General features: G+C 61.5%; 202 protein-coding genes, 1 tRNA gene, 2 other RNA genes and 3 pseudogenes (1 of these 208 running past the window's edge). 122 read left to right on the plus strand and 86 right to left on the minus strand.

Annotation, left to right across the window (positions count from 1 at the left end; genetic code table 11):
* Positions 1-41 precede the first annotated feature (41 nt).
* From ACSSVQ_RS15600 to ACSSVQ_RS15615, 4 genes are all read right to left on the minus strand, one after another.
* Positions 42-893 (minus strand): ABC transporter permease subunit, encoded by an 852-nt coding sequence (locus tag ACSSVQ_RS15600; protein WP_293324989.1) that lies wholly within the window; start codon positions 891-893, stop codon positions 42-44.
* A gap of 4 nt (positions 894-897) precedes the next feature.
* Positions 898-1,797 (minus strand): ABC transporter permease subunit, encoded by a 900-nt coding sequence (locus ACSSVQ_RS15605; RefSeq protein WP_454184709.1) that lies wholly within the window; start codon positions 1,795-1,797, stop codon positions 898-900.
* A 170-nt stretch (positions 1,798-1,967) separates the two neighbouring features.
* A complete protein-coding gene (locus ACSSVQ_RS15610) occupies positions 1,968-3,083 on the minus strand; it encodes a polyamine ABC transporter substrate-binding protein (RefSeq protein ID WP_454184263.1) in 1,116 nt (371 codons plus the stop codon).
* 251 nt (positions 3,084-3,334) lie between these two features.
* Entirely contained in the window at positions 3,335-4,330 is a 996-nt protein-coding gene (locus ACSSVQ_RS15615) for a DUF481 domain-containing protein (RefSeq protein WP_454184264.1), read from the minus strand.
* Positions 4,331-4,645: 315 nt separating this feature from the next.
* Between ACSSVQ_RS15615 and ettA the strand changes: the two genes are divergently transcribed.
* A complete protein-coding gene (gene ettA, locus ACSSVQ_RS15620; RefSeq protein ID WP_454184265.1) occupies positions 4,646-6,301 on the plus strand; it encodes an energy-dependent translational throttle protein EttA in 1,656 nt (551 codons plus the stop codon).
* A 96-nt stretch (positions 6,302-6,397) separates the two neighbouring features.
* On the opposite strand, the gene ACSSVQ_RS15625 is transcribed toward ettA, so the two are convergent.
* The 3 genes from ACSSVQ_RS15625 to ACSSVQ_RS15635 all read right to left on the minus strand — a co-directional run bounded on the left by ACSSVQ_RS15625 (position 6,398) and on the right by ACSSVQ_RS15635 (position 8,822).
* Positions 6,398-6,955, minus strand: coding sequence for a hypothetical protein (locus tag ACSSVQ_RS15625; protein WP_454184266.1), 558 nt, complete (start codon positions 6,953-6,955; stop codon positions 6,398-6,400).
* A gap of 194 nt (positions 6,956-7,149) precedes the next feature.
* A complete protein-coding gene (locus tag ACSSVQ_RS15630; protein ID WP_454184267.1) occupies positions 7,150-7,884 on the minus strand; it encodes an MlaC/ttg2D family ABC transporter substrate-binding protein in 735 nt (244 codons plus the stop codon).
* Between the two features lie 86 nt (positions 7,885-7,970).
* Positions 7,971-8,822, minus strand: coding sequence for an MlaA family lipoprotein (locus ACSSVQ_RS15635; RefSeq protein ID WP_454184268.1), 852 nt, complete (start codon positions 8,820-8,822; stop codon positions 7,971-7,973).
* Between the two features lie 417 nt (positions 8,823-9,239).
* Here ACSSVQ_RS15635 and ACSSVQ_RS15640 point away from each other — a divergent pair, with 417 nt between their 5' ends.
* From ACSSVQ_RS15640 to metH, 3 genes and pseudogenes are all read left to right on the plus strand, one after another.
* Positions 9,240-10,253: a metalloregulator ArsR/SmtB family transcription factor gene (locus ACSSVQ_RS15640; protein WP_454184269.1), complete on the plus strand. Its 1,014-nt coding sequence runs from the start codon at positions 9,240-9,242 to the stop codon at positions 10,251-10,253.
* A gap of 1 nt (position 10,254) precedes the next feature.
* Entirely contained in the window at positions 10,255-11,154 is a 900-nt protein-coding gene (gene metF, locus ACSSVQ_RS15645; protein ID WP_293324967.1) for a methylenetetrahydrofolate reductase [NAD(P)H], read from the plus strand.
* Between the two features lie 37 nt (positions 11,155-11,191).
* Positions 11,192-15,018 (plus strand): annotated as a pseudogene (metH, locus tag ACSSVQ_RS15650) (methionine synthase).
* A 384-nt stretch (positions 15,019-15,402) separates the two neighbouring features.
* Here metH and ACSSVQ_RS15655 read toward each other — a convergent pair.
* Positions 15,403-15,687: a winged helix-turn-helix transcriptional regulator gene (locus tag ACSSVQ_RS15655; RefSeq protein WP_454184270.1), complete on the minus strand. Its 285-nt coding sequence runs from the start codon at positions 15,685-15,687 to the stop codon at positions 15,403-15,405.
* A 150-nt stretch (positions 15,688-15,837) separates the two neighbouring features.
* Between ACSSVQ_RS15655 and ACSSVQ_RS15660 the strand changes: the two genes are divergently transcribed.
* Positions 15,838-16,383 carry a carboxymuconolactone decarboxylase family protein gene (locus tag ACSSVQ_RS15660; RefSeq protein ID WP_454184271.1) on the plus strand — a complete coding sequence of 182 codons (546 nt, stop codon included), beginning with the start codon at positions 15,838-15,840 and terminating at the stop codon, positions 16,381-16,383.
* A gap of 511 nt (positions 16,384-16,894) precedes the next feature.
* Here the strand turns inward: ACSSVQ_RS15660 and ACSSVQ_RS15665 are convergent.
* The gene (locus tag ACSSVQ_RS15665; RefSeq protein WP_454184272.1) at positions 16,895-20,500 is read right to left on the minus strand and encodes a hydantoinase B/oxoprolinase family protein; all 3,606 of its coding nucleotides are present in this window, start codon (positions 20,498-20,500) and stop codon (positions 16,895-16,897) included.
* A gap of 161 nt (positions 20,501-20,661) precedes the next feature.
* Here ACSSVQ_RS15665 and ACSSVQ_RS15670 point away from each other — a divergent pair, with 161 nt between their 5' ends.
* The 3 genes from ACSSVQ_RS15670 (at position 20,662) to ACSSVQ_RS15680 (ending at position 23,092) form a co-directional block, all read left to right on the plus strand.
* On the plus strand, positions 20,662-21,354 hold the full coding sequence (locus ACSSVQ_RS15670) for a TerB family tellurite resistance protein (protein ID WP_454184273.1): 693 nt from the start codon (positions 20,662-20,664) through the stop codon (positions 21,352-21,354).
* Between the two features lie 130 nt (positions 21,355-21,484).
* Positions 21,485-22,351, plus strand: coding sequence for a DMT family transporter (locus ACSSVQ_RS15675; RefSeq protein WP_454184274.1), 867 nt, complete (start codon positions 21,485-21,487; stop codon positions 22,349-22,351).
* A gap of 9 nt (positions 22,352-22,360) precedes the next feature.
* Positions 22,361-23,092: an N-acetylmuramoyl-L-alanine amidase gene (locus ACSSVQ_RS15680; protein WP_454184275.1), complete on the plus strand. Its 732-nt coding sequence runs from the start codon at positions 22,361-22,363 to the stop codon at positions 23,090-23,092.
* 37 nt (positions 23,093-23,129) lie between these two features.
* Here ACSSVQ_RS15680 and ACSSVQ_RS15685 read toward each other — a convergent pair whose 3' ends face one another.
* Positions 23,130-24,092, minus strand: coding sequence for a quinone oxidoreductase family protein (locus ACSSVQ_RS15685; RefSeq protein ID WP_454184276.1), 963 nt, complete (start codon positions 24,090-24,092; stop codon positions 23,130-23,132).
* A 116-nt stretch (positions 24,093-24,208) separates the two neighbouring features.
* On the opposite strand from ACSSVQ_RS15685, the gene rnpB reads away from it, so the two are divergent.
* The 21 genes from rnpB to ligA all read left to right on the plus strand — a co-directional run bounded on the left by rnpB (position 24,209) and on the right by ligA (position 49,864).
* Positions 24,209-24,587: RNase P RNA component class A (gene rnpB / locus ACSSVQ_RS15690), an RNA gene on the plus strand.
* 299 nt (positions 24,588-24,886) lie between these two features.
* Entirely contained in the window at positions 24,887-25,381 is a 495-nt protein-coding gene (locus ACSSVQ_RS15695) for a division/cell wall cluster transcriptional repressor MraZ (protein WP_454184277.1), read from the plus strand.
* A gap of 26 nt (positions 25,382-25,407) precedes the next feature.
* Positions 25,408-26,382, plus strand: coding sequence for a 16S rRNA (cytosine(1402)-N(4))-methyltransferase RsmH (gene rsmH / locus ACSSVQ_RS15700; RefSeq protein WP_454184710.1), 975 nt, complete (start codon positions 25,408-25,410; stop codon positions 26,380-26,382).
* Positions 26,379-26,738 carry a cell division protein FtsL gene (gene ftsL / locus ACSSVQ_RS15705; protein WP_293323741.1) on the plus strand — a complete coding sequence of 120 codons (360 nt, stop codon included), beginning with the start codon at positions 26,379-26,381 and terminating at the stop codon, positions 26,736-26,738. The genes rsmH and ftsL overlap by 4 nt, the downstream gene beginning before the upstream one ends.
* Positions 26,735-28,468, plus strand: coding sequence for a peptidoglycan D,D-transpeptidase FtsI family protein (locus tag ACSSVQ_RS15710; RefSeq protein ID WP_454184278.1), 1,734 nt, complete (start codon positions 26,735-26,737; stop codon positions 28,466-28,468). Before ftsL ends, ACSSVQ_RS15710 begins: the two co-directional genes overlap by 4 nt.
* 26 nt (positions 28,469-28,494) lie before the next feature.
* Positions 28,495-29,961 (plus strand): UDP-N-acetylmuramoyl-L-alanyl-D-glutamate--2,6-diaminopimelate ligase, encoded by a 1,467-nt coding sequence (locus ACSSVQ_RS15715; RefSeq protein WP_454184279.1) that lies wholly within the window; start codon positions 28,495-28,497, stop codon positions 29,959-29,961.
* Positions 29,958-31,391, plus strand: coding sequence for a UDP-N-acetylmuramoylalanyl-D-glutamyl-2,6-diaminopimelate--D-alanyl-D-alanine ligase (locus ACSSVQ_RS15720; protein ID WP_454184280.1), 1,434 nt, complete (start codon positions 29,958-29,960; stop codon positions 31,389-31,391). Before ACSSVQ_RS15715 ends, ACSSVQ_RS15720 begins: the two co-directional genes overlap by 4 nt.
* Before the next feature lie 19 nt (positions 31,392-31,410).
* Positions 31,411-32,484 (plus strand): phospho-N-acetylmuramoyl-pentapeptide-transferase, encoded by a 1,074-nt coding sequence (gene mraY / locus ACSSVQ_RS15725; RefSeq protein ID WP_454184711.1) that lies wholly within the window; start codon positions 31,411-31,413, stop codon positions 32,482-32,484.
* 3 nt (positions 32,485-32,487) lie between these two features.
* Complete coding sequence (gene murD, locus ACSSVQ_RS15730) at positions 32,488-33,897, plus strand: UDP-N-acetylmuramoyl-L-alanine--D-glutamate ligase (protein WP_454184281.1); 1,410 nt, start codon at positions 32,488-32,490, stop codon at positions 33,895-33,897.
* A complete protein-coding gene (locus ACSSVQ_RS15735; protein WP_454184282.1) occupies positions 33,894-35,042 on the plus strand; it encodes an FtsW/RodA/SpoVE family cell cycle protein in 1,149 nt (382 codons plus the stop codon). The genes murD and ACSSVQ_RS15735 overlap by 4 nt, the downstream gene beginning before the upstream one ends.
* Complete coding sequence (gene murG / locus ACSSVQ_RS15740) at positions 35,039-36,184, plus strand: undecaprenyldiphospho-muramoylpentapeptide beta-N-acetylglucosaminyltransferase (protein ID WP_454184283.1); 1,146 nt, start codon at positions 35,039-35,041, stop codon at positions 36,182-36,184. Before ACSSVQ_RS15735 ends, murG begins: the two co-directional genes overlap by 4 nt.
* Positions 36,184-37,608 carry a UDP-N-acetylmuramate--L-alanine ligase gene (murC, locus tag ACSSVQ_RS15745; protein WP_454184284.1) on the plus strand — a complete coding sequence of 475 codons (1,425 nt, stop codon included), beginning with the start codon at positions 36,184-36,186 and terminating at the stop codon, positions 37,606-37,608. The genes murG and murC overlap by 1 nt, the downstream gene beginning before the upstream one ends.
* Positions 37,605-38,534, plus strand: coding sequence for a UDP-N-acetylmuramate dehydrogenase (gene murB / locus ACSSVQ_RS15750; RefSeq protein WP_454184285.1), 930 nt, complete (start codon positions 37,605-37,607; stop codon positions 38,532-38,534). Before murC ends, murB begins: the two co-directional genes overlap by 4 nt.
* Positions 38,531-39,457, plus strand: a complete 927-nt coding sequence (locus ACSSVQ_RS15755) for a D-alanine--D-alanine ligase (protein WP_454184286.1) — start codon at positions 38,531-38,533, stop codon at positions 39,455-39,457. Before murB ends, ACSSVQ_RS15755 begins: the two co-directional genes overlap by 4 nt.
* Positions 39,445-40,461, plus strand: coding sequence for a cell division protein FtsQ/DivIB (locus ACSSVQ_RS15760; RefSeq protein ID WP_293323994.1), 1,017 nt, complete (start codon positions 39,445-39,447; stop codon positions 40,459-40,461). Before ACSSVQ_RS15755 ends, ACSSVQ_RS15760 begins: the two co-directional genes overlap by 13 nt.
* Complete coding sequence (ftsA, locus tag ACSSVQ_RS15765) at positions 40,458-41,765, plus strand: cell division protein FtsA (RefSeq protein WP_293323991.1); 1,308 nt, start codon at positions 40,458-40,460, stop codon at positions 41,763-41,765. Before ACSSVQ_RS15760 ends, ftsA begins: the two co-directional genes overlap by 4 nt.
* Positions 41,766-41,910: 145 nt before the next feature.
* Positions 41,911-43,602, plus strand: coding sequence for a cell division protein FtsZ (gene ftsZ, locus ACSSVQ_RS15770; RefSeq protein ID WP_454184287.1), 1,692 nt, complete (start codon positions 41,911-41,913; stop codon positions 43,600-43,602).
* Positions 43,603-43,837: 235 nt separating this feature from the next.
* Positions 43,838-44,845, plus strand: a complete 1,008-nt coding sequence (gene lpxC, locus ACSSVQ_RS15775) for a UDP-3-O-acyl-N-acetylglucosamine deacetylase (protein WP_454184288.1) — start codon at positions 43,838-43,840, stop codon at positions 44,843-44,845.
* Between the two features lie 329 nt (positions 44,846-45,174).
* Complete coding sequence (locus ACSSVQ_RS15780) at positions 45,175-46,041, plus strand: outer membrane protein assembly factor BamD (RefSeq protein ID WP_454184289.1); 867 nt, start codon at positions 45,175-45,177, stop codon at positions 46,039-46,041.
* A gap of 26 nt (positions 46,042-46,067) precedes the next feature.
* Positions 46,068-47,747: a DNA repair protein RecN gene (recN, locus tag ACSSVQ_RS15785; protein WP_454184290.1), complete on the plus strand. Its 1,680-nt coding sequence runs from the start codon at positions 46,068-46,070 to the stop codon at positions 47,745-47,747.
* Positions 47,744-49,864, plus strand: a complete 2,121-nt coding sequence (gene ligA / locus ACSSVQ_RS15790) for an NAD-dependent DNA ligase LigA (RefSeq protein ID WP_454184291.1) — start codon at positions 47,744-47,746, stop codon at positions 49,862-49,864. The genes recN and ligA overlap by 4 nt, the downstream gene beginning before the upstream one ends.
* 402 nt (positions 49,865-50,266) lie before the next feature.
* Here the strand turns inward: ligA and ACSSVQ_RS15795 are convergent, their stop codons facing one another.
* The 3 genes from ACSSVQ_RS15795 to ACSSVQ_RS15805 form a co-directional block, all read right to left on the minus strand.
* Positions 50,267-52,081 carry an aminopeptidase P family protein gene (locus ACSSVQ_RS15795; RefSeq protein WP_454184292.1) on the minus strand — a complete coding sequence of 605 codons (1,815 nt, stop codon included), beginning with the start codon at positions 52,079-52,081 and terminating at the stop codon, positions 50,267-50,269.
* A gap of 98 nt (positions 52,082-52,179) precedes the next feature.
* The gene (locus ACSSVQ_RS15800) at positions 52,180-53,121 is read right to left on the minus strand and encodes a 50S ribosomal protein L11 methyltransferase (protein ID WP_454184293.1); all 942 of its coding nucleotides are present in this window, start codon (positions 53,119-53,121) and stop codon (positions 52,180-52,182) included.
* A gap of 40 nt (positions 53,122-53,161) precedes the next feature.
* Positions 53,162-55,504, minus strand: a complete 2,343-nt coding sequence (locus ACSSVQ_RS15805; protein WP_454184294.1) for an ATP-dependent helicase — start codon at positions 55,502-55,504, stop codon at positions 53,162-53,164.
* A 298-nt stretch (positions 55,505-55,802) separates the two neighbouring features.
* Between ACSSVQ_RS15805 and ACSSVQ_RS15810 the strand changes: the two genes are divergently transcribed.
* Both ACSSVQ_RS15810 and ACSSVQ_RS15815 read left to right on the plus strand, forming a co-directional pair.
* On the plus strand, positions 55,803-57,197 hold the full coding sequence (locus tag ACSSVQ_RS15810) for a chloride channel protein (RefSeq protein WP_454184295.1): 1,395 nt from the start codon (positions 55,803-55,805) through the stop codon (positions 57,195-57,197).
* Positions 57,198-57,377: 180 nt separating this feature from the next.
* A complete protein-coding gene (locus tag ACSSVQ_RS15815) occupies positions 57,378-59,156 on the plus strand; it encodes a chloride channel protein (protein WP_454184296.1) in 1,779 nt (592 codons plus the stop codon).
* Between the two features lie 4 nt (positions 59,157-59,160).
* Here ACSSVQ_RS15815 and ACSSVQ_RS15820 read toward each other — a convergent pair whose 3' ends face one another.
* From ACSSVQ_RS15820 to ACSSVQ_RS15845, 6 genes are all read right to left on the minus strand, one after another.
* Positions 59,161-59,649, minus strand: coding sequence for a thioesterase family protein (locus tag ACSSVQ_RS15820; RefSeq protein WP_293328719.1), 489 nt, complete (start codon positions 59,647-59,649; stop codon positions 59,161-59,163).
* Between the two features lie 65 nt (positions 59,650-59,714).
* Positions 59,715-60,854, minus strand: coding sequence for an ABC transporter permease (locus tag ACSSVQ_RS15825; RefSeq protein WP_454184297.1), 1,140 nt, complete (start codon positions 60,852-60,854; stop codon positions 59,715-59,717).
* Positions 60,851-61,843: an ABC transporter ATP-binding protein gene (locus tag ACSSVQ_RS15830; RefSeq protein ID WP_454184298.1), complete on the minus strand. Its 993-nt coding sequence runs from the start codon at positions 61,841-61,843 to the stop codon at positions 60,851-60,853. Before ACSSVQ_RS15830 ends, ACSSVQ_RS15825 begins: the two co-directional genes overlap by 4 nt.
* Entirely contained in the window at positions 61,836-62,798 is a 963-nt protein-coding gene (locus ACSSVQ_RS15835) for an HlyD family secretion protein (protein WP_454184299.1), read from the minus strand. The genes ACSSVQ_RS15830 and ACSSVQ_RS15835 overlap by 8 nt, the downstream gene beginning before the upstream one ends.
* Positions 62,799-62,801: 3 nt before the next feature.
* Positions 62,802-63,452 (minus strand): TetR/AcrR family transcriptional regulator, encoded by a 651-nt coding sequence (locus ACSSVQ_RS15840; RefSeq protein ID WP_454184300.1) that lies wholly within the window; start codon positions 63,450-63,452, stop codon positions 62,802-62,804.
* Between the two features lie 83 nt (positions 63,453-63,535).
* Positions 63,536-63,781, minus strand: a complete 246-nt coding sequence (locus ACSSVQ_RS15845; RefSeq protein WP_454184301.1) for a DUF4169 family protein — start codon at positions 63,779-63,781, stop codon at positions 63,536-63,538.
* Positions 63,782-63,952: 171 nt separating this feature from the next.
* Here ACSSVQ_RS15845 and ACSSVQ_RS15850 point away from each other — a divergent pair, with 171 nt between their 5' ends.
* Positions 63,953-67,498, plus strand: coding sequence for an AsmA family protein (locus tag ACSSVQ_RS15850; RefSeq protein WP_454184302.1), 3,546 nt, complete (start codon positions 63,953-63,955; stop codon positions 67,496-67,498).
* Between the two features lie 19 nt (positions 67,499-67,517).
* Here ACSSVQ_RS15850 and ACSSVQ_RS15855 read toward each other — a convergent pair whose 3' ends face one another.
* The 6 genes from ACSSVQ_RS15855 to ACSSVQ_RS15880 form a co-directional block, all read right to left on the minus strand.
* Positions 67,518-67,751: a ribbon-helix-helix domain-containing protein gene (locus ACSSVQ_RS15855; protein WP_293328726.1), complete on the minus strand. Its 234-nt coding sequence runs from the start codon at positions 67,749-67,751 to the stop codon at positions 67,518-67,520.
* A 56-nt stretch (positions 67,752-67,807) separates the two neighbouring features.
* A complete protein-coding gene (gene fumC / locus ACSSVQ_RS15860; protein ID WP_454184303.1) occupies positions 67,808-69,199 on the minus strand; it encodes a class II fumarate hydratase in 1,392 nt (463 codons plus the stop codon).
* A 97-nt stretch (positions 69,200-69,296) separates the two neighbouring features.
* The gene (locus ACSSVQ_RS15865) at positions 69,297-69,875 is read right to left on the minus strand and encodes a pyridoxamine 5'-phosphate oxidase family protein (protein ID WP_454184304.1); all 579 of its coding nucleotides are present in this window, start codon (positions 69,873-69,875) and stop codon (positions 69,297-69,299) included.
* Between the two features lie 117 nt (positions 69,876-69,992).
* Complete coding sequence (locus ACSSVQ_RS15870) at positions 69,993-70,508, minus strand: SspB family protein (RefSeq protein WP_454184305.1); 516 nt, start codon at positions 70,506-70,508, stop codon at positions 69,993-69,995.
* 207 nt (positions 70,509-70,715) lie between these two features.
* Positions 70,716-71,093: a transfer-messenger RNA gene (gene ssrA, locus ACSSVQ_RS15875) on the minus strand.
* A 12-nt stretch (positions 71,094-71,105) separates the two neighbouring features.
* Entirely contained in the window at positions 71,106-72,305 is a 1,200-nt protein-coding gene (locus ACSSVQ_RS15880; RefSeq protein ID WP_454184306.1) for a dipeptidase, read from the minus strand.
* Positions 72,306-72,497: 192 nt separating this feature from the next.
* Between ACSSVQ_RS15880 and ACSSVQ_RS15885 the strand changes: the two genes are divergently transcribed.
* The 10 genes from ACSSVQ_RS15885 to ACSSVQ_RS15930 all read left to right on the plus strand — a co-directional run bounded on the left by ACSSVQ_RS15885 (position 72,498) and on the right by ACSSVQ_RS15930 (position 80,386).
* Positions 72,498-73,223: a DUF1287 domain-containing protein gene (locus ACSSVQ_RS15885; RefSeq protein ID WP_454184307.1), complete on the plus strand. Its 726-nt coding sequence runs from the start codon at positions 72,498-72,500 to the stop codon at positions 73,221-73,223.
* A 67-nt stretch (positions 73,224-73,290) separates the two neighbouring features.
* Positions 73,291-74,085, plus strand: coding sequence for a thymidylate synthase (locus tag ACSSVQ_RS15890; protein ID WP_454184308.1), 795 nt, complete (start codon positions 73,291-73,293; stop codon positions 74,083-74,085).
* Between the two features lie 17 nt (positions 74,086-74,102).
* Entirely contained in the window at positions 74,103-74,276 is a 174-nt protein-coding gene (locus ACSSVQ_RS15895; RefSeq protein WP_454184309.1) for a hypothetical protein, read from the plus strand.
* Positions 74,276-74,782 carry a dihydrofolate reductase gene (locus ACSSVQ_RS15900; RefSeq protein ID WP_454184310.1) on the plus strand — a complete coding sequence of 169 codons (507 nt, stop codon included), beginning with the start codon at positions 74,276-74,278 and terminating at the stop codon, positions 74,780-74,782. The genes ACSSVQ_RS15895 and ACSSVQ_RS15900 overlap by 1 nt, the downstream gene beginning before the upstream one ends.
* 20 nt (positions 74,783-74,802) lie before the next feature.
* Positions 74,803-75,603 (plus strand): dienelactone hydrolase family protein, encoded by an 801-nt coding sequence (locus ACSSVQ_RS15905; RefSeq protein ID WP_454184311.1) that lies wholly within the window; start codon positions 74,803-74,805, stop codon positions 75,601-75,603.
* Between the two features lie 76 nt (positions 75,604-75,679).
* Complete coding sequence (locus ACSSVQ_RS15910; protein ID WP_454184312.1) at positions 75,680-76,789, plus strand: S-(hydroxymethyl)glutathione dehydrogenase/class III alcohol dehydrogenase; 1,110 nt, start codon at positions 75,680-75,682, stop codon at positions 76,787-76,789.
* 8 nt (positions 76,790-76,797) lie between these two features.
* Complete coding sequence (gene fghA / locus ACSSVQ_RS15915; RefSeq protein ID WP_454184313.1) at positions 76,798-77,640, plus strand: S-formylglutathione hydrolase; 843 nt, start codon at positions 76,798-76,800, stop codon at positions 77,638-77,640.
* Positions 77,637-78,935 (plus strand): flavin monoamine oxidase family protein, encoded by a 1,299-nt coding sequence (locus ACSSVQ_RS15920; RefSeq protein ID WP_454184314.1) that lies wholly within the window; start codon positions 77,637-77,639, stop codon positions 78,933-78,935. Before fghA ends, ACSSVQ_RS15920 begins: the two co-directional genes overlap by 4 nt.
* A gap of 47 nt (positions 78,936-78,982) precedes the next feature.
* Positions 78,983-79,900 (plus strand): SMP-30/gluconolactonase/LRE family protein, encoded by a 918-nt coding sequence (locus ACSSVQ_RS15925; RefSeq protein WP_454184315.1) that lies wholly within the window; start codon positions 78,983-78,985, stop codon positions 79,898-79,900.
* A 138-nt stretch (positions 79,901-80,038) separates the two neighbouring features.
* On the plus strand, positions 80,039-80,386 hold the full coding sequence (locus ACSSVQ_RS15930; protein ID WP_454184316.1) for a hypothetical protein: 348 nt from the start codon (positions 80,039-80,041) through the stop codon (positions 80,384-80,386).
* Positions 80,387-80,453: 67 nt separating this feature from the next.
* Here the strand turns inward: ACSSVQ_RS15930 and ACSSVQ_RS15935 are convergent, their stop codons facing one another.
* Positions 80,454-81,623: an Mrp/NBP35 family ATP-binding protein gene (locus ACSSVQ_RS15935; RefSeq protein ID WP_454184317.1), complete on the minus strand. Its 1,170-nt coding sequence runs from the start codon at positions 81,621-81,623 to the stop codon at positions 80,454-80,456.
* Between the two features lie 105 nt (positions 81,624-81,728).
* Between ACSSVQ_RS15935 and hflK the strand changes: the two genes are divergently transcribed.
* The 4 genes from hflK to ACSSVQ_RS15955 all read left to right on the plus strand — a co-directional run bounded on the left by hflK (position 81,729) and on the right by ACSSVQ_RS15955 (position 85,710).
* Positions 81,729-82,895: an FtsH protease activity modulator HflK gene (hflK, locus tag ACSSVQ_RS15940; RefSeq protein ID WP_454184318.1), complete on the plus strand. Its 1,167-nt coding sequence runs from the start codon at positions 81,729-81,731 to the stop codon at positions 82,893-82,895.
* A gap of 13 nt (positions 82,896-82,908) precedes the next feature.
* Entirely contained in the window at positions 82,909-83,778 is an 870-nt protein-coding gene (gene hflC, locus ACSSVQ_RS15945; RefSeq protein ID WP_293328743.1) for a protease modulator HflC, read from the plus strand.
* A 141-nt stretch (positions 83,779-83,919) separates the two neighbouring features.
* Complete coding sequence (locus tag ACSSVQ_RS15950) at positions 83,920-84,105, plus strand: DUF2065 family protein (RefSeq protein ID WP_454184319.1); 186 nt, start codon at positions 83,920-83,922, stop codon at positions 84,103-84,105.
* A 114-nt stretch (positions 84,106-84,219) separates the two neighbouring features.
* Positions 84,220-85,710, plus strand: a complete 1,491-nt coding sequence (locus ACSSVQ_RS15955) for a Do family serine endopeptidase (protein ID WP_454184320.1) — start codon at positions 84,220-84,222, stop codon at positions 85,708-85,710.
* A gap of 3 nt (positions 85,711-85,713) precedes the next feature.
* Here ACSSVQ_RS15955 and serB read toward each other — a convergent pair whose 3' ends face one another.
* Positions 85,714-86,601: a phosphoserine phosphatase SerB gene (serB, locus tag ACSSVQ_RS15960; RefSeq protein WP_454184712.1), complete on the minus strand. Its 888-nt coding sequence runs from the start codon at positions 86,599-86,601 to the stop codon at positions 85,714-85,716.
* 41 nt (positions 86,602-86,642) lie between these two features.
* Between serB and miaA the strand changes: the two genes are divergently transcribed.
* The 5 genes from miaA to ACSSVQ_RS15985 all read left to right on the plus strand — a co-directional run bounded on the left by miaA (position 86,643) and on the right by ACSSVQ_RS15985 (position 91,963).
* Positions 86,643-87,608: a tRNA (adenosine(37)-N6)-dimethylallyltransferase MiaA gene (gene miaA / locus ACSSVQ_RS15965; protein WP_454184321.1), complete on the plus strand. Its 966-nt coding sequence runs from the start codon at positions 86,643-86,645 to the stop codon at positions 87,606-87,608.
* A gap of 159 nt (positions 87,609-87,767) precedes the next feature.
* Complete coding sequence (locus ACSSVQ_RS15970; protein WP_293328747.1) at positions 87,768-89,525, plus strand: acetolactate synthase 3 large subunit; 1,758 nt, start codon at positions 87,768-87,770, stop codon at positions 89,523-89,525.
* Positions 89,526-89,581: 56 nt separating this feature from the next.
* Complete coding sequence (gene ilvN / locus ACSSVQ_RS15975; RefSeq protein ID WP_293328748.1) at positions 89,582-90,094, plus strand: acetolactate synthase small subunit; 513 nt, start codon at positions 89,582-89,584, stop codon at positions 90,092-90,094.
* A gap of 71 nt (positions 90,095-90,165) precedes the next feature.
* Entirely contained in the window at positions 90,166-91,185 is a 1,020-nt protein-coding gene (ilvC, locus tag ACSSVQ_RS15980) for a ketol-acid reductoisomerase (RefSeq protein ID WP_293328749.1), read from the plus strand.
* A gap of 94 nt (positions 91,186-91,279) precedes the next feature.
* Entirely contained in the window at positions 91,280-91,963 is a 684-nt protein-coding gene (locus ACSSVQ_RS15985; RefSeq protein ID WP_454184322.1) for an aspartate/glutamate racemase family protein, read from the plus strand.
* Positions 91,964-91,969: 6 nt separating this feature from the next.
* Here ACSSVQ_RS15985 and ACSSVQ_RS15990 read toward each other — a convergent pair whose 3' ends face one another.
* Entirely contained in the window at positions 91,970-92,407 is a 438-nt protein-coding gene (locus ACSSVQ_RS15990; protein ID WP_454184323.1) for a globin domain-containing protein, read from the minus strand.
* A 188-nt stretch (positions 92,408-92,595) separates the two neighbouring features.
* Here ACSSVQ_RS15990 and ACSSVQ_RS15995 point away from each other — a divergent pair, with 188 nt between their 5' ends.
* Positions 92,596-92,961 carry a cupredoxin domain-containing protein gene (locus tag ACSSVQ_RS15995; RefSeq protein WP_454184324.1) on the plus strand — a complete coding sequence of 122 codons (366 nt, stop codon included), beginning with the start codon at positions 92,596-92,598 and terminating at the stop codon, positions 92,959-92,961.
* Positions 92,962-93,014: 53 nt separating this feature from the next.
* Positions 93,015-93,869, plus strand: a complete 855-nt coding sequence (locus ACSSVQ_RS16000; RefSeq protein WP_454184325.1) for an FTR1 family iron permease — start codon at positions 93,015-93,017, stop codon at positions 93,867-93,869.
* A 4-nt stretch (positions 93,870-93,873) separates the two neighbouring features.
* Here ACSSVQ_RS16000 and ACSSVQ_RS16005 read toward each other — a convergent pair whose 3' ends face one another.
* The 3 genes from ACSSVQ_RS16005 to ACSSVQ_RS16015 form a co-directional block, all read right to left on the minus strand.
* Positions 93,874-94,581, minus strand: coding sequence for an alpha/beta hydrolase (locus ACSSVQ_RS16005; RefSeq protein ID WP_454184326.1), 708 nt, complete (start codon positions 94,579-94,581; stop codon positions 93,874-93,876).
* 151 nt (positions 94,582-94,732) lie between these two features.
* Positions 94,733-95,713: a cation diffusion facilitator family transporter gene (locus ACSSVQ_RS16010; protein WP_454184327.1), complete on the minus strand. Its 981-nt coding sequence runs from the start codon at positions 95,711-95,713 to the stop codon at positions 94,733-94,735.
* A 5-nt stretch (positions 95,714-95,718) separates the two neighbouring features.
* The gene (locus ACSSVQ_RS16015) at positions 95,719-96,045 is read right to left on the minus strand and encodes an ArsR/SmtB family transcription factor (protein ID WP_293323248.1); all 327 of its coding nucleotides are present in this window, start codon (positions 96,043-96,045) and stop codon (positions 95,719-95,721) included.
* A 133-nt stretch (positions 96,046-96,178) separates the two neighbouring features.
* Here ACSSVQ_RS16015 and purT point away from each other — a divergent pair, with 133 nt between their 5' ends.
* The 10 genes from purT to ACSSVQ_RS16065 all read left to right on the plus strand — a co-directional run bounded on the left by purT (position 96,179) and on the right by ACSSVQ_RS16065 (position 108,423).
* Positions 96,179-97,378, plus strand: a complete 1,200-nt coding sequence (gene purT, locus ACSSVQ_RS16020; RefSeq protein WP_454184328.1) for a formate-dependent phosphoribosylglycinamide formyltransferase — start codon at positions 96,179-96,181, stop codon at positions 97,376-97,378.
* A gap of 117 nt (positions 97,379-97,495) precedes the next feature.
* Positions 97,496-98,458 (plus strand): LysR family transcriptional regulator, encoded by a 963-nt coding sequence (locus tag ACSSVQ_RS16025; protein ID WP_454184329.1) that lies wholly within the window; start codon positions 97,496-97,498, stop codon positions 98,456-98,458.
* Between the two features lie 376 nt (positions 98,459-98,834).
* The gene (locus tag ACSSVQ_RS16030) at positions 98,835-100,418 is read left to right on the plus strand and encodes a 2-isopropylmalate synthase (protein ID WP_454184330.1); all 1,584 of its coding nucleotides are present in this window, start codon (positions 98,835-98,837) and stop codon (positions 100,416-100,418) included.
* 140 nt (positions 100,419-100,558) lie between these two features.
* Positions 100,559-101,599: a rod shape-determining protein gene (locus tag ACSSVQ_RS16035; RefSeq protein WP_167092157.1), complete on the plus strand. Its 1,041-nt coding sequence runs from the start codon at positions 100,559-100,561 to the stop codon at positions 101,597-101,599.
* A gap of 121 nt (positions 101,600-101,720) precedes the next feature.
* Complete coding sequence (gene mreC / locus ACSSVQ_RS16040) at positions 101,721-102,653, plus strand: rod shape-determining protein MreC (protein WP_454184331.1); 933 nt, start codon at positions 101,721-101,723, stop codon at positions 102,651-102,653.
* 4 nt (positions 102,654-102,657) lie between these two features.
* Entirely contained in the window at positions 102,658-103,191 is a 534-nt protein-coding gene (mreD, locus tag ACSSVQ_RS16045) for a rod shape-determining protein MreD (RefSeq protein WP_293323231.1), read from the plus strand.
* A gap of 12 nt (positions 103,192-103,203) precedes the next feature.
* Positions 103,204-105,090 carry a penicillin-binding protein 2 gene (gene mrdA, locus ACSSVQ_RS16050; RefSeq protein WP_293323228.1) on the plus strand — a complete coding sequence of 629 codons (1,887 nt, stop codon included), beginning with the start codon at positions 103,204-103,206 and terminating at the stop codon, positions 105,088-105,090.
* Positions 105,090-106,241: a rod shape-determining protein RodA gene (gene rodA / locus ACSSVQ_RS16055; RefSeq protein ID WP_293323225.1), complete on the plus strand. Its 1,152-nt coding sequence runs from the start codon at positions 105,090-105,092 to the stop codon at positions 106,239-106,241. Before mrdA ends, rodA begins: the two co-directional genes overlap by 1 nt.
* A 160-nt stretch (positions 106,242-106,401) precedes the next feature.
* A tRNA-Lys gene (locus tag ACSSVQ_RS16060) sits at positions 106,402-106,477 on the plus strand.
* Positions 106,478-107,079: 602 nt separating this feature from the next.
* Positions 107,080-108,423 carry an APC family permease gene (locus tag ACSSVQ_RS16065; RefSeq protein WP_454184332.1) on the plus strand — a complete coding sequence of 448 codons (1,344 nt, stop codon included), beginning with the start codon at positions 107,080-107,082 and terminating at the stop codon, positions 108,421-108,423.
* 241 nt (positions 108,424-108,664) lie between these two features.
* Here ACSSVQ_RS16065 and ACSSVQ_RS16070 read toward each other — a convergent pair whose 3' ends face one another.
* The 4 genes from ACSSVQ_RS16070 to ACSSVQ_RS16085 form a co-directional block, all read right to left on the minus strand.
* Positions 108,665-109,018, minus strand: a complete 354-nt coding sequence (locus ACSSVQ_RS16070; RefSeq protein WP_454184333.1) for an ion channel — start codon at positions 109,016-109,018, stop codon at positions 108,665-108,667.
* 230 nt (positions 109,019-109,248) lie between these two features.
* Positions 109,249-110,094, minus strand: a complete 846-nt coding sequence (locus tag ACSSVQ_RS16075; protein WP_454184334.1) for an ATP-binding cassette domain-containing protein — start codon at positions 110,092-110,094, stop codon at positions 109,249-109,251.
* Between the two features lie 9 nt (positions 110,095-110,103).
* A complete protein-coding gene (locus tag ACSSVQ_RS16080) occupies positions 110,104-111,213 on the minus strand; it encodes an ABC transporter permease (RefSeq protein WP_454184335.1) in 1,110 nt (369 codons plus the stop codon).
* 4 nt (positions 111,214-111,217) lie between these two features.
* The gene (locus tag ACSSVQ_RS16085) at positions 111,218-112,348 is read right to left on the minus strand and encodes an ABC transporter permease (RefSeq protein WP_454184336.1); all 1,131 of its coding nucleotides are present in this window, start codon (positions 112,346-112,348) and stop codon (positions 111,218-111,220) included.
* A gap of 637 nt (positions 112,349-112,985) precedes the next feature.
* On the opposite strand from ACSSVQ_RS16085, the gene ACSSVQ_RS16090 reads away from it, so the two are divergent.
* From ACSSVQ_RS16090 to ACSSVQ_RS16145, 12 genes are all read left to right on the plus strand, one after another.
* Positions 112,986-113,600, plus strand: a complete 615-nt coding sequence (locus tag ACSSVQ_RS16090) for a cupredoxin domain-containing protein (RefSeq protein ID WP_454184337.1) — start codon at positions 112,986-112,988, stop codon at positions 113,598-113,600.
* A gap of 54 nt (positions 113,601-113,654) precedes the next feature.
* A complete protein-coding gene (locus ACSSVQ_RS16095) occupies positions 113,655-115,511 on the plus strand; it encodes a copper resistance system multicopper oxidase (RefSeq protein WP_454184338.1) in 1,857 nt (618 codons plus the stop codon).
* Positions 115,512-115,522: 11 nt separating this feature from the next.
* Entirely contained in the window at positions 115,523-116,320 is a 798-nt protein-coding gene (locus tag ACSSVQ_RS16100) for a copper resistance protein B (protein WP_454184339.1), read from the plus strand.
* Between the two features lie 79 nt (positions 116,321-116,399).
* Entirely contained in the window at positions 116,400-116,756 is a 357-nt protein-coding gene (locus ACSSVQ_RS16105) for a hypothetical protein (RefSeq protein ID WP_454184340.1), read from the plus strand.
* A gap of 89 nt (positions 116,757-116,845) precedes the next feature.
* Complete coding sequence (locus tag ACSSVQ_RS16110; RefSeq protein ID WP_454184341.1) at positions 116,846-117,181, plus strand: SHOCT domain-containing protein; 336 nt, start codon at positions 116,846-116,848, stop codon at positions 117,179-117,181.
* Positions 117,182-117,324: 143 nt separating this feature from the next.
* Complete coding sequence (locus ACSSVQ_RS16115) at positions 117,325-117,939, plus strand: Spy/CpxP family protein refolding chaperone (protein ID WP_454184342.1); 615 nt, start codon at positions 117,325-117,327, stop codon at positions 117,937-117,939.
* 120 nt (positions 117,940-118,059) lie between these two features.
* On the plus strand, positions 118,060-120,159 hold the full coding sequence (locus ACSSVQ_RS16120) for a copper-translocating P-type ATPase (RefSeq protein WP_454184343.1): 2,100 nt from the start codon (positions 118,060-118,062) through the stop codon (positions 120,157-120,159).
* Position 120,160: 1 nt separating this feature from the next.
* The gene (locus ACSSVQ_RS16125; RefSeq protein WP_454184344.1) at positions 120,161-121,090 is read left to right on the plus strand and encodes a cation diffusion facilitator family transporter; all 930 of its coding nucleotides are present in this window, start codon (positions 120,161-120,163) and stop codon (positions 121,088-121,090) included.
* Positions 121,087-122,007 carry a DMT family transporter gene (locus ACSSVQ_RS16130; protein ID WP_454184345.1) on the plus strand — a complete coding sequence of 307 codons (921 nt, stop codon included), beginning with the start codon at positions 121,087-121,089 and terminating at the stop codon, positions 122,005-122,007. Before ACSSVQ_RS16125 ends, ACSSVQ_RS16130 begins: the two co-directional genes overlap by 4 nt.
* Positions 122,008-122,079: 72 nt before the next feature.
* Entirely contained in the window at positions 122,080-122,508 is a 429-nt protein-coding gene (locus ACSSVQ_RS16135) for a c-type cytochrome (RefSeq protein ID WP_454184346.1), read from the plus strand.
* Positions 122,509-122,533: 25 nt separating this feature from the next.
* Entirely contained in the window at positions 122,534-123,604 is a 1,071-nt protein-coding gene (locus tag ACSSVQ_RS16140) for a phospholipase D-like domain-containing protein (RefSeq protein ID WP_454184347.1), read from the plus strand.
* Positions 123,605-123,629: 25 nt separating this feature from the next.
* Positions 123,630-124,988, plus strand: coding sequence for an MFS transporter (locus ACSSVQ_RS16145; RefSeq protein WP_454184348.1), 1,359 nt, complete (start codon positions 123,630-123,632; stop codon positions 124,986-124,988).
* A gap of 336 nt (positions 124,989-125,324) precedes the next feature.
* Here the strand turns inward: ACSSVQ_RS16145 and ACSSVQ_RS16150 are convergent, their stop codons facing one another.
* The gene (locus ACSSVQ_RS16150) at positions 125,325-125,651 is read right to left on the minus strand and encodes a 2Fe-2S iron-sulfur cluster-binding protein (protein WP_454184349.1); all 327 of its coding nucleotides are present in this window, start codon (positions 125,649-125,651) and stop codon (positions 125,325-125,327) included.
* 68 nt (positions 125,652-125,719) lie between these two features.
* Complete coding sequence (locus tag ACSSVQ_RS16155; protein WP_454184350.1) at positions 125,720-126,433, minus strand: cyclic nucleotide-binding domain-containing protein; 714 nt, start codon at positions 126,431-126,433, stop codon at positions 125,720-125,722.
* Between the two features lie 174 nt (positions 126,434-126,607).
* Here ACSSVQ_RS16155 and ACSSVQ_RS16160 point away from each other — a divergent pair, with 174 nt between their 5' ends.
* The gene (locus ACSSVQ_RS16160) at positions 126,608-128,944 is read left to right on the plus strand and encodes a nitric-oxide reductase large subunit (RefSeq protein ID WP_454184351.1); all 2,337 of its coding nucleotides are present in this window, start codon (positions 126,608-126,610) and stop codon (positions 128,942-128,944) included.
* 97 nt (positions 128,945-129,041) lie between these two features.
* On the opposite strand, the pseudogene ACSSVQ_RS16165 reads toward ACSSVQ_RS16160, so the two are convergent.
* The 6 genes and pseudogenes from ACSSVQ_RS16165 to ACSSVQ_RS16190 all read right to left on the minus strand — a co-directional run.
* Positions 129,042-129,237 (minus strand): annotated as a pseudogene (locus ACSSVQ_RS16165) (hypothetical protein); the annotation flags it as partial.
* 19 nt (positions 129,238-129,256) lie between these two features.
* On the minus strand, positions 129,257-129,781 hold the full coding sequence (locus tag ACSSVQ_RS16170) for a hypothetical protein (RefSeq protein ID WP_454184352.1): 525 nt from the start codon (positions 129,779-129,781) through the stop codon (positions 129,257-129,259).
* A 199-nt stretch (positions 129,782-129,980) separates the two neighbouring features.
* Positions 129,981-130,667, minus strand: a complete 687-nt coding sequence (locus ACSSVQ_RS16175) for a helix-turn-helix domain-containing protein (RefSeq protein WP_454184713.1) — start codon at positions 130,665-130,667, stop codon at positions 129,981-129,983.
* A gap of 156 nt (positions 130,668-130,823) precedes the next feature.
* A pseudogene (locus ACSSVQ_RS16180) lies at positions 130,824-131,291 on the minus strand (TniQ family protein); the annotation flags it as partial.
* On the minus strand, positions 131,291-132,301 hold the full coding sequence (locus ACSSVQ_RS16185; RefSeq protein ID WP_454184353.1) for a TniB family NTP-binding protein: 1,011 nt from the start codon (positions 132,299-132,301) through the stop codon (positions 131,291-131,293). The gene ACSSVQ_RS16185 and the pseudogene ACSSVQ_RS16180, both read right to left, overlap by 1 nt.
* Positions 132,270-134,987: a DDE-type integrase/transposase/recombinase gene (locus tag ACSSVQ_RS16190; protein WP_454184354.1), complete on the minus strand. Its 2,718-nt coding sequence runs from the start codon at positions 134,985-134,987 to the stop codon at positions 132,270-132,272. The genes ACSSVQ_RS16185 and ACSSVQ_RS16190 overlap by 32 nt, the downstream gene beginning before the upstream one ends.
* Before the next feature lie 1,189 nt (positions 134,988-136,176).
* Here ACSSVQ_RS16190 and ACSSVQ_RS16195 point away from each other — a divergent pair.
* The 7 genes from ACSSVQ_RS16195 to ACSSVQ_RS16225 all read left to right on the plus strand — a co-directional run bounded on the left by ACSSVQ_RS16195 (position 136,177) and on the right by ACSSVQ_RS16225 (position 144,004).
* Positions 136,177-136,956: a hypothetical protein gene (locus ACSSVQ_RS16195; protein ID WP_454184355.1), complete on the plus strand. Its 780-nt coding sequence runs from the start codon at positions 136,177-136,179 to the stop codon at positions 136,954-136,956.
* Positions 136,953-137,603 carry a hypothetical protein gene (locus tag ACSSVQ_RS16200; RefSeq protein WP_454184356.1) on the plus strand — a complete coding sequence of 217 codons (651 nt, stop codon included), beginning with the start codon at positions 136,953-136,955 and terminating at the stop codon, positions 137,601-137,603. The genes ACSSVQ_RS16195 and ACSSVQ_RS16200 overlap by 4 nt, the downstream gene beginning before the upstream one ends.
* A gap of 4 nt (positions 137,604-137,607) precedes the next feature.
* Entirely contained in the window at positions 137,608-141,042 is a 3,435-nt protein-coding gene (locus tag ACSSVQ_RS16205; protein WP_454184357.1) for a UvrD-helicase domain-containing protein, read from the plus strand.
* 107 nt (positions 141,043-141,149) lie between these two features.
* On the plus strand, positions 141,150-141,659 hold the full coding sequence (locus tag ACSSVQ_RS16210) for a hypothetical protein (protein ID WP_454184358.1): 510 nt from the start codon (positions 141,150-141,152) through the stop codon (positions 141,657-141,659).
* Positions 141,656-142,129: a DUF7665 family protein gene (locus ACSSVQ_RS16215; RefSeq protein WP_454184359.1), complete on the plus strand. Its 474-nt coding sequence runs from the start codon at positions 141,656-141,658 to the stop codon at positions 142,127-142,129. The genes ACSSVQ_RS16210 and ACSSVQ_RS16215 overlap by 4 nt, the downstream gene beginning before the upstream one ends.
* Positions 142,077-142,598 carry a hypothetical protein gene (locus ACSSVQ_RS16220; RefSeq protein WP_454184360.1) on the plus strand — a complete coding sequence of 174 codons (522 nt, stop codon included), beginning with the start codon at positions 142,077-142,079 and terminating at the stop codon, positions 142,596-142,598. Before ACSSVQ_RS16215 ends, ACSSVQ_RS16220 begins: the two co-directional genes overlap by 53 nt.
* 11 nt (positions 142,599-142,609) lie before the next feature.
* Positions 142,610-144,004 carry a hypothetical protein gene (locus ACSSVQ_RS16225; protein WP_454184361.1) on the plus strand — a complete coding sequence of 465 codons (1,395 nt, stop codon included), beginning with the start codon at positions 142,610-142,612 and terminating at the stop codon, positions 144,002-144,004.
* Between the two features lie 62 nt (positions 144,005-144,066).
* On the opposite strand, the gene ACSSVQ_RS16230 is transcribed toward ACSSVQ_RS16225, so the two are convergent.
* Together ACSSVQ_RS16230 and ACSSVQ_RS16235 are read right to left on the minus strand one after the other, a co-directional pair.
* Positions 144,067-144,261, minus strand: coding sequence for an antitoxin Xre/MbcA/ParS toxin-binding domain-containing protein (locus ACSSVQ_RS16230; RefSeq protein ID WP_454184362.1), 195 nt, complete (start codon positions 144,259-144,261; stop codon positions 144,067-144,069).
* 58 nt (positions 144,262-144,319) lie between these two features.
* Positions 144,320-145,771 carry an AAA family ATPase gene (locus ACSSVQ_RS16235; protein ID WP_454184363.1) on the minus strand — a complete coding sequence of 484 codons (1,452 nt, stop codon included), beginning with the start codon at positions 145,769-145,771 and terminating at the stop codon, positions 144,320-144,322.
* 470 nt (positions 145,772-146,241) lie between these two features.
* Here ACSSVQ_RS16235 and ACSSVQ_RS16240 point away from each other — a divergent pair, with 470 nt between their 5' ends.
* Positions 146,242-146,586, plus strand: a complete 345-nt coding sequence (locus ACSSVQ_RS16240; protein WP_454184364.1) for a carboxymuconolactone decarboxylase family protein — start codon at positions 146,242-146,244, stop codon at positions 146,584-146,586.
* Positions 146,587-146,633: 47 nt separating this feature from the next.
* Here the strand turns inward: ACSSVQ_RS16240 and ACSSVQ_RS16245 are convergent, their stop codons facing one another.
* Both ACSSVQ_RS16245 and ACSSVQ_RS16250 read right to left on the minus strand, forming a co-directional pair.
* On the minus strand, positions 146,634-147,998 hold the full coding sequence (locus tag ACSSVQ_RS16245) for a DEAD/DEAH box helicase (RefSeq protein ID WP_454184365.1): 1,365 nt from the start codon (positions 147,996-147,998) through the stop codon (positions 146,634-146,636).
* A 247-nt stretch (positions 147,999-148,245) separates the two neighbouring features.
* A complete protein-coding gene (locus ACSSVQ_RS16250; protein WP_454184366.1) occupies positions 148,246-149,721 on the minus strand; it encodes a helicase HerA-like C-terminal domain-containing protein in 1,476 nt (491 codons plus the stop codon).
* Positions 149,722-149,867: 146 nt separating this feature from the next.
* Here ACSSVQ_RS16250 and ACSSVQ_RS16255 point away from each other — a divergent pair, with 146 nt between their 5' ends.
* Positions 149,868-150,836, plus strand: coding sequence for a magnesium transporter CorA family protein (locus ACSSVQ_RS16255; protein WP_293324418.1), 969 nt, complete (start codon positions 149,868-149,870; stop codon positions 150,834-150,836).
* A complete protein-coding gene (locus tag ACSSVQ_RS16260; protein ID WP_454184367.1) occupies positions 150,827-151,438 on the plus strand; it encodes a histidine phosphatase family protein in 612 nt (203 codons plus the stop codon). The genes ACSSVQ_RS16255 and ACSSVQ_RS16260 overlap by 10 nt, the downstream gene beginning before the upstream one ends.
* Here the strand turns inward: ACSSVQ_RS16260 and ACSSVQ_RS16265 are convergent.
* Complete coding sequence (locus ACSSVQ_RS16265; RefSeq protein WP_454184368.1) at positions 151,435-152,034, minus strand: hypothetical protein; 600 nt, start codon at positions 152,032-152,034, stop codon at positions 151,435-151,437. The genes ACSSVQ_RS16260 and ACSSVQ_RS16265 overlap by 4 nt on opposite strands.
* Before the next feature lie 157 nt (positions 152,035-152,191).
* On the opposite strand from ACSSVQ_RS16265, the gene ACSSVQ_RS16270 reads away from it, so the two are divergent.
* A complete protein-coding gene (locus tag ACSSVQ_RS16270; RefSeq protein WP_454184369.1) occupies positions 152,192-153,037 on the plus strand; it encodes a fumarylacetoacetate hydrolase family protein in 846 nt (281 codons plus the stop codon).
* Positions 153,034-153,657, plus strand: a complete 624-nt coding sequence (locus ACSSVQ_RS16275) for a class I SAM-dependent methyltransferase (protein ID WP_454184370.1) — start codon at positions 153,034-153,036, stop codon at positions 153,655-153,657. Before ACSSVQ_RS16270 ends, ACSSVQ_RS16275 begins: the two co-directional genes overlap by 4 nt.
* A 6-nt stretch (positions 153,658-153,663) precedes the next feature.
* Here the strand turns inward: ACSSVQ_RS16275 and ACSSVQ_RS16280 are convergent, their stop codons facing one another.
* The 9 genes from ACSSVQ_RS16280 to ACSSVQ_RS16320 all read right to left on the minus strand — a co-directional run bounded on the left by ACSSVQ_RS16280 (position 153,664) and on the right by ACSSVQ_RS16320 (position 161,430).
* Complete coding sequence (locus tag ACSSVQ_RS16280; protein WP_454184371.1) at positions 153,664-154,101, minus strand: macro domain-containing protein; 438 nt, start codon at positions 154,099-154,101, stop codon at positions 153,664-153,666.
* Positions 154,102-154,169: 68 nt separating this feature from the next.
* Complete coding sequence (locus ACSSVQ_RS16285) at positions 154,170-155,249, minus strand: prenyltransferase (RefSeq protein ID WP_454184372.1); 1,080 nt, start codon at positions 155,247-155,249, stop codon at positions 154,170-154,172.
* 4 nt (positions 155,250-155,253) lie between these two features.
* Entirely contained in the window at positions 155,254-155,967 is a 714-nt protein-coding gene (locus ACSSVQ_RS16290) for a class I SAM-dependent methyltransferase (RefSeq protein ID WP_293324463.1), read from the minus strand.
* A complete protein-coding gene (locus ACSSVQ_RS16295; protein WP_454184373.1) occupies positions 155,933-157,288 on the minus strand; it encodes a glycosyltransferase family 4 protein in 1,356 nt (451 codons plus the stop codon). Before ACSSVQ_RS16295 ends, ACSSVQ_RS16290 begins: the two co-directional genes overlap by 35 nt.
* 133 nt (positions 157,289-157,421) lie before the next feature.
* On the minus strand, positions 157,422-157,829 hold the full coding sequence (locus ACSSVQ_RS16300) for a nuclear transport factor 2 family protein (protein WP_454184374.1): 408 nt from the start codon (positions 157,827-157,829) through the stop codon (positions 157,422-157,424).
* A gap of 96 nt (positions 157,830-157,925) precedes the next feature.
* A complete protein-coding gene (locus ACSSVQ_RS16305; RefSeq protein ID WP_454184375.1) occupies positions 157,926-158,309 on the minus strand; it encodes a hypothetical protein in 384 nt (127 codons plus the stop codon).
* Between the two features lie 86 nt (positions 158,310-158,395).
* Complete coding sequence (locus ACSSVQ_RS16310; protein WP_454184376.1) at positions 158,396-159,370, minus strand: alpha/beta fold hydrolase; 975 nt, start codon at positions 159,368-159,370, stop codon at positions 158,396-158,398.
* A 46-nt stretch (positions 159,371-159,416) separates the two neighbouring features.
* Positions 159,417-160,925 (minus strand): FAD-dependent oxidoreductase, encoded by a 1,509-nt coding sequence (locus ACSSVQ_RS16315; protein WP_454184377.1) that lies wholly within the window; start codon positions 160,923-160,925, stop codon positions 159,417-159,419.
* Between the two features lie 133 nt (positions 160,926-161,058).
* Positions 161,059-161,430, minus strand: coding sequence for a DUF423 domain-containing protein (locus ACSSVQ_RS16320; protein ID WP_454184378.1), 372 nt, complete (start codon positions 161,428-161,430; stop codon positions 161,059-161,061).
* A gap of 262 nt (positions 161,431-161,692) precedes the next feature.
* On the opposite strand from ACSSVQ_RS16320, the gene ACSSVQ_RS16325 reads away from it, so the two are divergent.
* The 5 genes from ACSSVQ_RS16325 (at position 161,693) to ACSSVQ_RS16345 (ending at position 166,423) form a co-directional block, all read left to right on the plus strand.
* Complete coding sequence (locus ACSSVQ_RS16325; RefSeq protein WP_454184379.1) at positions 161,693-162,733, plus strand: phosphotransferase family protein; 1,041 nt, start codon at positions 161,693-161,695, stop codon at positions 162,731-162,733.
* Positions 162,730-163,176 carry a hypothetical protein gene (locus tag ACSSVQ_RS16330; RefSeq protein WP_454184380.1) on the plus strand — a complete coding sequence of 149 codons (447 nt, stop codon included), beginning with the start codon at positions 162,730-162,732 and terminating at the stop codon, positions 163,174-163,176. Before ACSSVQ_RS16325 ends, ACSSVQ_RS16330 begins: the two co-directional genes overlap by 4 nt.
* 73 nt (positions 163,177-163,249) lie before the next feature.
* A complete protein-coding gene (locus ACSSVQ_RS16335) occupies positions 163,250-164,437 on the plus strand; it encodes an MFS transporter (RefSeq protein WP_454184381.1) in 1,188 nt (395 codons plus the stop codon).
* Positions 164,427-165,284 (plus strand): TauD/TfdA dioxygenase family protein, encoded by an 858-nt coding sequence (locus ACSSVQ_RS16340; RefSeq protein ID WP_454184382.1) that lies wholly within the window; start codon positions 164,427-164,429, stop codon positions 165,282-165,284. Before ACSSVQ_RS16335 ends, ACSSVQ_RS16340 begins: the two co-directional genes overlap by 11 nt.
* A gap of 125 nt (positions 165,285-165,409) precedes the next feature.
* Positions 165,410-166,423 carry a zinc-dependent alcohol dehydrogenase family protein gene (locus ACSSVQ_RS16345; RefSeq protein WP_454184383.1) on the plus strand — a complete coding sequence of 338 codons (1,014 nt, stop codon included), beginning with the start codon at positions 165,410-165,412 and terminating at the stop codon, positions 166,421-166,423.
* A 57-nt stretch (positions 166,424-166,480) separates the two neighbouring features.
* Here ACSSVQ_RS16345 and ACSSVQ_RS16350 read toward each other — a convergent pair whose 3' ends face one another.
* From ACSSVQ_RS16350 to ACSSVQ_RS16365, 4 genes are all read right to left on the minus strand, one after another.
* Positions 166,481-167,230 carry a class I SAM-dependent methyltransferase gene (locus ACSSVQ_RS16350; RefSeq protein WP_454184384.1) on the minus strand — a complete coding sequence of 250 codons (750 nt, stop codon included), beginning with the start codon at positions 167,228-167,230 and terminating at the stop codon, positions 166,481-166,483.
* Between the two features lie 230 nt (positions 167,231-167,460).
* Positions 167,461-168,441 carry an N-acetyl-D-Glu racemase DgcA gene (gene dgcA / locus ACSSVQ_RS16355; protein ID WP_454184385.1) on the minus strand — a complete coding sequence of 327 codons (981 nt, stop codon included), beginning with the start codon at positions 168,439-168,441 and terminating at the stop codon, positions 167,461-167,463.
* 151 nt (positions 168,442-168,592) lie between these two features.
* On the minus strand, positions 168,593-170,830 hold the full coding sequence (locus ACSSVQ_RS16360) for a CHASE2 domain-containing protein (protein ID WP_454184386.1): 2,238 nt from the start codon (positions 170,828-170,830) through the stop codon (positions 168,593-168,595).
* A 210-nt stretch (positions 170,831-171,040) separates the two neighbouring features.
* Positions 171,041-171,469, minus strand: coding sequence for a c-type cytochrome (locus ACSSVQ_RS16365; RefSeq protein ID WP_293328472.1), 429 nt, complete (start codon positions 171,467-171,469; stop codon positions 171,041-171,043).
* 193 nt (positions 171,470-171,662) lie between these two features.
* Here ACSSVQ_RS16365 and ACSSVQ_RS16370 point away from each other — a divergent pair, with 193 nt between their 5' ends.
* The 4 genes from ACSSVQ_RS16370 to ACSSVQ_RS16385 are packed head-to-tail and all read left to right on the plus strand — an operon-like array spanning position 171,663 to position 175,197.
* Positions 171,663-172,838, plus strand: a complete 1,176-nt coding sequence (locus tag ACSSVQ_RS16370; protein WP_454184387.1) for an MlaE family lipid ABC transporter permease subunit — start codon at positions 171,663-171,665, stop codon at positions 172,836-172,838.
* A gap of 3 nt (positions 172,839-172,841) precedes the next feature.
* On the plus strand, positions 172,842-173,618 hold the full coding sequence (locus tag ACSSVQ_RS16375) for an ABC transporter ATP-binding protein (protein ID WP_293328474.1): 777 nt from the start codon (positions 172,842-172,844) through the stop codon (positions 173,616-173,618).
* A 23-nt stretch (positions 173,619-173,641) separates the two neighbouring features.
* The gene (locus ACSSVQ_RS16380) at positions 173,642-174,550 is read left to right on the plus strand and encodes an MlaD family protein (RefSeq protein WP_454184388.1); all 909 of its coding nucleotides are present in this window, start codon (positions 173,642-173,644) and stop codon (positions 174,548-174,550) included.
* A gap of 11 nt (positions 174,551-174,561) precedes the next feature.
* Positions 174,562-175,197, plus strand: a complete 636-nt coding sequence (locus ACSSVQ_RS16385) for an ABC-type transport auxiliary lipoprotein family protein (RefSeq protein ID WP_454184389.1) — start codon at positions 174,562-174,564, stop codon at positions 175,195-175,197.
* A gap of 16 nt (positions 175,198-175,213) precedes the next feature.
* On the opposite strand, the gene ACSSVQ_RS16390 is transcribed toward ACSSVQ_RS16385, so the two are convergent.
* On the minus strand, positions 175,214-177,409 hold the full coding sequence (locus ACSSVQ_RS16390) for a hypothetical protein (protein WP_454184390.1): 2,196 nt from the start codon (positions 177,407-177,409) through the stop codon (positions 175,214-175,216).
* A 186-nt stretch (positions 177,410-177,595) separates the two neighbouring features.
* Between ACSSVQ_RS16390 and ACSSVQ_RS16395 the strand changes: the two genes are divergently transcribed.
* Positions 177,596-177,970, plus strand: a complete 375-nt coding sequence (locus ACSSVQ_RS16395) for an Hpt domain-containing protein (RefSeq protein ID WP_454184391.1) — start codon at positions 177,596-177,598, stop codon at positions 177,968-177,970.
* 12 nt (positions 177,971-177,982) lie between these two features.
* Here ACSSVQ_RS16395 and ACSSVQ_RS16400 read toward each other — a convergent pair whose 3' ends face one another.
* Positions 177,983-179,527, minus strand: a complete 1,545-nt coding sequence (locus ACSSVQ_RS16400; RefSeq protein WP_454184392.1) for an alkaline phosphatase family protein — start codon at positions 179,525-179,527, stop codon at positions 177,983-177,985.
* 121 nt (positions 179,528-179,648) lie between these two features.
* Between ACSSVQ_RS16400 and ACSSVQ_RS16405 the strand changes: the two genes are divergently transcribed.
* Positions 179,649-179,969, plus strand: a complete 321-nt coding sequence (locus ACSSVQ_RS16405) for a 2Fe-2S iron-sulfur cluster-binding protein (protein WP_293328480.1) — start codon at positions 179,649-179,651, stop codon at positions 179,967-179,969.
* Between the two features lie 13 nt (positions 179,970-179,982).
* Here ACSSVQ_RS16405 and ACSSVQ_RS16410 read toward each other — a convergent pair whose 3' ends face one another.
* Entirely contained in the window at positions 179,983-180,288 is a 306-nt protein-coding gene (locus tag ACSSVQ_RS16410; RefSeq protein WP_454184393.1) for a chorismate mutase, read from the minus strand.
* 359 nt (positions 180,289-180,647) lie between these two features.
* Between ACSSVQ_RS16410 and ACSSVQ_RS16415 the strand changes: the two genes are divergently transcribed.
* The 6 genes from ACSSVQ_RS16415 to ACSSVQ_RS16440 all read left to right on the plus strand — a co-directional run bounded on the left by ACSSVQ_RS16415 (position 180,648) and on the right by ACSSVQ_RS16440 (position 185,202).
* Positions 180,648-181,679 (plus strand): NAD(P)/FAD-dependent oxidoreductase, encoded by a 1,032-nt coding sequence (locus tag ACSSVQ_RS16415; RefSeq protein WP_454184394.1) that lies wholly within the window; start codon positions 180,648-180,650, stop codon positions 181,677-181,679.
* A gap of 46 nt (positions 181,680-181,725) precedes the next feature.
* A complete protein-coding gene (locus ACSSVQ_RS16420) occupies positions 181,726-182,049 on the plus strand; it encodes a 2Fe-2S iron-sulfur cluster-binding protein (RefSeq protein WP_454184395.1) in 324 nt (107 codons plus the stop codon).
* Between the two features lie 86 nt (positions 182,050-182,135).
* Positions 182,136-183,005: a hypothetical protein gene (locus ACSSVQ_RS16425; RefSeq protein WP_454184396.1), complete on the plus strand. Its 870-nt coding sequence runs from the start codon at positions 182,136-182,138 to the stop codon at positions 183,003-183,005.
* Positions 183,006-183,053: 48 nt separating this feature from the next.
* Positions 183,054-183,671, plus strand: coding sequence for a class I SAM-dependent methyltransferase (locus tag ACSSVQ_RS16430; RefSeq protein ID WP_454184397.1), 618 nt, complete (start codon positions 183,054-183,056; stop codon positions 183,669-183,671).
* Complete coding sequence (locus tag ACSSVQ_RS16435; RefSeq protein ID WP_454184398.1) at positions 183,668-184,288, plus strand: sulfotransferase family protein; 621 nt, start codon at positions 183,668-183,670, stop codon at positions 184,286-184,288. The genes ACSSVQ_RS16430 and ACSSVQ_RS16435 overlap by 4 nt, the downstream gene beginning before the upstream one ends.
* Before the next feature lie 80 nt (positions 184,289-184,368).
* On the plus strand, positions 184,369-185,202 hold the full coding sequence (locus ACSSVQ_RS16440; protein WP_454184399.1) for an ImuA family protein: 834 nt from the start codon (positions 184,369-184,371) through the stop codon (positions 185,200-185,202).
* Between the two features lie 124 nt (positions 185,203-185,326).
* Here ACSSVQ_RS16440 and ACSSVQ_RS16445 read toward each other — a convergent pair whose 3' ends face one another.
* Together ACSSVQ_RS16445 and ACSSVQ_RS16450 are read right to left on the minus strand one after the other, a co-directional pair.
* Complete coding sequence (locus tag ACSSVQ_RS16445) at positions 185,327-185,626, minus strand: hypothetical protein (protein WP_454184400.1); 300 nt, start codon at positions 185,624-185,626, stop codon at positions 185,327-185,329.
* Positions 185,627-185,664: 38 nt separating this feature from the next.
* A complete protein-coding gene (locus tag ACSSVQ_RS16450; RefSeq protein ID WP_293328489.1) occupies positions 185,665-185,922 on the minus strand; it encodes a hypothetical protein in 258 nt (85 codons plus the stop codon).
* Between the two features lie 151 nt (positions 185,923-186,073).
* Here ACSSVQ_RS16450 and ACSSVQ_RS16455 point away from each other — a divergent pair, with 151 nt between their 5' ends.
* A complete protein-coding gene (locus ACSSVQ_RS16455; protein WP_454184401.1) occupies positions 186,074-187,720 on the plus strand; it encodes a DUF6504 family protein in 1,647 nt (548 codons plus the stop codon).
* A complete protein-coding gene (locus tag ACSSVQ_RS16460) occupies positions 187,717-190,938 on the plus strand; it encodes an error-prone DNA polymerase (protein ID WP_454184402.1) in 3,222 nt (1,073 codons plus the stop codon). The genes ACSSVQ_RS16455 and ACSSVQ_RS16460 overlap by 4 nt, the downstream gene beginning before the upstream one ends.
* A 34-nt stretch (positions 190,939-190,972) precedes the next feature.
* Here the strand turns inward: ACSSVQ_RS16460 and ACSSVQ_RS16465 are convergent, their stop codons facing one another.
* The 3 genes from ACSSVQ_RS16465 to ACSSVQ_RS16475 form a co-directional block, all read right to left on the minus strand.
* A complete protein-coding gene (locus ACSSVQ_RS16465; RefSeq protein WP_454184403.1) occupies positions 190,973-191,176 on the minus strand; it encodes a hypothetical protein in 204 nt (67 codons plus the stop codon).
* Between the two features lie 16 nt (positions 191,177-191,192).
* Positions 191,193-191,510 carry a helix-turn-helix transcriptional regulator gene (locus tag ACSSVQ_RS16470; protein WP_454184404.1) on the minus strand — a complete coding sequence of 106 codons (318 nt, stop codon included), beginning with the start codon at positions 191,508-191,510 and terminating at the stop codon, positions 191,193-191,195.
* A 249-nt stretch (positions 191,511-191,759) separates the two neighbouring features.
* On the minus strand, positions 191,760-192,209 hold the full coding sequence (locus ACSSVQ_RS16475) for a hypothetical protein (RefSeq protein WP_454184405.1): 450 nt from the start codon (positions 192,207-192,209) through the stop codon (positions 191,760-191,762).
* 121 nt (positions 192,210-192,330) lie between these two features.
* On the opposite strand from ACSSVQ_RS16475, the gene ACSSVQ_RS16480 reads away from it, so the two are divergent.
* The 3 genes from ACSSVQ_RS16480 to ACSSVQ_RS16490 are packed head-to-tail and all read left to right on the plus strand — an operon-like array spanning position 192,331 to position 195,315.
* Positions 192,331-193,347: an efflux RND transporter periplasmic adaptor subunit gene (locus ACSSVQ_RS16480; RefSeq protein WP_454184406.1), complete on the plus strand. Its 1,017-nt coding sequence runs from the start codon at positions 192,331-192,333 to the stop codon at positions 193,345-193,347.
* Positions 193,348-193,354: 7 nt separating this feature from the next.
* Positions 193,355-194,605: an ABC transporter permease gene (locus tag ACSSVQ_RS16485; protein ID WP_293328494.1), complete on the plus strand. Its 1,251-nt coding sequence runs from the start codon at positions 193,355-193,357 to the stop codon at positions 194,603-194,605.
* Complete coding sequence (locus ACSSVQ_RS16490) at positions 194,605-195,315, plus strand: ABC transporter ATP-binding protein (protein WP_454184407.1); 711 nt, start codon at positions 194,605-194,607, stop codon at positions 195,313-195,315. Before ACSSVQ_RS16485 ends, ACSSVQ_RS16490 begins: the two co-directional genes overlap by 1 nt.
* Before the next feature lie 24 nt (positions 195,316-195,339).
* Here the strand turns inward: ACSSVQ_RS16490 and ACSSVQ_RS16495 are convergent, their stop codons facing one another.
* The 3 genes from ACSSVQ_RS16495 to ACSSVQ_RS16505 form a co-directional block, all read right to left on the minus strand.
* Positions 195,340-195,960 carry a class I SAM-dependent methyltransferase gene (locus ACSSVQ_RS16495; protein ID WP_454184714.1) on the minus strand — a complete coding sequence of 207 codons (621 nt, stop codon included), beginning with the start codon at positions 195,958-195,960 and terminating at the stop codon, positions 195,340-195,342.
* Between the two features lie 78 nt (positions 195,961-196,038).
* A complete protein-coding gene (locus tag ACSSVQ_RS16500; RefSeq protein WP_454184408.1) occupies positions 196,039-196,482 on the minus strand; it encodes an Rrf2 family transcriptional regulator in 444 nt (147 codons plus the stop codon).
* A 155-nt stretch (positions 196,483-196,637) separates the two neighbouring features.
* On the minus strand, positions 196,638-197,813 hold the full coding sequence (locus ACSSVQ_RS16505; RefSeq protein WP_293328497.1) for a vWA domain-containing protein: 1,176 nt from the start codon (positions 197,811-197,813) through the stop codon (positions 196,638-196,640).
* Between the two features lie 111 nt (positions 197,814-197,924).
* On the opposite strand from ACSSVQ_RS16505, the gene ACSSVQ_RS16510 reads away from it, so the two are divergent.
* The gene (locus tag ACSSVQ_RS16510; protein WP_454184409.1) at positions 197,925-198,443 is read left to right on the plus strand and encodes a lysozyme inhibitor LprI family protein; all 519 of its coding nucleotides are present in this window, start codon (positions 197,925-197,927) and stop codon (positions 198,441-198,443) included.
* A gap of 60 nt (positions 198,444-198,503) precedes the next feature.
* Here the strand turns inward: ACSSVQ_RS16510 and ACSSVQ_RS16515 are convergent, their stop codons facing one another.
* Positions 198,504-199,349 carry an AAA family ATPase gene (locus ACSSVQ_RS16515; protein ID WP_454184410.1) on the minus strand — a complete coding sequence of 282 codons (846 nt, stop codon included), beginning with the start codon at positions 199,347-199,349 and terminating at the stop codon, positions 198,504-198,506.
* A 303-nt stretch (positions 199,350-199,652) separates the two neighbouring features.
* Here ACSSVQ_RS16515 and ACSSVQ_RS16520 point away from each other — a divergent pair, with 303 nt between their 5' ends.
* Genes ACSSVQ_RS16520 through ACSSVQ_RS16530 form a run of 3 tightly spaced genes read left to right on the plus strand, consistent with a single transcriptional unit; the run spans position 199,653 to position 204,416 of the window.
* Positions 199,653-201,008, plus strand: a complete 1,356-nt coding sequence (locus ACSSVQ_RS16520) for a flagellar hook protein FlgE (protein ID WP_454184411.1) — start codon at positions 199,653-199,655, stop codon at positions 201,006-201,008.
* Positions 201,009-201,048: 40 nt separating this feature from the next.
* Positions 201,049-202,920: a flagellar hook-associated protein FlgK gene (gene flgK / locus ACSSVQ_RS16525; RefSeq protein ID WP_454184412.1), complete on the plus strand. Its 1,872-nt coding sequence runs from the start codon at positions 201,049-201,051 to the stop codon at positions 202,918-202,920.
* Between the two features lie 5 nt (positions 202,921-202,925).
* The gene (locus tag ACSSVQ_RS16530) at positions 202,926-204,416 is read left to right on the plus strand and encodes a flagellin (RefSeq protein ID WP_454184413.1); all 1,491 of its coding nucleotides are present in this window, start codon (positions 202,926-202,928) and stop codon (positions 204,414-204,416) included.
* A 103-nt stretch (positions 204,417-204,519) separates the two neighbouring features.
* Here ACSSVQ_RS16530 and flaF read toward each other — a convergent pair whose 3' ends face one another.
* The 8 genes from flaF to ACSSVQ_RS16570 all read right to left on the minus strand — a co-directional run bounded on the left by flaF (position 204,520) and on the right by ACSSVQ_RS16570 (position 211,988).
* Positions 204,520-204,900, minus strand: coding sequence for a flagellar biosynthesis regulator FlaF (gene flaF / locus ACSSVQ_RS16535; RefSeq protein WP_293328503.1), 381 nt, complete (start codon positions 204,898-204,900; stop codon positions 204,520-204,522).
* The gene (flbT, locus tag ACSSVQ_RS16540) at positions 204,884-205,276 is read right to left on the minus strand and encodes a flagellar biosynthesis repressor FlbT (protein ID WP_293328504.1); all 393 of its coding nucleotides are present in this window, start codon (positions 205,274-205,276) and stop codon (positions 204,884-204,886) included. Before flbT ends, flaF begins: the two co-directional genes overlap by 17 nt.
* A gap of 271 nt (positions 205,277-205,547) precedes the next feature.
* A complete protein-coding gene (locus ACSSVQ_RS16545; protein WP_293328505.1) occupies positions 205,548-206,666 on the minus strand; it encodes a flagellin N-terminal helical domain-containing protein in 1,119 nt (372 codons plus the stop codon).
* Between the two features lie 168 nt (positions 206,667-206,834).
* On the minus strand, positions 206,835-208,031 hold the full coding sequence (locus tag ACSSVQ_RS16550; protein WP_454184414.1) for a flagellin N-terminal helical domain-containing protein: 1,197 nt from the start codon (positions 208,029-208,031) through the stop codon (positions 206,835-206,837).
* A gap of 298 nt (positions 208,032-208,329) precedes the next feature.
* Positions 208,330-209,967 carry a tetratricopeptide repeat protein gene (locus tag ACSSVQ_RS16555; RefSeq protein WP_454184415.1) on the minus strand — a complete coding sequence of 546 codons (1,638 nt, stop codon included), beginning with the start codon at positions 209,965-209,967 and terminating at the stop codon, positions 208,330-208,332.
* Positions 209,968-210,061: 94 nt separating this feature from the next.
* Positions 210,062-210,526 (minus strand): hypothetical protein, encoded by a 465-nt coding sequence (locus tag ACSSVQ_RS16560; protein WP_293328508.1) that lies wholly within the window; start codon positions 210,524-210,526, stop codon positions 210,062-210,064.
* A complete protein-coding gene (locus ACSSVQ_RS16565; RefSeq protein ID WP_293328509.1) occupies positions 210,523-210,852 on the minus strand; it encodes a rod-binding protein in 330 nt (109 codons plus the stop codon). The genes ACSSVQ_RS16560 and ACSSVQ_RS16565 overlap by 4 nt, the downstream gene beginning before the upstream one ends.
* Positions 210,852-211,988, minus strand: a complete 1,137-nt coding sequence (locus tag ACSSVQ_RS16570) for a flagellar basal body P-ring protein FlgI (RefSeq protein WP_454184416.1) — start codon at positions 211,986-211,988, stop codon at positions 210,852-210,854. Before ACSSVQ_RS16570 ends, ACSSVQ_RS16565 begins: the two co-directional genes overlap by 1 nt.
* A gap of 284 nt (positions 211,989-212,272) precedes the next feature.
* Here ACSSVQ_RS16570 and ACSSVQ_RS16575 point away from each other — a divergent pair, with 284 nt between their 5' ends.
* Complete coding sequence (locus ACSSVQ_RS16575) at positions 212,273-212,710, plus strand: flagellar assembly protein FliX (protein WP_454184417.1); 438 nt, start codon at positions 212,273-212,275, stop codon at positions 212,708-212,710.
* A 173-nt stretch (positions 212,711-212,883) separates the two neighbouring features.
* Positions 212,884-213,300, plus strand: a complete 417-nt coding sequence (dksA, locus tag ACSSVQ_RS16580) for an RNA polymerase-binding protein DksA (protein ID WP_293328511.1) — start codon at positions 212,884-212,886, stop codon at positions 213,298-213,300.
* A 110-nt stretch (positions 213,301-213,410) separates the two neighbouring features.
* Here the strand turns inward: dksA and flgH are convergent, their stop codons facing one another.
* From flgH to flgF, 4 genes are read right to left on the minus strand one after another with little or no spacing between them, the layout of a single operon-like run.
* Positions 213,411-214,163, minus strand: coding sequence for a flagellar basal body L-ring protein FlgH (flgH, locus tag ACSSVQ_RS16585; RefSeq protein WP_454184418.1), 753 nt, complete (start codon positions 214,161-214,163; stop codon positions 213,411-213,413).
* Between the two features lie 49 nt (positions 214,164-214,212).
* On the minus strand, positions 214,213-215,211 hold the full coding sequence (gene flgA / locus ACSSVQ_RS16590; RefSeq protein ID WP_454184419.1) for a flagellar basal body P-ring formation chaperone FlgA: 999 nt from the start codon (positions 215,209-215,211) through the stop codon (positions 214,213-214,215).
* 12 nt (positions 215,212-215,223) lie between these two features.
* Positions 215,224-216,009 (minus strand): flagellar basal-body rod protein FlgG, encoded by a 786-nt coding sequence (gene flgG, locus ACSSVQ_RS16595; protein ID WP_293328514.1) that lies wholly within the window; start codon positions 216,007-216,009, stop codon positions 215,224-215,226.
* 38 nt (positions 216,010-216,047) lie between these two features.
* A complete protein-coding gene (gene flgF, locus ACSSVQ_RS16600; protein WP_454184420.1) occupies positions 216,048-216,779 on the minus strand; it encodes a flagellar basal-body rod protein FlgF in 732 nt (243 codons plus the stop codon).
* 331 nt (positions 216,780-217,110) lie between these two features.
* Here flgF and ACSSVQ_RS16605 point away from each other — a divergent pair, with 331 nt between their 5' ends.
* From ACSSVQ_RS16605 to zigA, 6 genes are all read left to right on the plus strand, one after another.
* On the plus strand, positions 217,111-217,608 hold the full coding sequence (locus tag ACSSVQ_RS16605) for a flagellar basal body-associated FliL family protein (RefSeq protein ID WP_454184421.1): 498 nt from the start codon (positions 217,111-217,113) through the stop codon (positions 217,606-217,608).
* A 39-nt stretch (positions 217,609-217,647) separates the two neighbouring features.
* Complete coding sequence (gene fliM / locus ACSSVQ_RS16610; protein WP_454184715.1) at positions 217,648-218,739, plus strand: flagellar motor switch protein FliM; 1,092 nt, start codon at positions 217,648-217,650, stop codon at positions 218,737-218,739.
* Positions 218,736-219,227 (plus strand): DUF6468 domain-containing protein, encoded by a 492-nt coding sequence (locus ACSSVQ_RS16615; RefSeq protein ID WP_454184422.1) that lies wholly within the window; start codon positions 218,736-218,738, stop codon positions 219,225-219,227. Before fliM ends, ACSSVQ_RS16615 begins: the two co-directional genes overlap by 4 nt.
* Positions 219,228-219,344: 117 nt before the next feature.
* Positions 219,345-220,127, plus strand: a complete 783-nt coding sequence (locus tag ACSSVQ_RS16620; RefSeq protein ID WP_454184423.1) for a MotE family protein — start codon at positions 219,345-219,347, stop codon at positions 220,125-220,127.
* A gap of 161 nt (positions 220,128-220,288) precedes the next feature.
* Positions 220,289-223,813 carry a hypothetical protein gene (locus tag ACSSVQ_RS16625; protein WP_454184424.1) on the plus strand — a complete coding sequence of 1,175 codons (3,525 nt, stop codon included), beginning with the start codon at positions 220,289-220,291 and terminating at the stop codon, positions 223,811-223,813.
* A 129-nt stretch (positions 223,814-223,942) separates the two neighbouring features.
* Complete coding sequence (zigA, locus tag ACSSVQ_RS16630) at positions 223,943-225,169, plus strand: zinc metallochaperone GTPase ZigA (RefSeq protein ID WP_454184425.1); 1,227 nt, start codon at positions 223,943-223,945, stop codon at positions 225,167-225,169.
* Positions 225,170-225,215: 46 nt separating this feature from the next.
* Here zigA and ACSSVQ_RS16635 read toward each other — a convergent pair whose 3' ends face one another.
* On the minus strand, positions 225,216-226,318 hold the 3' portion of the coding sequence (locus ACSSVQ_RS16635; RefSeq protein WP_454184426.1) for an oxygenase MpaB family protein. Its footprint extends 256 nt past the window's final position; the window shows 1,103 of its 1,359 coding nt (coding positions 257-1,359); the start codon falls outside the window, past its right edge — the gene reads right to left on this strand; it ends in the stop codon at positions 225,216-225,218.

Here is a 226,318-nt window from a genome sequence, read left to right on the forward strand (position 1 = left end):
CTCTGGATTGCTTCGCTTTTGCTCGCAATGACGACCCGTCTTTAGTCCGCCGCCTGGGCAAAGGCCGCACCCATGCCGCCGGGATTGTTGGCTTTCGCCGCCTGCCGGGCGAGCACGATGCCCGCCGCCGCGACGCCGATCGAGACCAGCGTGATGACGATGGTGGCAAGCGCGTTGATCTCCGGATTGAGGCCGAGGCGCACCTTGGAAAAGATCACCATGGGCAGCGTCGAGGAGGACGGGCCGCTCACGAAGCTCGCAATTACCAGGTCGTCGAAGGACATGATGAAGGACAGGAGCCAGCCCGCGATGACCGAGGGCATGATGAGCGGCAGCGTCACCGTGCGGAACACCGTGACGGGCCCCGCGCCGAGGTCGATCGCGGCTTCCTCATAGGAGCGGTCGAGGCTCGACAGGCGGGCCTGCACGATGACGGAGACATAGGCGGAGGAGAAGGTGACATGCGCGATGATGATCGTCAGCATGCCGCGCCCTTCCGGGAAGCCGATGACGGCGCTCATCGACACGAAGAGCAGCAGCAGCGACAGGCCGAGAATGACGTCGGGCATGACGAGCGGGGCGGCGATCATCCAGGTCATCATGGTGCGGCCCAGAAACTTGCCGAACCGGACCAGCGTGATGGCCGCGAGCGTTCCGATGACGATGGCGATGGTGGAGTTGATCGCCGCGATCTTCAGGCTCAGCCAGGCCGCATTGAGGATCTGGTCGTCCTGAAGCAGCGCCGCATACCATTTGGTGGAAAAGCCGGCCCAGACCGTCACGAGTTTCGACTCGTTGAAGGAATAGAGCATGAGCAGCAGCACGGGCGCATAGAGGAAGACGAAGCCCAGCAGCATCATGGTCTTGATGAAAAGAGAGTTTCCCTTGTTCATGAGCCTAGTCCTCTCTCATCTGGAAGCGCTGGAACACCATGATCGGCACGACCAGGATGAGCAGCATCACGATGGCGACGGATGAGGCGACCGGCCATGCGGTGTTCTGGAAGAATTCGTCCCACAGCACCCGGCCGATCATCAGCGTGCTCGTGCCGCCCAGCAGCGAGGGGATGACGAATTCGCCGACGGCGGGAATGAAGACGAGCAGCGATCCGGCAATGACGCCCGGGATCGAGAGCGGCACCGTCACCGTGAAGAAGGCGCGCGTCTTGGAGGCGCCGAGATCGGCGGCCGCTTCGAGGAGCGATTTGTCCATCCGTTCAAGGTTGGCGTAGAGCGGCAGCAGCATGAAGGGCAGGTAGGAATAGACGATGCCCAGATAGACCGAGAAATCATTGTGCAGCATCGGCAGCGGATCGCTGATGATGCCGGTCCAGATGAGGAAATTGTTCAGCAGTCCGTTATATTTCAGGATCCCGATCCAGCTATAGACGCGCAGCAGGAACGAGGTCCAGAAGGGCAGGATGATCAGCAACAGGAAGATGTTGCGATAGCGCGGGCTCGTGCGCGCAATGCCATAGGCCATCGGATAGGCGACCAGCAGGCAGAGAAATGTCGAGACGACCGCGATCTTGATCGAGGTCAGATAGGCGACCGTATAAAGAGAATCGGAAAGCAGGAATTCGTAGTTGGACGTGTCGATGTTGAATGTCGGCCACCAGCCGCCGCCGCTCCAGTCCAGGAAGTCGGTATAGGGCGGAATGCCGATGATCTGCGTGGCGAAGCTGATCTTCAGCACGATGACGAAGGGCACCACGAAGAACAGGAACAGCCAGGCGAAGGGAATGCCGATGACGAGTGAGCGGCCGGTTATGCCCAGCTTGCGGGCTGCAAGCGTCATGCGGCGGCCATGCAATTCGAAAAAGCGGTACAGGCGCATACCGCTTGCTTCTGGTGGTGCGTTCGTATCACTCAACGTCGGTACCCGTTTTGTTGTGGTGAAAACTCATCCCGGGAGGCTGCATATGTAAAAGGCCGGATGGGGTTCCATCCGGCCTTTCATGTTTTCGTTTACTGACCCGTGCGGATCTTGGTCCATGCGCGCGTCATCAGGCGCTGGAAGTTCGTGGGCGCTGTCCTGGCCACGAAGAGCTTCTCCTGGACCTCCTCGGTCGGATAGATCGACGGATCGTTCTTCACGTCGTCGTCGATATATTCCTTGGAGGCGGGTACGCCGTTCGCATAGGCGATGTAGTTGGAGTTCGCCGCTTCAATCTTCGGCGACAGCATGAAGTTGATGAACTTCATCGCATTCTCCGGATGCGGCGCATCCTTCGGCACGGCGAGGTTGTCGAACCAGACCAGCGTGCCTTCCTTCGGGATCACGAAATTGACCTCGACGCCGTTTTCGGCTTCGTCGGCGCGGTCGCGGGCCTGCAGGATGTCGCCCGACCAGCCCACCACGAGGCAGGCATCGCCATTGGCGAGGTCGTTGATGTATTCCGAGGAGTTGAAGGTGCGGATATAGGGGCGGATCTTCATGAACAGATCCTGCGCCTTCTGCAGGTCGGCCGCGTCATGCGAGTTCGGGTCGAGGCCCAGATAGTTGAGCGCGATCGGGATCATGTCTCCCTGCGCGTCCAGCATCTCGACGCCGCAATCCTTGAACTTGGAGACGATCTCCGGCTTGAACACCATGTCCCAGCTGTTCGTCGGCGCGTCGGGCGCGATCTCGTCGATCTTGGCCTTGTTGTAGCCGATGCCCGTCGTGCCCCACATGTAAATGGCGGCATGTTCGTTGCCGGGGTCGGCCTGCGCGACGGTCTTCATCAGACCGGGATCGAGCAGCTTGAAGTTCGGGATCTTGCTCTTGTCGAGCTTCATGTAGACGCCGCCCTTCACCTGGCGTTCCAGATAGGGGAACGCGGAGGGGACGACCACGTCGTAACCGGAATTGCCTGCGAGCAGTTTCGCTTCCAGCACGTCGTTGCTGTCATAGACGTCGTAGGTGACCTTGATACCGGTCTCGTCTTCGAATTTCTGTACCGTGTCCTCGGCGATGTAGTCGGACCAGTTGTATACGTAGAGGACATTGTCCTCGGCGTGCACGGGGCTGGTCATCAGATTTCCCGCCAAGGCGGCGGCCGCCAGCATCGGCAGCGTCTTGGTCCAGTGTCGGCCTGTCATATGGACACTCCTTCCATTTTTTTTCGAGCCTGTGGAAGCTGCCGCAAAGGCGCCCCCCTTTCGCGCCGCCATGTCGGCGGCGTGAGCAAGCATTATGAGTATGAAGGGGAATCCGTCCGTGCCAAGGGGGGAATTTGCTCCGTCAGGCAGCAATTTTTCGTTGCTGCACTGCGATAGCCTGAAAAATGGGCAGCCTGCCTTCGCTCCGCGCTTGCGGATTAGGCAGGCCCCCGTTGCGTTGCGAAGAACTCTCAGTTCAGGGAATAGACCAGCGACAGTTTGGACGTGGTGTCCAGTTCCTCGCTTCCGGCGGGCGGCGCGGAATTGTGACGGAGTTCCACCGAGGCCCGGGCCGCAAGGGCGCCGATCAGCTTGGTGGTGAGCGCCAGCGTGTCGGTGGAGATCGTCTTGTCGGTTCCCACATTGACCGCAATATCGTTGGTCAGTTTCGCATTGTCGTTCAGGTTCCAGACGAGGCCCGAGGCGATACGCGCGGTCGGTTCGGTCTCCACGCCGCCGTTCGTCAATTCGCTATAGCGATAGCCGGGACCGGCTTCGACATCGAGTTTGAAAACCTTGCCGGTATAGATGCGGTAGCCGAGACCGGCATTGCCCGCCGTCTCGTATTTGTAGCCGGAGAACTGATCGTCCGTGTAGCTCGCAAATCCGAACGCATAGAGGCGTTCGTTCAGGTCGCGCCTGACGGTGCTGTCGAGGTAGTAGCGCTGCGTGGTCTTGGTGTCGCCATCGGAGGCGTATTCCAGGCTGCCATTGGATTCGACTTCCCATTTGCCGAAGTCCCATTGCAGCGCCGTCGACAGGCTGGCCGCGGTGGAGTCGGTATTCCCCGACGTCACATTGGCGCCTGCCGCCACCTCGCCGGTGAAAATGCGGGGCTTTTCTTCCTTGGCTGCCGTTTCGGCTGCCGGTTGGGGCGCGGCGGCGAATTCGGTCTGCGGGAAAGCGGCCGAGGCGGTGGCGCGCAGAATTTTCTCATCGGCGGGGGAGGCGGCGATGGCCGCGTCCAGAATGGCGGATGCTTCGTCGGGCCGGGCGCCGATCTCGGCAATCATGCGCGAGAGCAGGGCGGCGCGGCCCTGGGCGCGGGTCTCGGCGAAGCTCGCCTGCATCTGGGGCATGGTGGCGGCCTGCGCCGTCGCGATGGCGGCGGGCGCAAAGGACGCGGCGGCCAGGGCCAGCACGGCCAGCGCTGCGTTTCGGATGTGTGAGCGGTCTGAACGGAGCATCCAGCTTCTCCCTTGGGTAGACATGGCAACAGGTGTGACAATCAATGTGAAAGGTAGCGCTATGGTTAACGCGGCAGAAAACGTGACGAATGGCGCCGTGAATAGCGTCGATCATGGTGTCGCTAAAGACGTCACCAAAGACGTCACAGGGGACCTAGCGCGATTCCCCGCCGTCTCAACCATGAGGCCCGCCTGAAAAGGCTCCGGTGTGAGCGGCGTTGCCCGAAAAACGCCGATCCGATAGAAGGAGGGCCAAATCCAAATCCCGACAAAACGGGCCGGGTTTACCCGGCGTCCAAGCGAGGAAAGCGGCGTATGGCCTCTTATCAGTATGTTTACGTCATGGACCGGCTGTCCAAGACCTATGCGGGCGGCAAGCAGGTTCTGAAGGACATCCGTCTTTCGTTCTTCCCCGGCGCCAAGATCGGCGTTGTCGGTCTGAACGGCGCGGGTAAATCGACGCTGCTGCGGATCATGGCAGGCGTGGACAAGGAGTACACGGGCGAGGCCTGGGCGGCGGAAGGCGCGAAGATCGGCTATCTCGCGCAGGAGCCCCAGCTCGACGACAGCCTCGATGTGAAGGGCAATGTCATGCTGGGCGTGGCGCCCAAGCAGGCGATGATCGACCGCTACAACGAACTGGCCATGAACTATTCCGACGAGACGGCGGAAGAGATGGCCGCGCTTCAGGATCAGATCGACGCGCAGAACCTCTGGGATCTCGACAGCCAGGTCGAGATGGCGATGGATGCGCTGCGCTGCCCGGACAGCGATGCGGACGTCTCGACGCTGTCGGGCGGCGAGCGCCGCCGCGTGGCGCTGTGCCGGCTGCTGCTCGAAGCGCCCGACATGCTGCTGCTCGACGAACCGACCAACCATCTCGATGCGGAATCGGTCGCCTGGCTTCAGAACTACCTCAAGGAATATGCGGGCACCGTGGTGCTCGTCACCCATGACCGCTATTTCCTCGACAATGTGACGGGCTGGATCCTCGAACTCGACCGCGGGCAGGGCATTCCTTACGAGGGCAACTATTCCTCATGGCTTGAGCAGAAGGAGAAGCGGCTCGAGAAGGAAGCCAAGCAGGACGAGGCGAAGCAGCGCACGCTGTCGCGCGAGCTTGAATGGATCAAGCAGAGCCCCAAGGCGCGTCAGGCCAAGAGCAAGGCGCGTATCAACGCCTATGACGAGCTGCTGGCGGAGGCCGGCCGCGCGCAGGAAGGCCGCGCCCAGATCATCATTCCGCCGGGGCCGCGTCTCGGCGGCACGGTCATCGAGGCCGATCATCTGAAAAAGGGCTTCGGCGACCGTTTGCTGATCGACGATCTTTCCTTCCAGTTGCCGCCCGGCGGCATTGTCGGCGTGATCGGTCCCAACGGTGCGGGTAAGTCCACGCTCTTCAAGATGCTGACGGGGCAGGAGACGCCCGACGAAGGAACGCTCAAGATCGGCGAGACGGTGACGCTCGGCTATGTCGATCAGAGCCGCGACGATCTCGATCCGAACAAGACGGTGTGGGAGGAAATCTCCGGCGGCACGGACATTATCGAACTCGGCAAGACGACGATGAACAGCCGCGCCTATGTGGGGGCTTTCAACTTCCGCGGCGGCGACCAGCAGAAGAAGGTCGGCCTTCTTTCAGGCGGTGAGCGCAACCGGGTGCATCTGGCCAAGATGCTGAAGTCCGGCGGCAATCTGCTGCTGCTCGACGAACCGACCAACGATCTCGATGTCGATACGCTGCGCGCGCTGGAAGATGCGCTGGTGAACTTCGCCGGTTGCGCCGTGGTCATCTCGCATGACCGCTGGTTCCTCGACCGCATCGCCACCCACATGCTGGCCTTTGAGGGCGACAGCCATGTGGAATGGTTCGAAGGCAATTACGCGGATTACGAAGAAGACCGCAAACGCCGCCTCGGCCCGGAAGCGGAAGTGCCGCATCGCATCAAGTACAAGCGTTTCAGCCGCTAGGAGCGGGGGCGTCAGGAAGAATATGTGTCATGGCCCGGCTTGTCCGGGCCATCCACGTTTTCGCGGGTGACCGATCCGGCTCGATCGGCCCTCGTCCTACGTGTCGATGTCGATGAAGAGGTCGGTGCCGCCATTCTCGAAATGGAAGCGGCCATCCGGGGCGTGCCGCAGGTCCTCGCGGATGCCTTCCGCGATACCGATCACGAAGCGCTGCCCGTCCGCTTTCGAAATCATCGGAAACTGGGTGAAGGTGATGTCCTGGCGGAAGCCGCTTCCGTGGACGAGGGTCTTCTGGACCCAACGTCCGCGCGGCGGCGTGTCGAACAGGCTGAAGAGCGATGCGCCGGAGTTGGGCCGATGCTCTCTGGTAACGTAATCGATATAATTCTCCCCCGTCGGGTTTAGCCCCAATCCACTGCGGAACCTTTCCCCGGCAAGGCGGACGATCAGCCGGTTTTCGGGGCCTGCATTGAGTTCCAGCAGAAAGATGATCGGCAGGAAGGCCGCGAAGCGCTCCGCGCGGAACTGCGCCTTGTCCGGAATGGGGCCGGTTTTCTCGATGGCTTCCCAGGCACGCTGAAAGGCGAGGCTCGTCGGCGAGCGCCCGGCATCCGGACTGGCGTCGTTACTCGTATTTTTGAAAACTGCCGTCACTCGCGGATCCCGTCGCGCACTGCTTCTTTAACGGGGGCATTCTTTTCCCAAGCATTTAACGGGAAATGAATCGATATCGTTAACGATTGTCCCGTTATCGATTTTCATATCATCAAGGCGAAAAAAAACGGCGCGGGGGGTATCCCGCGCCGTTTTGCCTTGGAGCCTTGTTGCCCCGGAGCCTTGAAAACCGGTCAGTTCGCGTTGTTCTTGCCATCCGACATGGCGGCGTTGACCTGGCCCTTTTCAGCCTGGCCGATCTTCGTCTTCAGGTGATCGAGCAGAGCGGGGAAGTTGCCATTATTGCTGTTCAGGATTGAGGTGAACTGGTCGCGCTGCTCCTGGGCGAGCCAGATGCCGGCGACGTTCACGTCGAAGACCTTGAAGCCGTCGTCTTCGCGCAGGAGCCACCACTTCACATCCACGGGCTGGCGTCCGTTGGTGAACCTGATCTGGCTCGACACGATCACTTCGCGGCCCTTGGAGCCCTTCTCCTGCGCGCCCGTCACGTCGAACTTCTCGTCATTATAGTCGGAGAGGCGGGTGACATAGACCTTCACGATGAAGGTCTCGAAGAGCTTGAGATATTCCGTCTTCTGCGCGTCGTTCGGCGTGCGGACATAGCGGCCCAGCGAAAAGGCGGCGATCTTTCTCAGATCGGCATTTTTCTGGAGCAGCGTCTGGAACTTGTCTTCCATGGCCTGCTTGCCGACCGACTTGTCGGAAATGACGCCGATGGCCTCGGCTCCCAGATCCTCGACGAACTTGATCGCCTTCTGGTCGGAAGCGGCGTGGGCGGGCGTTGTCGCCAGTATGCCCGAAAGAGCGATGCCCAGCGCAAGCGCCGCGGTGCCCGCGGGCTTGGCGACGGCGTTCAGAAGCGTTTGAAAGAAGCCGGTGGCTGCCGGCTTCGGGGAGGTGATCGTCATTCAATCGTCTCCTTTGGCGGGTTCTCACCGCGTATTGGGTACCCCGGCCCCGGCAGCCGATTACGCCGCAGGCGAACGGTCCTTAATCAACTGCTTGGAGTGTTCGGTTCGTTTGTGTCGAAATTTAGGTTTTCGATATCCGGCAGGTCGTTCACATCCGTGCGGCCATTGGCGATCTCGTTCCTGCGGCTCTGTCGATACAGGCTGCGGATCGTCACGTAATAGTCCACCGAGGTGCGCTCGATCTGATCGAGGGCGTTGAGGCTGCGGGCGCGCTGATCGATGCCGTTCACCACGAAGCGCGTCACCGGCACCGTCTTGGGCTTGTTCCAATAGATATAGGTGAGCGGATCGAAGAACTGGTCCACGCCGAAGCCCGCCAGGTCGCGGGGCGGGGCGGGGCCGAGCACCGGCAGATAGAGATAGGGGCCTTCGCTCACCCCGTATGTGCCCAGTGTCTGGCCGAAATCTTCACTGTGTTGCGGCATGCCCCATCCCTCGGCCGGGTCGAAAAGACCCAGCACGCCGACGGTGGAGTTGATGCCGAAGCGCTCTGCGGTGGTGCCCGCGCGGTCCCATTCGCCCTGCAGCAGGTCGTTGACGAGAATCACCGGGCTTTTCAGATTGTCGAGAAAGTTGCGAACGGCATTCCGGCCCACGCCCGGCACGACGCCGCGATACCAGGTCGCCATGGGTTTCAGGGCGATGGTGTCCAGAAAGCGGTTCAACTCGAAGAAATAACGGTTGGCCGGTTCCAGCGGATCGTTGGAATCGTCGGCATCGGCAGGGTCCGAATCGACGGTCGTGGCCTGCATCGCCGCCGAATCGCCGCCCGCGGAGACCGCAAAAGCGCTTTGCGACGTCGCCGTCAGGGCTGCGACCGCCAGAATGAGGGCCGCGCTATTTGCCGTCAGCCGCCTTTTCAAAGGCCTCACCATTCTCTTCATCATTCTTTCTGCCCGTCATCCCGGTGCCATATTGGCGTCGGATACCACAACGTAGGGTGTCGAAACCCCATTGCCACCGGGTTCATGTGCCTGGCGGTTGCGTCCTCGGCTTCGGCAATGTCGGTGGCACCCCCGGTACCCCTTACGACCAAAGTGGTTCAGATCGCTTAAATTCCAATGAATGCGCCGGGAAAATTGCATTCGGGGGGCGCAACTCAGCGGTCCAGCTTGGCTTCTAGGTACCATAAGTGAGGGGGGGCTGCCAGATGCGGACGCGGCGGCAACCAGCCATTTTAACCATGGCTGTTGCCGAATTGCTGCGGACGGACGCAGTTTAGGGCGAGCAGGCCTTTGAAAAACACATAAAGATATGTTTATATCTGCGCGGTGATTAACGGAGGACAGCGCGTGGAGCAGCTTCTTTCAGGTTTGAGGGCGGCAGGCGAGCCTACTCGTCTGCGGCTGATGGCGCTTCTGGCAAGGAGCGAACTGACGGTGACGGAACTGACGCAGATTCTGCGGCAGAGCCAGCCGCGGGTGAGCCGTCACCTCAAGCTGCTGTGCGAAGCCGGGCTTCTGGAACGGTTTCGGGAGGGAAGCTGGGTGTTTTACCGGCTGGCGAGCGCGGGCCCCGTGGCAGATCTCGCGGCGCAGCTGGTGGCGCTCATCCCCTCGGAAGATCTCGTGATCGCGCGGGATCTGGAGCGGCTGGAGGCGGTTCGCGCCTCGCGGGCCGAAAAGGCGGCGGAGTATTTCCGCGCCAATGCCGAAGAGTGGAACCGGATCAGGTCCCTCTATGTGCCCGAGGACAAGGTCGAAGCGGCGTTGCTGGACCTGTCGGGCGACGAGAGCATGGATGTGATGCTGGATCTCGGCACCGGCACCGGGCGGCTTCTGGAGCTGTTCGGGCCGCGCGCCAAAACGGGCTATGGCATCGACCTTAGTCCGGAAATGCTGGGCTTTGCGCGTGCGCATCTCGCCCAGCCGGAGCTTGAGCATTGTTCGGTACGGCAGGGCGATCTCTACGATCTGCCGGTACAGGACAACACGGTGGATCTGGTGACGCTGCACATGGTGCTGCATTACCTGGACGAGCCGGGGGCGGCCATAGCTGAGGCTGCCCGTGTGATGAAACCGGGCGGACGCCTGCTGATCGCGGATTTTGCGCCGCACGATCTCGACTTTCTGCGCGAGAAACATCAGCACCGGCGCCTCGGGTTCTCGGAAGAGGAGGTGGCGGACTGGCTGAGCGAAGCCGGGCTGTCCCTCAAGGAAGTCAGGCGCCTGCCGCCTGAAACAGAAAACAAGAAGGATGACGACGCCAAGCTGACCGTCCTGATCTGGGTCGCGGACAAGGCGGAAACGCCGGCCGTGAAAGGCACAGGGGCAAAGCAGGCGCGCCAACTCGAAGGAGCCAAGTAATATGGGTTTTGACAGCCGCAAGACCGGCGACGAACGCACGCAGGTGTCGTTCGAGTTTTTTCCGCCCAAGGACGACAAGGCGGAAGAAGCGCTCTGGAAATCGATCAAGCGACTGGAACCGCTTAACCCCCAATTCGTGTCCGTCACCTATGGGGCGGGCGGGTCCACGCGCGAACGCACGCACGGAACGGTGAAGCGCATCCGCAACGAGACCTCGCTCGAGCCTGCCGCGCATCTGACCTGCGTCGGCGCCTCCAAGGCGGAAACGGATGCGGTGATCCGCGCCTATTGGGATGCGGGTATCCGCCACATCGTGGCGCTCAGGGGCGACATGCCCGAGCTTGGCGCGCCGTACGAGCCGCATCCGGAGGGCTATCAGTCCACGCCGGATCTGATCGAGGGCATCAAGAAGATCGCCGATTTCGAAGTCTCGGTGAGCGCCTATCCGGAAAAGCATCCGGAATCGGAGTCGCTCGAAGCCGATATCGAGCTTCTGAAGCGCAAGATCGAAGCGGGCGCGGACCGGGCCATCACCCAGTTCGTTTTCGATACGGATCGCCATGCGGAGTTCCTTGAAAAGGCGCGTGCGGCGGGCATCGATGCGCCCATCGTGCCGGGCATCATGCCGACCACCAATTTCAAGGGCATCAAGCGTATGGCCGGCCGCTGCGGCGCCTCCGTGCCGGACTGGCTCGAGGACTATTACACCGGCCTCGACGAGGACCTGCCGACGCGCAAGCTCATCTCGGCCTATGTGGCCACCGAACAGGTGAACACGCTGCGCGGCTACGGCTTCGACCGGTTCCACTTCTACACGCTGAATCAGGCCGACCTGACTTTCGCGATCTGCCATGTGCTGGGCATGCGCCCGAAACATGCGGCGGTCGCAGAGCCCGCCTGAGTTTCAAACGCTTAATTCGAATACAAGGAAGACACTCATGTCTCATCCCAAGACGCGCGAAGAGCGCATCGCCTATCTCCGCGAGGAAGTGAAGAAGCGCGTGCTCATTCTCGATGGCGCCATGGGCACCATGATCCAGGAATACAAACTGGGTGAAGAGGATTATCGCGGCGAGCGCTTCAAGGATTACGAGAGCGACGTGAAGGGCAATAACGAGCTGATTTCGCTCGTCCAGCCCGACATTCTGCGCGAGATCCATCTGAAGTATTACCGCGCGGGCGCGGACTTCGCCGAAACCAACACCTTCGGCGCAACGCGCATCGCCCAGGCCGACTACCACATGGAAGATCTCGCCTATGAGATGAATGTGGAAAGTGCGCGCATTGCGCGCGAGGCCGCGGACATTTGCGAAGAGGAAGATCCGGGCCGCGTCTGCTATGTCGCGGGCACGCTCGGGCCGACCAACCGCACGGCGTCCATCTCGCCGGATGTGAACGATCCGGGCTTCCGCAATGTCAATTTCGACAAGCTCCACGCCGCCTATATGGAAGCGGCCAAGGGCCTCATCGAAGGCGGCGCGGATACGCTTCTGGTGGAGACGGTGTTCGATACGCTCAACGCGAAAGCCGCGCTCTATGCGATCCAGGACGTGCTGGAAGAGACGGGTCTCGACCTGCCGGTCATGATTTCCGGCACGATCACGGACATGTCCGGCCGGCTTCTCTCCGGCCAGACGCCGGAAGCCTTCTGGAATTCGGTGCGGCATGTGAACCCGTTCTCCATCGGGCTCAATTGCGCGCTGGGCGCGGCGGAAATGCGCCAGCATATCGATACGCTGTCGCGTATCGCCGACACCTATGTGTCCGCGCATCCCAATGCGGGCCTGCCCAATGAGATGGGCGAATATGATGAAAGCCCGGAGCAGATGTCGAAGCTCGTCGGCGAGTTTTCCTCGTCCGGCATCGTCAACATTCTGGGCGGCTGCTGCGGCACGACGCCGGATCACATCAAGGCGATTGCCGAGGCGGTGAAATCGGGCAAACCGCGTGAGGTGCCCGAGATCGAACGGAAGATGCGGCTTTCGGGCCTTGAGCCTTTCGCGGCGGATTGATGTCCGCCCGGCGCGCCGACAAGGGCGCGGCAGCGACCAGTTGAATTTACAGAATGCAGGATCGGGGCGAGATGACTCAGACCACGGCGAATTTCATCAATATCGGCGAGCGGACCAATGTGACGGGGTCCGCGCGCTTCCGGAAGATGATCCAGGAAGACCGTTACGACGACGCGCTTTCGGTGGCGCGCGAGCAGGTCGAAAACGGTGCGCAGATCATCGACATCAATATGGACGAAGGCATGCTCGATTCCGAGGAGGCCATGATCAAGTTCCTGAACCTGATCGCGGCCGAGCCGGATATTGCGCGCGTGCCCATCATGATCGACAGCTCCAAATGGAATGTCATCGAGGAAGGCCTGAAGCGCGTCCAGGGCAAGGCGATCGTGAACTCGATCAGCATGAAGGAGGGCGAGGAAAAGTTCCTCAATGAAGCCCGCAAGATCATGCGATATGGCGCGGCGACTGTCGTCATGGCGTTCGACGAGGAAGGCCAGGCCGACACGACCGCGCGCAAATTCGAGATTTGCGAGCGCGCCTACAAGCTGCTGACCGAAAAGATCGGCTTCCCGCCGGAAGACATCGTGTTCGACCCGAATATCTTCGCGGTCGCGACCGGTATCGAAGAGCACAACAACTACGCCGTCGAGTTCATCGAGGCGTGCAAGCTCATCAAGCAGAACCTGCCTTATGCGCATATTTCGGGCGGCGTGTCGAACATCTCCTTCTCCTTCCGCGGCAACGAGCCCGTGCGCGAGGCGATGCATTCGGTGTTCCTCTATCACGCCATCCAGGCGGGCATGGATATGGGCATCGTGAATGCCGGCCAGCTCGCCATCTATGACGATATCGACCCGGAGCTGCGCGAAGCGGTGGAGGACGTGATCCTCAATCGCCGCGACGATGCGACGGAACGCCTGCTGGATCTCGCCGAACGCTACAAGGGCGAAGGCGGCAAGAAGCGCGAGGAAGATCTCGCCTGGCGCGAAATGCCGGTGAACGAGCGCATCTCGCATTCGCTGGTGAAGGGTATCAACGCCTATATCGAGGAAGATGTCGAGGAAGCGCGCCACCAGTTCGAGCGCCCGCTGCATGTCATCGAAGGCCCGCTGATGGACGGCATGAATGTCGTCGGCGACCTGTTCGGTTCGGGCAAGATGTTCCTGCCGCAGGTGGTGAAATCCGCCCGCGTGATGAAGCAGGCCGTGGCCTATCTCATGCCCTTCATGGAGAAGGAAAAGGAAGAGATGGGCATCACCGACGACGATGCCGCCGCCAAGGTGCTGATGGCGACGGTGAAGGGCGATGTGCATGACATCGGCAAGAACATCGTGGGCGTCGTGCTTCAGTGTAACAATTTCGAAGTCATCGACATGGGCGTGATGCAGCCCGCCGAAAAGATTCTCGAAGCCGCGAAAGAGCACAAGGTGGATATGATCGGGCTTTCCGGCCTCATCACGCCGTCTCTCGACGAGATGTGCTATGTCGCCGCCGAGATGGAACGTCAGGGCTTCAACGTGCCGCTTCTCATCGGCGGCGCGACGACGAGCCAGATCCACACCGCGGTGAAGATCAACCCCAACTACAAGGCGGGGCAGGCGATCTATGTGACCGATGCGAGCCGCGCGGTGGGCGTTGCCTCCAATCTCATCTCCGAGAAGAAGGACGCCTACATCACGGACATTCGCGACAAGTACAAGGAGCTTGCCGAGAAGCACGCCGCCGGCAAGGAGAAGAAGGAGCGCCAGACCATCGAAGGCGCCCGCGAGAACCGCTTCAAGGCCGACTGGAAGGACTGGAAGCCGGTGAAGCCGGCCTTCCTCGGCACCAAGGTTTTCGACGACTATCCGATCGACAAGCTGGTGCCCTATATCGACTGGACGCCGTTCTTCCAGACCTGGGAGCTGCATGGCCGCTACCCGCAGATCTTCGAGGACGACAAGGTCGGCGAGGCCGCGCGCTCGCTCTTCGACGATGCGCAGGAAATGCTGAAGCAGATGGTCGAGGAAAAATGGCTGCAGGCGCGCGCCGTCATCGGCTTCTGGCCGGCCAACGAGATCGGTGTCGACGACATCGAGATCTATACCGACGAGGACCGCAAGGAGCGTCTGGAGGTCTTCCACACGCTGCGCCAGCAGATGAAGCGCTCGTCGGAGCGCGCGAATTATGCGCTTGCCGACTTCATCGCGCCCAAGGATAGCGGCGTCGAGGACTATATCGGCGGCTTCTGCGTCACGGCGGGCTTCGGCGAGGACGATATCGCCAAGGGCTTCAAGGAGAAGAATGACGACTATCGCGCCATTCTCTCCCAGGCGCTGGCCGACCGTCTGGCGGAGGCCTTTGCCGAGCATATGCATGAGCGTGTGCGTAAGGAGTTCTGGGCCTATGCGGCGGATGAGGATCTGAGCAGTCAGGATCTCATCGAGGAGAAGTATCAGGGTATCCGGCCCGCGCCGGGCTATCCCGCGCAGCCCGATCACACCGAGAAGGAAGCGCTCTTCAAGCTGCTCGATGCGGAAGACAAGATCGGCGTGAAGCTGACCGAGAGCTATGCCATGTGGCCCGGCGCCTCGGTGAGCGGCATGTATTTCAGCCATCCGCAGTCGGAATATTTCGGCGTCGGCAAGATCGAGAAGGATCAGGTCGTCGAATATGCCGAGCGCAAGGGCATGGAGCTGAGGGTGATGGAGCGCTGGCTCGCCCCGATCCTCAACTACACGCCCGGTCAGGAGCCAAACGAAGAAGCGGCGTAAGCTTTTCGTCATTGCGAGCGATAGCGAAGCAATCCAGTGGCGGCAGGTTCAGCGCTGGATTGCTTCGTCGTTTCGCTCCTCGTAATGACGCGCCGAAGGAGTGCGAAAGGGCGCCGGGCCACCGGCGCCCTTTTTTTACCCCGGCGCCACCCTCTCTCAGTGTCATCCCGGCCCTCCTTGAGTGCAAAGGTGGCCGGGACCCATTGGCGCTTCAACATGGCACGGCCGAGAGTGGGTCCCGGCAACGAGTGCCGGGACGACACCAGTTTTTGTCTTCTGAATTAACCCAACCACAAATGTCACCCCGGGCTTCGTCCCGGGGTCCAGGGGCCGCAAGCGCCGGACTCGACGCCCCTGGATCCCGGCACAAGCCCGGGATGACAGCTATTCCCTGTTTTCCAGCGCCTGTTCCCAGCGCTCCGCCCAGTCGGTGAGCGGCATCAGCTTGTCCAGCAGTTCGCGCCCCATCGGGGTCAGTGCATAGCCTTCCTCGTCGCGATGTTCCGCGATCCCCGTCTCGCGCAAATCGGCGAGCCGGGCATTGAGCACGCTGGGTGAAATGCCGCCGCAGGCGCCCTGCAGGGCGCGGAAGGTGAGGGGCGTCTCGCCGCGCAGTTCCCAGAGGATGCGCAACACCCACCGCCGACCCAACAGGTCGATCAGAACCATGACGGGGCGGCCCGTTGACGATCCTCTGACGGGGGTGCCCGGTCTGGGCGCCTTTCTTCGTTTCTCGCTCATGCAGGCAGAATAGGCCTTGCGCTACTAAAACAGAAGCACCATCTTTTTGCTACTGAAAACGTAGCAAGGAGAGACAGGATGACTGCACGTATCGCCCCGGCCCCGAGGCCCTATGAGAAAGACATGGAAGAGACGCTCGAAAAGCTCATGCCGCCCGGCGTGGAGCCGCTTTCGCTCTTCCGCACGCTGGCGGTCAATCCCCGCGTCTTCCGCCGCTTCATGGCGGGCGGGCTACTCGACAAGGGGTCGCTCACGCTCCGCGACCGGGAGATCGTCATCGACCGCGCCACCGGCCTGTGCGGCGCGGAATATGAGTGGGGCGTCCATATGGCGCTTTTCGGCGAGCGTGTCGGGTTCGGCGAGGCGGAGGCTCGGGCGCTCGTCGCGCCCGACGGGGCGGAGGCCGCGTGCTGGAGCGTACATGACCGGCTCCTCATCCGCATGGTGGATCAGTTGCACGAGACGGCGACCATCGACGATGTGCTATGGGCGGAGCTGGCCGAAGAGTTCGAAGCGGAGCAGCTCATTGAGCTTCTGGTGCTCACCGGCTTCTATCACATGGTTTCCTTCACGGTGAACGCGCTCAACCTCGCACCGGAGGCGTATGCACAGCGGTTCCCGTGAGCATTCGATCTTCATTGGCTCAACAACAAATGTCATCCCGGCCTTGTGCCGGGATCCAGGGCGTCGAGTCCGGCGGTTGCGGCTCTGGACCCCGGGACAAGCCCGGGGTGACAGACTTTTCCCTGATGCGGAAGGAAGACGTGGATCGCCCGGACGAGCCGGGATGACATCGCAGAAAAGAACGAGAACGGCCCAAAAGAAAAAAGGGCGCCGTCCGTACACGGCGCCCTTTCCAATTCCTGTGGGGGGCTTTGTTCGGTCAGATCACGCCAAAGGTGATCATGCCGACATAGATCAGTGCGAGCCCGGTGGCGAGATAGCCGATCTTTACTCCCAGAACATCGAGCATTATTGGCCTCCGCTTCAGGGTCAGGAAGAAGATTGGAACGGTGAAAGGCCGTGTCGTGCAAGAAAAATCGTGGCTGCGCTGCAGCATGGAATTTCGGTTCTTTGAACAATGCCCTGCAAGCGCTTGAATCTGCCCCGAAAATCGATTGTGGATGAAACTTTGTCAGCCGAAACCGCCGCCGCCCGGCGTCCGGATAATGATGCTCTCGCCGGGCTCCAGGTCCATCTGGTCGGCACCGGCGCGTGACTCGAGTTGACCGTCGCACCGGCGGACGAAATTCTCGCCGCAGGCCGCTTCGCCGCCGCCCTCCAGTCCGAAGGGATGCACGATGCGGCGTGTGGAGAGAATCGACACGCTCATTTTTTCGAGGAACTCGATCTCGCGCACCGCACCGTCGCCGCCATGATGGCGGCCTGCGCCGCCCGATCCCTTCCGTATGCTGAACTCTTTCAGCAGAACGGGGAAGCGCCATTCCAGCACTTCCGGGTCGGTGAGGCGCGAATTGGTCATATGGGTGTGCACGGCGTCCGCCCCGTCGAAATCGGGGCCTGCGCCCGCGCCGCCGCAGATCGTTTCGTAATACTGGTAGCGCTCATTGCCGAAGGTGAGGTTGTTCATCGTGCCTTGCGCGGCGGCCATGGCGCCGAGCGCGGCGAAAAGCGCATCCGTCACCGCCTGGCTCGTTTCCACATTGCCGCCCACCACGGCGGCCGGATAGCGCGGCGCCAGCATGGAGCCTTCCGGCACCACGATCTCGATGGGTTTCAGGCAGCCTTCATTGAGCGGAATGTCGTCATCCACCATGCAGCGGAAGACATAAAGCACGGCGGCGCGCGTCACCGCTTCCGGCGCGTTGAGGTTGGAGGGCCTTTGCGCGCTGGTGCCGGTGAAGTCGACGGTTGCGCTGCGCGCCTCCCTGTCCACGCTCACTTGCACGCGGATTTCGGACCCGTCGTCCAGCGGCAGGGTGAAGGCGGCATCCTTCAGCGCGCCGATCACGCGGCGCACGCTTTCCTCCGCATTGTCCTGCACATGGCGCATATAGGCCTGCACCGTGTCGAGGCCGAACTGGCCGACCATCTTGCGGAGTTCCTGCGCGCCTTTTTCGCAGGCTGCGATCTGCGCGCGGAGGTCGGCGATGTTCTGGTCGGGATTGCGCGCCGGATACTTTCCGCCTGTCAGGAGCGTGCGCATCTCCGCCTCGCGGAAGGTGCCGGACGCCACCAGCCGGAAATTGTCGATCAGCACACCTTCCTCCTCGACGGAGGTGGAATGCGCGGGCATGGAGCCGGGCGTGATGCCGCCGATATCGGCATGGTGCCCGCGCGCAGCTGTGTAGAAGGTCGGCTTCTCGTCCGCCTCGTCCAGATAGACCGGCGCCACCACCGTCACGTCTGGCAGATGCGTGCCGCCATTATAGGGCGCGTTCAGCACGAAGACGTCGCCCGGGCGCATATCCGGGTTCTGCTCGATGATGGCGCGCACCGTCGCGCCCATGGAGCCCAGATGCACCGGCATATGCGGCGCATTGGCGACGAGCCCGCCGCTTGTGTCGAAGACCGCGCAGGAGAAGTCGAGCCGCTCCTTGATGTTCACCGAATGCGCGGTCTTTTCCAGCGTAAAGCCCATCTGTTCGGCGATGGACATGAAGAGATTGTTGAAAATTTCGAGCATCACCGGATCGGCCTCGGTGCCGATGGCGAAGCTTTGCGCCCGCGCTTCCGTCCGTGTCAGGACGATATGGTCGAGGTCGGTCACTTCCGCCGACCAGCCGGGTTCGATGACGATGGTCTGTTGCGGCTCGATGATGATCGCCGGGCCGGGGAGGGCGTCCCCCGGCGCGAGGCCCTCGCGCAGATAGACCGGGGCCTCGTGCCATGCGCCTTGCGAGAAGAAGCGCGTCACCCGGTTGGGCGATGCCTCGCCGGTTTCGCGCCGCCCGGCGTCGAGCCGTTCGGTCACATCCGCCGATTTGCCGATCGCCTCCACCGACACGGCTTCCACGACCACCGGCTTTTCCATGGTGAAGCCGAAGCGTTGCCGGTGCGCGGTCCTGAATGCGTCCAGCACCTCGTCCATCGCGCCGTGATCCACGATCAGCGCCGTATCCGTGCCCGCATAGCGCAGATGCAGCCGCGGCTTCAGCTCGATGCGCGACTTGTCCACGCCCTGCGTTTCCACTTGGCCGCGCACGTCCTCGCCGAGTTCGTTCAGTGCCGGTTCCAGCGCGGCAAGCGTCTCGCCGTCGAGGTCGCGTTCCACCGCCGTCTCGCGCTGCGCGCGGATATCGGCGAGCCCCATCCCATAGGCGGACAGGATGCCGGAGAAGGGGTGGAAAAATATTTTCGTCATCCCGAGCGCGTCGGCGACGAGGCAGGCATGTTGACCGCCCGCGCCGCCGAAGCAGGTCAGCGCGTAGCTGGTGACGTCATATCCCCGCTGCACGGAGATCTTCTTGATCGCCTGCGCCATGTTCTCGACGGCGATCCTGATGAAGCCGTCGGCAACCTCTTCGGGCAAGGAACCAACCTTGCCCGCAAGCGTGTCGAACCTTGCCCCAACCTCGCTTTTATCTAGCCCTTCGTTAGCTTGCGGACCGAACACTTTCGGGAAGAAATCGGGGATAAGCTTGCCGGTGAGCACATTGGCATCCGTCACCGTCAGCGGCCCGCCCTTGCGATAGGCCGCCGGTCCGGGGTGCGCGCCCGCGCTGTCCGGTCCCACGCGAAGCCGCGATCCGTCGAAATGCAGGATGGAGCCGCCGCCCGCCGCCACGGTGTGGATCTGCATCATCGGCGCGCGCATCCGCACACCCGCTACTTCATTGTCGAAGCTGCGCTCGAACTCACCGTCATAATGGCAGACATCGGTGGAGGTGCCGCCCATGTCGAAGCCGATAATCCGGCTGAAACCTGCGAGTTTCGAGGTCTCGACCGCGCCGACCACGCCGCCCGCGGGCCCCGACAGCACTGCGTCCTTGCCCTCGAAAAGATGCGCCTCCGTCAGCCCGCCGGAGGACTGCATGAAGAAAAGCCGCGTCGCCGGGTCGTCCGTGCCGATGGCGCCCGCCACCCGGTCCACATAGCGCCGCAGGATCGGCGAGAGATAGGCGTCCACCACCGTCGTGTCGCCGCGCGCGACGAATTTCATCAGCGGGCTCACGCCATGGCTCGTGGAAATCTGCGTGAAGCCGATTTCCTTTGCGATTTCAGCAGCTTGGGTTTCGTGCGCCGGGTAGCGATAGCCATGCATGAAGCAGATCGCCACCGCCCGCAGGCCCTCGTCGAAGGCTTCCTGCAGCGCAGCGCGCGCGCTTTCTGCGTCGAAGGCTTCCAGTTCCTCGCCGCCCGCGCTCATTCGCCCGCCGGTTTCCGCCACTTTCGCATAGAGCAGCTCGGGCTTTTCGATCCGCAGGCGGAAGAGGTGAGGGCGGTTCTGGTAGCCGATGGCCAGTGCGTCGCGGAAGCCCCTGTTGGTAAGCAGCAATGTCGGCTCGCCCTTGCGCTCCAGCAGCGCATTGGTTGCAACCGTCGTCCCCATCTTCACTGCGCCGATGCGGTCTCCGGGCAGCGGGTCGCTCGCGTCCACACCCAGGAGGTCGCGCATGCCTTGCAGTGCAGCGTCTTCATATTGTTCGGGGTTTTCCGACAGCAGCTTGTGCGGCACCAGCCGTCCGTCCGGGCTCCGCCCCACAAGGTCGGTAAAGGTGCCGCCCCGGTCGATCCAGAAATCCCAGCGTTCTGCGTTTTCGGACGTGTTCTCGCTCATGGGCTGCAACCTGCCACAGCTTTCGCAGGCGCGGAACGGCTTTGCTCCAATCTTGCATTGACGCAACGGAATGGGTGATTTTCGCGAGTGCGAAACGGTGCAAATCCGTCTAGGCTTGCCTCATGTCGATCTGGGGAAAAATAGCGGGCGCCGGCGTTGGAATGGCCGTTGGTGGGCCCCTTGGCGCTCTGGTGGGTGCGGTGGCGGGACATATCGTCATCGACCGCGCGCTGGAGGACCATGAGGTCGTCTTCACCATCGCCCTCATCGCGCTGTCGGCCAAGATGGCCAAGGCCGACGGGGAGGTGAGCGACGCCGAAATCCAGGCTTTCCAGCAGGTCTTCGACATTCCGGCGGAGGAGGCGCGCAATGTCCAGCGCGTCTACCAGATCGCCCAGCAGGATGTCGCCGGTTACGAGGCCTATGCCCGTCAGGTCGCCCGCATCTATCGCGACAAGCCCGCGGTGCTGGAAGACGTGCTCGATGCGCTGTTCCACATCGCCAAGGCGGACAAATTCGTTCATCCGAACGAGATCGAATTCCTGAGGACTGTGGCGGATATCTTCGGGTTCTCAGAGGTCGAGTTCGCCCGTATCCGGGCGAGCCATCTGGGGCCGGACCGGTCCGACCCCTATCTGGTGCTGGGCATCACGCCGGATATTTCCAACCAGGACCTCAAAAAGGCCTATCGCCGTCTCGTGCGCGAAAATCATCCCGACATGATGGTTGCGCGCGGCGTGCCCAAGGAACTCGTCACCATCGCCAATGAAAAGCTCGCCGCGATCAACGACGCCTATGATCGGATCTGCCGCCAGAGAGGCCTCAAGGAGGCCTTGAGCGAAGAAGTTTCCTGAGGGCAGGGCTGGCGGCGCTCTGCTGCTTGCGGTAACAAGATTAAAAGTGACATCGACGTCAGCTTTGGGCGTTCTCCTTCCGGGGGACGCCTTCTGCTTGGCGGTACCCGCAAGGCCGACGCCCATGGGCATGACCCCCACACATCTCGCCTTCATGATGCTGATCAATCTGATCTGGGGCTTTGCGCTTGTGGCGGCGAAAGTATCGATCGGCCATTTCCCGCCGCTGCTTTTTGCGGCACTGCGCTTCCTCCTCATCGTGGCCGTGCTCTTCCCCTTCCTGAAGATTCACAAGGGGCAGATGAAGGAAGTCATCATCATCTCGCTGTGCGCGGGGCCCATCGGGTTCGGCTTCTTCTTTGCCGGTCTCGCGATTTCGGATGCCTCGGTCGTGGCGGTGGCAAGCCAGCTCGGCGTGCCGTTTTCCGCCATCATGTCGGTGATCTTCCTGAAAGAGCAGGTGTTCTGGAAGCGCTGGCTCGGCATCACGCTCTCCTTTGCCGGTGTGATGGTTATCAGCTTCGACCCGACGGTCTTTCGTTACATCGACGGCCTCCTGCTGGTGGTCTGTTCCGCGCTGGTCAGTTCCGTCGGCACGATCTATCAGCGCCAGATCAGGCATGTCGGCGTGTTCGAACTTCAGGCCTGGGTGGCGACCGTCGCTGCGCCGCTGATGCTGCTGGGATCGTTCGTGTTTGAATCGCATCAGATCACGGTCATCCAGACCGCCTCGCTGCTGCAATGGTCGGGGATTTTCTATGTGGCCTTCGCTTCCAGCTTGGTCGGCCATGCGGGTATCTTCTACCTCCTGCAACGCTATGAAGTGACGCAGACCGCGCCGCTGACATTGCTTGCGCCGATCTTCACCGTCTTCTTCGCGGCAACGCTTCTGGGTGAGACGCTGACACAGCGTATGATCGTCGGCGCCCTGATTGCGCTTACCGGCGTGCTCATCGTCTCGATACGTCAGAAGCGTATCGTGGACACCGGACCCTGAGGATAAGTCATGGCCATTGAATGCATCGAAAGGCCGTCGCCCAATCTCGACGAGCGTCAAGCGCCGGTGGATATCCTTCTCATGCATTACACCGGCATGGAGACGGCGGAAGCCGCGGCGGAACGCCTGTGCAGCGCGGAAGCGCGCGTCTCCGCTCATTACATGGTCTATGAGGACGGACGGATCGTCCGCATGGTGCCCGAAGAGATGCGCGCCTGGCATGCGGGCGTATCGAGCTGGGCGGGCGAGACCGACATCAACAGCCGGTCCATCGGTATCGAGATCGTCAATGGCGGTCACGATTTCGGTTGTCCGCCTTATCCGGAAGCGCAAATGGCGGCGGTGGAAGCGCTGTCGAAAGAAATTATCGCGCGCTGGAATATCCCCGCCCGTCGCGTCATCGGTCATTCCGATGTGGCGCCCGGGCGCAAGGCCGATCCCGGCGAATGGTTCGACTGGGCGCGGCTCGCCCGTGCTGGTGTCGGGCTATGGGTGGAGCCGGAAGAGATCGTCGAGGGGCCGAGCCTTGCCAAAGGAGAACGTGGCGATCATGTCGCCGATCTTCAGTTCATGCTGGCCGATTACGGCTATGGCGTGGAGGTGATGGGCCGCTATGACGAGATCACCGAGCAGGTGGTGACGGCCTTCCAGCGGCATTTCCGGCAGGCGAGGGTGGACGGCATTGCCGATATTTCCACCATCATGACGCTGCGCCGCCTGGTGGAGCTGGCGCGGGGATAAGTCCGGCAGGCCCCGGAAAGGAGCCTGCCGAAACGCTTTACGGAATCATGATGACCCGGCCGAAGGCGGACCGGCCTTCGATATAGGCATGGGCGTCCGCCGCTTCGGAGAGCTTGAACTCCTTGTCGAGCACGACCTTGAGTTCGCCCTTTGCGGCGTCGTCGATGAGCGACTGGATATTCTCCCGCACGCGCGGCGAGAAGATTTCCGCGCCGAGGAACACGCCCGTGAGAGAGCGGTTGCCGGCCATCATGCTTTGGACATCCACCGTCATGGGTTCCCGGCCGGCGCGACCGACCATGGAGATGCGCCCGCGATATCCGAGCACGTCGATGGATTTCTGGAGGGTGGAACCGCCCACCGGATCGACCACGAGGTCGACGCCGCGATTGTCGGTGAGTTTCATCACCTCGGCGACGAGGTCCTGCTCGCGGTAGTTGATGCCGTGATCCAGACCGAACTCCTTCAGCCGGTTGAGCTTTTCTGCGCTTGAGGCCGTGGCGATGACGGTCGCGCCCTCGCGCTTGGCGAGCTGGATCGCAGCCAGGCCAACCGCTCCGGCGCCGGCCTGAACGAGCACCGTCTCGCCGCGCTTCAGATGTCCGAATTCGAACAGGCAGTCATGCGCCGTGCCGAAGGGAATGGGGATGGCGGCCGCCTGGCGAATGTCGAGCCCGTCCGGCACGGGCCAGGCGGTGGCGGCGAAGACGGCCCGCTTTTCGGCATGGCTGCCATACATGTTCACCGTCGTGACGCGCTGTCCGACCTTCAGGTCTTTCACATTGCTGCCGGTTTCGAGGATGGTGCCTGCCGCCTGATAGCCGACGATATGCGGTGTGGTGGCGAGTTCGCCGCCCAGCCGGTTCAGCGTATCGCCGCCCTCGATGGAGACGGCTTCGACCTGGATGACGATACCGTCATCGGGGCATTCGGGGTCGGGGACGTCCTCGTATTTCAGGACGGTGGGCGGCCCGTTCTCGTAATAGACGGCGGCTTTCATGGATTTCCTCCCATAATTGAATTGGTAACCGGCAATGTCGTTACGGAAGAGGCCGGGCACAAGGCCATTAATTGGCTTGACGGGTCCATGTTCCCGTCCCTAAGTCCTTTTCAGGGTCAGATGGCCGGATGGCCGCTGTCGCAAGGCAGAGGAAAGTCCGGGCTCCACGGAAGCACGGTGCCGGATAACGTCCGGCGGGGGCGACCCCAGGGAAAGTGCCACAGAAAGCAAACCGCCTGCGGGGCAACCGGCAGGTAAGGGTGAAAGGGTGCGGTAAGAGCGCACCGCGCGGCCGGTAACGGTCGTGGCAGGGCAAACCCCACCGGGAGCAAAACCGAATAGGGGTGGCGCGTCCTCCTTTGCGGGGACAGGTCCGTTTCCGGACCGCCGCCCGGGTTGGTTGCAGGAGGCGTCCGGCAACGGGCGTCCCAGATGAATGGCCATCGACCGCCTTCGGGCGGGACACAGAACCCGGCTTACAGGCCATCTGACCCTCTTTCATCTCACTCACGCAGCGCGTTTTCATTGCCGCCGAAAGGCCCCGGTTTTTCATGGGAGGGCATGTATGTTTTACTTTTGTTCTCAAAGTAACCGTCTCCTTTTGACCCGTCTTGACCGCCGGAATGCCGCAGAATTCCGCGATTTTACTAGGTAATCCCGTTGACGCCCATGAATTCCCATGATATCCCATACTATCCCGTAGAGGTGCATGTCGGCCCATTTGTGCCCGGCGCTCAGGCGGGGCGCCGCGGGCGATTTGGCCGGGCGGCGGGACAGGGGACGAGGTCGTCGGCATGGAGTCCTTCAGGGGGCGCTACACCAACAAGATCGATGCGAAGGGCCGGGTTTCCGTGCCCGCCAAATTTCGCGCGATCACGATCGGCCAGGGCTATAACGGCATCGTCTGCTTCCCCTCCCTCAAGGGGGCGTCCGTCATCGAGGGGTGCGGACCGGAATTTTCAAATCTGATCGAAGAGATGCTGGCGCAGCTCGCGCCCTTCTCCGACGAGCGCGAAGAGCTCGCCATGGTGTTGCACGGCAATGCCTGGGAGCTGATGTTCGATGCCGATGGTCGCGTCGTGCTGCCTGAAGAGCTTCGTGAACGCGCCGGCATTACCAATGAAGTGACCTTTGTGGGCATGGGTCAGCGCTTCCAGATCTGGGAGCCCGCGGCCTATGCGGCCCATTACGAGCAGGTGATGAAGAAGGTCGGTTCGCTGAGCGACCTTCTGAAGCCGCCGGCGCAGATGGCGCGCGAGCGCGGCGGGAACGATGGAGGTGCCTCGTGAGCGAGAAGGCGCCGCATATCCCGGTCATGCTGCCTGAAGTGCTCGAGGTCGTTTCCCCGAAAGACGGCGGTCTTTATGTCGACGGGACCTTCGGGGCGGGCGGCTATACGCGCGGCCTGCTTGAAAGCGCGGATTGCGCCGTGCTGGCGATCGACCGGGATCCCAATGCGATCCTGCGCGGGCGCGCGCTCGAAACGGAATTTGCCGGCCGTCTGACGCTGGTCGAGGGCTGCTTCGGCGATATGGCCGAGCTTGTACGCGGCCTCGGCCATGAGGCGGTGGACGGGGTGGTGCTCGATCTCGGCGTCTCCTCCATGCAGATCGACGAGGCGGAGCGCGGCTTTTCCTTCCAGAAGGACGGGCCGCTCGACATGCGGATGAGCCAGAGCGGGCCGTCCGCCGCCGATGTCGTGAACGAGTATGAGGAAAGCGAGCTGGCGCGGATCATCGCCGTCTATGGCGAGGAAAAGCGCGCGCGCGCCGTGGCGAAGGCCATTGTGGCGGCGCGGCAGGAAGCTGCCTTTTCTCGGACGCTGGAGCTTGCCGACCTGGTTGCCCGGGTGGTGGGGCGCAAGCCGCAGGACAAGATTCATCCCGCGACGCGGACGTTTCAGGCCCTTCGCATTTTCGTGAATGACGAGCTGGGCGAAGTTGCCCGCGGCGTTTCAGGCGCAGAGGAAATTCTGCGCGAAGGCGGGCGGCTCGCGGTGGTGACGTTTCACTCCCTTGAAGACCGCATCGTGAAGCGGTTCCTGATGGCGCGCACGGGCCGGGCCGGACGCGCCAATCGCCATATGCCCGAAACGGAGGAGGCCACTCCGTCGTTTCGCGAGATCGCGCACAAGGCGCGCAAGGCCTCGGCCGGTGAGGCCGGCGTCAACCCGCGCGCGCGATCCGCGAAACTTCGCGCCGCCGAGCGCAGCGATGCGCCGGTCATTCCGCTCGATCTCGCGGCGCTGGGCTTTCCCCGGGTCCCCTCCCTTGAGGGAGGTGCCGCATGATCCGGATCCTGAACCTTCTACTGCTGGTCGGTGTCGTTGCGCTGTCTATCGGTCTTTACGACGTGAAGTATCGCGCGCAGCGGGCGGAACGCGAGGCCGACAGGCTCGATCGCCAGATCGCGCGCGAAAAGGATGCCATCAAGGTGCTGCGCGCGGAATGGGCGCATCTGAATGAGCCGGACCGGTTGCAGGCGCTGGCCAAGCGCTACACCAGCCTTCGTCCTGTGTCGCCGGGGCAGATCGGGAAATTCGAGGATATTCCGATGCCGCACCGGACTGACGAGTTCTATGTGCCGCAAGGGCAGTCGCTGGGCGGTATGGCGGGCATTCAGGCAGGCGGGAGCATGATCCGATGATCGGGCGTCGTCAGCCTTCCAATAACCGCATGATCCGCGCCGGGCACGACGCGATCGCCAAGCCCGATTGGGGGCGTGGCGCCTCGGCGCGCAAGCCGCGTGCCTCGCAGCGCCGTATCTTCCTTGCCGCGGCGATTTTTGCCGGTTGCTTCTCGCTGGTCGGGGCGCGGCTTGTCGGCCTGGCGATTACCGGCGGCGATGGTGCGCCGCGCGTCGCCTATGCCAAGCCCGTAGGGCAGGTGGTGCGGCCCGATATTCTCGACCGCAATGGCGACGTTCTGGCGACCGACATCTCGGTCGCCTCTCTCTATGCGGATGCAAGGCATGTCATCGACCCGCAGGAGGCGACGGCGAAGCTCGTCTCCGTTCTTCCCGATCTCAATGCGGGGGAGGTGGACAAGAAGCTGTCCTCCGGAAAGGCCTTCATCTGGATCAAGCGCGATCTGACGCCGAAGCAGCACCAGGCGGTGCACGATCTCGGTATCGCAGGGCTTGAGTTCCGCCGCGAGCGGAAACGCGTTTATCCCAATGGTGCGACGGCGGCGAATGTGCTCGGGCTGGTCAATATCGACAATCACGGCATTGCCGGGATGGAGCGCTATATCGACCGGAATGTTCTGGGGGAGAAGGGCGAGCCGAAGAAGCCGGTTGTCCTGTCGCTCGACGTCTCGGTTCAGCATGCCCTGCGCGATGAATTGCTGAAGGGTATGAAGGAGTTCTCCGCCAAGGCCGCGGTCGGCATCATCATGGATGTCCATACCGGGGAAGTGATCGGGTTAAGCTCGCTGCCGGATTTCGACCCCAACGACCCGATGGCCGTGCCCGCCAATGCGCGTTTCAATCGCGCGACGCTGGGTGTCTACGAGCTCGGGTCCGTTTTCAAGGCCGTCACCATGGCGGCGGCGCTCAATTCGGGGCTGATCGACCCGAAAGCCAAGGTCGACGCGACCAAGCCGATGAAGGTCGGTCGTTTCACGATCAGCGACTACCACGCGGAAAATAAGAAGCTGACGCTGCCGGAAATCTTCATGCATTCGTCGAATATCGGCACGGCGAAGATCGCGCTGGAAATCGGCGCCGATGTGCACCGGGATTATCTGAAGCGCTTCGGTCTTCTTGAAAAGCCGCAGATCGAACTGCCGGAAGCAGGGGCTCCCATCCTGCCGACGCGCTGGTCTGAGATTACCAATATTACGACATCCTATGGTCACGGAATTGCCGTTACGCCGCTGCAGGTTGTCTCCGCTCTAAGCGCCATCGTGAATGGCGGCACGCGCGTGACGCCCACGCTGGTCCGGCGCGATATGCCTCAGCATGGCGCGCGCGTGATTTCCGAAGGCACGAGTCGGGATATGCGTTGGCTCCTGCGCCTCGTCGTCGAAGGGGGCACGGGCAAGAACGCGGATGTTGTGGGTTATCCGGTGATGGGCAAGACGGGAACGGCGGAGAAGCCGGAGAATGGCGGTTATGCCAAGCACAAGCTCATCACGTCTTTCGTCAGCGCGTTCCCGGCGAACAGGCCGCGCTACGCGATGATCATCATGTTCGACGAGCCCAAGGGCACGAAGAAGACTTACGGCTATGCGACGGCCGGCTGGAACGCGGCGCCGGTGACGGCGCGCGTCGTCAAGCGTGTCGCGCCGCTGCTCGATATCGAGCCGGAGCAGCCGGAACGGTCTGTGCCGGAGGGTGCGCAGCTCGTGTCTTATCAGTTTCACAATGCCCGTTAGTTTGGCGAGGAAGGAAGTTGGGTCACATGCAGTTGTCGGCGTTGATAGGAGCGGATGTCCGTCTCCCCCGGTCCGGGGGAGATGCGGAAATTCGTGGCCTGACCGCCGATAGCCGTGCGGTCGAGCCCGGATTTCTCTTCGCGGCGCTTCCCGGCACCAAGGCCGATGGCGTTCGGTTCATTCCCCAGGCTCTGGAGAAGGGCGCGGCGGCCCTTCTCGTCGGGGGGGGTGTCGAGCTGCCGGCGGGGGTTTCCGTACCGGTGATTTCAGACCGTAATCCCCGTCGGCGGCTCGCTCAGATGGCGGCGCGCTTTTTCGAGGTGCAGCCCGGCGTCGTGGCCGCCGTGACGGGCACGAACGGCAAGACCTCGGTCGCGTCTTTCGTACGGCAGATCTGGGAGATGCTCAGCGAACCGGCGGCGAGCCTGGGCACGCTCGGTATTACGGGGCCGAAAGGCGAACGGGCATTGGGCTATACGACGCCCGATCCGGTGGCGCTGCATCGCGAACTGGCGGAACTGGCCGATGAAGGTGTGACGCATCTGGCGATGGAAGCGTCCAGCCATGGTCTTGCGCAGTACCGTCTCGACGGTGTGAAGGTGAGCGCGGCGGGCTTTACCAATATCACGCGCGACCATCTGGATTATCACGCGAATTTCGACGACTACCTCTATGCAAAGCTTCGCCTGTTCGGCGAGGTCATGGGGCCGGGCGGCGTGGCGGTGCTGAATGCGGACGCTGCGCAGTTTGCCGAGTTCGAGGCGGTGTCCTGGGCGCGCGGTCACAAGGTGATCACTGTCGGCCGCAAGGGGCGGGGAATTTGTCTTGCCGCGATGCGGCCGGGCCTGCGCGGACAGACGCTCGAAATCATTCATGAAGGCCGCAATTACGATGTGGACCTGCCGCTGATCGGCGCTTTCCAGGCGTCCAATGCGCTGGTCGCGGCGGGGCTTGCCATCGGTTGCGGTGCGCCTGCCGAGGGTGTCTTCGGGGCACTCGGGAAATTGCAGGGCGCGCGCGGGCGGATGGAGGAAGTCGCACATTTGTCCGATGGTGCATCGGTTTATGTCGATTATGCCCATACGCCAGATGCGCTGGAGAATGTGCTGAGCGCCATGCGTCCCCATACGGCGGGCCGTCTGGTGGTCGTATTCGGCTGCGGCGGCGACCGCGATCCGGGCAAGCGGCCCCTGATGGGCGAGGTCGCGGCCCGGCTGGCCGACATTATATATGTGACGGACGATAATCCCCGGGGTGAGGACGCCGCCGCCATTCGTCAGGCGGTGCTGAAAGGGTGTCCCTCGGCGAGCGAAATCGGCGACCGGGGCGAGGCTATCGTCACGGCGATGAAGGCGCTTCAAAAAGGCGACCTTCTGGTGGTGGCCGGCAAGGGACATGAAACCGGGCAGATCGTCGGCGACACGACTATTCCCTTTTCCGACCACGAGTCCGTGCAGGGCGCTGCGCGCGAGATTGCGGGAGGTGCCGCATGACGCAGCCGCTCTGGACCTCCGAGGATGTGTTGGCTGCGACCGGCGGGACGGCGCATGGCGCGGGCTGGAACGCCACCGGCGTTTCTATCGACAGCCGCACGCTCGAAGCCGGCGACCTTTTCGTTGCGATTGTCGGCGAGAACTCCGACGGTCATGCCTATGTCGCCAATGCGCTTGAAAAGGGCGCCGCGGCAGCCGTCGTTTCGCGCGTGGACGACGATATGATGTCGGCCGGTTCGCTGGTTCAGGTGGGCGATACGCTCGAGGCGCTCAATGAGCTGGGACGCGCGGCAAGGGCGCGTACCGATGCGAAAATCATCGCGGTGACGGGCAGTGTCGGCAAGACCGGCACGAAGGAAGGTCTGCGCATGATTTTCGGCGCGCAGGGGCCGACCCATGCCTCCGCCGCCTCCTACAACAATCTTTGGGGTGTGCCGCTGTCGCTGGCGCGGATGCCGAAGGACACCGAATTCGGCATCTTCGAAATCGGCATGAACCATCCGGGCGAGATCACGCCTCTTTCGAAAATGGTTGAGCCGCTGGTCGGGATCGTGACGACGGTCGAGGCGGTTCATATCGAATATTTCGACAGCGTCGAGCAGATCGCCGATGCCAAGGGCGAGCTTTTCGACGGGTTGCAGCCAGGCGGTATCGCCATTCTCAATCGGGACAATCCGCATTTCGAAAGGCTGCGCGCCAAGGCTGAAGCCTCGGGCGCCTGTCGGATCATCGGGTTCGGCGAGCATGAAGAGGCGGAAGCGCGGCTCGACAAGGTGGCGCTGCGTGACGACGGATCCAGCGTCGCCGCGACCATTTGCGGTCAGAAGGTGACCTACAAGGTGGGCGTGCCGGGCCGTCATATCGTGATGAACAGCCTTGCCATGCTGGCCGCTGTGCAGGCGGTCGGCGCGGACCTTGCGCTCGCGGCGATGGCGCTGGGCCGGTTGCAGGCGCCGAAGGGCCGCGGCGAGCGGCATTTTGTGACGGCGGGCGGGCGCAGCTTCACCGTGATCGACGAAAGCTATAACGCGAACCCCGCATCCATGCGCGCCTCCATCGAGGCGCTGGGTCAGGCGAAGCCGCAGGGCCGGGGTCGGCGGATCGCCGTGCTGGGCGACATGCTGGAGCTGGGCGAAGACGCGGACGATATGCATCGCGATCTGGCGCCGGTGCTTCGTCATTCTCATATCGACCTTCTTTTTGCCTGCGGTCCGCATATGCGCGAACTGTTCAGTGCCGTGCCTGCGGCACATCAGGGGCGCTATACGCCGAGCGCCGATGCTCTCGTCGACTTGCTCGTCGAGGAAATCCGGAATGGCGACGTGCTGATGGTCAAGGGATCCCTCGGCTCGAAAATGGGGCCTGTCGTCGAAGCGCTTGTGGCGCTCGGGGAAGACGACAGCGAGAGCATTTTGCGGAACAGGGGGTAGGAACGTGCTTTACGATTTGATGTTGAGCATTTCGGATCAGGTGCCGGGCGCCAATGTGTTCCGCTATATTACGTTCCGTACGGGCGGCGCGACGGTAACGGCGCTGCTCTTCAGCTTTCTCTTCGGTCCGGCGATCATTCGTCTGTTGAAGTCGCGCCAGCGGCGCGGACAGCCGATCCGCGAGGACGGACCTCAGACACATATCATCCAGAAGCAGGGGACGCCGACCATGGGCGGCTTCCTGATCCTGGTGGGACTTGTCCCCGCCGTGCTTCTCTGGGCGGATCTTCGTAACCAGTATGTCTGGATCGTGCTGCTGGTGACGCTGGGCTTCGGCGCGGTGGGGTTTGCCGACGATTATCTGAAGGTCAGCAAGATCTCCCCGGACGGCGTGCCGGGGCGGGTGAAGCTCTTCTTCGAATTCATTATCGCGCTTGGCGCCATGTGGTGGCTGGTGCGGCTCGGCGATCCGGCCATGTCCACGGCTATCGCCATTCCCTTCTTCAAGAGCGTCCTCGTACAGGTCGGCGCCTTCTTTTTCCTGTTCGGCTGTCTCGTGATTGTCGGGTCTTCCAATGCCGTCAACCTGACCGACGGTCTGGACGGTCTGGCGATCGTGCCGGTGATGATTGCGGCGGCGAGCCTGGGGCTTATCGTTTACCTGGTCGGCAATGCCGTGTTTGCGGATTACCTGCAGATCCACTTCGTGCAGGGCACGGGCGAACTTGCGATCTTCTGTGGCGCGCTGATCGGCGCCGGGCTCGGTTTCCTCTGGTACAACGCGCCGCCCGCCATGGTTTTCATGGGCGATACGGGATCGTTGGCGCTGGGTGCTGCGCTGGGCGCCATTTCCATCGCTGCCAAGCATGAACTGGTGCTTGCCATTATCGGCGGGCTCTTCGTGCTTGAGGCCATCTCCGTCATCGTGCAGGTCGCCTCCTTCAAACTCACCGGCAAGCGCGTCTTCCGCATGGCGCCGCTGCACCATCATTTCGAGCAGAAGGGATGGGCGGAATCGACCGTCGTCATCCGCTTCTGGATCATCTCCGTCGTGCTGGCCATGGCGGGGCTCGCAACGCTGAAACTGAGGTAGGCCATGATACCCGTTCCGGGTTTCGAAAAGCGCCGCGTTGCCGTGTTCGGACTGGGCAAGTCCGGGCTCGCGACGGTGCGTGCGCTCGAAGCCGGCGGAGCGGAGGTGATTGCCTGGGACGATTCCGAGGTCAAACGCGAGGAAGCCCGCGAGGCGGGCGTCGCGCTTTCCGATTGCGACGGGTGGGACTGGAGCTCGATTGCCGCGTTCATTCTCGCGCCGGGTGTTCCCTTGACCCATCCCGAACCGCACCGGACGGTCAAGGCGGCGCAGGGCGCGGGCGTGGAAGTGATCGGCGATGTCGAGCTGTTTCAGCGCGCCCTGACGGCGAGCAACACCGGCGCGAAATTCGTTGCCATCACCGGCACGAACGGCAAGTCGACCACGACGGCGCTGATCGGTCACATGGTGCGCCGTTGTGGAAGCATCGTGCAGGTGGGTGGCAATATCGGCCGGCCCGTCCTCGATCTCGATCCCCCGAAAACGGGCATGGTCTATGTGATCGAGGTCTCGTCCTATCAGATCGATCTGGCTCCCGGCATCGCGCCCGACATCGCCATTCTTCTCAACATCACGCCGGACCATATCGACCGTCATGGCACGGTCGAAAACTATGCGGCGGTGAAGGCGCGGCTCTTTGCGCGGCAGAAGGAAGGCGATACGGCGATCGTCGGTGTGGATGACGGATATTCGAGCGACATCGGTACGAAGATCGGCGCGTGGCGCGTGGCCAGTCTGGTGCCTGTTTCCGTCGGCAAGGCGCTCGGACGGGGCGTCTATGTCATCGATGGCGTTCTTTACGAAGCGACGGGCCAGCAGACGGTGAATGTGGGTTCGCTGAAGCCGATGCGTACGCTGCCCGGCGCGCATAACTGGCAGAACGCGGCAGCGGCCTTCGCGGCCGGACGCGCCCTTGGCTATCTGCGCGAGAAAATTCTTTCCGCTTTCGAAAGCTTTCCGGGCCTTGCTCACCGCATGGAGATCGTCGCCGAGCGGGACGGTGTGCGCTTCGTCAATGACAGCAAGGCGACCAATGCGGATGCCGCCTCGAAGGCGCTCGCGGCATATGACAACATCTACTGGATCGCGGGCGGCAAGCCGAAAGAGGGGGGGATTTCCTCCCTCGCAAATCTCTTTCCGCGCGTCCGCAAGGCCTATCTGATCGGCGAAGCGGCGGAAGACTTCGCGGCGACGCTCGGCGATACGGTCGCACATGAAATCTGCGGCACGCTGGACCGCGCGGTGCACGATGCCGCACGCGACGCAAAAGCGGATACGGCGGATCTCAAAGTGGTGCTTTTGTCGCCGGCTTGCGCATCCTTCGACCAGTTCGCGAATTTCGAAATTCGCGGCGACCGCTTCCGTGAAGACGTGCAGGCGGTATTGGAAAGCGCGGGAGGTGCGGTCGTATGATGCGCCTTTCCCGAACAAATCGCACGGCGCTTGCCGAATGGTGGTGGACGGTAGACCGGCTGACGCTTCTGGCGATCGGCCTGCTCATCTCGCTTGGCATGGTGCTGACGCTGGCAGCGAGCCCGGCCGTCGCGATGCGGCTTCACTATCCGCCGTTCCATTTCGTCTACAAGCAGCTCCTGTTCCTTTTGCCTTCGCTCATGATCCTTGTGGGGGTGTCGCTGCTGACGGTGAAACAGATCCGCCGTCTGGCGGTGTTCGTCTTCGCAGGCGCGTTCTTCGCGATGATCCTGACGCTTCTGGTCGGGCCGGAAATGAACGGTGCGCATCGCTGGATCCTGATCGGTCCGTTTGCGTTGCAGCCTTCCGAATTCATCAAGCCGGCCTTCATTGTGATCGCCGCCTGGATGTTTGCCGAGGCGCACCGGCTGCCCGGTTTCCCGGGCACGGCGGTTGCCGTTGCGCTTTATGTCATGGTCATCAGCGTGCTCGCGCTGCAGCCCGATTTCGGTCAGCTGATGCTGATTACGATGGTGTTCGGTGCGATCTTCTTCATGGCCGGGTTGAGCTGGGTCTGGATCGGGTCGCTGGGCACGGCGGCGCTCGCCGGGCTTATGGCGGCCTATATGCTGATGCCGCATGTCGCGAGCCGTATCGACCGTTTCGTCAATCCGGCGGGCGGCGACACCTATCAGATCGACACCGCGCTCGATGCTTTCCATGCGGGCGGCATTTTCGGGCGCGGGCCGGGCGAGGGCGAGGTGAAGCAGATCCTCCCCGACGCGCATACCGACTTCATTTTTGCCGTTGCCGCGGAAGAATATGGCGTGCTGGCGGGGCTTCTCATCATCGGTCTCTTCGCCTTCATCGTCATGCGCACGCTGTCGCGGGCGATGGAGGAGCAGGATCTCTTCATCCAGTATTCTTCCTGCGGGCTTGTCGCGCTGTTCGGGCTGCAGGCGCTCATCAATATGGCGGTGAATGTGAACCTTATTCCCGCCAAAGGGATGACACTTCCGTTCATCTCTTATGGCGGGTCGTCGCTCTTTGCCGTTTCGCTCACCATGGGCATGTTGCTGGCGCTGACGCGCCGCCGCGCCGGCTCGCATGTGCCGATGCCTTCCGGATGGGGGGTTGTGGCATGAGTGCCAATATGCAGGGACCGGTCGTGATTGCCGCGGGCGGCACGGGGGGGCACCTCTTCCCCGGCCAGGCGCTGGCGCAGGAGCTTGCGCGGCGGGGCCGCGACATCGTGCTGATGACGGATGAGCGCGTGAAGCGCTTCGACAGTTTGTTCCCCGGTGCGGATATCTATGCCGTGCCGTCGGCGACGCCTTCAGGCAAAGGGATCGCCGGCCTTGTGAAAGCGGCGCCCGTGCTTTTTTCGGGCGTCGCAAAATCCTTCGGCATTCTCGGGCGGGTGAAACCTTCCGTGGTGATCGGCTTTGGCGGATATCCGACCTTGCCGCCGCTCGCCGCCGCGCTGCTGCGTCGTATCCCGACCTGCGTCCATGAACAGAACGCCGTATTGGGCCGCGTCAATCGTCTGGTCGGGCCTTATGTTCACGCTATTGCGTCCACCTTTCCGAGCCCGCGCTATCTGCGCGAGGTCGACAAGGGCAAGCTCGTGCTGACCGGTAATCCGGTCCGCGACGCGGTGATCCAGCAGGCGGATGTGCCTTACGACAGGCTGGATGCCGATGCCCGGATCCGGCTGCTTGTCTTTGGCGGCAGCCAGGGCGCGCGTGTGATGGCCGATATCGTGCCCGGCGCGCTGACCCGCCTGCCTGAAAGCATTCGCGCGCGGCTCGATGTCGTGCAGCAATGCCGCCCGGAAGATCGGGAACGGGTCGAAGGCGCTTATCGCGTGGCGGGGATTGCCGCGGAACTTCAGACATTTTTCGATGACATGCCCGCGCGCATCGCGGCGGCGCATCTTGTCATCGGGCGGTCGGGCGCGTCCACCATGGCGGAACTCGGCATTATCGGGCGTCCGTCGATCCTCGTGCCGCTGCCTCATTCGCTCGACAACGACCAGAAGGCGAACGCCGAAGTGCTGTCCGGTGAGGGCGCGGCCTGGATGATCGAGCAACGCGATTTTACGGAAGAGTCTCTGGCTGAAAAGCTCGCCGACCTCTTCGCGCATCCCGAAACACTGAACGGCGCAGCGGCCGCCGCCAAGGCGACAGGGCAGCCGCAGGCGGTGAAGAAGCTCGCCGATCTCGTCGAAGAACTGGGCCGTGGCGAGTTTCGCCGCGCGCTGTCGCATGAAAAGGCAGGTGGGTAATGCGTCCGGCTCCTCTCGACATAGGAACCATCCACTTCGTCGGTGTCGGCGGTATCGGCATGAGCGGTATTGCCGAGGTCATGCATAATCTTGGCTATAGCGTACAAGGCAGCGACATGGCGGAGAGCGCCAATGTGAAGCGCCTGCGCGAACTTGGTGTCGACGTCATGGTCGGTCAGAAGGCCGAGAACCTGAAGGATGCGCATGTCGTTGTCATTTCCTCCGCCATCCAGCCCGACAATCCGGAACTGAAGGAAGCGCGGGAGCGCTTCCTGCCGGTGGTGCGCCGCGCCGAGATGCTGGCGGAACTGATGCGCCTTAAATCCTGTGTGGCCATCGGCGGAACGCATGGCAAGACGACGACCACCTCGCTGGTCGCCTCCATCCTCGATGCAGCGGACCTCGATCCGACGGTCATCAATGGCGGCATCATCAATGCCTATGGCACCAATGCGCGTCTGGGCGATGGCGAGTGGATGGTTGTGGAGGCCGATGAATCCGACGGCACCTTCATCAAGCTGCCGTCCACCATCGCGGTCGTTACCAATATCGATCCGGAACATCTGGACTATTACGGCACCTTCGAGGCCGCCAAGGATGCCTTCCTCGCCTTTGTCGAGAATGTGCCCTTCTATGGCGCGGCGGTGATGTGTATCGATCACCCGGAAGTGCAGGCCTTGATCGGTCGTGTGCGCGACCGGCGTATCGTGACCTATGGCACCAGCATCCAGGCAGACATTCGCGCGACCAATGCGCGCGTCGAAGGCGGCTTCAATGTGTTCGACGTGACGATCACGAACCGCAAGACGGGCGACAAGCGCGAGCTGCCGGGCGTGAAGCTTGCCATGCATGGCAAGCACAACATGCTGAACAGTCTCGCCGCTATCGGCGTGGCGCTGCAGCTTGGTATTTCGGACGACCGTATCCGCACGGCGCTTGAAGGTTTCGGCGGCGTGAAGCGGCGCTTCACCTATGTGGGCGATTGGAATGGCGTCCACATCTATGACGATTACGGTCATCACCCGGTGGAAATCGCCGCCGTCTTGCAGGCCGCCCACAGCGCGGGCGAGGGGCGCACCATCGCCGTGGTGCAGCCGCATCGCTATACGCGGCTTCACAATCTGTTCGATGATTTTTGCGCCTGCTTCAACGATGCGGACGCGGTGATCGTCGCCAATGTCTATGAGGCGGGCGAGAAGCCGATCGAAGGCGCGGATCGCGACGCGCTGGTCGCGGGACTTCGTGATCGTGGCCACCGCAATGTCGTGCCGCTCGACAAGCCGGAAGACCTTCCCGGGATCGTTGCCGACATGGCGAAGCCCGGCGACATTGTCGTTTGTCTCGGCGCCGGCAATATCACGCAATGGGCGAATGCGCTGCCCGCCGACCTGGAAAAGAAATTCGGCAAGGGAGGGGACGCATGAACGCGGCTGTCTTCCATACCGATCTGATCGAGCATCTGCCTGAAGTACGGGGCGAACTGACGGCCAATGCGCCGATGGCTCCGCTCACATGGTTCCGTGTCGGCGGACCGGCAGAAGTGCTGTTCCGGCCGGCGGATGTCGAAGACCTCGCCGCCTTCCTTGCGGGCTGCCCCGAGGATGTGCCGGTAACGGTGGTCGGCGTCGGGTCGAACCTTCTCGTGCGCGACGGCGGTGTGAAGGGTGTCGTTATCCGTCTCGGCAAACCCTTCATGAGCATAGAAGCGGAAGGCGATTTCGTCCGGGCCGGTACGGCCGCGCTCGATGTAGCGGTCGCCCGCGCAGCGCAGCAGGCAGGCATTGCCGGCCTTGAGTTTTATCGCGGCATTCCCGGTTCCATCGGCGGCGCGTTGCGCATGAATGGCGGCGCTTACGGCTCGGAAACGAAGGATGTGCTGGTCGAGGTGAAGGCGGTTTCGCGCAAAGGCGAGATCGTGACGCTTTCCAACGCCGATATGCATTACAGCTACCGCCATTGCGGTGCGCCGGACGACTTGATTTTCGTCGAGGCGCTCTATCGCGGGCATGCGGGAGACAAGGCAGCGATTGCTGCGCGGATGGAAGAGATTACCTCTTCGCGCGAGGTGAGCCAGCCGATCCGCAGCCGCACCGGCGGCAGCACGTTCAAGAACCCGGAAGGGCGGAAGAGCTGGCAGCTCATCGACGCCGCAGGCTGTCGCGGACTTGTCCGCGGCGGTGCGCAGGTGAGCGAGCAGCATTGCAACTTCCTTATCAATATGGGCGATGCAACCGCCGCCGACCTTGAAGGGCTTGGCGAGGACGTACGCGCCCGCGTGAAGGAAACCAGTGGCGTAACGCTTGAATGGGAAATCCGGCGCATCGGTATCCCCCTGAAGGAGGCTGCATGACGGACGGAAAGCATGTTGCCGTTCTGAAGGGCGGCTGGAGCGCGGAGCGGGATGTGAGCCTTGTCTCAGGCAAGGGATGCGCCGATGCGTTGCGCAAGGGCGGCTATCGCGTGAGCGAGATCGACGCCGGCCGCGATCTTGCCGATCAGATTTTGCGCGTAAAGCCGGATGTCTGCTTCAACGCGTTGCACGGCCAATGGGGCGAGGACGGTTGTGTGCAGGGCCTTCTCGAAGTGCTCGGTGTGCCCTACACGCATTCCGGCGTGCTGCCCTCTGCGCTCGCCATGCACAAGGAGCGCGCCAAGGCCGTTTTCCGCGAAGCGGGCCTGCCGGTTGCCGATAGTCTTGTCGTGCCGCGCGAGCAGGCGGCGCTCGGTCATGTGATGTCCCCGCCTTACGTGGTGAAGCCACTCAATCAGGGGTCGTCCGTCGGTGTCTTCATCGTGAAGAAAGGGGACAACCGACCGCCCGCCGAGCTGACCTCCCCGGAATGGGATCTCGGGCATGAGGTGATGATCGAACGATTCATTGCCGGCCGCGAGCTGACTTGCGCCGTCATGGGTGAGGAAGTTTTCGAGGTAACCGAGATCATCGCCAACACCGCTTTCTATGATTATGAGGCGAAGTATCAGGAAGGCGGCTCGCGCCACATTCTGCCTGCGCCGATCGACGAAGAGCTGAAGCAGGAAGTCCAGCGCATCACCCTGGCGGCCCACAAGGCGCTGGGATGCCGGGGCGTGACGCGCTCCGACTTCCGTTATGACGACACGAAGAGCGGCAAGGGCGAACTCATTCTTCTGGAAGTGAATACGCAGCCCGGCATGACGCCGACGTCGCTCGTGCCCGAACTCGCGAACCTGGCCGGATATTCATACGTGGAACTGGTGAGCTGGATGGTGGAGGACGCTTCATGCGGGAGGTGAAGTCGAAATCCCGGACGTCGCGCACGGGCGTGACGCGCCGAAAGAACGGCAAGAGCGCCGTGGCGCCGGGCAAACGCCGCAACACGGCGCAGACGCGCATCTTCGGTAAGCGCAAGACGCCGCCGAAGGGGCCGGTCGCGGCGCGCCTCTATGCGCTGACGCAGGGCGAGGTGCCGATGCGGCCCTTCACCGTCGGCGCCGGTGTGCTGATTGTGGGCGTCGTTCTCTACGGTCTTTTCGTCGGCGGCCATGTCGCCGCGGCGGGCCGCGCGGTAACCGCGCAGGCAGACAAGCTGATGGCACTGGCGGGTTTTTCCATTCAGGAGGTGACCGTGACGGGCCGTCATCATACGCGGCCCGACCGGCTCCTTGCCTCGCTCGGCATCAGCCGCGGCGACCCTATCCTGTCTTTCGATACCGAAGAGGCACGCGAACGGGTGGAGCGTCTCGACTGGGTGAAAAGCGCCACGGTCACACGGCTTTTGCCCGATGCGATCCGGCTCGACATCGTGGAGCGCAAGACCTTCGCCATCTGGCAGCGCGGCGGATTTCTTTCCGTTGTGGACCGGGAAGGTACGCCGATCACGGATGAGAACATCAAGAATTACGCATCGCTGCCGTTCATCGTCGGGTTCGGCGCGCCGCGCGCCGCGCCGGAGCTGATCGCGATGATGGCGAAGAAATATCCGGCGCTGCTGACGCGGGTGCGGGCCTTTGTGCGTGTTTCAGAGCGTCGCTGGAATCTGCGCCTTGAAAACGGCGTCGATGTGAAGCTGCCGGAAAAGGATGTGTCCGGCGCGCTGGCGCGTCTGGTTGCGTATGACGCGGAACATAAGGTCCTTTCCCGCGACATCGTTTCGGTCGATCTGCGTCTGAAGGATCGGGTGGCGGTGGAGTTGACGAAAGAAGCGGCCGACGCCCTGAAGGACGGTTCGGCGGTAGGTGTCAGTTTGCATGATGGTGATGTGCGGTCGAAAGCGACCGGCACGGGGGACAGAACATGAATATGGTGTCGCTCGGTTCCAAGGGGTTTCAGGGGCGTCCGGTCGCACCGGGCCGTTCCGGCGTGGTGGCTGCGCTGGATGTCGGATCCAGCAAGGTCTCCTGCTTTATCGCGAAGGTCGAACCCGGTCGCATGGCGAACGGTCATGTGCCCATGCGGGTGGTCGGCATAGGTCATCAGGTATCCCGGGGTATCCGCGCCGGCACCGTTGTCGATATGGATGCCGCCGAGGAGGCGATCCGGATTGCCGTCGACACGGCCGAGCGCATGGCGGGCATCACCATTCGGGAGGTTCTCGTCACGGTGTCGGGCGGCGAACCCAAGAGCCAGACGGTCGGCGTCAAATCCAAGCTTCAGGGCTCGGAAGTGACGGATGACGATCTGGCGCGGCTGATCGGTCATGCCCAGGAGAATTTCCAGCCCGAGGGGCGGGAAGTGCTTCACGCCATCCCGACCAATTACAGCATCGACGACAGCCGGGGCGTGCGCGATCCGCGCGGCATGTTCTGCGACAAGGTGGGCGTGGAAGTCCACATGGTCAGCACACAGAGAGGGGCGCTGCGCAATCTCGAGATCTGCGTCGAGCGGTGCCATCTCGCTGTCTCCGGCATTGCGGTTTCACCCTATGCGAGCGGTCTGGCCTGTCTGGTCGAAGATGAAATGGACCTTGGCGTTGCCGTTCTCGACATGGGCGGCGGCACAACTTCACTTGCGGTCTTCTTTGAAGGGGCGATGGTCTATTGCGATTCCGTGTCAATCGGCGGGAATCACATTACAAATGACATCGCGCGAGGACTCTCTACACCGCTGGCCCATGCAGAACGCATGAAGACGCTTTACGGCAGCGCGCTGGCGAGTCCATCCGATGAAAGAGAGATGATCGACGTGCCGCAAGTGGGCGAAACAGATTCGGACTCGGCGAATCATATTCCCAGGTCGATGTTGACCGGAATCATTCAGCCGCGTCTCGAAGAGACGTTCGAACTGGTACGCGACAGGCTGGAAGCGAGCGGCTATGGCCGGCTCGCCGGACGGCGTGTTGTGTTGACCGGTGGCGCGAGCCAGTTGAACGGCGCTCGCGAACTTGCTGCGCGCATGCTCGACAAGCAGGTGCGCGTAGGCCAGCCAATCCGCATTGCGGGGCTGGCAGATGCGACCGGTGGCCCTGCTTTTTCGGCATGTGCCGGTCTTCTTTCCTATTCGCAGATGTCTCCGCTCGAGGCGGCGGCCCATGACCCGGACGGGGAGGCCGCTCCGCGCGGCCATATCCGCAGGCTTGGCCGATGGCTGAAGGAGAATTTCTGATGGCGCGCAACGATGATTTTCCGGCCCGCAAGCGCGGCGGGCACCTATGCGGGGCAAGCGACCGGCGGCGGCAGGGCCGGTCGGCTGGCGTTCCGGATGTTTCCGGGCAGGGCCTCGTTTTTCAAATTGCTCTCAGGAGGCTGACATGAGCATCAAACTTTCGGTTCCGCAGGAGAAGGAACTCAAGCCGCGCATTACCGTCTTCGGTGTAGGCGGTGCGGGCGGCAATGCGGTCAACAACATGATCGAAGCCGGGCTGGAAGGTTGCGACTTCGTGGTGGCGAATACGGACGCCCAGGCGCTTTCGGCGTCTCTGGCGGAACGGCGGATCCAGCTTGGCGCCGACATCACGGAAGGCCTCGGCGCAGGCTCGCGGCCCGAAGTCGGCTGCGCGGCGGCCGAAGAGGCCATCGAAGAAATCGGCGAACAGCTCACCGGTGCCCATATGGTGTTCATCACCGCGGGCATGGGCGGCGGCACCGGCACCGGCGCCGCACCCGTGGTGGCGCGCACGGCTCGGGAGCAGGGCATTCTCACCGTCGGTGTGGTGACCAAGCCTTTCCAGTTCGAAGGCTCGCGGCGCATGCGTATTGCGGAGGAAGGTATTTCCGACCTTCAGCAATATGTCGATACGCTCATCATTATCCCGAACCAGAACCTGTTCCGTATCGCGAATGAGAACACGACCTTTGCCGATGCGTTCGGCATGGCGGACCAGGTTCTTCATTCCGGCGTGGCTGGCATCACCGACCTGATGATGAAGCCCGGCCTGATCAATCTCGACTTTGCCGATGTGCGTACCGTCATGAACGAGATGGGCAAGGCGATGATGGGAACCGGCGAAGCGGAAGGCGAAAGCCGTGCCGTTGCCGCTGCGGAAGCCGCGATTTCCAACCCGTTGCTCGACGAAGTGTCGATGAAGGGCGCCCGGGGCGTGCTCATCAACATCACGGGCGGCATGGACCTCACGCTTTATGAAGTGGACGAGGCGGCCAACCGTATTCGCTCCGAAGTCGATCCCGATGCGAACATCATCGTCGGTTCGACTTTCGACAGCTCGATGGATGGCCGGATGCGCGTTTCGGTCGTGGCCACCGGTATCGAGGCGGAAGAGGCCGCGCAGGGCCGCCCGGAAACCGTGCGGCAGGCCCAGGCCGTGTCGCGTCAGCGGATGGAGCCTGCCCAGCTTTCGGAGCGCGAGCAGGAAGTGGCGTCCAACGTCATTCCGGTGCAGGCCGCCGAGAAAGCGGCTGAGCCCAGGGAAGAGGCGGCCGAACAGGTTGCGGAGCCGGAGGAACGCCGGACCGCGGCGTCTGGCGGCCGGCCTTTCACCGGCGGTTTCGATCCCAAGGAGTATGAGGCCGAAGTCATCATCCACAAGCCGGAGCCTCGCCGGGAAGCCCGTCGCGACGAGCCCGCGCCCGTGGTGAACCCGGCGGCGGTTCGTGCCGAACCGCGCGAGGGCCCCTATATCCCCGGTGACATGGATCGTGTGCAGTCGGCGAAGTCGTCGCAGGACATTCCGTCCTTCCTCGGTCAGAAGGCCCAGCCGCTCCGCGAGAGCCGTGCGCCGAAGAAAGGCCCCGGCTTCTTCGAACGTCTGACCGGCGGTCGCCGCAAGGATGAGGAAGCGCAGGAAACCCGTCGCGAAGAAGCGCCGCGCCGGGAGCCGAGCATGAAGCGCGAGGCGACCCGCCGTCCCGAGCCCGAGCAGCGTCAGCCCGCCCGCCAGCAGGGCGATACGTTGCAGGGCCAGGATGACAGCAAGCTCGTGCAGCCTTCCTACGAGGAAGAGCAACTCGAGATCCCGACCTTCCTCCGCCGTCAGGCGAACTAGGTAAAGAGATCGATCCGGAAGGGACGCACCACTTCTTCCGGATCGACGATCAGCTTGAATCCGCCCGATGCCGACGGAAAATCGGCCGGGCGGATTTTTGTTTTAATATCAGGGACTTGCGGTCGGTATCTTAAGGTAACAATCAGTAAGAAACTGTTATTTGAAGCAAATTGGGACGGTTGCTACTTATTGCACTGCGGCAAGGGGTAAACCGTAATTTCCAAAGGACCAGCGCGTGCGCATTTCCGACTATGAGACGATGACGACCGGCACTGCTACCAGAAGCGGTGGGAAGGAGACTGTGCGTCGCAAGCGTCATGGCGGCCGCGCGGCACAGAAGACGCTTGCCCGGATGGTGCATGTCGATGGTGTCGGTCTGCATACGGGCGAGATGATCCATCTGACGATCCACCCGGTCGAGGCCAATCACGGTATCGAGTTTCATCGTGTGGATCTGGGCGAGCAGGGGCATATCCCCGCGCGCCACGACCATGTGGTCGATACCACGCTTTCCACCATGATCGGCAATGAGCATGGCGCGACCGTCAGCACGGTCGAGCATCTGATGTCTGCGCTGTCGGCCATGGGTGTCGACAATGCGCTGGTGATGCTTGACGGGCCGGAAGTACCGGTTCTGGACGGCAGTTCCGAACCCTTCATCCGCGCGATCGAGGGTGCCGGGCTTATCGAACAGGCCGCGCCGCGCATGGCGATCCGCATTCTGAAGCCGGTGGTGGTCGAGGAGGGGCTCAAGCGGGCGGCGTTGCTGCCGGGCGAGGGGTTCCGTCTTTCCTTCGAAATCGAATTCGAGAGCAAGGCAATCGGCCGTCAGAAGGTCGAGGCGGATCTGCGCGATCCCGATTTCATCGACGATGTGCTGAGCGCGCGGACTTTCTGCATGCGCAAGGATATCGAGGCGATGTGGGAAGCCGGTCTTGCCCGTGGCGGCTCGCTGGCGAATGCCGTGGTGGTCGATGGCGATGAAATCCTCAATGAAGAGGGGCTTCGCTATCGGGACGAGTTCGTGCGCCACAAAATGCTCGATGCGGTGGGCGATCTGGCGCTGTCCGGTCTCCCGCTGATCGGCACCTATGAGGGGGAGCGCGCGGGCCACGCCATGAATTCGCGTGTGCTCAAGGCGCTGATGGCTGACGAAACGGCCTATGAGATCGTCGAGTTTTCGAGCCTGCCCCGATTTGTGGCCGAGCCGCGTGAGCGGGCCGTCGCGATCCCCGCGGAATAAACTTCGTCTTTCATGAATTTTCGGAAAGCCCTGCCTCCGGGACATATCCCGGGCAGACGAATTCGCTCGGCGATTTCATGTGCTTGAGGAAAATCCGCTCTCCATCCGGCGTCGGGACCGATTTCCAAAAAGGAGAGCGGTCCGGCCCGGCTTTTCTTGCGATATGCGCTCATTGCCCGCTATGGTCTGCCGCCTGCTTCTGGGATAAAACCGGCTGACGCTATGCCGGGCCGCGCTTCCTGTGAGTCGCGGCGGTTGCGGGTGTGAATTGATCTGTCCGGAGGCCCTGGAAATGGGCCCCGGGGCCTGAGGGAGAGGAAGTAGCGCCGATGAGTGTGGCCAAGCTGTCGACCCGTGACCGGAAAAGCTCGCGATTTTCCCGTGGCTTGCGTATGGCGCTGGTGGGGACCTTCGTTCTGACTGCGGCCGGCACCCTTGCCGGGTGCGGCAGCGACGAGGACATCGCTTATGAAGAGCGCCCCGTCGAGCAGATCTACAACACCGCCATGGACTACATGCAGGAGCAGAACTACTACCGCGCGGCCAAGGAATTCGACGAGGTCGAGAGGCAGCACCCCTATTCGGAATGGGCGCGGCGCGCCACGCTGATGAGTGCGTATGCCAACTACATGACCAACAATTACGACGACGCCATTCTTGGCACGCAGCGCTTCATCCAGCTCCATCCGGGCAATAAGGATGTGCCCTATGCGCTCTACCTGACCGGCCTTTGCTATTACGAGCGGATCTCCGACGTCGGCCGCGACCAGAAGATGACCGAGAACGCGCTCAACACCTTCAGCGAGCTGGTTCGCCGCTATCCCAAGAGCGAGTATGCGCGCGATGCGCGGTTGAAGATCGACCTGACGCGGGACCATCTGGCAGGCAAGGAGATGGAGATCGGGCGCTGGTATCTCGACAAGCACGACTACATCGCCGCCATCAATCGCTTCCGGACCGTCATACTGCGATATCAGACGACCACGCATACGCCCGAAGCGCTGGAGCGCCTGACGGAAGCCTATCTGGCGCTCGGCATCCAACCGGAGGCGCAGACGGCGGCAGCGATTCTCGGTTATAACTACCCGGGCAGCGAGTGGTACGAAGATGCCTATAATTTGCTCGCCGGCAAAGGGTTGAAGCCGGAGAAACATGAAGGGTCCTGGATCAGCGAGGCCTGGGACAGCGTCTTCTGACCGGGCATTACCGGAACAGGTCTGACATGCTGGTCACATTGTCGATCCGCGACATTGTGCTTATCGAAAAGCTGGAGCTTTCGCTGGACAGCGGCCTATGCACGCTGACGGGCGAAACCGGCGCGGGTAAATCCATTCTTCTCGACGCTTTGGGGCTCGCTATCGGCGGGCGTGCCGATGCAGGTCTGGTCCGCCATGGCGCGGAGCAGGGCAGTGTCACGGCTGTCTTTCATGTGGAGCCGTCCCATCCCGCCCGCGCGCTGTTGCGCGAGAATGCGCTGGAAGATGAGGGCGATCTCATCCTGCGGCGTGTCCAGGCGAAAGACGGGCGCACGCGCGCCTTCATCAACGATCAGCCGGCGAGTGTCGGTCTGTTGCGGCAGATCGGCGATCTGCTGGTCGAAATTCATGGCCAGCATGATGAGCGCGGCTTGCTGGATGCGTCCGGTCACCGGGGGCTGCTCGATGCCTTTGGCGGGCTGGAAGGCAAGGCCGCTGAGGTGCGCCGTCTCTGGACGGCGCTTGCGGAAGCGCGTGAAGCCTATAACCGGCAAGAGGCGGGCATTGCACGGGCAAAGGCCGAGCAGGACTACCTGACCCATGTCGTTGCCGAGCTCGATGAGCTGGCCCCGGAAGAGGGCGAGGAGACGGCGCTCGCCGAAGAACGCACGCTGATGATGAATTCGGAGAAGATCGCGGGCGATCTGTCCGATGCGGCTGATGCGCTATCGGGCGACAGCGGTCTCGAAGCGCGCCTCAATCAGGCGCTGCGCAAGCTCACCCGCGCTGCGGAAAACGCAGCCGGGCGGCTCGATACGGCGATTGCCGCGCTTGAGCGCACATTGGTGGAAGCGGCGGAAGCACGCGACGGGATCGATGGGGCGCTGCGGTCGCTCGAATTCGATGCCAACAGGCTGGAACATGTGGAAACGCGGCTCTTTGCGTTGCGTGCCGCGGCGCGCAAGCACAGCGTTCCGGTGGAAGGTCTGCCTGCGCTCGCCGACAGACTGCGCGACCAGCTTGCCGATATCGAGGGCGGGGAAGAAAAACTCGCCCGTCTCAGAGAAGCCGTGGAAAAGACCGAGGCCGATTATATGAAGGCGGCAGTGGCGCTGTCGGAGGCGCGGGCGAAGGCGGCGGGAACGCTCGACAAGGCCGTGGCGAAGGAATTGAAGCCGTTGAAACTCGACAAGGCTCGGTTCGAGACGCAATGCGAGCGCAAACCCGCAGAAGAGGGCGGGCCGGACGGGCTGGACCGGATCAGTTTTCTTGTTGCGACCAATCCCGGTGCGCCCGCCGGGCCGCTTATCAAGATTGCGTCCGGCGGCGAGCTGTCGCGTTTCGTGCTGGCGCTCAAGGTGGCGCTTGCCTCGCGCGGCAGTGCGCCGACGCTGATTTTCGACGAGGTGGATGCAGGCGTCGGCGGCGCGGTTGCCGAAGCCGTGGGCGTGCGGCTTGCCGAGCTTGCCGGGGCGGTGCAGGTGATCGTCGTTACGCATAGCCCGCAAGTGGCGGCGCGGGCGCAGCATCATTTCCGCATTTCCAAGGCGTCGGAAACGAAAAAGAAAAATGCGGCACTGGCCACGCGTGTGGAAACGCTCGACGCCGGGGAACGGCGCGAGGAGATCGCGCGCATGCTGGCAGGCGCCACGGTGACGGATGAAGCCCGCGCGGCGGCGGACCGTCTGATCGGAGGTCACGGGTGAGTGAGGCTACGGAGCAGAAGCCTGTCGAAGAGCTGACGCTGGAAGAGGCGGCGGAGGAGCTGGAGCGGTTGGCCTCGGCGATTGAGCATCACGACAGGCTTTACTATCAGAAGGACGCGCCCGAAGTCAGCGACGCCGACTATGACGCACTGCGCCAGCGCAATGACGCGATCGAGGCGAAATACCCGGAACTTGTGCGCGAGGACAGCCCGAGCCAGCGCGTCGGTGCGGCCCCGGCGGAGGAGTTCGGCAAGGTGCGCCATGCCGTGCCGATGCTTTCGCTCGCCAACGGGTTCAGCGAAGACGATATCCGCGATTTCTGGCAGCGCATTCACCGGTTCCTCAATCTCAAGGAAGACGACAAGCTTATCCTGACGGCCGAACCCAAGATCGACGGGCTGTCGGCCTCGCTGCGCTACGAAAAGGGCGAGTTCGTTCTCGGCGCGACGCGCGGCGATGGCCGCGAGGGCGAAAACGTCACCGAAAATCTGCGCACCATCAAAAGCATCCCCGGGAAGCTCAAGGGCAGCAATATTCCCGATGTGTTCGAGGTGCGCGGCGAAGTCTATATGAGCCATGCGGATTTCGAGGCGCTCAACGAACGTCAGGAGAAGGACGGCAAGCCGCGTTTCGCCAATCCACGCAACGCCGCCGCCGGATCTCTGCGCCAGCTCGATCCGAAGGTGACGGCGCGTCGCCCGCTCGGATTTTTTGCCTATGCCTGGGGCGAGGTGAGCGAGCTGCCCGGCGAGACGCAATATGATGTCGTCAAGACGCTGGAGAGCTGGGGCTTCACCGCCAATGAACATTTCCATCGCTGCGAGAGCGTGGAGGAAATGCTCTCGTTCTATCGCAAGATCGAGGAACAGCGAGCCTCGCTCGGATATGACATCGACGGCGTCGTCTACAAGGTGGACAGCCTTTCCCTGCAGGAGCGGCTCGGCTATGTCTCGCGGTCGCCGCGCTGGGCGCTGGCGCACAAGTTTCCTGCCGAGCAGGCGACCACAGTGCTTGAGAAGATCGAGATTCAGGTCGGGCGTACCGGCAAGCTGACGCCGGTGGCGCGTCTGAAGCCCGTAACGGTGGGGGGCGTGGTCGTCTCCAATGCGACGCTTCACAATGAAGATGAGATCGAGCGTCTGGGCGTCCGGCTCGGCGACACGGTGATCGTGCAGCGCGCGGGCGATGTGATCCCGCAGATCGTGCGCGTGGTGGAGGAGAAGCGTCCGAAAGGCGCGAAAGCGTTCAAGTTTCCGGACCGCTGCCCGGAATGCGGCAGTCATGCCGTGCGCGAGGTCAACCCGAAGACCGGCAAGATGGATGCGGACCGGCGCTGCACGGGCGGCCTCGTCTGTCCGGCGCAGGCGGTGGAACGACTGCGCCATTTCGTGTCCCGCAACGCCTTCGATATTGAGGGGCTCGGCGAAAAGCAGATTGCCGCTTTTTATCAGGACGAACTCATCAAACGCCCGGACGAAATCTTCACGCTTGAAGAGCGCGACAAGACAAGCCTCAAGAAGCTGAAGGATCGAGAAGGCTGGGGCGCGACGTCGGTTGCCAATCTTTTCAAGGCGATCGACGACCGGCGGGAAGTGTCTCTCGACCGATTTATCTTTGCGCTGGGGATCCGCCATGTCGGCGAGACGAATGCGCGGCTCCTTGCGCGTAGCTATGGCACGCTTGAGAATTTCGAGAAGCAGATGCTGGCCGCCCATGACCGCGAAAGCGGTGCCTGGGAAGACCTTCTGTCCATCGACGGGGTGGGCGAAGTGCTGGCGGAATCCGTCGTCGAGTTTTTCGACGAGAAGCACAATCGTGATGTTCTCGACGCCTTGAAGAAGGCGGGCGTCACCGCGACGGCCCTGGAAGAGCAGGAGAGCACGTCGCCCATCTCAGGCAAGACGGTGGTTTTCACCGGCTCGCTCGAACAGATGACGCGCCCGGAAGCCAAGGCCAAGGCGGAGCAGATGGGGGCGAAGGTTTCGGGTAGCGTGTCGGCCAAGACCGATCTCGTCGTCGCCGGGCCGGGTGCGGGCTCGAAACTCACCAAGGCGAAAGACCTTGGTGTGGAAACGATCACCGAAGACGAATGGATGGAGATGGCGCGGGGGAACTAAAGTGCTTCCCGAAAAGCGGGCGCCGGTTTTCGGACAGGAAGCACGAAGTAAAAAACCGAAAACTTATCCTCCCCCTCTTATGCGCCCCCATATTGATGAGACCGGTTTTCACCGAGAGGCGCTGTTGGGTTGTCAGGCAGCGCGGAGGGCCGGGCGGCATCCGCAACCCGGGGCGTGACAAACCCCGGCTTCGCCGGACGCATGCGGGCTGAAAAAGTGCCTGCGTCGAAGCACGAGAAAATGCCGTGCGCGGGGTGGAGCAAGTGCCGCCCCTACACATGCCACATGTCACATGTAGGAACATGTGCGGTTCGAGTTCTGCCCCGCGCCTCTTCTTTTGAGGGACTGCCGGTCAAACCTCCGAGGGCACGCGCCTTGCGGGGTTCTTCGTGTTCGAACTCCTCACACCGGCCGTGTCGCCTGCTCCAGCCAGACCTTTTCTTCCTCGCCCAATTGCGGCGATACCACGTCCCAGACGCGGGCATGGTAATCGTTGAGCCAAGCCAGTTCTTCCGCCGTCAGAAGGTCGGGATCGACGAGATCGAGGTCGATGGGCGCGAGTGTCAGCGTCTCGAAGCCCATCATCTCGCGCTCGCCGCCTTCGATGGGGGCGGGCGGGCTCACGATCATCAGGTTTTCGATGCGGATGCCATAGGCGTCCGCCTTGTAGTAGCCGGGCTCGTTGGAGAGGATCATGCCGGGCTTGAGCGGCGCATGGCCATGTTTGGAAATGCGCTGCGGTCCTTCATGCACCGAGAGATAGCTGCCGACGCCATGGCCGGTGCCATGGTCGAAGTCGAGCCCGGCCTTCCAGAGCGCCATGCGCGCCAGCGCGTCGAGCTGTGCACCCGTCGTACCTTCGGGGAAACGCGCCGTGGCGATGCCGATATGGCCCTTCAGCACCTGCGTGAAGCGGCGGCGCTGTTCCGCATCGGGCGTACCGATGGAGACGGTGCGCGTCACATCCGTCGTGCCGTCGAGATATTGCGCACCGGAATCGACGAGATAGAGCTCGCCCGGCTGGAGCGTCCGGCTCGTGTCGGTGGTGACGCGGTAATGCACGATGGCGCCGTTCGCGCCTGCGCCGGAAATCGTGTCGAAGCTCACATCCTTGAGCTGGCCGGTTTCCGCGCGGAAGTCTTCAAGCTGAGTCGAGGCGGAAATCTCGGTGACGTCGCCTTTGGGCGCGCGGGCGTCGATCCAGGCGAGGAAACGCGACAGCGCCACGCCGTCGCGGCGATGGGCCGCGCGCGCGCCGTTCAGCTCCGCCTCGTTCTTGCAGGCCTTGGGCAGTTCGCAGGGATCGGTGCCGCGCTTCATCTCCGCGCCGGCATTGCCGAGCCGGTCGGCGATCCAGGCCGCGCAGGTGGCCGGGTCGAGAAGGACCCGGGCTTTCCTTGCGCCGAGATCGTCGAGCGCGTCGCCCAGTTCCTCGCGCGGGCGGATCGAAACGATATTGCCGAGATGGGCACGTGTCTCGTCGCCGATCTTGCGCTCGTCCACGAAGAGGTCGGCATGGCCGTCTTCATGCAGGATGGCGAAGGAGAGCGGCAGCGGCGTATGGGAGACGTCCTGTCCGCGGATATTGAACGCCCAGGCGATACTGTCCGGCATGGTCAGCACGACGGCGCCCACATCGTCGTTCATCAGCTCTTCCGTCAGCCGCTTCACCTTGTCGGCGGCGGGCTCGCCCGCATAGTCGAGCGGGTGGGGCACCACTTGCGCAGTCGGCGGTTCGGGCTGGTCGGCCCACACGGCATCGAGCGGATTGCTTTCGACCGGCACGAAGGGTGCGCCGGCCTTTTCCGCCGCCGTCTTGAAGCGCGCCACCTGGTCGATGGTGTGAAGCCACGGGTCGTAGGCGAGCTTTGCGCCTTTCGGCAGGTTCTGCTCGATCCAGCGTGTGGCCGGTTCCTCGATCAGATGTTTCGGCTCGAAGGTGCCGACATCCACCTGGCTGCGGACCTGCAGCGTGTAGCGTCCGTCGACGAAGATCGCCGCCTTGTCGATCAGTACGACGGCAAGGCCCGCCGAGCCGGAAAAGCCGGTCAGCCAGCGCAGGCGTTCGGCGTGGGGCGGCACATATTCGCCCTGATGCTCGTCGGCGCGGGGAATGAGAAATCCGTCGAGCCCGCGGCGCTTGAGTTCCTCGCGGAGCTTCGCGGCGCGTTCGGGGCCGAGGGCGGGATTGGCGACATCGTCATAGGTCTGGAACATGGGCCTAATGTATGGGCGCCACGGCGTTTGGACAATGGCCGGAAATTTACTCTCAAGTGCGTCATGCCCTGGACAAGCCGGGCCATGACGGTCAAACGCTACCCCCGCAATTCCAGCGTCACCCAGTCGCCGATGGGCTTGCGGGAGACGAGATACATCTCCTGCATGCGGGCGGCGGCGAGCACCATGTTTTCCTGCGTGCGCAGGATGCCGGACAGGATCAGCGTGCCGCCCGCGGCGAGGTTCCAGGCAAAGCCGGGCATCAGGCTGACGAGTGGGCGGGCGAGGATATTCGCCACGATGAGGTCGTAAGGCGCATTTGCCGAAATCTCGGGATGGTCGAAGCCTTTTGCGGCAACCGCCTTCACGAAGGGGCCGACGCCGTTCAGCTTTGCATTGTCATTCGTGACCTTCACCGAAATCGGGTCGATGTCGCTTGCCAGCACCGGCTCATGCGTCACGCGCGCAATGGCGATTGCAAGGACGCCCGTGCCGGTGCCGAGGTCGAGCGGATTCAGCGGGCGCTGGCGCTTCAGATATCTGTTGATGAATTCGAGGCAACCCTGCGTCGTTGCATGGTGGCCGGTGCCGAAGGCACGGCCCGCCTCGATCAGGATGGGGATACCCGAGGCGGGTACCTTGTCGGCATCATGGCTGCCATAGACGAAGAAACGGCCCGCCTGAACCGGCTGGAGGCCTTCCAGCGATTTGGCGATCCAGTCTTCCTCGGGGACGGCTTCCACAGAGAGGTCGCTGGCGGCGATGCCGGTTTCCTTCTCGACGGGTTTCAGCACGTCGCGGATCGCGTCGATCTCCGGCTCTTCCAGATAGAGCGCCTCGAGGCGCCAGGCGCCGCGCGCCTCCACCTCGTTCCATTCCGACGATGTTTGCACGAGGGGCGACGAGCCCGGTTCCGCCTCGCTGGTGGTGATGGCGAATGTTTCGGGCCGGAACGCGTTTTCCAGTGCGTCGCAAAAGGCATCGGCGGCGGTGTGCGGCACGATGAATGTCACTTTCCAGTGCGAGATTTTCCGGTCCATCGGGCTTTCTTCGATAAGGGCGGGGAGGAGGTGGCGGCGCTCAGGCGCGCTCCACGAAACTGTCGATGACTTTCTTGCGTCCCGCCTTGTCGAAATCCACGGTCAGCTTGTTGCCGTCGATGGCTGCCACATGGCCGTAGCCGAATTTCAGGTGGAAGACGCGTTCGCCCATGCCGTAGCTCTCGGCGGAGGGGTCGCTGGTTGCGACGAGTTCCGCATGGGCTTCGATATCGGGCGCGCGGGAGGAGCTGCGCTCCCTGTTGTTCTGGGCGCGGCGCCAGCCGGGGCTGTTGTAATCGCTGCCCGAGGTGAAATCCTGTGCAAAGCGCGAGGGGCTGTAGTTCTGGTAGCTCTGGCCCGCCATGGCGCTTTGCGTCACTTCCACATGTTTCTGCGGCAGTTCGTCCACGAAGCGGGAGGGGAGCGCCGATTGCCACAGCGCGTGGATGCGGCGGTTGGCGGCAAAGGAGATATAGGCGCGCTGTTTGGCCCGTGTGATGCCCACATAGGCGAGGCGGCGTTCTTCCTCCAGCCCCGCGATACCGCTTTCGTCCAGCGCGCGCTGATGCGGAAACAGGCCTTCCTCCCAGCCGGGGAGGAAGACAGTCTCGAATTCAAGCCCCTTGGCGCTGTGCAGCGTCATCAGGTTGAGCTTGTCTTCGAGATCGTTCTGCTCGATTTCCATGACCAGCGAAACATGCTCGAGATATTCGCCCAGCGTTTCGAACTGTTCCATGGAGCGGACAAGTTCCTTGAGGTTGTCGAGCTTGCCGGGGGCGTCGGCGGATTTGTCGTTCTGCCACATCTCGGTATAGTCGGACTCATCCAGAATGATTTCGGCGAGTTCCGTGTGCGGAAGACCGTCGATGAGCTGGCGCCAGCGGTCCACCATCTCGACGAAAGCCGTCACGGCGCGGCGGGCGGCCGGTTTCAGTTCTTCCGTTGCGATGATCGCGCGGGCGCCCCGCATCAGGGACACGCCTTGCAGCCGCGCAGCGTCACGCACCGTCTGAAGCGCCACCTTGCCGATGCCGCGGGCCGGCCTGTTGACGATGCGCTCGAAGGCGAGGTCGTCGTCGGGTTGGGCGATGAGACGCAGATAGGCATTGGCATCGCGGATTTCGGCGCGCTCGTAGAAGCGCGGGCCGCCGACCACGCGATAGGGAATGCCGAGGCTGATGAAGCGGTCTTCGAATTCGCGCATCTGGAAAGAGGCGCGCACGAGGATTGCCATTTCGTGCAACGGATGGCCCTGGCGCTGAAGCTGCTCGACTTCCTCGGCCACCATGCGGGCTTCTTCCTCGCCGTCCCAATAGGAGGCGACCTTGATCTTCTCGCCTTCCTCGCCATCGACACCTTCCGTCCAGAGCGTCTTGCCGAGGCGGGCTTCGTTCGCGGCGATGAGGCCGGAGGCGGCGCCCAGAATGTTGGGCGTGGAGCGGTAATTGCGTTCGAGGCGGATCACCTTGGCGCCGGGGAAGTCCTTTTCGAAGCGAAGGATGTTGTCCACTTCCGCGCCGCGCCAGCCATAGATCGACTGGTCGTCATCGCCCACGCAGCAGATATTCTTGTGCTTGGCCGCGAGCAGCCGGAGCCAGAGATATTGCGCGACATTGGTATCCTGATATTCGTCCACCAGCATGTAGCGGAAGCGGTCCTGATACTCGGCGAGGATTTCCGGGTTTTCCTGGAAGATGCGCAACACTTCCAGCAGCAGGTCGCCGAAATCGGCGGCGTTCAGCACCTTCAGCCGTTCCTGATACTGGCGGTAAAGCTCGGCGCCCTTGCCGTTGGCAAAAGCGTGCGCCTCGCCGGCGGGCACCTTGTCGGGCGTCAGGCCGCGGTTCTTCCAGCCGTCTATGTGTGAGGCAAGCTGGCGGGCGGGCCAGCGTTTCTCATCGATGCCTTCCGCCGAGATGAGCTGCTTCATCAGCCGAATCTGGTCGTCGGTATCGAGAATGGTGAAATCGGACCGCAAACCCGCCAGCTCGGCATGACGGCGAAGGATCTTTGCGCCGAGCGCATGGAAGGTGCCCAGCCATTGCATGCCCTCCACCACGCCGCCGATGAGCTGGCCGATGCGCTCCTTCATTTCCCGCGCGGCCTTGTTGGTGAAGGTCACGGCCAGGATCTGGCTCGGCCAGGCCTTTCGCGTGGCCAGCAGATGGGCGAGGCGGGTGGTCAAAACGCGGGTTTTCCCCGTGCCGGCGCCCGCCAGCACGAGGACGGGTCCGTCCTGGCTCTCCACGGCTTCGCGCTGCTCGGCATTCAATCCGTCGAGATAGGGCGCGCTCGCCTGCATGGCGGATCGCGCGGCGGCGCTGGTGGAGCGTGCCGTCTGTTCTTCGGGAATGGATCCAAGATCGAAGGGATCGTTCGTCATATACTTCGGATTGGTTTCGAGTGAATTGCCGCCAGAGGGTCCGGAAATCGCGATGGCCCCCGATTCAGCTTGTCCGACCCTAGCATGACGGAACGGTAATGGGGCGGGAGCCAGAAACTTTCCGCAAGTGTCTTGGATTCTGCCGACAACCCCGATAGATAAGGGGCGTCATTAACCCCGGCAAGACGGGTGGACGTGCTTTAATGTGCGTTCCGGCGTAACTTTCGCCTTCCGAATGCGGGTGTCCGATGGCGATTTCCGAGGCGTAACCGCCTCGTCCTGATCCGGTAGCAGACAGATGCTGATCCCGAAGCGCCACCGCCGCAGGCGGTTGCTGCGCCTTCATTCGCAGCGGCTTCAGCGCCGCGTTATCTTCGTCATAGGCGGCCTTGTCGTGGGGGCCGCGGCCGTCGGGCTTGCGCTCGCGGCGGACCAGGCGCAGGCGCTCTTTCACAGCTTCCAGACAGAGTTTCCCTATGGCGTGCTGCTGCTGACGCCGCTGGGCTTTGCGGCCATCGTCTATGCGACGAACACCTATTTCCCGAATTCGCAAGGCAGCGGTATCCCGCAGGCGATTGCCGCGCGGGCCTTGCGCGCGCCCCGCGACAGGCGAAAGCTCGTTTCGATCAGAATCGCCATCGGCAAAAGCATTCTGACCATCGCAGGGCTGCTTTGCGGGGCCTCGATCGGCCGCGAGGGGCCGACGGTTCAGGTCGGTGCATCCATCATGGCTGCGATCGGCGGGTATTCCCCGCGCCGTCAGCCGGGCCTCATTCTGGCAGGCTCCTGCGCGGGCATCGCGGCGGCGTTCAACACGCCGATGGCCGGGATCGTGTTCGGCATCGAGGAGATGAGCCGAAGCTTCGAGTCGCGCACCAGCGGCCTCATCATCGGTGCCATTGTGGCCGCCGGCATGACCTCGCTCGCCCTGTTCGGCAACTACACCTATTTCGGATCCAGCTCGGCCCATCTGCCCCATCTGGTGGACTGGGTGGCCGTCGGTATCTGCGGTGTGGTGGGCGGCCTCATGGGCGGCATTTTCAGCCGTGTCCTTGTCCTGTTCGGGGCCGGGTTCCGGGGGCGGTTCGGACAGATTATCAAGTCGCGGCCCGTTCTTTTCGCCGCGGCCTGCGGCCTGCTGGTGGCACTGTGCGGTGTTCTCACCCATGGCAGCGTTTACGGAACGGGCTATGAGCAGGCCCGGGAAGTGCTGCACAGTCGCGAAACGCTGTCCTGGTATTTTGCGCCGCTGAAGCTGCTTGCGACGGCGCTTTCCTCCATCAGCGGTCTGCCGGGCGGCTTCTTTGCGCCGTCGCTGTCGGTGGGCGCGGGTATCGGGTCCAATCTCAGCTACTTCTTCCCCGACACGCCGATCGGCGCGCTTGTGCTGCTCGGCATGGTCGCCTATTTCGCCGGCGTGGTTCAGGCGCCCATCACCGCCTTCGTGATCGTCGCCGAAATGACCGACAATCACGGCATGCTGGTGCCTCTCATGTTGGCTGCGCTGATCGCGCGGTCGACCTCCCGCCTTGTCTGCAAGGAAGGGGTCTATCACGCGCTGTCGCATAAATTCCTCGCCGAGGCCGGTCCCGATGCCCCCTTGCGCGGGAGCAGGGACGACAAAAAGCCGGATGACGGCGCGGAAGCCGGGCCCGACGAAAAGCGGGACGGGCCGCCTTCATCCGCCTCCTGATTTTCTTCCATTCAGACGAAATTTCTGCCGACTTGAGGGCGAAAACGGGCCTGTGCTACACAGGATGAGCCCGTTTCCGCGGGCTTTCGACATGCCAAAAGGCGGTGAAACCCGGAAATCGGCCGCTCCGAGCGCGGCGGCGTCAGCAGCTATCGGACCGGCTAGGCGGAAAGGGGTGAGATGCTTGAGAAGGACGAGGATGGCTATCGCAGGGTGAACCTGGCTGGGCTGTCTCTGCTCGCTCTCGCCGTCGGTCTTTTCACCGGTCTTGGCGCAGTGGCCTTCCGGGCTCTGGTCAGCCTGGTTCACAATATTTTCTTTCTGGGGGAGTTCAGCTTCAGCTACGACTCCAACCAGCTCACCGAGCCGGGGCCGTGGGGCGCGTTTTTCATACTTGCGCCCGTCATTGGCGGACTCGGCGTCGTCTATCTGGTGAAGAATTACGCGCCGGAAGCCAGAGGGCATGGCGTGCCGGAAGTGATGGACGCGATCTATCACAAGGAAGGCCGGGTTCGTCCCATCGTGGCGGTGATCAAGTCGCTCGCCTCGGCGCTTTCCATCGGCTCCGGCGCATCGGTGGGCCGCGAAGGGCCCATCGTGCAGATCGGGGCGGCGCTCGGGTCTTCCTTTGCGCAGCTGACCAATCTGCCGAGCTGGCAGCGCATCACGCTTCTCGCGGCCGGTGCGGGCGCCGGTATCGCCGCCACGTTCAATACGCCTCTGGGCGGGGTGCTTTTCACGATCGAATTGATGCTGCCGGAGATCAGCCCGCGTACCTTTCTGCCGGTTGTGATCGCGACGGGCTCGGCGGCCTATGTGGGTCGCCTCTTCTTCGGTTTGCAGCCGGCCTTTCTCGTAGCGCTGGCGCCCATCCCGAGCGAGCAGGCCGTCGATCTCGTGAACCTGGGGGCCTTCGTGGTGCTTGGCATTCTTTGCGGGATAGCCGCCTGGGGCTTCATCCGCACGCTCGTATTTTGCGAGGAGCAGTTCCCCAAGCGGTTCGAGAACGAATACATCCGCAACATCGTCGGCATGTCGATGGTCGGTGTGATGGGGTATCTCTTCGTGTTGTGGGGCGGTCATTATTTCGTGACCGGCGTGGGCTACGGCACCATTCAGAACATTCTTCAGGGCCATCTGGAAAGTATTCTGCTTCTGGGCTTTCTGTGCGTGGCCAAGCTTCTGGCGAGCTCCATTTCGCTCGGGTCAGGGGCGTCGGGCGGCGTTTTCGCGCCTTCGCTTTTCATCGGGTCGACGTTGGGCGGCGCGTTCGGGGCACTCATGCTCATCGTCTGGCCGGGGCACGGCGCGACGGTCGCGGAATATGCGATGGTCGGCATGGCGGCGGTGGTCGGCGGGGCGACGGGCGCTTCGATGACGGCGATCACCATGGTCTTCGAGATGACCCGCGACTACAACATCATCATCCCGCTCATCATGGCGGTGGCCGTCGCGGTGGGCATTCGCCGCGCGCTGCTGAGCGAGAACATCTACACCATGAAGCTGGTGCGGCGCGGGCGGCGGATACCCAAGGACCGCTACTCCAACGCCTATCTGGTTCGCGCCTGCCATGAAGTGATGGATACGAGCGTGACGGTGATGGCTGTCGACACCCCTATCGAGGAAGCGCTGACCTATCTGTCGCAGGGCGGCGGAGTGCGCTTCATCGTCCTGCGCGACGGCGAACGGATCGCGGGCGTCGTGCCTCTGGATTCGCGTATCGCCATACCATCCCGGCAGGGCAGCCCGGAGACGCTTCTCGATATTGCCCTGACCGATTTCACGATAGGGCGGGAAAACAGCACGCTGGAAGAGGTGATCCGGCGACTGCACAAACGCAAGACGCAGATCGCCCTTATCATTCCGGACCAGCCGGGCGTGCCGCGTGCGGAACATGTGAAGGGGGTTATCGGCAAACCGCAGCTTGCCGATGCCGTACTTGCCTCGCAGATGGGCTAGCCCGCTATTTTTTCCGGATGCCGATGACGCGGCCCGCCTGTTCGGGGCGGGGCAGGGCGCGATGTGCGTCCATCAGCTTTGCAATGCGGGCCTGAATGTCCGGCGGGAACGGCGTCACCCGGCGCGTCTTCAGGCTTACATGGATACACATCTGTTCGGATGTGGCGGCCAGATAGCCTTCCGTGCCGTGATACATACGGCCGAAGACATGGATGCGTTTTTCGTCCGCGTCGAGTAGCTGATAGGTGATGCGAACCGGGTCGCCTTCGTTCAGTTCGGCGAGATAGCAGACATGGACTTCGGCGGTGAAGCCGGTGCCTTCCCCGGCTTGCGTATATTCCCAGCCGAACCCGAGATCGGTGAAGAGCCTGTCGAGCGCTTCGTCGAAGAGCAGGTGGTAATAGGCCATGTTCATATGGCCATTGAGATCGATCCACTCGCTCTCCACCTTGCGCGGCGGGCATTCGATCGGTTCGGCGGGGAAGTCCGTCATGCGTTTTCCGTCCCATATTGTTTGGGCGGCATGCTAACGGGACGGCGCCGCGCTGCCAATCGGCATCAATCCAGTGTCTGGCGGTAGCGGTTCAGCGCGATTGTCGAGATGACGACGAGAAAGAGAAGGATCGCGCCCGTATCCATCGCGATGTCCGCGATGCCGTTTCCCTTCAACAGAATACCGCGCACGATTCTCAGGAAATGGGTGAGGGGCAGCGCTTCGCCGATCCATTGCGCCCAGACGGGCATGCCGCGAAAAGGAAACATGAAACCAGACAGCAGGATCGACGGCAGGAAGAAGAAGAACGCCATCTGCATGGCCTGCAACTGATTGCGGGCCAGCGTGGAAAAGGTGAAGCCGACGGCAAGGTTCGCGGCGACGAAGACCAGCAATACGGTTGAAAGCAGAAAAAGACTGCCGACCATCGGTACGTTGAAGAGCACCCAGGCCGCGGCGAGCACGAAGGCGGTCTGAATGTATCCGACCATGATGTAGGGAATGATCTTGCCGGCCATCACCTCCAGGGGGCGAACCGGCATGGTGAGCAGGTTTTCCATCGTGCCGCGTTCGGTTTCGCGCGTTACCGCGAGCGCGGTGAAGATCACCATGGTCATGGTCAGGATCACGCCCAGCAAACCGGGCACGATATTGTATTGCGTGATGCCTTCGGGGTTGTAGCGCCGGTGGATGACGACATTGAAGGGGGGTGGTGTCGGCGACAAGGAGGCGAGGGGGCCCTTGAGGTCGTGTGTCAGGGCTTGCGTGCCGAGTTGCTGAAGCGCGGCAATCGCATTGCCAGTGGCGGCGGGGTCGGTGGCGTCGGCATCGAGCAGAAGCGCGGGGCGTTCGCCGCGTTGCAGTTTGCGCGAAAAGTCCGGCGGCACCTGGATGAGGAACTGCACCTTCCCGCGCCTTATGAGGTCGTTGGCCTGCTGCTCCGTTTCCGGATGGCTGACGATCCTGAAATAGCCGGTATTGGTCAGCGCTGCGGCGATGTCGCGTGTGAAGACCGAATGATCCTGTACGTAAAGCGCGGTCGGCAGGTCCTTGGGGTCGGAATTGATCGCATAGCCGAAAAGCAGGAGCTGCATCACGGGAATGGCAAGCATCATCGCAAAGGTCAGCCTGTCGCGGCGCATCTGAATGAATTCCTTGCGGATCATCGCGCCGATACGGCTTGGCGAAATGCGGCCCGGTTTCATGGCAGGGCCTCTTGCGCCTGTCCCGGGAAATTGTCGCTGGCGCTTTGCATCATGTGGATGAAAACGTCTTCAAGCGAGGGTTCGCCCTTTTTCCAGCTCAACCCTTCCTGGCCCCGATAGGGCTCCACCGCACGGTCGAGCGCACCTTCGCTGGATCCGCTGACATGAAGGGTGATGCCGAAGGGGGCAACCATTTCCACGCCGTTGCGGCCTTCCAGCTCATGCGCCAGCCGGAGGATCTGCCGCTGGTTCTGTCCGGTGACATGCCATGTGCAAAGCCCGGAATGCTCCACGACCTCGTTCACCGTGCCCTTGGTCAGCAATTGGCCATAGGCGAGGTAACAAATCTTGTGGCAGCGTTCCGCTTCATCCATGTAATGCGTGCTGACGAGCACGGTGAGGCCGTCCTGTGCGAGGCCATGGATTTCATCCCAGAAGTCGCGCCGCGCCTTGGGGTCGACGCCCGCCGTCGGTTCGTCGAGCAGCAGAAGTTTCGGCTCGTGCATCACGCAGGCCGCCAGGGCAAGGCGCTGTTTCCAGCCGCCCGACAGCGTACCGGCCAGCTGGTTCTGCCGATTGGCGAGGTTGAGTTTTTCGAGCGTCCTGTCGACCTTCTCGCGCCGGTCCGGCAATCCGAAGATCGCGGCAACGAAGTCGAGATTTTCGCGGATCGACAGATCCTCATAGAAGCTGAAGCGCTGGGTCATGTAGCCGACCTGCAGCCTGATCTCTTCGCTCTGGGTGAGGATGTCATAGCCTAGGCAGGTGCCTTTGCCTTCATCCGGGGTGAGCAAGCCGCACAACATTCGGATGGTCGTCGTCTTGCCGGATCCGTTCGGGCCGAGAAAGCCGTAGATTTCGCCTTCATGCACCTGCATGTCGACATGGTCCACCACCACCGTATCGCCAAAGGATTTGGTCAGGCCGTGGACGTCGATGACGAGGGGCGGGTCGTCGACGGGCGGCGGTGCACGGCGGGGCTCACTCATGCCCCGGCTCCAGCGTCACATCCACAGGCTGGCCGGGATGGAGTTTCGTGCCCGGCTTGTCGGGCCAGGCTTCCGCCATATAGACGAGCTTGCCGCGGGACTCGTTGGAATAGATGACCGGCGGCGTGAATTCGGAGCGGTCGGCGATGAAGCGGATCGTACCCTTCATGCCGTCGGAACAACTGTCGCAACTGAAGTGCACCTTGTCGCCGACATGTACGGCGCCCAGTTCTGGCTCGGGAATGAAGAAGCGGACCTTGATGTTTTCCGGCGGCAGGAGGCTCACCACGGGCTGGCTCGTCGCCGCGAATTCGCCGGGGCGGAACATGGTGTCTTCCACGCGCGCATTGGCGGGCGCGCGACCCTCGCGCCGGGAGAGGCGGTAATCGGCTTCCTCGAGTGCAGCCTTTGCAGCTTGCACATTGGCACGGGCCTGATCGATCCGGTCGGGGCGGGCGCCTTGCGTACCTGTTGCGATCTGCGCGGAGACATTCTTCAGCGTGGCGGCGGCTTCATCGCGTGTCGCGCGGGCGGCATCCACTACGGCTTGTGAGACATTGCCGTTTGCACGCAGCTTCGTCTTGCGGGTGAAGTCCAGCTGGGCGTTGCGCAGCGCGGCGCGGGCGCGGGTCCGTTCCGCGTAAAGCTGGTCGAGTTCGGCAGGGCGCAGGCCCTTCAGCAGGTCTTCAAGATTGGCCTTCGCCTGTTGGAGTTTCGCCTCGGCCTGGTCGCGGGCGGCTTTCTGTTGCGTGTTCTCCAGGGTGAAGAGCAGCTCGCCTGTGGTGACTTCATCGCCACGGGCGACGTCGACGCTTTTCACGATGCCGCCTTCAAGCGGTGCGACGCGCACATATTCGCCTTCGGCATAGCCTTGCCATGTGTCGGCGTTTTGGTTGTCGCAGGCGAGGAGAGGCAGCGCGGCCAGGCAGACGGAGAGGAGGGGGAGGAGGCGCATGATTTACGACTCCCTGTCCGCTGCAAGGCCGCGCTTTACGAATTCCAGATGCGACGCGAAGAGGGCTTCCGGATCGAACTGCGGTAATTCGCCGAATGTCTGGCGGCCGAGGCTGTTCATCAGGAAGGGGAAGACAATGCTCTGTACCGTCGCACTGGCGTCGCAGGGTCTGAACTCACCGGTCTTAATCCCCGCTTCGACGATGCGTGTCATCATGCCCAGACCTTTCAGAACGACGTGGTCGCGATGATAGCTACGTATCTCTTCGAAGTTTCCCGCCTCTGCGATCAGCGTCTTTACGATGGCGCGCAGCTCGGGCGTTTGTACGACCTCGTAGAGTTGGCGCAGCACGAGGTCGAGAAGCTCCGAATATCCGCCTTCGTAATTGTCGAGAAATGCCTCGATGCGGTCGACGCGGGCCTCGGCGAATTCGCGCACGGTGGCGACGAAAAGGTCCTGCTTGTTCTTGAAATAGAGATAGATGGTCGCCTTGCTCACTCCGGCGGCGTCGGCGATATCCTCCAGCCTGGTGGCGGCGAAGCCCTTGCGGGCGAACAGCTCGAGGCCGGCCCGCATGATTTCGCCGGGGCGTTCTTCGGAACGCCGCTGCCAGCGCGGTTCATCGGCGGAGAGGGAGGTGGGGTCGGCACTCATCGTTTCGATCCGTATATAACTGACTGTTCAGTTATATACGGTTTGGCGGAAATTCCGTCAATCCCCCTCGCAAATGGCGTGCGTCAGTCGGGTTTGTCGGGAGAATCTGGCAGGGGGGCGGGATGGTCGAGCTTCTTTTCGTCGAGTGAGCGCTCCGCCTTTTTCAGTTTTTCGCGGGCCGCTTTCTTCTCCACGCCGTTCCGCCCGAAGCGTATGCGATTGGCCTCGGCCTGTTCCTTTCGGGCCTTTCTTTCGTCACGCTGCTTGGCTGCGCGGGCCAATTTTCGGGCTGACGAAAAATTAACTACGTTTGGGTGCTTTTCAGACATGGTTTTCCCGATATAACCCGTGGAACATGCATCCATCCTCGTTACGGGGCCAAGCTTAAGCTTGGACGGGGAGTTGCGAAAGTTCAGTCGGCCGGGGTGGCCGGCAGGTGAGAATGAAAAGCGTCGCAGTGCGTGCGTTGCGAGCGATTCCGCGGGGGCTGGAGCGCGTCCTTGAACCAGATACTCACTTATATTGCCGGCGCGCTTGTCGTGTTGCTGATTGCGCTGCTTGTCGGTCCCAGCCTCGTGGACTGGAAGGACTTCCGGGCGGAGTTCGAACGACAGGCGTCGCGCATCACCGGGCATGATGTCACCATCGAGGGGGACATCCGGTTCCGCATCCTGCCTGCGCCCCGGCTGTCGCTCGGGCGTGTCACCATTGCCAACGCACCGGGTGCCGAAGCGCCGGCGCTTATGCGCATGGAGCAGATGGACGGCGAACTTGCACTGGCGCCGCTCCTTTCGGGCGATATCGAAGTCACGCGCATCAATATCGTGAAGCCGCGGGTAAACCTCGAAGTGGCGTCCGATGGCGTTGCCAACTGGAAAGACTTCGTGGAAGGCGCAGCGGCGTCGGAGGAAGGCGCGTTCTCTCTCGCATCGACCAGTCTGAAGGGCGCGAGTTTCAGCGACGGCTCGGTGACCTATGTCAATCGCACCAATGGCCGGACATGGCAGGCGACAGACGTCAGCGGTACGGTCAGCGCGCAGGCCCTGGTCGGGCCGATGCGGGCCGATGTGACTTTCACGTCGCACGACATACCGATGTCGGCAAGTGTCGTGCTGGGCAATTTCGGCGGCTCGAAGGCTTTCCCCGTCACGCTGGAGCTTGGGTTTCCGGCGTCGCAGGCTGCGTTCAAGTTCAGCGGTATCGCGACGGAGTTTTCCGCTGCGGCCCGTCTCGACGGCAAGGCATCATTGCTTCTCGGCGCGGCGCAGGACGGGGAGGCGAGCCCGGTCAGCCTGCAGGCGGGAATGGTCGCGCGCACCAGCTCCGTCACGCTGCGCGATATGGTGCTGTCGAGCGGCGGGACCTCCCTGAAGGGACGGGGACAACTCGACCTGACCGGAGAGCGCCCCGTATTCGAGGCGACGCTTGGCGGTGCAGGTTTCCGGGCCGATCGTCTCGCCGCGATCCTGATTGCCGATAGCGGCGCTGACAGTGCTGCGGAAGATGCGCCTTTCGCCTTGCTGAACCGATTGCCGCATCCGGCGGGGATTGACGGTACTCTCGATCTATCAGCGGGCGAATTGTTGCTGGGCGATTCCGTCTTCGCCGATGCAAAAGCCGATCTCGCGCTGGATCATGGCGTGTGGAAAATCGGTCAATTGTCTGCGGAAGCGCCGGGGCTGACGAAAGTCAGTGTCGGCGGCACGCTGACGGCGCCGGAAGAGGCGGGCGGGACTTCCGCTTTCGACGGCCAATTCTCGCTGGCCAGCCGCGACCTGGAAGGTTTTGCGGAATGGCTTCGTCGTGCGGGCATGGACGTGCCGCCGGACGCGGGTGAGACGACGGAGCCCGCTCCTGCGCCGAAAAGCCCGTCACCGCGCATATCCTTTACCGCGACCGGCAAGCTCGCGGCGACGCCGTCGAGCCTGAATGTCGAAGATCTCCGGGCCGGCTATTCGGCAGATGCGGCGCGGCCCGCGGTGATCGGCGATATTTCATATGAAGCGGCTTCGCGGCCCCGGCTTTCGGCGGAACTGGAGGCATCGGCCTTCGATCTGGACCCGTTGCTCGCCATGCTGCCGACTGACCGGGAAAAGGCGCTTCCCTTTTTCCGGACGCATGACGTGACGCTGAAATTCACGGCGGACGAGCTGACCGTGGCCGGCCAAACGGCAAGCAACATCTCCGCAGACGGCGCGCTTGAAAACAGGCGCCTGATCGTCAACGGCTTGTCCATCGGGGATTTGAAGGGCGCGGCGATCGGTTTCTCCGGCCGTCTCGACGGTTTGACCACGGGCGAGCGCGAGACTATTCGCGGAACCTTTTCCGGCAGCGTCAAGGCGGCGCGCTTCGGTGCGCTTCTGGATATGGCCGGATACGACGTGCACCGCTTCCCGGGCAATGTCGATATGACATTCGACGGGACGACCGGTGAGGCCGATGACAGCGACCGCCGCGTGGATACGCTTACCATGCGCGGCATGGTGAGCGGGGCGCGCGTGGATGCCCTCGTGAAACGCCATCATGGCGATGGCGGCAAGCTGGACGAACTCGAGATCATCGCCAATGCCGCGCATCCGGAAGGGCGCGAATTGCTGCGGCAGTTCGGTCTCGATCCCGCCGATACGCTGGAGGGCAGCGGAACCGCGTCGATCCGGATGGACGGAATAGGCGGGAACTACAAGACATCCTTCCGCGCCCATATCGGCGATGCCTCCTTCACCGCGGAGGGGGATGCGACAGATCCGTTCAGCAAGCTGCGGTTCGAGGGCAAGGTGAACCTTTCTGCCGGGCGTGCCGATACGGTGACGGCGGCCTTCGGCGCGACGGGCACGCTGTCGGACTGGATGCTTGCCCAGATGCAGGGTTCGGGGTTCGTCGGATCGGCCGATCTGGACTGGGACAAGGCGCATCTCTCCCTTACCGATCTCGAAACGGTGGCGGGCAATTTCCGCCTGTCGGGCAAAATGATCTACACCGCGCCTGCCGATGGCGAACCCGCCGATATTTCCGGGGACATAGAAACCAACCGGCTGAATGTCACGCCGCTGGCAGGGCTGGCGGCGCGGGCGGATGCTGCGACGGGAAGCGTCTGGTCGGCAAACGCCATCGACTGGCATATGCTCCGTGCTCTGAAGGGCAATATCGAGTTCAAATCCGGTCTGCTCACACTCGGACCGCTGGCTATGAAGGATGCGGAAGGCACGATTGGCATGGCGGATGGCGTGATGAACGTCTCGCCGCTTGTCGGCGACCTTGCCGGCGGGCGGGCCTCGATGAATGTGCGTTTCCATGCCGGCGGTGACGAACCGGGTGCGCTGGAAAAACAGGTCGAATTCACCGGCCTCGTCGAGGGGGCCGATCTGGCCAGCCTTTCCGGGCAGGCATTCGGGGCGTCGCCGGGCGAAGGACGCGCCACCGTCAATCTGCATATTGCCGCGAAAGGATTGAGCTGGCTTTCGCTTGTCGGGTCGGCAAGCGGCGAGGGTCAGATCCGGCTGGAGGATACCGTGCTGCATCCGCTGGATGTGGACGGCTTCGGCAAAGCGCTTGGACAACTTGAGGACATTGAGGCGTTCGATGGCGTGGTGAAGAATGTGCTGCTCGCGGGCAACACTTCGGCCGGGGATATTGCCGGTCCGTTCACGCTCAAGGACGGTGTCGCCTCCTTCGAGGATGACGAAGTGGCGCTGCAGGGCGGTAAAGGGAAACTCGCTGCGTTCTACGATCTGTCACGGCTTGGCGCGGATGCCGAACTGACGGTGACCGGCGACCAGCCCGCAGAGAGCCCGGCCTATTCGGTGAATGCGGCGGGGCCGCATGGCGGGATCGCCGTTTCCACGGACACGGCCCGGCTTGAAAGCCATGTGTCGTCGCTCATTCTGGCGGGGCAGGCGGAAAAGCTCGGCGTCGATCTGCCCGCCGACATCCGGAACATGATAACGCCGCCGTCGTCGAAATCCCCGACGGACCCAAAAGAGCCTGCGAACGACAATGAGACCGGCGCGGCTACGGCACCTGTGCCGGTGGCGCGGCCCTCGAACTGATTGCCGGTCAGCCTGTAAGTCAGTCCGTCGGGCAGCTGTCGCGATTGCGGAAATTCTCGAACACATAGATGCGCACGGCGCTGGAGAGGTTTCCCTCTCCACCGCGTTCGGCGTCGATGCGGCGTACGAGTTCGTTGACGGAGATTTTCTGCGAGCAGGCGAGTTCCTTCAATCCGTCCCAGAAGGGCGGTTCGATGGAGATGCTGGTGCGGTGGCCCGCAATGGTGACCGACCGTTTGATCTCGCCTTGCATGAGCGTCTCCTGTGCCGCGCCGGTTCGCCGGATGACGACCCGGCGCGGGAAGGGGATCAGTTCGGAGAAATCATCTTCTCCGGACGGACATATTCGTCGAATTCTTCATTCGTTACATAGCCGCCGCCGACTGCTTCCTCGCGCAGCGTGGTGCCGTTCTTGTGCGCGGTCTTGGCGATCTTGGCGGCGTTGTCATAGCCGATCTTCGGCGCCAGCGCGGTGACCAGCATGAGCGAGCGTTCCAGCCCCTGCTTGATGTTTTCCTCGCGCGCCTCGATGCCGACCACGCAATTGTCGGTGAAGGAGATCGCGGCGTCGGAGAGAAGCTTCACCGATTGCAGGAAGTTGTAGGCCATCATCGGATTGTAGACGTTCAACTCGAACTGGCCCTGGCTGCCGGCAAAGGAAAGCGCGGCATTATTGCCGTGCACATGGGCGCAGACCTGCGTCATCGCCTCGCACTGGGTCGGGTTCACCTTGCCCGGCATGATGGAGGAGCCGGGTTCGTTTTCCGGCAGGGACAGTTCGCCGAGGCCCGCGCGCGGACCGGAGCCGAGATAGCGGATGTCGTTGGCGATCTTGAAGCAGGCCATCGCGGCCGACGTGATCGCGCCATGCGCGAAGACCATGGCGTCATGCGCGGCCAGCACTTCGAACTTGTTGGGCGCGGTGACGAAGGGCAGGCCGGTGATGCCGGAGACCTTTTCGGCCACTTTTTCGGCAAAGCCCACAGGCGCGTTGAGGCCAGTGCCGACGGCGGTGCCGCCCTGGGCGAGCTGGCAGAGACCGGACAGCGTCAGTTTGATGCGGGCGATGGCCGATTTCACCTGTTCGGTGTAGCCGGAGAATTCCTGGCCGAGCGTCAGCGGGGTCGCGTCCTGCGTGTGGGTGCGGCCGATCTTGATGATGTGGTCGAATTCCTTCTGCTTGGCCTCCAGCGCTTTTGCCAGATGTTCGAGCGCGGGCAGCAGGGAATGCGTTACTTCCTCGGCGCAGGCGATGTGCATGGCCGTCGGATAGGTGTCGTTGGACGACTGCGACATGTTCACATGATCGTTCGGATGCACGGGCTTCTTGGAGCCCTTCTCGCCGCCCAGCATCTCAATGGCGCGGTTGGAGATCACCTCGTTCGAGTTCATGTTGGACTGGGTGCCGGAGCCGGTCTGCCAGACGACCAGCGGGAAATGATCGTTGAGCTTGCCGTCGATCACTTCCTGGGCTGCGGCGACGATGGTCTTGCCGAGTTCGGGGTCGAGGCGGCCGAGTTCCATATTCGCTTCGGCGCAGGCGCGCTTCACGATGCCGAGGGCGCGGACGACCGAAAGAGGCTGCTTTTCCCAGCCGATCTTGAAATTGCCGAGCGAGCGCTGGGCCTGTGCCCCCCAATATTTGCTGTCGTCGACTTCAATCGGGCCGAAAGTATCGGTTTCGGTGCGGGTCTTGGTCATTGGCTCGGGTCCTCGCGCTCACGGATAAGGGATGGCCGGTGATTTATCACGCGGGGAGGAGGGGGCCAAGAGAGGGGCTTGGGAAGGGCCGCGAGCGCTATTCGGACGCTGCGTCCGTATCCTCGGCGACGGGCAGCCCGGTCGGCAGGCCGTCCATGCTGGTCAGGTTCTTTTTCCGCCAATAGGCCTTGATGCCGTCCTCGCCCTGGTTGATCGCCCAGTTTGTGAGCGAGGGCCGCTCTCCCTTGTAGTCGTGAAGGGGGACGCCGTAGCCGCAGGAGGTCTGGACGAGGTCGATATCGAGCACGACGATCTGGCGCGCGCCGGGCGGCTCGTCGCCATTGAAGGCTGAGGCCAGCAGATCGGCATATTCCGGCGATCCGCGATGCAGCACCTTGCCCTTGCCATAGAGGCGCAGGATCAGGGGCGGTCCCTCGAAGGCGCAGAACATGACGGTCAGCCGCCCGTCAGCTTTCAGATGGGCGGAGGTTTCGTTGCCGCTGCCCGTCCGGTCCATGTAGCAGACATGGGTTTCATCCAGCACGCGCAGCCCGTCGAGGCCCTTGGGCGAGAGATTGACGCGCGAATCCCCCGTCGCGGAAGCCGTGAAGAAGATGTGCTGCCGCTCGATGAAGTCCCGGTGGTCGGGCTCGATATGAGAAAACTGCTTTGCCATGGAGAAAGCCTAGCGCCGTGGGGCAGGGGCTTCCAGCGGGATCGCCGCCCGTCTGCGCAAAGCATTTTGCGTCAACGGGCGTCAAAATGGGGGGATTGGAGGGCGCCAATGGCCCCGTTATTTCTTCCGGAACGCGTCGAGGCTCACCACTTCGCCCGTGGCTTCTTCCTCGGGCTCGGCATTTTCTTCCTTTACCAGCGGCTCTTCCATGCTGCGGGACGCCTCCGCGGCGGCGGGCTGGTCGCCCGTCTCCGGCGCGGCCTCGCTGCCGGGTGCGCCTTCCACATTGAACTGGAGGCCGAACTGTACGCTGGGGTCGAAAAACCCCTGCACGGCGGCATAGGGCACGACCAGACGTTCGGGCACCTTGTTGAAGGTGAGATCGACGGAGAAATAATCGTCCAGCACTTCGAGGTTCCAGAACTGGTGCTGGAGCACGATCGTGATTTCTTCGGGGTACTGGCTGCGCAGCCGCTCGGAGATTTCGACGCCCGGTGCGCCTGTGCGGAAGGAAATGTAGAAGTGATGCTCGCCCGGCAGGCCTTCGTCGCGCGCGATCCTGAGCGCCTTGCGGATCACCCCGCGCAGTGCTTCCTGCGCCAGCAGATCGTATCGCATCTGATCTTCGGACAAGTCACTTCCCCTGAGTTTGCTTTTCGGCGCAGCCGACTCGGTGCGCGACAGAAATGTTCCAGCGATTCAAGCAGCCTTATCGCACAACGTCCAGCCGATGCGGGGTTATTGGCGGGCAGGCGCCGTAGAACGCGTAATCGGTGTGTCGTAACGGACAGTGTCTCGTTCCGCAACGGCATCGAAAATGAGCGCTCGCGCCATAATGAAAGTGGAGGCTTCTGTTGCCAGGTGCCTCCGAACCCCGCCTTACCCTGCTACAGGCAAGGACTTAAAAGAGGTTGTCGCACTGCATTACGCAGCGAGACGTGCCTCAGCATAGTTGTCGTTGGCAACTATTGAATCGGCCCGATAACGGCGGAACCATGCCGAGCAGAAGAGAAGTCTTTACGCCCTCGTCGATCCTGTTTCGCCCCCAGAATGGTGCCGGCTGACCGGCAACACGCTCCTGCATTCGCAGGGAATCTGGTGGAGGCGCCGGGTACTGCCCCCGGGTCCGATGGGTTTATTACACAACCAGTTTACCGCCATAGTCGGAACAAGTCCGACAAGGGGAATATAGGGTCAAAGGCCGCGCTTTTAAAGAGATATGACAGGCGGTCATGCACCGTCTTTCAGGGGTTCTGCGGGTTTCGACGGGAGGTTTTCCCGCATGAAGCGGACGATGTTGCCGCCCATCACCTTGGCGATCTCGTTTTGGGTGAAACCGGCTTCCATCATTTCGCGCGTGAGGACGGCGAGCTCGGAGACATCGAATGTCGTGCCGACCGCGCCGTCGAAGTCGGAGCCGAGCGCCACATGGTCCTCCCCCAGAAGGTCGATCGCATAGCGGATCGCCTTCACGACGCCGGCGGGGCTTGCATCGCAGACGGCGCCTTTCCAATAGCCGACCCCGACAAGACCGCCCGCCGCGGCGACCTGCTGCATCAGCGTATCGGAGATATTGCGCGGGCTGTCGCAGGCGCCCTTGATGCCGGTATGGGAGATCAACATCGGGCGGGTCGCGGACGCAAGCACGTCGGTCACGATGGCGGGGGAGGAGTGGGCAAGGTCGACGATCATGCGGCGGTCTTCCATCGCCCGCAGGACATTGCGCCCGAATTCGGTCAGCCCGCCATCGCTCTTGCCATGGAGCGAGCCGCCCAGCTCATTGTCGAAGAAGTGATGCAGGCCGATCATGCGATAGCCCGAGCGGTAGAAATCCTCGACATGGGCGATATCGCCTTCCAGAGGGTGCCCGCCTTCCATAGCTAGAAGACCGCCCACCACATCGCGGCCTTGCGCGCGGGCGGCGAGAACGGCTTCGAGGTCCTCGCGCCAGCGGACGATTGCCAGCCGGCCCTCCGAGCGGCGTTCAGCATCGTCGAGTTTTCCGGCCTGGTAGATCGCGCGCTCATAGAGACTTGTCCATGTGCGGGCGGGCCAGCGCTGCGCAACCGACAGAGGAGAAACGACATCCGAGCCCGCATCGTTTTCTTCGTAGTTCTGGCCCATCGGGACCTTGGTCACGACGGAGAAAACCTGGAGCGCGACATTGCCGTCGATCAGGCGGGGCAGGTCCACATGGCCGTCATCGGCGCGGTCCAGCGGATCGCGTATCCAGAGCAGCGTGTCGGCGTGGAGGTCGGCGACGACCAGCCCCTGATGCAGCCGCGTGATTTCCTGCGGAATGTCATAAGGCTCGTGATCGGCGACGCGATTGATCGTTCCGTCCAGCATATAGGGCAGGAGGAAGAAGCCACCGACGAGCAGAATGACCAATGCCGCGAGGCCGCCGAGGAGGAAGCGTTTCAGTTTCATGACGTATTTTGTTCCTCAGGGTAAGCAGTGTCCCTTGAAATCATTGGACTTTTCGCTGCTTCGATTAAGCTGTGCACGCTGGCGTGTGAACGAGTGTCACGCTACAATTTCCCCACATCGATTGACTGATATCGATACGCTTCGTCAAGTGGTCCGGGCCGGGGTCTGCGACCGGATGAGCGGGGGGTACAGATGGCGCGGGACAGAACCGGCGACAACCGGTTTCATAGCACGAGACGGGTCTTTCTGACGGGGCTGCTGGCCAGTGCCGCTGCCGGTTGTGCATCCGCGCCCAAATCCAGTGTCCAGTGGATCGACCCTGAAACGGTGCGCGCCCGGCGGCTCATCCGCGCGGCGGAAGCGCAGGTCGGTGTGACCACGGCTTATGACGGTGACTATCGGAAAATCGGTTTTCCGGGCGGCGACGTGCCGGAGAATATCGGCGTCTGTACCGATGTGATCGTCCGCGCCTATCGGCAGGCCTTCGGGCTCGATCTCCAGCGCCTTATTCATGAGGATATGGTTGCCCATTTCGAGGCCTATCCGAACCTGCCGAAATGGGGGCTCAGCGCGCCCGATCCCAATATCGACCATCGGCGCGTGCTGAATATGCGGACCTTCTTCCAGCGCTACGCGCAGAGGCTGCCGATTTCGTCCCGTCCGATGGTCTATCGGCCCGGTGACATCATCACCCAGTCGGACGGCAAAACCTTCAACCATGTGGCGATCGTCACCGACAAGCTGTGCTGGAGCGGCAAGCGCTATGAGCTTGTCCATAATGTCTCCCGGGGGACGCAGGTGAACGACATGCTGTTCGCCTATCCGATCAACGGGCATTTCCGCTTTCTGCCGCCGCCGGAAGCGGCCGATATGCCCGTCGCGGCGCTTAAATCCTATCTGAGCCGCGCCCGGGTCTGATTTTTCCGAACGACTCGCCCGAATCTCTCCTTTGCGGCTAAACTCGGATGAAACCGAGGATACCGCCATGCAGCAATATCTGGACCTGATGCGCCTTGTGAAAGAGCAGGGCGTCACCAAGACCGACCGGACGGGGACGGGGACCAAAAGCGTCTTCGGTCATCAGATGCGCTTCGATCTGTCGAAGGGCTTTCCGCTGGTCACGACCAAGAAGCTGCATCTCAAATCCATCGTCCATGAGCTTCTTTGGTTCATCGCGGGCGATACCAATATCGAGTACCTCAAGAAGAACGGGGTTTCGATCTGGGATGAATGGGCGGACGAGAATGGCGATCTCGGCCCCGTTTACGGCCACCAGTGGCGTTCATGGCCGACACCTGATGGCGGCAAGATCGACCAGCTTAAGAACCTGCTGGACCAGATCGCGACCAATCCGGATTCGCGCCGTCTCATTGTGTCGGCGTGGAACGTGGCAGATGTGGACAACATGGCGCTGCCGCCCTGCCATTGCCTGTTCCAGTTCTATGTCGCCGACGGCAAGCTCTCCTGCCAGCTCTATCAGCGTTCGGCGGACATCTTTCTCGGCGTGCCGTTCAACATCGCGTCCTATGCGCTTCTCACCATGATGGTCGCGCAGGTGACGGGGCTCGAGGCGGGCGATTTCGTGCATACTTTCGGCGATGCCCATCTCTATCTCAATCATATGGAGCAGGCCGAGCATCAGCTCGCGCGCGATCCGCGCCCGCTGCCGCAGATGAAGCTCAATCCGGATGTGACGAGCCTTTTCGACTTCACCTATGACGATTTCGAACTGGTCGGTTACGACCCGCATCCGCACATCTCCGCGCCGGTCGCGGTATGATCCGGGTGACATGACCAATGGCGGGGTGGGCGCGCAAGCTGGCGCTGATCCTGTTGCTCGTCGTGACGCTCGCGCTCGCCGCGTTCGCCTTGTTCATCATTCTGGAGAACACGCGCCCGCTGCATCCGGAGAAGTTCCGCGACCGGGTGTATTCGGCGCTGCCGATAGCTGACACGAAAGACCTTGCCTGATGACCAAACTCGCACTTGTCGTCGCCATAGCCGAAAACGGCGTGATCGGGCGCGACAATGGCATGCCCTGGCGGCTGTCCGGCGACATGGCCTTTTTCAAGCGCGTTACCATGGGCAAGCCGGTCGTGATGGGCCGCAAGACATGGGAGTCGCTGCCGAGGAAACCGCTGCCGGGACGAACCAATATCGTCGTGACGCGGGATGAGAGCTACAAGGCGGAAGGCGCGGAAGTCTTCACCGATGTGGCGGAAGCGGTCGCCCACGGGATCGACCTCGCCAGGGAGAGCGGCGCGGCGGAAGTTGCGGTGATCGGCGGGGCGCAGATCTATGCCGAAACCATCGATGCCTGCGACCGGCTCTACATTACCGAAGTCCATGCGACGCCGGAGGGCGATACGCATTTTCCGGATTTCGACCGGAGCGCATGGCGAGAAGTGTCGCGCGAGCGGCATGAAGCGGGCGAGAAGGATAGTGCGGCCTATTCCTTCGTGACGCTCGAAAGATAAGAGACAGGAGGGGGAGGAAGATGACTTCAAGTGACATGCAGATGGCAACGTCGCTGCAATATGTGACGTTTCCGTCGCTGCACGACGAGCCGCTCGCCATTGCGGCGCGCATGGCCGTGCCGGCGAAAGAAGGGAAGAAACCCGCTGTCATCATCCTGCATGGCTCGGCGGGGCCGTCTGCGCGGGAGACCGGCTATGCCGATGCGCTCAATGCTGTGGGGATCGTGACGCTAGAGCCCGATCTCTGGTCGGCGCGCGGCACCGGCGGCGGCTCGGAAGGGCGCCCCAAAACGGTGATCGAGACATTGCCGGATGTTTACGGCGCGCGCGCCTTTCTCGCGGCTCATCCCGAAGTCGATGGAACCCGCATCGGCGTGATGGGCTTTTCCTTCGGCGGCGTGGCTTCCATGCTGGTCGCCACGCACGCGCAGAATGATCTCTTTCTGAAGAACGGGCATTTCAAGGCCATGATGCCGGTCTATCCGGTCGCCTCCGCCTATAACCGCGTGCCCGGTTTCGAGTTCGGCGATCTTGTCGACGCGCCGGTCATGATGGTGACGGGCGAGCTCGACGAGTATGACGACGACCCGGAAGCCGGGCCGAAACTCGTCGCCTCCCTCAAGCCGGAGGATGCGGCGAAGATCACTGTTCATGTGATGAAGGGCGCGCATCATTGCTTCGACATGCCGGGGGCGAATGTGGTGGTGACCGACCCGGTCTCTCATCGCGGCGCGGGCGGCGAGGTGCATATGATTTTCAATGAAGAGGCCATGGAGACCGCGCACAAACTGGCCGTCGATTTCTTTTCGGGCGCTTTGTGAGTTTCGGGCCGTTCGGCGCTTGAGTGCCGATGTTCCTGTTGTCAGAATGCGCCCTCCCCAAAACCGAGGTGATGTGATGGATGTAAAAGCGGCGGTGGCTTTCGAAGCCGGCAAACCCCTTGAAATCGAAACGGTGCAGCTTGAAGGCCCGAAAGAGGGCGAGGTGCTGGTCGAGATCAAGGCGACGGGCATCTGTCATACGGACGCCTTCACGCTTTCCGGCGCGGACCCGGAAGGCCAGTTCCCTGCCATTCTCGGTCATGAAGGCGCGGGCGTGGTGGTCGATGTCGGTCCGGGCGTGAAGTCGCTCAAGAAGGGCGATCATGTCATTCCGCTCTACACGCCGGAATGCCGTGAGTGCAAAAGCTGCACGAGCCACAAGACGAACCTCTGCACCTCCATCCGCGCGACGCAGGGCAAGGGCGTGATGCCGGACGGCACCAGCCGCTTCTCCTACAAGGGCAAACCCATTCTGCATTACATGGGCTGTTCCACCTTCGCCAATTACACGGTGCTGCCCGAGATCGCGCTCGCCAAGGTTCGTGAGGACGCGCCCTTCGACAAGATCTGCTACATCGGCTGCGGCGTGACGACGGGCGTGGGGGCGGTCGTCTTCACCGCGAAAGTCGAGCCCGGCGCCAATGTCGTGGTGTTCGGTCTCGGCGGTATCGGCCTCAATGTCATTCAGGGCGCGCGCATTGCGGGCGCGGACAAGATCATCGGCGTCGATCTCAACCCGGCGCGCGAAGAGATGGCGCGCAAATTCGGCATGACGCATTTCGTCAATCCCAAGGAGGTGGACGGCGACGTCGTTGCGCATCTCGTGGAACTCACCGATGGCGGCGCGGATTACAGCTTCGAATGCATCGGCAATGTGGATGTGATGCGCCAGGCGCTTGAATGCTGCCATCGCGGTTGGGGCGAGAGCATCATCATCGGCGTGGCGGGCGCGGGGCAGGAGATTTCCACGCGCCCCTTCCAGCTCGTCACGGGCCGCGTCTGGAAGGGCACCGCCTTCGGCGGCGCGCGCGGGCGTACCGATGTCCCGAAGATCGTGGACTGGTACATGGACGGCAAGATCGATATCGACAGCCTCATCACCCACAAAATGCCGCTTGAAGACATCAACAAGGCGTTCGATCTGATGCATGAGGGGAAATCGATCCGCTCCGTCGTCGTCTATTGAGGTCGTCAATGAGTATCGAAATTCTGGAAGAGCATCGCTGTTTCGACGGCGTGCTGAAGGTCTGCCGCCATGCGTCTCAGGCGACGGGCACCGATATGCGGTTTTCCGCTTATGTGCCGGATGGCGACGGGCCTTTTCCCGTCGTCACCTGGCTCTCCGGGCTCACCTGCACGGAAGAAAACTTCACCACCAAGGCTGGCTCCTATGGCACGGCCAGTGCGCTGAAGCTCATCGTCATCGCGCCGGATACGAGCCCGCGCGGTGAGGGCGTCGCCAATGACGAGGCTTACGACCTCGGGCAGGGCGCAGGCTTTTATATCGATGCGACGGAAAAGCCCTGGGCGCCGCATTTCAGGATGCAGAGCTACATCACCGAAGATCTGCATGCCGTCATTGCGGCGAACTTCCCGGCGGATATGTCGCGTCACGGCATTTCCGGCCACTCCATGGGCGGTCATGGCGCGCTGACGCTCGCGTTGAAGCGGCCCGATCTTTACCGCTCCGTTTCCGCCTTCGCGCCTATCGTCTCGCCGACGCGCTGTCCCTGGGGCGAAAAGGCGTTCACGGCCTATCTCGGTTCCGACCGCGAGGCATGGAAGGCGCATGATGCCTGCCTGCTCATCGAAGGCGGTGCGGCGAAGGGGCATTTCGACGAGATCCTCGTCGATCAGGGGCTCGGCGATAATTTCCTCGAAAAGGAATTGAAGCCCGAACTTCTGGAACAGGCATGTGAAAAGGCAGGGCAGGGGCTCACGCTTCGGCGGCAGCCCGGTCATGACCATTCCTATTATTTCATTCAGTCCTTCATCGCGGATCATCTGACCTTTCATGCAGACAGGCTGAAGCGATGAGCGAGCTATTCGACGTCGTCATCGTCGGTGCGGGGGCGGCGGGGCTTTCCGCCGCGCGGCAGGCGCGTGAGATGGGCCTCAGCTTCAAGGTCTTCGAGGCGAAGAACCGCATTGGCGGGCGTACCTTCACCGACACGACCAGCCTCGGCATGACATGGGACCGGGGCGCACACTGGCTTCATTCGGCCGACGTTAATCCGCTGACGAAGATTGCCGACGAGCTCGGCCATCCCTATCACCGGCACGACGAAGGTTCGTTCTATCGCCATCTCTTTCTCGGTCAGAAGGCGGGCCGTCCCGTTTGGGCCGATATGGAGGCCTATACGGCCTATCGTGACGAGTTCGAATCCGCCTATGACGTCGCGCATGTTCAGGGCGAGGCGGGTGAGGATATTCCGGTTTCGCAGACGCTCGATGCGCCCGCGCGCTTCTATCGCATCACCCGTCATCTTTTTCAGGCGATTTGCGGCGCCGATCCGGAAGAGTTGTGTGCCGTCGATTTCGCCCGCTATTCGGATACGGAAAAGAACTGGCCGCTGGAACGTGGTTATGGCGCACTGATCGCCGCTTATTTTGCCGACATTCCCGTGACGCTTTCCTGTCCTGTGCATCGTATCGACATGACGGGCGCCAATGTGAAAGTCGCAACGGAAGAGGGAACGGTGGAGGCGAAGTCCGTCATCGTCACCGTTTCGACCAATGTGCTCTCCTCAGGGGCCATCCGCTTCTTGCCGCAACTGCCGGCCCGAACGCAGGAGGCGCTGGAAGGCGTGCCGACCGGTCATGCCAACAAGGTCGCCTTCGCGTTCAAACGCGAGGTGTTCGGCCTGCCTGAGATGTCGCATCCATTGGCGATCGACGAGAAGAAGCCGGCGCGGCCTGCGCTTTCCTTTCAGATCCGGCCGTTCGGGCACAATATGGCCATCGCCTATTTCGGCGGGTCGGAAGCTGCCGATCTCGAACGGGCGGGCCGCGACGTCATGATTGCGCATGCGCGCGGCATGTTGGGCGACATGTTCGGGACCGACATCTTCAAGGAAATGAGCGGCGTTGAATCGACCGCCTGGACGACGGATTCGCATACGCTCGGCGCCTATTCTTATGGAAAGCCCGGCAAGAGCGACATGCGGGAGCGGTTGTCGGAGCCTGTCGGCGACCGCCTGTTTTTCGCAGGAGAAGCGGTGCCGCTCGACTGGTATTCCACCGTGCATGGCGCGTATGTGAGCGGCATGTCCGCTACGCAAAAAGCCGCGCATTATCTCGGGCGAGGCGTTGCAGGAGAGGCATCAGCCTGAGAAGATACCTCCCATCAAAAATCAATAAATCGCCATGGGAGGATCAAATGGCAGAGATGAAACTGATCGCGGACGGCCTGAAATTTCCGGAAGGCCCGATCGCCATGCCCGACGGCAGCATCGTGCTTGTCGAAATCGCGGCGGGCCGTCTCACCCGCGTCACGCCGGACGGCAAGAAGGAAGTGATTGCGGAGCCGGGCGGCGGACCGAACGGCGCGGCCATCGGTCCGGATGGCAAATGCTATGTCTGCAACAATGGCGGCTTCAACTGGCACGAACAGGATGGATTGCTCATCCCGGGCGACATTGCCGATGATTATTCCGGCGGCCGCATCGAGCGGATCGACCTCGACACCGGCAAGGTCGAAGTTCTCTACACGGAAGTAAATGGCGAACCGCTGAAAGGGCCGAACGACATCGTGTTCGACAAGTCGGGCGGGTTCTGGTTCACCGATCTCGGCAAGGGCCGTGGCCGTGTGCAGGATCGCGGCGGCCTTTATTACGCCAAGACAGACGGATCGATGGTGAAGGAAGCCGTTTTCCCGATCACGAGCCCGAACGGCGTCGGCCTGTCGCCGGACGAGAAGACGGTTTTCGTGGCCGACACGATCCCGGGCCGTCTCTGGGCCTTCGACATCACAGGCGAGGGCGAGGTCGCGCCGAGCGAGGGGCCGCTCAACGGCCGTTTCGTCGGATCGCCTGCCGGTCTCAACTATTTCGATTCGCTGGCGGTGGATGCCGACGGCAATGTTTGCGTGGCGACGATCTTCAATTCCGGCATCACCATTTTCGCGCCGGATGGATCGAGCATCCGCCACTTCCCGACCGACGATCTCATCACCACCAATATCTGCTTCGGCGGCAAGGATCTGAAAACGGCGTACATCACGCTGTCCACGACGGGCCGTCTCGTGGCCACGGAGTGGGAGCGGCCGGGTCTCGCGCTCAACTTCCTCAACAAGTGAGTTGCTCTGTGTGATCTAGCTGTTTCGGGTACGGAACATTTGTTCCGGCCTCCCGTTAACCATGTCAGGATGCCCGCGCCCGAGGAGGAGTACACCCCGAAACCGGGGCGGGCATTCAACATTTCAGGGAGGAGAAACATGCGCCTTATTTTCAGCGCGGCCATTGCGTTGCTCATGCTGACAGGCGGGGCCTATGCTGCCGACGCATTTGCGAATTTCTACGGGAATACCGTCAAGATCACGAGCCCGGCGGGCGACCGGACCGTGGTCATCAACGAGGACGGCACCTATACCAACACCATGGCTGACGGGAGCACGGTTTCCGGTACCTGGACGAATGAAGACGGCAATGCCTGCTTCAAGCAGGACGGCAGCGACGCCGAGCCGTATTGCACACCGGCCGAGGCCCGTGACGTCGGCGAAAGCTGGGAGATCACCGCGCCGGACGGCACGACGGAGCAGGCGGCGCTGGTTGCCGGCAACTGATCCGGGGGGGCCCGACGCATGAATTGGGCCGGCCCGTCTTCGGGCCGGCCTTTGCTTTTCGCGTTTGTCAGGTCTCGATCGAGATGCGCGGCGCCTGGCGCGCGCCGCCGCCAAGGGCCTGGTCGATATGACCGGCAACCTTTTGCGCAATGTCGATGAACGGTCGGGCTTCCTCGCTCTCGGGCGCGGTGGCCGTAACGGGGGCGCCGCCGTCGGAGGTTTCGCGAATGGTCATGTGAAGCGGGATTTCGCCGAGGAAGTCGCAGCCCAGCGTCTCTGCCATCTTTCGGGCGCCGCCCTGGCCGAAGATATAGGAGCGCTCGCCTGAGTCCGGGCTCACGAAATAGGCCATGTTCTCCACGATGCCGAAGACGGGCACATGGGTCTTTTCGAACATGGCAACGCCCTTGCGCGCGTCGATCAGGGCGATTTCCTGCGGCGTTGAGACGATCACGGATCCCGTCAGCGGTATGCGCTGGGCGATGGTCAACTGCGCATCGCCGGTGCCGGGCGGCATATCTATCACCAGCACGTCGAGTTCGCCCCAGTTCACGTCGCTCATCATCTGCATGAGCGCGCTCTGCACCATGGGGCCGCGCCAGATCATGGGCGTGTCCTCTTCGACCATGTAGCCGATCGACATGGTCTTGATGCCGTAATTCTCTTTCGGCTGGATTTTTTTGCCGTTGCTTTCCGGCTTGCCCTTGAGCCCCATCATGCGGGGGATGGAGGGGCCGTAGATGTCGGCGTCCAGCAGCCCCACCTTGCGGCCGAGATGGGAGAGCGCCAGCGCCAGATTGACCGCGACGGTGGATTTGCCCACGCCGCCCTTGCCGGAAGCGACGGCGATAATGGCTTTCACGCCCGGAATTTCGAGTCTGCCTGCCTGCTGCTCACCCTGGGCGCCTCCCGGCCGGCCGTGTGAATGTCCGGCATGCGCGCCCTGCTGCTGCGGTGCGGAAGGCGTGTCGCTATGGGCCGTCAGCACCGCGGTGACGCTCAAAATGCCGGGAATTGCCCGCACGGCCTCTTCGCAGGCCTTCCGGAGCGGTTCCTTTTCCGCCCCCTTGGCCGGATCGACCTCTATCGAGAAGCCTACATGCCCTTCGCGGAGCACGACCCCTTGGATTATGCCTGCCGAGACCACATCTTTTCCCAAGTCTTTATCGGTGACGCGGGAGAGCGCGGAGAGAATGTCTTCTTTTGTCGGTGTCGGCTTTTGGGTCGAAGACGTCATGGGTGGCCTGTCCGGGTTTCATTGCACGGGCTTGGTGGGTGTCATATAACCTCCGGCAAGTGTGTTTCCAACCGATCTATCATCACGAAATCAAAAGGATTTTTGATGCCCTGGAGCAATGAGAATGGTGGCGGCGGCTGGCAGGGAGGTGGCGGTAACCGCGGCCCCTGGGGGCAGGGACCTTCAGGAGGCGGCGGTGGCGGTGGTAACCAGCCCCCCGACCTCGATGAATTGCTGCGCAAGGGCCAGGACAAGTTCAAGAAGATCTTCCCCGGAGGCCAGGGGCAGGGCACCGGCGGCAATGGCCGGGGCATTATCCTGATCCTCATCGTGGCCGTCGTGGCGCTCCTCGCCTACAGCTCGGTCTATCGGGTCAATACGGACGAACAGGGCGTGGTGCTGCGCTTCGGCAAGTTCTCGCGCGAAGTGCCCCCGGGCCTGCATGTGAAGCTGCCGTATCCCATTGAGGTCGTCTATACGCCGACGGTGACGCGCATCAATCGCGTCGATGTGGGCATGCGCGATACGGGCGGCGGCAAGCCGATTGCGGTGCCGGAAGAAAGCCTGATGCTGACGGGCGACGAAAATATCGTCGACATCAACTTTTCGGTCTTCTGGCGCATCAAAAGCGCGGAGAACTATCTCTTCAATGTGGAGCGTCCGGACCTTGCGGTGAAGCAGGTTGCCGAAAGCGCCATGCGCGAGGCGGTGGGCCAGTCCAAGATCGAGTTCCTGCAGACGACCGGTCGAAACGACATCCAGAAGCAGGTGCGCGGCTATATGCAGACCGCGCTCGATACCTATGGCGCGGGTGTGGAGATCACGGAAGTGAAGCTCCAGAAGGTCGATCCGCCGTCGCAGGTGATCGATGCGTTCCGCGACGTTCAGGCGGCGCGCGCCGACCAGGAGCGTCTGCGTAACGAAGCCCAGTCCTACGCCAACACGGTCGTGCCCAAGGCGCGAGGCGAGGCAGCCAAGATTACCCAGGCCGCCGAAGCCTATCGCGAGCAGACGGTCGCGGAAGCGCAGGGTGAGGCGCAGCGCTTCATCTCGATCTACGACCAGTACCGGAACGCAAAGGAAGTGACGCGCAAGCGCATGTATCTCGAGACGATGCAGGACGTTCTGGGCAACACGAACAAGGTTGTGACCACGGATCAGTCGGGCGTTCTGCCTTATCTGCCGATGGATCAGCTCAAGCCGTCTGCGAAGCGTCCTTCGTCATCGTCCAGCAACAACTCGTCGAGCGCCGGCTCGTCGAGCTCGAATTGAGGAGGCCGAAGTCATGAATAAATCCATCGGACTCGGTCTTGGCATCGTTGCGGGACTTGTCGCTTTCATTGCCTATTCCTCCACATTCATCGTCAGCATGACGCAGCAGGCGATCGTGCTGCAGTTCGGCGATCCCAAACAGCTCGTTACGGAGCCGGGGCTGCATTTCAAGCTGCCCTTCGTTCAGAATGTGATCTTCATCGACAAGCGCATTCTCAATCTCGATGCGCCGACGGAAGAAATCATCGCCTCCGACCGCAAGCGGTTGGTGGTGGATGCGTTCGCCCGTTACAAGATCGTCGATGCGCTGAAGTTCTATCAGGCGGTGGGCGATCCGCGTCTGACTGAGAACAGGCTGCAGCCGAACTTCGCGTCGTCGCTGCGCAACGTGCTGGGCGATCACACGCTCGAGGCTGTGGTGCGGGACGATCGTTCCGGCCTGATGCAGCAGATCGAGAAGGCGTTCAATCAGACCGCGAAAAGCTTTGGCATCGAAGTGGTGGATGTACGTATCCGCCGCGCCGACCTGCCGGAAGCAAACAGCCAGGCGATTTTCCGTCGTATGCAGACCGAGCGTGAACGCGAAGCGGCGGAGATCCGCGCGCAAGGTCAGGAAGAGGCCCAGCGTATTCGCAGTCGCGCCGATCGCGATCGTACCGTCATCGTTGCAGATGCGCAGCGCGATGCGGAAATCACCCGAGGCGAGGGCGATGCCAAGCGAAACGGTATTTTCGCCAACGCCTTCCAGAAGGATCCCGAATTCTTCGACTTCTACCGGTCGATGCAGGCCTACAAAAAGGCCCTGAAGGGGGACAACACCACCATGGTGATTTCTCCCGACTCGGAGTTCTTCCGGTACTTCCGGAGCGATTCCGGCAAGTGAGCCGGGCGCCGATTGCGTGATTTGGATTTGGAGTTCGCGGGTTTGTCCGCCATTCGCCGCGGAAGCGAACTTCAAATCCGAAGCCGCATGACGGCACTCGAAGATGTTCGGTCTCCGGACGTTAGATATTGAAGGCGAAAATTGACCGATCTCCTGGCCGCGCTTGGACTGGTTCTCGCTCTGGAAGGTGCGCTTTACGCGGCGTTCCCGGGGCCGATGAAGCGGGCGCTGGCCGTGGTGGTGGTGCAGCCGGAGGGCCAGATCCGCTTTGGCGGCCTTGTCGCCCTTGTACTGGGCGTGCTGCTGGTCTGGCTGGTACGTGGATAGGCGCGCCGGGCCCTCGTTTTGAGCCGAAATTCCACGACGATAGTGCGCGGGCCATTATTTTCCGCTTGAATGGCCGTCAGGGGTGGCGGCTAGGCCGGGGAATTGGCGCTTTATATGTTTTCGATCGGTGAGATGACGCGACAGGTTCAGGCAAACCGGAACGATTTTCCATCGCTCCCGGGGGTGGGCTTTGTCGTCGTCGCGCTTTCCCTGCTGGTCTTTCTCGGCGGAGCGGGGCCGGCGCGTGCCGCGGACGGCTTCGGCAATCTTGTGCACCGCCTTTCGCCTGCCGTGGTGAATATCACCATCAGGCAGAAGCAATCATTGCCCGAGAAGTTCAGGAACCTTCCGGAGGATTCTCCGTTGCGGGAGTTCTTCGACGACGAAGAAGGCGAGGGACGGGCGATGACCAGTGCGCTCGGATCGGGCTTTGTCATCGATCCGTCGGGCGTCATCGTCACCAACAATCATGTGATCGACGGCGCCGACGAGATATCCGTCGTCTTTGCGGACGGCGAGACACTGGATGCGACCTTGCTGGGGCATGACGAGAATACAGATCTCGCCGTGTTGAAAGTCGACAGTTCTCATCCGCTGCCGTCGGTGCATTTCGGCAATTCCGACGATCTGCGTGTCGGCGACTGGGTCGTGGCGATCGGAAATCCGTTCGGACTTGGCGGCAGCGTGACCTCGGGGATCGTGTCCGCGCTTCACCGCGCGATCTATACGCGCGGCTATACAGATTTCATCCAGACGGACGCAGCAATCAACAAGGGCAATTCCGGCGGGCCGCTGTTCGATATGCAGGGCCATGTTATCGGCATCAACACCGCGATTATTTCACCCTCGGGCGACACGGTGGGTATCGGTTTTGCGCTGCCGTCTTCCACCGCGAAGGCGGTGGTGGACGACCTCATACATTTCGGGGAGGTTCATCGTGGCTGGCTGGGTGTGCGGGTCTTGCCGCTGACGCGCGACCTGGCGCATGCGCTTCAGGCACCGCCCGATGCGGGCGTCGCGATTGCCAATGTCATGGTGCATGGTCCCGCCCAGGAAGGCGGGCTGCGGGTGGGCGATGTCGTTACCAGCTATGACGGCATGCCAGTCGGCGAGGTGCGCGATTTGCTGCGCCGTATCGCTGAAACGCGCGCGCGCAAGCGGGTCGAGGTCGAAATCCTGCGCCAGGGAAAGCCCGTCGCTCTCTGGCTGACGGTCGGCGAGTTGCAACGCGACGAGGCCGGCAAGGGCGAAACGGATGGCGCGGAGCCGGAAAAGAAGACGAAGCTAAAGCCGGTCGCACCGGACGAGATGCTCGGGCTCGATCTGGTTTCTCTGACGCCGGAAGTGCGCTCCGCTCACCATGTGCCGTTGCAGGTGAACGGCGTCGTGGTCGCGGCGGTGGCGAATGGCGGAGCTGCGGACGGCAAAGGCATTCGCGCGGGCGACGTGATCGTCGAGGTCAATCGCGAGGCGGTGGATGAACCGGACGATGTGAGGCGCGCGGTGCGCGAGGCTCGGCGTCGCGGTGACGGAGGCAAAGTGCTGCTGCGCATCTACTCCAACGGACGAACGCGCTTTTTCGCGATAGACGTCAGCCCCAGCTAGAGCCTAGGCGCTGACGAGTTCGCTTTCCCGATAGCCCTGGATGAAAAGCAGCGCGGACAGGTCGCCATGGTCGATGCGTGCATCGGCGGCTTCCGCCACAACGGGCTTTGCATGGAAGGCGACGCCGAGGCCTGCTTCCCCGATCATGCCGAGATCGTTGGCGCCATCGCCGACCGCCATGGTTTCGTGCCGGGCGAGGCCGAGCTGTGAGCGGAAATGTACCAGCGCGTCGATCTTGGCCTGTCGGCCCAGAATGGGCTCGCCCACCTCGCCGGTCAGCAGGTCGTTTTCGAAAATGAGCTCGTTTGCCTGATTGTGATCGAAGCCCACAGCCTTTGCGACGCGGTGAGTGAAGAAGGTGAAACCGCCGGAAACAAGTGCGCAGGTGGCGCCATGGGCGCGCATGGTCGCCGTCAGCAGGCGGCCGCCGGGGGTTTCGGTAATGCGCTTGTCGAAGACCGATTCAAGGGAGGCCGCTTTCAGGCCTTTCAGCAGCGAGACGCGCTCGCGCAGGGCGGGTTCGAAATCGATCTCGCCGCGCATGGCGCGCTCGGTGATTTCGGCAATCCGGTCCTTGATGCCGAGTTCGGCAGCCAGCTCGTCGATGCATTCCTGCTCGATGATGGTGGAATCCATATCGGCGACCAGCAGCTTCTTGCGCCGCCCTTCGGCGGGTTGTGCGATGATGTCGATGGCGACGCCCTGAAGCGCCTTGCGGACCTCGGCCTCGGCATGGGCCATGTCGTCTGCGTCAAAGGGGAGGTCGCAGGCATGGCCGTCTTTCAGCCAGTCCGCCTGCGATTGGCCCGGCAGGGCCGCCGCGGCTGCGTCGACATGGGTCTTGTCGAGCGGCGTTTGCGAGTTGCCAATGAGCGTCAGGACGTATTTCATCGCCAAACCAGAGTTCTCCAGAAATCTTCGTGCAGAGTGCCGTGTCAGAGGACACCGTGAAAGAGCCGGTGAAGCTAAAAACCGCCGTCCTTATTGCAGGGCCAACCGCCAGCGGCAAGTCCGCGCTCGCCATGAAACTGGCCGAGCAGGTGGGCGGCGAGATCGTCAATGCCGATTCCATGCAGGTCTATCGGGAGCTGCGTGTTCTCACCGCGCGGCCGGACGAGGCGGATGAGGCGCGCGTGCCGCATCACCTTTACGGCTTCATGAGCGCGGCAGAGGCCTGTTCGGCGGGGATATGGGCCGCCCATGCCGCGCGCGCCATGCAGGAAATCGAGGCGAGGGGCCGCGTTCCCATCCTTGTGGGGGGAACAGGGCTCTATTTCCGCGCGCTGGTGGACGGGTTGTCGCCCATTCCCGATGTCCCGGCGGAGATAACCGCCGCGGTCCGGGCGGAGGTGGCACAGGCGGGCCCCGGGGCACACAAGCTGCTGCAGGCCGCTGATCCGAAACTTGCCGAAGCGATCGCACCGTCGGACAAGCAGCGCATTGCGCGGGGCATCGAGGTGAAACGGGCGACGGGCAAGCCCCTGAGCGCGTGGCAGGCCCTGCCGCCTGAGCCGCTCGTCGCAGGGGATTTCCTGAAGGCGGTACTCGTGCCCTCGCGGGATTTTCTTTACCGGCGGATCGATTTCCGTTTTCGGCACATGGTCCGGGAGGGGGCGCTCGATGAGGTCGAGGCGCTGATGGCGCTCGATCTCGATCCTTCGCTGCCGCTGATGAAGGCGCTGGGGCTGCGGCCGCTTATGGCCCATCTGCGCGGCGAAATTTCGCTGGAGGAAGCCGTTCTGCTCGGCCAGGCAGAGTCCCGCCGCTACGCAAAACGGCAGGAAACATGGTTCCGGACGCAAATGATTTCGTGGAATAGGCTCATCGCGCAAGATTTGGAAAGCCTTGAAGCGAGTTTCTTTTCATTAATTGACGATTTTGGCTTGACCGGGGCATGAGGCGGGGCTAGTTTGCGCCCGCTTTCACGCGGCATTGCGTGCCGGTGGCCGGTTTTTCGCTCTTTTCAGGACAGAACGGGGCTTTGAGAACGGGCCGGGCGCGAGGCCGCGTTGTTGTTTACTGCGATTGATAACCTTCAGGACGTAAGGACCCGACCCATGGCCGAAAACGAGATGACTGGCGCAGAGATCGTCATCAAATCGCTGGTCGATCAGGGCGTAGACACGATTTTCGGCTACCCCGGGGGCGCGGTGCTTCCGATCTATGACGCGCTTTTCCAGCAGAACAAGATCCGCCATATCCTCGTCCGGCACGAGCAGGGTGCCGTCCATGCGGCGGAAGGCTATGCGCGCTCCACGGGCAAGCCGGGCGTCGTTCTGGTGACGTCGGGGCCCGGCGCAACCAACGCCGTGACGGGGCTGACCGATGCGCTGATGGATTCCATTCCGATCGTCTGCCTGACGGGGCAGGTCGCGACGCATCTCATCGGCTCGGACGCTTTCCAGGAAGCGGATACGGTCGGCATCACGCGCCATTGCACCAAGCATAACTGGCTGGTGAAGTCGCCGGAGGAGCTGACGCGCGTCATGCACGAGGCCTTCTATGTCGCGACGAACGGCCGACCGGGTCCGGTCGTCGTCGACATTCCGAAGGACGTTCAGTTCCAGTCGGCGGAATATGTCGGCCCGAAAAACGTTGCGCATCGCACCTATCGCCCGACGGTGAAGGGCGATGTCGAGGCGATCAAGGAAGCGATCGATCTCATCGCGAATGCCAAGAAGCCTGTCTTCTATACGGGCGGCGGCATCATCAATTCCGGCCCGGTTGCGAGCCAGCTTCTGCGGGAATTCGTCAAGCTGACCGGCTATCCGATCACCTCGACGCTGATGGGCCTCGGCGCCTTTCCGGCGAGCGACAAGCAGTGGCTCGGCATGGTCGGCATGCATGGCACCTACGAAGCCAATAATGCGATGCATGATTGCGACGTCATGATCAATATCGGTGCGCGTTTCGACGACCGCGTGACGGGCCGCCTCGATGCCTTCGCGCCGAACTCGAAAAAGATCCATGTCGATATCGACGCCTCGTCGATCAACAAGAATGTTCGTGTCGACGTCGGCATCGTCGGCGACTGCGCGCATGTCCTGGAAGACATGCTGCGTATCTGGAAGGCGAGGGCGCGCCAGCCCGACAAGGCCGCACTCGGCGAGTGGTGGAAGCAGATCGATGTCTGGCGGGAGCGCAAGTCGCTCTCCTTCAAGCAGAATGGCGACACCATCAAGCCGCAATATGCCGTCCAGCGCCTTTACGAGCTGACCAAGGATCGCGAGACCTATGTCACCACGGAAGTGGGACAGCATCAGATGTGGGCCGCGCAGCACTATCATTTCGAGGAGCCGAACCGCTGGATGACGAGCGGAGGCCTCGGCACGATGGGCTATGGCCTGCCGGCAGCCGTGGGCACCCAGATCGCGCATCCCGATGCGCTCGTCGTCGACATTGCGGGCGAAGCCTCGATCCTGATGAACATGCAGGAAATTTCGACGGCGGTTCAGTTCATGCTGCCGGTGAAGATCTTCATCCTGAACAACGAATATATGGGCATGGTGCGCCAGTGGCAGGAACTGCTGCATGGCGGTCGCTACTCGCACAGCTATTCGGAATCGCTGCCCGATTTCGTGAAGCTCGCCGAAGCCTATGGCGCCAAGGGCGTTCGCGCGGAAACGCCGGACGAGCTCGATGCGAAGATCCAGGAGATGCTCGATACGCCGGGACCGGTCATTTTCGACTGCATCGTGGACAAGTACGAGAACTGCTATCCGATGATCCCGTCGGGCGCGGCGCATAACCAGATGATCCTGGCGGACGACGCGGATGCGCCGACCGTCACCGAAGCAGGCAAGATGCTGGTTTGACTGTCACTGCCGTCATAGCCGGGATTGCCCCATCGCCCTCTAATCAGAGTTCGGGAATGAGCCAGGAAGAAAAAATTGAACGGCATGCCATTGCCGTGCTTGTGGACAATGAGGCGGGTGTGCTTGCGCGCGTCATCGGGCTGTTCTCGGGCCGTGGCTACAATATCGAAAGCCTGACGGTGGCCGAGGTGGACCAGGCGGAACACACCTCCCGCATCACCATCGTCACCACGGGCACGCCCATGGTGATCGAGCAGATCAAGGCGCAGCTCGATCGCCTCGTGCCGGTTCATCGGGTGATGGACCTGACGGCGGAGACGAACTCGGTCGAGCGTGAAATGGCGCTTGTGAAAGTCGCCTCGACGGGCGAAAAGCGCGTGGAATCGCTGCGGCTGGCGGATGCCTTCCGCGCCCGCGTGATCGACACGACCCACACCTCCTTCATTTTCGAGGTGACGGGCGCGCCGGACAAGATCGATGCCTTTATCGGCCTGATGAGGCCGCTTGGGCTGGTGGATGTATCGCGGACCGGCGTGGTCGCGATCGCCCGCGGCCCGGAAGCGATGTAACGAACGAGGATATAAACCTTCGCCCTGCGTCCAGCGCGGGGGAGGGATGTTGGAAGAAGGAAACAAAGACCATGCGCGTTTATTACGACCGCGATGCGGACGTGAACCTGATCAAGGGCAAGAAAGTCGCCATCATCGGTTACGGCAGCCAGGGCCATGCCCATGCGCTGAACCTTCGCGATTCCGGCGTGAAGGAAGTGGCCGTGGCGCTGCGCGCCGGCTCTTCTTCCGCGAAGAAGGCCGAAGGCGAAGGCCTGAAGGTGATGACCGTTGCCGAAGCCGCCAAATGGGCCGATGCGCTGATGATGCTGACGCCGGACGAGCTGCAGGGCGACATCTATTATCAGGACCTGGCCGACAACATGAAGGAGGGCGCCGCGCTCCTCTTCGCCCACGGCCTCAACGTCCATTTCAACCTGATCGAGCCGCGCAAGGACATCGACGTCCTCATGGTCGCGCCGAAGGGCCCGGGCCACACGGTGCGCTCCGAATACAAGCGCGGCGGCGGCGTGCCCTGCCTGCTGGCCGTCCATCAGGATGCCAGCGGCAATGCGCATGACCTCGGCCTGTCCTATGCCTCCGCCATTGGCGGCGGCCGCGCGGGCATCATCGAGACGAGCTTCCGCGAAGAATGCGAAACCGACCTCTTCGGTGAGCAGGCCGTTCTCTGCGGCGGTCTCGTGGAACTCATCCGCGCCGGTTTCGAAACGCTCACGGAAGCGGGCTACGCACCGGAGATGGCCTATTTCGAGTGCCTGCACGAAGTGAAGCTTATCGTCGACCTCATCTATGAGGGCGGTATCGCCAACATGAACTACTCGATCTCCAACACGGCCGAGTATGGCGAATACGTCACCGGCCCGCGGATCATCACGCCGGAAACAAAGGCGGAAATGAAGCGCGTGCTGGACGACATCCAGAGCGGCAAGTTCACGCGCGACTGGATGCTCGAGAACAAGGTCAACCAGACGAGCTTCAAGGCCACGCGCGCGCGCAACGCAGCCCATCCGATCGAGGAAGTGGGCGGTCGCCTGCGCGAGATGATGCCGTGGATTACGGCCTCCAAACTCGTAGACAAGGAAAAGAACTGACGCGATCTCGCGAACAGCACCCTTTCTGATGGGCCCGCCGCGAAGATCGCGGCGGGCCTTTTCTTTTGGAATTCCCATTTTGGAGAATGGGCCCATGCCTCCTGCCCAATACACCCACGGCGCCGCCATTGCCTTTCTGCATAGTTCGGCGCTTCACATCGGCACTTTCAATGCGCTGGGCGCGGAACGCGTACCGGGGTTGAAACTCGCCCATACGGTGCGCGAAGACCTGCTGGTGGCGGCTGAAAAAGCAGGCGGCATTACGGCGTCCATCGAGCTGAAAGCGGGTGAGGCGATGCTGGCATTGGCGGCCGGCGGGGCGCAGGTCGTCGTCTGTACCTGCTCGACGCTGGGGCCGGTTGCGGAGCATGTCGCGGATGAGGCGGATATCCCGATCATCCGGATCGACCGTCCGATGGCGGATGAAGCAGTGAGAAGCGGCAAGCGTATCGGCGTTTGCGGCGCGCTGGCGCCTGCGATGGAAACGACGCTGCGCCTGCTGGAGGATTCAGCCGGGAAGGCGGGGAGGGACTGCCATTTCACGCCCGTTCATTTCGAGGATGCCTGGGAAAAGTTTCGCGCCGGCCGGCTTGCCGAGTATCACGCGATGATCGCGGAAGGGTTGAAGCGGGCATCGGACGATTGCGACGTGCTGGTTCTCGCACAGGCCTCCATGGCGCCCGCGGCGCAGCAGGCGGGGGATCTCGGTGTCCCCGTCCTGTCCAGCCCGCGATCGGGTTTCGCGGCGGCGGCGCGGATCGCCAATCGCTTCAAATAGGGTGGTTCAGGCGAGTTCCATGCCATATTTCTCGGCATGGCTGGCGATGACCTCATGCAGGTCCTTCAGCAGGGTCTGCCAGGCGGCCTCGGTTTCGGCGGACCACTCGTCGTCCAGAATCTCGCGGAAGGTCTCCGCCACCACGTCGAAGAAGGTGGCGAAGACGCGCGGCGGCACGCCCAGCCCCTGATGGTTGGTCAGTTCGCACTGGATCAGCACGGGCGCGTAGCTTTTCGGTCCAAGCATGTCTAAGACGCAGTTCAGCGCCTCGCTCAGCATATGCCCGCGCGCATTGCCATCGAGATCGAGGACGAAGAGCGGCTTCATCTCCGGCTGTTGCGCAAAAAGCTTTTCATAAACGAGCGGGGTCGGGTCGCCGGCCAGCTCGGCGACGCGCTCGATGCTTTGCGAGATGATGTCGGCGTCGCGCTCTGTCAGGGGCATGAGGTCGGCTCTTTCGGCTGTTTGTTTTCTTTTCCTGCCGCAAGCCTAACCGAAACACGCCCGGCGGTCCGCTCCGGGGAAGAGGGTATCGGCATTCCTGCCCGGGATTGCGGCAGATTGGTCCTTGCACTCTCAGTTGAGAATGAATATCAATAACCAAATTCTCGCCCCCAAGGAAAGGAAACGCCATGCTTCGCTCCCTCTCGGCCAAGACACTGCTTACCGCGATGGGGGTTGTGGCGTTGAGCTTTGCTGCGACGGCGTTTCAGCCTGCCCGGGCGGCGGGTGAGATGCCGACCTTCGAAATCCACATCAAGGATCACAAATTCGATCCTGCGAATTTCGAGGTGCCTGCCGATACGCGGATGAAGCTGGTGGTCCACAATGACGACCCGACGCCGGAAGAATTCGAGTCGCATGACCTTTTCATCGAAAAGATCATCCCCGGCGGCAGCAAGGGCATCATGTATGTCGGGCCGCTTGAAGCGGGCACGTATCACTTCTTCGGCGAGTTCAACGAAGCGACCGCGCAGGGCGATCTGATCGCCAAATAAATGTCGGCCGAGGTCGGCTTCGACACGCGTTTACTCAGGAAGGCCCTCGAGACATGCTTGCGACGCTCATCATCGTATTCCGCGAAGTGCTGGAAGCGGCACTGATCGTCAGCATCGTCGCGGCCGCCACAAAGGGCGTGGCCGGGCGAGGGCGTTGGTTGGGTGCCGGTATCCTAGCCGGGCTTGTGGGGGCAAGTCTGGTTGCCGCCTTCGCCAGCGCCATCTCCAATTCGCTGGAAGGCACGGGGCAGGAAATCTTCAATGCGAGCGTGCTGTTTCTCGCCGTCATCATGCTGGGGTGGCACAATGTCTGGATGGGCAGTCATGGCCGTCAGCTTGCCACCGAGATGAAGGAAGTCGGGCACGACGTAACCGTCGGCACGAAGCCGCTCTATGCGCTGGCGATCGTGGTCGGCGCAGCCGTGATGCGGGAAGGCTCGGAAGTCGTGCTTTTCCTCAACGGTATCGCCAGCGGCGGCGTCGGCAATTCCGCGATGCTGGCGGGTGGTCTGCTCGGCATTGCGGCGGGTGGCGCGCTGGGCTTTGCGCTTTATTTCGGCCTGTTGCGGCTGTCGCTCAACATGCTTTTCCGCGTGACGGGCTGGATGATCCTGCTGCTGGCTGCCGGAATGGCGGCGCAGGGGGTCAAGTTCCTCGTGCAGGGCGGTTTCCTGCCGCCGATGGGCGGGTTCATGTGGAATACGTCCTGGCTTTTGTCGGAAAACAGTCTTATCGGCCAGACGCTCCACACGCTTGTCGGCTACACGGCACGCCCGCTGCCCATTCAGGCGATTTTCTATGTGGCGACGCTGGTGGTGATCGGCGGGCTGATGAAGATCGTCGGCGACGGCGTCTCGAACAAGGCCAAGGCGCGTAACGCGGCAGCCGGTTCGGTAGCGGGCGACTGAGCCCTTACACGTAAAACCATTTGTGGAAGCCGGACCTGTCGAAATGCTTCCACTTGCCTTCGGCCTGCGATAGCCGGTCGGCGACCGCCCAGAAGACGAGGGGGTTGCCGCCCATGCCGAGATGCGTCGCGGGCACCTCGATGTTTTCCGTCTGCGGCGTTTCCTGTTCGCGGCAGGCCGCCCAGGGCACGAGCCCGTCGAAGCGGGAATAGATCGATGTCGAGGGAACGGGCGGCGGCACGCGCAGGCGCTCGGCGAGCTTCGGATCCACTTCGCCGCTGACGCGGTAGCCAGCGCCGAAGGGGCTTCCCAGCGTAATCACCTGACGCACCTGATCGGGAAACTCCCGCGCCAGTTCGCGTGCATAGATGCCGCCCAGGCTCCAGCCGACAATGCTGATCGCGCGGCCGCATTCGTCGGCCAGCTCGTTGACGCGGTCTTTCAGCTTGCGGTGGATGTGGCGGCTTGGGCCCCAATTGTGGCCCTGCCTCCAGGCATGGGCGACGTAGCCCAGCTCTTTCAGATAGGTGCGGAGGAAGGAGGTCGATTCATCGCCTGTCAGCATACCGGGCAGAACCAGCACGCCGTGCCCGTCTCCCTTTGGCGCCTTCAGCAGCGCCGGGTAGGACGCGGCGAGCGCGCCATATTCGGCAACGAGGCCGAATTCACTCCAGGCCCGCCAAAAGATCGGATCGCTAGCAGATGGAAACATGCGTGGGAAGCTCCGCCGGAAATGGCTTGTCCCGCATTATACTGCATTGCAACAAATACCGTAGTGGAAACTTTTCAACAGGCGGAATGGCCCCTGACGATTTTCCGGACGAGGGTGGGCAACCGCCCGGAAAATAGTCAAAAACCAAGGTCTACGAGCAGATCCCTTTAGTATCTGCTCGTGGATTTCCGGCCAGTTTTGTGAGCTTCTCGTCATGGTCGGGGCAATCTTCCGGTTCGATCTGCACCGTCGCATGGGTCACGCCGTAGCGCTCGGCGAGTCGCTCCTTGATGGCGGTCAGGGCGTCGGCGGAGGATGCGCCGGGGGCGGGGACGGCATGCAGCGTAACGAGAACGCGGCCCGAGGCGAGCGACCAGGCATGGATGTGGTGCACATCGCTTACCGAGGAAATGCCGGTCGCAAGGTCTTCGGCCATGGCGCCGGTATCGAGCCCCTCCGGGGTGCCTTCCATCAGGATATGCGCGGCGTCGCGCGTGACGGCGAATGCGCCGCGCAGGATCAGCACCGCCACGAAGACCGAGAGAATGGGATCGATGGGCGTGAAGCCCGTATACATGATGACGACCGCGGCCACGATCGCGGCGACAGAGCCGAGCAGGTCGCCCAGCACATGGAGTGCCGCGCCGCGCATGTTCAGATTGCCTTCCCCGCCATGAAGCAGGGTGAAGGAGACGATGTTCACGAGAAGGCCGATAATGGCGACGATGAGCATCGGTCCGGCAAGGATCGGCACGGGGTCGAAGATGCGCATGGCGGCTTCGGCGATGATCCAGGCAGCCAGCGCGATCATCACCGCGCCGTTCAGGAAGGCGGCGAGGATTTCCGCGCGCATATAGCCGAAGGACCGGGCGGTGTCCGCGGGGCGGCGGGCCAGGCGCACCGCAAGCCAGGCAAGCGCCAGCGCGCCTGTGTCGGTCAGCATGTGACCCGCATCGGCGATGAGCGCCAGCGATCCGGATATCCAGCCGCCGGCCGCTTCGACGATCATGAAGCCGCCGGTGATCCACATGGCCCAGGCGATGCGGCGCTCATTCGCGCCGTCCGGCACATGCGAATGGCCGTGGCCGTGAGAATGACCATGACCGTGATCGTGCGAATGGCTGTGCGTCATGGTTCTTACTCCGGCTCTTCGTTCACATGGGCGACCATGTCGCGAATGACGTGGGCCACATGGGCGTCATGGATCGAATAGAAGATCTGCTTGCCGCGCCTGTCCGCGCTGACGAGGCGGGCTGCCCGTAGAAGCCTCAAATGATGGCTCACCAGCGACAGCGAAAGGCCAAGCCGGCCCGCGATATCGCCCACGGAACGCGGCTCGCCCAGTGTTTCCAGGACGATGCGCAGGCGGCTCGGATCGCCCAGCAGGCGGAACATCTCGGCCAGTTCGATCGCCCGGTCGTCGTCCAGCGGGGGCAGGCTTTCGGTGTCGGGGCAGATCGCCATGTCTCGAACCTAACAGTTGAACATATGTTCAACTGTAATCAGTTGAGGAGATCCGTCAAGCCCCGGCGGCGGGGAGTTCCGAACGTCTCGCGCCCATGCTAAAGCGCAGGAAACAGATGAGAGGGAATCGCTCATGCGTATCGGCACGCCGCTTTCGCCATCGGCCACCCGCGTCATGCTTCTGGGCTCCGGGGAGCTCGGCAAGGAAGTCGCTATCGAACTTCAGCGTTACGGGGCGGAGGTGATCGCCGTGGACCGTTATGAAAACGCGCCGGCCATGCAGGTCGCGCATCGCTCTCATGTGATCGCGATGACGGATGGCGCCGCGCTGAAGGCGCTGGTGGAGAAGGAGCGTCCACATCTCATCGTGCCGGAGATCGAGGCGATTGCGACCGACATGCTGGCCGAGATCGAGGCGGAGGGGCTTGCGGAGGTCATTCCCACGGCGCGGGCGACGCAGCTCACCATGAACCGGGAAGGCATTCGCCGTCTCGCTGCGGAAGAGCTGGGGCTCGCGACCTCGCCTTACGCTTTTGCCTCCAATGCGGATGAATTGCGCGCGGCGATCGAGGGCGGTATCGGGTTCCCGTGTTTCGTGAAGCCGGTCATGTCGTCCTCGGGCAAGGGGCAGAGCTTGCTCAAGGGGCCCGGCGACATCGAGCCGGCATGGGAGAAGGCGATGCAGGGCGGGCGCGTGGAAGCGCCGCGCGTGATCGTGGAGGGGCTCGTCGATTTCGATTTCGAGATCACGCTGCTTACCGTTCGGGCGGTAGGCGCTTCGGGCGAGGTCGAGACGTCTTTCTGTGCGCCGGTCGGCCATCGTCAGGTAAACGGGGATTATGTGGAAAGCTGGCAGCCTCAGGCGATGAGCGAGGCGGCGTCGAAATCGGCCCGCGATATTGCCGGACGTGTCACCACCGCGCTGGGCGGGCGGGGCATTTTCGGCGTCGAATTGTTCGTGAAGGGGGACAAGGTCTGGTTCTCCGAGGTGAGCCCGCGCCCGCACGATACCGGGCTGGTGACGCTGGCCACCCAGTATCAGAGCGAGTTCGCGCTCCATGCCCGCGCCATTCTCGGTCTGCCGGTGTCGGTGGAGACGATTTCGCCCGGCGCCAGCGCCGTCATCTATGGCGGCATGGATGAGAAAGGCATTGCCTTCGCCGATCTCGACAAGGCCCTTGCTGTACCTCACTCCGAGGTTCGGCTTTTCGGCAAGCCGGAAGCCTATGAGCGCCGCCGGATGGGCGTTGCGTTGGCCAGGGGACAGGACACAGACGAGGCCCGGAAGCGGGCGCAACAGGCCGCCGACGCGGTTTCCCCTGTAAAACCCTAGCTTAACCAATAGGTTAACTCTTCTGCAAATCCGCATAGGCTTTTTTGCAAACCGCTCTTTATATTGCTGAAATGCAAGAGTAGCTTTGCTCCAAAGCAAATGTGGAGCCGACAGGCCATGAACTGGGACGATCTGCGTTTCTTTCTCGCCGTCGCCGCGGCAGGCAGCCTTTCGGGTGCAGCCCAGCAACTGGGCGTGAACACGACTACGGTGCTGCGCCGCGTGGCGTCGCTGGAAGACGACCTCAATGCCCGCCTGTTCGAGCGCGAGCGCACGGGGTACCGGTTGACGCCCGCGGGCGAAAAGCTGGCCGAAGCGTTGGAGCCGGTGGACAGGCGGCTGGCGGCATTGCCGCGCGATTTTGAGGCGAACCGTCAGGGATCCAGCGGCGAGGGGACCGTCCGGCTCGCCGCGGGCGAAGTACTGGCTGCGGAGCTTCTCGCGCCCGCATTCGGCGATTTTCACCGTTCCCATCCCGGTATCGAAATCGAGGTCGTGGGCGATCCGAGGCTGGCGATGGCCGGATCGGCGCCGCGTGTCGGCAATCCGTTGAAGGATGTAGATGTGGCTCTCAGGCTTGCCCGGCCGACCCAGGGCGACATGCTGATGCGCAAGGCGGGGGAGCTTTCCTATGGTCTTTATGCCTCGCAGGGTTATCTGGACGCGCATGGCTGGCCTACGCAAATGGGCGATATGGGCGGGCATGAGCTGATCGGCTTCCCGCGCGCGGAACTGCCGCTGGGGCCGGTCTGGTGGCTGTCGCGGGCGGAAAAGACGGCAAGCGTCGTGTTGCGCGCGAGTAGCGTGGCGGTCCGTGCCGAAGCGGCGCGGCAGGGGGCGGGGCTTGCCGCGTTGCCCTGCGTCAGTGCCGACCGGGACGAGCGCCTGACCCGTGTTTTCGGACCGGATGCGCTTGGCCATCTGGAAATCTGGCTGATGACGCGAAACGACCTCGCGCAACTCGCTCATGTGCGTGCGGTTATGGAGTTTCTGATCGAGACGCTTAAAAATGCGCGCGGCGCATTGGAGGGACAGTCGGTCAAGGTGGTGGAGCTGGAGGGGGCGGTTCGTCCACGCTGACGTCAAGCCCTTGAAAAAGCGTTCAAAACGGCGCTCACCATTGATATTGCGGGCTGTTTCAGCGTAAAAACAAGGCTCGGGTCGGTGCCGGAATCAATTGTTTCTTGTTTAGCGGGAATTAGTCGGTTGGCGCTAGGCTGACTCACCGAAATGGCGCTGGCGCTGCCTCAGTTTTGTCTCAAAACCGGCACAAACTGCGGGCTCATGGGGGTTATCTCCTGAAACCTTCTGCGAGCGGGAAACCCTCCGCACATATCCGTGCGGGGACCCCCGAGCTGCCGCGGGCGTAACGGGCAGGCCGTCAGGCTGACAACATGGCGCCGGCAGGGAAGGCCGCAGAAAGGACCCGGGAGAAATGGGTAACCGGACGGAAGACATGGCAGACAAGAACACCGGTTCGGCGGATAGCAACCGTGTACTGATTTTCGACACCACGCTGCGTGACGGAGAGCAGTCTCCCGGCGCGTCGATGACGCTTGACGAGAAACTCCAGATCGCCGAGCTGCTCGACGATATGGGCGTGGATGTCATCGAGGCAGGGTTTCCCATCGCCTCCAACGGCGATTTCGAATCCGTGCGCGAAGTTGCGCGTGTCGTGAAGAATGCCGTTGTTTGCGGTCTGGCGCGCGCGGGCGTGAAGGATATCGAGCGCGCGGCGGATGCGCTGCGCGGTGCGAAGCGCGGCCGCATCCACACCTTCCTTTCCACCAGCCCCGTCCATATGAAGCACAAGCTGCAGATGGAGCCGGAACAGGTGCTGGAGGCGGTGGTCTCCAGCGTCACCCATGCGCGCAATCTGGTGGACAATGTCGAGTGGTCGCCCGAAGACGCGACGCGCACCGACCATGATTTCCTCTGCCGCTGTGTCGAAGCCGCCATCAAGGCCGGCGCGACCACGATCAATATTCCCGACACGGTCGGTTATTCGGTGCCTGCGGAATATGGCGCGCTTATCGCCATGCTGCGCGAACGCGTGCCGAATATCGATCAGGCCGTGATCTCCACCCATTGCCATAACGATCTGGGTCTGGCGGTAGCCAATTCGCTGTCGGGCGTTGCCAATGGCGCGCGGCAGGTGGAGTGCACCATCAACGGTATCGGCGAGCGCGCAGGCAATGCGGCGCTGGAAGAGATCGTGATGGCGCTCAAGGTACGTCAGGACGCGATGCCCTATGAAACCGGCATCGACACGACGATGATCGCGCGGGCTTCCCGGCTCGTGGCGGCGGTTACCGCGTTCCCGGTCCAGTACAACAAGGCCATTGTGGGTCAGAATGCCTTCGCGCATGAAAGCGGCATTCATCAGGATGGCATGCTGAAGAACAATCAGACCTATGAGATCATGACGCCGGAAAGCGTCGGCATCACGAAATCGTCTCTGGTCATGGGTAAGCATTCCGGCCGTCACGCGTTTCGCGAGAAGCTCAGGGAACTGGGTTACGAACTGGGTCAGAATGCGATGGAGGACGCCTTTACGCGCTTCAAGGACCTGGCCGACAAGAAGAAGTTCGTTTTCGACGACGACATCATCGCGCTGGTCGACGACGAGGTGGCGCGCGGCAGCGAAAAGATCCGTTTCGTCTCGCTGCGCGTGATTGCCGGATCGACAGGGCCGCAGGAAGCGACATTGGAACTCGATGTCGAGGGAACGCGCAAATCGGTGACGGCGACGGGATCGGGTCCAGTCGATGCGACCTTCAACGCGATCAAGGAACTGGTGCCGCATGATGCGAGCCTGCAGCTCTATCAGGTCCATGCCGTGACCGAGGGAACGGATGCGCAGGCGGAAGTGAGCGTGCGGCTGGAGGAAGCCGGCAAGACAGTGACGGGCCGCGGTGCCGACACCGATACGCTGGTCGCCTCGGCGAGGGCTTATGTCAGCGCCCTGAACAAATTGCTGGTCAAGCGCCAGCGCCACGCGCCCGGTGCGGAACAGGCGGCCTCGGCGGCGTCCGAGTAGGGGCGGCCTGAGTGAGGGTGCGCCGGAGTGAAGGCGCGCGAAAGAAACACGGCCATGACACATGGCGAATTTGAACTTGAGTTGATGCGAAGGCCGGAGCGGCCGGACGTCAACGCTTTGTCGAAGGAAAAAGAAAGCACATGATTTCCGGTCTGCTCGGCATGTTCTCCGCCGATATGGCGATCGATCTGGGCACAGCGAATACGCTGGTCTATGTGAAGGGGCGCGGTATCGTGCTCAATGAGCCATCGGTCGTCGCAATCGTTGAAAAGGGCGGGAAGAAGCAGGTGCTTGCCGTCGGCGAGGAGGCCAAGATGATGCTCGGCCGTACGCCGGGCAACATCCAGGCGATCCGTCCGATGCGCGACGGCGTGATTGCCGACTTCGAAATCGCGGAGGAAATGATCAAGCATTTCATCCGCAAGGTTCACAACCGGCGCACTTTCGCCAATCCGCAGATCATCGTCTGCGTGCCATCGGGGTCGACGGCTGTGGAACGCCGGGCCATTCAGGAATCGGCTCTGTCGGCCGGTGCCCGCCGCGTCTATCTCATCGAGGAACCGATGGCGGCGGCCATCGGCGCCGGTCTGCCCGTGACCGAGCCGACGGGCTCCATGGTTGTCGATATCGGTGGCGGCACGACGGAAGTCGCCGTGCTCTCGCTTAACGGTATCGTTTATGCGCGCTCGGTGCGCGTGGGCGGTGACAAGATGGACGAGGCGATCATCGCCTATATCCGCCGCAACCATAACCTGCTGGTGGGTGAGGCGAGTGCCGAACGCATCAAGAAGGAAGTGGGCTCCGCCGCCATGCCGCAGGATGGCGAGGGTATGACGCTCGAAATCAAGGGCCGCGATCTGATGAACGGCGTGCCGAAGGAAATCCGTATCGGGCAGCGCCAGATCGCGGAAAGTCTGGCTGAGCCCGTGGGCGCCATCGTGGAGGCCGTGAAAGTGGCGCTTGAAGCGACGCCGCCGGAGCTTGCCGCCGACATCGTGGACAAGGGCATCGTGCTGACGGGTGGTGGCGCGCTCCTTGCTAATCTCGATCAGGTGCTTCGCGACGAAACGGGTCTGCCCGTGTCGATAGCCGACGATGCGCTTTCCTGCGTCGCGCTGGGAACCGGCAAGGCGCTGGAGCATATCCGGACGATGAAACACGTTCTGTCGTCCGTTTACTAAAGGATGCGGCGCCTCGCCATGAGCGCGTCAGGTCCTCGCTGGGTTTGGTGTTTCTTGTATCGGGACGCGGGGAGCGTTCCGTTTCGGGGCGGGGTATGGTGCCAGGGGGCAGGCAGGCGTAATGGATCCGAACCGGACATCGCAGCCTTTTCGTGAGTTTTCGCACAGGCTGTCCCTGATCTTCATGATCACGCTGGCGGCGGCGCTGCTGTTGCTGGGCCGGGCGGAAACCTATGTTTTCGACCGGGCGCGCCAGACGGTGACGGATATTGCCGCGCCGCTGCTGGAGGTCGCCTCGCGGCCTGTCGCTGCTACGCGGCGGCTGATCCAGCGCACCGACGAATATGCCTATGTTTTCGACGAAAACGAGCGGTTGCGCGCAGAGAACCAGCGCCTTCAGGCGTGGCGCGAAAAGGCGCTCAAGCTGGAGGCGCGGCTGGCCCGTTACGAGGCGCTCCTGAACGTCCAGGTCGATCCCAGCATCAAATATGTGAGCGGGCGCGTCGTCAGCGACAATGGCGGTCCCTTCGTCGATACCGTGCTCGTCAATGTGGGCGCGGATCAGGGCGCGGAGAGCGGCCAGGCGGTGATCGACGGGAACGGCCTTGTGGGGCGCGTTGTGTCGACCGGGCCTCATGCGAGCCGCGTCCTGCTGCTTACCGACCTCAACAGCCGCGTGCCGGTGGCCATCGAGCCGTCGCACTACAAGGCGGTGCTGGCAGGCGACAACACCAAATGGCCGAAGCTTGAATATCTCGCTGTGAGCGGCGCGGTGGCGCCGGGAGACCGCGTGGTGACGTCGGGCGATGGCGGTCTTATGCCGGCGGGGTTGCCGGTGGGGGTGGTCATCCAGACCAATGATGGCGATCTGCGCGTTCAGATGTTCTCCGATCGCGACAGGCTCGATTTCGTGCGGGTGCTTCAGTATCAGTTTCCCGGCAAGGTGAAGCGGCAGGACCCGCCGGAGGGCTTGAAGGACCAGTCCGAGCCGGTTGCGAGTGCCGCGGCATCGGGGAGCAGCACGCCGGGCAGCAATAACGGGCAGGGAGAATAGGGCGATGGCACGGCTCGACCCCTATACGCCGACACCGGCCGCCCGCGCGGGCCGCATCGTAATGACGGTGGTGCCTTTCGCCGTGGCGCTGGTGCTCGTCTTCCTCTCTTTCCTGCCGGTCGGGCGCATATTCGGATCGTCCGTCATGCCGGCGTTCGCCTTTATCGCGATCTATTACTGGGCTGTGGCGCGGCCGGAGCTTCTGCCGCCCATGGCGGTTTTTGCGATCGGACTGATTTTCGATCTTCTGTCCGCCGGACCGATCGGGCTTTGGGCGTTCGTCTATCTGCTGGCCTATGGGCTGACCGTGACGCAGCGTTTTTTCCTCATCAACGCGCCGTTCTCGGTTTTCTGGACCGGATTCGGCGTGGTGGCGGGCATTTCGGGACTGGTGGCCTGGGCGGCAGCGTCGCTCTTCTTCGGGCAGGCGCTCGCCATTGGTCCTATACTCCGGCACATGGGTATGACGGTTGCGTTGTTTCCGCTCGTTGCCGTTTTGCTGACGCGCATTCAGGCGCGCGTCCTGCCCGGAACGTGAGGAGGGCGATCCATGCAGTTCGATAATCGCGACAACTCACGCTATCAGACCTTCACCCGGCGCGCGGCGCTGCTGGGCGGCGTACAGGCGCTTGCCTTCGCCACGCTGGCGGGCCGGATGTATTACCTGCAGGTGCTGAAGTCCGACGAGTACCGGATGCTGGCGGATGAAAACCGCATCAATGTCCGCCTTCTCGCGCCGCTGCGCGGCAAGATCGTCGACCGGTTCGGCCGCGTTCTCGCCTCCAACCGGCAGAACTACCGGGCGGTGATGATCCCCGAGCAGACGGACAATATCGAGGAGACGCTGGACCGTCTTTCGCGCATCGTCGAGATCACCGATTACGACCGCAAGAAGATCATGCGCGACGTGAAGCGCTCACCGCGCTTCCTGCCGATCACCGTGGCGGAGGATCTGAGCTGGGACCAGTTTGCGCGGGTGAATGTTAACGAGCCGGACCTGCCGGGCGTGCAGCCTGATGTGGGCGAGACGCGCCACTATCCTTACGGCGAAGACCTTGCCCATGTGGTGGGGTACGTCTCCGCCGTGTCGGAAAAGGAACTCAAGGCTGCGGGCAAGGACGAGCCCATTCTGCGACTGCCGGGTTTTCGCACTGGCAAGCAGGGCATCGAAAAGACCTTCGACAAGGAACTGCGCGGTGTGCCCGGCTCAAGCCATGTCGAGGTGAATGCCTATGGCCGGGTGATCCGCGAACTCAGCAAGGATCCCGGCCAGCCCGGCAAGGAAATCGTGCTGACGCTCGACATGGAAATCCAGGAATTCGCCTGGAACCGCATGAAGGACGAGTCGGCGAGCGCCGTGGTGATGGATATTCATTCCGGCGACGTGCTGTCCTTCGTGTCGACGCCTGCTTTCGACAGCAACAAGTTCAACATGGGCTACAGCGTGGCGGATTACAAAGCCCTGCTGGACAACATCCATCTGCCGCTGGTGAACAAGGCGCTGGCGGGGCTTTATCCGCCCGGCTCGACCTTCAAGCCCGTGGTGGCGATGGCCGCCGTCGATGCCGGGATCGATCCGAAGGAAACCGTTTACTGCCCCGGCTATTACCGGCTGGGCGACAGCTTGTTCCATTGCTGGCGGCATGGCGGCCACGGCAACATGAACATGCATGACGCGATCAAACATAGTTGCGACGTCTATTTCTACGATGTCGCCAAACGTATCGGCATCGACAAGATCGCCGAGATGGCGACGCGATTCGGTCTCGGCCAGACCTATGATTTCGACATTCCCGGCGCGCGGGAAGGGCTCGTGCCGACGCCGGGCTGGAAGCGCGCCATCAAGGGCGAGGGCTGGCATCAAGGTGAAACGCTCATCACCGGCATCGGGCAGGGCTATCTGCTGGCCTCGCCGTTGCAACTTGCGGTCATGGTTTCGCGCCTTGCCAATGGCGGCATGGCGGTGACGCCGCGCATTACGCGCGCTGTGGGCGGCGAGATCATCCACCCCGCCAAGGCCGAGAAGATCGACGTCGATCCCAAGGGCGTGCTGATCGCGCAGGGCGGCATGGATGGCGTGATGAACGAAATCGGCGGCACGGCCTGGCGCTCGCGTATCCCCGAGAAGGGCATGCATATGGCGGGCAAGACCGGTACGGCCCAGGTGCGACGCATCAGCCGGGCGGAGCGGGCCAGCGGCGTGCTGAAGAACGAGGACCTCAAGTGGAAGCAGCGCGACCATGCGCTCTTCATCTGTTTTGCACCGGTGCATGCGCCGAAATACGCCATGGCCGTGGTGGTGGAGCATGGCGGGTCGGGATCCGGTGTCGCCGCGCCGATCGCGCATGACATCATGTATGAAGTGCTGAAGCGCGACCCGACGCAGCGCCAGGCCTATATGCCGCCCGATGCGGATCCGAACCGGGGGAGGGGCTGATGGTCGATTTCAGCCGCTTTACCAGCGGGCGAGACATGCGCATCGGCGAGAAGCTGATCGAGTTCAACTGGGGCTTTCTGCTGCTGGTCACGCTCATCGCTTGCATGGGCTTTGCCATGCTCTATTCGGTGGCCGATGGCAGCCTGTCGCCCTGGGCCTTCCGGCAGATGATCCGTTTCGCAGTGGGTGCGGGCATCATGATCGTCGCGGCGATGATCGATATCCGTACCTGGATGCGTTTTGCCTATCCGCTTTATGCCATCACCTTCCTGATGCTGGTGGCGGTGGAGTTTATCGGCCTGCGGGGAATGGGCGCGCAGCGATGGCTCGATCTCGGTTTCGTGCAGATCCAGCCATCCGAGCTGATGAAGATCACGCTGCTGCTCGCGCTGGCGCGCTATTTCCACGGGCTGACGCTGGAAGAGGTTTCGATGCCGCGCCATGTGGTGATCCCGGTTCTCATGATCGGGCTGCCGATGGGGCTTGTGGTCATCCAGCCGGACCTCGGCACGGCACTATTGCTGGGCGCGGGCGGCGCGGTGCTGTTTTTCGCGGCGGGGCTTCGCTGGCGCTATTTCATCATCACGGGCGCGTCGGCGCTGGCCGCCATTCCGGTGATCTGGAGCCGGCTGCACGATTATCAGAAGAACCGCGTTTTCACCTTTCTTGATCCCGAGCGCGATCCGCTGGGCGCGGGCTATCACATTCTTCAGTCCAAAATCGCGCTGGGGGCGGGCGGGCTTTTTGGCAAGGGCTTCATGGAGGGCACGCAGAGCCATCTGAACTTCCTGCCGGAAAAGCACACCGACTTCATCTTCACCATGCTGGGCGAGGAGCTGGGGCTTGCTGGCGGGCTGGCACTGCTCGGCCTGTATTTCCTGGTGTTGGCCTTCTCGTTCAATGTGGCGATCCAGTGCCGCAACCAGTTCGGGCGGCTGCTGGCGATCGGTGTGGCTGTGAACTTCTTCTTCTACATTTTCATCAATGTGGCGATGGTGATGGGCTTGCTGCCGGTGGTGGGTGTGCCGCTGCCGCTCGTCTCCTATGGCGGGACAGCCATGCTCTCGCTGATGTTCGCCTTCGGACTGATGATGAGTGTCTATATCCACCGGAATGTGGAAATCAGCCGAGGTCCGACCGCTTTCTGGTGAGGCGCGGGGCGGGCCGAAAAATGACGGGCGGGGAAGCGTTCCCCCGCTTGCAAGGGGCCTCCAGCTTTGCTATACGCAGGCTCCTTCACAGGAATTGGTGATCCCACCTCACCGGTCGCTCAGGCGGCAGGTGATTCCGGCCCCTGAGGGGCAGGACGGCGGGCGCATAGCTCAGTTGGTAGAGCAGCTGACTCTTAATCAGCGGGTCCAAGGTTCGAGTCCTTGTGCGCCCACCAATTTCCGGATTTTCCCTCTTTGATCCAGTGTCCACTTAAGCATAAAGTGATCGTTTGGTCAGGTTATGCTTAGTGGTCAGGTTATGCTTATCTCATTCCACTAGCAAAATGCTTTCATCGAAGGCGCCTGTACAGGACCGCGATATTTTCAGGCCGTACACGTGTATTGCTCGCTTTTGAAGCGCCGCGGGATCTCGCAACAAAGAGAGAACGTATAAGATCCGCAACGGCTTCGGAACCAACGTGTCAGGCTCCATTCTGAGCTCGCGTTCGTGAGCTAGCTCCGATATGAGCTGAGTCTTTCCACGGTAGATTTTATTGTTCCGATGATGTGAGCCCGTTGAGCCTCATGCAAGCGGTGCTCAAGCTTCTAACGCAGCAGCCAGTGATAAAGACGGGTGCACTAAAGTACTGCATGACTTCGTGCAATTCGTTGTCGATCGTTCATTCCTCCGCAGCGCAGGCGCTCAACTGTTATGATCTGAATGACGGCGGCCTCAATACCCAGACCGACTTTCAATTGGGGCGCAACACCGCGGTATTCTTATGTGCCAGGTCTTGTTACCCCTATCGTCGGCAACAGAGAATATTAGCTGAAACAAATGGACGAAATGAAACATAGCCATAGCGATGAGGGTTACAAAGCGGGTTCGATAACGCTTGGCGGTGCCGTCGCTATGGGCACTGGTGTGATGATCGGTGCGGGTATATTCGCTCTCACCGGGCAAATTGCTGAGCTTGCCGGACCAATTTTTCCGCTGGCTTTCATTGTGGGCGCGATCGTCACAGGATTCAGCGCGTACAGCTATATAAAAATGTCAAACGCTTGGCCGTCTGCAGGCGGGATCGCGATGATCCTGCAAAAATGTTACGGCCCCGGGGCTGTCGCGGCGGGTGCCGCGTTGCTTATGGCACTCAGCATGGTTATCGCCGAAAGCCTCGTCGCGCGAACATTCGCTACCTATCTTTTGCGACCCTTCGATATCAACGGAGGGCCGTTGGTCCCGATTCTTGCCGTCACGGTGATTATATTCGCATTTCTGGTGAACATCGCGGGCAACCGATCGATTGGCTTGTTTTCCCTGGCCATGGCGGCGATCAAGATCGGTGGCATTGCACTATTCGGGGTAGCGGCTCTGTGGTCGAGCGGGATTGAATTTTCAGCAACCTCGCAGAGTGGAGATAGCTTTGGCATCACAGGTTTCATCGCTTCAGTTGCATTGGCTATCCTAGCTTTCAAAGGCTTCACAACGATCACGAACAGCGGTGCCGAGATCACTGATCCACACCGAAATGTTGGGCGCGCAATCTTGATATCGATCGGGCTTTGCGTCGTGGTGTATCTGCTGGTGGCCTTCGGTGTGGGTTCCAGCCTTACCATTGATCAGATTATAGCTGCGCGCGATTACTCGCTGGCGGAGGCGGCTGCTCCGGCCTTGGGCGAGATTGGCTTTCTGCTCACGGTTCTGTTGGCTGTGGTGGCCACGGCCTCGGCTGTGCTCGCCAGCGTTTTCGCAGTGTCACGGATGCTCGCGATGCTCACCGATATGAAGATGATCCCGCATAGCCATTTCGGAATGTCGGGGCCCATCCAGCGACATACGCTAGTTTACACGGTCGTGATCGCGTCGACGTTGACGATCCTGTTTGATCTTGGCCGGATCGCCTCGCTCGGAGCATTTTTCTACCTCGTGATGGACATGGTCGTGCATTTTGGTGTCTTAAAATTCCGCCGACGTGAAGTCGGCGCCAAGGCACCTGTACTGGTGGTTGCGCTGGCCTTCGACACTTTGGTCCTGGCGGCTTTTACAATGATGAAGCTACAAAGCGATCCCGCTATCGTTGCCTATGCAAGCGCGGGTATCGTCGCGGTCTTCATCTACGAACGGTTTTACTTGGCACACTGGCTGATGCCTCAGCGTGTAGATGACCAGTCGGGCGTATGAAGCGGACATCAGTTGTGTCCCCGAAGCAGCGGAAATTGAGCTCTCGCTGAGGTTCCGCCGTTCCGGTTTCATGCGTTGACGTCAGCCCGGGACACACTCCTTTGGAGGCTGATCCGCTCCGGACTTATGCAGAAAAACTATTGATGTGAGTCGGTTCGGATGGCTCCCAGATATTTGCGCCAAGCGTATCGAAGGATACACGGAGCAACTGGGGGATATTTTCGATCGAGCTGTTTCAGCATCAAGGGCGAGCGCAGGGCTGCCAATCCCAAATCCTGTTCATTAGCGTGAATAGAAATGAGGCGGACCATGCGATGAGCAGAAGACCGTTGAGCGCCTCAACGCCGGTCAGAAAACGTATGTGTCCGGTCGGAAAGATGTCGCCGATTCCCAGCGATGTATAGGTGGTCGCTGAAAAGTAGAAGTAGTCAAGCGGGGCCATGAATTGTTTGCCAATGAAGCCTCCGATGAAAAACACCTGCTCTGCAAGCGCATAAGCGCCTGCGTAGAATGAAATTTCTGCCATGTGAGCAGCGAAGAGTGCAGCGGTGACTGCCAGGACGCGCGCAGAGGGGGTTAACGGAATCGATGCCATACCGCTGGAGCACCATCGAAGGCATCCGAGGTGAATGAGCGCCGTGATAAAAAAGATAGAGACTGTGAGAAGGGCAGAGTAAAGCAAGGTTGCACCTCGAATAACTTTCGTTTCGCGGGCGTTGCCGCGGGGGACCTCTTTGCGCACGAGGCACGGCGGAGTGAACTACAAGTCTGGGGATCGCGTGAAAATCCACATGTGCGAATAGCCCTTCCCCGAACGGAAGCGGCCTAGGTAACGGAAAGATATGTACCTGGCTCGGCCAGAAACTTCTCCCTGCAGCGTTCCGAGCAGAAGACAAACTCTTTGTCATCGTACCGGACCGAGGAAGTTGCCACCCAGCGATCGACGCGCATGCCGCAGACCGGATCGCGAGCCCATTCGTGGGGTTCGGCCTTGCGGTCGCGCAACCGTCCGTCTTCCAGCCACAGGATGTGGTCGGCGATATCCTCAATCCGTTCGTCATGCGTGACGATCACCACGGCACGTCCATCTTCTTTCGCGATTTCCTGAAGTAGCATCGCCACTTCGAGCCCTCTCTGGGAATCGAGATTGCCTGTCGGTTCATCCGCCAGAATAATCGGCGGGTCGTTGATAAGGGCTCTGGCGACGGCTACTCGCTGCTTCTCGCCACCGGAAAGCCCGTCGGGTCGCGCGTCTCGGCGGTGTGAGAGATCAAGTCTGCTGATCAAGTGGTCTGCTTGCTCGCGAGCCTTCTCCATACTTTGGCCAGAAAGCCGCGCCGGAAAAACAATGTTTTCCGCCACACTGATGGCGGACAACAGATTGTAGGCCTGGAAAACAAAGCCGATTTCGCTGGAGCGCATGGAGGCCAGTTCGCCTTCGTTCCTTCCTGTGAGTTCCCGGTCCAGTAGAGTGACGGTACCTGATGTGGGTTTCAGCAGTCCGCCAAGCATGGACAGCAATGTTGTCTTGCCCGAACCGGATGGCCCCTTGATCAGTACCAGGTCCCCCTTGTTGACCTTCAGGCTTACGCCATCGACGGCACGAACCAGCGCGTCGCCTGATCCGAAATGCTTGATGAGGTTCTGTGCAGCGAGGATCTCTTTGGCCATCCGCTCCTCCTAACCCTGAAACACGAGCATGGGATCGACGCTCAGCACGTAGCGAAGCGGCAACAACGCTGAGAGCAGCGCGAGGCCGAGAGTTGCCGTTCCCAAAACGAGCACCGTCATGGAAGAGAAGCTCACCGCGATGCCGGGCACCCAGTGATGCAGCCCGGCCTCCAGCGGGTAGGTGACGAGAGCTCCAATGACTATTCCGAGGAATGAGACGACAGCGGTCTGCGCCAGTGCGGATCCGGCAAGCTGTTTCGTCGGTGCCCCGAGTGCCTTCGCGATTGCGAATTCCCGTCGGTGGTTCGAGGAAAAAACAAAGGCGGTGAAGATGACGATGAGGCCCGCTACGGCGAGCCCCATGACCTCCAGAACGCCGATAAGCGCGCCGCCCATCTTCATCGCAAGATTGAAGTCGTTGTGCCGAAGGGCTTGCGGTGTAAGGGCGGAGGCCTTTTCGACTTCGCGATTGATCCGCGCTGCAAGGTCGGACGGTGATGTATCCGGTCGGGCAAACACAAGCAGCACATTGGCGCCGTCTCCCATATCGAACAGATTTCGTGCATCTGTCTCATCCAGAAAGATAAGGGGATTGGCCATTGAATAGGTCCCTCGGGAAACGCCGGAAAGGATAAAGCTCTCATCTCCGACACGCACCCTGTCACCCGGTTGGAGGTTCTGTGCCCGGGCCATCGGCGCCGGGAGGACCACATGGCCAGGCGTGGGCGCAGTCCACCCGGTTGCCCGTTCCCATGCGGATCTGGCTTCTGGCGCTGAAGGGATACCGACAACATATGCGAGTTTTTCCTGCCCATTGGGACCGATCAGACTGTCGCGATAGAGAAAACGGGTTACGCTGGCCACGCCCTCGACCTGCCGAACGGCGTAGATGGCGTTTTCGTTGAGCCGCGAGCGTGCCATGTGGAGATCGCTGATGCCGTCCTGCAAGACCCAGACGTCGCCGGGTGTTCGTTCGATGAAGGTCACGATCTGGCCGGCTTCACCTCGAAACACCGCGTCAAGATAAAGGGCCAGGAGAAGGGCAAGCGCGATACCGCAGGCCGCAGTCAGGACGCTCCATTTCTCGACGAGCAGTGATTTGACGCTCCAGTAAAACATTGCCCTACCTCTGAAAGACGATAGCGGGGTCGAGGCGCAGCAGCGTCCGCATCGGGAAAAGGCTACCGGCAATCGATGCCATGAACATCACACCGATGCCCTGGGCGAGGACCGCCATATCGACAATGCGGGCGCCATACAGCGGATCCCAAAGCGATACGGCACGAGCGAGCAGCGTTGCAAGAAGGACGGCCGGCGGAAGACTGAATGCGAGAAGAATCAAGCCACCGCACAAGAGAGTCCCTGCAAGCCACAAGGGGCGCGCTCCCAGGGCCTTTTGAATTCCGAACGCACGAAACTGGGAACGCACCTCGGAATAGCGGAGCATGCTCATGGTGAGAAGTGCGATGACCCAGGCAATCCCGGAAACAAGATACAGGACCGGGCCGATCAGTCTGTCCCCGAATGCTGCGTCCGCCTCGCCAAGTTCGGCCGGTGTGAAGATATCAGCATCCGGAAGCGCTCGTTCCAGGGCGGCACGGACAGAACCTGTATTCTGCCCGGGGATCACCTCGACAAGCAGCGCTGAGACAAGCGATATGTCTCCCGTGGCAAAGGGGAGTTCGGCGTCCAGCGCCATGTCGATAAGCCGGTCATAAGTCACGAACACATAGGGTGTGAAAGGCGAGGTGCTGCCGGATGATAGCCCGACGACGGTCAGTTCGTTGTCGAGCACCTTGACCCTGTCGCCGAGCCCGATCCCGTGAAGTGCGGCAAGGTTTTTGTCGAGCACGATTTCGGGGGCGGGGGTTGGCATGCGCCCTGACGCCAGAGAGGGAGGACCGCCAGCATCGTCGAACGCGAGCAACATGGCCGGCGTTCTGTGACCGCTCTCGTTCAGGATGACAGGCAGAAGCATGACTGGCGAAACGCTCGCCACTCCGTTCACACTCTCGGCCCTCAGCCTCGAGAGCTGGGGGAGCTTTGATGGAGCCAGTGCGAAATAGGAATTCCCGCTTTCGATTGCTACGAGATCCGCTGGAAGTGAAGCAGGGAACAGCCGAAGATCGTCATGGATACCGACCCTCAACCCCTCGAAGAGCAGGACGAGGGAGAGCACGGCGGCATAAACGGCGATCATGAGAACCGCCCGCTTCGGTTCGCTGATCCATTGTTTCCAGCTCCAATACAGCATCTAGTTCCCCATCGTATCCGGATGAAAGCGAGATCGCTGACCTCGATGAACTCGCGCGGAATAAGCTGTTTCGTAGTTTGCTTATAACATTCCCTTGACCTTCCCGTTGATGGAAGGTTTATGATTTGCTCAGGTTGAAAATGGCTTCGGGCCGCATTGGTATGAAACTCCTGCGGGACATAGCGCTCTCATGCGTGCTGATCGCCGCTCTGCTGGTCTCCGGCGGGGCGATTGAGCCAGCGCATGCCGGCACCGGTCCGCATCACGATGCCATGGAGGCCCCGGTCCATACGGATGACGCCGCTGCAATAGATGCTACTGAAGATTGCGAGGTGTCCACGGGCATATCAACGGATCGGGACTCAGCGCCTATGCATTGCTGTCATAGTGTCGTGTGCACGACCGGTTTCGTTTTCGAGCCGATTCTCGGCCTGTCGACCATCAAGGCTTCGCTTCTTTTGACTGTCCGTCCGAGCTCGCATTCCAGCCAGGACCTCTGGAAGGGAACGCCGCCCTGGCAACCTCCGCGTTCTTTCGTCTGATCACCGCGCCCGCATAGCGCCGCTACTTTTCGCGTGTGGGCTCTATCCAGCGATCAACGAAAGACGAGGTTTTCTCGATGTTTCTGAAAAGAACGATGCCGCGTGCCCTGGCCGCGGCGGGGGTGGCCATATCCATGGCGGCGCTGCCCCTGAATGCCAGAGCGAGTGAAACCGGGGTCGGTATGTCCGGCCACATGGAGGCCGAAAGCGGCCATATGGGCGGCGAAGCCATGCATGAAGACGATCATGCCGGCCGCTCGGAGATTATCGGCAGGCCCGGCGATCCGTCGAAGGTGGACAGGGTCGTGAAGGTCGAGTTGTCGTCCTATGCCTTCTCGCCCAATTCCATAAAAGTCCGGCCCGGCGAAACCGTCCGTTTTGTGCTGACGAACAAGACGGAACTCCTGCACGAGTTCAACATCGGCACCAGGCCGATGCATGTCGAGCACCGCAAGGAGATGCTCGAGATGATGCAGAGCGGCATGCTGACGCCAACAGGCATGGCGTCGGCGTCTCCCGGCGCGTCCGGGGCGGGCTTGATGAAGCATGACGACCCGAACTCGCAGCTCGTCGATCCGGGCACAACGCGGGAGCTGGTTTGGCAGTTTCCGAAAAAGCAGCCGGAAAATGGACCGCTGCTCTTCTCTTGCAATATCCCCGGACATGCCGCAGCCGGCATGACGGGCACTTTCAGCTTCACATCCGGGTAATCGGGATCCCGGCGGCTTTGCGCCGCCGGGTGACCTCTCACTGAGGCGAGGATAATGACCAACAACGAACAGTTTTCACGCAATGGCATGCCACCGGTTGCTCTTTCGAGGCGGCGCTTCGTGCAGGGCGTGGCCGCGGGCGGGTTGCTTGCAGGCCTCGGCCTTCCCACGCGTCCAGCCCGCGCATCCGAATTCGGCACGGGCGGAGAGGTGCTGAAAGGCACGACCATCGACCTCTCCATCGCGCCGCTCGGCGTGAACTTCACAGGCGCTCCCGCAACTGCCATCGCCGTCAACGGGCAGGTGCCCGCGCCGGTTCTTCATTTGCGCGAGGGCGATGAAGTGCGCCTGCGCGTGAAGAACGCCACGCCGGACCTCGCGGCCATTCACTGGCATGGGCTTTTGCTGCCGGCGACGCAGGACGGTGTGCCGGGGATCAGCTTTGCCGGCATCAAGCCCGGCGAGACGCATAATTATGCCTTCAAGCTGCGCCAGCACGGCACGTACTGGTATCACAGCCATGCAGGCTTTCATGAGCCGAAGGGTGTCTATGGCGCATTGATCGTGGAACCGCGGGGCGGGCCGACGATCCGCGCTGATCGCGATTACGTGGTCGTGCTGTCGGACTGGAGCGACGAGGATCCCGCGACGATCTTCGACAAGCTCAAGAAGCAGAGCGACTACTATAATTTCAGCCAGCGGACGTTCTTCGATTTCACGAAAGATATTGCGGAGAAGGGGCTGGGCGCGACGGTCGATGACCGCCTGATGTGGGGCGCCATGAACATGACGCCGACCGACATCGCGGATGTGACGGCCTATACCTACACCTATCTGATGAATGGCAAGGCGCCTGCGGAAGGCTGGTCGGCGCTCTTCCGGCCCGGCGAGCGGGTCCGCCTTCGCTTCATCAATGCCTCTTCCATGACCTATTTCGATGTCCGCATTCCCGGCCTCAAAATGACAGTCGTCGCGGCGGACGGGAACGATGTCGAGCCGGTCTCCGTCGACGAGTTCCGGATGGGCGTCGCCGAAACCTATGACGTGATCGTCGAGCCCGAGGACGACCGGGCCTATGCGGTGTTCGCGCAGTCGATGGATCGCTCCGGCTATGCCTTCGGTACGCTCGCGCCGCGCTCCGGTATGCGGGCCGAGGTGCCTGCGATGGATCCGCGTCCGGTGCTCACCATGGCGGATATGGGCGGCATGGCTGGAATGTCCGGCATGTCCGGTAGGGGACACGAAACGTCATCGGGGAGCGGAATGGCGGGGATGGCCGCGTCGCCCCCGACGCATGGTAACGGCGCAGCCATGTCTGGCATGCCTCACGCGAATGGCATGCACGGCATGAACACATCCGGCGGGAAGCCCATGCCCGCCGCGGCGATGATCGAGGTGACGCACCCGGCGTCCGAAGACGGGCCGGGTGCCGTGATGCAGCCGAGTTCCGTTGCGCTCACCTACAACGATCCGGGACCGGGACTGCGCAGGAACGGCCGCCGCGTGCTGACCTATGCGGATCTCAGAGGCGTCAATAAGGTGCCGGTCACGCGTGATCCGGACCGGGAAATCGAGCTTCACCTGACCGGCAACATGGAGCGCTACATGTGGTCGTTCAACGGCGTGAAATTCTCCGACGCCGATCCGATCCACATGCGCTACGGCGAGCGGGTCCGCGTACGGCTCGTCAACGACACGATGATGGCGCATCCGATCCACCTTCACGGCATGTGGAGCGAAATCGACAATGGGCAGGGCGATCACCGGCCGCTCAAGCACACGGTGAATGTGAATCCCGGTCACGCCGTCGACTATTTCGTGAATGCCGATGCGCCGGGTGGCTGGGCCTATCACTGCCATCTCGTCTTCCACATGGATGCGGGCATGTTCCGCAAGGTTTCGGTGTCGTGAGGAAAACGGACATGAAAAACTGGAAATCACGCGCCGCCCTTGCCGCGGCACTTGCCCTGACGGTCTTTGTGCTTCCCCGTATGGCACATGCGGAGACTTATCCGGATGGCGTGACGGACAAGGATCTCGCGACAGCGGATGCGCCGCCCGCCGACTGGCCGGCCACCATCCACGACAATCCGGTCAGCTATGCGCTCATGGCGGAGCAACTGGAAATCCGGAACCCCGGCGACCTCAACACGTTCAAATGGGACGTTCAGGCCTGGGGCGGGACGGATATCGACAAGCTCTGGTTCAAGACGGAAGGCGAGCGGACGGACGCCAAATATGACGGCGTCCGGGCGGAGCTTCTCTATTCGCGCGCCGTTGCGGACTATTGGGACCTGCAGGCGGGGGTGAGAACCGACCTTGCCAGCAATACGCCGTCGCGAAGCTGGGCGGCGCTCGGGTTTCAGGGGCTTGCACCGGATTTCTTCGAGGTTCAGGCGACCGCCTATGCAAGTGACAACGCGCATTACGCGCTTCGCGGTGAGGTGAGCTACGACATCATGTTCACCCAGCGGCTTGTGTTGACGCCCCGCGTGGACGCCATGCTCTACAGCAAGGACGATCCGAAGCGGGAGCTGGGCGCGGGGCTCTCGAGCGCGGAAGCGGGTGCGCGGCTGCGCTACGAAATCCGCCGTGAGCTGGCTCCCTATATCGGCGTCAACTGGGAACGAAAATTCGGCAGTACGGCAAGCATGGCGCGCGCCGGCGGTGGAGACGTCGAACTGACGACCTTTGTCGTCGGTCTGCGCCTTTGGTTCTGAGGTTCTCGTGAACACGGAGCACGTGTCAGCCGGTGCAGGTGCTCCGTCTGCAAGCAACCGGCCAACTAGGGAGATCCAAATGAAAAAGCAAGCTACAGCAGTTGCATCTGCATTTGCGTTATTCGCTTCCGCCCTTATTGCACCCGGCATTGCATCTGCCGCAGGCATGGGGATGGGAAATGGTCAGCAAATGCCCATGGGACAACAGCAAATGGGTGCAGGACAGCAATCAATGAGCCCCGGTCGGCAAATGCACAAGGGTCAACCGATGCAGACAAACGGTCAAATGCCGATGGGGCAGGGCATGCAGCAGCATATGGGAAACATGCAGGCCATGTGCACGCAGATGGTTGAGCAGCATGGCCAGATGATGACCGGCGGCATGATGAACGGAAATCGTGCCAAGGCTCAGGCGTGCCAGAATCTGGAACAGTAGATCGGTAGCTCACTGTGCAATGCGAGCATTAATGAAATCGTGCAGGGGAAGCGGAGAGCTTCCCCTCTCACGCAGAAATGGAGAATACAATGGCTACGCTATCAACAGCAGCCGCTTTATCCGGCGTTTTGCTCAGGTCGGTTCCCGTTGCGGCGTATATGGATGGTTCAGGGTCCGACGGCAGCTATGGTCATATGTCCGGATACGGAATGGGATTCTTCGGTATCGGGCACTGGCTCATCGGCATTCTTCTTATCGTGCTGTTCGCGGCGCTGATCGCAGGATTCGTGCGCCTGTTTACCAGCGGTGGCGGGAAAAGATCTCTAGGCGAGGATCCGATGACCGTCTTGGACCTCCTTTACTCGAAAGGTGAGATTTCGCGCGAGGAGTATTTGAAGAGGAAGGCTGATATCACCGGTGGCTGAGCGTGCGGGGCGCAACGCAGATGATGTAACGCTGTTATTCCGTATACGACATTGCGAAATAAGACGCTTGTTGATCTCTCGCAATGTCGTGATTGAGTGAATGAGGGATTTTACCCGGACAGACTTAATCCTTGGAGGACTTGATGAATATTCGGAAATCGGCCCTTGCGGGCATTGTGACGTTGCTTCTGACATCGACCGCCTATGCGCATGATCCTTCGGGCCAGAATGGTGGATGGATGATGGGCGGATATGGCATGGGCCCCGGCATGATGGGTGCCGGTCAGGGCCAAATGATGGGCTATGGCAGTGGGTACGGCCCCGGCGCCATGATGGGTGGCGGCTATGGCTACGGCATGATGGGCGGCGGTTACGGGATGATGGGCGCCGGCTGCGGCATGGGCGGTTACGGTGCGTCCGGTGACTACGACACCTATGTGGACGGACGTCTCGCCTTCCTGAAGGCGGAGCTCAAGATCACGGACGACCAGAGCGCTGCCTGGTCTGCCTATGCGGACGCTCTCAAGGAAAACTTCCAGAGCATGGCGGGCATGCATCAGCAGATGTTCAGCCTGTTCCAGAAGGGCAATGAAGACCGTTCCGCTGTCGATATGCTGGATCTGCAGATATCGCTCATGAAGACCCGCGTCGGCGCGCTTGAAAAGATGAAGCCCGCCGCCGAAAAACTCTATGCGGCTTTGTCGGATGATCAGCAGGAGAAAGCCAATCAGATCCTCCCGGTCATGGGCTGCATGTGAGATTTCTCGTCTCGTCCGACGAGGCGTACCGACGAACGACGACTCGCGCAGCGGCGAAGACTGCCGAGCGAGTCGTCGGACATTCTCTGGCGATAACGGAGGCTACCGGGAGGGACCGATATGCCGGATTTGAACCATCACGATCATACTCATGCGTCTCAGGTTTCCTCGTCGTCAGCTGGCGGCCCCGATGGCGCCGAGCATCACGACCACCATATGGCGCATAATCACTCGGCGATGGTCGCGGATTTTCGCAAAAGGTTCTGGGTGTCGCTGATCCTGACGGTGCCTGTCCTGGCGCTTTCGCCGATGATACAGACGTTCCTCGGTTTGAGGGGAGCGATTGCCTTCAGTGGCGACAGCTATTTGCTTTTCTCACTCTCCGCCATAGCCTTCTTCTATGGCGGCTGGCCCTTTCTGAACGGGCTTTTCGGCGAATTGCGAAACCGACGGCCCGGCATGATGACGCTGATCGCTCTCGCGATCTCGGTGGCCTTCTTCTATTCCAGCGCCGTCGTGTTCGGTCTTTCCGGAAAAGTGTTTTTCTGGGAACTGGTAACCCTGATTGACATCATGCTTCTCGGTCACTGGATCGAGATGAAGTCTGTCATGGGAGCTTCCGGCGCGCTGGAGGCTCTGGTCCGACTGTTACCTGCGTCGGCCCATCGCGTCGCGGAAGATGGCGCCATCGAAGAAATTCCGGTCTCCGAATTGAAGCCTGGAGATCATGTACTGGTTCGTCCGGGGGAAAAGGTACCGACCGACGGCGTTATCGTCGATGGCGACTCAAGCTTCAACGAGGCGATGCTTACGGGCGAGTCCCGGCCTGTCGAAAAGGGCAAAGGCGCGGAAGCTGTCGGAGGCTCGGTGAACGGCGAGGGTGCCGTCACGCTTGAAGTCAAGAAGACGGGCGATCAGACCTATCTCTCGCAAGTGATCGATATGGTCAAACAGGCTCAGGCGACACGTTCAAGGACACAGGATATCGCGAACCGTGCTGCGCTCTGGCTAACCTATATAGCATTGAGCGCCGGCGGCCTCACCTTGATCTATTGGTTGGGCGTCGGCGAAAGCTTCGAATTCGCGCTCGAGCGCATGGTGACCGTGATGGTGATCACTTGTCCGCACGCCCTTGGCCTTGCCGTGCCACTCGTCGTCGCTGTCAGTACACGTCTGACCGCGCAGAACGGCCTCCTGATAAGGGATCGGGCAGCCTTCGAAAGGGCACGGAATCTCAATGCCGTTCTTTTCGACAAGACGGGTACACTCACTGAAGGCCGGTTTGGCGTTGCCGGTATCGCAGCGCTAGCGGACCAGTCCGAAGACGAGATTCTCGCAATCGCGGCGTCGCTCGAAAACAAGTCTCAGCATCCGATCGCCCAGGGCATCGTGCACGGGGCGGAGGAACGCGGCATCGAGGTGCGGAATGTCGAGAACTTCAAAAGTCTCACCGGACAGGGTGCCGAGGCCGGTATCGACGGGCAAATGGTCCGCGTTGTCAGCCCCGGCTATCTCCGCGAAAAGGGAATCGACCTGCCATCTCACGAAACCACGGCATATACCGATGAAGGCAACACTGTTGTCTTCGTTATGCTGGACGAGCGTCTTGTCGGCGCCATTGCACTCGCCGATATCGTGCGACCGGAATCTTTCGAGGCCGTATCGCGGCTAAAAGAGATGGGAATCAAATGCATGATGGTGACGGGTGATGCAACGTCGGTCGCCAGGTCCGTGGCGGGACAACTCGGCCTTGACGATTATTTCGCCGAGGTTTTGCCGCATCAGAAGGTGGAGAAGGTCAAGGAGGTGCAGTCGCGGGGCCTCAATGTTGCGATGATCGGTGATGGTGTGAACGATGCACCCGCTCTCGTGCAATCTGATCTGGGCATAGCAATCGGTGCCGGTACGGAAGTGGCCATCGAGTCTGCTGATATCGTGCTGGTTCGCTCCGACCCGCGGGATGTGTTTGCCATTCTGGCCTTGTCCCGGGCGACCTACGGCAAAATGATTCAGAATTTGCTTTGGGCGACCGGATACAATGCTTTTGCGATCCCGCTTGCGGCAGGGGTTGCCTATAGCTGGGGCATTCTTCTGACACCTGCATTTGGGGCGGCCCTGATGTCGCTCAGCACCGTCATCGTTGCGATCAATGCCAAATTGCTTGAGCGCGCTCGCCGGCTGGTGGCGAGTACATCGTCCCGCAATCGTGAGGGGGTATAAAATGACTCACATGTCTAGTGGGCATACCGGTCATATGCCATCGAGCGGACGGGGGCTCGCGATCTCAGCCTGGCTGACTGGAATCTATTTCTTTATCGAGATGGGGATCGGGTTCTGGACGGGCTCCATCTCTGTCATATCCGATGCCTTCCATACATTCTCGGCGGTCGGCGGGGTGCTGGTGGCAATCGTCGCCGCGAGAGTGGCGCGCCGCCCGGCCAGTGAAGTGCAGAGCTACGGATGGTACCGGGCCGAACTTGTCGGCGCCTTCGTAAATGGTGGTTTCCTGCTGGGCATGGCACTGGTCGTTATTGTCATGGGCGGTATGCGTTTGACGGCACCCATAGAACTGCCAACCGGGCCGATGCTTTGGGCGGCAGCGGGTGGTCTTTTCACCGAAATCATTTCTCTCGGTTTGATGTGGCGTCAGAGCCAGAGCGATCTCAACGTCAAGGGCGCACTGTGGCACATCATACAGACCTTCGTGGGGAGCCTGATCATTATCGTGGCTGCGCTTGTCATCCGCTTTACCGATTTTCTTCTCATTGACCCGATCCTCGGTATGGCGTTCGGCTTCGTGCTGCTGTGGGCGAGTTGGACGATCCTCAAGGATGCGACACGTCTGCTCATGGAAGGTACACCGTCTGACGTGAACCTGCGCGAGATCGCAACGGCGCTTCAGAAGATGGATGGCGTGAAAGACGTGCACCATGTTCATGCCTGGGCGCTGACCAGCGGAAAATATGTTTTCTCCGCGCATATGCGGATCGACAAGGATGCGTCGGGTGGGGAGGTATTACGTAAGGCTCATCACTTGCTTAAGCGGGATTATGGCATCTTCTTTGCCACGTTGCAGGTCGAAGATGTCTGTCTTGATGAGGAAGGCGCCGAGGCGATTGATGTGATTTCGACGAGTTCCGGCACGGCATGACGGCGCAAACGATTTCTCTGCTCGCGCTTATCACCGTTTCCGAGGCGACCATCGGGGTCTTCGTCAAGCTGACCGGCGGTCTCATACCCATCCAGACGCTGAACTTCTACGCGCTTTCTCTGGCGGCCTTACTGCTGTTCGGTTTCATGCCCAGCATAACGGGCAAGCCGTTGCTGTTTCCCCGAAACAATCTCAAGAACACATTGCTCGTCGGAATTCTGATTGCCGCCCAGATCAGCGTTTTCAACTACGCGATGACTCTTGTCCCTATTGCCAACGCCGTCATCTTCTGGAGCATTGCGCCGTTTTTTACATTCATCTTCTCGGCGGTATTTCTGGGCGAGAAGGCTCGTCCCGGCTACATGTTCATTTTCGTGGTTGCGCTGATCGGTATCGCTACTGCTAACCCCTTGAAAGGTGGCGAACTGGCCGGCAATCTCGTCGCGCTCGGAGACGGAGCGGTATACGCCGCAATGGTCACCTATCTGAGGTATGAGGGAAAATCGGAAGCCGGAAACGATATCGCGTGGTCGATGCTGGTCGCGGCGATTGTGCTTTTGCCTTCGATGTTGCTGTTCGGCCCCGGCGATATTCTGCGCGGCATTCACTATGAGACCGTCGGTGTGACGGTGCCGGTTCTGCTTTGGGTTCTGGGGCTCGGGGTCGTGTCCACGGGTTTTGCCTATCTCGGCATATCCATGGTTCTGAAGACCCTCGATGCAAACGTATATGCCCTGATCGACATCATCGTGTCGCCGCTCGTCGCGTCGTTCTTCGGTTATCTGGTCTTCGGAGACGTTCCCTCGTGGGGGATGGTGCTGGGTGGCGCTATGTTGCTAGGTGCAGGCTTCTGGCTGACCCGGGAAACATCGAGGGGAATGGAAAATCGGGCGGTTCATCCGTGTCAGTGCGCTTAGTTATGACTGATGTAATGAAGGACTCGTCGGTTCACGCGTGTCGTTTTCGCTGGAGGAAACAGGGAACAAGCGATGGTGAAAAATTTTTCTACATATGCTGTGCTTGCAGTAATTGCCGGCGGTGTCGTTATTGGCGCATGGCGGATGTTTGGAGAAGAAAGCGTACACTCTGCGAAGAGAGATGTCGTTGTTCCGCCTCTTTCCGGCGATGCAGCTCTTGGCAAGGCAGCGTTCGACAGAAATTGCGCCGAGTGTCATGGCGATAATGCCAGCGGGACCGGTAAGGGGCCGCCGCTCGTACATCAGATCTACAATCCCGGGCATCATGCCGATGAGGCATTTTTCCGGGCAGCCGCGAACGGCGTTCGCCAGCACCACTGGCCCTACGGAAACATGCCCGCGCAGCCGCAGGTGTCGCATCGTGAGGTCGCGCTGATTGTCGATTATGTCCGCGCCCTCCAGAAAGCTAACGGAATCGTCTACCAGCCCCACAGGATGTAGGCCGTACAATCAAAGCAACCGGGCTATGAACGGAAATCAGACGAGATTCAGCCTTTTCACCGAGGGCGATGAGCTCTTCGAAAGCATGCTGCGTGACATCTCCGGCGCATCAAAGTCGATATTATTCGAAGTCTATATCTTCAGGTGTGATCGTGTTGGGCAAAGGTTCCTGGACGCGTTCGTGGAAGCCGCCGGCCGGGGTGTCGATGTTCGAGCAAGATTGGACGCATTCGGATCCTGGGGCACTTTTCCAAGGAGGGCGCATGACGCCCTCCGGAGAGCTGGTGTGCAGTTGAAATGGTACCGACGCTGGAGTTGGCGTCATCCGTTCCGCTACGGACGACGAGACCACCGCAAGCTTCTCGTAGTCGATGGAGCGGTTGCCTATCTCGGCGGCTTCAATGTTGGAGACGAAAGTTCTAGGGCAAGCATCGGCCGTACACGGTGGCGGGATACTCATTTGCGTTTCACCGGGGGTCTGGCATCCCGTGCGGAACAGCTTTTCCATGACTTCGAGGAAAGGAGAGAATGCGGCAAAGAGGAGTGGGTGAACGGATCGCTGTTGTTGCCGAACTACGGTGTCGGGTGCCGATACAGGTGGTACTGTGTTCTTCACCAGCGTCTTGACGAGGCCGCAAAAAGGATCTGGATCACAACGCCATATTTTGTACCGGACGCAGCTACCCAGCGGGGTCTTCGCAACGCAGCGTTACGAGGTGTTGATGTGAGGCTACTGGTGCCCGGTAAGAGCGATGTTCCTGTTGTTCAATGGGCTGCCCGACTTTCCTATGATTCTCTTCTTCGTGCCGGCGTTAGAGTTTTCGAGTTCAACGGACGTGTGCTTCACGCCAAGACAATGATCATAGATGAGGACTGGTCGAGTGTCGGAACCGCGAATCTCGACTATAGGAGCCTGTTCATCAACGATGAACTCAATCTTGTCACGCGGTCACCTCGACTGAACCACGAGCTGACTGACGTATTCCTCGATGACCTTGAACATGCGAGGCGCATGGTACAGGAACCGCGAGGAAAGATATCTCTACTTCGCTTTGCTCAAGGGTTTATCGGCTGGGTCGCACGAAAATGGTTATAGGCGAGCGATATGGCAGGGAGTGAATATGGCGGATGGAAATGCACTGTTCGATCTCGATGAAGAGCATCGACTCACGGCGGTGCTCGCAGGTGTCATCGGCAATATCCTCGAATGGTACGATTTTGCACTGTACGGTTTTATGGCGTCAGTTCTCTCGGAGTTGTTTTTCCCTGGCAGCAACCGTCTGGTCTCGCTGATAGCGACCTACGGTGTGTTTGCGGTCGGCTTTATCATGAGGCCTTTGGGGTCTGTTGTATTCGGTTGGATGGGCGATACATTCGGGCGCAGTCGGACATTGATTTTGTCTGTGGCAATGATGGCTTTTCCCACATTGTGTCTGGGTCTCTTGCCTGTCTACGCGCAAGCCGGGGTGTATGCTCCGCTTCTCCTCGTTTTGGTGCGTATGGTGCAGGGGCTGTCTGTGGGCGGTGAGTTCTCGACGTCTGTGACCTATCTGGTGGAAACCGCCCCCGCCGGCCGACGAGGTATTGCTGGAAGCTGGGCGAACATTGGAAGTCTGTGCGGAATGCTGTTGGGATCGGGCGCAGCCACTGCTGTGACGAGCTTGTTGACGGCCGACGCCATGAATTCATGGGGATGGCGCATACCCTTTATCTTTGGCGGAGTGCTTGGTGCTATAGCCATTGTTCTACGACGTGGTTTGCCGGAGTCGCCTCATTTCAAACGATACCAGAGTGCCCGCTGCCGAAATTCTCCAATCGTGGAGGCGTTTAGCTGCAATCGTCGCGAAACCGTGCAGGGAGTTCTGTTCGCGTCGTCCTATGGTGCACTGTTCTACCTTGCGCTCGTCTATCTGCCGACTTGGGTAGCGCAGGTCACGACAATTCCGCTGGATAGTGCCATGCGTATCAATACCCTGACGTTGGCGTTGTTGATCCCGTTTATTCCTCTGGCGGGCTGGATTTCGGATCGGTTTGTGAGGCGTACGTATTTGCTCGTGGGCGCGATCCTCGCAATCGGAGGAGCAGGCGTTTTTATATTGCCATGGATTGTCGCTGACGGAGGATTTGCCGCACTGGTAGGTCAAGTCGCCATGGGGCTCTTCCTTGCGGTACCGCTCGGGGCGGCTCCCGCGCTGTTCACTGAACAGTTTCCGGAGGATGATCGCCTGACCGCATACTCCATAGTGTTCAATACCGGTCTCGGGATCGTGGGGGGAACCACTCCGGTTCTCGCTAGCTGGCTCATATTGGAAACTGGTTCACAACTTGGACCGCTCATTGTCTTGCTCGCTGCGATGTTGAGCGGTGTCACGGGACTCATCTGGATGCGTGACAGGAGTCGTGAACCTCTGATAACGCAATGCGGAATTTCAGTGCGGCAAGCCATGTCTGCCGGGCGTGAAATGAAAGAGCGGGGATGATGCCTTGCATCTGTTGAAACGCAGGTCGAGCAGTTCCCGAAATCCAAAAAACAATTTGGCTGTACCCACTTCTGTCGAATCGTACCAAGTGATCGTTACAACGAATGTCCGAACGACGTACCTCGCGATTGGGCGAACACAATGCCACCGTGATACGAAGTTGTGGACATTCGTCTCTCACCCGAAGAAAGCTTGTGCGAAAAGTGGCAGTGCCTTGTGACCTGATTATTCCACAATGGGTGCCTTCGGTTAGCCCTGAAGAGAGGAGCATCTTTTCTCTTATGGGCCATCCTCAATCCTGGAGACGTTCGCTTACCTCAGGCCGCCGGGTAGCTCTCAGTTCCATCTTTGCCAGTCCGGAATATGCAGTCTCAGTCCATTCAGAGCGGGGGACAGGCATATCTGGCAGCATAATCTGCTTTCCGGTCGCGCGTTTGGCGCAAAATCGAGAATGTCTTCTTCGATCCCCGACGCGGGGCCAACCAGCTCAAGCCATTCGTTATCAACATATACGTGGCACGTTGAACAGGCGCAGTTCCCTCGGCAATTCGCCTTTATACCTTCAATATCGTTCGAAACCGCAGCATCCATCACATTCGTGCCCGGGCGAACCTGGAGTGACTTTTCCGTTCCGTCGGGAAAGATGAATGTCACTGTTGTCATTTTGCTTGTCCGCTTTGATAGATCCGAGGGAAATGCCTGCAACTGTCTTGCAGGTAAAGTAGTTTGCTTCACAGGTGGAGCTCTTCGTCCGGGTCGATCAAAGGGTCGGGTCCGCAGGCGGCCGCAAGACGTTCGTCATCGTGGATGAGGATGGTGTTTGCCTGGACCTCGATACCGTCATGTTGAAGGGACGCAAGGGCCCGGGAAAAGCTTTCACGCGTGAGCCCCAGTTCGGAGGCGATCAGGCTCTTTTCGTAAGGAAGGGTGACGCGGTTTCCGCCGCCCTGTTTCCATCTGAGCGCAAGGATGTAGCAGCCCGCGCGCTGCGAAGCCGACCTCAGCTTCAGATTTTTGATCTGACGGACCATGCGCCGGAACTGACCGGCGAGACTGGCAACCAGTGCATGCGACAGGGCGGGGTCCTGTTGCAGGGTGCGTCGAAAGGCGTCCGCCTGAATCAACAGGAAGCGCGACGCTTCCTGAACGCGTGCCTGCATAAGATAGGGCGAGTTCGTTACCACGGCGGCGGGAATTATGAGGTCCGGTGGTTCGACCACTTCGATCAGTACTTCCTTTCCCTCGCTTGATCTGCCGAACAGATGGGCCGCGCCCTCAAGAAGAACATGCTGAAATGTGGGCATCGTCCCTTGTTCGAAAAGAACGGTTCCCGCCGATGCGCTGTGGACGACCGCATGGCGCAGCAACTCCTCCCGCGCCGGCGACGTCATCTGCGCAAAGAGGGGAAGCTGGTTGATGTCTTCAACGGAAGCAGAAGCTCTCAATTCGTACCTTTCTCTTTTCATGCACTGCCGCGGCGGTCAGAACGCGCGTGATATAAGTCACACGAAAATTTGATTTATATCAAATCAAATGGTGAAATTTGTTTTCTAGTTGAGTCTCTTCGCGACCGGGCGGCGAGGGCTCCCCCTCGCGCCGAACTTTTCTGGAGGGGAATAATGGCTATCGAAGCGGCGGGCGTCGACCAGGCGCCGGAAGATCCTGTCAGCAATGTCCTGAAATGGGTGTTGTTGGCGGTTGCTGTCATCTGCTTTGGCATACTCGGCTGGGTCACGGTGCTGACCTATAGAGATGCGCCCCCCTTCCCCGACAATTTTGTGCGTTCTGACGGGACGGTCCTCATGTCCGCCGACGATATTGTCCGTGGCAAGGAAGGCTTCCAGAAAGCCGACCTCATGGATTATGGCAGCCTTTATGGTATGGGCTCCTATTTCGGCGAAGACTACACGGCTGACAATCTGGTCAGGCTCGGAAAGCTGACGGAAGCAAATATCGCGCGGTCCCGCTACGGCCAGGCACTCGATACGCTGCCGACGGCAGAGCGCGCTGCGGTCAAGGCCGAAATGCAGTCCGTGCTGCAGGGTGTCGACCTCACGCAAAAGAAAGTTGTGGTTCCTGATGCGCTGGCCGAAGCGATCACGACGCGGCGTGCGCAGATCACCCAATCCCTCCTCCATCACGATTTCGCGCGAGGCTGGACGCAAGCCTATAGCCTTGACGAGACCAGCGCCGGATATACGGCGGATTTTCTTCTCTATTCCTCGCTGACCACGGTGGCGCGCCGGCCGGGTACGGATGCATCGTGGACCCAGAACTGGCCGTTTGAACCGTTGGTCGGTAATACGCCAACGACCAGCACCTTCCGCTGGACCTGGATCAGCTTCTGTTTCACCTTCTTCGCCTTTGGCGTGGTGCTCTTCATCTACGAGCGCTTCCTGAACGATCCGGACAACGCGCCGATGGATCCGGTTCTTGGCGAATTCAAGCCACTGACGCAGAGCCAGCGTCGCGTCTGGAAATATTTCCTCGTCGTCGCGGCGGTTCTTCTGCTGCAGATCCTCGTCGGCTCCATCATGGCGCATTACTACACGGAGCGTGCCGCCTTTTACGGCATCCCCATCGACAAGTATCTACCGTTCAATTTCCTGCGCGACGTGCATATCCAGGCACCGATTGTCTGGATCGGCGTCTCCTGGATTGCGGCGGCGCTTTTCCTGGCTCCGGCTATCAGTGGTCGGGAAGCGAAAGGTCAGGCGGTCCTCGTCGACATCCTATTCTGGGTGACGCTCTTCATCGTCGCGGGAGCTCTGCTCGGGAACTATCTCGGCATCATGGGATATATCAATGAGAACTGGTTCTGGTTCGGCAACCAGGGCCTCTCCTATATCCAGCTCGGGCGTGCCTGGCAGATCGGTTTCTTTGCGGGGCTGGCAATTTGGAGCGTGCTCGTATTCCGCGCGTTGTGGCCGACACGAGAGACGTTGTGGGCGGCGACGCGCCAGTTCTGGTCGGGTCGGATCCGGCTCGAGCATCTGCTCTGGGCCTCGACTGTCAATATCGCGCTTCTCTATGTCTTCGGCATGATCCCGCTAACCGGAATCGAGAAGTCCTTCACCATTAGTGACTTCTGGCGCTGGTGGGTGGTGCATCTCTGGGTGGAGCAGTCCTTCGAATTCTTTGCCTCTGCCATCAGCGCCTATCTTCTGATGGCCGTTGGCCTGGTTTCTCGCCGGCTTGCTGAGCGTGCGGTTTATTTCGAGTTGATCCTGATCTTCCTTGGCGGCGTGCTGGGGACAGGACATCACCTTTATTGGGCAGGCGAGCCGGGTATGTGGGTCCCGCTTGGCTCGATGTTCTCCTTCATCGAGGTGCTACCACTGGTGCTGCTCATCATCGAGGCGATCCAGCAGCGTCGTCTTATTCAGGCGCATGGCGATTTCAAATACGGGCTCGCCTACACCTATATCATCGGCGCTGCGTTCTGGAATTTCGTCGGAGCAGGCGTTTTCGGTGGTGGCACGCTCAATGCCCCGCTGGTGAACTACTACGAGCATGCGACGTTCCTGACGCTCAACCACGCGCACACCGCCTTGTTCGGCGCATTTGGTCTGCTCGGTATCGGGCTCATCTATTTCTGCCTGCGCTACATTGCAGGCGAGAGGCACGAGTTCGGTGAGAGCGTCGGGCGCTGGGCATTCTGGCTCTACAATATCGGGCTGGTGATGTGGATATTCCTGAACTTCTTCCCCATCGGCTGGCCGCAACTCGACGCTGTCTATGAACACGGTCTGGCCTATGCGCGGAGCAAGGAGTTCTACGACACGACGCTCTTCTGGCAGTGGATGCGCATGCCGGGCGATATCGTGTTCGCGCTTGGAGCTTTACTCATGGCATGGGATTTCCTCGTCAAGCTCCGGCCAATTCTGCCGATCTTCGGGACAAGCGAGTCGAGTAAATCATCGGTAGCTCTAACCATGGGCGCCGGCGGAGATTGAAGGAAGCCGATGCACTAGGTTGATTTTGGCGAACCCGAGTGAGAGGGGGATTGCATCTTGTTCATGAGCAATCCCCCGATAGCAATTGATTTGAGTGTTACGCTGCCCACACTTTATTGAGTACTTGGGCGGCCAGTGCAGCCTTGTCTTGCGGCAGAAACCGTCCGTAGTGCTTGGCCACCATGTCAGGTGTATCCTGGATCGCATAACAGGCTTGATCTTAGGATCCTGTCTGCTTCAGCATAGTATTGCCATAACGTTCGCGCCCCGTTGTGGGGGGCATGAGAGCGCAAGTTCACCAACTCGCTATCTCTATAAATACTTGGCGGATTTCAGAGCTACCGCCTCACTAAGGATGGCTTCCTTGAGCTCCGCAGCAATGTGATCCAGGTTTAGCAACGATTCGTGAAATGGCTCGACCCAGCGCGTACCGTCTATGTCTCCGCGCTTGTACGCGCGCTTATGGTCGGCGAGGATTTCATGGATAGCGTCCCGAGCATCAATGTAAGAATTTAGACGCTGTTTCAGCTCGGGAAAGTAGACGCTGACTAACATAATCGAAGTCTCAATCGAATGATCGAGGTCGTTGTTAAATTTGCCTCTGCTGTTTTGAAGGTCGAGAAGATCATTGTAGGTAATCTCATTTTTTAGAACGCCATAATAGCCGACGAAGTGAGCGCTGAGCCTTCGGTCGTAGCGTTCGAGAGCGAGATAGAGTTCTTCCACTTTCCGGCGCATGAAAAATACATGCTCTTTGGTCGCATTGAGGCGGTGGGCAACTACTGACGCCAATACGCCGCTCGCGGCGATAGTTATTATCGATACCAAAATAGACAAATTTTGTTTCCTATGTGAGGTGGCTTTGGGCCTAAAAAATTTTGGTTAGTGCAGCGTCATCCGAAATTGATATCTGTTTGAAAGTGTCGCTTCGAGATGTCATCGGGGCCTTTGTTTGTTGAGTAGAGTGAGCGCGCGCCACAATAACATCTACAGGTTAGCCTAAACACCGTCCTGGAGTATGCGCTTCAGAAAGGGCTCACTGATGCTGGAGTTTTTTATATCTTTGCCACATATCTTTCGAACGAGCCCAACCGATTTGTCCGAACTCCCTTTGAACACGCGCAAAAAACTCTCGGCGTGTGAGCGATTTGGTTCGACGATACATTTTTTCGGAAAACATACGATATGCGTTGCTGCGCTTCTCAAGGCGTGCCGCTCGTGCGGATTTGATGAGACCTCGGATTCGTTGCACCTCGTCCGGGAAGGCATTTTTTAGAGCTTTTGCATCTACATCCAGCTCCCGTGCCAATTCTTTCAGTGTTGAGGGTACGTTCTTCTCATCATACTTTTCTAACGCCCTCAGCGTTCGAGATTTCTGGGTGCGCCGTTTGGTTTCAGAGCGTATCGGGATGACTTCCCTCGTGGATATAGTAGCCGCAGTCATATCCTTGATATGAATGTCTGGTTTCAGCAGAGCCGAGATCGAGGTATTGGCGAGGTTCGCAATATTCACTAAGTGAGGCAGTGTCGGCGAGTTCTTGGCATTCAACCAGGGGCTGATGGTGGATTTACCTACGCCTAATGCTTCAGCAAGGTCTATTTTCCGTCCACCAAAGCCAACGTTACAAATGACGTTTAACGAATGAGCAAGATTTTCGAGACTCCATTGATGTGCCTCATCGCCGTCAGCAATCCAGTCTCCAATGGTTCTCGCAACCGCCATCTCCTGGATTGACGCTTCCTCACCTTTGGCATCCCCATCACCTCCAAGCCAAGATTTGCACTTCCTGCAAAATCCCAGGCGCGAGTGCGTATAGTACTGAGATCGGTGTCCTATGTAGCCTCCACAAAAGGAGCAGGCTGATACCAATCTGACTCCATGGTGGATACAAGCCGGCGTCGTAGAAATCTCCCATGCCAGCTTCGAGTACACTGCTCCTAGCAGACGCTGTTCATTTAGGCATAACGGGCACCACTTTCTTGGTTGGTTGCCTTGCCCTTTGCTTGGCAAGAAGGGTTTGTAAGATGACAACGTTAGCCGTGAAAGCTGGCTAAGCCCGGTAAGTTCCTCAATGGCGGAGATAAGTGCCTGCGACGGAGTGCCTAGTATCGTGTTGCGTTTCGCCCTCATCATTCGGTCTCTCATCTCCTCGGGCGCAAGGTATTCGTATAGGAACTGGGCTAGGCAACTCGGTCTTACCGAGTGTTCCCAAGACAGGCGTAGGAGGTAGGAATAGAGACTTTCGCAATCCGGCGTGTCTGTTCCAATGGGAGCGATTGGGCAGAGCCTGGTACGACGCGGATAATACTTGTGGTGGACAAACTGGAGAGCATCATTCTGACGCATCAAAGGCTCCAAATTTCATTCTCGGCAATCAAACGCTCGCCGTCCAGCGTCTCATTGAGGATTTTCCTGGTCTGGGCTTTGCGCAAGAGGGAATACTGAAGGACGCTGGGCGACCACCTTCCTCCTTCGTGCCGGAGAGAGCGGGAGTATGCCCTCTGCAGCGAATGCTTAAGCGTTCCGATACAGCCAACGGATGCCTCCATCAGGGCAGGCAGATAGGGATCGAGAACTACTTCCGGCTCAAGATTCATGCGTTTCGCAAGAGCTCGTGCGACATTGTTGAAGTGTCGCTTTCCTCCATTTGCATCTGTGGTGTACCTTGGCAAATGGACAACATGACACCGCCTTGCAAGTTGTCCGTTGACGGAAATAATTTCGTATAGGTCATATGAGCCCACCAGCACAAACTTTGTTTGTGTCATGTCAGATAATGACTTTAAGGCATTAACCTGCTCCGAAAGTGCGCGCCCATTCATGATGTGGGCGGCCTCATCGACAATGACGTACCGAGTCTGACGTGCTTGAAGCGCTTTGCCGGTTGCCACTCGGAGAGCCGAGAGCTTCATCGTAGGGGCGCTCAAGCGTAGCGGTAGGTCATAGCCACCACTTATGCATTCCGGTGTGAGCTTTTGATCAATCATTGGTTCGCCCAACGCTTCAAGAATGATCTCGAAAAAGTCAGCCATCGAGAAGGCTCTGTCGCCGAGCGAGGGAGCGGAAACCATAATTGCCGGATTAAAAAAGGGGTCAGCTTTCAGCTGATCGAGATACTCTCGCGCCGTTTCCTGAATAAGCTGCTCACAGGTGGCAGACTTGCCCACACCAGGTGGCCCAACCAAGAGTGCCACGTTGATCCCGCTATTTGGTGAGACGGCATCCTGAATTTCTTCCATAGCGTTTAGCATGGACGGATGCTTTACTTGGGTGCGTGCGAATTCTTTGACGCGTTGACGAATCTCTTTTGTTGAGATTTCGCGATTAGTCCGGGAAGACGTCATACGAGAAGTCATCCTGATCATCCTCTTCTGGAGTTTGGTTTGGAAGCCATGCCGAGTCGTCGATCTTTGGCATGGGGAACGGGGTGTCACTCGCAAGTTCTTCTTCGGGTGTGACGGACGTCATGCCAATCGGTCCGTATACTGCCCGCGATGCCATAGCTTTCTGCCGCAACGCGTCCGGAAAGGTGTCGAACTCTGCGCTTGCGATGTGCTCGACGAGTTTCCTCGGAGTAACTTCCGCCCTTGAGAATGTCTTTCGACGTATGAGTTCTTGGCTAAAGGCTCGGAGGAGGGCGGGGGTGAAGTTGGCCAGTCGTTGGAAATGCACAGACCGACATTCAATCCAGTGCTGGTCGACATAGGCGTAACAGACGCGAACATCCCATGGGTCGTATTTCACCGGTACTTTGGATTGCCAGTGAGCCGGACGGTCCAGCTCTGGGTGATAGTAAAAATCGCCGTTGAGGCGTATGCCTCGACCTTTCGAAACTGTTCGGATCCCTTCACGTGAGACAGTCGGGCACGTTAAAATTTTGAAGGTTCGATCGAGCGGAATGTGGATGTGCGTGCGGCTGCCGGACATGGTAATTCCGGTTTCAAATGCTTCCGAGGGGGGGCGTAAAACGGCAGGGTGTTCCGTGTTCGCGTAATGCTGGAACAGCCACTTCTCTAGCGCAGGATAGAGCGCCTCGAGGTACCATTTGGCATGTCGCTTTGGGTCAACGGATTTTGAACTCTCTCGAGCTTTACGCATTACCTGCGTATTGCCCTCTAGATTATGAAATAGCCGCTTGTTTGCTATGCCGAACAGGCGTTCGATCACGCCGCCTACGCGGGGTTTTTGACCAGGGCGCCATTTAATCGAGACGCCGAACATAACTGTGATTGATCGAAAATCTCTGGACGTCAGGTCGGAGCCTCGGTCGACGACTACTGTTTCCGGAAGCCGGTTGAAGCGTCGCACAATGTCGCGTAGCACCATGAAGCAGGATACGCGGCTCGCCGGGGAGTAGCTCAGATAATAGCCAAGGATCTGTCTTGAGTAGGCGTCAATGGCTATTGTTAGCCAAGGTTTCCCCAGATTTCGGCCCGTTTCTACGCAAACAAGTTCGAGATCGCACTGAGTATGATCAATATGGACAGCCTCGAACGGGCGTGAACCGTGAGGTGAACCGATATATCTGTCGGGAGGGTCGTCACGGTAGAGAAAGTTTGCTAGCGACTCTTCCTTGTTGGCGACCCGTTTCCCGCTGCGTTTGATAATTGCTAATCGAGTGCGCTGCTCATCGATAGCCTTCAGGAAGATTGGCTCTGAAGGAGGTGTAAGGCCATTCTTAATGCATTCGGCGACAAGGATCTCATAGCAGCTCCTCTTGGAGCGATTGCGTGCGTTGTAATATTCGGTATCGATGACCTGATGCATGATCTCGATCACCTCGTCGGGCAGCCTCCTCTTCCTATTTCCTTTGTCGCGGTGACGAGGAACCAGCGCACGGATCATTGATGGTCTGTCGTGTGGATCGATATCTCGAATGCGGGCCTTCCAGCGGCCGACAGTGCTGGGTGACGGCGCCCAGCCCGGAATTTTCTCGCCCTGCACTATGCGGAGTCGGGCAAATGCGATTTCACGTTCTTCTTCGGTGAAGTCAGCGATAGATCTGCGCAGCCTCAGATCAGAACAGTTGTTTTGATTGATGACCTTAAGGCGGCTGTCATTTTGGAACTTATGGAGGATATGAAGCTGGAGCGTCTTTTGTGCGCCGGCTTCGTTCTCAAGTACTGCTTCGCTAGCGATGAGGTGCGCGATCCGATAGCGAGTCCCATCCAACGAGATCACCGCGCCTTCTGATAGACTTTGAGGTGTTGTGTACCAACCGTCGGGAGGCAGCGTTTCCGTTGTGAACTTGGACATCTCCAGTGCCACATTGTCTGGAAACACACGTGCTCTGACCGGATCGCCAAGCCGATCGTTCTCGAGGTCGAACGCTACAAGGCGATCTGCAATTGCTTTGCGGATTTCGTCTCCGGTGAAATCGTATCTTTGGACGAGATCAGCAATGGTGATGAAACCATTCTTCTGCAGTACTGCTCTGAGATGAGATAGCCGCTCGGGATCGATTTTTGGCGCTGTCGGTAGAGTAAAGTCAGCAATGTCCCTGAGGTTTTCGACAAGAATTTGATTGATTTCGAGGTCGGATCGGACGCGATAGCCAATCCCGGTTCCCTTCAAATGCTCTTCGACGTCCCGCCGACGAAATACACCCTCGGGCCCTTCAGTCCATGTGTCAGGCGAACGCTTTGTTAGCTTGCGCAAACGCGCCACCGGCTTGAGTTCCCACAACTCAATGCCGTCATATCGAATTACCAGCACGTCCGGTGTATGTTGCCGCCTTTGATGTCGGTTCCGAAAATCGTCGTGGATAAGGATGTCGAGTGTGCAAGGCTGAAGGTAGTAAGCGAGAGTGCTAGGATCATATTCGAGCTGAAGCGCAAAGGGCGCCTCCACGGTGTGGCTCTCGCACAAATACACCCGATCCATTTTCAGGCTCATGTACTGCTGGATGACATTTGAGCCGCTGGATCGGACAGCGCGGACAGGAGCTCCACCACGCGAGTGAACCTCATGAACAAGCTGGCGACCGTATTCATCAAGAGCTTGGTATGAGGGAAGGCTTTGAAGCTCAAGCTCACTAAGCAACGGGCCCTCCTGATTGAATGTGGAGGGAGCAATGGCCAACTGCCAACGCCGCTAATTGGGGGCAGGGCAGCCGGATTTCGAGTTGATAGAGTTCGAATTGGTACTGAAATTGATAGGGGACCTTTAGCGGCAGCGTTCTAAGAGAAGATTGTCCGCACAGATGTCGCATCGGTAAGCGATACATGGCATGCGTTCCTCGTTCGCGCGCGACACCAGCAGAGGACAAAACCCTCCCGTGGCGCCGAATGCGCAATTTCGTTGCATGCGCTGTAATGCTGAGATACCTTGTCGTCAGCGTTGGTCAGCAGCGCAATTTTTTGCCGACACGCCAATGTCGGCCAGAAGGCCCGCCTCGAGCGGGCCTTTTTCATTTTTGGGCTAGGTGGATTTGGTAAGTCAAGAATTGAGCAGAGATAGGATGGATGCCCCAAAAAATAGTAAAGTGGCCCAAGAAAATAGAAAATGGTCCAAGTAGTTACTTGGACCCCAAATTTCCTATACTACTGCCGCCGCTTGCAGGACGCTGCATCCATATATAGTAGGCTAGAAAATTCTAAGATTAAAAAGGTCCAAATGTATGGGGCTCCTCTTCGCATATGTGAAAAACAATACCTGTCGAGATAAAATATAAATAAAAACAATAAGTTAGTCGTATTTTTAAGAATTTTCGTCCCTTAAAGTGATCTGGATGAGTTTTAGGTCTTTTCCGCAGTCAATTGCGAAATTGAAATCCATTTTATGAACGAATCGGACGAGGTATTCAGTCTCACGACGTAAGTCGGGTTCAAGTTCGATCGGGTAGTTGGGGGGAGACAATGGGCTAGTTCGAGAAGAACTATCCAAGAGTCTTGAGTTCACGACATTATTCGCCTACCTGCGGCGGCATTCGGCTTTTTGTTATGATGTGATCCCTAAGTTTTATCCTGCAGGAAGCGGAGTCATTTGAGTTTGGGGCTCACGATGCAAAAGGACGGGGCATGGGCGATCATCTTGCTCAGATGTGCCGTCCCCTTGCCTCCCCTATCGTCGAATTTGGCCTAGAAGACCGGTTGTAGGTGTGGTGGGGAGAAAAAAGAATGCAGAAATGCCTTCCGGGTTCGCTGTCTGAGCGCGATTAAAGAGACAAACACACGAACGCCTTGCGCAGAAACAACTGAAACGCCGCAAAGGGGGGCAAATGGCTCGACCGTTGACGAATACCGAAGCGGACGGCGCATTGTATGCACGTCCGTCTGCGGTCGAGGCCCAGATCGATGAGGCTATCGGGCTTTCGCGATCTGATCTGCAAACCCGCCTTTCGATCACCGATCGCAGCGACCCTGCCTATCTGCGCTCGGAGTGTCTTGTCCATCTTGTTCGAGAGGGACGCCGGACCGACGATCAGCAACTGATGAGCGCGGTACTACCGGTTCTGCTCGGGCGATGCGAAGCGAATCTTCTGGTGAAAGTATCCGACGGGGGAATGCCGGATGCAGCGAATGTTCGCCAGGAGATTCTGGAGAACCTGACAGACCTTTTCGTGAGCGATGGGACCGGCGAGTTCCCCAACGAACTCGATTTCTACGAGTGTCGGTTCAATATGGCATTCAGGGCGCTGCGCATTGACGCGGTTCGCCGAGAGGCGCGGCGGCGCAAACGAAGCATCGCCGTCGTCGATCTGCCGCCATCCGACGCGCCAGGTGGGCCTGATGCCTACGAAGACGCGTTTGCTCGGGTGTCGGAGAACTTCAGGGTTCTGCCGACGCAGGAGTGGGACGTTTTCCGTGAACCGTTCATGAAAGCAATCGAAGCTTTGCCGGCCGAAGAGCGCGAAGCCGTCATTCTCGTTCATGTCCTAGGGTACAAGGAAGAGTCCGAGGATCCAGACGAAGAAACGGCCGCGACACGGTGCAACTGCACAGGACGCACCATTCGCAACCGCCTCTCGCGGGCGGCGGCGAAGCTTTCCTGTTTTAAGGAGGACCTATGAGCCAGAGCCCTGACGCGACCCCGCGCGCATTGCGGGAAGCCTTCTATGTTCTATCCACGGCGCAGGACGTGCCGGACGCAAGGCTGCTGGATGATATTGTTCGTCAGTACCCCCAGTTTGGGCAGGAATTGACGGATTTCGCGATCGAAGTCGCAGTTGATGCATTGCGCGGTGACCGCGCCGTCGAAGCTGCTGAGGCGGCTATTGATCCGACTGTCGTCAGTCCGGCAGTTAGCCGCGCGATGAGCCACTTCCAGAACCGGCTTCATGCCCATACCACACGCGCGCCTGAAGTGAAGAGTGCCCGTGTTACCGACGCGGTCAATCCCTTCGCCGGTTTGTCACGAAGCGAATACCGCGCTTTCGCCGCGCGCTTGAATGCGAATGCTGTTTTCGTTGGCAAGTTGCGCGACCGACAAATTGACCCGGCGACCATGACGCCAGGTTTTCAGGCTCGGGTGGCGGAGGAGCTTACGGCGCCGTTCGATGTCGTGGTGGCTCACTTTTCTGCGCGACAGGCAGCGCCGGCAGGACAGTTTTTCAAGGCGGAAGGCAAACCTGCAACCGGCACACAGCAAAGCTTCGAGGAGGCGGTGAGGAACTCGGGCCTGAGCGAGGTTCAACAGAAGTTTTTGTTGGAGCTCTGATCTCGTGGACCCTTTCGAACCGATCCGCTTCAAGGCCGCGGCGCTTCATGAGCAACTGCTCTCGGAGGGAGTGGATCCGTTCGAGCCACTTGAGCTTGTTCAGGCGGCCGTGGCACGCCGTGACCTGGAACTCGTGTGGCTGCCCAAAGGCGATCCGGCACTGAAGGGCGCACGAGCGCTGTATGACGACCAGGGCGGAACGATCTGCTGCGAGGAGAATGGGGAGCCGGTCACTCGGGCACTCCTTGTCGCACACGAGCTCGGGCATTCCGAGCTCCATGCCGGCTCCGCGACTTGTAGCCAAGCCGATATTGATCCGTCGCGCAGCATGGAAGCAGCGCCGGTAGGGCTTCAGCGTGTCGAGGATTATGGAGCTCGCGAGCGTCGCGAGCTGCAGGCCAATGTGTATGCCCGCGAGCTTGTGCTACCGCGCGCTTCTGCGCGTGCACTGCACCTCGAACAAGATCTGACGGCCACAGCAATCTGTGAGCGGACAAAACTTCCCGTTGTGCTGGTCCGGCAGCAGCTGTTCGACGCGTTGCTGCTGCCGCCTTTGGTGGTTGAAACGGAATCTACCCCCGAACCGTCGGTCGCTCGCAAGCCCGATCCCTCCCAGGATCGAGCCGCAGCGCACCGCGGCAAGCCCTTTCAGCTGCAAGCCGGGCCAGGAACCGGCAAGACACGAACGCTGGTCAGGCGTGTGCTTTCGCTGTTGGTCGAGGGTGTCGATCCGGCCGCGATTCTCATCCTAACTTTCTCCAATCGCGCTGCCGGTGAATTGTCGGAACGATTGACGACGGCGGCTCCTGAGGCTGCGCCGAAGCTTTGGATTGGAACTTTTCACGCGTTCGGCCTCGATCTTGTGAGGCGCTATCACGACAGGCTTCAACTCACGCCAAATCCGTCGCTGTTTGACCGCAGTGACGCGATCGAAGTCCTCGAAGACATTTTGCCGACGCTGCCGCTGGTTCATTACCGGAACCTCTGGGACCCGGCGATGGTGCTTCGCGACATTGTCGGTGCGATCTCGCGCGCCAAGGATGAAATGGTCGGGCCTGAACGATACCGCGAGCTCGCGAACGCGATGCGGGCGGAAGCGGACGCCCTTGACGAGGATGCGCGGATCGCGGCCGCCAAGTGCCTTGAAATCGCAGATATCTACGACCTTTATGAAGCGGCGTTGCGTAGACATGGCGGCGTCGATTTCGGCGACCTCATCATGCGCCCGGCGCGTTTGCTGGAAGAGGATGATGCGGTGCGCATCGGTGTGCAACTCCGACACCGGCACGTGCTTGTCGATGAATATCAGGACGTGAATCGTGCAAGCGCTCGTCTGCTCAAGATGGTGGCGGGCGATGGGGACCGGCTTTGGGTCGTCGGCGATGCGCGACAATCGATCTATCGCTTTCGAGGCGCTTCATCTGAAAACATGGTCCGCTTCACGTCCGACTATAAGGAGGCCGTGATCGATCAGCTCGGTGTCAATTATCGTTCGATCGAGCAGATCGTGGACAGCTTCGTAGCAGTCGCGCCGCATATGGGGGCATCTGAGGGGATGCTGAAGCTGAAGCTGGAGGCTGACCGTGGAAAAGACCCTGGTGGTCCGGAAATTCGAAGTTTTGAGACGCTGGATTACGAAGCCGAGGGCGTCGCGGCGAGCATTCGCGAGCTCGAGACGGCGGGCGTACGGCTCCGAGACCAGGCGGTCCTGTGCCGGACCAATGGCCGGCTGAACGAAATCGCGTCAGCACTTGAGGTTCGCGGGATTCCTGTGCTGCACCTTGGCAGCCTGCTCGAGCGGGAAGAGGTCCGCGACTTGCTGGCGCTGCTGAGTCTGGCCGTTGATCCTTTCGGCGACGCGCTCGTGCGGGTCGGCGCGATGCCGCGCTACGGTCTGTCGCTGCAGGATGTCCACTGCGTGAGCCGATATCTGCGATCGCTTGGCAAGCCTGCCCTGGGGGGTCTCGCGGCCGCGGTGACAGCGCCCGGCCTGTCGGCATCGGGCCGCGAAGGCATTGAACGCCTTGCAGCGGATCTCAAGGGCATCAGCTCGAGCGCCAATGCCTGGGAATTTCTCGCCGTCTTTCTTCTCGATCGTACGGATCTGGCCAAGCAATTAGGCAATACAGCGTCAGTCACAGCGCGCATGCGCGCTGTGGCGGTCTGGCAGTTCCTGAACTTTGTGCGAGAGCAGAGTCCGGTGGGGCGGGGGATCCCGATCCAACGCACGCTTGATCGGGTACGTCAGCTGGTCTTGCTGGCGGAGGAGCGCGATCTGCGGCAAGTCCCAGCTTCGGCGCTGCATCTAGATGCGGTTCGGCTTATGACGGTGCATGGCAGCAAAGGCCTCGAATTCGAGGCCGTGCATGTGCCGGGACTGACTGTCGCGAGCTTCCCGAGTTCCAACCGCGGTCAGCGTTGCCCACCACCCAAGGGTATGATCGAGGGGCTGGGTGACGTTTCGCCGGTGGACGAAGCCAAGCGCGCGCATAATGACGAGGAGGAATGCCTGTTCTTCGTCGCGCTTTCGAGGGCCCGAACGCACCTTCGTCTCTATTACGCGCGAAAACAGCGAAACGGAAACGGACGCTCGCCGTCGCCGTTTCTCAAGTGGCTCCCCGGCGGGATGATTCAAGAGATTCCAAATCCACCCAGGCTGGCGCTTCCCGCCGGCGTACCGGAGGCGCAACCGATCACGATCGCCTGGCCGTCGGATTGGGCGGTGACCGACAGCCGACTGGGGTCATATGAGAAATGCCCGCGTCGCTTCTTTTACACGCACGTTATGGGTCTTGGGGGCGCTCGAAAGCCGACGGCGTTCTCCCGCACACACGACTGCCTTTACGAGTTGTTGCGCTGGCTCGCGGATGCCCGCCGCAGCGGTGATCCCGCGCTGCACGAAGCGGAAGCCGCGTTCGAGGAAATTTGGAAGTCGCGCGGCCCGGCAGATCATGCATTCGCTGCTGACTACCGCAAGCTTGCGTCTCGGCTGATCGCGGCACTGCTCAATGCTGGAGCCGGGAATCGCTTCCGCGACGCTCAGCCCCTAGCCATCGACTTTCCCAGCGGGCGCGTGCTGGTGGAGCCGAATGAACTAGCCGAGCTGTCCGATGGAACCGTCGTTATTCGGCGGGTTCGTACGGGCTACAAACGCAGCGACGAGTATGATCGGCTGGAATACACTCTTTACCACCTCGCGGCTCGCAGCCAATTTGGCAGCGGCGCGATCGTGCAGGCGCTTCATCTGACTGACGAGACGCATGAGCCCGTGGCGATCAGCGCGACCAAGCTCGGGAATCGTCAGAAGAAGAGCGACACGATGTTGGCCGGCATCGCTTCCGGCGAGTTCCCACCGGAGGTGGATGCGGTAACCTGCCCTCGATGCCCTCACTTCTTTATATGCCCGTCCGTGCCGACCGGAACGCTTAAGTTCGACTGATACTAGCGCCTGGCTTTTCCGGGTTGCTGCTCCGCTGGCGATCAAGCCAGTAAGGGACGAAGCCGGGCAATTCCGCCTCGCACTTCGATCCCGCGGAGTGCAAATCCATGAAGTCCATTGATCTTTTCTATCAGGGCGAAGGCGTCGGCGAGGTCGAGCATCTCGAGCTCGAGCCCGAAGCGACCTTCGCTGTCCTGAAGGCTCACCTCGTCGAGAAGCACAAGATTTCGGTCGATGCGCTGCTGTTCATCGAAGATGAGGACGAGCCGATTGACGAGGGCGTCCTTCTGAAGGACCGCGGCACCGCCAAGGGGCTGAAGGTCCATATCCACCGCTGCCGCCACGTCGAGGTGACCGTGACATTCAACGGCGAGACGGTCGAGCGCCGCTTCCCGCCGAGCGCTACCGTGGCGCGGGTGAAGCGTTGGGCCGCCGAAAAGAAGTTCGGCATGTCTGAGGAGGAGGCCGGCGAGCACGTTCTGCAGATCGCGGGCACGCATGACCGGCCGGCGCCGGGAACGCATATCGGCGCGCTGACCGATGGCAAGGTCTGCGGCGTCGCTTTCGATCTCGTGCCCGACGAGCGGATCAATGGCGCGGCGGGGGGTGACGCGTGATCGCCCCGGACCAGCGCGCCTTCGAGGCGGACCTGGCCAAGGCCGCGTTCCGTCTCGGACAGGCAGAGGGGCGCTGGCGGCTGATCAGTCTGATCTGGCCATTCGCGTTTTTTGGTGTCGTCGCCAAGGACGGTCGCGAATACGTGTTTCGCCTGAACTGCGCCGGTTACCCGCAGGCGGCACCGACTGGCGGCCCCTGGGACATGAAGACAGACAAGGTTCTTGCGTTCGATCTTTGGCCGCGCGGTCGAGGCGGGCGTGTCTCTGCAGTCTTCCGCACTGACTGGAAGAGCGGCACCGCCCTCTACCTGCCCTGTGACCGGGAGAGCCTCGTGGGGCACGATAACTGGCGTCGCGAGGTGCCGTCGAAAATCTGGCGCCCCGCCGAGGGGATCGTTCAATACCTGGAGCTCATCCATGAACTTCTTCAGTCCCGTGACTATGCGCCGCCTCTTCGCTCTGCGGCATGAGCTGTCGTGCTCGTGGTTTGTGTGGCGTCGTCTGAAGGCGAAGCTGCGCGAACGCGGTCGCAGTTGCAGCCGCGAGAGTGGGGCATTCCTCCTCGGCCACCGCGAAGGCGGAAAGGCGAGGATCGTCGACTTCGTGCTTTATGACGATCTCGATCCGCATGCGCTCGACAGCGGCATCGTCCGGTTCGACGGACGTTATTTCAGCGACCTCTGGGCGATCTGCAGGGCACGTGGCCTGACCGTCGTGGCCGATATTCATGTGCATCCAGGCGGATCGGGTCAGAGCGGTTCAGACCGCGATCATCCCATGATCACGCGGGCAGGGCATATCGCGCTGATTTTACCGCGGTTTGCGACTGGCGGTCAGCGCCGCCGCGACGTCGGCATCTATCGCTATTTGGGCGGCAAGCAGTGGGACACCGTGCGGCCATCCGAGCGCCGCGAGTTCTTTCACATCAGTGTGTTTTAGAGGAGTGAACCATGACCGGGCAGATTTCGCCGGACTCCCTTCATCGCCTTGTCAAGCACGCCATCGACAGCGGAGTGGCTACGAGCGTCGCCGAGGCGGAAGCGCTTTTTCGAGGTTACCGGTTGACGGTGGAGATCGATGGCGCCGCCGCCGCCGATCCCGCGCAGCAGGCCGCGCTGTTGACGACGGTCGCCCTCGGCCGGCGCGTATTCCTCGGCGGCGTCACAGTCGCCGGGCCGCTTAAGACGCCGCTGAAGCTAGCAATGCCGCTCGGGCGTACGTTGGCCGAGGCAGTTCAGGCGCTGGGCGGGGCGGTCGGCGAGACGGTCATCGATGCGCCGACGATTGTGATCGGCGGTGGTGCGCGTGAGCGGCGTGGTGGCTTCTGCGTGCGCACCGTCACGGCGGGCTGGCGCGGTGGTATCCTGCCGGTGCATTCGGAGCTTGAGGCTGAGGGTGGAAGCGCCATGCCGCTAAGCGGGATGCTTGCGGCGGGACTGGCCGTCAACGAGGCGTTCCTGTTTGTAAATGGCGGGATGCCCGCAGCCGGGTGGCGGGCTGTGGGGCTTTCGTTATGGCGTCCTGAGTCGGAGGTCGACTGGTTGTTGTCGGATGAAACCGAGCCGGCTTTGACCTATCTGCCATCCCGACTTTGGTTGATCGGTCTCGGCCACTTGGGCCAAGCTTATCTGTGGGGGCTCGGGCTGCTCCCCTACCGGGATCCCGCCGATGTGGCTCTCATCCTGCAGGACATCGACGTTATTACCGACTCTACGGAGAGCACGTCGATCCTGAGCGACTCCACTATCGTTGGCAAGAAGAAGACACGAATGATGGCGGCCTGGGCTGAGCGGCGCGGCTTTGCTACTTCTATACAGGAGCGTCCGTTCGCCGCGGATTTTAAGCGGCAGGCGGATGAACCGGCGGCCGCCCTCTGCGGGCTCGACAATGGTGTCGGCCGGCGCGCCCTGGATCGGGTCGGATTCGATTTTATTGTCGAAGCTGGCCTGGGACGCGGGCATCGCGATTTCCGAACCATGAGACTTCACGTCCTTCCCGGACGCCGCCCTGCCGCCGACATCTGGAAAGAGGTGCGACAGGGCGAAAAAGTCGAGGACCGTCCGGCCTATACGAGACTTCTTGCCGATGGTGTGCTCGATCGCTGCGGCATGACGCAGCTTGCCGGGAAAGCTGTGGGTGCCCCTTTCGTGGGCTCAATCGCGGCGGCACTGGCGTTGTCGGAGTTATTGAGGTTGCTGCATGGCGGACCAGTGAATCAGTTGATCGATATCGATCTTCTTAGTCTCGACCAGCGGTTGGTCTCTCGGCATCCGAATGACTTTGCAGATCTCAATCCTGGGTTCACGATGGGGTTGGATGCTCGCTCTTTAGGGGCGAGTGGATGAATATGTCGTAACAACGGTTAGCAATTCGACTGTGGACACGCGAAGCTGCCTGAACGCGAGCTTCAAGTGTAAACACCGAAGTAGATCCGGACGAGATAGGTCGCCACTGCTTCCCTTCCTTCGGCAGTCTCCATGAGATCAATCGGTCGTCGCTGGTTGAGGCCAATCGCCGGGCGCTCCATCCAGGCTTGAGCATCTTCTTCCGAGCCGAACACCTTGGTCGCAAACACAAGCATCTCTGCGTCTGTCGGTTCCATTGTCTCTTGCCCTCCTCGAAAGCCGCTCTGATGGTGTGTGTGAAACGTCTCGGAACTCCTAGTGGAGCTGGCGGTTGATGCCTTCTGATCTGATCCATGCAAACAGACCAGCCCGGAGGCGCCTGACCGACGCGCCATTCATAAAAGCAGTGTGAAGTAGGGCTTCAACTTCCTCATTGCGCGTGGGCAGGATCGCCGGGTCAATGCCGAGCTCCAAGGCGATGTCTCTTTGAAGGCATCGGATGACGGTCGGGTAGTGTTCTTCTTGGGGACCGCCCACAAAGTGAAGGCTGACACGATTCATTAGAGGCGGCTTGATCCCCTCGATGCTGTTTGCCAGCGATATCCAGCTCACTTCTCCGACGTTGACGCTCGTTAGAAGGCACTCATCGAAATATCGCGACGCTGTCTCCGGTTCGAGGAAGTTAAGGAGCGTTGCCTGAGCATCTCCATTCTGACTGGGACAGGCCTTCTCAATTTCGTCGACGACGACGATCGGATTGGCGGTATTTGCCTTCCGCATGGCGATGACCGGGAAGCAGGGTTGCGTGCTGTGCCACCCTCTCGCGGTTCCCGCGAGCATCCTGTTGTCGGAGGAACCCGCCACAGTGATCGAGGCATGTCCGGTACCACTGATCTCACCCAGGCGACGGGCAAACCTTGATTTGCCGCATCCGGGCGGACCAACGACCAGGAGCGGCGGGATACGGAACCACGGTTTTCCAGCGGTGCGCCTCAATTCGATCGTGTCTGCAATCTGGGAGATTAAATCCTCAAACCAGGGAAACTCGGCGAGTAGAGCTTCCTCCAGTTGGGAGGGCGAAAGCCGGCTTCCGGCCAGTGAAAGTGGTTCACGCAGGGTAGCGTAGCGCTTCGTCAGCTCCTTTCCCTGGACACTGTCCGCGTCTCCTATCTCGGTCAGTATCCGAAGAGTTGGCCTGTTGTTGTTGACGCCGAAGCCATCGGGCGACTCCCACTGTCTCGTTCCGAGTAGGTCGGAATGATCGGCGTTCATGAGTTGAACCGCCTCGGCCAGCGACGAAGCCGACCAAATGGGATCGGATGACCGATCCTGCCACTCCAATGCTGCGATGCTCGCTTCTTTGCGTTCTCTGGCAGTTGTCCCCCCGGACCAGCCGTTGTTGATCAGCCGAAGTCCGCCGATCAATTGCAGTTTTGCGAGCGGATCGCCCAGCCGGGCGGCGATGAACACCAGGGTCATCGCCGTGTTGAACTTGAGTATGTGATTAGGGGAGGGGGTGGGCATCACCATCAAGGCCAACTTCAAGGCGATTGCAGACCTCCTGAGATCGTCGAGTTCACGACGCATGAGTAGATCTGAGAGCGTGTCCCAGGATTTGTCGTGCCATTTGAGATCCGGGAGCCCGCGGACCACCCGGAAAACCAGGGGATGCACTCGGCTAAGCAGTTCGCCAGGGCGTCCGGAAGGGCCGTAGCACTGCCAGATCTTCAGATACGCCGGGGTCTCTTCACGAACACTTCGGATCATTGGTCTGTCTCCAACCGGGCGAAGAGGTGCCTAGAGCAAGGCATCTCTATGAGCGGGTTCATTCGCAGCGGTGTCTGGGTGGAGATGCTGAGTGTTCGTGTTTTGTTCGTCAACTGCATTTGGAGCGATTCAGTGAAAATATATTCGCAAGAACAATAACTTACAGCATAATAACAAGAAAAAGTTTTTGATTTTCAAGCATTTACTAATTCATTTTGAGAAATGACCTATGAAATTCGTTTTCTGCAGCAGCTTATGATGAAGTTTCGTCTTTTAGCTCATCTATTGGTTGTTTCTTTGGGTTCCTAAGGGCGGTAACGAGGGTTCAACGAGGCCTTTTCGAGCATCTTATGCTTTTGTGCATGGTCATCTTTTGCTTAAGGGGACATCCATCTCACATCCAGCCCTTGCGGCTGACGCTATGCTTTTTCCGTTGCTGGAACCTTCCAATCGGGAAAACGAGGCGTCAGATGAAGAATTTCGTGGAAGTCGGGCAGGAGCTTCAAGCGGGGATGGCGAAGCTTGGCGAGGAGGAGCCGGCCGCGATGCAGGCTTTCGGGGCGCTCATGGGCGCGACCGTCGGCACCGATGGAGCCTTGTCGGTAAAGGTCAAAGAGCTGATCGCGCTTGCCATCGCCATTTCCGTCCGTTGCGACGGGTGCATCGCGCATCACGTCCGCGCCGTGATCGAGGCGGGGGCGACGCGCGAGGAGTTGATCGAGGTGATCGGCGTCACGCAGCTCATGGGTGGCGGACCTGCCACTGTTTACGGCATCGAGGCAATGCAGGCTTGGGATCAGCTCCAGAACTCCTGATATGAAAACGGCGCCGGGGTCATCCGGCGCCGTTTCGTATTCGGGGGTCAGCTTGCCGCTGCCGTTGTCCTTTGCCTCTTGCGGGCGCGGGAGCCGGGGCGGTTGGCACCGCGGGTTGCGGGGCCGTCGGGGCGGTGGCCGCCGCGTTTCTGCGGGCCGCCCTTGCCATTGCTCTTGTTTGCGCTCTTGCCGTTATTGTTGCCACGGCGAGGCGGACGCTGGCCTTGCGGCTTCGGCGCGGTCTCTTCGGGCATTTCCGCGGCCGACTGGCCGAGATAGGGCACGGGGTCCATCACTCCGAGCGGTTTACGGGTCAGCTTCTCGATGCTTTTGAGATAGCTGCGCTCCGAACCGTCGCAGAAGGAAATCGCAACGCCGCTTCTCCCTGCGCGTGCGGTGCGGCCGATGCGGTGGACATAGTTTTCCGGTTCATTCGGCAACTCGTAATTCACGACATGGGTGATGTCGTCGATATCGATGCCGCGCGCGGCGATGTCGGTCGCCACAAGGACGCGCGATTTGCCGTCGCGAAAGCGTCCGAGCGATGCCTGGCGGGCAGACTGGGATTTGTTGCCGTGAATGGCATCCGATTTGACGCCGGCCTTGTCCAGGATCTGGGCGACGCGGTTCGCGCCGTGCTTCGTCCGGGTAAAGACGATGACGCGTTCCATGTCGGCGTCGTCCAGAAGACGAAGCAGCAGGTCGCGCTTGCGCTTCCCGTCCACATGCAGCACATGCTGGTCGATGCGGTCCACCGCAACCGTCTTCGGTGTGACTTCCACACGAAGCGGGTTGTGCAGGACTTCCGCGCCGAGCTTTTCGATCTGCTTGGGCATGGTGGCGGAAAAGAGGAGCGAATGGCGCTTCTTCGGCAGGGCATTCACGATTTTCTTCACATCGTGGATGAAGCCCATATCCAGCATGCGGTCGGCTTCGTCGAGTACGAGGATGCCGGTTTCATGCAGGCGGATGAATCCCTGCTGCATGAGGTCGACGAAACGGCCGGGCGTTGCGACGATGATGTCGACGCCGCTCTTCAGCTTGCGCACCTGGGCGTTCTGCTTCACGCCGCCAAAGATAACGGTATGGGTGAGCTTCATATTGGCGCCATAGGCGGTGAGGCTCTCGTCGATCTGGATGGCGAGTTCGCGCGTCGGCGCAAGAATGAGCGCGCGCGGATGGTGCGGCTTTGCGCGGCCCTTGGCCTGCTCGCTCAGAAGGTGAAGGATCGGCAGCGCGAAGGCCGCCGTCTTGCCGGTGCCGGTCTGGGCAAGGCCCAACACGTCGCGGCCTTCGAGAAGGGCGGGGATGGTGCCGGCCTGAATGGGGGTCGGGTGGGTATAGCCCTGCGCTTCGAGAGCGCGGGTCAGCGGTTCGGCAAGGCCGAGTTCCGCGAAGGTCTTTTCAGTCATTAAAATCTTTTTCTTTCATGCAGGCGTATGACGCCGGTCCGCCTTGATGCGGAACGGTTGTGTGACGCGGGTTGCGTGCCGCGTTCCAACGCGCATGGAATTCGGGAGGGATGTCGAACCGGGGTCAGGCGGCAGGGAAGGTCCCTTTATAGGCCGCAGAGCGCGCTACATGGGTTCGACATGCGATAAATGGGGGTTCGCCGGGGCAAAGTCAAACGAATTCGCGGAAGACGGACGAAAGCGGCAGTTATCTGCCCTTTGTGATCGAGCCCAGAATGCCGCGAATGAGTGCGCGACCGATCTGCGTTCCGATGGTGCGCACGACGCTTTTGGTGAAGGCTTCCGTTGTCGATTGGCGGTTGGAGCGTCGGGGTGCGGCGCGTTTTCTCTCGCGTTCCCGTTCGGCAACGGCTTTTGCCCGTTCGGCTTCCTGAGTGGCATTCTCCGCCCTGCGCGTCAGGATTTCATAGGCGGACTCGCGGTCGAGACTGTCGTTGTAGCGCGAATCGACCGGGCTCGCGGCGATGGTTGCCCGGCGCTCCTCATCGCTCACGGTCCCCATACGCGAGGCGGGCGGGCGAATGAGCGTACGATCCACCATGCCGGGCACGCCTTTAGCTTCCAGCAGAGAGACGAGAGCTTCGCCCACGCCGAGTTGTGTGATCGCTTCCGTGACCTCGAAAGCCGGGTTCTCACGGAAGGTTTCTGCCGCCGCCTTTACGGCTTTCTGTTCGCGCGGGGTGTAGGCGCGAAGTGCATGTTGCACACGATTGCCGAGCTGGCCCAACACACTTTCCGGCACGTCGATCGGATTCTGCGTGACGAAGTAGATGCCGACGCCCTTGGAGCGGATGAGACGGACAACCGTTTCGATGCGGTCGATCAGCGCCTTGGGTGTGTCGTCGAAAAGGAGATGTGCTTCGTCGAAGAAGAAGACGAGTTTCGGCTTTTCCGGATCGCCGACTTCCGGCAGTTCCTCGAAGAGTTCCGACAGGAGCCAGAGCAGGAAGGTCGAATAGAGCTGGGGCGTTTCCATCAGCCTGTCGGCGGCGAGCACGTTGATCGTGCCGCGCCCGTCCCATGTGGCGCGCATGAGGTCGGCAAGTTCCAGCGCGGGTTCGCCGAAAAACATCTCGCCGCCCTGCTGTTTCAATGTGAGCAGCTTGCGCTGGATGGCGCCGACGGAGGCGGAAGAGACATTGCCGTATTGGGCACCGATGTCCTTTGCATTTTCAGCGGCAAAAGTGAGCAGCGCCTGAAGGTCTTTCAGATCGAGAATCAGAAGGCCCTGATCGTCTGCGATCTGAAAGACGATAGAGAGTATGCCTTCCTGCGCATCGGAGAGGTCGAGCAGGCGGGAAAGCATCAAGGGGCCCATGTCGGATATGGTGGTCCGGATCGGATGGCCCTTTTCGCCAAAAAGATCCCAGAAGATGACGGGGGAGGGGCCCGGCTTGTAGCCTTCGAGCCCCAGCTTTGCCACCCGTTCGTCAATTTTCGGGTTGGGTGTTCCTGCCTGGGAAAGTCCGGCGAGGTCGCCCTTCACATCGGCGAGGAAAACCGGCACGCCTGCGCGGGAAAAGGCTTCGGCCATGATCTGTAGGCTCACCGTTTTGCCGGTGCCTGTGGCGCCGGCGATGAGCCCGTGGCGATTGGCGTATTTCAGGAGGAGTTCTTGCGGCCGTTCGCCCGCGCCGATGAAGATACTGCCGGGCTTGTCCATTGATCGCCTCTCTCATTACGACCGGGAAAGATTAGGTTCGGGGCGTAGCGGCTACAAGCCTCATAATCGCCGTCCTTGCGCATTGTGGCGGGCCATGTTTGCAGGCATCATCCCGGCACCCAGAATATCGTCCCGGGGGGATTCCTATGATCACCTGTTATGTCCGCGCCAATGGCGGTCTGGCGCCCGTGCCCCAAACGGAGGCAAACGGGGTGCTGCCTGCGGACACGATCTGGATCGATATGCTTGATCCGACCGAGCAGGAAAGACATTTCATCGACAACGCGCTGGGCCTTGCCATGCCCAAAAAGGAGATCATGAGGGAGATTGAACCCTCCAGCCGCCTTTACCAGACGGAGGGGGCTTCCTATCTCACGGTGGTCACGCTGACGGCGGCTGACACGCTGAAGCCGCAAAACGATCCGGTGACTTTTGTCGTGACGCAGAACTTGCTCGTCACACTGCGCTATGCGGACCCGCAACCCTTCCGGAATTTCATCGCCAATCTGCACCGCTATACGCTTACCTGTACCTGCGGGGAAGATGTGATGGCGGCACTCTTCGATGCCATCGTAGCGCGAGTGGCAGATATTCTGGAGAAGGTGAACAGCGAGACGGACGAAATTTCCGGACAGATATTCCATCGCGACCGTATTTCGAGGCCGGATTATGATGGGGTGTTGCGCCGTGTTGGCCGTAATCAGACGGTGACGGTACTCGCGCGGGACAGCCTGGTAAGCTTGGCGCGTGTCGTGACCTTTATGCTGCGGCCGGTGGAAAGCAAACTGCAAAAACAAACAGGCCGTGCTTTCAAGACGGTGTCGCGTGACATTTCTTCGCTTAGCGACCAGGCAAGTTTCCTGTCGAACAATCTCAACTTCCTGCTCGATGCGACGCTGGGGCTCATCAACTCGGAGCAAAACGGGATCATCAAGATTTTCTCGGTGGCGGCGGTCGTGTTCCTTCCGCCGACGCTGATTGCGAGCATCTACGGCATGAACTTCAAGGACATGCCCGAACTCGACTGGCTGTTCGGCTATCCTTTCGCGCTGGGGCTGATGGTGGCTTCGGCTGTCTTCACCTATGTTTTCTTCAAGCGGAAGGGATGGCTGTGAGCGAGGCGGGCGAACGTACGGAATGGTACTGGCTCTGCCACATGCCTGCGCAAGGCGCGGAGAAGCGGTATTACGGCCAGCTCGATGTCGCGCCGCAGCCCGTGCCGCCGGAGCGTGCAGCCCGGTTGCAAAAGGTTTTCCCCGATCATGCGGTGTGGGTTTCCTCGCCATTGTCGCGCGCTGTGACGACGGCGCTGGCGCTCACCAACGGCAAGCCGCCCATCGCGGTCGGCGATTTCACCGAGCAGGATTTCGGCAAGTGGCAGGGGCGGAGTTTCGCCGATGTCTTTGCGGAAAACCGGACGCTCGACTGGTCGCAGCCGCATGAGATCGTGCCGCCGGGCGGGGAGAGTTTCTACGATCTGGGGGAACGGGTTGCCGATGCGATCGACCGGCTGAGCGAGCATTACGCGGGCAAGGCGATTGTCGCGGTTGCGCATCAGAGCATCATCCGTATCGCGGTTGCCTATGCGCTGGAGCTGGAGGCAGATCAGGCCTGGCGTGTCAGCGTGGCGCCCTTGTCGCTTACGCGGCTGGGCCTGCAGATCAGGGATGGAAAGAAGCTCTGGTCGGTCGGTTGCATCAACTCGGAAGTCGCTTAGTGAAGCTCTGGGCCCATGCGGGCCGCTTCTTCTTCAAAGCGGGCGAGGATGCGGCTCACATGTTCTTCCATCATCTCCATTGCCTCGATGACGGTGGACAGCCGGCTTGACGTGAAATCCTGGAACGAGGCGGCCATATAGATGCCCGCAGCGTGGCTTGCGAGCTCGTCGCAGGTATCCGTTTCGACGCCTTGGGCGCGCAGTTCGTCAGCGATCTGCTGGATGCGTTCGGCCGCGCCTTGAATGTCGGCTTCGGTGCGCTTGGCCGCTTCGAGCACATCGGCGGCCCGTTTTGCCGCGTCGATGGCGGTGTCGTCCCGGTTGGTTTCGGCAAGGTCGGTCCGCGCCCGGTCGATCGAGTGCTTCAATTCGTGCAGGTCGTGATAGATGAAGCCGAAACGGGCGGAAACCGCCGTCTCGCGTGCGGTCCGGTAAAGTTTTTCCACGGCTTCGATCATGCGGTCGGTGTCGGCGGCGCGGTTGCGGCGGGAAAATTCGCGCAGGAACCAGCGGCCGCGCTTGGTCTCTTCGACCGCTGCCTTGATCTCCCGGTATTCCTTTTCGTCACCCGGTTTATCTTCTGCCCACTCGCCCATCATGCCTCCTGAGGTCAGGGCATTCTGGGGATAAATCCTTGCGCAATCGTTGACCCGGTTTCCCGCGATAAAGCGCTTGCGGCCCGATGCGCCCCGTGCGAGTGAAAACGACCGGTATTTCAGGATGATATTGTCGAGAGACGGAAGGAGCGGGCGCATGCGGCTTGTGCGGTTTGGCGACAAGGGGGCGGAAAGTCCCGGCCTTCTCGATGGCGAAGGTCATCTGCGTGATCTTTCCAGCCATGTGAGCGAGCTTGCAGGCGAGGCGTTGTCGCCGGAAAATCTCGACCGCCTTCGCGGGCTGGACCCTGCCTCCCTGCCGCTCGTGGCTGACGGGGCCCGGCTCGGCACCTGCGTGGCCGGGACGGGCAAAATCCTCTGCATCGGCAAGAATTACGCGGATCACGCCGCCGAGATGAAATCCGACGTGCCGCCGGAGCCGCTTCTCTTCATGAAGGCGACGAGCGCGCTCACCGGTCCTCATGATGAGGTTTGTGCGCCGCGCAGTACCACCAAGCTCGACTATGAAGGCGAGCTGGCGATGGTGATCGGCAGCACGACGAAATATGTGAGCGAGGCGGATGCGCTCTCTTATGTTGCGGGCTACACCATCATGAACGATGTGTCGGAGCGCGCGTTCCAGAACGAGCGGGGCGGGCAGTTCACCAAGGGCAAGAGCAGCGATGGTTTCGCGCCGCTTGGGCCTTGGCTGGTCACGGCGGACGAGATTGCCAACCCGCAGGCGCTGCGTGTCCGGACATGGGTGGATGACGAGCTTCGGCAGGATGGGCACACGTCGAACATGATTTTTTCCGCCGCCTTCATTGTTTCCTATCTCAGCGAATTCATGACGCTTTATCCGGGCGATGTGATTTCCACGGGCACGCCGCATGGCGTCGCCGCAGGTATGAGCCCGCCCGGCTGGGTACGCGACGGGCAGACGGTGCGTGTCGCAATCGACGGGCTCGGCGAAATCGCCAACAGATTCACGGTGGACAAATGACAAGGCTCGCACTTCCCATCGACGTCGAGGCGGTGAAGGGCTTCATGCCCGAGGATGAAGGCTGGGCGCTGCACGAGGCGGCACTGGAAGCCTCGAAGCTCGGGCCGGTGCTGGAGATTGGCTCCTATTGCGGCAAGTCCACCGTCTATATCGGCATTGCGGCGCAGGCCAATGACGCGGTGCTGTTCGCGCTCGACCATCATTACGGCTCGGAAGAAAACCAGCGCGGCTGGGAGCATCATGACGAGGCGCTCTACGATGCGGAGACGGGCCGTCTCAACACATTTCCGCTCTTCCGGCAGACGATCCGCTCGGCGGAGCTGGAAGATACCGTGGTGCCGCTGGTGGCACCTTCTGCCGTGGTGTCGAAGGGCTGGGCGACGCCGCTTGCCATGGTCTTCATCGATGGCGGGCACGGCATGGAGCCCGCATTGACCGATTACCGCCTTTGGGCGCCGCGCGTCATGCCGGGTGGCATTCTCTGCATTCACGATGTCTTTCCGAATCCGGAAGATGGCGGGCGACCGCCCTACGAGATCTACAAGCTGGCGATCGCATCGGGGCTCTTCGAAGAGGAGAGGGCGGTGGGGAGTCTGCGCGTGCTGCGGCGGCTGGGCTGAGGTGCGTCAGGGATAGTCATGTGCGTAGACCGGGATCGGCAGATTGCCGATGCGCCGGACCATGAGCGGATAAACCTCTTCCCAGTCGAGCCCGCCGATGCCGCAGCCGAGCTTGGGAAACGAGACGCTCTCGACCCCCCATTCGCGATAGTTGTCGGCGAAGGCGATGAGCCCTTGTTCGATCCAGCCGAGCTGCGCGCCTTCGGCCAGTGTGTCCATGGTGGGGAAGTTGAGAACCCATTTCTCCTCGCCCTTCCAGAGATGCGGGTGGCCGGGCTTGAGCTCGCCCGTCTCGCAGGCCGCGACATAGTCGACATACATCTCCGGGAAGCGCTCCTTGAAGAGCGCGGCGAGCCCGCCACCCATCACACCGACGCAGTTTACTGCATTGACGAGCGTCTGTGCGTCGGATGAGAAGATGTCCGTCTTGACGATCTTGAGCATGGTGCCGCCTTTCTTCCGCTGCCTGCAAAGCGTGTCAGGCGAATGGTAAGGAAGCAATCCCGGATGGCCTATTCTGCGGCTTCCGCCAGCACGCGCTCGCCGAAGAGATGCGAGGCTGCGGTCGTGCCTGTCACAGCGTCGGCGGCGAGGATGACGGCTGCCGCCGTCCATGCCGGTTTTTCGGCGGGCCATGCCACTTCGTCGCGGAACTGGTAGCCCATCCAGTAAGCGCCTTCCTCGTCGCGCCATTGATGCTGCCATGACAGGAGGGCCTCGGCTTCCTTGCGCTGTCCGGCGGCGAGCAGGGCCATGGTGAGTTCGGCGGATTCGGCGACCGTCACCCAGGGCTCTTCCAGGACGCAGCGGCAGCCTTTGCCTTCGGCGACGAAAAGGTCCCATTTCCAGGCAATACGTTTGCGCGCGGCCTCGCCCGTCAGCACGCCGGCGAGAACTGGGTAATACCAGTCCATCGAATAGCGGTCTTTCGGTTCCCATGTTCGGTCGAAGCGATGGGGCTTATCACGCAGCGCTTCGCCGAGTTTCCGGCGTGCGGCCATCCAGTCGCGGGAGGGATGGCCCAGGGCGCGGGCGATATGCGCGGCGCATTCAAAACTTTTGTAGATGGACGAACAGCCCGTGATGAGGCTGTCGTCTTCCGGCGTATGCGGATCGGCGGCGGCCCAGCGAATGTCGCCATGCGCGCTCTGATGATCGATGACGAAATTCATCGCCGCTTCCACATGCGGCCAGATTTCCGCCAGCCAGACGCGGTCGCCCGTCACGAGATAATGGTGCCAGGCACCGGTGGCTATATAGGCGGCGAAATTGGTGTCGCGGACCGGCATGCCGGCGCCTTCGCCGGTATAGGCTTGCGTGTCTTCGTCGAAGGGCACGGCGGCGCCCAGTTCGCCCCACCAGGAGCCGTCCTTGAGTTGCGTTTCTTTCAGATATTCGAAGGCACGGCGGGCATTCTCGATGTCCCCCAGAACGGTGAGGCCCATTGCGGCCTCGGTGTGGTTCCATGGATCGACCACACCGCCATCGTACCAGGGGATCGCGCCATTCTCGCGCTGCAGTTCGAGGATGCGGTTGCGCGCGCCCTCGAAGAAGCCTTCCGGAATGGTATCGCCCTGTTTCAGATGCACCATGCCGTCAGCTTGCCTTGGAGAAGTAGAGAACGACGCTTTTGCCCATCAGCGGACCGGCGATCTTTTCCAGCGTTCGCGTCAGCCATGGGCCCTTCATGATGTCCCATTCGAGGAACTTCTTGTAGGCATTCACGAGCGCATTGTCCTCGCGCTTCACGCCGACCGCGCATTTCAGCCACCAATAGGGCGAGTGCAGGCCATGGGCGAAATGACGGTGGAAGAAGGACAGGCCGCGATCTTCCACTGCGTCTTTCAGTTCGCGCTCCTGGAAGATGCGAACGTGGCCGCCGGGCTCGTTGTGGTAATCGTCGGAAAAGGCCCAGCAGATGCGCTCCGGCCAGGCGCGCGGCACGGAGCAGGCAAAGGTGCCGCCCGGTTTCAGGATACGGTCGACTTCCTTCAGCGCCTGCTTGTAGTCGGGAATGTGCTCCAGCACTTCCGAGCAGAGGATCTTGTCGAAACTGTTGTCCGGGAAGGGCAGGGACAGCGCATCGCCGACGCTCAGCGAAAAGGCGCGCCTGGTTTCCGGATCCATGTCCGGATTGTCCTCGAAGCCCTTGCGCGCCGTTACCACGTCGTCGAAGCAGAGGTCGATGCCGACGACATGACAGTTCGCGAAATAATACATGGCGTGGACATGACGTCCCGTCCCGCAGCCAAGGTCCAGCACACGCTGGCCGTCCCTAAGCCCGAGCAGCTTGAAGTCGATGGTCTGCATGGGCAATCGTCTCTCTGTAAACGTCAACACAATCGCGGGCGGCGCGTTCCCATTTGAACTGGTCGAGAATGCGTTCGCGGGCCGCAATGCCATAGCGGGCACGAAGTTCGGGGTCGTCGAGATAGGTGGAAATCGCCTTGGCGAGCGCATCCGGATCGGAGTGCTGCACGACAAGGCCCGCATCGCCGACGACTTCGGGGAGCGATCCGCCATTGGTCGTGATGACCGGCGTCCCACAGGACATGGCTTCGCCCGCGGGAAAGCCGAAGCCTTCATAGACGCTGGGCGAAACCGACATGGTCGCTTCATTGTAGAGTTCGGTCATTTCCTCGTCGGTGATGCCGGAAACGAACTCCACCTTGTCCATGATGCCGAGCCGGCGCAGCTCGTCGGAGGTGTTGCCCTCGCGCAGCTTGCCGATCACACGGAGTTTCAGGTCCGGATATGTCTTCAACAGTTTCGCATAGGCGCGAATGAGGAAGATCAGCCCCTTGAGCGGCACATCCGCACTGGCGCAGGTGACGATCAAATCGTCGCGCCGTTTGACATGCGGCATCGGACGGAACTGGATGTGGTCGATGCCATGCAGGACGAGGCGCGTCTTGTCCGCTTCGACGCCGAATTCGCGGACCACGTCTCGGCGCGTGCTTTCCGACACGACGATAAGCGGGTCGAGCTGGCGCGCCACCTTGATCTGCATGTTGAGGAAGGAATACCAGCGCTTCTTCAGCAGCTTCAGCTTCAGCGTTTTGGCGGCGCCGACATCGATGCGGCGGTCCATGGTGATCGGGTGGTGGATCGTACCAACCACGGGCAGGCCCATATCGCGCATTTTCAAGAGGCCCCAGCACAACGTCTGGTTGTCATGGCAGATGTCGTAGTCGGCCCAAGTGCCGCGCGCATAGCGCGCCATGCGTTCGCCGAAGGTGTAGGGCTCGGAAAAGCCGCCGGTCGCATGGCTCCACCATTCGAAAAGGTCGATAGGGGAGGCGAACATCCATGGACGGATGGAAAGGATCGGGTGCGGATTGGCGTAAAGGTCAAGCGAGGGCAGCTTGATGAGGCCGGCGCGCTTGTCCGTATTGGGATAGGGCGGGCCGGAAATCACATCGACTTCGTGCCCGAGGTCCAGAAGCGCCTTGGTGATGTGGCGCATATAGACGCCTTGGCCGCCGGTTGTCGGATTGGAGCGGTAACTCGGCAGCAGGATGCGCAAAGGCCGGTCGCCCTTCACCGCTGCGAGGGAAGGGGGATGCTGTGTCGTATGAACTGCCGGGGCTGCCGGCCCTGATGCAGGCGCCTCATCGAGGGCTTGGGACATTAACTTCTCCTGTGACCCTTTTTCCTAGTCACTTCTCGGGATGCGCCTCGAGGGCCGTTCGGATGTTCGAATGCGCGGAATATAGACAGATCAACCTTTTGCAACAACCCGCTAACAGGAATGTAAGTGGCTTTCAGTTGATCCGCGGCGCTGCGCCTCGAATATCCTCATCCGGCTCGGGCGCGGGGCTCGACTGGTGGTGGAACAGCAGCCAGCCCTCATTGACCCGTGTGAAGATATTTGTGGCCAGGAGGAAGTCCTTGCCGATCTGCTCGTAGCAGATCACGAGCCCGGTGTCGCCCTGTATGCCGGGACGCGGTGCGATGCATTTGATGTCGGGGCTCGCCGGGCCGGAAAAGATGGTGTGCCAGCTTTGCAGAACCGCGTCGCGGCCTTCCACGGGCGGCCAGCCGGGGTGAAGGCAGGTCACGGGCTCGTGCTCTGTCCATATGGCGGTCATCAATGTGTAGTCGCGGTCGGCGAAGGCGCGATAAAAAGTGTCATTGGCAAAGAGAAGCGCGGCGCGATCCCGTTCCGTCATTGTTTTCTGCACGTTGCCTTGAACCGAAGATGGAGGATCATAGCAGCGCTGGACGTTGCTTGCAGCCGGAACCGGGCATCCTCCTGTATCTGGGCGTCAGACCACCCAGAAATTCCGCTCGCGCATGAAATTGTAGACATGCGGCCAGGCGAGACCGAGCGTCACGAGATTGCCGATGAGAAAAACCACCAGATAGATGTGGCTCCTGCGGTCGAAGCGCATTTCGGGATTGGCGTGGATCAGCAAAAAGAGGAACGGCGTCCAGATCGCAGCATGGGCGACCCAGGCGCCCTGCGATACATGCTCGTGGAGCCGCAGCCAGGCGGCCAGTCCCAGCGTTGCCGCCCAGCCGACGGCGATCCAGCGCGTCAGCACCTCCTCGCGCAGAAAGACCAGCGCAGCCGTATTCAACGCCACGATGCAAACGGTCCAGGCTTGCAGGGGCCAGGGCGCCTGCAGCCAGTCTTGTACGAAATCCACGATCGCCCCCCGGCACCTTGCTTTCGCCGGTCCTATCTAAGCCGGAGGAGGGGGCGTGGGGCAAATCAAGTTTCCAATAAGGCCGTTCAGGCCGGAAAACGCCGCTTCAGCCAGTCCAGCATCAGCCGGTTCAGCTCTTCGGGCTTTTCGGACTGGGTCCAGTGGCCGCAATCGGGGATGATGTGCTTTTCGAGGTCGGGCACATATTTCTCCATGCCTTCCGCCATGGCGGGCGGGAGGGCGATGTCGTCCGCGGCGGAAATCATCAGGCCGGGTACGTCGACGCGCTGGATCAGGTTCTCGCTTCTCTCCCAGTTGCGGGTGAAGTTGCGGTACCAGTTGATGCCACCCTCCCAACCGGTTTTCTCGAAGGCTTTTGCATAGACCTCGAACTCGTCCGGCGTCAGCAGCGCTTCGCCGGTCCATGTGTCTTCGGGGGCCTGCAGTGCGGTGAGCAGGGTAAGGCGACGCATTTCTTCGGGGAGTTTCATATACTCCTCCATCGTCACGCCTGAGCGGCGATAGAAGAAGCGCAGCGACCGGTGCGTGTCCTTGCCGAGCACCTTCTCCGCTTCGCCGAATTGCTGGAAGAAGACGATGTACATGTCCTCGCCATAGGCGGCGCGCATGGCGGCGATGGGCTCGGTATCGAGGCGAGGAATGAAGGGCGTATTGACGCCGATATTGGCCATCACGCGGGAGGGGTGCATGAGCGGCATCTGCCAGGCGACAAGGCCGCCCCAGTCGTGGCCGACCATGATCGCCTTGTCGATCCCCAGCGCGTCGAGAAGGCCGGTGAGGTCGCCGGTCAGGTGCTCCATATCGTAAAGCGGCACCGCGTCCTGGCCCAGCGGGCCGCCCGTGTTGCCATAGCCGCGCATATCGGGCGCGATGGCGCGGTAGCCCGCATCGGCCAGCGCCTTCATCTGATGGCGCCAGGAATAGGCGATTTCCGGCCAGCCATGTACGAGAAGGACGGGAATGCCGCCTTTCGGGCCTGCCTCGTGCACCGCCATGCGGATGCCGTTGGTCTCGACAAAATACGGCTTGGGAAATGTCATGCCCGTTCTCCCTCAGATCATGTTCGGTTTCGTTCAGATTGTTTTTTCAGGCCGCGTCGCGCAAGCGTTCCCAGTCGCTTGTAGCGGGCAGGTCCAGTAGTGCCATCATTTCCTGCCGGTCGGGCCCCAGTTTTGGAGGGTAGTGGCGGGCGTTGCGTTTCTTACCCCGCGCCCAGACGCCCATGATCTTTGCGATATTGCCGGGATTGCGCAGGAACTCGCTGGGCTTGTCGATCATATGGAAGGCGCGCATGAACTCGCGCAGCAGCGCGGTATCGCCGCGCAGTGCGGGCGTGATTGCATCTTCGGCGAAGCTTCGGATGACACGGTTGCGCAGTTTCGGACGGTAATCCGGGTCCAGCGCATTGCGGGCGCGCCGGATGGCGGCCTTGTCCTGTTTGACCATGTCCGAATAGTAGGGGCGCAGTGCACCGCGCGCATTGTTGAAATAGAGCGTCGCACGTGCGACCGGGTTTTCCGTCCGGTCGAAGGCATGCACCAATGTTTCCGCTTCGATGGCGGCGAAAGTGCAGCCGCGCCCGTATAGCGGATTGGTACGGATGAAGCTGTCGCCCAAGGGGAAGAAGTTCAGCACGCGTGGACCGTCGTCATCGGCAAGTTTGCGCCAGCGGCTGATCAGTTCGCCCATACCATAGACTTTCGACACGGGGGTCGAACGGTCTTCCGCGGTCCATGGTGCCACGCCAGGCAGTTGCGAGCAGATGAAGTCGAACGTCTCGGGGCGGATGATTGCCTTGCGCAGTTCCATCTCGATTTCGGGCACCGCGATGGTGATGGAAAAGCATCCATTGTCGGCGGGGAACACGCCGTATTTCATGAAGCCCATATCGCCGGCGCTCGGCACCTTGTTGCGCTCGGGTTCGCCCATGCCCTCATGCAGGCGATAATGGCGCGTGAAATAGAGGATGTCCGCGCGCTCGGTCTTTTCTTCGATGCCGGCGCCGTGTTCGTTCAGCGTATCGATGAGCTGGCTGTTCTTGCCGGCGGCATCGATGACGGTGTCGGCGAGCCATTCCTGCCGTTCGCCGTCGCGTTCGATGACGAGGCCGGTCACGGCAAGCCTGCCGCTTCGCGTCTCTGTCAGCACGTCGCGCACCAGCGTGTCGGTGACGAATTCGATGCCGGGCTGACGCAGCGCATAGCGGCGCATTACGAATTCGAGCGTGGTGCGGCGGCTCGTCAGGATGGTGAGTTCCTCATCTCCCGGCGCCGGCACATAGGTCTCGCGCAAGGCAAGCGGCAGGTTGTCCACAAAGCCGATCTCGCGGCAGCCCGCGGCGAGCAGGTCCTGCATCAGCTCCGGGTGCCATTCGCGGATATGTTTGTGGAGGCGTGCGAGGAAGGCGTGGGAGTGGCGCAGATGGCCGACGCCGCGGCGCTCCCAGTCGGTGAAGGCGAGGTCGGCCGAATCTTCTCCTTCCGGAGCGGGCGGGTCGCGCTCGATGACCGTGACAGAGCGTCCGCTTTTTGCCAGTGCAAGGGCGGACCACAGGCCGGCGATACCGCCACCGACGATCAGAATGCGCTCCTCCATCGATAACCTCCCGTTTCGATACCGATAAGACCAGTCGCTTGACCTTGGTCTATTTATAGACCGAGGTCTATAAAATAGTAACGACTCTCAACCATTTCCAGCCCCGCAAGGCCGGGAGGCAGGTTCCCCTCGGTCAGTTTCCGATTTTCCAGGCGGCAAAGGCGAGGCAGGCCCAGCCGATCATGAAGGCTAGCCCGCCGACCGGCGTGACCAGCACCAACGCTCGGCTGCCCGTCAGGGCGAGGAAATACAGCGAGCCGGAGAAAAGGATCGTGCCGGCCAGAAAAGCGCTTCCCGCCATTGTCGCGAGGCTGCCGGCGCCCATGCTCGCTACCCAGGCGACCGCGACGAGCGCCAGCGCGTGATACATCTGATAGCGCGCGCCGGTTTCGAAGACGCCGAGTTCGTATTCTCCGACATGCGACTTCAGCCCATGAGCCGCGAAGGCGCCGAGCGCCACGGAGATGAGGCCGCTCAGGGCCGCGATGGTGAGCCAGATACGCATCGAATCCTCTTCCTGTTCCGTCCCGCTGTTCAATATGCGCGGAATTCTATTCGCTTTGTGCCGGGGGGGAAGCACTCTCCCGCACTACCGCTGCGTCACGTTGACCGTCTCCCGTGCAGGCGGCATTGTCGGATCCAAACAAGGGTCCGGTCACAGGCCGCGACCGAAAAACAAGAATGGGAGGATGATGTGTCCATGCGCATCGGAGCAGACGGAAGTCGTGCGCGTTTCGGCGTGGCCGGCGTGAGAAGGGGAGGCCGTCATGGATGAGCTTTCCTCGCGTATCGCCGCGTATCTCGAAGCCAAGATGCAGGTCGCCTCTAATGTCGAAGTGAGCGGCGTGTCGCGTATTCATGGCGGGGCCAGCCGTGAGACCTATCGCTTTCACGCCGCCTGGGACGAGGGCAGCACGAAGAAAGAGCGAGCGCTCATCCTGCGCCGCGATCCGGAAGCGAGCCTCATCGAGACGGAGCGCGACCTCGAATACAATGCCTACAAGGCGTTCCACCCAACCGGCCTGCCGGTGCCCGAGCCGCTTTTCCTGGAAACGGAAACCAAATGGCTCGACCGCCCGTTCTTCGTGATGGAACAGATCATGGATAGTCAGGCGGCCTCGCCTTTCTCTCCCGATCCGTTCGGAGAACTGAAGGACAAGCTGGGCGATCAGTTCTGGCGTTATCTGGGGCAGATTTCCGGTGCCGATCCCGATGCCATCGGCTTTTCGGCGTCCATGGAACCGGTGAAGCCGGAGGAATGCTGGAAGCGCGAACTCGACAAATGGGAACAGGTGATCGACGAGGACGAGCTGACGCCGCAGCCCATCGCGCGAGCGGCCATTCGCTGGCTGCGACAAAACCCGCCGCCGCCGCCAAAGAAGCTTGCCGTCGTGCATGGCGACTACCGCACCGGCAATTTCATGTTCAACGGCGCGGGCGAGATCACGGCGATCCTAGACTGGGAAATGTGCCATCTGGGCGATCCGCTGGAGGATCTCGCCTGGGCGGCCGATCCGCTTTGGGCCTTCGGCAATCGCGAGCGGCCCGCGGGGCTCATCGACCGTGAGGAAGCCTTACGCATCTGGCAGGAAGCCAGCGGCGTGACGCTCGACCGTGAGGCCTTCAAATGGTGGGAGGTGTTCGCTGCGGTGAAGGGCCTCGCCATCTGGATTTCTGCAGGCAAGGAATATCAGAGCGGGTCCAACCGCGATCCGGTCCTCGCCTTTTCGAGCTGGTACTGCACCGATGTCCATAACAGGCTGCTGGTGGCCCGTATGGCCGAGTTGAGGGAGGAGGCACGCAAATGAAACCTGTCGTCGATAATGTCCTGCAGGGCTGTTTTGCGACCCTCCTGATGGAGGTTGCGCCTCATCTGGGGGCGGAATATTCGGTAGGCGATGTCAGCGTGATGGGGCTGATGCTCTTCATGTCGGCCGAGGAATATGACCGCGCGGCGGAAGTCCGCACCGAGGATAATTCAGAGATGCGCTCCATCTTTGCCGAGGCTGCGTCCCAGATCGAGGATGCCGGACTTCGCCGCCGACTAAGCGACGCGTCCGATATACGCGACACGTCGCTGCGTATCAGCGCCCTCGATAGCGTGAACGATGCGCTCAAAACCGTGCTGATCGACCTTCAGACCTATCTGGAAGGGCAGAGTGGGGACTGGGCGGCCCATATGGAACGCCGGATCTGGAAGCATTTGTCGGACTCGGCGGAGAGGCGGAAGCTTCCCTATCCGACAATGTGATCTCGACAAGGCCCTTCGCGGCGGCAGCCGGGTGCGATATGAGTGATCGCATCGCTGTCGCCGCAGGCCAATCATGCCGCTTTCTATCCGCCTTTCGATCTTTTACGGCTCGCTCTGCCTGTTCTCCGGCGTGCAGCTTCCGTTTTTCCCCGTCTGGCTGAAATCGGTGGGGCTGGGGTCGTCGGAAATCTCCATCATCATCGCGGGAAATATGCTGCTGCGTATCGCAGCCGGGCCGGTGTTCGCCTATACCGCCGACCGGTTGGACGACCGCCGCCGTGTCGTGGTGGCGCTCGCATGGAGTTCGGTGGCGGCGGGCTCGCTGCTTTTGCTGGTCAACGGGTTCTGGGCGATCCTGGCCGTCAGCATCGTACTCATGTCCTGCTGGCCGTCCATCACGCCGCTGATCGAAACCATCGCCATGAAGGCGACGCGGGAAGGGCGTATCGACTACGGACGCGTGCGCATCTGGTGTTCGATTACCTTCATCGTGGCGAGTACCGGTACGGGCTGGCTGGTTGGCTGGTTCTCGGCATCCATCATCGTCTTCTGCATGCTGGCCGGTCTTCTCACGACCCTGGCAGGAACCTTCCTTCTGGCGCGCGAGGTACCGCAGCCGAAAAAGCGCAAACGAAAGGGCGGGCAGCTTATCGCAACGCTCCAGATCGCGCGGCACCCTGTCTTCATGCTTGGTCTGGCGACGGGCGGGCTCATCCAGTCCAGCCATGCGGTCTATTACGCATTCGGGTCTATCAACTGGCAGCGGCTGGGCTATAGCGACGGGCTGATCGGTATTCTCTGGGGGATCGGCGTTGTCGCCGAGATCCTGCTTTTCACGCAATCTGGACGTGTTTTGCGTGTGGTCGGGGCGCCGCGTCTTTTGATGCTGGCGGCAGGCGCGGCGGTCATCCGCTGGACATTGCTCGCCTTCAATCCACCATTCTGGCTTGTGATATTTTGCCAGGCGCTGCACGGGTTGAGCTTCGGCGCGGCGCATCTGGGTGCGCTTCATTTCGTCGCCCAATCCTCTCCGCCGTCGCTTGCCTCGACAGCGCAAAGTCTTTACGCCTCCATTTCCGCCGGGATTATGATGGGTGCGATGACGCTGGCCGCGGGGCCGCTTTACGACCGTTTCCTGTCGGAGGCCTATCTGCTGCCGGCTGTGACGGCGTTGGCCGCTTTCGCCGGGGCAATCCTGCTTCAAACCCGTTGGCAGGGTGGCCCGGTCGTTTCGGACGAGGAGGAAGAAGATGCCGGTTGAAATCATTCCCACAGGCGCGGCGCTGGGCGCGGAAGTACGCGGGCTCGATCTGTCCCGCCCGTTGAGCGATGATGATTTCGAGGCCGTTCTTCAGGCCTGGTACGATCACATCGTGTTGCTGTTCCGTAGACAGAAAATTTCGGACGACGACCTGATCGGGTTTTCACGCCGCTTCGGCGATCTCGACATCGCGCCTGCCAGCGCGACGGACATGGCAGGTTCGCAAACCAAATCACGGCCGGAGATCTGGATCATTTCCAATGTCGTCGAGGACGGAAAACCTATCGGTGCGTTGGGCGACAAGGAGGCGGAGTGGCATACAGACATGTCCTATGTCGATGAGCCGCCCATGGCGAGCTGCCTCTATTCGCTCGAAATTCCCGACAGCGGCGGCGATACGAGCTTTGCCAATATGTACAAGGCGCTTGAAGAGCTGCCGGACGATTTGCGCGCGGCCATAGAGGGGCGGGTCTGCAATCATGACTCGAGCACGACCAGCGTGGGCGAGCTGCGGGCGGGAGCAGATGAAGTGATCGACGTCACGAAAGCGCCGGGAGCGAAACACCCCGTCATCCGGACTCATCCGGCAACGGGCGGCAAGTCGCTTTATCTGGGGCGGCGTCTCAACGGCTATATCGAAGACTTGCCGGTTGCCGAAAGCGAGGCGCTGCTCGATCGGCTCTGGGCCCATTGCGCCAAGCCCGAATTTGCATGGACGCATCAATGGGCGGTCGGCGATCTTCTGATCTGGGACAATCGCTGTGCGATCCATCGGCGCGATGCTTTTGACGGCTCACAGCGGCGCGTGATGCACCGGGCGCAGATCAAAGGCAAACAGCCTTTCTGAAAACTCCGGTTTCTGACGTCGCGGCAAACTGGCCTTCCCGCAGCGTGTGCAGCACGGGATTGACAGGGCGTGTCTGACGGGCAGCCTAGCGCGCATCGACATCAGAATTCAGGGAGGAAATATCCATGCGCGCGATGGAAATTCAGGGCGATTTCGGCATCGATAATCTGAAACTTGCCGAGCGCGAAACCCCGAAAGCGGGACCGGGCGAGATCGTCATCCGGATGAAGGCCGCATCACTCAACTATCGCGACCTTGCGACCGTCGCGGCTCTCCATGGCGTTCGGGGACAGCTCCCGCTTGTGCCCTTGTCCGATGGGTGCGGTGAAGTCGTGGAAGCGGGTGAGGGCGTCACGCGCGTGAAGGTGGGCGATCGGGTCGCGCCGAGCTTCTTTCAGGGATGGATTTCCGGCGCGCCGACCCTGGAGGCTCTGGGGACATCTCTGGGCGGGCCTATCGACGGTTGCGCCCAGGATTATATGCGCTTGTCGGCGGAGGGCGTGTCGAAGGCGCCCGATAATCTGTCCGACGAGGAAGTGGCCTGTCTGCCTTGCGCGGGGCTGACGGCGTGGCGCGCCTTGATGGTCGAAGGCCGGGTGAAGCCGGGCGACACGGTATTGGTGCAGGGTACGGGTGGCGTGTCGATCTTTGCGCTGCAATTCGCCAAGGCGGCGGGCGCGCAGGTCATCGTTACCTCTTCATCGGACGCAAAGCTGGAACGCACGCGCGAGCTTGGCGCCGACATGTTCATCAACTACGCCAAGACCCCGGACTGGGCGACGGAGACGCGCAAGCTCACCGGCGGACGCGGTGTCGATCACATTGTGGAAGTTGGCGGCGCGGAGACCTATCAGCAGTCCATCATGGCGGCGCGCCTTGGCGGGCACATCGCGGTAATCGGTCTTCTGTCGGGTATGATGAAGGACCTTAATGTCGCGGCGATCTTCTCGCAGAATTTGAAGATCAGCGGTATCACGGTGGGCAGCCGAACGATGTTCGAGGATATGTCGCGGGCCATTGTCGCCAATGACATCCATCCCGTGATCGACAAGCGCTTCGGGCTGGAGGATGCGCAGGAAGCGTTCCGCACCATGGAGAGCGCATCGCATTTCGGCAAGATCGTGCTCAATCACGTGTAAGAGCTGAAATACCAGACTGAACGAAACGGCGGGCATATGATGCTCGCCGTTTTTCCATCAGGCTTTCCTGACTACTTTGACAATGAGAATCGGCGCAAGCGGTGATCCGATGAATGGAGGAAGATCGAGAATCTTCAGGATTGCCGTGACCGTTCGCGACAACAGATCGCGTTTACGCGAAATGCTGGGGTAGTTGGCGCAGGGGACGCAAGATACCTCGCAGTCATATCCTGTTTCCTCGGCAAGTTTCCGAACATCGTCCACAGAGACGAGGAAGTTCTTGCTGCTCCAAGGGATCGTTATGCCTGGTCGTCTTTTCAAAATCCTGTCGACGAAATGGTAGCGATGCCGGTGCCCCGGATCGATCGGACACAGGCGGTTCGATGTGGTGAGCAGAAGCGTGCTGCCCGGTTTGAGGTCCCGAAGACAAGTAGAAAGGAAGTCCACCCGGGCAGACCTTGTCTCGGGCGTCACCGTGGTGCCGTGGGCTCCACAGCCGACATGTTCGATGACATCGAATGAATAGATAAAGTCGAACTTCTTGTCGTTCCACGGATTGTCTTGAGCGGTACCCGCGCGGAAGAAAGCGCGTTCTTGTTCGGGAAGCAGGTCGAAGTCCAGTCTCGCCGACGGTTCGAGACCCCGAGCGTCGATGCCCAGATCTCGGAGCGCGAGCACGTCGCTGCCCATTCCACAGCCCACTGATAGAACGGATGCGCCATTCGGGATAAGAGGTGCAAGGAAATGGCTTACCGCACCTGTGGTGCGAGCCTTTTCCTTTTCGAATTTTGCCTGACTGTCGAGCATGTTTCGGCCTCAGCCATTATTTCGGATGATGATGCACGAGGCGTTTAGGCGCCGCAATGCTCAAAGTCCGAATGAGGCCTCTCTGCGAGGATGTGACGTTGGAACATCAAATATGAATAATCCGTCTTGGGAGTTGTTTTGGAGAAGGTACGAAAATCGAAGCGCATGTCGGGAAGGGGACCGCGCCATTTCCGGTTGTGGTTTGTCGGCTTGTCGGACAGGCGGCGGGGTTAGCCCCAGAGTTCCGACTCGGGCGGGTGGATTTCGCTGCCGTCATAACGAAGCGCCGGACTGCGATCGCGTGCGAGAAGCAGCGGGCCGTCGAGATCGACGAACTCGGCGCGTTGGGCCAGCAGCATCGCCGGCGCCATGGCGAGCGACGTTGCGACCATGCATCCGACCATGACACGCAGTCCGCGTCTTTCCGCGCAACGCAGCACGGCGAGCGCTTCGGTCAGGCCGCCGGTTTTGTCCAGCTTCACATTCACATAGTCGTAAAGGCCGACCAGACGGCGCATGCCTTCGATGCCGTGCGCGGATTCATCGGCGCAAAGGGGAATGGGGGATTCGATCCCGCGAAGCGCCTCGTCGTCCTTGGCCGGAAGCGGCTGCTCGATCAGGCTGACGCCGAGCTTTGCCAGTTCGCTCGCAAGCGGGCGTACCTCGTCGGGTGTCCAGGCTTCATTGGCATCGACGATAAGGGCCGGGCTGGGCGCTCCCTCGCGCACGGCGCGCAGGCGGTCGATATCGTTGCCGCCGCCCATCTTGATTTTCAGCAAAGGGCGGTCCGAGGCTCGTCTGGCTGCCTCGCGCATGGCCTCAGGTTCGTCGAGGCTGATCGTGTAGGCAGTGCGCCGGGGCAGGGGCTGCGGCAGCCCTGCAAGTTTCCAGGCGCGCTGGCCGGTTTTCTTGGCCTGCAAATCCCACAACGCGCAGTCGATGGCGTTGCGCGCGGCGCCGCGCGGCATGTTGCGCTGGAGGTCTTCCCGGCTTAGTCCGTCCCGCAGGGCAGGCTCCTGAGCGCGGATCGCGGCGACCACTTCCTTCTCGCTTTCGCCGTAGCGCAAATAGGGGACGCATTCTCCGTGGCCGGCGAAACCACCTTCCTCAATCGTTACGGCAATGGTCCGAGCTTCTGTCTTGGCGCCTCGCGAGATGACGAAGGCCTCTCGTAGCGGCCAGGACTCGGCTTCGATATAGACGGTTCGCATCGGATAATTGTGTGTGATCTGACGTAAAAGGGGAATCGGGCTGAGATAATCGCGTTAAAGTTGCATAACACCAAGACCTGAATTGGCACATTGGATATATGCGGAATGTGGCTGAAAACAGTCCCCGCCCGATGCGGTCAGAATATTCGTGTCAGATGCGGCCCGCGAACCAGGCGCCGTTCCAGTTATCGCCCGGCGGGTTTTCCTGGTAGTAGGCGATGCGGCTTTCGTAGAAATCGTAAAGCGTGGGAATGGCGCCGTTGAGCTTTCGGCATTCCGCGATAGCCGCCTTCGCTTCGTTCCAGCGCTGGTTGCGATAGGCGGCGAAGATCAGGGCATGGGCTTCCTGCAGCGCGCGGAATTTCGGGTTGGCGCGCATGATCGGATCGCCCAGCAGCGCAAACACGCGGCGGCCTTCCGGGTGGCGCGGGGTCGAGACGAGGTCGATTTCCAGCAATGCATAGCGGTCACCCACTGCCTTTTGCGAACCTTCGCCGACAATGATGGCAGGGCCGAAATGGCGGGCGTTCTTCTGCAGATAGGCGGCAAAGCCGACCGGTTCGCCCATCACGCCATAGTCGAAGCGCTGGATGGCCCCCAGATTGCCGGTAATGGCCGGGCCGGTATCGATGCCGATGGAAAGGCTGAGCGGGACGTGGCTCAGATGCTGACGGCGCGCATCTTCTTCGAGGAATTCATTGAGCGCTTCCAGGTTTTCGACCATGCGCAGCGCCGCGTCGCAGCCTTTGGAGGCGTGGTTCGGCGCATCGAGCGGCGCATTCCAGATCGCATAAAGCGTGTCGCCCACATTGCGGTCCACCATGCCGTTGCGTTCCAGCACGATCTTGGTCATCGGTGAGAAGAAGCGGTTCAGAATGTCGGCATATGCTTCCGGATCTTCCAGATATCGGTCCGAAATTACGTTGAAGCCGCGCAGGCCTACCACGACCGATGTCACGTCGCGAAGCTGGCCTTCGGACTGGATGAGCTTGGGATGTGCCTTGACCTTTGCCAGTCCCGCTTCCGACAGGCGGTTGCCGAACTGGGTTTCGAGGAAACGGATCTGGTCTTCGGTATGGAGCCGCGTCATCAGGCCGCCCGTCAGCCAGACGGTCAGCAGGGTGACGCTTGCCAGGGCCGGGTCGATAAGCCAGCGGTGCATGTCGAAGGCATACCAGGAACCATAGGCGGCGCCTCCGATCAGGATCAGCGTGAAGGCCAGGCTCCAGCGGAAGCGGAGTTGCGTCGCCGCGACGATCACCAGCACACCGGCTAGGAAGATGAAGGCCTGTTCGGCCGTGGCGGCCCAGCCCGGACGGGTCAGGAAGGCGCCGTCGGCGATCTGATCGATCGCATTCGCCATGATCTCGCCGCTCGCCATGGGAATGCCGATGGGCGTGCCGTAGAGCATGCGCTTGCCGTTAACGGAGACGCCGACTACGGCGATCCGGTTGTCAAACGAGGGGATGTCGGACGCGCCGGTGAGCACCTTCCAGGCCGGAACGGAAAGCTGCGAGCCCGCTTCTGCGAAATAGAGGCGGAGGCTGCCATCCTTGAGTGTGGCGACATCAAGGTCGGTGCCGGCGATTTCCACATGGGAGACGCCGGGTTCGAGATCGAAGGAGAGGCCGTTTGCCGGTTCGGAGACGATGCTGCGATAGCCCGTCCCCCCGTGCGAGACGCGGAGCGCTTCCAGCGCGTTGGACGGGTAGAGTGTGCCTTCGATTTCGGTCAGCGCCGGAATGGAATGGACTGTCCTTCCGGTCTCCTGCGCCGGGATTGTGGCGCCCATGCCATCGGCGATCGCCTCGATTTGCGGCAGGCTCGGCCGCCATTCGTCGAACCGGGGCACGAAGTGGCGTGGGTCGCCGCCCGTCATGTCGAGCGGCGCGGCAAGGCGAGGCTTGCGCGGCGGATGAAGGGAAGGCAGGCCGGGTGTGAAACTGGCGACGAGTTTGGCGTCCTTCGCGGCATTTTTGAGCTGGGTGACGCCTTGGGGTAGCCGTCCGGCGAGCCCTTCGGGAAGGTATCCCCAGAGGCTGCGCAATTCGCTTGCCGATGTCGGATCGGGCTCGGAAATCGGCATGTCTAGCAGGATGGTGCGCGCGCCCTGTTTTTTCAGGGCGACGAGCAGGTTGGCCAAGCGCTTTTGCGGCCAGGGCCATGCGCCGAAGCGGCTGGAGGTTTCGGCGTCGATATCCACATAGACGGCGTGCGGGCCGCCGGTCGAGGGCGTGCGGGGCAGAATTTGCTGATAGCCGTCGAAAACCAGATTCCGCAAATAGGTGCCGGCACCTCCCGCGTCATAAATCGACACGAGAAGAGCGAGCACCAGGACCAGCCCCGGCAGCAGCGCAGACAGTCGTCGGAACGTGGGTGTCGGATTCATACTCTCTTGCCAGCCCCGGAAGCGGACCCCGGTCCACTTCAAATGCCCTAAATTGACCGATATTGCGAGCTTTCTGTCCCGATCCGGGACATGGGCTCGCCACTCTGCAATCAATTTGCATCTTCCGTTCCATTCGACGGGAAAAGAAAAGGGCCCCGAAGCGGGACCCTTTCATATCGGCAAATGGTTGCCGCTATATGGCGGAGAGGCTCATTCCTCGGGAAGGCCGCCTGTGTCCTGGATCAGATAGGTGATCAGGTCGTCGCGGTCCTTTTCCTTCTTCAGGCCGGGGAAGGACATGAAGGTTCCGGGGACATCCTTCCGCGGGTTTTTCAGATAGACGAACATCACATCCGGGGTCCATTCCTTGTGTTCCCCAGCGAATTTCTTCATTCCATCGGAATATTTGTAGCCTTCATGAGTGGCAATCCCGCGCTTGAAGATGCCGTACAGGTTCGGCCCGACGCGATTGGGACCGCCTTCATTGGCTGTATGACATGCCTTGCAAAGCTTGAAGACTTTTTCGCCGTGTTTGGCGTCGCCCTTGGTGAAGCCGCCATCCGCTGCGAAGGCGGGGGCTGCGAAGCTCGCCGCCAGAACAAGTGCCGCCGTGCCTTTTAGCCATTTCTCAAAACGCATGATCTTTCCCTTCCTCAAGCATGCCAGGCAGAGACCCGGATAATTCCTTTTCGTCCGCCGATAGGCGGTCCGTCTGGAACCTAAACCTGAACCCTGTCGATTGCATGCGTCAAACTGGCGCGCCCGGCCCTTGCGCGTCGTCGTGCTGGCCGTCAAAGTGGCGCCATCGCTAAATATTACATCCGAGTCACCATTGGGTATTTTCCGCAACCACCAGAAAAATCCGCCCGATTCCGAGGGAGCGGCCGGTATTTCCCTTGAAGAGGAGGGGGATACGCTGGTCTTGCGGGCGTCCGGCGAGTGGGTGGTGGCTGCGATTTCCGGCGTCGACCGGCAATTGCGTGGCTTCGATGCCAAGAGCGGGCAGGTGACGCGGGCGGTTTTCGATCTTGGCGAGGTGACCCGCTTCGATACCTCCGCCGCGGTGATTCTGTCGCGCTGCGCCTATGCTCTGGAAGAGGCCGGGGCCCGGGTCGAGTTCCAGAACCTGAATGAAGCCCAGTCGCTTCTACTCGACAAGCTGGGGCAGGATGGACCGCCCGCGCCGGTTGAAGAGCACGAGGTCGGTCTCTACGCCCATGTGGCCGGTAATATGGGCGATGCCGTTATCGCCGTCAGCCGGGAGGCGGTGGGGATTATCGAGTTTCTCGGCGAGGTTATCGCCGCCGTCGGACGGGTGTTCAGGCGGCCTGCGCGTCTGCGCTGGGTGCCGTTCGTTCATCACATGGAGAGGGCGGGGTTCGACGCGCTGCCGCTCGTCTGTCTGCTGACTTTCCTGATCGGCGCCGTGCTTGCGCAGCAGGGGGCCACGCAGCTTTCGAAATTCGGCGCGGATTACTTCACCGTCAATATGGTGACAATCGTCTTTCTTCGGGAAGTCGGTCTGCTGCTGACGGCCATCATCGTGGCGGGCCGATCGGGCAGTGCGTTCACCGCGGAAATCGGATCGATGAAGATGCGCGAGGAAATAGACGCCATGCGCACGCTCGGTCTCGACCCGATGGACATGCTTATCCTGCCGCGCGTGCTGGCTTTGATCGTCACGCTGCCCATGCTCGCCTTCGTGGCCGATTTGATGGGGCTTCTCGGCGGCGGGGTCGTGTCCTTTTTCATGCTCGGCATGTCGCCCGGCCTTTATATCGACAGGGTTCGGGATGCGGCGGATTTCTGGACATTCGCCGTCGGTATCATCAAAGCGCCCTTCATGGCGGCGATGATTGCAATGGTCGGGTGCAGGGCGGGGCTGCTCGTTACCGGAAGTGCGGAATCCGTTGGCCAGCAGACCACGCATTCGGTGGTTCGGGCGATTTTCCTCGTCATCATCGTCGATGCGATATTCGCCATGTTCTTCACAGCGGTGGGGGTATAGGGCATGAGCGCCGACTCCTCGGACAACATCATCGAAGTGGAAGGTCTCGGCACGAGGTTCGGCGATAACGTCATCCATGAAAATCTCGACCTTCAGGTGAGGCGCGGCGAGGTCATCGGTATTGTCGGCGGCTCGGGAACGGGGAAATCCGTCCTGCTGCGAACAATCCTCGGGCTCAAGAAACCGGATCAGGGACGGATTCGCGTCTTTGGCGAAAATCTGCAGGAACTCCCGGAGGCGGAGCGGCGGACCTATGAGCGGCGCTGGGGCGTGCTCTTTCAGGATGGTGCGCTGTTTTCCGCGCTCACCGTTGCGCAGAATGTGCAGGTGCCCTATCGCGAGCATCTTCACATGGAACCCGATCTGATGGACGAACTGGCCGCCGCCAAGATCCAGATGTCGGGACTGCCCGCCAATGCGTTTTCTCTCTACCCCTCGGAGCTGTCGGGCGGGATGCGCAAGAGGGCGGGGCTTGCCCGGGCGCTGGCGCTGGATCCGGAAATCCTCTTTCTGGACGAGCCGACGGCAGGCCTCGATCCCATCGGCGCGGCGGCTTTTGACGAATTGATCGGCGATCTGAAACAAACGCTTGGCCTGACCGTTTTCATGGTCACGCACGATCTCGACTCGCTTTACGCGATCTGTGACAGAATTGCGGTTCTGGCGGAGCGGCAAGTTATTCTCGTGGGGACGGTGGACGATATGCTGACAAGCGACCATCCGTGGATTCACGAGTATTTTCACGGACCTCGCGCACGGGCGGCCATCAAGAAGGGCTGAACTCAGCCGAAGGAGCGGACTCCATGGAGATCAAAAGCAATAATGTGCTGATCGGCACTTTCACGCTCATTACCGTCTTCGGCGTTTTCCTGTTCGTCATGTGGCTGAGCCATGTGCAGGTGAACCAGCAATATGACGAGTATGAGATCGTTTTCGACGGATCGGTTTCCGGACTGAGCGTGGGCGGTGCGGTGCAGTATAACGGCCTGCCTGTAGGGACGGTGCGGGACCTTCATTTGATGAAGAACAATCCCAATAAGGTTGTCGCGCTTATCCGCGTCGATGGGCGCACGCCCGTCAAGGAGGATTCCGTCGCTCAGCTGGAGCTTGCCGGTATTACAGGCGTTGCCTTCATTCAGCTTTCGGGCGGCAGTCCCAAATCGCCGCCGCTGGAGGCGAAGGGCGACCAGTATTATCCGGTCATCAAAGCCGAACAGAGTACCCTGCAGGAAATAGCGACCGCCGCGCCGAAGACGCTGCAAAAGATCGACAAGCTGGTATCGTCGGTCGGCCATATTGTCGACGAAAACCGCAAGTCGATAAGAGATACGCTGCAAAATCTGGAGAAGATGAGCAAGGTGATGTCCGATGGCAGTTCCGATATGGAGAAGGCCATAAAGGAATTGTCGGAGGCGTCGGTTCATCTGAACAATATCAGCCGCAATGCCGATAAGCTGATAGCCGGCGACGGGAAAGAGCTTGTTGTCGAAGCGCGCAAAGCGGTGGAATCCTACCGCAAGGTCGGGGACCAGCTCGACCGGATGATAAAAACGAGCGGTCCGGCGGTCAGCGACGGTTTGCAACAATTGCCGCAGCTCGTTGCCGAAACGCGTTCGCTCGTCACGTCGCTCAACGGCATTGCCAATCGTGCGCAAGACGATCCGGCGCGTTACTTCATCGGTAATCGCGTACCGGAAGTGGAAGCGAAATGAGAGAGGTCAGGATGAGCCGGGTATCGAAAATCCTTCGCGGCGCGGTCGTGGCCGCGTCTCTTGCTTCGCTTGGCGGGTGCGCATTGGTCGACGTCGCCAGCGAGCCGGCGCCGCGCTTCTTCATGCTGACGCCGCCAGCCCTTCAATCGAAGGCGCCGACCATGCCGGTGCAGCTTTCCGTTCAGGAATTCACAACCAGCGCGGCACTCGAAACCAGCCGGATCGTCTATCAGCCTTCGGAAAATGAAATCAAATATTATGCGGGCGCGCGTTGGGCGGACCAGACCCCGGCCATGATCCGGCAGCTGATGATCGAAACGCTCGAACGGAGCGGGGGCTTCGCCGCTGTGCTGGGCGAGGGATCTCCGGCGCAGGCTGATTATGCATTGACCGGCGACATCCGGCGCTTCGCGGCGATGCCTGCAGCGGGAAGTGAAAAGCGGGTCGAAGTCGAGCTGCTGGCGCGGCTGATCGAGAAGGACACGGGCCGTATCGTCGGGACGAAACTCTTCTCCGAAACGGTTACGTCGCCCGATGGCCGCATGGACAATGTGGTGGGCGCCTATAACGCGGCGCTGGGCAATGTCCTGTCGAAGCTTTCCGGTTGGACGGCCGCGACGCTGAAAGCGGCAAAACCGGTCGGTTGAGCCCGCTATCTGCGGTTCAGCTTAGTTTACCGCTGGTCTGGGCCAGCATCAGATAGACCTTGCCGGTATCGGATGTGAGGTAGGTTTCGACCAGAATATTGCTGCGGTCGCGCGCAGAGGCCGCGCCAAGCAGTTCCTCGAAGGTCGAGACGTAGCGATCGACATAGGTACGGAATTCGCCGTCGCTCTTGTACTTTGCGGCAATCTGGTCAAACAGTTCCCGGCCCGACAGATTGTAGAGACGGCGGGTGAAGACATTCCGCTCGCCCGCCTGGTAGCGCCTCCACAGATCCGGCGGCGGGCTTTGCTCCAGCGCTCGGTCGAGATCGATCGCCAGCGATTGCAGCGTTTCGAAGACATTCACGGACGCCCGCTGGAACGCATCCTCGTTCATCCCGGGATCGGGCATGGCTTGCTCGGTCTGCTGCTCGCCGGCGGCGGCCAGCAGTTCCGACATCGCCCAGGGACGCTCGCCTTTTTCGTCGGTGCGTGTGGAGCTCTGCCGAGGCAGGTCGTGAAGCGGCTCGTGCGTTCGGCGCGAGGGCTGTTCCGGGGCGGGGCTGGAGCGATCGATCACGCGGGCATGGCGCACCACGATCTCTGCAATGCTGGCCAGCGCCGAGACCTGATCTTCCAGCACCTTGCGCAGCGCGTCGGCGCTTTCCATTGCTTCGTCCGGCAGGTCGTCGATACGCCGGGAGAGTTCATCGCTGGCAAGCTGCAGGTCGCCGCTGGCCGTGCGGGCGGTATTGCCGAGTTGTTCCATGACGCCGGAGAGGCGCGTGGTGGTGTCTTCTCCCTGCGCGACGGTGCGTTCGATGAGGGAGTGGAATTCGTTGCCGCGCTTGTCGAGATCGGCATGGATGGCTGCCGTCACACGGCCCACCTCCTCGCGCATTTCAGCGGTTGCCGCTTTCAGGCGGTCGGTGGTGTTCGATATGGCGTCGGCTGCGCTTTTGTTCACTTCGTTGTCGAGCGCACTGCCGGCATCTTTCAGTTCCTGCACCGTGGCGCCAATTGCGCGTGTCGCCGCGCCTGCCGAGCGGCTGACGGCGGCCGAGGTCGTTTCCGCTTCCTCCGCGGCGCGGGCCAGTTCGGCCGATACGCTTTCGCGTAGCGCCGTCGCCTTGTCGTGGGCGCGGGCGAAATTGTCGTCGATACCTTGGGAAAGCTGTCCAACAGCCTTGCTGATCTGATCGGTATGGCCGGCAAGCGCCGTGTCGGCGGCCTGCATGGTGTCGCGGTGCAACTCGAAGATCGACTGGAGGCGAACATGCTCCTTTTCCAGCCGTTGGGCGGCTTCCGCGATGAGGTCGCGCTGGGTTTCGTAGCGCTGCGATAGTTCCTCGGCGCGGCTGAGCGCATTGCTCGAGACGACTTCGAGGCGGGATGACTGGCGGTCCAGCATGGCGGCGGTGGCGTCGGCCCCGACACGGGCCGCTTCGCCGGTGCGCGACAGGGCTTCCGTTTGTGAGGAGAGGCGCGTGGTGGCTTCTGCAATGCCTGTTTCCGCCTCCTGTGCCACCGTGCGCACCGCGTCGACTTCATTGCGAATTGCGCGGGAAATCGTATCGCTCTGAGATCCCAGTGTATGGGAAAGCTCTTCCAGGTTTTGCCGGTGGCGTTTCAGCAGTTCTTCCATGGTGCGCGTGCGGAATTCAGCTCGGCCGGTTCCCCGCTCGATCTCGGCAACTTCGCCGGTCACGACATCCTTGAGGCTCGTGGCGCGTTGTACCGCTTCGTCGAGGCCTGATTTCAGATCGTCGAGTTCGCGGTGGACCGCCTGCGCGATGGAGGCGATTTCGCCGGTTGCGGTATCTTCCGGATCGGAGAGGCGGATGGCGGTCCGGGCCAGCGCCTCCGACATCAGCCTCATCTCCTGCCCGCGCCAGACCGTGTAGGTCAGCATCCAGATCAGCAGAAGCGGGAAGAGGAGGGCGGCGCCCAGCACCGCCAGCTGTTCGGGCGCCTGGGCGCGCAGGACTTCGGGTCCGTAAAATCCCCAGAGATAAGCCCCCTCCACGCCAAGAACGAAAATGCTCGCCAGTACGGCCAGCGTCAGGATGCGCGGATTGGGCCGGCGCGAAATCATGCGGTAGAGGGCGCCGCCTGATGGGCTGTCCTCATTGGCCGCGCGGACGCCCGCTGCCTTCGCGGGTGGCGTTTCTTCGGCCGAAGGAGACGCATTGCTCGCCAAGTCGCTGTTTTTCATCTGGTTTTGCCGGGGCTATGAGGGCGCTGTTTGCCCGATAGGGTGTCGGATGGCCGCCAAGGCGTCAACTTGAAGCAACACTCGCGACCCGATTGCGGGTAACCGCGACAATTTTAACGATTCAGCCATGCCGAATCGGTAGCCTTTTTCTTTGTAACTGTGGGGTACCGGCTGAGGAGCCAAGGCATGAAACCGATGAAACTGGCCGAGGATACCGTTTATATGCCCGCCGCCGCGAATGCCCGCCCGATCGATCTGGTGCATCTTTCCAAATACACGCTCGGTAATCGCGATCTGGAAAATGAGCTCATGGGCCTTTTTCGGGCGCAGGCCGACGTCTATCTGAGCCGTCTCGCCGAGGCGGCCAATGATGAAGACTGGGTGTCGGCGGCACATAGCCTGAAGGGCAGCGCAAAGGCCCTCGGTGCGTGGCAGCTGGCCGATCTGGCGGAATTCGCAGAGCGCGGCGCGGCCGTGTCCGAGCGGGCCGATGCGCTGGAAGAGATCAGGGTGGCGGTCGCGGCCGTAAACGCCTTTATCGACGGCTTCCGCGAAGCGTAGGGAAGCCCGGCCTCAGTATCTCGCGGCGGGCCGTGCAACGGGGCCGTCGTCCGTGAGGGCAATATGCGTGAGCGTTTGCTCGTCATGGTTCATGCGCCATGAGAGCAGTTTCTGCGCATAGTCGAGTACAAGCGGCAGATAGGCCGGGTCGTTTGCCCGGTTCACCATCTCGTGCGGATCTTTCTCCAAATCGAAAAAGAGCGGCGGCAAATGCGTGAAGTGGACGTATTTGAACCGGTCATCGCGGATGATGTTCATCGTGCATTGATGCAGCGTCAGGCCGAGCTTCTTCTCCGCCGTGTCGTCGGCGGGGTCGCGGAAGTCGAATTCCCAATGCGCTTGCTTGCGCCATGATGCCGGTACTTCTGCGCCTTCGAGGAAGGGGCGGAGCGAGGCGCCGTCACATTGGACGGGTGTTTCCGCGCCGATCAGGTCCAGCATGGTGGGCATGATGTCCACGTTTTCAGTGAAGGTCCGAACGACCTTGCCGCGTTCCGCATCGGCAGCGGGGCGGGGATCGCGGATGATGAGCGGAATGCGGTAGGAGGCGTCGAAATAGCCGCCTTTGCCCAGCAGCCAGTGATCGCCCATCTGCTCGCCGTGATCGGAGGTGAAGACGATGAGCGTATTGTCCCAGAGGCCGAGTTCCTTCAGCGAGGCGAAGACACGGCCCAGCGCATCATCCACTTCGCTCATCAGGCCGTAATAGACTGCCTTCATGCGGCGGAGCTTCTTTTCATCGTCCGGACAGGTGTAGAGCTTGCGGGAAAGCTGATGGGCAAGCCAGGGGTGTTGGCCGCCTTCTTCCTCGCGCGTTCCGGCGCGGACGAAGCCCGGCACCTCTGCGGGGTCGTACATGGAGGAATAGGGTTCCGGCGCCACGAAAGGCGGATGCGGGCGCAGCAGGGAGAGATGGGCGATGAAGGGGCCGTCTGCCTCCTTCAGGTAGTCCATCAGCCGGTTGGTGAGGAAGGCCGTGTCGTCTATCTCGGGCCCGTAGACGAGCGGGCGGGGATGCGGTGCGCCGTCCTCATATTCGGGGCCGGGCGCGCGGACGCCATAGGCATGGCGGATGTCGTCCGGCACCTCGTAGCCGTTGGCGGACAGCCAATCGGTCCAGGGTGTAGGCCAGGTGCCCATCATGCAAACGGGGCGGATGCCGGGCAGGGGACCTTCATAGGTTCGGAGCCAGGGGCTGTCATCCTGAAGTTCCCGCGGGTCGTTTGCGGTGTCGGTATAGCCGAAAAGCACCGGATCGTAGCCGATGCGGCCGGCTTCCAGCGCCCAGTTGGTGTGGCGGGCATCGAGCGGGGTGCCATTGGTGCCGGAGCGGTGGTTCTGGAGGTACATGCCGGTATGGAGCGTGGCCCGGGACGGCCCGCAAGGCGCGGCATTGGCGAAATGATTGGCGAAAAGCACGCCGTCCGCCGCCAGAGCGTCCAGATGCGGTGTTTTCACCATCGGGTGGCCCAGCGCGGACAGGCAGTCCCGCCGCCACTGGTCGGCCGTGATAAAAAGGATATTGAGCGGCTTTTCCCTTGTCGCGTCGGCGGTCATCCCCAAATCCCCTTACTTAGATACCGGGCTTGCCCAAAAGCGGCTGGACGGGCGGCAAGTCATCATGATAACTCCCTGCGAGCCCGATTTTCCGACATCACGGACAAAAGAATAAAGCAAGATGGCGAAGATTACTTATATCGAGCATAGCGGCACCGAACACGTCATCGACGTCGAGAACGGCATGACGGTGATGGAAGGTGCGATCAAGAATTCCATTCCGGGCATCGATGCCGATTGCGGCGGCGCCTGCGCCTGCGCGACGTGCCATGTCTATGTGGATGAAGCCTGGATGGACAAGGTCGGTCCGGCGGAGTCCATGGAAGAGGACATGCTCGACTTTGCGTTCGACGTGAAGCCGAATAGCCGTCTTTCCTGCCAGATCAAGGTTTCGGACGAGCTGGATGGCCTGCGCGTGACCACGCCGGAAAAGCAGTTCTGATTTTCCTTTAAATTCAATCGGTTCCGGTCTTCTGCGCCTTGGCGTCGAAGACCGTGTATTCGTGCTCGATCGACTTTTCGATCAGCAGCCGCCAGAGCGGCTCGGCGATGGCGGGGGAGAGGCCGGCGCGTTCGGCCTCGGCTACGACTTTCGCCACCACATCCTCGATCCGGGCATCGTCGCGCACGGCGCTGCGCTCACCCTTGATGTGACCGGCCTGCTCGATATAGCCCTGCCTTTCCGCCAGTAATTTCACGAGTTCCCGGTCGAGCCGGTCGATCTCGCGGCGGACTTCCTGCATCGTGTTGCATTTCACCATGGGGGGCTCCGGGCATTTTCTCTAGAACTGAAACGGACCGCATATGTGCTGCAGCGCGTCACGCTGCGCGCACAACATAGGCAGAACGGCGCGTTTGTCACGGGCTGAAATGCGCTTGAATGAGCATGGTTCGGGCAAGGTTGGAGCGAGATTGAGCGTAAGGCGGGGCAAGATTGCGCGCATGCGCCCCCTGCGCTCATGGGTCGCCTCTTCCTGACGCCAATTCGGGGGTATTTTTCTCTTGGCTCTTGGCTGCGCCGCACCTATATATGCAGCCGAACTTGTGAAATAAAATTAATCACATGGTTTGCGCGTTGTTTTTTACGCGCAACTCCGCGCGACGGATACAGGTATCAAGGATGACTCAAGAAACGATCACCACGGATGTCGTCATCATCGGGGCTGGACCGGTGGGGCTCTTCGCCGTCTTCGAACTGGGTCTGCTCGACCTGAAATGCCACCTGGTGGATATTCTGGACAAGCCGGGCGGGCAGTGCGCGGAGCTTTATCCCGAAAAGCCGATCTACGACATTCCCGGCCTGCCGGTGGTGAGCGGTCAGGAGCTGACCGAACGGCTGATGGAGCAGGCCGCGCCGTTCAATCCGGAATATCACTACAATGAGATGGTCGAGGAGCTTCGCAAGAACGAAGACGGGAGCTTCCATCTCAAGACGGATGGCGGGCTGACCTTCAACGCCAAGGCGGTGGTGATCGCGGCGGGCGGCGGCAGCTTCCAGCCCAAGAAGCCGCCGATCCCGGGCATCGAGGCCTATGAAGGCAAGTCGGTCTTCTATTCGGTGAAGCGGATGGAAGATTTCCGCGGCAAGAACATCCTGATCTCCGGCGGCGGCGACAGCGCGCTGGACTGGACGATCAATCTGGAGCCGATCGCCAATTCCATGCAGCTCATCCATCGCCGCGACGGCTTCCGCGCCGCGCCGGACAGCGTGAACAAGATGCATGCGCTGGTGGAAGAGCAGAAGATGAAGTTCCATCTCGGCCAGATCACCGAACTGCATGGCGACAACGGCCAGCTCACCGGCGTGAGCGTGAAGGGCAATGACGGCGAGATCTTCCAGGTCGAATGCGACACGCTGCTGCCGTTCTTCGGCCTGACGATGAAGCTTGGCCCGATTGCGAACTGGGGCATCAATCTCAACGAGAACCTGATCCCGGTCGATACCGAGAAATTCGCCACCGATGCCGAAGGCATTTACGCCATCGGCGACATCAACACCTATCCGGGCAAGCTGAAGCTCATCCTGTCGGGCTTCCACGAAGCCGCGCTGATGGCGCAGGCGGCCAAGCGCTATATCGATCCGGAAGCCAAAGTGACGTTCCAATACACGACCTCGTCGACGAGCCTTCAGAAGAAGCTCGGCGTGGCCTGATTGTCGCCGGGCTTTTCGTTGCCGGGTGAGAGTAGGAGTTCGCGTGATGCATATCGTTCTGGTTGACGGCCATGGCGCCGAGCACAAGCTGGAGGCGCTGGAAGGCTGGCGGGTGATGGAGGTCATCCGCGATCACGGCTATCCCATCGTTGCCGAATGCGGCGGGGCCTGCGCCTGCGGGACCTGTCAGGTGGAAGTCGATCCGAACTGGGCGGCGAAACTGCATGAGCCGCGCGAGGACGAACTCGACATGCTGGACGAGAATTACGGTGGCGAGTGGTCGCGGCTGTCCTGCCAGATCCTGATGTCGGAAGAGCTGGACGGTCTTCGCGTCCGCCTGGCGCCGATTTCGGTGAAGGAAGCGGCCTGATATTTCATCGCCGATGAAGCGAATTTAACGGGCCCTCTTTAAGAGGGCCCGTTTCGTTTGTCGTCTCAGGCTTTATGATGCCGGGCATGAACGACACCATTGCGCTTATCGAGAACAGTTTCGAAATCTGGCCCGGGTTGTTGCGTTTCGCGGCGGCGGGCGAGGGGGCCCATGCCGCGCTTGCGGCTGCGATGGATGCCGCGCGGGAAACGTCGGGGGCGCTTCTTTCGGATGCGGAACTGCTTTCCAGCGGCTTGCCGGATGTGCTGCCGCGCAGCGCCGCGGCGCGCCGTGTGACGGAGCATGTGCATCGCGTGGCCGATGCGGCGCGGCTGGAGCCCGGCCGGTTGCCGCCCGTGGTGGCGGCGCTGCCGGGCGCGGTCTGCGATCATGTGCTGGAGGCCATGGAAGAGGCCGGCGGCGACGGATGCGAATTTCTGCTCGTGTCGCTCGGCGACGCCATGGCGGTGAAGATGGCGCGGGGGATGGAGATGCCCTTCATCCCGCATATGCCGCCGGTGCTCTGCGAATTCCTGACCGCGCTGGGACCGGGCGTTACGGGCGGCGCGGCGATGGCGGGCATCAGGGCGGAATTTCCGACCGAGGGACTTGCCGACATGGTGGGCGTGGCCGGACGCTCGGCCGCCGAAGCCGCCTATATGGCGGTTCTGCTTTCCGACGCGGTTTATGCCGGTGGCGTTTCCATAAGGCAGGAACCGCTTCGCGACCGTATCGCCGCCATGTCCTGGGAAGGGCGGAAGACGGTCTTCCAGACCGGCGCGATGGAACCGGATGCGATCCAGGAGGCCTTGTCGGGCGGTGCGCGGCGGGCATCGGCGCTGCGCGAGGCGCGGCTTTTGCGCGCCGCCGTGATCGGGCTCAAGGGGCGGGGGCGGACCATCGGGCCGGTGGATGGCGACAAGCTTTTGCGGTTCGGCGTTTCCGAGTGGCGCTAGGCGGGCAGGCTCGTCATAATCCCCCCGATAAAGGGGAGGTACAATTTCATGGGTTTTTACGAGCGACGGATTCTGCCGCATGTCATCAACAAGGCCTGCGGCACCAAGCCGATCGACTATCAGCGCCGCAAGGTGGTGCCCGCCGCTGAGGGCGTGGTCCTCGAAATCGGCATCGGCACCGGGCTTAACCTGCCATATTACGACACGAACAAGGTGACGCGGCTGATCGGGCTCGATCCGTCGGAGGAATCCTGGGTGTTGGCGGGCGAGCGAGCGGAGGCGCTGCCTTTCGATGTGGAATTCGTGGGCCTGCCGGGCGAGGAGATTCCGCTGGAGGCGAAAAGCGTCGATACGGTGCTCGTCACCTACAGCCTGTGCACCATTCCCGATCCGGTGAAGGCGCTGGAAGGCATGCGGCGCGTGCTGAAGCCGGGCGGCAAGCTCATCTTCTGCGAGCATGGCGCGGCGCCGGACGAGGCGACGCTGAAATGGCAGAACCGGATCAATCCGATGTGGAAGGTCCTCTTCGGCGGCTGCCATATCAACCGCAACATGACGGAGCTGATCCGGCAGGGCGGGTTTACCATCGACGAGATGGAGACGATGTATCTGCCGTCCACGCCGAAGATCGCCGGGTTCAACTATTGGGGCGCGGCGAAGGCATGAGCCTCGATGTCATCGGGGCCGGGTTCGGGCGGACGGGAACGCTGTCGCTGAAAATGGCGCTGGAGGAACTGGGCTTCGTCAAATGCCACCACATGACGGAAGTGTTCCAGAACCCCGATCAGGCACCGCTGTTTCTCGCCGCCGCGCGCGGCGAGACGGTGGACTGGGAGACGGTCTTCAAGGGCTATCGGGCGATGGTGGATTTCCCCGGCTGTTCTTTCTGGCGGGAGCTGTCGGAGGCCTTTCCGCAGGCCAAGGTGGTGCTTTCCACGCGCGACCCGCATAGCTGGTTCAAAAGCGCGTCGGAGACGATCTTTCAGGCCATGCAGATGCAGGTCGACGATCCGGCCATGAAGCAGGTCAGCGAAATGGCGCGAGAGATCGTGCTCGACAAGACCTTTGGCGGGGACATTTCCGAGGCGCATGCGGTGGAGGTGTTCAAGGCGCATGAGGAAGAGGTGAAGCGCGCGATCCCGGCCGACCGGCTGCTCGTCTTCGAAGCGAAGATGGGGTGGGAACCGCTTTGCGCGTTTCTGGGCGTTCCGGTGCCGGAGACGCCTTATCCGCGGACCAATAGCAGCGAAGAATTCCAGGCGAATATGGCCGGGAGAAAGTAAGGCCGGGAAAGGCGGCGGCTTGACTCTTTCCGGTCGCAAATCTAGAACAAAACAGGAACATCATTTGGTGACGTCCTGTCATGAGCAAGGCTGCCCTTATTGCCGATCTGAAAGCGCGGATTGCCGCCTGCGAGGCGGGTGGCCGTCATGAGGCTGTGCAAAGGGGGGCGATTTCTCTCGGGAACGAGGCCCTGGATGCCGGTTTGCCGGGCGGCGGGTTGAAGCGCGGCGCGCTGCATGAGGTGTCGGCGGGCGAATATCGCGATATGGGCGCGGCGACCGGCTTTCTCGCGGCGCTGGCGGCGCGCTGCCAGCAGGCGGGTCATGATGCGCCGCTTCTCTGGTGCCAGATGGCGGCGCCGCCTTTCGATATGGGACCGCTTTATGCGCCGGGGCTGGCCGGGTTCGGGCTCGATCCGGCACGGCTGGTCCTTGCGTCGCCCGCGAAGCCCGTGGAGCTTTTATGGGTGATGGAGGAGGCGCTGAGGGCCGGCGTGCTTTCAGGCGTGGTCGGCGAGATCGACGGGCGGTCGGCGGCGTTCGACCTGACGGCGACGCGGCGGCTGCAACTGGCGGCGGAGGAAACGGGGACGCCCGTGCTGCTTTTTACCGGGCACCGGCAGGAAGGCGAGGGCGGGGCGAGCGCGGCCACGACGCGCTGGGCGGTCGGGCCGGCGCCGGGCCATGTGGAGGCGGATCAGGATTTTTTCGGGAGGGGTTTTCCGGGGCTTGTCGGCGATCCGGTTTGGCAGGTCCGCCTTCGGAAAGCGAGAGGCGGTTCGCCTGCGTCATGGCTGCTGCGCTGGAAGGCGGCGGCGTGCGCGTTCGAGGTGGGAGATGGGGCGGAGAAGGGAACCGATCCGTCTACGGAAGATGTGGAAAGTGAAGTGTTGCCTTTGCGGTGGACAGGGTGAGGTGTCGCGCTTTTTCGTCATGGCCCGACTTGTTCGGGCCATCCACGTCTTTGACATTGTGAAAGAAAGACGTGGATGCCCCGCATGAAGCGGGGCATGACGACACAGGAGGAAGGGAACCGCCTCACCGCCAATAATAGGGCGGGTAGCCGGGGCTGTAATAGGGCCACCAGGGGCGGTTCATGCGGTCGAGGTCGCGTGAGCGGGTTTCCGCCTTGATGGCGCGGATCTCTCTCAGCTTCAGCAGGCAATTGCTGAAATCGTCCGTCCCTTCCTTGAAGCCGAGGCGCGCGCATTCCGCCTTGTCGGCTGCGAGCCGGGCCTGAGCCTGCGCGGCTTCCTCGCCCGGCGTCGTGCAAGCGGCGGCGAAAAGCGGAAGCGAAAGGGCGAAAGCCAGAACAAGAGGTTTCATCATGCGTTTCATGGAACCGACCTCACCTTACTCGTGACCAAAAGCGTATTTTACAGGCCAATCCCGACGCCGAGACCGAAACCGAAATTGGGATTGTCGTTCATTTCCTTGCGGGCCCGGATTTCCCGCATCTTCAGGATGCAATTGCCGAATTCCTCGGTGCCTTCCTTGAAGCCGAGGTCCTTGCAGTTCTGCCGGTCTTCCAGTCTTTGTTGAGCTTGACGTTCCTCCGTATTCGCGCAGGCGGTAAGCCCCAGAGCGGGCAGGGCGAGCATGGTCACGGCAAGCGGAATGCGCAGGCTTTTCATTGTCGAAGCTCCTGTCAGTGGTTGGGTACAGGCTAACCATAAAGATGACGAAAGGGCGGCAATTCTTTCGGGCCGCGTCGATTCGACTCGCGTCGGGACGGGTCTCGAGTCAGAATATGTTCCCTATTTGTTCTATTTGTATTCAGATGTGATGACCGAAAAACGGCGTATTGTCTCGCTTTTTTTGCCGGACTGGCCGATGGAGCGCTTTCTGCGGGAAAGGCGCGGCCATGTGGAGCGTTCTCATGGGGAGGCTGCGGCGGCCAATGGTCGCGCCGTGTCTCCGGCGGAGCCCCGGGCGCCGGACGCCGCCATCGTTCTGGCCGCGCCGGGGGCGGGGGGGATGCGGGTGACGGCCTGCAACGGCTCCGCCCGGGCGGCGGGGATCGCGCCCGGCCAGCTCGTGCCGGATGCGACGGCGCTTTGTCCTTCCGTCGGGGTTTACGACGCCGCGCCGGAGGCGGACCGGGCCGCGCTCGACAAGCTCGCGCGCTGGTGCGGACGCTATACGCCGTGGAGCGTGGCGGACCCGGTGGGCGAGGCGCATGGCGAACCGGATGGCGTGTTGCTCGACATCAGCGGGTGCGCGCATCTTTTCGGCGGCGAAGAGGTGCTGCTTGACGAGATCGCGACGCGGTTCGGGCGGTTCGGCTTCGGGGTGCGGGCGGGTGTCGCGTCTACGCCGGGCGCGGCCTGGGCGCTGGCCCGTTATGGCCGCGAGGCGCTGACCGTTTTGTCGCCGGGCGGCGAGCGACAGGCATTGGCGGCCCTGCCGGTCGCGGCCCTGCGGCTGCCGTCCAATGTGGCAGACGGGCTCGTCCGGCTGGGGCTCAAGCGTGTGGGCGATCTCTATGACAAGCCGCGCGGGCCGCTGACGGCGCGGTTCGGCCCCCTGCTTGCGCGGCGGCTCGACGAGGCGCTGGGCTATGCGCCCGAACCGATCTCGCCCTCGCTGCCGCATGTGCCGTTTCGCACGCGGCTTCATTTCGCCGAACCGATTGCGCGGCTGGAGCATGTGGAAGAGGCGGTGATGCGGCTGGCGGGCGATCTTTGTTCGCTGCTGGCCGGGGAGCACAAGGGTGCGCGGCGGTTGCGGCTGTCTCTCTATCGCGTCGATGGCGAGGTGCGCGAGCTTCATGCGGGGACGAGCGCGCCCAGCCATGAGACGCGACATGTGGCGCGGCTGTTTCGCGAAAAGCTCGACGGGGCGGGGGAGGATTTCGATGCAGGCTTCGGCATCGAGGCGATGAGCCTTGCCTGTCTGGCGGTGGACGATCTTGCGCCGTCGCAGGAGGGGCTGACGGGCGAGGGGGCTCAGGCGCATGACCTTGCCATGCTGATCGACCGTCTGGGCAACCGGCTGGGGCCGGGGCGCATCGCGCGGGCGGAGCCGCGGGCGAGCCATATTCCAGAACGCGCCGTCGCATCCGTGCCCGCCATGCGGGGCGTGTCGCCCGCGTTTGAGGGATGGGCGCGCGAGACGGCGCATCTGCCGGAGGGCGTGTCGCGGCCCTTGAGGCTGCTGCGCGCGGCGGAGCCGGTGGAGGTGGTGGCCGAAGTGCCGGAAGGGCCGCCGCGTATCTTTCGCTGGCGGCGCATGACCTATCGGGTCGCGCGGGCGGAAGGACCGGAGCGCATCGCACCGGAATGGTGGCGCCGCGACAAGGGGGGCGGGCGCACGCGCGATTATTACCGGGTGGAAGACGGGGAGGGCCGCCGCTTCTGGCTTTACCGCGACGGGCTTTACATGCGCGACGAGGACGCGCCGCGCTGGTATCTGCACGGGGTGTTTGCATGAGCGGTTTCGCGGAGCTTGCCGTTACCAGCAATTTCAGTTTCCTGCGCGGGGGCTCGCATGCCGACGAGCTGGTGTTGCAGGCCAGGGCGCTGGGGCTCGATGCGATCGGGGTTGCCGACCGGAACACGCTGGCAGGCGTGGTGCGCGCGCATGCCTCGGCGAAGGCGCATGGGATGCGGCTGCTTGTCGGGGCAAGGCTCATGCTGACGGACGGGTTCGAGGCGATTGCCTATCCGCAGGACCGCGCCGCCTATGCGCGGCTGACGACGCTGCTGACGCTGGGCAATCGGCGCGCGCCCAAGGGGGAATGCCATCTCGTGATGGACGATGTGCTGGCGCATGGCGAGGGGTTCTGTTTCATCGCCATGCCGCCGGCAAAGCCGGGCGCGGCGTTCCGGGACAATCTGCGCGTGCTGTCCGATGCGTTTCCGGGGTCGGTCTGGCTCGGCATTTCGCCTGCCTATGCGGGAGACGACGGGCGGCGGCAGGCACGGCTTGCGGCGCTGGCGCGCGAGGCGGGCGCGCCGCTGATGGCGACGAATGACGTGCTTTATCACGCGGCTGAACGCAAGCCCCTGCAGGACGTGCTCACCTGCATTCGCGAGCATGTGACGCTGGACGAGGCGGGCTATCTGCTGGAAGCCAATGCGGAGCGGCATCTGAAACCGGCGGACGAGATGCACCGGTTGCTTGGCCACCTGCCGGGGGCGGTGGAGGCGCCGGATGAGATCGTGGCGCGCTGCGGTTTCTCGCTCGACGAGCTGGCCTATGAATATCCTGACGACACCTTCTCCGCGACGGAGACGCCGCAGGAACTGCTGGAGCGGCTGACATGGGAAGGGCTTGAGGAACGCTATCCGCAAGGCTGCGATGAAAAGCTCCGGCAGACATTGCGCCATGAGCTTCAGCTCATCGGGGAGATGCGCTATGCGCCTTATTTCCTGACCGTCTATGACATCGTTCGTTATGCGCGCGAGCAGGGCATTCTCTGCCAGGGACGGGGATCGGCCGCCAACTCCGCCGTTTGCTACTGTCTCGGCATCACCTCGGTGGACCCGACGCAGATCGATCTTCTGTTCGAGCGTTTCATTTCTCTGGAACGTAAGGAGCCGCCCGATATCGATGTCGATTTCGAGCATGAGCGGCGCGAAGAGGTGATCCAGTACATCTATGAAAAATACGGACGCCATCGCGCCGGGCTGGCGGCGACCGTCATCACCTATCGTTCGCGCAGCGCGGTGCGCGAAGTGGGCAAGGCGTTCGGTCTGTCGGAGGATGTGGTGGCGGCGCTGGCGAAGTCCGGCTGGGGATCGAGCTCGAAAGGCGTTTCGCATGAGCGCGCGGCGGAAGCCGGGCTCGATCCGACGGATGGGCGGCTGCAACAGGTGCTGGCGCTGTCGGGCGAGCTGATCGGTTTTCCACGTCACCTTTCGCAGCATGTGGGCGGGTTCGTCATCACGCGCGGGGCGCTTAGCGAGGTGGTGCCGATCCAGAACGCGGCGATGGAAGACCGCACCATCGTGGAATGGGACAAGGACGATCTCGATACGCTCGGCATATTGAAGATCGATGTGCTGGCGCTGGGCATGCTGAGCTGCATCCGCCGGGCCTTCGAGCTGCTCGAGGCGCATTACGGCGTGACGATGGGGCTGGCCGATGTGCCGCATGACGATGCCCGCGTCTATGACATGCTGTGCGAGGCGGATTCCGTCGGCGTCTTCCAGGTGGAAAGCCGGGCGCAGATGACCATGCTGCCACGGCTCAGGCCGCGAAAGTTCTACGACCTCGTGGTGGAGGTGGCGATTGTCCGCCCCGGTCCCATTCAGGGCGACATGGTGCATCCCTATCTGCGTCGCCGCCACGGCAAGGAGCCGGTCGAGTTCCCCTCCGACGCGCTGCGCGAGGTGCTGGGCAAGACCTATGGCGTGCCGCTCTTTCAGGAGCAGGCGATGAAGATGGCCATCGTCGCGGCGGGGTTCAGCCCGCAGGAAGCCGATTTGCTGCGCCGGGCCATGGCGACTTTCCGCAAGACGGGCACGATCGGCCATTACCGCGAAAAGTTCATCGCCGGCATGGAGGCAAACGGGTACGAGACCGATTTCGCCGAGCGCTGTTTCAAGCAGATCGAGGGATTTGCCGATTACGGCTTTCCCGAAAGCCATGCGGCGAGTTTCGCGCTGCTCGCCTATGTGTCGGCCTGGCTCAAATATTACTACCCGGATGTTTTCTGCGCGGCGATTTTGAACTCGCAGCCCATGGGCTTTTATGCGCCCGCCCAGCTCGTGCGCGATGCGCGCGAACATGGAGCGGAGATGCGCGCGGTCGATGTGAATTTCAGCAATTGGGACTGCACGCTTGAACCGCTCGACAAGGCCGAAGAGGCAAAGCTGCCCGGCAACCGGTGCGCGGTACGGCTGGGCCTCCGCCAGGTGAAGGGGTTCCATGCGGGCGATGGCGAAACCGTCGAGGCGCGGCGGGGCAAGGGGTTCGACAGCGTCCGGCATATGTGGCTCGCAACGGGGCTGGCGCCGCGCGTGGTGGAACGGCTGGCGGATGCGGATGCTTTCCGTTCCCTCGGGCTCGACAGGCGTGCTGCGCTCTGGGCTGTGCGGGGGCTCGGCGGTTACGGAGGCGGACATAAGAGCGGATATGGCGGCGGACAGAACGGCAAGATGCCGGCGGCGCTACCTCTTTTCGCCGCGATGGAGGAGGGCGGTTTCCAGACGGAAGAGGAAACGGCGCTGCCGCCCATGCCGCTGGGCGAACATGTCGCGCTGGATTATTCGACGCTGCGCCTGTCGCTGAAGGCGCATCCGGTTTCATTCCTGCGCTCGCGCCTTGCCGCGCGGGGCGTGGCGGCGAATGAACGGCTTCAGCATATCGACGACCGGAAGCGCGTGAGCGTGGCGGGGATCGTGCTGGCGCGGCAGCGGCCCGGCACGGCGAGCGGCGTGATCTTTGCGACGCTAGAGGATGAAACGGGGATTGCCAATCTCGTGATCTGGCCCCGGGTGTTCGAGACCTATCGCCGGATCGTGCTGACCTCGCGGCTGATGATGGTGCGCGGCCGTGTGCAGAAGGAAGGGCGCGTTATCCATGTGGTGGCCGACGAGCTGACCGACCTGACGGATGAGCTGGGGCTGCTCTACGGCATGGACGAGAGTTCCATCAGAGGGCGAACGGCGCGTTTGCTTCCCAATAGCCGCGATTTTCACTGAGCGCCGGGCATTGGGTGCCGAGCACCGAGCGGCGTTATGTCACCATCGAACTCGTCAGTGCACCGAGCAGAAAGCTGATAACCGCCGATCCTATCGCGCCATAGGCCAAGGCTCTTATCATCAAGCGTTGGCGATCTATTTCATAGGTCAGCGAGTGGAGCAGAGATTCCAATTCGGCATCACGCTGGACCTGCTCCGTCATGAAGTTGCGCCGGTTGCGTGCGAGTCCCATTTCCATTCCCACCATCCATATTTTATCCCTGACCGTAGTTCTTGCGGGCCTGAGTCCATAGCCGGTGCCCTTCGGCTACGAGATCGATCTGCCGCAACACTCCCAACTTTTCATAAATGCGTCGGCGATGCGTCTTGAGGGTGTTCTGCGAGATGTTCAGTTCTTCGACGACCGCTGCCTGACGTTCGTTCTGGATCAGCCGGATCGCGATCTCCGTTTCCTTGTTCGTCAGGCCATATTTTTCGCGAAGAAGTTGTGCCAACTCGCTCTCCGGGCGTGGGGTGGGCACTTCTTCGTCGCCTGGATTTCCGCGTCTGTAAGCGATCACCGTACCTTCCACGATCCCCCCATCCGCAAACGTGTCAGAATGGATCAATAAGTTACGGTCTAATCCTTATCTGGATTGCCTAAAGAAAAAATCACCCTTTTGGGTGTCAATTTCCAGAGATGGATATTTATTCCGTGCTGGGGAGTGATGAGATAATTATGCTTGAATAATAGGCGCATTATGTGGGCGCGATTTTATTCCGCCACGTATTCTTTTTTATATTTACGGGGCCAGGAGTGCTGGCAACATTGCATCTTCTGTCTAGCGGATCCTGCCGTTGTATCTGCTGAAGGCGAGTTCGTTGCTGTTCTTCGGGCGCCATATCTTCTCGACGATCACGCCGGAAAGCTCCGTGACGAGAAAAAGACCGATAGCGGGCGTGGCGCCCTGATAGAGCGCGAACAGGATCAGAACCGATACGGCCAAACGGCCCAGCGAATCGATCCGCGCGTTGAACTCGCTCGGATCGTGGAGCCTGGCAAGCGCCCAGACGACCCCGAGCAGGCCGGTGACATGGATAAACAGCATCGAAATGGGGTTCAGAACCGGAAAACCGGTAAACCAGCCTATCGCATAATCCAGCCGATAGAGGAGCGTGATGACCCATTCTCCGACAAAGGGAATGGCAAGGGGCAGGGTGATTGCGAGATCGAGCCAGGCAAAGGCCCGTGTCAGCCGTCGACGCCGGGGCGACTCCTTCATTCTTTCCATGTTTTCCATGTCCCTATTGCGGCCTCCAATGCGACGATAGGTCAACCCCGGGGACGCCATTTAGCGGCTGTTTCTGATATAAGGGGCAGCGCGGGTATGGCGTCATGAGAGCGGGTTGCGAATGTCCAGAAAATTCCTCTGGGTCGGTGGGCTGATATTGCTGGGTGTCCTTGCGGGCGGCCTTTTCCTGATTTTCAGCCCGGCGAGTGTACAGACGGTAAAGCCGCATCGCGGCGAGGCGGTGGAAGCGGTCTATGCGACGGGGACGGTCGAATCCGTTCGTTACGCCTATGTCGGGTCCAAGGTCATCGGCCGTGTGACCGATGTGCCGGTGCGCGAGGGAGAAAAGGTGAGCGAGGGGCAGGTGCTCGCCGTTCTCGACGCCCGTGAGGTCATTTCACAGCTTCAGGAAGCGCGGGCGAAGCTCGATCTTGCCCGCTCCGATCTTTCACGCGCCAGGCGCCTCTTCAAGGGCGGTCATGTTTCCAAAGCGGCGCTCGATCAGGCGGTGAGCGTGTCGCAGGCCGCCGAAAGCGCCGTCGAGGGCGCCAAGGCAAGGCTCGACGAACATTTCATTCTGGCGCCGCTCACAGGCGAAGTTCTGCGTTCGGTGAAGCAGATCAAGCCCGGCGACATGGTGGGCGCCAACCAGAATCTTTTCCTGATCGGTGATCCCTCTTCGCTGGAAATCAACGCCGAGGTCGATGAGGAAGACATTCCGCGCATCAAGCCGGGGCAGGCCGCGCTCATTCGCGCAGATGCGTTTTCCGGCCAGGCGCTGAAGGGCAGGGTGAGCCGGATCACGCCGCATGGCGACCCGGTGGCGCGGACCTATCGCGTCTATATTTCGCTGCCGTCCGACACGCCGCTGCTTTCCGGCATGACGACGGAAATCAATATCGTCGTCGATGAGCGCAAGGATGCGCTGCTTGTGCCCGTTACGGCGATATCGGGCGCGGGGGTCTGGGTGTTCAAGGATGGCCGGGCGCATCTTGCCGATGTGACACTCGGCACGGTGGGCGAGGAAATGGCGGAGATCAAAAGCGGTCTCGACGACACAGCCGAGGTTATCGCGAACCCGCCGTCCGGTCTTGAAGAGGGGCAGCGTGTGCAGGCGGCCCCGGCCGAAAAGGACTAGGGCCCCCATGTTCTGGCGTGTCGCCTTTTCCATCGCGGCTGCGCAGCTGACCCATCGGCGCCGGCAGACCGTCGTGTCGGTGCTGGGCGTGGCGCTGGGCGTGGGCTTCTTTATCGGCGTCTCCAGCATCATGTCCGGCTCGGAAAAGGATTTCGTGGACCGGCTGGTGAACAGCTCGCCGCATATCACCGTCAAGGACGAGTTCCGCCACCCTGCCAAGCAGCCGGTCTTCATCCGGTTTCCCAAGGCGGCGGTGAAGCTGGAAAACGTCAAGCCGCGGGAATATCTGCGCGGCATCAAGAACTATGGCGAGAAGGTGGAGGAGCTGTCGAAGCGGCCGGGCTATATCGCCGAAGCCGCGCTGACGGGACAGGCCATCGTGCGCTATGCGAACAAGGATGTGAGCGCCTCGCTGATCGGTATCGATCCGTCCAAGGAAAAACTGCTGACCAAGGTTGCCGAGGATATGAGGGAGGGAAGCCTCGAGCGGCTGCGCACCGCCTCCGACGGGATCGTGATCGGCTCGGGCATGTCGACACGGCTGAGCCTGAAGCTCGGCGATCTCGCGACGGTGGTGTCTCCGGCGGGGCTCGTGAAACGTATGAAGGTGGTGGGGATCTTCCACACCGGCAATCTGCTGCTCGACGAGGGGCAGATCTACATGCTGCTCAAGGATGCGCAGGTGCTGCTCGACAAGCCCTTCATCGCCAACCAGCTCCGCATCAAGGTGCCCGATCCGAACCAGGCGGAAGCCATCGCCGCGGGGCTGGAAGCGCGCTGGGGCTATCGCTCGGAAAGCTGGCAGGAAGTGAACCGGGACATTCTCGGTCTCTTCATCATCCGTAACGCGATCATGTATTCCATCGTGTCGGCGATCATGATCGTGGCCTCCTTCGGCATCTTCAACATCATCTCCACGGTGGTGCTGGAGAAGCGCCGCGACATTGCCATCCTGATGTCGATGGGATTTCGTGAGGCCGATATCCAGTACATCTTTCTGATGCAGGGTTTTCTTGTCGGCGTGCTCGGTATGCTGATGGGGTGGGCCATCGGCTGGGGCTTGCTGGGTATTCTGGGACAAGTGAAGTTCAACGTGCCGGGCATGGCGGACCGGCAGGGCTTCGTCCTCGACTGGGGCATCTTTCAATGGGCGGTCGGCGGTGCTTTCTCGCTGATCGCAGCGATCGGCGCTGCCTGGATCCCGGCGCGCAAGGCGGCGCAGGTGCAGCCGGTGGACATCATCCGGGGGGCGGTGTGATGGGGGCGGCAAGGCTCCAGGAAGGTGTTCTCGTCGAGGCGCGCAACGTGACGCGCATTCTCGATCTCGCCGTGCCGGTGCGGCTCGTTCACGATATCAATCTGAAAGTGGAGAGCGGCGAGTTCGTCACGATCACCGGGCCGTCCGGCTCCGGCAAATCCTCTCTGCTCTATCTGCTCGGGCTGCTGGACGTGCCGAGCGAAGGCGAGGTGCTGATCGGCGGACAGACGACGGCGGGGCTTTCGTCGAACGAGCTGGCGGCGCTGCGGCTGTCGCGGCTCGGCTTCGTCTTCCAGTTTCATTTCCTGCTGCCGGAATTCAGCGTGCTGCATAATGTGGCGCTGCCCATGCGGCGGCTCGGGCGGCTGAACGAAAAGGAGCTGATGGAGCGCAGTCTGGCGCTGCTCGACCGGCTGGGGATCGCCGATCAGGCGGAGAAGATGCCGGACCAGCTTTCGGGCGGCCAGCGCCAGCGCGTGGCGATTGCGCGGTCGCTCGGCAACGATCCGCATATCATTCTGGCGGACGAGCCCACCGGCAATCTCGATACGAAGAACAGCGAGGTGGTGCGTGATATCTTCCGGCGGCTGGCGGAGGAGGAGGGGCGCACAATCATCGCCGTGACGCATGAGCCCGCCTTCGCGGAAGCGGCGATGCGCAATGTGCATCTCGTGGATGGCGAGATCGTGTCGGATACGAAACACGGCTAGCGCAGAGCCTTCTTTGCGCCGCCCTCAGGCGTAGGCGACCCAGCCGCGCCAGGTGAAGGCCGCATAGAACTGGCTGACATCCGAGAAACCGGCGGTGCGGAAAATCGCCTCGTCGTCCTCCGGCTCGATGGCAGGCAGGCTGGCATCGACGGCGGCGCGGGCGTTTTCGGCGATGGCGGGTTCGACGCCGGAGGCGACGGCGAAGGCCGCATAGCGCGACAGCCAGAGCGCCCGTTCGGCGGCGCTTTGCGGAAAGCTGGCGTGGACCGCCACAAAAGGGGCGCCGGGTGCGAGGCGGCGGTGGATTTCCGCTACGGTGCGCTCGCGTTCTTCGCGTTCCAGAAAATGCAGGGTCAGGAGGCATACTGCGGCGTCGAAGGGACCTTCCGGCGCATCGTCGATGTAGCCCTCATGCAGGTCCACACGACCGGCCAGCGGTCCGAGGGTGCGGGCGGCGAGTTTCAGCATTTCCGGGGCGGGGTCCACGCCGTCGAAGGTCCAGCCGGGTTGGGCTTCGGCGAGCGCTTTCAGTTCCATACCGCCGCCGGCGCCGAGCACCAGAATGCGCGCGTCCTGCGGGGCGCGTTCGGCCAGCAGGATCGCCGTCATGCGGTGCATATCCGTAAGGCCCGGCACGAAGCGCATGGGGCCGTCGGTATAGCGCGCCACGGCTTCAGGGTCCTCGAAGGATTTCAGGAACTGGTTCACGGTTCGGTTTTCCTTTCAGGCACAGAGATGCGCGGAGCCGTGGATCGCCGCGTGTATGCGCGATTGCAGGGCGGCGAGGGAAAGATCTGCGAAACGGGCAAGGAGCAGGGCTTCGGCGTCGCGAAATGCGCCGTCGAGCGTTTCGTTGACGGCCTGCTCGATGAGGCAGTCCGGGTTCTGCGTCCGGTGAGTGAGGGAGAGCAGGGGGCCGCCGCCGAGCGCGAGATAGACGTCGCGCAGCGTCAGCTCCGCCAGAGGGCGGGAGAGGGTCCAGCCGCCGTGATGTCCCTTCCTCGATTGCACGATGCCGTGTTCGCGAAGTCCTCCCATCAGGCGGCGGATCACGACGGGATTGGTGTTCATCGCCGAGGCGAGCAGCCCGGAGGTGACGGGCTCCTCCATATCCGCGATGTGCAGCAGGAGATGAAGGGTGAGGGACAATTGGCTGTTGGATTTCATGCAACTTTTATAGTTACATGAAAGGGCGGGCGTCAATAGCCTCCCGGAAACGCGATGCGAGACGGGGTCAAGGTGGCAAGGGCGGGGCAGAAGTCGCGTTTAGCGCGAGAGTTCGCGCTCTTTACGTTTAGCGCGAGAGTTCGCGCTCTTTACGTTTAGCGCGAGAGTTCGCGCATGGCGCCGTCGAGGCCTTCCAGCGTCAGCGGGAACATGCGCTCGGCCATGATCTGTTTCACGATCTGGAGCGAAGGCGTGTATTCCCAGTGGCGCTCGGCGACGGGGTTCAGCCAGACACAGTTTTCGTAGATCTGGTTGACGCGCTCGAGCCAGATGCCGCCGGGCTCTTCGTTCCAGTGTTCCACGGAGCCGCCCGCATAGGTGATCTCATAGGGGCTCATGGTGGCGTCGCCGACGAAGATGACCTTGTAGTCGGACGGATATTTGTGGAGCACGTCCCAGGTATCCATCTTCTCGGTATGGCGGCGGCGATTGTCCTTCCACACGCCTTCGTAAAGGCAGTTGTGGAAGTAGAAATATTCCATGTTCTTGAATTCCGTCCGTGCGGCGGAAAACAGCTCCTCGCAGAGCTTGATATGGCTGTCCATGGAGCCGCCGATATCGAAGAAGATCAGCACGTTGATCTTGTTGCGGCGTTCCGGGACCATCTTGATGTCGAGATAGCCGTTCTGCGCAGTGGAGCGGATCGTATCGTCTAGATCGAGTTCGGTCGGCGCGCCGTCGCGGGCGAAGCGGCGCAGGCGGCGCAGCGCCACCTTGATGTTGCGCGTGCCGAGTTCGACCTGATCGTCGAGGTTCTTGTATTCGCGCTTGTCCCAGACCTTCACGGCCTTGCCGTGGCGGCCTTCCTTCTGGCCGATGCGCACGCCTTCGGGATTGTAGCCATTGGCGCCGAAGGGGGAGGTGCCGCCCGTGCCGATCCACTTGTTGCCGCCTTCGTGGCGCTCGTCCTGTTCCTCGAGGCGCTTTTGCAGTTCCTCCATGATCTTTTCCCAGCCGCCCAGCGCCTCGATCTCAGCTTTCTCTTCCTCGGTGAGGAATTTCTCGGTCAGCGAGCGCAGCCATTCCTCCGGGATTTCGGCGAGGTCGGCCTCGCTCATCATGTCGAGGCCCTTGAAGACATGGGAGAAGACGCGGTCGAACTTGTCGAGATTGCGTTCGTCCTTCACCAGCGCGGAGCGGGAGAGGAAATAGAAATCCTCCACATTCTGCTCGATGACATGCGCGTCCAGCGCTTCGAGCAGGGTGAGATATTCGCGCAGGCTGACCGGCACATTGTTGGTGCGGAGTTCCTGGAAGAAATTGACGAACATTCGGTGCGGGCCCTCCCGGGGCGGTATTCAGAAATATCGAAGTTGCGCTAATCTAACCCTCATGCGCCCCGGTTTGAAGGGGCGAGACCGCAGGGAATAGGGGTAGCGGAAATGGGGCGTTTCCTGACCTTTTTGCCGATGCTGCTTGTTCTGGCCGCCGGGCCGGGGTTTTCGGCGGATGCGGGCGATCCGGCGGCGCAGGCCATTGAGGGCTGTCTGGCCTCCTATGACGCGGCTGCCATGCAGGAAAAGGCCGACGGGGCGCCGCTCAAAGGGGCGACTTCCTATTGCACCGACAAATTCTTCGAGGCGTGCGCCGAAGGGCGGGGCTGGACGCAATCCGCCATGAATGAATGCCAGGGCGAGGCGGCGGGCTACTGGATGGCCGAGGTCGCCGCGCGCACGGATAAGGTGCGGGCGCTGGGCTCACCCGAAATCGACAAATGGCTCGAACAATCGGCGGCGAGCTTCGAGGCCTATCGCAAGGTGCGCTGCGACCGTTTCGACATGACGCAGGGCACGATGTATGTGGCGATCAAGGAAGGCTGCGAGACGGATATGGCGCGCGAGCGGGCGGAGGACCTTGGCGATTTCCTGGGCAGCGAGCCGCTGATTGCCAAGCCGGAATGAAAAAAGCCGGAGCGGGTTTCCCCGATCCGGCTTCCATCAAGCAGTTGCTGAACGCAGAGCCTAGTTCCGTTCGCGCCGGGCGAGGAAGGCGAGGCGTTCGAAGAGGTGGACGTCCTGCTCGTTCTTCAACAGTGCGCCATGGAGCGGCGGGATGAGCTTGGACGGGTCCTTCTCGCGCAGCGTCTCCGGCGAGATGTCCTCGGACAGGAGAAGCTTCAGCCAGTCCAGAAGTTCAGACGTGGAGGGCTTTTTCTTCAGGCCCGGCACTTCGCGGATCTCGTAGAAGATCGACAGCGCTTCCTTGACGAGCTGGCCCTTCAGGCCCGGGAAATGGACGTCGATGATGGCCTGCATCGTCTCGTCGTCCGGGAACTTGATGTAATGGAAGAAGCAGCGGCGCAGGAAGGCGTCCGGCAGTTCCTTCTCATTGTTGGAGGTGATGATGACGATGGGGCGCTGGGCGGCCTTGATGGTTTCGTTCGTCTCGTAGACGTAGAACTCCATCCGGTCGAGTTCCTGCAGCAGGTCGTTCGGGAATTCGATATCGGCCTTGTCGATCTCGTCGATCAGCAGGATCGGGCGCTTCTCGCGCTCGAAGGCTTCCCAGAGCTTGCCCTTGGCGATGTAGTTGCGGATGTCGTGCACGCGCTCGTCGCCGAGCTGGCTGTCGCGCAGGCGGGACACCGCGTCATACTCATAAAGGCCCTGATGCGCCTTGGTGGTGGACTTGATGTGCCAGGTGATGAGCTCGGCATCCAGCGCCTTGGCGATTTCCTCGGCCAGCACCGTCTTGCCGGTGCCGGGCTCGCCCTTCACCAGCAGCGGGCGCTCAAGCGTGATCGCGGCATTGACCGCCACGCGAAGGTCTTCGGTGGCGACGTAATTCTTTGTTCCCTCGAACTTCATGCGACTAGTGATCTCCCTCGGCACTATAGGTTTGTTTAGCAATGTCTGGACGCGACGAAACTAGGGCGTCGGCTGCCTGCGTTCAAGGAAAAGCCATATATGGCCGAGATCGGGGCCCCCGCACGGCAAATACTGCCGGGCGGCGGGCACAGAGTGCCGGGCAAAGGGGGCGGCGGGCGGTGCCGGGAATTCCACAAGTCATTGAAATTATTGAATTATAGGGCGTGGTCCTGTTCTTGCTCCTGAGGTGCCAAGCCAAGTCCCGCGGCAAGAGGTCCGGGACATCAAGCATGGAGACAGGCCATGAGTTTCTACGGGACGATGACCACCGCCGTTACCGGCATCCGCGCGCAGTCCAGCGCGCTGGGCAATATTTCCGACAATATCGCCAATTCCCAGACGACGGGCTTCAAGCGTACGGAAACGAGCTTCGAAGACATCGTGACCGCTTCGACCAGCCGGAACCATCTGCCGGGCGCGGTGATGGCAAAGCCGAGCTACACCAATACGGTGCAGGGCTCGATCGATGCCTCCGCGACCAAGACCCATATGGCGATCAATGGCAGCGGCTATTTCATCGTGTCTTCGCCGGTCGCGACCGTGGACGGCAAGCCGGTCTATGACGAGGTCGACTATTACACGCGGCGCGGCGACTTCTCGCTCGACAAATACGGCTATCTGACGAACCAGTCGGGCTATTCGCTTCAGGGCCTGATGGTCGATCCGGACACCGGCAATCCCGTCGGCGACACGCCGGGCCTGATCCAGATCAGCCGCGACTTCCTCAAGGCGCGGCCCACGGATGTGATTTCCTATGAGGCGAACCTGCCGTCCTATCCGAAGACGGCGGTGGCGGACCCGGATATCGCCAACAGCGAATTGCTGACGCCGGGCGATCTGGGCACGGCGGATCTTTCGGTCGTGCCGGCCAACCAGGAAACGGCCTTTCTCGACCGCAGCCTGTCTGGCGGGGCGGTGACGGCCTATGACACGCTCGGCCAGCCGATCAGCGTGCAGCTTCGCTGGGCGAAGGTGGACAATGAGGCAGGCGGCGGCGACCAGTGGCAGCTCTTCTACAAGAGCGATGACAGCGCGACCGGCGCTGCCACCAAATGGACCAATGTCGGCCAGGACTACAATTTCACCGACGGCCAGATGGCCCCGCCGGTCAATTCCGTCACCGTTACGGGCATGGCGGTCAATGGCGTCAGTCTGGGCGACGTGACGATCGATCACGGCGCTGCGAGCATCACGCAGTGGGATGAGGGCAACGGCACGGTGTCGGTCAACAATCTCGACCAGACCGGCTATCCGTCCGGTTCGCTGGTGGGGATCGCGGTGGGCGACAATGGCCGTATCACCGGCACCTATTCCAACGGCAAGACGGTGGATCTGGCCGAGGTATCGCTGGCGAATTTCGGCAATGCGAACGCGCTCAACAAGGTCGACGGCACAGCCTTCGAGGCCACGCAGGAATCGGGCGAGGCGTTCCTGACGAAGGGCGCCGAGGTGGTCGGTTCTTCGCTCGAAGCCTCGAATGTCGACCTGGCGGACGAGTTCGCCAAGCTGATCACGACGCAGCAGGCCTATACGGCGGGATCGCGCATCATTACCGCCGTCGACCAGCTCACGCAGGAAACGCTGAACATGAAGCGCTAAGGCGCTTCATGCCGGGTCCCAGCATTAAGGGCAACAGGATATGAGCCTTACACAGGCGCTCAACGCCGCGCGCAGCGGCCTCGCCGCCAGCCAGGCCGGCATCGATGTGACGTCGCGCAATATCGCGAACGCCAATACGGTCGGCTATACGGCCAAATCCATCGATCAGACCAATCTGATCGTCGCGGGCGAAAGCCGCGGCGTGACGAGGCTGGCCGCGCAGCGTCATGTCGATGCCTTTCTGCAGCAGCAGATCCGGACGGAGAGTGCGGCAACCTCCGCGCTGACGGCCAAATCGGACATGCTGTCGCGTCTCGACCGGATGTTCGGCTCGCCGGAGTCCGAGACGTCCATCTCGGCGTCGATCGACAAGCTGGCCGCCCGGCTTTCCGATCTCATCACGAGCCCGGAAGATTCCGCCGCCCGGCTGACCTTTCTCAATCAGGCCAAGCACGTCGCGACCGATCTCAACAGCATGTCCAAGACGGTGCAGGACCTGCGGCTGGAGGCGGAGCAGAATATCTCCGACGGCATTGCGCAGGCCAATACGCTGCTGAAAAAGGTCGCCAATCTCAACCAGCAGATTTCGCAGCGCGTGGGCAGTTCGCTTTCCGCCGCCGACCTGCAGGACCAGCGCGACCTGGCGATCAACGAATTGTCGAAGCTCATGGACATCAAGGTCAATGAGCGCGACGACGGCACGGTGACGGTGTTCACCGGCGGCGGACAGTTGCTGCTGGACAAGACGCCGGCGGACCTCAGCTTCGACCAGCACACGCAGATCAACGCCTCATCCGTCTATGATACCGATCCGGCCAAGCGCACGGTGGGGACGGTCAGCCTCGTTTCCGGGTCGACCAAGGTCGACCTGGTGGCGGCAGGGGCATTCAAGGGCGGGTCCATCGGCGGCTATCTGGAACTGCGCGACAAGATTCTGCCCGAAGCGCAGAACCAGCTCGACGAAATCGCCAGCCAGCTCGCGCTCTCCATGTCGCAGGAAAAGGTCGACGGCGCAGCTGCGACCAGCGGTGCGGCGACCGGTTTCGACCTCGATACGAGCGCGCTTCAGGACGGCAATTCGATCAGCCTGACCTATGATGTCGGCGGGACGAGCCAGACGGTGACCTTCGTCCGGGTGGACGATGCGTCCGCGCTGCCGCTTTCCGATACGGATACGGCGCAGACCGGCGACACGGTGGTGGGGATCGATTTCAACCAGCCCATGGCGGGTATCGTCGCCGACATGCAGGCGGCGCTGCCCGCCGCGGTGCAGGTGTCGAACCCGTCGGGCAATACGATCCGCATTCTGGACGACGGTGCGGTGGGCACTTCAAATATCAATTCGCTGAGTGCTACGGTGACGCCGACCTCGTTGACGGATAGCGGCACCGGGCTTGCGCTGTTCGTCGATGGCGGGCAGGGCGAGCTCTTCACGAATGCGCAAGGCGCGGTCGACCAGAAGACGGGCTTCGCCGCGCGCATTACGATCAATCCCGACGTCGTGGCCGACGACTCGCTGCTGGTGACCTATCAGACAGTGGGCGGCACGAATTCGGCGGGCGACTCCTCCCGGCCGGTCGATCTCTACAACCGGCTGACGCAGGCGGGCAGGGCGTTTTCGCCGTCCACGGGGATCGGCGGCACGAGTTCTCCCTATACGGGGTCTCTCGCCTCCTTTGCGCAGCGTGTCGTCTCCTATCAGTCGACCCAGGCTTCCAACGCGAAGAACGACCTTGCCTCCCAGGAGGTCGTGTCGCAATCGCTTCAGGACCGCTTCGACAGCGAGACGGGCGTCAATGTGGATAACGAACTTTCCAGTCTTCTCGTGCTGCAAAACGCCTATTCGGCGAATGCGCGGGTGATGACCACGGTCTCCCAGCTTTTCGACGTGCTTATGAGCATCGGCAGGTAACGAACATGCATATTTCCACGCTTTCCCAGTCGCTTAATCTGCAGACCTCGATCAACAAGATGCGCTCGGAGTTCACCACGCTCCAGCAGCAGCTGAGTTCCGGCGTGATCTCGGACAGCTATGGCGGGCTGGGGACCGACAAGAATGTCGTGCTGTCCCTGCAGAGCCAGATGCGCAATCTGGGATCCTACAACGATACGATCAACCTGACCTCGCTTCGGGTGAAGTCCATGGCGGACTCGCTGACGCGGGTTTCCGATATTTCGTCCGGCCTGCGGCTGACGGGCGCCACCACCGAGTTCGACATGGTGAGCGGGACGCAGAACAGCGGGCAGCTTTCGGCGGGCATGAATCTCGACGAGCTGGTTAATCTGCTGAACCTCAATGTCGAGGACCGCTATCTTTTCGCCGGGTCTGCGACGCAGAAAAAGCCGGTGGAACTGCCCGATGCGATGCTCAATGGCGATGCGAGCCATGCGGGCCTGACGCAATTTGTCGACGAACGCCGCCAGGCGGATATGGGGGCGAACGGTCTTGGGCGTCTCGACGTGACCTCGCCCGCGGCCGACACGGTGACGGTGGGCGAGCAGACGGGCATTTTCGGTTTCAAGATGACCGGCGTCTCTTCCAGTCTCGCCAACGCCACGGTGACGGGGCCGACGGGCACACCGGCGTCGATGAGCGTTCAGTTCGGCGCGAGCCAGCCGTCGGGCGGCGATACGATCAGCATGGATTTCGACCTGCCGGACGGCACGACGACGCGCGTCACGCTGACGGCGACGACGGACGATCCGCCGGCGGAGGGAGAGTTCACGATCGGCGCGAGCGCCGCGGATACGGCGACGAATTTTCAGGCCGCGCTCTCCGCCTCGCTCAAGACGGAAGCGGCGACGAGCCTGCGCGCGGCCTCCTCGGTGCAGGCCGCCAACGAGTTCTTCGATTTCGACGGCAGCCATCCGCCGCAACGTGTGGACGGGCCGCCTTTCGACACGGCGACGGGCCTGCGCGATGCGACGAGCGACGATACGGTGTTCTGGTACAAGGGCGATCTGACGCTTGAGCCGGGCGCGAACATGACCGCGGTGATCGACGACGACCGCATCATCAAATATGGCGCACAGGCCAACCAGACCTCGCTTCGCGATACGGTGAAGGCGGCGGCGCTGCTGTCGGCGGTGACCTATGACAAGGCCGATCCGCATGCGGAGCAGGCCTATAAGGACCTGACCTCGCGCGTTTCAACCATCACCGCGCCCTCGGGGGCGGAGACGGTGGAAGGGGTGGTGACGCAGCTCGGGCTGACCGCCTCCACCTTGCAGGAGACGCTCGACAGGAACGATCAGATGCAGGGCCTCGCCTCGGGCGTTCTGGGCGACAAGATGGGCATCGACGAATATGAAGTCGGCGCCAAGCTCACCACGCTGCGGACGCAGCTTCAGGCGAGCTACCAGGTGACGTCGATGCTTTCGCAAATGTCGCTGGTGAACTTCCTCTAGTCCCCCGACGCATTTCACCGGCCCGTCATGCGTGGCGGGCGACGGTCAAAAAAAGGGCCCTTTGCGGGGCCCTTTTCGTTTTCGGGGAAGTGAGGGGGAAGGATTACGGCCGGCCGGCGAGACCGGCGGCGATGTCGCGATTGATGGAAATCAGCGGATCGAAAAGCTGCGGGCGAGGCTCGCGCTGGGCTTCGATCTCGGCTGTGCGCTTGAAGATGAACAGGGCCAGATTGGCAATGTTCTGTTTGATCTCATGGGGCAGGGGATGCTCCTTCTCCGCAGCCGAGGATGCAAAGACGGTCCAGATCTGGCGGTTGTAGAGGAGGGCGTCCTCTTCGTCGCAATAGCCTTCCTGCCAGGCGTCCTTTGCGCGTTGAAGTCTGCCCGCGGCCTTGGTCAGCAATTCCGCTTCGAACGAGCGTGGATCGCTGGAATTTACTGCTCGACGGTTTGCCGCGGCGTAGGCTTCATGTGCTTGAGACATTCCCCAATAGCTCCCCTTCGTACCCGATCAGCTTTCGAGCTGCCTTGAGAGCTTTATACATTTCGCCGGTTAATATTTTGCTGTTCACGTCGTCGATATAGGCGCGCGTACTCGGCGCGGCTTCCAGCACCTGCTTGACCAGATCGAAGTACATATCGTGGTGCTGGCGGGGGTCCGGCGAGAGATACATCATCTGCACGACGAGATAGATCTTCTTGCAGGGCGTATCCGCCTCGTCGAGCCGAAGAATGTCCTTTTCGCGGAGGATCGGCGTCGTTCCCTCGATGAAGAGGCGGGTCCGCTGGTCGTCATTGGTGATGACGCTGTCGCCCAGAATAAAACGCTCGCCCGGCTTCAATTCCACCTTCAAGGCCATGTCGCACTGTCCTTCCTGTGTCGTGAAAGTCTGGCCGACGGGATCGTCGCCAGGGGCACGTCACATGTTTTCAGTCAGTGTCCTATCCGCAGGAACGGCCCCGTTCCCAAGGGGATAGAACATGGTCGCGGCATTGCTGCCTGCCCGAATCACCCGGGGCAGTATACGCCCATGGTTTGCCGGCTGAAATCCAACAAAAAAGACGGGGGCCGAAGCCCCCGTCCAATACTCGATACCGTACTCCGTACTAAAACCGGTACCCGGCCTCCCCTTAGCGGAGGAAGGAGAGCACTGCCTGGTCGGCCTGGTTGGCCATCGACAGCGAGGTGGTGGACAGAGACTGGCGGGTCTGCAGGGCCAGCATGTTCGCACCTTCCTCGTTGGTGTCGGCAAGCGTCAGGTCGCCGGCACCGGAGTCCAGGATGTTGATCAAGTTCGACGTGAAGTCCTGGCGGTTCTGCACGACCGAGAGGTTGCCACCGAAAGTCGAGGACTGAGCGCGGAGCGTGTTCGTCGCCGCGTTCAGCTCCGACACGGCGCTCGCAACCTTGGCGTCGCTCGAGAAGTCGGCCGTGTTGATGCCGAGGCCCGTCGAGTTGTAGCTCACGCCCGTGATGTCGAGTTTGGACGAGCCGTCCTCGTTGAACTTCACGGTCAGGTTGTCGCCATTGAGCAGGTTGACACCGTTGAAGCTCGCATCGGTCGCCAGCTGGTCGATCTGCGTGCGCAGGCTGTTGTAGTCCGTCTCGTAGCTCGCGCGGGCTTCCGTCACCGTTTCGCCATTGGTCGAGCTGTCGGAGTTGATGCCCAGCGACGTGGCGGCGGCCGCACCGAAGGAGAGATCTTCGCCGCTTGCGAGCGAGAAGCCCAGCGTGCCGTCGCCATTGTCGGTGACCGACAGGCCCGTGACGCCAGCCGTGTCGAGCACGGTCTTGAGGTCGCCGGCATCGGTGATGTTGGCCGAGATGGTGACCGTGGCCGCCGTCGCGCCGCCCACGATGATGTCGAGCGCTTCATTGGTACCGGCAGACGTGCTGAAGTCATGCGCGGTGACCGAAGAAGAGGTCAGCGTCGTCGCCGTCGCCTTGGCCTGAAGAGCCTGGTTGGCGGTGGACTTGGCCTGGTCGACCAGCTTCTGGATCGAGGTGAGGCCCTGGTCGGCAGACTTCAGCGTCTGTACCGCGAGCTTCGTGGAGTCCTGAAGAGCCGTCAGGTCGGAGGCGCGGTTGGACAGGCCCTGAGCCGTGAAGAACGACTGCGGGTTGTCGAGAGCGCTGTTGACCTTCTTACCGGTGGACAGACGCGAAGACGTCTGCGCCATCATGTCGGCCGTGTTCTGGAGGGAGAGAAGGTTCTGACGAACCGAAGCAGAAAGAGCAATACCACCCATTTTAGATTTCCTTTCCTAGGAATGATCGTCAAAAGCTCGTCCTGAGCTCTGAATGGACGATAGGGGCGGGCCTCTTAAGAGCCAGTAAACAGAACTGCGATTTCAGTCATGGACACAAAAAAAGCGGGGCACGAGGCCCCGCCTGATTTCGTCGTGGTAATTTTCGGGTTAACCGAAGAGGCGCAGCACACCCTGTTCGGCCTGGTTGGCCAGCGAGAGCGCCGTGGTGCCCAACTGCTGGCGCGTCTGAAGGGCGAGCAGCTTGGCGCCTTCTTCATTCGTGTCGGCCAGCGTCAGGTTGGAGGCGCCGGTCTGCAGCGTGTCCACGAGGTTCTTGGTGAAGTCCTGGCGGATTTCCACCACACCCAGATTGCCGCCGAAGGTGGAGGCCTGCTGGCGCAGAACATCCGTGGTGGAGTTCAGGCCATTGATCAGATCACTGATGTTGGCGTCGGTTTCGAACTCGTGATTGCCGTCCGATGCGCCAACCGTGGAGATGTTCAGAAGACCGTCCGGCGTCAGCTGGACGCCCTGAATATCCATCTTGCTGCTTTGATCTTCATTGAAGAAGACGCTCAGCATATCGCCCTTGAGCAGGTTGACGCCCTTATAGCTCGCATCGTCCGCCAACTGCTTGATCTGGTCGCGCAGATTGTTGAAGTCCGTTTCGTATTTGTCGCGGTTCACGCCGTTGGACGAGGACGTCTTCGTGCCGAGCAGTTTGGAGAGCGCGGTATTGTCGGCGGAGTCCGTCGTGACGGCGACCGCGCGGCCCGAGGCGGCTTCCAGATGAATCTGGCCGTCCTCGATGGAGGCGGTGACGCCTTCGCCCGTCAGGTCGCTGCCCGCATCGGTGTTGATCGCATCGACAAGCGCCTTGATGTCGCTCGAGGCGGTAATGGCGTAGTCGAAAGTCTTTTCGCCGACCGTGAGCGTGATCGTCTCACCCGAGGTGAAGCCGCGGGACGTATCGGTCAGCGTGTTGGTTGCGCCGGACGCCGTGGTACCGGTGCCGACGACATCGGTGGACGCCTTGCCGGTCAGCGTGGTCGCGCTGATCTTGGTTTCCAGCGCCTGGTTCGCCGTTGCCTTCAGGCTTTCGACAAGTTTCTGGATCGATGTGATGCCCTGATCGGCGGCCTTCAGCGTCTGAATGGATTGCCCCATGCTATCGAGCAGGGTGTTCAGATCGGAGGCGCGGTTGTTCAGGCCCTGTGCCGTGAAATAGGCGGTCGGGTTGTCGATCGCGCTATTCACCTTCAGGCCGGTCGAGAGACGAAGGTTCGTCTCCGAAAGCATCTTCTGCGTGTTCTGCATGCTGAGCAGATTGGAGCGGATCGCTCCGGAAAGAACCACATCAGCCATTGTCATCTACCTCTAGGGTTTTGCCGGCTCGTCGTATCATCACGGCACAGCGGCTATACTCGGAATTAATGCTTAATTCAGCGTAAACGGATCTGGATCTTTCCTTCTCCGCTGTGGCTTCTCACGCTTCCGAGCGCCAGATTCCACGCCGCGTCACTACTGGCAAGCTATATCGCACAAGCCGTGCCATATCCATTTTTTCAATAAAAACAATCGGTTGAGTGTTTTTGAGGGCCCCGTGGGCGGCAATTGATGCGCGGCCCGCGGCAAAGTTTGCCGGTCGGCAGGCAGGAAATGCTCAGCCGATCAGGCGCTTTGCCGCTTCCTGGCGGAACAGGGAAACCAGGGCCTCGCGGTCCCAGAAGGGCGCCTGAGGGTAAACGGTGAGGGAGGGATACCAGGGCAGGCTGCCCGTGCCGAGCTGGTTGGCATTCTCGATCGGGGCGAAGACGAGGGCGTTGGCTCCCAGCGCGCCGGCCATTTCGGTCGCCGCGTTCCATGATCCGACCGTGAGATCGAGTTCGCACAGAAGCGCGGCCACGCCTTCAAGGTCGTCATGGGTGTCGAGGCCGGGCATTTCGTGGATCGTGATGCCGAGGTTACGCCTTGCTTTGGCGAGCTCTTCCTCGGGTTTCGAATATTGAAGGCTCACAATGTCGAAGCGGTCGTCGTCCAGAAGCGGCTTCCAGTCGGAAAGCTGCGTGGCATAGAGATCGCGCAGCGCGTTCGAGATACCCGAGCGCCAGGTGATGCCGATCTTGGGCCGCGGGCCCAGAGAAGAGAGCCAGTCGCGCGCCCGGGCCCGTTTTTCGGGGCAGGCGACGAGCCGGGGCGGATTTTTCGGGAATGCGTCCAGGCTGCGGCGAAGATGAATGGACGGCATGGCGGCCGGCGCGGTCAGGTCGAAATCGATGTCGCCGTAATTTTCAAAGCCCGATGCAAGGCGCGTTTCTGCCCGCACGGTCGCGCCGGGCCATGTGCGCTGATAGAGCGGCACCACGCGCGGATCGGTTTCGATGATGACATGGCCTGCGCGCTCCACGATGTCGTGATAGACGGTGGAAAAGCGGAAATCGTCGCCCAAACCCTGTTCGCGCCAGAGGAAAATCGTCTTGCCCGCGAGGTCTTCGTCTTTCCAGATGAGACCGGGGAAGGGGCGCAGCGGTGTGCGCGTGCCGGATTCGAAACCGTAGCCGTAAAGATCCCAGCCATTCTCTATATCGCCGGTGGCGAGCAGGGCGAGGGCGAGGTTCCAGAGGATTTTGGCATTGTGAGGCGTGACGGACAGCGCCTGCTGATAAAGCTGGATCGCCTCTTGCGTGCGTCCGGCGTTCTGAAGCATCGAGCCCAGATTGACGGCGGCCTGGATCAGGTCCGGCTTCAGCATCAGGGCGCGTCGATAGCAGGCCTCCGACTCGTCGAACATGGCGGCATTGGCCAGATAGCGGCCAAGATTGCTGTAAGCCTCGGCATTGTCGGGAAACATCTCGATGACTTCGGAGACGAGATCGACGGCGGCCTGCGTTTCGCCGCGCTCGTCGAGGATCGAGGCGAGGTTGATCCGCGCAGACGCGATCCGCGGCTCCTTGCGCATCAGTTTGCGATAGATCTCTTCGGCGCGTTTCTTCTCGCCGCATTCGGCAAAGGCGAGCGCGACCTCGAACTGTTTCTGCAGGTCCTGTCCGGCGCGCCGGGATGCCTTTTCGAGATGTTTGCAGGCTTCTTCGGTCTCATCGAGCAGGGTCAGTGCCTGCGCCATGACCAGGCGTGCCTGATGCGTGTCGGGCTTCTCGGCCAGCACGGCATCCAGATACTGGATGGCCTTCAGCGGGTCGCAGGCTTTTACCGCGTCCGCTGCCAGATCCAGCTTTTGCCGGAGGCTGGTGGCCTCGATGGAAATTACCGGATCCGTTGCGATTTCGATTTCGAACGCCATGCCCACCCTCGTTCAATCCGGCCGACGCCGGTGCCCAACGCCATGGAAAATGGCCGAAACTTGGTTAGCGCATGGTTAAGCCCGGTCGGGCGGATCAGGCGCGCTCGTCGAAGGCGATGGAATTGTCGCGTGCGCGGGTCTGGCGAATGGCGGCATTCTCGCCATATCCGCCCGCCGGCGCCTTCTGGCGGCTGACCCCTTCCGCAACCGCGTGGATCAGCCGGTCGGAGACCGATTTCGTGGCGAGCAGGGTCTCTTCGTTTCGGCGCAGCGTCTCGTCGAGATCATGCATGGCCGCTTTCAGCTCGTTGATCTTTTCCGAGGGCGCGCGGTCGATGAGCGCGGTGCGCTGGCGTACGGCCTGGCTGTCCATGGCGTAGTCGTTGGCCACGCGGATCTTCTCGGCCTGCAATTCGCCCAAAGCGCCGATCTTGCGGGCCTGCAGGGCCTCGGTTTCGCGCGTCAGGATCGAGGTGAGGCTCGTCGTCAGGCGGAGCAGGCGCTCGGCAAGTTCAGCAGGCGGGAGTTGCTCGGCGGGAGTGCGGCGCTCGGCGCTCATTGGTGTTGCTCCTGAAGCTTGATGATTTCCGAATAGACGGTGTCGGCAAGGCCGATGCCGCCGGATTTGGTCATTTCCTGGCTGTACTGGTCCACCAGCAGGGAGCGGAACATTTCCTCGCCCTGTCCGCCGCCGAATGTCTCGTCCGTTTTCACGCCCTTGAACATCGACTGGAACATGCTGGAGAGGAACTGGGACTCGAAGTCCTGCGCCGCGGCCCAGGCTTTCGGGTCCTTGCCCTGCGGTGTGTTGGCGGCGTGCTGCGCGCCGCCGACATGCACATAGGCGGACTGGAAGGCGCCGGAGGGAAGGGCGGTCATGTCCATCACATCACCTCGATTTCGGCCTGCAGCGCGCCGGCGGACTTGATCGCCTGCAGAATGGTGATCATGTCGCGCGGGCTGACACCCAGCGCATTGAGCCCGTCTACCAGCTCGGCAAGGGAGATCGAGCCGTCGAGGATACCGAGCTTGCGGTCTTTCTGCTCGTCCACCTGCACATTGGTGCGCGGTACGACGACGGTCTGGCCCTTGTTGGCGAAGGGGTTGGGCTGGCTAACCTGCGGCGTTTCCTGCACGGAGATCGTCAGATTGCCCTGGGCGATGGCCACGCGGCTGACGCGCACGTCCTGACCCATCACGATGACGCCGGAGCTTTCGTCGATCACGACACGCGCGGGCGCATCGGGCTCGACACGGAGTTGCTCGATTTCGGTCAGCAGGCCGACCACGTCGTCGCGGAATTTCGGCGGAATCCTGAGGTCGATGGTGGTGGGGTTGTCGGCCTTGGCCGCATCCCCGCCGAGATAGGCATTGATGGCGGCGGAAACGCGCTGGGCGGTCGTCAGGTCCGGATTGCGCAGCGCCAGGCGCAGCGTCTTCATATCCGACAGCTTGAAATCGATTTCCTTTTCGACGATGGCGCCATTGGCGATACGGCCATTGGTGGGCACGCCGCGCACCACGGAGGCCGCCTGGCCCTGCGCGGCAAAGCCGCCGGTGGCGAGCGATCCTTGCGCGACGGCATAAACCTGACCGTCGGCGCCCATGAGCGGGGTCACCAGCAGGACGCCGCCTTGCAGATTGGTGGCATCGCCAAGGGCGCTGACGGTCACGTCGATGCGAGTGCCCTGCGGCGCGAAAGGCGGCAGGTTTGCCGACACCATCACGGCGGCCACATTGTCGGTCTTGAGCGCGGTGCCGCGCGTGTTGACGCCGAGCCGTTCGAGCATGCCGATCAGGCTTTGCTGGGTGAAGGGAGCGTTGCGCAGCGTGTCGCCGGTGCCGTTGAGGCCGACAACGAGGCCGTAACCGACCAGCATGTTGTCGCGAATACCTTCCACATCGACGATGTCCTTGATGCGCGAGGCGCCCTGCGCCGGCATGACGATCATGGCCAGCAGGCAGGCAAGGGCGGCAAAAGCCGCGGCAATGCGATGGGAAGAAAAGAGAATGCGGAACATGAGAGGGGGTACTCGTTTTTCGCCAGCGATCCTGCCCCTATCTAGCGAATGCCGTGCCAAAGCCGATCAGGGCTTCCGGCGTTCTGTAAGCCATTGAATTTACTCGCTTTCGATGGCGGGCGGCGCATAGCGCAGGGCGGGCTCCGCGGTGCCGGGCGGCAGCGCTTTCCGGCCTCGGGCGGCAAAAACTGCCGGGAGAGGGGGCGGATTTAACCCCGCCTTAAGCCTCGCGATCCATTCTCCATAGTCATAAAGCGCATGGGTGAGCGCAGTTGGGGGCCATGATGAAAATCGGGCAGACAAAGAGCACATCGGGAACGCAAGGCAAGCGATCCGCCGGTTCGGCGGCGTCGGGCGCGGGTTCCAGCTTTTCCATCGGCGAAACAGGGCAGGCGCGCGCGAGCGCGGGCCTGAGTGCGCCGGCATCCATCGGCGCGGTCGATGCGCTGCTGGCTCTTCAGGGCGCCGAGGCGGCGGACGATGCGCTGGGCGCACCGCGCCGCGCCATGGAACGCGCCGAGGACATGCTCGATATTCTGGATCAGGTGAAGATCGACCTGCTCTCGGGCAAGATGCCGGTCAACCGGCTGACCCGTCTTCTGGGCGTGGTCGGGCGCAAGAAAGGCCATGTGGCCGATCCGAACCTCCAGGACGTTCTCGACCAGATCGAGCTTCGGGCGCGGGTGGAACTGGCCAAATTCGGCAATTATCCCGAAAACTGAGCTGATTTTGCTGCTTTTTGCGGCAATTTGGCCTTTTGCCAAGTCATTGCGTCAGTTGAATTTTCACGGATATTTCATCGGCGAATCACTGACTGCGCAGTTGAGAATCGTAGGGTCTCTCCATATACTCCGCCGCGCTTGGTTAGGGCTCGTTTGAGGGAGTGACCGTCGGTATGGCAGTGCGTTTACCCAAAGGCTATACGCCATCGGACGATGAGCCGTTTATGAACAAACGGCAGAAGGAATATTTCCGTCTCAAGCTGGAGAAGTGGAAAGACGACATCCTGAAGGAAAACCGCGAGACGCTGCAGCATCTTCAGGACGATTCTTCCAACCATCCGGATATCGCGGACCGCGCCTCGAGCGAAACGGAACGCTCGCTCGAACTGCGGACGCGCGACCGGCAGCGCAAGCTGATCTCCAAGATCGATGCGGCGCTGCGCCGGCTCGAGGACGGGACCTACGGATATTGCGAGGAGACGGGAGAGCCGATCAGCCTGAAGCGGCTGGACGCGCGCCCCATCGCCACCTTGTCGATCGAGGCGCAGGAACGCCACGAGCGGCGGGAAAAGGTCTATCGCGACGATTAATTGCGGCAACCGATTGCGGTCGGTGAAACCGGACGAAAGAACGCGGCCCCCGCATGGAGGGCCGCGTTTTTTGTTGGGTCAGCCTGGCTGGAGGATGCGCCGGGCGATCCTCAGAACGGCATCAGGATGTCGTAGAGCTGCTGGCCGTAGCGCGGCTGCTGCACATCGGTGATCTGGCCGCGGCCGCCATAGGAAATCCGGGCCTCGGCGATCTGGGTGTGTTCGATGGTGTTGGTGTTGGAGATATCCTCCGGCCGCACCACGCCCTGAACGGTGAGTTCGCGCACCTCGTTGTTCACGCGCACTTCCTGACGGCCCGCAATGACGAGATTGCCGTTGGGCAGCGTCTGGGTCACGACCGCGGCGATGGTGAGGGCGATGGATTCCTTGCGGTTGACGGAACCGGAACCGGCGCTGGAGCTCTTGCTGCCCGCGCCGACCAGTTTCGTCGGGTCCACGGCGTCGGGCAGGACGTGCTTCAGATTGCTTTCCAGGCCCATGAAATTGCTGAGATTGGCGTCTTCTGAATTGTCGCGGCTGCGCTTGGAGGTGTTGTCCACCTTGGCGCTGTCGGCAATGTCGATCTTGACGGTGAGAATGTCGCCCACGCGGCTGGCGCGCTGATCGCGGAAGAAGGCGCGGGAGCCGGAGCGCCAGAGCGAATTGGGCTGATAGGTGATCTTTTCCGGCTGCGGCATGGGCATGCCCACGCGCTGGTTTACCTCGGCGGTCAACCCTGCGCCGACCGGCGCGAGGGCGGGGGCCTGGCCGATATTCTCGATGCGGTCCACGGCGCTGCAGCCGGCAAGCAGGGCGCCGAGCAGGGCGAAGGCGGAGAATTTGACGAGAGAACGCGGGGTCATGGAAACAGCCTTTAACTTTGGGTCCGGTGCCGAATGGTAATCGCGGAGATCAGCCCTTGGCCGCGCCGCCGCCAAGCGATGCCTGGGCGGGGGAGGATGCGTCGATGCTGATCGTGTTCGGCGCGGATACCGTGCCTTCGATGGTGCGGTTGGAACGGATATTCATGATACGGACGACATCGCCGATGGCGCCGTCTTCAAGCGCGCGGCCGCGGGCGGTGAGCGTCAGGGCGCCGGTCTTGTAGATGACGTCCACCTGTGAGCCCTTGCTGACGAGGACGGGCGGCTCCATGTCGGACAGGCGCAGCGGCGCGCCCGCGCGCACCGGACGGCGCGGCGACATGCCCTTGAGCTGGTTTTCTGAGCCGATGATGTTGCCGGCGACGCGGCTGGCGGGGAGCTTCACCCATTCGATGTCGCGGGCTCTCACGACCTCGCCCGGCGTCATGTCGCGCGACAGCACGGGCACGTCGCGCACCGGATAGGCGCGGCCGGACACGCGGCGCAGCGGGGCGAGCGCATCGTCGGCGGGGGCGCGGATGGCGGCGGCGAAGGTGCCGTTTCGGTTGTTCCAGGCAAGCTGTTCGACCTTTACCGTGAGGGGCGCGCCGTCCGCCACCTGGATGCCGGACAGGCCTTGCGCGAAATCCACCTGAAGGGAAGACGGGTCGCTGAGCGAGGGTGAACGCGCCGTCACGGCGTTGGCGATGGAAGCGGCGATCTCGGTTTCGGGCACCTGAACGCCTGCGCGGGCGATCACGACATGGGTGAGGCCTGCATGATTGTGCCAGTCGATACCGTTGCGCCGCGCGGCAAGCGAAATGCGCGAGACGGAAAGCTGACCGGCAAGACCGGGCGCGGGCGCCTGGGCGATGACGACATCGGCAGCCTGGCCGGCATCGTCGAAGAGATCGCCCAGCGTCACCACGTCCTGCGACACGGTGACGGCTGGATGAAGCTCGGCGGCGGCAAGCGGCGCGGCGCCGCCCGCGACAAGCAGAAGGCCGAGCGCGACGGTGCGAAGGGAGGCGAGAAGAGTGCGGATCATCGGTCTCGCTCCTTACTTCACGTTCGAGGTGACGGACATCATTTCGTCCGAGGCGGAGATGATCTTGGCGTTCATCTCATAGGCGCGCTGGGCGGTGATGAGCGAGGTGATTTCGTTCACCGCGTTCACATTCGAGGTTTCCAGAAAGCGCTGCTGCAGCGAGCCGAAACCGGTGTCGTCGGGATTGCCCAGCGTCGCCGCGCCGCTTGCCGTGGTTTCCTGGAAGAGGTTGTTGCCCATCGGGTCGAGGCCGGACTCGTTCTGGAAGGTAGCAAGTTCCAGCGTGCCGACGATCTGCGGGTCGGTCTGGCCGGGGATCTTGGCCTGGACCTGTCCGTCGCTGGAGATGGTGACGTCGGTCGCATCCTGCGGGATGGTGATGCCGGGGGCCACGGTGTAGCCGTCGGCGGTCACGATCTGCCCGTCGGGGGAAAGCTGGAAGGAGCCCGCGCGGGTATAGGCGTCTTCGCCGCTGGGCATCTGCACATGGAAGAAGCCCCGGCCCTGAATGGCGACATCGAGATCGTTCCCGGTGTTCTGGTAGCCGCCCTGCGACATGATGCGGTAGACGGAGCCCGTCTTGACGCCGAGACCGACCTGAATGCCGGCGGGCACCACCGTGCCGCTGTCCGACGAGTTGGTGCCGACGCGGCGCAGGTTCTGGTAGAGCAGGTCCTGGAACTCGGCGCGCTGACGCTTGAAGCCCGTGGTGCTCATATTCGCGATGTTGTTCGAGATGACCTCGACGTTGAGCTGCTGGGCCATCATGCCGGTGGCTGCGATGCTGAGGGACTGCATGTTCTAGATCCTCTTTCTCAAAATTCCGCGGCGGCGCTTCAGGCGGCCTGGCCGAGTTTGGATATGGCGTCGCGGCGCATCTGGTCGGCGCTGTCGACGAGTTTCTGGGCACTCGCATAGGAGCGGGTGACATCGATCATGTTCGTCATCTGGAGGATGGCGTTGACGTTGGAGCCTTCCAGCGCGCCCTGCACGACATGCGGCTTTTCGACGGGTACTTCCGGCTGGTCGGTGGTGTAGAGTGTGCCGCCCGCCGCCTTCAGCAGGCGCTCATTGTCGAATTCGACGAGGCCGAGCTTGCCGCGCTGTCCCTGATCGGTCGAAATCGTGCCGTCGCGCGCGATGGAGATGTCCTCTTCGTCGGGGCGGAAGGTGATGACCGAACCATTGTCGTCGAGCACGGGATTGCCGGAGACATCGACAAGCCGGCCCTGCGCATCGAGCGAGAAATGGCCGTTGCGGGTGTAGCGGATGCCTGCATCGGTCTGGACCTTGAAATAGCCCTTGCCGGAAATGGCGGCGTCCATCGGGTTGCCGGTCGGTTCCAGCTTGCCGTCGGCCAGATCGCGGTTGAGGCCGATGTCCTGAACGAAGGAGAGCGACTTGTCGGGGGCGTCCTCGGTCGCGACCGGCATGACGTATTCGTCGAACAGCATGGATTCCGACTTGTAGCCATTGGTGTTCATGTTCGCGAGGTTGTTCGCGATGATGGACATGTTCCGTTGCATGGCCATCTGTCTCGACAATCCGATGAGCAGTGCGTTTTCCATGGTGCAGTCGTCCTAGGGTGGCTGTCCGGTTTTCGCTTCGATCCCGGGCTTCCATGTGCAGGCGCTGTGCCAGACGGATAATTCAATGAAATCAGTGGGTTGGGTTTTTCGCGCCGGCGGCGGGATTTGCTTGAGGAAGGCTTTACCCGGCAATATCTGCCGCTTTTCCGGCGCGCCTATATAAGGATTCGCGCGGGTGCGTACGCGCATCCATGAAGGGAAGCCGGTCTGAAAAACTCTTCGTTAACTAAACTCCACGATGATCGATTTGTCGTGAAGCACATGTCCTGGGCAGGACGCTTCATGACGCGGGCAAAAAAGAGGTGGGGCTATGACCGCGACAGATGTCGATCCGTCCACTGAAGTGGAAGGCGTCTCCGATAAATCTGAAAAGAAATCGGGACCCAACAAGCTTGTGCTTGTCGGGGGGCTCGTTGCGGTGTTGCTCGTCGTCGGGGGCGCAGGAGCCTGGTTCACGGGCATGCTGGGGGGCTCCGGCGCCCCGACGGAAGAGAAGGTGGCGGTCGCACCTGTTTTCTACGACCTTCCCGATTTTCTATCCAATCTGAGCGGTCCGCCGCCGCAGCGCTACCTGAAGATGCGAGTGTCGCTGCAGCTTGAAAACCAGGAAGCAAGCAAGATCGTCGATCAGCAGCTTCCCCGGGTTCTGGACGGTTTTCAGACCTATCTCAGGCAGCTCCGTCCCGAAGACCTCGAGGGCTCGGCGGCGATGATGCGCCTGAAGGAAGAGCTTCTGCGGCGCCTGAATCTGGCGATTCAGCCGCCCGTGGTCAAAGACATCCTGTTCAAGGAAATCATCGTTCAGTAAGCGGACCGAATTCTCATGGCCGACGCCGATCTGCAAGACATGGAAGACAAGACCCTGGACGAGACGCAGGAGGATGCCGATGGCACGTCCGAGCGCGTGCTGAACCAGGACGAAATCGACAACCTTCTCGGCTTCGAAGTCGAGGAAGAGGTGGCCGACGAACGCACGGGCATTCAGGCGATCGTCAATTCGGCGCTTGTCTCCTATGAGCGCCTGCCGATGCTCGAAATCGTTTTCGACCGGCTCGTCCGGCTGATGACGATCTCGCTTCGTAATTTCACCTCCGACAATGTCGAGGTTTCGCTCGATAATGTGTCGTCGATCCGCTTCGGCGATTATCTCAATTCGATCCCGCTGCCGGCGATCCTGAGCGTGTTCCGCGCGAAGGAGTGGGACAATTTCGGCATGTTTACCGTCGATTCCAACCTGATCTATTCGGTGGTCGACGTGCTGCTGGGCGGCCGCCGCGGCACCGCGGCCATGCGGATCGAGGGGCGGCCCTATACGACGATCGAACTCAACCTCGTTCAGCGCATGATCGAGGTCGTGCTGCAGGACGTGCAGGCGGCTTTCGAGCCGCTGTCGCCGATCACGATGGAACTCGACCGGATGGAAACCAATCCGCGTTTCGCTGCGATTGCGCGTCCGGCCAATGCGGCCATTCTGGTCAAGCTGCGCGTGGACATGGAAGATCGCGGCGGGCGCATGGAAATGCTGCTGCCCTATGCGACGCTCGAACCCATCCGCGAACTGCTGTTGCAGATGTATATGGGCGAGAAGTTCGGCCGCGACAGCATCTGGGAAGAACATCTGGCGACCGAACTCTGGTCGACCAAAGTGCAGCTCGACGCCGTGCTCGACGAGCAGCGCATGTCGCTGCGCGATGTCATGAAATTCGAGGTCGGTCAGACTCTCATGCTCAACAATTCGCCCGACGGTTTCGTCGATATGCGTTGCGGCCAGGCGGTGATCGGGCGCGGTCACATGGGCCGTGTCGGCAACCGGATCGCCGTGAATATCGAAAAGGCGATGCGAAAGCATAAGAGGACGGCGGCCCCGGTGCCGGAAACGACCGAGGACGTTCAACAAAACGCCGCGCTCCAGCGGCCCGAGGCGGAGACGAAAGAATGAATAGCGTACCTGCGGGACTGCTGCTTGAAGCTGTCGTCTGCGTGTTTCTTGCCGCGACGATCGGCTATTGCTGGGTGCTGAACAAACGGTTGCAGGCGCTGCGCTCGGGCCAGGACGGGTTGCGCGATCTTATCCGCGACCTGAACAAGGCGACGGGGCAAGCGGCGACTGCGATCAACGACCTCACGGCGGCCAATGCTCAGGCCGGCGCGGCGCTGACCGGACGTCTGAAGGATGCGCGCGAGCTTGCCGACGAACTGGGCCTGATGATCAATTCGGGCAATTCGATTGCCGACAGGCTGGGGCGGAGCATCGACAGGCGTCATGCCGCCGCGCCCGCGCCGAAACCGGCTGCCGGGCCGCGCCAGCAGGCGCAGCAGCCGCAGACGGCCCCGCAGCGCCGCGACGGCGCGCAGGGCGCACCCGCTACACAACGTGTTCTGCGCGAGCCGCATCCGCTTGTCGATGCCGTGCGCCGGACACGCTAGACCGCCTTGCCGTTTTACCGGAACGACGAGGCGACCCGTGTCTTTTGATTTTCCACAGGTCCGGGTGGCGACCCCGGTTGCGCCTTGACCTGGAACTGCCCGTGAGGAACCTGACTCATGCTTGACCGGCTTCGACTTTTGCCAATGGTGATGGTGGCCGCGGCGCTTCTGCTGGGGCTGAAACTCATCGATATCGGCGAGCAGCTGACCGGCGGCCCGGGCGGACAGTTCGCCTATGTATCGCCTGCCATTGCCCAGACACCGGCAAAGGAGCCTGCGAAAGAGGCGCATGCGGGCGAGGCGAAGGGCGAAGACAGCGACGCCGATCATGCAGCCGAGGCGGCCCGGAGCGATGAGACCGCCATGGCCGAAAAGACAGCCGATGCGGCTGACGCGACGGGGATCGACGGCGGCGCCAACGGTCTTTCCAAATCGGAGATCGCGGTTCTCGAAAGCCTGTCGAAGCGGCGCGAGGAACTGCAGCGGCGCGCCAAGGCGCTCGACATGCGCGAGCAGCTTGTCGAGGCGACGGAGAAGCGTCTTCAGGACCGCGTGGCCGAGTTGAAGCAGATCCAGGCCGATATCGACAAGACGATCGAACGGAAGGACAAGCAGTCCGAGGAACGTCTGGCATCGGTCGTGAAAATGTATGAAAGCATGAAGCCGAAGGATGCGGCGCGGATCTTCGAGCGGCTCGATATGGGTGTGCTGCTCGATGTGGTGAAGCGCATGTCGCCGCGGAAGGTGGCAAGCGTGCTCTCGCAGATGGACCCCGTGGCGGCGCAGGAACTGACGGTGGAGCTGGCGACGGGCGACAACATGCCAGATATCAAGGGCGGGGGGATGCCTTCGCGCACGCTGCCCGCCGCGTCGGTTACGCCGCTGAATTCCAACTCCTGAGGTGTTCGGCGTTCTTTCGGCGTTGGGCTTGAAACGGGCATCGCATTTAAAGAGCGCTTAACCGTAAGCGTTTAGCTTTCAAGACTGGGTAATTTCAAACGCTTCGCCTACGGACAAGCAAGGCCGGGGCAGGCAGGGCGACGGAATCGGGTGGGAAGCGCGTGATCGGCATCCGGCATTTCTGGAACGGGTTGAACGGCGCCAGGTGGCACGCTGCGATGGCGGCCGCGCTGGTCGTTGCGCTGTCGTTCGTCTCGAGTGCCGCCCGGGCCGCCGATACGCCGCGCCTTTCGCTCAAGGAAGAAAACGGCTATGGCCGGATGGTCTTCGCCTTTCAGGGTGACGTTCCGGCCTATACGCAAAAGACGGTCGCGGGCGTGCTGGTGCTCTCTTTCGAGCGGCCCGTTAGCGTCGGTCTCAAGACCTTTTCCCGGGAAATGCCGCGCTACGTGGCGCAGGCCCGAGAGGACGCCGCCGGCAAGACGCTGCGCCTGGCGCTGACCACCGATTTCTGGGTCAATACGCGCGTTGCCGAGCATTCCCTTTATGTCGATCTCATTCCGCCGCAATGGGCGGGCCCGGCACCGGACTTGCCGAAGGACGTGCTTGCGCGTCTGGCCGCCGCGAAAAAGGCGAAGCAGGAAGCGGAAGCCGCCAAGGAAGCGGCTGCCAAGGCCGGTATCGATGTGCCCACGGCGCCCGATCCGGTGCTGCGCGTTCGCGCGGTCCATGCCAATGCGATGACGCGGCTGGTGTTCGACTGGAACCAGCCCGTTCTCTATGCCGTGGCGCGACGCGGCAACAAGGTGACGCTGACCTTCGACCGGGATGCGCGGGTGGATCTTGCGCCCTTGCGCGTGAACCGGCCGCCCTATCTGAAAGACATCGAGGCCGCCAAGCATCAAGGCAAGCTGGTGGTGCAATTGACGGTGGCGGACAAGGCGAAGGTGCGCGACTTCCGCGAAGAGCTGAGTATCGTGCTCGATATCGAGGGCGATCATCTTGCTACGCCGGCGGCTGACGCCGATGTCGAAACGAAAGCTCCCGACGCTGCCCTGCCTTCGCATGATGCGGCGGATGGCGCGGCTGCAGAAGGCGATGCGGCCGCGACCGGGCATGAGCACGGGCATAGCCGTGTCGAGCAGGGGAAGGCCGAGCAGGGGAAGGCCGAAAAACACTCGGTTGCGGACGAGCATACCGGCGAAGCGGCTTCTTCCCGTTCCGGCGACGCGTCCCGCCTTGGCGACATGCCGCCGCCGAAAGAGGGCGTGCGGGCCGATGACGGCCGGGTGGCCGTCACGCTCGATGCGGGAGCGGAGACAAGCGATCTCATCTTTTCATGGCCGGAGGAAGTGGGCGCGGCGGTCTTCGAATGGGCGGGCGATCTCTGGGTCGTTTTCGACCGGAAGGCCGAATTCGATCTTTCCTCGCTGCCGGAAGACGGCGCGGCGCGCATCGGGAAATGGCGCAGCGTCGAGCTGCCGCAAGGCATTGCCTTTGCCGCCAAGCTGAACGGACCCATGCTCATCGGCGCCAATGCGGAAGGGCGCGACTGGCGGATCAGCATTGGCGAGACGCTGACCAGCGCCGGCGGCGCCGTTCCGGTTTCGCGAAGCTGGCAGGATGACGGCAGGGGCGTGGTGTCGCTGGGCCTTGCTTCCGCGCATCGCGTGATCCGTATAACCGATCCGCTCACCCAGCAGAAGGCGATCGCCGTCACGGCGGAAGCGCCGGTGCAGGGCGTTCAAACGCCGCGTAGCTTTATCGAGTTTCGAATCCTGCAATCCGTGCAGGGCGTGGGCGTCGTGCCGATTGCCGACGATGTGAATGTGGCCGTCGCGCCGCAATCGGTCGTGGTGTCGCGCAAGGAGGGGCTGACACTGTCGGCGGATATGCCGGTTGACCGCGGCGACCGCATGGCGCTGGCCGACGGCAATGCCGACAGGCAGGCCGGGCGCTCCCTGCCGGGACGAATGGATATCGAGACATGGGCCAAGGCGCCCGCCGAGGCCGGTAAAGGCTTCATGGCGGGCAAGCAGTATTATCAGGACCGCATTGCGCGCGCAGGGTTTAGCGATGTGGGCGAGGCATGGCTCGACTATGCCCGCTATCTGGTTGGAAACGAGCTGGGGCAGGAAGCGCTGGCCGCTCTTGCCTCGGCGGTCAAGGCCGAGCCGTCTTCCATCAATTCGGCCTCCTACAGAGCATTGCGCGGCGCGGCGGGCGTGCTTGCGCGTCATTATTCGGAGGCGCTCGAGGACCTCAACGGGCACGGTCTCGACAGCGATCCTTACGCGGCAGGCTGGCGGGGCGCTGCGCGGGCAGGGCGCGGCGAATGGGAAAGGGCGCGCAGCGCCTTCGCGCTGGCGGGTAACACGGTCGACAATACGGGGCGTGACATGGCCCTCGATTTCCGCATCGACGCGGCGATGGCGGGGCTGGAAACCGGCGACCTCGATTTTGCCAAGCGCATGGTTCGCGCCATGCCCAATCCCGGTCATGACAAGAAGGATCTGGCCCGGACGCTTATCGTTCAGGCGCGGCTTGCCGAGGCGCAGGGGCAGCCCGAGGATGCGAAAATCCTTTACGATCAGGCCGAGGAAACCGGCTATCCGCCGGTGCAGGCCGAAGCGCGTTTCCGGCTCGCCGATCTGAAACATCGCAGCGGCGAGATGGACGACAAGGGTTTTGCCGCCGAGCTTGAAAAACTGCGCATGGCGTGGCGGGGCGGCGAGTTGGAGCTTTCGGTGTTGCGGGCGCTGGCGAATATCCGTCTGCGACAGGGCAATATTCAGGCGGCGCTGGAGCTGATGCGGACGGTGTCGCTCAATTTCCCGCATAGCGATGCGGCGCATGTGCTGGCCGGGCGGATGTCCGATGTGTTTGCGAATTACTTCATCTCGGGCGGCGGCAAGGAGATGCCGCCGGTGAAGGCGCTCGCCTTCTATTACAATTTCCAGCAATTGACGCCGGTGGGGCAGAAGGGCGACGAGATGATCCGCCATCTTGCCGACCGCCTGGTGGAAGTGGATCTGCTGCCGCAGGCGGCGCAGTTGCTCGACTATCAGATCGAAAACCGCCTTCATGGCGGGGTGGCCAAGGCACAGGTCGCCGCGCGGCTGGCGGGCATCTATCTGCTCGACCAGAAGCCCAAGGCCGCGCTCCATGCGCTGCGCGAAACGCGGCAGGTGCAGCTTCCCGCCGCGCTGCAGGAACAGCGCCGTCTTCTGGAGGCGCGCACGCTCGCCGACCTTCATCAATATGACAATGCGCTGGACCTGCTGGCGCAGATGAAAAACCGGAAAGCGGCTCTCCTGCGCTGCGACGTGCTGTGGGATTCGGCGCGCTGGCCCGACGCGGGCGCCGCCCTGGAGGCGGAGCTTGGCGACAGCTGGAAGAACGACGGCGCGCTGGACGCGGAGACGCGCTTCGAGGTGATGCGCGCCGCGATCGCCTATTCCATGGCGCAGGATGAGGACGGGCTCGGCCGCCTTCGCAAGAAGTTCGGCGAGAAGATGCAGCAAAGCCCGGATGCGAGCGCCTTTGCCGCCGTGTCCGATCCCATCGGCGCCGGCAGTGGCGGTGCCTTCCGCGATGCGGTGCGCCGCATTGCCTCGGTCAATACGCTGGACAAGTTCCTCGCCTCGCTTGGCAAGGGCACCCCGACGGATGCGGTGCTGAACTAGAACGGCCTATCCAGACTTTCCTCATTTGACGGTGGGTGGCGGCGCCGGACCGCGGGGTGGGCCTTGCGTTAGAAGTGTAATGTTATAACATTACAAAACTAAGCCGGTTCCATATCGCAAGGTGCCTCAATGCTGGAGCAGAAACTTCCCGTTACCGTCCTCTCCGGGTTTCTGGGAGCGGGGAAGACGACTCTTCTCAACAATATCCTGAACAATCGGGAAGGGCGTCGCATCGCCGTTATCGTGAACGATATGAGCGAGGTGAATATCGACGCCGATCTCGTGCGCGCGGGCGATGCGGCCTTTACGCGGTCGGAAGAACAACTGGTCGAAATGACCAATGGCTGCATCTGCTGCACCTTGCGCGACGACCTTCTGAAAGAGGTGCGCGACCTCGCTGAGGACGGGCGCTTCGATTATCTCGTGATCGAGTCCACCGGGATCTCCGAGCCGCTGCCCGTTGCCGCGACCTTCGATTTTCGCGACGAGGCGGGAGAGAGTCTCGGGGATGTGGCGGAACTCGACACGATGGTCACGGTGGTCGATGCGGCGAACCTGTTGAAAGACTATTCCTCAACCGATTTTCTCGGGGATCGCGGCGAAAGCCTAGGCGAGGGGGATGACCGGTCGCTGGTTGGACTGCTCGTCGAACAGATCGAATTCGCGAATGTGATCATTCTCAACAAGGTGAACGAGACGACGCCGGACGAGCTCGATATTGCCCGCAGCATCATCCGCTCGCTCAATGCGGATGCGAAAATCATCGAGACCGATTTTTCGCGCGTGGCCCTCGATGAGGTGATCGATACGGGGCTCTTCGACTTCGAGGAGGCCCAGCGGCACCCGCTTTGGTACAAGGAACTGCTCGGCTTTGCCGACCATGTGCCGGAGACCGAAGAATATGGCATTCGCAGCTTCGTCTATCGGGCGCGGCGGCCCTTCCACCCGGAAAAGTTCCACGACTTCCTGAACAAGAGCTGGCCGGGCGTTGTGCGCGCCAAGGGGCATTTCTGGCTGGCGACGCGGCCCGAATGGGTGGGCGAGGTCAGTCAGGCGGGGGCGCTCGTGCGCAACGAAGCGATCGGCTTCTGGTGGGACGCGCTGCCGCGCGAACGCTGGCCGGACAATCCCGAATGGCGGACCGAGCTGCGCAAACACTGGCACAAGGTCTGGGGCGACCGCCGGCAGGAGATCGTGTTCATCGGGCGCGATATGGATGAGGCGTGGATCAGGGCGGAACTCGATGCCTGCCTTCTCGGAACCGACAGGAAAGCGCGTTTCGACTGGAAGGGCTGGTCGGAGCTTCGCGATCCGTTTCCTGCCTGGCGGAGCAATATGCTGGCCGAGGAGGCATAAAAAAGCCGGGCATGACGCCCGGCTTTTTCGTTGGGCTCCGGTTTCGCTATGCCGCCTTGGCGTGGCCGTGCTGCTCGCGGATCGTTTCATCGTGATATTGCGACGGGTCGGTCGTGTATTCGGCGTGGCCGTAATCGACGAGGAGCCTGTTCAGCTTGTCGATGAGGCGGCGGTCGGCCCAGTTCTTCAGGCCGGGCGTGCGCAGGGCGAGCGCATAAAGCTTTTCGCGGCCGAAGATGAAGAGCGCCAGTGAGACGAAGAGCGGCAGGTCATAGGGCCTGAGTTCCACGCCCATCAGCTTCGCCTTGCCGGTCTTGTCACCCTTCAGGAACTGGCGGTTGAAATAGACGCGGGAGAAGCTCCTCTCCAGGAAGTTGAAGATGCGGTTCTTCAACGAATGGTCCTTCGGGAAATAGGCGGCCATGGTGGCGCGGACCAGCGCGCCGCAGGTCTCGTCGTCATAGCCGTCGCGCAGCGTGCCGGAATAGATGGTCATGGCGTCGTAAATGCCCTGCGGCGTGGTGGCCAGCAGGTCTTCCGGCAGGCCGAGGAGCCAGCAGCGATAGCGGTTGAACTCCACGAAGGCGCGTTCCGACGGCGTGAACTCGGTGCGGCCCGCGCGCATCATCTGGAAGGCGAGGAGGAAGACGGCGATGGTGCCGGCGGGCATCTGGTCCACCTGCGGCACCGGAATGCCATAGACGTTGACGTCCCATTTTTCCGAGCCGCGCAGCACGTTGAAGCGCACCATGGAGTGCATGAGCCGCACCATGGCCGCCGATTTGAAGCCGGGGCCATGACGCTCTAGTGCGCCGGGGAGCGATGTGGTGGTGAAGAAGCTCGCCGTTTCCTTGATGCGGCGCACGGCGGTTTCATGGGAAAGCGTGCCGGTGAGCGCCATGGGGAGCGCGGAATATTTGTTGAGGAAGGTGGCGACGAAAGCGCCGCGCACAACGAAGGGGGAGAGGGTCGCCATGGGATTGCGGCTGACGCGCGCGCCTTCCTCGATGAGGCTCATGTCGATCCAGTCCGGCGTTGCCTCCATCTCGCGGATGAAGGCGACGAGTTCCTCCGGCGCGTCGGGCACGTTTTCCACGCCCTTGTCGCAGGCCTGCGTCAGCATGCCGATGAGGCCGCGGAAGCCGTATT

Source organism: Parvibaculum sp. MBR-TMA-1.3b-4.2, assembly GCF_053628815.1.

What these genes read in the sequence shown, in the direction of transcription:
- ACSSVQ_RS16420 (WP_454184395.1), top strand. Translation starts at nt 181,726, where the DNA reads ATGCATATCGTTCTGGTTGACGGCCATGGCGCCGAGCACAAGCTGGAG.
- ACSSVQ_RS16015 (WP_293323248.1), bottom strand. Translation starts at nt 96,045, where the DNA reads ATGGCGATCTGCCCCGACACCGAAAGCCTGCCCCCGCTGGACGACGAC.
- ACSSVQ_RS16425 (WP_454184396.1), top strand. Translation starts at nt 182,136, where the DNA reads ATGAACGACACCATTGCGCTTATCGAGAACAGTTTCGAAATCTGGCCC.
- ACSSVQ_RS16445 (WP_454184400.1), bottom strand. Translation starts at nt 185,626, where the DNA reads ATGAAACGCATGATGAAACCTCTTGTTCTGGCTTTCGCCCTTTCGCTT.
- ACSSVQ_RS16290 (WP_293324463.1), bottom strand. Translation starts at nt 155,967, where the DNA reads ATGCAGACCATCGACTTCAAGCTGCTCGGGCTTAGGGACGGCCAGCGT.
- ACSSVQ_RS16005 (WP_454184326.1), bottom strand. Translation starts at nt 94,581, where the DNA reads ATGTTTCCATCTGCTAGCGATCCGATCTTTTGGCGGGCCTGGAGTGAA.
- ACSSVQ_RS16025 (WP_454184329.1), top strand. Translation starts at nt 97,496, where the DNA reads ATGAACTGGGACGATCTGCGTTTCTTTCTCGCCGTCGCCGCGGCAGGC.
- ACSSVQ_RS16545 (WP_293328505.1), bottom strand. Translation starts at nt 206,666, where the DNA reads ATGGGTGGTATTGCTCTTTCTGCTTCGGTTCGTCAGAACCTTCTCTCC.
- ACSSVQ_RS16125 (WP_454184344.1), top strand. Translation starts at nt 120,161, where the DNA reads ATGACTCACATGTCTAGTGGGCATACCGGTCATATGCCATCGAGCGGA.
- ACSSVQ_RS16150 (WP_454184349.1), bottom strand. Translation starts at nt 125,651, where the DNA reads ATGACAACAGTGACATTCATCTTTCCCGACGGAACGGAAAAGTCACTC.
- ACSSVQ_RS15895 (WP_454184309.1), top strand. Translation starts at nt 74,103, where the DNA reads ATGGCGGGGTGGGCGCGCAAGCTGGCGCTGATCCTGTTGCTCGTCGTG.
- ACSSVQ_RS15780 (WP_454184289.1), top strand. Translation starts at nt 45,175, where the DNA reads ATGAGTGTGGCCAAGCTGTCGACCCGTGACCGGAAAAGCTCGCGATTT.
- ACSSVQ_RS16175 (WP_454184713.1), bottom strand. Translation starts at nt 130,667, where the DNA reads ATGGCGGTTGCGAGAACCATTGGAGACTGGATTGCTGACGGCGATGAG.
- hflK (WP_454184318.1), top strand. Translation starts at nt 81,729, where the DNA reads ATGCCCTGGAGCAATGAGAATGGTGGCGGCGGCTGGCAGGGAGGTGGC.
- ACSSVQ_RS16325 (WP_454184379.1), top strand. Translation starts at nt 161,693, where the DNA reads ATGGATGAGCTTTCCTCGCGTATCGCCGCGTATCTCGAAGCCAAGATG.
- ACSSVQ_RS16390 (WP_454184390.1), bottom strand. Translation starts at nt 177,409, where the DNA reads ATGAAAAACAGCGACTTGGCGAGCAATGCGTCTCCTTCGGCCGAAGAA.
- mrdA (WP_293323228.1), top strand. Translation starts at nt 103,204, where the DNA reads ATGCAGTTCGATAATCGCGACAACTCACGCTATCAGACCTTCACCCGG.
- ACSSVQ_RS15800 (WP_454184293.1), bottom strand. Translation starts at nt 53,121, where the DNA reads ATGGACCGGAAAATCTCGCACTGGAAAGTGACATTCATCGTGCCGCAC.
- ACSSVQ_RS15845 (WP_454184301.1), bottom strand. Translation starts at nt 63,781, where the DNA reads ATGTCTGAAAAGCACCCAAACGTAGTTAATTTTTCGTCAGCCCGAAAA.
- ACSSVQ_RS16335 (WP_454184381.1), top strand. Translation starts at nt 163,250, where the DNA reads ATGCCGCTTTCTATCCGCCTTTCGATCTTTTACGGCTCGCTCTGCCTG.
- ACSSVQ_RS16070 (WP_454184333.1), bottom strand. Translation starts at nt 109,018, where the DNA reads ATGGCATCGATTCCGTTAACCCCCTCTGCGCGCGTCCTGGCAGTCACC.
- ACSSVQ_RS16220 (WP_454184360.1), top strand. Translation starts at nt 142,077, where the DNA reads ATGAACTTCTTCAGTCCCGTGACTATGCGCCGCCTCTTCGCTCTGCGG.
- ACSSVQ_RS16300 (WP_454184374.1), bottom strand. Translation starts at nt 157,829, where the DNA reads ATGACGGAACGGGATCGCGCCGCGCTTCTCTTTGCCAATGACACTTTT.
- ACSSVQ_RS16570 (WP_454184416.1), bottom strand. Translation starts at nt 211,988, where the DNA reads ATGTTCCGCATTCTCTTTTCTTCCCATCGCATTGCCGCGGCTTTTGCC.
- ACSSVQ_RS16090 (WP_454184337.1), top strand. Translation starts at nt 112,986, where the DNA reads ATGCCGCGTGCCCTGGCCGCGGCGGGGGTGGCCATATCCATGGCGGCG.
- ACSSVQ_RS16250 (WP_454184366.1), bottom strand. Translation starts at nt 149,721, where the DNA reads ATGGACAAGCCCGGCAGTATCTTCATCGGCGCGGGCGAACGGCCGCAA.
- ACSSVQ_RS15805 (WP_454184294.1), bottom strand. Translation starts at nt 55,504, where the DNA reads ATGACGAACGATCCCTTCGATCTTGGATCCATTCCCGAAGAACAGACG.
- ACSSVQ_RS16465 (WP_454184403.1), bottom strand. Translation starts at nt 191,176, where the DNA reads ATGGAAATGGGACTCGCACGCAACCGGCGCAACTTCATGACGGAGCAG.
- ACSSVQ_RS15630 (WP_454184267.1), bottom strand. Translation starts at nt 7,884, where the DNA reads ATGACGATCACCTCCCCGAAGCCGGCAGCCACCGGCTTCTTTCAAACG.
- ACSSVQ_RS16350 (WP_454184384.1), bottom strand. Translation starts at nt 167,230, where the DNA reads ATGCTCGACAGTCAGGCAAAATTCGAAAAGGAAAAGGCTCGCACCACA.
- ACSSVQ_RS16330 (WP_454184380.1), top strand. Translation starts at nt 162,730, where the DNA reads ATGAAACCTGTCGTCGATAATGTCCTGCAGGGCTGTTTTGCGACCCTC.
- ACSSVQ_RS16275 (WP_454184370.1), top strand. Translation starts at nt 153,034, where the DNA reads ATGACAAGGCTCGCACTTCCCATCGACGTCGAGGCGGTGAAGGGCTTC.
- fliM (WP_454184715.1), top strand. Translation starts at nt 217,648, where the DNA reads ATGGAAGACAAGACCCTGGACGAGACGCAGGAGGATGCCGATGGCACG.
- ACSSVQ_RS16430 (WP_454184397.1), top strand. Translation starts at nt 183,054, where the DNA reads ATGGGTTTTTACGAGCGACGGATTCTGCCGCATGTCATCAACAAGGCC.
- ACSSVQ_RS16100 (WP_454184339.1), top strand. Translation starts at nt 115,523, where the DNA reads ATGAAAAACTGGAAATCACGCGCCGCCCTTGCCGCGGCACTTGCCCTG.
- ACSSVQ_RS15665 (WP_454184272.1), bottom strand. Translation starts at nt 20,500, where the DNA reads ATGAGCGAGAACACGTCCGAAAACGCAGAACGCTGGGATTTCTGGATC.
- ACSSVQ_RS16285 (WP_454184372.1), bottom strand. Translation starts at nt 155,249, where the DNA reads ATGGTGCATCTGAAACAGGGCGATACCATTCCGGAAGGCTTCTTCGAG.
- ACSSVQ_RS15685 (WP_454184276.1), bottom strand. Translation starts at nt 24,092, where the DNA reads ATGAAAGCCGCCGTCTATTACGAGAACGGGCCGCCCACCGTCCTGAAA.
- ACSSVQ_RS15795 (WP_454184292.1), bottom strand. Translation starts at nt 52,081, where the DNA reads ATGTTCCAGACCTATGACGATGTCGCCAATCCCGCCCTCGGCCCCGAA.
- ACSSVQ_RS16510 (WP_454184409.1), top strand. Translation starts at nt 197,925, where the DNA reads ATGGGGCGTTTCCTGACCTTTTTGCCGATGCTGCTTGTTCTGGCCGCC.
- ACSSVQ_RS16550 (WP_454184414.1), bottom strand. Translation starts at nt 208,031, where the DNA reads ATGGCTGATGTGGTTCTTTCCGGAGCGATCCGCTCCAATCTGCTCAGC.
- ACSSVQ_RS16505 (WP_293328497.1), bottom strand. Translation starts at nt 197,813, where the DNA reads ATGTTCGTCAATTTCTTCCAGGAACTCCGCACCAACAATGTGCCGGTC.
- mreC (WP_454184331.1), top strand. Translation starts at nt 101,721, where the DNA reads ATGGATCCGAACCGGACATCGCAGCCTTTTCGTGAGTTTTCGCACAGG.
- ACSSVQ_RS15680 (WP_454184275.1), top strand. Translation starts at nt 22,361, where the DNA reads ATGGCCATTGAATGCATCGAAAGGCCGTCGCCCAATCTCGACGAGCGT.
- ACSSVQ_RS16440 (WP_454184399.1), top strand. Translation starts at nt 184,369, where the DNA reads ATGAGCAAGGCTGCCCTTATTGCCGATCTGAAAGCGCGGATTGCCGCC.
- ACSSVQ_RS15615 (WP_454184264.1), bottom strand. Translation starts at nt 4,330, where the DNA reads ATGCTCCGTTCAGACCGCTCACACATCCGAAACGCAGCGCTGGCCGTG.
- ACSSVQ_RS15635 (WP_454184268.1), bottom strand. Translation starts at nt 8,822, where the DNA reads ATGGTGAGGCCTTTGAAAAGGCGGCTGACGGCAAATAGCGCGGCCCTC.
- ACSSVQ_RS16010 (WP_454184327.1), bottom strand. Translation starts at nt 95,713, where the DNA reads ATGACGCACAGCCATTCGCACGATCACGGTCATGGTCATTCTCACGGC.
- ACSSVQ_RS16555 (WP_454184415.1), bottom strand. Translation starts at nt 209,967, where the DNA reads ATGGCGTTCGAAATCGAAATCGCAACGGATCCGGTAATTTCCATCGAG.
- ACSSVQ_RS15695 (WP_454184277.1), top strand. Translation starts at nt 24,887, where the DNA reads ATGGAGTCCTTCAGGGGGCGCTACACCAACAAGATCGATGCGAAGGGC.
- ACSSVQ_RS16435 (WP_454184398.1), top strand. Translation starts at nt 183,668, where the DNA reads ATGAGCCTCGATGTCATCGGGGCCGGGTTCGGGCGGACGGGAACGCTG.
- ACSSVQ_RS16000 (WP_454184325.1), top strand. Translation starts at nt 93,015, where the DNA reads ATGCTTGCGACGCTCATCATCGTATTCCGCGAAGTGCTGGAAGCGGCA.
- ACSSVQ_RS15920 (WP_454184314.1), top strand. Translation starts at nt 77,637, where the DNA reads ATGAGCGAGCTATTCGACGTCGTCATCGTCGGTGCGGGGGCGGCGGGG.
- ACSSVQ_RS16385 (WP_454184389.1), top strand. Translation starts at nt 174,562, where the DNA reads ATGAGCCGGGTATCGAAAATCCTTCGCGGCGCGGTCGTGGCCGCGTCT.
- ACSSVQ_RS16080 (WP_454184335.1), bottom strand. Translation starts at nt 111,213, where the DNA reads ATGTTTTACTGGAGCGTCAAATCACTGCTCGTCGAGAAATGGAGCGTC.
- ACSSVQ_RS15910 (WP_454184312.1), top strand. Translation starts at nt 75,680, where the DNA reads ATGGATGTAAAAGCGGCGGTGGCTTTCGAAGCCGGCAAACCCCTTGAA.
- ACSSVQ_RS16310 (WP_454184376.1), bottom strand. Translation starts at nt 159,370, where the DNA reads ATGACATTTCCCAAGCCGTATTTTGTCGAGACCAACGGCATCCGCATG.
- fumC (WP_454184303.1), bottom strand. Translation starts at nt 69,199, where the DNA reads ATGACCAAGACCCGCACCGAAACCGATACTTTCGGCCCGATTGAAGTC.
- ACSSVQ_RS16345 (WP_454184383.1), top strand. Translation starts at nt 165,410, where the DNA reads ATGCGCGCGATGGAAATTCAGGGCGATTTCGGCATCGATAATCTGAAA.
- ACSSVQ_RS15830 (WP_454184298.1), bottom strand. Translation starts at nt 61,843, where the DNA reads ATGAGTGAGCCCCGCCGTGCACCGCCGCCCGTCGACGACCCGCCCCTC.
- ACSSVQ_RS15755 (WP_454184286.1), top strand. Translation starts at nt 38,531, where the DNA reads ATGACGGACGGAAAGCATGTTGCCGTTCTGAAGGGCGGCTGGAGCGCG.
- ilvN (WP_293328748.1), top strand. Translation starts at nt 89,582, where the DNA reads ATGAGCCAGGAAGAAAAAATTGAACGGCATGCCATTGCCGTGCTTGTG.
- ACSSVQ_RS16200 (WP_454184356.1), top strand. Translation starts at nt 136,953, where the DNA reads ATGAGCCAGAGCCCTGACGCGACCCCGCGCGCATTGCGGGAAGCCTTC.
- ACSSVQ_RS15810 (WP_454184295.1), top strand. Translation starts at nt 55,803, where the DNA reads ATGCTGATCCCGAAGCGCCACCGCCGCAGGCGGTTGCTGCGCCTTCAT.
- purT (WP_454184328.1), top strand. Translation starts at nt 96,179, where the DNA reads ATGCGTATCGGCACGCCGCTTTCGCCATCGGCCACCCGCGTCATGCTT.
- ACSSVQ_RS16475 (WP_454184405.1), bottom strand. Translation starts at nt 192,209, where the DNA reads ATGGAAAGAATGAAGGAGTCGCCCCGGCGTCGACGGCTGACACGGGCC.
- murB (WP_454184285.1), top strand. Translation starts at nt 37,605, where the DNA reads ATGAACGCGGCTGTCTTCCATACCGATCTGATCGAGCATCTGCCTGAA.
- metF (WP_293324967.1), top strand. Translation starts at nt 10,255, where the DNA reads ATGGGTTTTGACAGCCGCAAGACCGGCGACGAACGCACGCAGGTGTCG.
- ACSSVQ_RS16295 (WP_454184373.1), bottom strand. Translation starts at nt 157,288, where the DNA reads ATGTCCCAAGCCCTCGATGAGGCGCCTGCATCAGGGCCGGCAGCCCCG.
- ACSSVQ_RS15930 (WP_454184316.1), top strand. Translation starts at nt 80,039, where the DNA reads ATGCGCCTTATTTTCAGCGCGGCCATTGCGTTGCTCATGCTGACAGGC.
- ACSSVQ_RS15890 (WP_454184308.1), top strand. Translation starts at nt 73,291, where the DNA reads ATGCAGCAATATCTGGACCTGATGCGCCTTGTGAAAGAGCAGGGCGTC.
- ACSSVQ_RS15675 (WP_454184274.1), top strand. Translation starts at nt 21,485, where the DNA reads ATGACCCCCACACATCTCGCCTTCATGATGCTGATCAATCTGATCTGG.
- ACSSVQ_RS16375 (WP_293328474.1), top strand. Translation starts at nt 172,842, where the DNA reads ATGAGCGCCGACTCCTCGGACAACATCATCGAAGTGGAAGGTCTCGGC.
- flgH (WP_454184418.1), bottom strand. Translation starts at nt 214,163, where the DNA reads ATGACCCCGCGTTCTCTCGTCAAATTCTCCGCCTTCGCCCTGCTCGGC.
- ACSSVQ_RS16265 (WP_454184368.1), bottom strand. Translation starts at nt 152,034, where the DNA reads ATGGGCGAGTGGGCAGAAGATAAACCGGGTGACGAAAAGGAATACCGG.
- ACSSVQ_RS16340 (WP_454184382.1), top strand. Translation starts at nt 164,427, where the DNA reads ATGCCGGTTGAAATCATTCCCACAGGCGCGGCGCTGGGCGCGGAAGTA.
- ACSSVQ_RS16135 (WP_454184346.1), top strand. Translation starts at nt 122,080, where the DNA reads ATGGTGAAAAATTTTTCTACATATGCTGTGCTTGCAGTAATTGCCGGC.
- ftsA (WP_293323991.1), top strand. Translation starts at nt 40,458, where the DNA reads ATGAATATGGTGTCGCTCGGTTCCAAGGGGTTTCAGGGGCGTCCGGTC.
- ACSSVQ_RS16145 (WP_454184348.1), top strand. Translation starts at nt 123,630, where the DNA reads ATGGCGGATGGAAATGCACTGTTCGATCTCGATGAAGAGCATCGACTC.
- ACSSVQ_RS15600 (WP_293324989.1), bottom strand. Translation starts at nt 893, where the DNA reads ATGAACAAGGGAAACTCTCTTTTCATCAAGACCATGATGCTGCTGGGC.
- ACSSVQ_RS15815 (WP_454184296.1), top strand. Translation starts at nt 57,378, where the DNA reads ATGCTTGAGAAGGACGAGGATGGCTATCGCAGGGTGAACCTGGCTGGG.
- ACSSVQ_RS15720 (WP_454184280.1), top strand. Translation starts at nt 29,958, where the DNA reads ATGACGCAGCCGCTCTGGACCTCCGAGGATGTGTTGGCTGCGACCGGC.
- ACSSVQ_RS16515 (WP_454184410.1), bottom strand. Translation starts at nt 199,349, where the DNA reads ATGAAGTTCGAGGGAACAAAGAATTACGTCGCCACCGAAGACCTTCGC.
- ACSSVQ_RS16030 (WP_454184330.1), top strand. Translation starts at nt 98,835, where the DNA reads ATGGCAGACAAGAACACCGGTTCGGCGGATAGCAACCGTGTACTGATT.
- hflC (WP_293328743.1), top strand. Translation starts at nt 82,909, where the DNA reads ATGAATAAATCCATCGGACTCGGTCTTGGCATCGTTGCGGGACTTGTC.
- dgcA (WP_454184385.1), bottom strand. Translation starts at nt 168,441, where the DNA reads ATGCGAACCGTCTATATCGAAGCCGAGTCCTGGCCGCTACGAGAGGCC.
- ACSSVQ_RS16360 (WP_454184386.1), bottom strand. Translation starts at nt 170,830, where the DNA reads ATGAATCCGACACCCACGTTCCGACGACTGTCTGCGCTGCTGCCGGGG.
- ACSSVQ_RS16225 (WP_454184361.1), top strand. Translation starts at nt 142,610, where the DNA reads ATGACCGGGCAGATTTCGCCGGACTCCCTTCATCGCCTTGTCAAGCAC.
- murD (WP_454184281.1), top strand. Translation starts at nt 32,488, where the DNA reads ATGATACCCGTTCCGGGTTTCGAAAAGCGCCGCGTTGCCGTGTTCGGA.
- ACSSVQ_RS15610 (WP_454184263.1), bottom strand. Translation starts at nt 3,083, where the DNA reads ATGACAGGCCGACACTGGACCAAGACGCTGCCGATGCTGGCGGCCGCC.
- dksA (WP_293328511.1), top strand. Translation starts at nt 212,884, where the DNA reads ATGGCAGTGCGTTTACCCAAAGGCTATACGCCATCGGACGATGAGCCG.
- ACSSVQ_RS15925 (WP_454184315.1), top strand. Translation starts at nt 78,983, where the DNA reads ATGGCAGAGATGAAACTGATCGCGGACGGCCTGAAATTTCCGGAAGGC.
- ACSSVQ_RS16575 (WP_454184417.1), top strand. Translation starts at nt 212,273, where the DNA reads ATGAAAATCGGGCAGACAAAGAGCACATCGGGAACGCAAGGCAAGCGA.
- ACSSVQ_RS16260 (WP_454184367.1), top strand. Translation starts at nt 150,827, where the DNA reads ATGGCTGTGAGCGAGGCGGGCGAACGTACGGAATGGTACTGGCTCTGC.
- ACSSVQ_RS15970 (WP_293328747.1), top strand. Translation starts at nt 87,768, where the DNA reads ATGGCCGAAAACGAGATGACTGGCGCAGAGATCGTCATCAAATCGCTG.
- ACSSVQ_RS16185 (WP_454184353.1), bottom strand. Translation starts at nt 132,301, where the DNA reads ATGACTTCTCGTATGACGTCTTCCCGGACTAATCGCGAAATCTCAACA.
- rodA (WP_293323225.1), top strand. Translation starts at nt 105,090, where the DNA reads ATGGTCGATTTCAGCCGCTTTACCAGCGGGCGAGACATGCGCATCGGC.
- ACSSVQ_RS16485 (WP_293328494.1), top strand. Translation starts at nt 193,355, where the DNA reads ATGTTCTGGCGTGTCGCCTTTTCCATCGCGGCTGCGCAGCTGACCCAT.
- ACSSVQ_RS16095 (WP_454184338.1), top strand. Translation starts at nt 113,655, where the DNA reads ATGACCAACAACGAACAGTTTTCACGCAATGGCATGCCACCGGTTGCT.
- ACSSVQ_RS15840 (WP_454184300.1), bottom strand. Translation starts at nt 63,452, where the DNA reads ATGAGTGCCGACCCCACCTCCCTCTCCGCCGATGAACCGCGCTGGCAG.
- ACSSVQ_RS16365 (WP_293328472.1), bottom strand. Translation starts at nt 171,469, where the DNA reads ATGCGTTTTGAGAAATGGCTAAAAGGCACGGCGGCACTTGTTCTGGCG.
- ACSSVQ_RS16235 (WP_454184363.1), bottom strand. Translation starts at nt 145,771, where the DNA reads ATGATCCGAAGTGTTCGTGAAGAGACCCCGGCGTATCTGAAGATCTGG.
- ACSSVQ_RS15935 (WP_454184317.1), bottom strand. Translation starts at nt 81,623, where the DNA reads ATGACGTCTTCGACCCAAAAGCCGACACCGACAAAAGAAGACATTCTC.
- ACSSVQ_RS15655 (WP_454184270.1), bottom strand. Translation starts at nt 15,687, where the DNA reads ATGGTTCTGATCGACCTGTTGGGTCGGCGGTGGGTGTTGCGCATCCTC.
- ACSSVQ_RS16410 (WP_454184393.1), bottom strand. Translation starts at nt 180,288, where the DNA reads ATGGTGAAATGCAACACGATGCAGGAAGTCCGCCGCGAGATCGACCGG.
- ACSSVQ_RS16620 (WP_454184423.1), top strand. Translation starts at nt 219,345, where the DNA reads ATGCTTGACCGGCTTCGACTTTTGCCAATGGTGATGGTGGCCGCGGCG.
- ACSSVQ_RS15710 (WP_454184278.1), top strand. Translation starts at nt 26,735, where the DNA reads ATGATCGGGCGTCGTCAGCCTTCCAATAACCGCATGATCCGCGCCGGG.
- ACSSVQ_RS15855 (WP_293328726.1), bottom strand. Translation starts at nt 67,751, where the DNA reads ATGCAAGGCGAGATCAAACGGTCGGTCACCATTGCGGGCCACCGCACC.
- ACSSVQ_RS16520 (WP_454184411.1), top strand. Translation starts at nt 199,653, where the DNA reads ATGAGTTTCTACGGGACGATGACCACCGCCGTTACCGGCATCCGCGCG.
- ACSSVQ_RS16415 (WP_454184394.1), top strand. Translation starts at nt 180,648, where the DNA reads ATGACTCAAGAAACGATCACCACGGATGTCGTCATCATCGGGGCTGGA.
- ACSSVQ_RS16110 (WP_454184341.1), top strand. Translation starts at nt 116,846, where the DNA reads ATGGCTACGCTATCAACAGCAGCCGCTTTATCCGGCGTTTTGCTCAGG.
- flaF (WP_293328503.1), bottom strand. Translation starts at nt 204,900, where the DNA reads ATGTCTCAAGCACATGAAGCCTACGCCGCGGCAAACCGTCGAGCAGTA.
- flgA (WP_454184419.1), bottom strand. Translation starts at nt 215,211, where the DNA reads ATGATCCGCACTCTTCTCGCCTCCCTTCGCACCGTCGCGCTCGGCCTT.
- ACSSVQ_RS16230 (WP_454184362.1), bottom strand. Translation starts at nt 144,261, where the DNA reads ATGGAACCGACAGACGCAGAGATGCTTGTGTTTGCGACCAAGGTGTTC.
- ACSSVQ_RS16120 (WP_454184343.1), top strand. Translation starts at nt 118,060, where the DNA reads ATGCCGGATTTGAACCATCACGATCATACTCATGCGTCTCAGGTTTCC.
- ACSSVQ_RS16160 (WP_454184351.1), top strand. Translation starts at nt 126,608, where the DNA reads ATGGCTATCGAAGCGGCGGGCGTCGACCAGGCGCCGGAAGATCCTGTC.
- murG (WP_454184283.1), top strand. Translation starts at nt 35,039, where the DNA reads ATGAGTGCCAATATGCAGGGACCGGTCGTGATTGCCGCGGGCGGCACG.
- ftsL (WP_293323741.1), top strand. Translation starts at nt 26,379, where the DNA reads ATGATCCGGATCCTGAACCTTCTACTGCTGGTCGGTGTCGTTGCGCTG.
- ACSSVQ_RS15880 (WP_454184306.1), bottom strand. Translation starts at nt 72,305, where the DNA reads ATGAAACTGAAACGCTTCCTCCTCGGCGGCCTCGCGGCATTGGTCATT.
- ACSSVQ_RS16075 (WP_454184334.1), bottom strand. Translation starts at nt 110,094, where the DNA reads ATGGCCAAAGAGATCCTCGCTGCACAGAACCTCATCAAGCATTTCGGA.
- ACSSVQ_RS15760 (WP_293323994.1), top strand. Translation starts at nt 39,445, where the DNA reads ATGCGGGAGGTGAAGTCGAAATCCCGGACGTCGCGCACGGGCGTGACG.
- ACSSVQ_RS15900 (WP_454184310.1), top strand. Translation starts at nt 74,276, where the DNA reads ATGACCAAACTCGCACTTGTCGTCGCCATAGCCGAAAACGGCGTGATC.
- ACSSVQ_RS16380 (WP_454184388.1), top strand. Translation starts at nt 173,642, where the DNA reads ATGGAGATCAAAAGCAATAATGTGCTGATCGGCACTTTCACGCTCATT.
- ACSSVQ_RS16210 (WP_454184358.1), top strand. Translation starts at nt 141,150, where the DNA reads ATGAAGTCCATTGATCTTTTCTATCAGGGCGAAGGCGTCGGCGAGGTC.
- ACSSVQ_RS16490 (WP_454184407.1), top strand. Translation starts at nt 194,605, where the DNA reads ATGGGGGCGGCAAGGCTCCAGGAAGGTGTTCTCGTCGAGGCGCGCAAC.
- ACSSVQ_RS15660 (WP_454184271.1), top strand. Translation starts at nt 15,838, where the DNA reads ATGACTGCACGTATCGCCCCGGCCCCGAGGCCCTATGAGAAAGACATG.
- ACSSVQ_RS15985 (WP_454184322.1), top strand. Translation starts at nt 91,280, where the DNA reads ATGCCTCCTGCCCAATACACCCACGGCGCCGCCATTGCCTTTCTGCAT.
- ACSSVQ_RS16615 (WP_454184422.1), top strand. Translation starts at nt 218,736, where the DNA reads ATGAATAGCGTACCTGCGGGACTGCTGCTTGAAGCTGTCGTCTGCGTG.
- ACSSVQ_RS15735 (WP_454184282.1), top strand. Translation starts at nt 33,894, where the DNA reads ATGATGCGCCTTTCCCGAACAAATCGCACGGCGCTTGCCGAATGGTGG.
- ACSSVQ_RS16460 (WP_454184402.1), top strand. Translation starts at nt 187,717, where the DNA reads ATGAGCGGTTTCGCGGAGCTTGCCGTTACCAGCAATTTCAGTTTCCTG.
- ACSSVQ_RS15885 (WP_454184307.1), top strand. Translation starts at nt 72,498, where the DNA reads ATGGCGCGGGACAGAACCGGCGACAACCGGTTTCATAGCACGAGACGG.
- ACSSVQ_RS15865 (WP_454184304.1), bottom strand. Translation starts at nt 69,875, where the DNA reads ATGGCAAAGCAGTTTTCTCATATCGAGCCCGACCACCGGGACTTCATC.
- ACSSVQ_RS16400 (WP_454184392.1), bottom strand. Translation starts at nt 179,527, where the DNA reads ATGACCGCCGACGCGACAAGGGAAAAGCCGCTCAATATCCTTTTTATC.
- fghA (WP_454184313.1), top strand. Translation starts at nt 76,798, where the DNA reads ATGAGTATCGAAATTCTGGAAGAGCATCGCTGTTTCGACGGCGTGCTG.
- ACSSVQ_RS15990 (WP_454184323.1), bottom strand. Translation starts at nt 92,407, where the DNA reads ATGCCCCTGACAGAGCGCGACGCCGACATCATCTCGCAAAGCATCGAG.
- ACSSVQ_RS16405 (WP_293328480.1), top strand. Translation starts at nt 179,649, where the DNA reads ATGGCGAAGATTACTTATATCGAGCATAGCGGCACCGAACACGTCATC.
- ACSSVQ_RS16320 (WP_454184378.1), bottom strand. Translation starts at nt 161,430, where the DNA reads ATGCGTATCTGGCTCACCATCGCGGCCCTGAGCGGCCTCATCTCCGTG.
- ACSSVQ_RS16315 (WP_454184377.1), bottom strand. Translation starts at nt 160,925, where the DNA reads ATGGAGGAGCGCATTCTGATCGTCGGTGGCGGTATCGCCGGCCTGTGG.
- serB (WP_454184712.1), bottom strand. Translation starts at nt 86,601, where the DNA reads ATGAAATACGTCCTGACGCTCATTGGCAACTCGCAAACGCCGCTCGAC.
- ACSSVQ_RS15955 (WP_454184320.1), top strand. Translation starts at nt 84,220, where the DNA reads ATGTTTTCGATCGGTGAGATGACGCGACAGGTTCAGGCAAACCGGAAC.
- ACSSVQ_RS16035 (WP_167092157.1), top strand. Translation starts at nt 100,559, where the DNA reads ATGATTTCCGGTCTGCTCGGCATGTTCTCCGCCGATATGGCGATCGAT.
- flgK (WP_454184412.1), top strand. Translation starts at nt 201,049, where the DNA reads ATGAGCCTTACACAGGCGCTCAACGCCGCGCGCAGCGGCCTCGCCGCC.
- ACSSVQ_RS15825 (WP_454184297.1), bottom strand. Translation starts at nt 60,854, where the DNA reads ATGAAACCGGGCCGCATTTCGCCAAGCCGTATCGGCGCGATGATCCGC.
- ACSSVQ_RS15995 (WP_454184324.1), top strand. Translation starts at nt 92,596, where the DNA reads ATGCTTCGCTCCCTCTCGGCCAAGACACTGCTTACCGCGATGGGGGTT.
- ACSSVQ_RS16280 (WP_454184371.1), bottom strand. Translation starts at nt 154,101, where the DNA reads ATGCTCAAGATCGTCAAGACGGACATCTTCTCATCCGACGCACAGACG.
- ACSSVQ_RS16480 (WP_454184406.1), top strand. Translation starts at nt 192,331, where the DNA reads ATGTCCAGAAAATTCCTCTGGGTCGGTGGGCTGATATTGCTGGGTGTC.
- ACSSVQ_RS15670 (WP_454184273.1), top strand. Translation starts at nt 20,662, where the DNA reads ATGGCCGTTGGTGGGCCCCTTGGCGCTCTGGTGGGTGCGGTGGCGGGA.
- ACSSVQ_RS16605 (WP_454184421.1), top strand. Translation starts at nt 217,111, where the DNA reads ATGACCGCGACAGATGTCGATCCGTCCACTGAAGTGGAAGGCGTCTCC.
- ACSSVQ_RS16530 (WP_454184413.1), top strand. Translation starts at nt 202,926, where the DNA reads ATGCATATTTCCACGCTTTCCCAGTCGCTTAATCTGCAGACCTCGATC.
- ACSSVQ_RS16565 (WP_293328509.1), bottom strand. Translation starts at nt 210,852, where the DNA reads ATGGACATGACCGCCCTTCCCTCCGGCGCCTTCCAGTCCGCCTATGTG.
- ettA (WP_454184265.1), top strand. Translation starts at nt 4,646, where the DNA reads ATGGCCTCTTATCAGTATGTTTACGTCATGGACCGGCTGTCCAAGACC.
- recN (WP_454184290.1), top strand. Translation starts at nt 46,068, where the DNA reads ATGCTGGTCACATTGTCGATCCGCGACATTGTGCTTATCGAAAAGCTG.
- ACSSVQ_RS16455 (WP_454184401.1), top strand. Translation starts at nt 186,074, where the DNA reads ATGACCGAAAAACGGCGTATTGTCTCGCTTTTTTTGCCGGACTGGCCG.
- flbT (WP_293328504.1), bottom strand. Translation starts at nt 205,276, where the DNA reads ATGGCCTTGAAGGTGGAATTGAAGCCGGGCGAGCGTTTTATTCTGGGC.
- flgF (WP_454184420.1), bottom strand. Translation starts at nt 216,779, where the DNA reads ATGGAAAACGCACTGCTCATCGGATTGTCGAGACAGATGGCCATGCAA.
- ACSSVQ_RS16395 (WP_454184391.1), top strand. Translation starts at nt 177,596, where the DNA reads ATGAAACCGATGAAACTGGCCGAGGATACCGTTTATATGCCCGCCGCC.
- ACSSVQ_RS16450 (WP_293328489.1), bottom strand. Translation starts at nt 185,922, where the DNA reads ATGAAAAGCCTGCGCATTCCGCTTGCCGTGACCATGCTCGCCCTGCCC.
- mreD (WP_293323231.1), top strand. Translation starts at nt 102,658, where the DNA reads ATGGCACGGCTCGACCCCTATACGCCGACACCGGCCGCCCGCGCGGGC.
- ACSSVQ_RS15605 (WP_454184709.1), bottom strand. Translation starts at nt 1,797, where the DNA reads ATGACGCTTGCAGCCCGCAAGCTGGGCATAACCGGCCGCTCACTCGTC.
- ACSSVQ_RS15905 (WP_454184311.1), top strand. Translation starts at nt 74,803, where the DNA reads ATGACTTCAAGTGACATGCAGATGGCAACGTCGCTGCAATATGTGACG.
- ACSSVQ_RS16560 (WP_293328508.1), bottom strand. Translation starts at nt 210,526, where the DNA reads ATGAGCGCCGAGCGCCGCACTCCCGCCGAGCAACTCCCGCCTGCTGAA.
- ACSSVQ_RS16270 (WP_454184369.1), top strand. Translation starts at nt 152,192, where the DNA reads ATGCGGCTTGTGCGGTTTGGCGACAAGGGGGCGGAAAGTCCCGGCCTT.
- ilvC (WP_293328749.1), top strand. Translation starts at nt 90,166, where the DNA reads ATGCGCGTTTATTACGACCGCGATGCGGACGTGAACCTGATCAAGGGC.
- rsmH (WP_454184710.1), top strand. Translation starts at nt 25,408, where the DNA reads ATGCTGCCTGAAGTGCTCGAGGTCGTTTCCCCGAAAGACGGCGGTCTT.
- ACSSVQ_RS16085 (WP_454184336.1), bottom strand. Translation starts at nt 112,348, where the DNA reads ATGCTGTATTGGAGCTGGAAACAATGGATCAGCGAACCGAAGCGGGCG.
- ACSSVQ_RS16500 (WP_454184408.1), bottom strand. Translation starts at nt 196,482, where the DNA reads ATGAAATCCAACAGCCAATTGTCCCTCACCCTTCATCTCCTGCTGCAC.
- ACSSVQ_RS16105 (WP_454184340.1), top strand. Translation starts at nt 116,400, where the DNA reads ATGAAAAAGCAAGCTACAGCAGTTGCATCTGCATTTGCGTTATTCGCT.
- ACSSVQ_RS16065 (WP_454184332.1), top strand. Translation starts at nt 107,080, where the DNA reads ATGGACGAAATGAAACATAGCCATAGCGATGAGGGTTACAAAGCGGGT.
- ACSSVQ_RS15835 (WP_454184299.1), bottom strand. Translation starts at nt 62,798, where the DNA reads ATGCGCCTCCTCCCCCTCCTCTCCGTCTGCCTGGCCGCGCTGCCTCTC.
- ACSSVQ_RS16130 (WP_454184345.1), top strand. Translation starts at nt 121,087, where the DNA reads ATGACGGCGCAAACGATTTCTCTGCTCGCGCTTATCACCGTTTCCGAG.
- ACSSVQ_RS15715 (WP_454184279.1), top strand. Translation starts at nt 28,495, where the DNA reads ATGCAGTTGTCGGCGTTGATAGGAGCGGATGTCCGTCTCCCCCGGTCC.
- ACSSVQ_RS16240 (WP_454184364.1), top strand. Translation starts at nt 146,242, where the DNA reads ATGAAGAATTTCGTGGAAGTCGGGCAGGAGCTTCAAGCGGGGATGGCG.
- ACSSVQ_RS16140 (WP_454184347.1), top strand. Translation starts at nt 122,534, where the DNA reads ATGAACGGAAATCAGACGAGATTCAGCCTTTTCACCGAGGGCGATGAG.
- ACSSVQ_RS16245 (WP_454184365.1), bottom strand. Translation starts at nt 147,998, where the DNA reads ATGACTGAAAAGACCTTCGCGGAACTCGGCCTTGCCGAACCGCTGACC.
- ACSSVQ_RS16255 (WP_293324418.1), top strand. Translation starts at nt 149,868, where the DNA reads ATGATCACCTGTTATGTCCGCGCCAATGGCGGTCTGGCGCCCGTGCCC.
- murC (WP_454184284.1), top strand. Translation starts at nt 36,184, where the DNA reads ATGCGTCCGGCTCCTCTCGACATAGGAACCATCCACTTCGTCGGTGTC.
- flgG (WP_293328514.1), bottom strand. Translation starts at nt 216,009, where the DNA reads ATGCAGTCCCTCAGCATCGCAGCCACCGGCATGATGGCCCAGCAGCTC.
- ACSSVQ_RS16115 (WP_454184342.1), top strand. Translation starts at nt 117,325, where the DNA reads ATGAATATTCGGAAATCGGCCCTTGCGGGCATTGTGACGTTGCTTCTG.
- ftsZ (WP_454184287.1), top strand. Translation starts at nt 41,911, where the DNA reads ATGAGCATCAAACTTTCGGTTCCGCAGGAGAAGGAACTCAAGCCGCGC.
- ACSSVQ_RS16495 (WP_454184714.1), bottom strand. Translation starts at nt 195,960, where the DNA reads ATGCGCTTCGTGCCGGGCCTTACGGATATGCACCGCATGACGGCGATC.
- ACSSVQ_RS15820 (WP_293328719.1), bottom strand. Translation starts at nt 59,649, where the DNA reads ATGACGGACTTCCCCGCCGAACCGATCGAATGCCCGCCGCGCAAGGTG.
- mraY (WP_454184711.1), top strand. Translation starts at nt 31,411, where the DNA reads ATGTTGAGCATTTCGGATCAGGTGCCGGGCGCCAATGTGTTCCGCTAT.
- zigA (WP_454184425.1), top strand. Translation starts at nt 223,943, where the DNA reads ATGCTGGAGCAGAAACTTCCCGTTACCGTCCTCTCCGGGTTTCTGGGA.